Below are 223,912 nucleotides of genomic sequence, written 5' to 3'. Positions count from 1 at the left end.
GCCCTTACCTCACGGTAAGTATCTTGCGCTTCCTTAGCGGTTGGTCGATGTGTACCCCCACAGTGGACTTTCACCACCTAGATAGTTGCCATGCCTGGCACACTTATAAAAAGACCGCTTTTTTATAGCGGTCTAGGCATTAGAATATGGTTTAAGATTTTAATCATGATTTTCTTGATCAAATACTTTTATCGATACATCTCATTAAACGTTCTTCGATGTCTTTAGCAATTTGTTTCAGCGTTTCATTATTTAGAAGGTTTATGAGAGCAGTAGGTTTAGGCATCCCGATTTTCGTTTGCCCATTATCCTCATAAACAACTATTTTACATGGCAAAAAATATCCCGCCATTTCATTTTCACTTAATACTCTTTGTGCTTCATGAGGATTACACACTTCGAGAACTTTAAACTCTTTTTCAAATTCCAGACCTTTTTCCTGAAGCTTTTCCTTAATGTCAAACTTCCACAAAACACCGAATTTTTCTTCCTTTAAGCTTTCCTCTAGACTCTGAATTGCCTCTTCCATGTTTTTCTTCGTAAAAATCGTATAATCAATCATTTTTATCATCCTTTTGTGGTTATTGTTGCATATCAATATTCACCATTATTTTTTACCCATCATAAAATAAAAATAATCTATATCTATTGTAAATTAACAATAATACTGTATAATTCACAGTATAATTATAGGAATTAATGGGATAGGAGGCTGGATATGCGTTTATTTAAAAATCTTTTTAAGGAACATTGTCCAAAATGTAATAAAGTATTAGAAACAAAGAACTCCAATACGTTAAAATCGATTGTCATTAAATCATGTCCGGAACAGCATTATCAAAAAGAATTTCATCCAGCTTTTGAAACATATATAGAAAGTAATAAGGTTTCTTAATTCAGATATAATTACAAAAAAAGGTAGCTTGCATAGCTACCTTTTTGTAATAAGTTCAAAAACCTCCTTGCTTTTTGGAGTTTCCAACTCAGCAAGGAGGCTTATTATTTCTATATTATAAATTAATTCTGTAGCTTTTCAATTAATTATCATTTCCCGCTTTTTGGTATGGTTCAGGTTGATCTACAGGAGTAACAACCGCTTTTAATGCTTCATCTACTGAGGTTAAATATTTGTATTTCTCTTGTTCAGACCAATGAAACCGGTCAGCTAAATATGCGATTACTTGCTTCTTCCATTCTTTTACGGTTTGAATATCAAATAAAATCGCTCCCGTACGTCGGTTAAAGAAATCAATTGGTGTAGCAACCATTTCATATTCAATGGCATAAAGTAACTTTGCAAATAACACTTTAGGCAGTTGATATTTTTCAGCATCTGACATATGATGATTCAACAATTCAAATACTATATTACTATTTGATCCATATATTTTAACTAACGCCTCACCTTCATCTTTGGTAAGACCAATTTCCAAACCTTTATTCACTGTTTTAGTAATAAATGAAGGAAATTGTTTTGATCCTCCAACATCACCACCTGAAATTGGAAGATACTTTGTCTGACACGTTTTAAAACTTCTACCTGCTTCTGATTTAAATTTTTCAGCTAATAAATTAACCACTGTTTCAGCCATTTTTCTATAACCTGTTAATTTACCACCAGCTATGGTGATCAATCCTGAATTCGATTCCCAAATTTCATCTTTCCTAGAAATTTCTGAAGCATTCTTTCCTTCCTCGTAAATAAGCGGACGAACTCCTGCCCAACTTGACTCCACATCTTTTTCACTTATTTTCACTTCAGGGAACATATATTTAATGGCATTTAAAATATAACTGCGATCACTTTCTGTCATAGAAGGGTTTACTGCATCTTCATTATAGAAGGTATCTGTTGTTCCAACATAGGTCTTACCGTCACGTGGGATCGCAAATACCATACGTTTGTCTGGTGTATCAAAATAGATGGCTTGTTTTAATGGAAAGCGTGATTGGTCAATCACCAAGTGGACTCCTTTAGAAAGTTGTAAGACCTTGCCTTTTTTTGATTGATCCATTTCACGAATCTGGTCCACCCAAGGGCCCGCAGCATTGACAATCTTTTTGGCATGTATTTGGTACATTTCTCCTGTTAATTGATCTTGGATCAACGCTCCGATAACCTGACCATTTTCATAAAGAAGCTTTGATACCTTTGTATAGTTACAAGCAAGGACTCCTTTTTCAACTGCCGCCTTCATAACCTCAATTGTTAATCTCGCATCATCTGTACGGTATTCAACATAATAACCGCCACCCTTTAATCCTGCCTGTTTAATAAGAGGCTCTTTAGCTAATGTGGAATGTGATGATAGCATCTTTCGCCATTCTGATTTTTTAACACCTGCTAAGAAATCATACACACGAAGACCAATGGAAGTGCTAAACCTTCCAAATGTTCCACCTTTATGAATAGGTAATAACATCCATTCAGGCGTCGTTACATGTGGGCCATTTTCGTAAACAATCGCTCTTTCTTTTCCAACTTCTGCAACCATTTTGACTTCAAATTGCTTTAGGTATCTTAGGCCTCCATGAACTAATTTAGTGGACCTGCTTGAGGTTCCTGCTGCAAAGTCCTGCATTTCCACAAGAGCTGTTTTCATTCCTCTCGTTTGCGCATCCAGAGCAATCCCAGCTCCTGTTATTCCTCCACCAATGACTAAAACATCGAAAACTTCCGATTTAAATTTGTTAACAAACTCTTGTCGATTTAGGTTTGAAAATTGCATGATTTACTCCTCCTGATTGTATAGTATGATGGATTTTTTCAGAGGAAATAAAAAGAGACCACAAAAGACATTATCAAAATGATAATGTTTTTGTGGTCTCTCCGACTTCTCCTGCCAATTATTAACTTGTATTCAGTATAACACAAAATAAGTAATTAGAAAATTATTTTATTTAAAAGCCATGGTTGCATTCACTGCTTTTTTCCACCCGTTATATAATTGGGTACGATTGTCTTCATTCATCTGTGGTGAAAATTGGCGGTCAACAGCCCATTGCTTGGCAATTTCCTCTTGGCTTTCCCAGTAGCCGACAGCTAGTCCTGCCAGATAGGCTGCTCCTAATGCCGTTGTTTCATTTATAACCGGTCTTTCCACTGGAACATCCAAGATATCACTTTGGAATTCCATTAGGAAATTATTTTTAACAGCCCCACCATCAACACGAAGAGTTTTAAGTTCGATTCCAGAGTCTGCTTCCATCGCAGCCAATACATCTTTTGTTTGATAGGCAAGTGACTCTAACGTCGCGCGTACGAAATGTTCCTTTGTTGTTCCGCGTGTTAATCCAAACACAGCCCCTCGAACATCACTATCCCAATAAGGCGTACCTAAACCTACAAAAGCTGGGACAACATAAACTCCATCTGTAGAATTCACCTTAGTCGCATAGACTTCACTGTCCTTTGCATCTTTAAACATCCTTAACCCATCACGAAGCCACTGAATAGCAGAACCAGCGACAAAAATACTTCCTTCCAATGCATACTCTACTTTTCCATTTAATCCCCAGGCTAGGGTTGTTAATAATCCATGCTCAGAGCGAACCGCTTTCTCCCCGGTGTTCATTAACATAAAGCAGCCTGTACCGTAGGTATTCTTAGCCATTCCCTCTTCAAAGCATGCTTGCCCAAAAAGCGCTGCCTGTTGATCGCCGGCAACCCCCGCAATTGGTATTTGTTTACCAAAGAAATGAAAATCTACGGTCTGTGCATAAATTTCAGATGATGGTCTCACTTCAGGGAGCATGGATTTTGGTACACCTAATATGTCTAATAATTCATCATCCCACTTTAAATCGTAGATATTGAACATTAATGTCCTTGAAGCATTTGAATAATCAGTTACATGTGCTCGGCCTCCGGATAGCTTCCAAATTAACCAAGAATCGATTGTTCCAAATAACAATTTCCCTTGTTCCGCTTTTTCTCGTGCGCCATCAACATGATCAAGGATCCATTTTACCTTTGTTCCGGAAAAGTAAGCATCAATTAATAGTCCTGTCCTTTCCCGAAATAGGTCATTATAGCCTTTTCCTTTTAACTCTTCACAAATTTCACTGGTTTGTCGTGATTGCCAAACAATGGCATTATATACAGGCATACCTGTTTCTTTATCCCAAACTACCGCCGTTTCACGCTGATTTGTTATCCCAATCCCAGCAATTTGTTCAGGCTTAATGGCTGATTCTGATAGTACTTCTGCAATAACTGAAAGAATAGATCCCCAGATTTCATTTGCATTATGTTCCACCCATCCCGGATTTGGAAAGTATTGTGTAAATTCTTTTTGTGCTGAGTGAACAATTTCCCCATTTTTATTAAAAATTATTGCTCTTGAACTTGTTGTTCCTTGATCTAAAGATAAAATATATTTTTCCATTACTAATCTCCTCCCAGTAATATATTATGCTACTTGATTCGTTCTTCTTATATTGTTTGACTGATTTTTACTAGTATAAAGTGCAAGAAATAATATAACAACATTTATTGCTAAAACAATCCATAAAGCACTTGTAACCTCTCCTAAAAAGATAGCTTTATAAAATACGGCTCCAAGGCTTCCTCCCAAAATCGGACCAACAACTGGAATCCATGAATATCCCCAATTGGAGTTACCTTTTCCCGGTATTGGCAGTAGGAAGTGCGCAATTCGAGGTCCTAAATCCCTAGCAGGATTGATAGCATAACCTGTTGTTCCGCCTAAAGACATACCAATGACTACTATTAATAATCCTACAACAAGCGGGTTTAATCCTTGAGTGAATTTATTTGCACCGATAAATAATAGACCGAGAACAAGAACAAAAGTACCAATTATTTCACTTATAAGATTTGAAAATGTGTGTGGAATTGCCGGACTTGTCGCAAACACGCCAAGTTTGGTTGCCGGATCCTCTGTTTCTTTCCAATGAGGTAAATAGTGTAAAAAGATAATGATTGAACCTAAAATGGCTCCTATCATTTGAGCGGCAATGTAACCCGGTACTTCTGACCAAGGAAAACTGCCGTTTATCGCTAATGCAATGGTTACTGCAGGATTCAGATGGGCTCCGCTAATACTACCTACTGCTAAAACGGCCATTGTAACCGCTAGTCCCCAAGCTAGCGTGATTACAATCCATCCAGCATTATTAGAGTAGGACTTCTTTAAAGAAGAACCTGCTCCAATTCCTGCTCCAAATACGATTAGAATCATCGTTCCAATCACTTCTCCAACAAATGGTGTCATTTTTTCATTCCCCTTATGTTTTAAATATTTCTTCCAAGTCCATTTAGAAACGAAAAAAAAGAGATTCACGTCAGAAATAACCCTCATAAAGGGTTTCTGCGTGAATCTCCTTATCTCCGTCACATTTTGTTAACTTGTTAATTGAATTATATAATCGCATGAAAACGGTGTCAATAACTTTTTTAAGTTATTAATAGAGTAAATTTTACATTAAAAAGAGTCCCATAACTCTCGTTTGGAGGTAGTAATAGCGGCAGCTCCTGCTAACAGTGCTGCATTTACCTCTTCAGAAGTTCGAATTAATCCTCCAGCCAAGATGGGGATTTTTACTCTTTCTTTCACTTCTGCAATGATCTTAGGCATGGCACCAGGCAGAACTTCAATGTAATCAGGCTGGGTTTTTTCAATTAATTTATAGCTTTTTTCAAGTGCGTGACTATCGATTAGGAAAATTCTTTGTACAGCAATAACACCTTTTTGCTTTGCCTTCTGTATAACACTAGATTTGGTTGAAATCAAACCGTATGGCTTGAACTCTTGGCAAATGTATTCAGTAGCATATTCATCATTTTTTATGCCGTGGATTAAGTCAACATGGTAGATCATTTTTTTGCCTTTTTCCTTTGCCATCAAATTAATATGTTGTAACTGAGCGATATGCATATCTAAAAACACACCAATTTCGTAAGGACTTCGCAAAAAAGATTCGAATTCTTTCATAGTTGAGGAAGCAGGTAAGATTTTCTGTTTCATATTATTAATCCTTTCAGGGTTTTCTCATTTTTAAATTCATAATTCGATAATAATTAATAATAACATTATATAGACATCTGAAATCTGTTCAATAGATAGGATGAATATTTTTATTCGGCAGATTAATTAGTAATTAGAAACAGAAAAAACCTAGAGGTCAGCACCTCTAGGTTATTCTTATTTTTACACTCCAGTACAAGTTTAGAATTGTCTATAGTCTTTCCTTGCTATTGCTTTATAATCATGACTCCATACTCTTCTAATGAAATTTTACCGTTTAGTTTCTTACCTGTTAACAAGTCTGTTCCTTCACTTATCTCGAATTCGACTGTTGATGCATTGTGGTTCATGACAAAGAAATAAGAGTGGCCATGCTTTCTTCTCTCCGTCACTTCCACCCCTTTTGGAACCTGAAGTAATGGTTCTATCCCCTTTTCCTCACATACCGTTTTCACAAAATCAGTTAAAAACGCTTTGTCTGGGCATGTTCCTACATAGTACGCTTTTCCTTTTCCAAATGAGTTACTCGTAATCACCGGTGTACCAGCATAAAAATCAGAACCGTATTCTGCCAGTACTTCTGCACCCTCGGAATGGATAATATCAAACAACAAACTGCAATCATAGCTGCCAGTGAGGCTGCCTGCCTCTTTTTTCACGACAATTTGATTTTTCACTTCAGGCGGCAGGGCATCAATTTCCTCCACCCAAATCCCTAAAAGATCCCGCAATTCACCTGGATAACCGCCAAGCGTTACAATATCATTTTCATTCACGACTCCGCTAAAGAACGTTGTTATAAATGTACCACCATTTTGAACAAACTCTTTTATTTTATTCTCATAACCTGATTTCACCATATATAACACTGGTGCGAAGATGATTTCATACTTACTTAAATCTTCCTCCACACCAATCATATCGACTAAAATATTTTCCCCAAATAAAGCATCGTAATATTTATGAACTTCATTTACATAGTCCAATGCCTTTGATGGACCACTGGACAATTCCGTTGCCCATCGGTTTTCCCAGTCAAACACGATCGCAACTTTAGCTTGTACACGCGCATCGAGTAAGTTGTCAGAAAGATTCACCAGCTCCCTGCCAAGTGCTGATGTTTCACGGAATACTCTTGTGTTTTCATGGCCAACATGTTCGATAACCGCACCATGATATTTTTCACAAGCTCCAACTGATCTCCTTAATTGGAAAAACATGACGGTATCGGCACCACGGGCCACTGCCTGATAGCTCCATAAGCGCATCACACCCGGCCGTTTCAACGAATTATACGGCTGCCAATTTTGCTGGCTTGGCGTTTGCTCCATTAACATAAAAGGCTGACCGCTTTTCAAGCCTCTCATAAGATCGTGTCTCATTGCGGTGAAGCTCACAGGTGTGTTATAGGCAGGATAGTTATCCCAAGAAACAACATCCATTTCCTTTCCCCATTTAAAATAATCGAGCTCCTTATAGGTACCCATTAAATTTGTTGTTACAGGAATATTAGGATTATGCTTCTTTAAAACATCCCTCTCAAGTTTAAAACATTCTAGCAGACTATTAGACTGAAAAATTCGATAATCTAAGGATATCCCTTGAAAATTTGTTGAATTCCCGTCCCACTCTTCACTTAAGGCATTAGGAGGGACAATTTCATCCCAATCATAAAACGTATGGCCCCAAAATCGAGTATTCCACACTTTATTTAGAGTATCTAAGTTTCCGTATTTGTTCTGAAGCCATTCTCTAAAACTCTCAGCACAGTTCTCACAATAACAGTAGCCGCCATATTCATTGGACACATGCCAAATCAGTACCCCGGGATGATCTTTATATCTTTCTCCTAACCGGTCTGCTATCCGTTCTGCATACTTCCGATAGGTTGGGCTGTTCGGACAGGAATTGTGTCTGCCGCCAAACCTCCGCTTTCTTCCTTGGTAATCTACCCTCAATACGTCTGGATATTTTTTTGCCATCCAAGCGGGGTGTGCGGCTGTACTAGTTGCAAGACAGGTATAAATTCCATTTTGATATAAACGGTCAATTTGCTCATCCAGCCATGAGAAATTATAGGTCTCTTCATCAGGCTGGTTTAACGCCCAGGAAAATACATTTACTGTTGCCACATCAATTCCAGCAAGTTTAAACATACGGACATCTTCATCCCAGTCCTGTTTTTCCCACTGCTCTGGATTATAATCTCCCCCATACCAAATTTTAGGAAGCTTCTCATTAATCATCTAATCACCTTTCCCTTTGTATCATTATATTTCCATTGTAAACGATTACAAAACGGCATTAAATATAATATAATGGAAAGTGATATAAGAAAAAGGAACATGTTAGAGAACGGTTCCTGGAAAGGAGCGTAATGATGAAAAAACATTTCCTCATCCCTTTAAATGAGAGTAAACTGCCACTTTTTGCTGAAACGATTGGTTACAATCCTGCACAAGAAAATATCACACGTCCAAACGGTTATCCTTTTTACCACTGGATTCAAACCGTTAGTGGACAAGGAACTCTTGAGATACAAAATCAAGAACTAAATCTGCCGCCTAATAACGGCGTCCTCCTCTTGCCTCATATTGCCCATTCGTATAAAAATGAACAATCTAATTCGACTGCATGGAGAACACTCTACGTAACATTTGACGGAATTATGGTAAAAGAGATTTTGATTACTCTTGGACTCTATCAAACTGCTTTTTTTCATTGGGAACAAGAAGCACCGATTTCTACATTCATTGCGAATGTGTTAAAACAAAGTAACGAGACAACAGACAGCTTAAGCATAAGTGCCTCTTCCTATGTCTATGAGTTTTTACTGCTTTTAAAGAAGTACGGTAAGACCAATAAGAGTAATTGGAAAGAAACCAGTTACTTAATAACGTTATATTCACTAATAGATTGGATGAAATCCCAACTTGCCAATCCAGATATCGGCCTGGATGAAATGGCTCTCTTTATCAATATATCCAAACGCCATTTGAATTCACTGTTTCAAAAAAACTTTAACATTACACCTTATGCCTATTTTGTTAATTTGCGAATCCAGCAATCTAAGAAGCTCCTTTTAGAAAACAATAGAGTCACCATCGGGGAAATTGCCCTGCAAGTGGGGTTTCGTTCTACAAGTCACTTTGTGGCTACGTTCAAGAAGATGACCGGGATTCCACCTGAAAAATATCGCCACCTAAATTTGGGATAAATATAAAAGGAACCTGAGTCTTTGACTCAAGCTCCTTCTATTGTACTCGCTGCTCTTCTCGCTTTTAAAAATCGGACTAGGTTTAAGACAATAACTTTTGAAACAGCATAGGTCGGAACTGCCAAAACCATTCCTAATACGCCTGCTAGATTGCCTGCTGCTAATAAAATGATGATAATGGTGGCCGGGTGAGTATCCAATGTTTTACCTAAGATTAACGGTGACAGGAAGTTTCCTTCTATTTGCTGTGCAACCAGTATGACGACTATAACCAATAAAGCTTTGGTGGGTGAATCAAAGAAAGCGACCAGCACTGCTGGCGCACCGCCGATAATCGGACCAACATAAGGGATAATGTTGGTGAAAGCAATAATGAGTGCCATGATTAACGCATAAGGCATATCAATGATTAAAAATCCAATAAAGGCCAAGGTTCCCACCGCCAAAGCGACCATCACCTGCCCCTGGATGTAAGCGGAGAGTGTCTCCCCTGTTTCTTTCAAAATTTTTAGACCTTCATCTCTATAATCCTTCGGAATAAAATTGGAAACAGCTTTTGGAAATTTATGGCCATCTTTTAACATGTAAAATAATAAAAATGGCACAGTAACAAGAATAATCGCTATATTGGTGACCACACCAAAGAAACCTTTAATCCCGCTCGTCAGTGTGTTTGGCAATGTGTTGGCATATTCCATTAACCGCTTTTGAACTGAGTCAATAATTTCACTCTGCTGATCCATTAAATTTTTAAATTGTGAAGAGTGGATCACATTATTAAAGAAGTCAGTAGTCTTATGGGCAAAGACTGGCAAATTGTTAGCCAGATCGGTGGCCTGTTTTGACACAGTTGGAACCAAGCTCCCTATCACCAAAACTAAAAGACCTGCAAATCCCACATAAATGACAAGTATGGCCGCCATTCTAGGAAACTTTTTCCGTTCTAGAAAATTGACCAGAGGATTTAATAGGAAATAGAGGAATCCTGTGATCAGAATAGGAAAGAAAACTGTCGAGAAAAACACCCCTATAGGCTTAAACATAAACGAGATTTTTGTGGAAACGAAAATAATTGTTAAAATAAGCAAAATTTGAATGAGCCAGAATTGTATTTTTGATTTTGACACTACATGTACCTCTTCCCTCACAAATATGGTTAAAAGTATAACAAAATTTTGGGATTATATACAGTATTATCCTTTAAATACTACCGGGAATCTATATTCTTTGAAAAAGTTCTTCCCTCCTAATATCCTCCATTGGAAACCGAGCAAATAGAATCTATGTTAGAGAAGATTTTCAGTCAGTACCGGCGGAAGAATCCGAATAAAAAAATTAGCAATGCATGGTATTGCGAAAAGGCCATAAGGACATTACTAGAGACGGAGAAAAACGGTAAACTTTTCAAAAGGACAAAGAATGAAACCATTTCTAAACGAGTGGGACGAATGATTCATGAAGGTAAAATTGTGGTACAGGAGGAATGTCAATGACCAAAGAAGAGGTAATCAATCTATTAGTACTAATCGAATTAGTTTATTCCAACTTCCTAGTCAAGGACGAGACCGTTCTGCTATGGTTCCAATATTGTTCCGAAATGGACTATGAAAAGGTAATGACGAAGCTGAAAAATCACATTAGAAAAAGTCCTTTTCCTCCGGTAATTTCTGACATTGCGGTATTTCCTTTTGAAGAAAATGATTTTATCTCAACCTTACAGGAATGGAAGAAGATAGAACGTGAAAGAATTGACCGCGAAAGTAACCAGACAAAACGAATCCCAATACCTGACTGGCTTATCGAATATTCCAAAAGACAATCTGTTTGAAGATTACAGTATTGTTGCCAAAAAGATGTTTACGATTAGTCCTGTCCTAAAAGTATCAGATACGTTTGAAACGGCGGATTCAAGGCTTTTTGATACAGCTTTTGATTGGTACGAGTTCCGAAGTCGAACCACCTGTATTAGAATTTATTGAAACTACCTTTAAGCACTTCAAACCTTTAGCACTAGCGGTATATGTCATTGTAATAAAAAAGAATCCCATTATATTTAACTGGGATTCTTTTGATTTAATTTATATGCTGAATTTGACATAGAAAAGTAAATTTCAGGCGCTACCTCCTTGCCATCAACCTTTACTGTTATTGCTTACCTTCTCTCTGGATAAAGCCATTTGAAACTGTTCAATTAGAATAGGGACAATCTCAAAGGCATCGCCAACAATTCCAAAATGACATGCCTGAAAAATGGGGGCTTCTTTGTCCTTATTAATGGCAATTATTAATCCAGAATTTTTCATTCCCACTATATGTTGAATCGCACCAGAAATTCCAATCGCAAAATATATTTTTGGCGTAACTGTCACACCGGTTTGCCCTACTTGATGAGCGTGTTCAATCCAACCTGCTTCCACCACATCCCTGCTCGCACCAACCGCTCCTCCAAGAGTTTCCGCCAATTGGTGAATTAACTGAAATCCCTCGAAACTCCCTAATCCTTTCCCGCCTGCAACAATGATATCCGCCTCGTCGATTCTTACTTTCTTTACAGTTTCCTTTACGATCTCCAAGACTTTTGTCCGAATATCTTCTTCCTTAAGCGATATGGTTTCTTCAATAATCTTGCCTGTTCTCCCTGTTTGAGGGGTAAGCGCCTTCATAACTTTGGAGCGTACTGTCGCCATTTGAGGTCGGTATTTTTTACATAATATGGTTGCCATAATATTACCGCCAAATGCTGGCCTGCTCGCCAATAGTAACCCCGTTTCCTCTTCAACATCAAGCTCTGTAGTATCCGCCGTTAAACCTGTCGGCATATCGGTGGCAACCGCACTTGCAAGGTCTTTTCCAGTTGAGGTTGCCCCGAAGAGAATAATTTCTGGTTTATATTTTTCCGTACATTCCAGAAGCGCCTTCATGTAGGTCTCGGTCCGGTAATGTTTAAAGATGGGTTGATCATATACATACACTGTATCTGCTCCATATTCAAAAATGGTCTTCGTTAAATGTTTAACATTTTCCCCGATTAGAATACCTGCTAATTCCACTCCCCGTTTGTCTGCTAACTTTCTACCGGCACCCAATAGTTCAAGGGATACGGAAGCAACGACTTCATCCTTTTGTTCAATGAATACCCAAACACCTTTGTAATCTCGGAAATCCAATTAAATTTCCTCCTTTGTTTCAAACAGTTCTTTCTTTTCAAGCAGGACAGAGAGCAATTGTTCTACTTGTGCCATTGGGCTGCCTTCAAGGAACGTTCCCCCTGCCGGTTTTTGGGGAGCCCATACTTTAGAAACAATTGTTGGAGATCCCTTCAAACCGAGCTGTTTTACATCTACCTCTTCCAGATCATCAACTGACCAGATATGGGGCTTATATCTAGCAGCTTTTAGCATGTTGGGAAGCGGAGAATAAGGCACTTCATTGATTGTTTTTTCAACAGAGAACAAACACGGCAATGTGGACTTTACGACTTCATATCCATCTTCTAACTTTCGATGGACAATGGTATATCCTTCTTCTTGATTGATTTCCACTACTTTGTTCACAGAAGTCAGCGGTGGTATATCAAGTCTTCGAGCAATTCCAGGTCCGACTTGACCGGTATCTCCATCAATGGACATTTTTCCGCAAATGATCAAATCTATCGGCTCATGTTTAGCAATTTTTTCGATTGCCTTTGACACGGCATAGCTCGTTGCCAAAGTATCTGCACCTGCAAACCGACGGTCGGTGATTAAATAGCCCTCATCGGCGCCTATTTCAATACACTTTTTAATCGCGGAAACTGCTGGAGGCGGCCCCATTGTTACAACAGATACCATTCCCCCATATTTATTCTTTAGACGAACGGCCTCCTCAACAGCATGGGCATCATACGGGTTCAATATCGCAGGCGCCGTCCTGCGGTCCATCGTGTTTGTCTTTGGATTCATCTTGATAATTTTAGTATCAGGTACTTGCTTGATACAGGCTACAATATGCAGCATTTAACCCCTCCCCTTTAATGTTAAAAGACATGGTTCCTTTACTTACAGTAATATGAAACTTACCGGCCTATTTTCAGCTGAAGCCATTTTTCGCCGTTTACTTTTACTTTATTAAAAGAGATGTCCTTACATTCGAATTTCCTGACAAATATCCATGTATAGTTCCAAAGAAATTTCAAACAAAGAAAAAACCGCACGAATGAAACACATAAATGTACCCAATTATGTTTTAACTCAAACTATAAAATTATTATTCTATTTACTTTATAAGTAAAAATAACATTTCTGAATTAATCCCTAAAAAACAATCTAAAATTCATATTGGTTTAATCTAATTCTTAGATATATAATGAAGACAAGAAAAAGAAAACGTTTTCTAAATATAGCCAATGGGCTACTTCTCATATATAGGAGGAATTAAGATGAGCCAAATGGAAAGAAATTTCAAAGTAAAGCAACTATTAGAAAAACAAAAATTCAATGAGAAAGAAATTGCCGTTATGACAGATTCACAGATTGAATATTATCACTGGCTCTATTTTGAAGATTCTGTTTATGATTATATGTAAGTAGAAAAATAAAGCTCTCACCTGTTCGTAGTTAATCTAATAATTACATAATTAACCTCTGTCCTAGTAGTATCTATATCCTTTGACAGGGGTTTTTATTTTGTTTTCAATTTACCAAAAAGTCATTTACTGATTGTACTTTTACTTATCGAGAATCTTTCACCGTAAAAAAACTGCACCTCCAACCATTAGTACAATCTAACAATTGAGGTGCAGGTGAAAATTCTGTCCTGACGGTTTTAAATTATTTTATACATTTAAAAAGCTGTCCGTCCAGCATCAGCCTCTTCAACAAACCGATTTGTAAGTGTACCCAGCTTCTCAATTTCAACGGTGACAATGTCCCCAGGCTTCAAATAGATTTGATTTCCCTCAGGATATCCTAAAACGACTCCTTCAGGGGTACCTGTTAATATTAGATCTCCAGGTTCTAAGGTCATATGCTGAGAAATATAACTAACAATTTCGGCTACCGTAAAAATCATATCTGATGTATTTGAATTTTGCCTTAGCTCTCCATTAACAATTGTTTTTAATTGTAGATTTTGCGGGTCATCAATTTCATCAGCTGAAACGAGGTAAGGTCCTATTGGACTGAAGTCATCACATGTCTTTCCAAGCAGCCATTGAGGGGTACGAAGCTGCAAATCGCGGGCTGATAGATCATTAACTGTACAATAGCCGAAAACATAATCTAAGGCTGTTTCCTTTGTTATGTATTTGGCCTTTTGCCCAATGACAACACCTAATTCAACTTCGTAATCTAGTTTATCTGTGACTCTTGGCACGGCAATATCACATTGATGACCTGTTAATGTATTATTAAATTTGTTAAATAGAATCGGAACCTCCGGATAAGGAGCGTTTGTTTCATCCGCATGTTTTCGATAGTTGAGCCCAACACAAATAATCTTATTTGGCTCTGTCACGCAAGGTCCCCATAAAATCTCATTTTCATTTACAAGATAGGAAGACAGATCTTTCACTTCATCTATAAAATTCCGCAGATTCTCAATGGATTTAGTCCCACCCCGAATCACGTCCATGACAGAAGCAGGAACTTCCTTATCGAAGTTGGAAGCTAGGGCTGCTGCTTCAATATCGATAATTCCTTCAACTGTTTTCACACCCAACTTATACTCATTATCTTCTTTAAATGTAACAAGTTTCATAGATTTCCAACCTTTCATTAAATAAATATCTAGTGAAATGATTTTCAAGTTTTAGACATTATCCAAGTTTTCCATTAACGACTCCACCATCAATTATAAATGGAGTTCCCATCATAAACTTTGACTCATCTGAAGCCAGGTATAATGCAGCAAAGGCGACATCAATGGGTTTACCCAGATCTCCACCCAATTGCCTGCTCTTAATAGATTGAATGGCTGCTTCAGGGTTTGGATCTTTCGATAGATAATCCTCCACAAATGGTGTGAAGATGGTCCCAGGCATTAATGCGTTCACTCGAATATTATACTTTGCGTAATCTACTTGAATTGATTTCGTTAATGCTAATATCGCACCTTTTGTCGTCGCATAGGAAGCCCTGTTTGCCAGTCCGATTTCCGCAATGCACGAAGACATATTAATGATTGACCCTGAATGTTGTTTCATCATGTGTGGCACTACATATTTTGTAACTAAAAAAACACCGTTGATATTTACGCTCATCACTCTATTCCATGTTTCCAAATCGATATCATGCAGTTTCCCGACTCCACTGATTCCAGCATTATTAAACAATACATCAATACGGCCATAATCATCTATAATCTTATCGACCATTACTTGGATTTCATCCGGGTTGGTCACATCTGCTTGAATAAAAATTGCCTCTCCATTATTTTCTCTGATTTTTCTAACTGTTTCTTCCCCTGAATTTGCGTTAAAATCATTGACAACTACACTGGCTCCTTCTTTGGCAAAAAGCAGGGCAGTTTCTTTTCCTATACCTGAACCAGCTCCTGTAATTAAACAAACTTTATCTTTTAATCTCATGGGTACACCTCTTTTTTAAAGGAATAGATTAATGTTCCATATGGTCTTCTGGTTGTGCGGCTTTTACCGTTAGCCCACCATCTACCATTAATAAATGACCATTAATTTGAACGGCTTCTTTCGATGCTAAAAATACAACTGCATCTCCTATCTGCCGGGCGGTACCTAACCTTTTCATCGGATTGGCTTCGACTTCTTTTTCATAGATTGCAGGATCTGCCAAATATTCTGTGCACATATCCGTATCCACTGTACTTGGTCCAACTGAGTTCACATTGATGCTATATTTACCCAATTCAATGGCCAAGGCTTTGGTTAACTGGTGTGCAGCTGCCTTTGATGAAATATAATGCGGAATAACTGGACTTGTTACAACCAGACTAGCGGTTGAAGTGATATTGATAATTTTCCCATATCTTCTTTCAATCATTTTTGTGGCAACCTTCTGTGATGTGAGGAATATTGATTTTACGTTAGTATTATAGGTTCGATCCCAGGTTTCCTCTGTTAGCTTTAAAAATGGCTCAAATGGAGCAATTCCAGCGTTATTAACCAAAATATCAATCTCGCCTAATTCCTCTGTCACCGAATCGATCATTTCATCTACTTGTTTCTTTTGGCAAACATCCGCTTGGAAAATCATGGCCCGCCGGCCCATTTCCTCTACCTGTCTTTTCATTTCTAATGCTTTTTCTTTTGAGTTTGCAGATGCATAGTTAATTGCCACATCTGCTCCTTCTTCTGCAAGACGTGCTACAATCGCTGCACCAATCCCTCTGCTCCCACCTGTCACAAGAGCTACTTGACCATTTAAGCGTGCCATACCCTATCCCCCTTTATCTTAGAGACTGATACCAATTCGGTTAATACTAAATTCACGATGCCCTAATATTTCTGCTTTTGTTAATTTACCTGAGGCCACTTCAATGATTTCCGTAAATATTTCGTTTCCTGCCTCTTCCAATGATTTAGTGCCCTCGAGCACAGAACTTACATCAATATCGATATTATCGGCCATTCGCTTAGCCATAGTTTTATTTCCACAAATTTTAATGACTGGCACAATCGGATTTCCCGTTGGTGTTCCCCGGCCAGTGGTAAAACATACAAGCTGTACTCCTGATGCAGCCATACCGGAAACGAGCTCTATATCATTTCCAGGAGAATCCATAAAGAAAAAGCCATTTTTCCCAGGCAATTGCTCAGCATATTCGAAAACATCAAGTAATGGTGAGGTTCCAGCCTTGCTGATACAGCCCAATGATTTTTCCTCAATACTGGATAGTCCCCCGGCTATATTTCCTGGACTCGGATTTCCTCCCCGCATATCTTCTCCTATACGATTTATTTCTTTTTCAAACCGATCGATAATATAGTAGAGTTTTTCTTTTACTTCTACTGTTGCTGCTTTTTCTGCCAGGAGGTGCTCGGCCCCAATAATTTCAGTAGTCTCTCCCATCACGATGGTTCCACCATGTTGTATAATTTGATCTGCACTTTTACCTAGTGCTGGGTTACTGCAAAGACCTGATGTTGTATCCGATCCGCCGCATTTCACTCCTACAACAAGTTCAGATAACGGAACAGGCTCATCTTCCATTTTTTGAAGCAATGCCGCCAGTGAGCGTGCAATTTCAGTTCCCTTTTCAATGGCTTTAATTGACCCGCCTACATCTTGAATGTCTATCCACTCAACAGGTTTGCCTGTTTCTTCAATTTCCTTTTTTATGCGGACAGGGTCCATTACTTCACACCCCAAACTTACAATCAAAACTGCTCCAACATTTGGACTTTTGCCCATTCCCACTAATACTTTATGGGTTTGTTCTTTATCTTGTCCCACCTGACTGCATCCATGTTGGTGTGGTATGGCTACACTATCAGGGACTTGCTGCTCAATTCGGCTTACCACTTGACTTGCACAAATAACTGTAGGGATTAAAAGCAAATGATTTCTTATCCCTACTTTACCGTCAGGACGGCGATAACCCCTTATCATGACCATTTAACCTTCTCCTTTCCATTTTGTTGATCTCCCCTTCCTCGAATGCCCTCCATATTGTGGACGTGAACATGCTCACCAATCGAAATATGTTCAGTGGCCCTTCCAATAGACTCGCCATACTTGTAAACGATTTCACCAATTTGAATGGTTTTAAAAGCCATTTTATGACCAAAGGTTAAATCTTGTATACTCTTAATTTGGTATATTTCTGTCTGTACCATAAAGCAAATTTGTTCTCCCTTTTTTATATCTCTTAGGACGGTAACTACATTATCTTTAGGATGCATGACAATCCCTTCCAAATTTGAAACAAACGTTTTATCTGCCATAATTACCCCCTATATTAGCTGATAGTATGTTTTCTGATCCGTGCTTGTTGTAAAACGAAAATCCTCCAAAGTAACTTTATTCTTCCAGTAACTCTATTTCTATGACTGTGTCAATTTCATCAGGAAGCGGGAAGGAAAAATGTGCGGGCTCGGAAAAGTTGGTAAAGGCGTCATCCGGAAACTCTGAAACGTTCCATGGCCTAGTGATAGCAAGCTCTGAACCATCTAAAAGAAGGCTTGCTTTTTTCACTTTTCCAGCTAATCCTTTTAAATTGATAGGACCAACACTTTCTTCAAAAATATGTGCATAAAGTAGATTGCCATTTTGCGTATACCTACCCCATTCTGGTTTCGGATACAAAGACTTTCCGCATGCGTAGATGCTTTCACTGTTCTGTTTCATCCATTCCCCAACCTCAGAGAGAATCTCAAGAGACTCTTTTGGAATTTCACCTTTTGCATTGGGTCCCACGTTGAGAAGTAGATTCCCATTTTTGCTGACACACTCCACAAGCTTGCGAATAACCACCTTTGGCGATTTATACGTCTTATCTCTGGAGCAATAGCCCCAGTTATTATTTAAAGTAATACATGCTTCCCATGGAATTGGGTTACCTAAAGTATCGACAATTCCTTCAGGAGGAATGATTTGTTCAGGCGAAGCAAAATCTCCTGAATAGGGCTTCTGATGGCCCGACTTGATACTTCCGCCTTGCTCTCCGTTTGCGTCCAATCTGTTATCTATAATAATATGAGGCTGCAATGAGCGTACCATTTCTATTAATTGTGTCGCTTTCCATGTTTCACCGGACATATTACCGTAGGAAAAATCGAACCACAAAATATCAATTTTACCGTAATTGGTGAGCAGCTCTCTCACTTGGCCATGCATATACTCCAAGTAGTTATTAAAATGGTGGTATCTTCCTTTATACTTCTCATTATCTCTCATTGGGTGGTGGGCATCCCCATAGGCGGGGTAATCATCATGATACCAATCCAATAAAGAATAATATAATCCTACTTTTAGTCCTTCTGCCCGAAAGGCATCAAGAAATTCTCGAACCAAATCGCGGCCTGCTTTTGTTTGTGTAGATTTATAGTCAGTAAGTTGACTATCGAATAGACAGAATCCATCGTGATGCTTTGCAGTTAAGACAGCATATTTCATTCCAGCTTCTTTCGCTGCTTTTGCCCATTCACGTGGTTCATAGTGAACTGGATTAAATTCATCGAAAAACTTTTGATACTCATCCTTATGAATCCGTTCCACACTTCTTACCCATTCGCCGCGAGCTGGAATAGCATATAACCCCCAGTGGATAAACATTCCAAACCTGGCATCCATGAACCAGGATGTACGTTTTTCTTCTTTCGATTTCAATTGATTTGCCATTATTTAGGCAACCTCCTAATTAAACAGTTTCCTGAGTGCCCTAATTCTTTTATTCTAGTGAATTTTCTTTATAGAATAATTTTTACCGGCCTGTGTATCAAATAAAATTCTGTCATTAGTCGTTTTTTCAACAGCTATGATTTGTCCATCTACACTCACTTCAATGGAAGGCTCTATCATTAAATAACAGGGTCCACCAAAATGAGAGTAAATTTCGGCACAATCCAATCCATTATTTTCCCACTTAAGATTAATTTCAAATCCTCCGCGGGCGCGTAACCCCTTAACATATCCATTTGACCAGACAGAAGGAAGCGCAGGCAGTAGTTGGATGATATTGGTATGTGACTGAACCAGCATTTCGGCTAATCCGGCCGTAAATCCGAAATTCCCATCAATTTGAAATGGAGGATGCGCATCAAAAAGATTGGAATAAACGCCGCCCTTATGATAGTTGGTATCCTCCTCTTTCACGAGCTGAAGAAGATTAGAAATTAACTTATGAGCTCGATCACCATTTTTAAATCGTGCCCATAAACAAACTTTCCAGGCCAGACTCCATCCTGTACCATCATCTCCTCTTCTTTCAAGAGATCTTCGGGCAGCATTGAACAGTTCACTTCCATCCGAATCGGTAAGTTGTCGTCCAGGATAAATTCCAAAAAGCTGCGAAACATGCCGATGGTTCCTATCTTCATCTTCCCAATCATGTGCCCATTCTTGAAGCTGTCCATATCGGCCGATTTGCATTGGAAATAATTTTTCACGTGCCGCTGTTAATTGTTCGCGGAAATCTTCATCCATTTTTAAAACTTCAGACGCCTCAATACAATTGGTGAACAAATCCCAAATTAAAGACATGTCCATTGTGGTTGCCAAACTGACTGCGGCCAAGCACCCCTCTGGTGTCACGAATTTGTGTTCCGGCGAAGTGGAGGGCGCTGTTACCAAATTTCCATTCCCGTCATCTACCAGCCAATCCAGGCAGAAAAGAGCTGCTTCTTTCATAATTGGATAGGCTGTTTGCCTTAGATATGATTCATTTTTCCCGAAGGTAAAATGTTCCCATAGATGCTGTGATAACCAAACTCCTCCTAAGGGCCAAAAAGCCCAAACGGGATCGCCATATCCATAATCACCAACTGGAGCGGATTGACGCCATATATCTGCATTATGATGTGCTGTCCATCCTCGGCACCCATAATTCACTGAAGCCGTTTCCTTTCCGTTTTGAGCTAATTCCTGAATAAAGTCTAAAAGAGGCCCATGGCATTCGGAAAGATTACAGGTTTCAACAGGCCAATAATTCATTTGAGCATTTATATTTAATGTATAGTTGCTGCTCCAAGGCGGGCGAACCTCGCGATTCCAAATCCCTTGAAGATTAGCCGGCTGTGAACCTGGCCTTGAGCTGGCAATCATTAAATAACGTCCATAATGAAACAGTAATTCCACCAGCTTTGGATCATTAGCACCATATTGCGAAATCCATTGATCTGTTGGCAAGTTTTCCGGGGCAACGGCAGGTCCCAGGTCCAGTTCCACACGACCAAATAATGACTTATAGTCCTCTAAATGGGAGCGTTTTAGTTCTTCAAAAGATTTCGACATCGCTGTCTCTAGACATGCCTTTATAGCTAAAGAATGATTCTTCCCCTCATTCCCTGGGGATTTATCATAGCCGTTAAAACTGGTTGCTGCACTAAAATACAATGTTACTGTTGTCGCTGCAGTAACGTGAAGGCCATCATGATCTATATGAACAGATCCATCCTCTGCCTTTACGCCTACACGTCCCTCAAATTTCATGGCATCCGTCGTCTCCGGGTCCCCGTAGACGATAGGATTGTCCGTATGATAATAATTTGGATCGACTTGTTCCGGGCTGATGCCGCTAAGGACAAACTGATCTTGATCTGGAGCCGTCCTAAACTTTAAAGAACTTCCCAGATTTACTGAAAAATTTAAGAAGCCTTGTTTACTGGTGCTAAGCCGAATGGCGATCACTTGATCCGGAAAAGAGGCGAACATTTCCCGTGAATAGTGCACATCACCAATCTTATATTCCACATGGAAGGTGCCTGTTTTTAAATTTAGACTCCTCTCATATGAATGAACCGTTTCCCCATGATAAAATTGCAAGTACAAATCGCCAAGCGGCAGATAGGATTGCGTGTAAGGCCCCATCATTTCCCTGCATAATTGATCTGCTTCTAGATACTTCCCATCAAATATAAGTCTCCGGACCTCGGGAAGCTGTTCTTTTGCCTTAGGATTATTAAAATCTTTGGGAGAACCTGACCATAAGGTATCCTCATTTAATTGCAAATGCTCCTTCTCTATTCCGCCAAAAATCATGGCACCGAGACGTCCATTACCGATCGGAAGTGCTTCGTTCCACGAATTAGCTGGCCGGCTATATCGCAGCTTCATATTTGATTCTCTCCTATTGGTTTTTGATCAATGAAAAAGTATGTTTGAAGAAATAACTTTATAATTTGAATAAAGATGAACTTTTGACTAGTAAACTATAAAGTAACCCCTTTTTTTAAAATAATATTTGCATATTGGGCTTTTTCACTTGTGGCGACTACTGCAAATGACTTTTTTGTCCGTTCATAAAATGCAAAGCGATCCATAAATTCAAAAGGAATGGACTGTTCACATTGATCTTCAACGATCCCTTTGTATTCTTCCCAAATAGTTGGCTGAACCGGATCTCCAGGTACAACAGCCATTAACGCAATCGGATGATCCGTATAGGAATCTAAAGGTAAAAACTTTAGGATTGCATCTAATAGTTCTGGTATGCCATGGCCATCACAGCGAATAAGCTGACTGGCATGGCTGGCAGCAGGAAAATGGCCATCTGCCAAAACGATCTCGTCTCCATGGCCCATTTCCATTAATGCCTTCATTAAATCAGGAGAAATAATTGGCGGAATTCCTTTTAGCATCGTAATCACACTCGATTCTTTTTTCTATTAAAATGATGGTTATGGACTGTTTCACCATCCGTAAAAGGCTGAACTACTAATGTATATACTTCATTCTTTTCCGTATCAAAATGAATAATGTCATCATTCAAAGTTGTATATTGGATAAGGTCTTTAGATGAACATGTTAGTTTGATAGGGTGATCTAAGTGTAAATGACATGGCGTACCATTCAATGATTTAATTTTTGCTTTTACCAAACTATAATCCTTCCATTGAATATCTACCTCGAATCCACCTCTTGCCCTTAATCCGCAAACCTCCCCATCCTTCCATGCTTTAGGCAAAGCAGGAAGCAAATGAATGGCACCATCATGACTATGTAAAAGCATCTCTGCAATGGCTGCCGTACCTCCAAAATTACCATCGATTTGAAAAGGAGGGTGATCATCGAATAAATTGGGAAGGGTCGATTGCCGAAGTAAAGCTAAAAGATTTGAGTAGGCCTGTTCTCCATCTTCTAATCTAGCCCATAAATTGATTAACCAAGCACGGCTCCAACCTGTATGGCCTCCCCCGTGTTCTAAGCGTCTTTCGATGGTTCTTCTTGCCGCAGAAGCCAGTTCTGGCGTTTGATGAACGGTGATTTGATTTCCTGGATGTAAGGCGAAAAGATGAGATATATGCCGATGCCCAGGCTCCTTCTCCTCGTAGTCTTCTATCCACTCTTGTATTTGTCCATATTTTCCAATCTTTGGTTGAGGGAGGCGCTGTAAAACTTTCGATAATTGCATCCTAAATTCGTCGTCTATCGAAAGAATCTCGCCCGCTTGAATACAACAATTAAATAGTGCATAAAGAATCTGATTATCCATCGAAGGCCCCATGCATAACGTCCCTGATTCGCCATTTGGCAGAATGTAAGTATTTTCTGGAGAAGAAGATGGACAGGTAACAAGATATCCTTCTTTTGTTTCTATTAAAAAGTCCAGGAAAAATTGTACGGATTCTTTAATGGTTTCATAGCTTTTCTTCAGGAAATTTGCATCACCACTAAATTGATAGTGTTCCCATAAATGCAAGCAAAGCCAAGCCGCTCCCATCGGCCAATAAGAAGCTGGTGGATAAATATCCTGTGGAGCTGTATCTGCCCATATATCAGTGTTATGGTGTGCAACAAAACCACTGCAGCCGTACATCATTTTTGCTGTTCGGCGCCCTGGCTCTCTCATTCTTTCAATTAAATCGAATAATGGCTCGTGGCATTCAGACAAATTACAAGTTTCTGCCGGCCAATAATTCATCTCCGTATTTATATTAATTGTAAATTTGCTGTCCCAAGGCGGCCGCATACTATGATTCCATATACCTTGTAAATTGGCAGGTAATGATCCAGGTCGACTGCTTGAAATAAGCAAATACCTTCCAAACTGGAAATAAAGCGCGATAAGGCCATTATCCACGTTTCCTTCTTTGAGTCGTTTTAATCGTTGATCAGTTGGTAACAGTTCATATTGTTCGCTAGTTTGATCAAATAGTTTCAAGCTTACCCTGTTATAAAGTTCCGAATAGTCCCTAATATGAAGACTTTTTAATAGGTGATAATCCATATGTATTACATTTTCAATTGTACGAAAACAAGCAAGCTCCGGATCAGTGTGATGAAAACTCGTATTAGCAGCTAAAAATAATGTGACCTCGTCAGCATCATTGATAAGTAAATGTTCACCAATCGTTTTTACATTTCCACCCTTTGTGCTCGCAGATAGAACTACTCGAAAATCAGATCCATCTTTGCCGCCACAGTTGCCCCTCATTACAAGGCTATTGTGTTTTTTCGCTCGAACCTCTTCCATAAGCCGGCTTCCATCCCTCGTTAATCTGGCTGAAAAAGATATGGAGGCTGACTGACTTGCTGAAAGGCGAATGATCAGTAGGTTGGAAGGATAGCTTGAAAAGATTTCTCTCTGAAACATTATTCCTTGACAATTGTATCCAACCGAAACTATTCCTTTTTCTAAATCAAGTTCACGCCTGTAATCGCTTACTTCTTTGTGATCAAAATCTAAAAAAAGATCACCCAGTCCCATATAGTGCCTTTGCGTCTCGGGCATACCCGAAAGTGCCATACTGGCCAATTTTTCTGCTTCCGCTGGTCTTCCGTTTTGCAGCAATTCTCTTATCTTGGCCATATTTTCTAGTGCATCGGGATTGTTCCGGTCCCTAGGGCCGCCATACCAAACTGTTTCTTCGTTCAATTGGATTTGTTCAATAGCTGTTTTTCCATAAACCATTGCACCAAGACGACCGTTACCGATGGGTAAAGCCTCATTCCAATCTTTTGCCGCTTGATTAAACCATATTATTCTATCGGACACTATAATTCCTCCTTTGGTCATTTTCCATTTACTTTCTAGTAATAATAATCAGTTAATATATTTGTTATCGATAACATTAAGTTAACACCTAGGATAGTTACAGTCAATAAGATTTAAGACAAAAAATTTCAAATATAAAAAATTTTCCTGTTTCAATTACATTGGCAGGTCCTTTTAAGATAAAAAACTACTACAATAATGGTTGCCAGTGTAAAGGGTTAATTCGTCATTCCCATGACCATTAAATTTCTGCCTGCAATTTCATTGTTCTCTAAACTATTTCTTAATACTTTTTTACTTGATCTGTTGCTTTTTTATCCAACATGTTCATCGTCCTCCTTTTTCAATTAACAGATGGTAACTTCCTTCAAAACCATATTGTTATCGATAACACAAACTTCTTGATATATTTATTGTAATCAACTAAAATTAAGTTTAGAAAATTTTTTCAGAATAGGAGGTCAATATGGTTACCATTTATGATATTGCCAAGAAAGCCAATGTGTCAGCAATGACTGTCTCAAGGGTTATTAATAAATCAGAAAAGATTAGTGAAGAAACACGAAAAAAGGTAGAAGCAGTTATAAAAGAATTAAATTATATTCCCAATAATTCTGCTAGAAATTTAATAACCAAGAAAACAAAAATTTTATCCCTAATGATTACAGATATAGCCAACCCCTTTTTTACAAGCGTGGCTCGCGGTGCTGAAGATAAGGCCATGCAAATGGGTTATCAGCTTCTTCTATGTAATAGTGATGAGGATTTTGAAAAAGAATCCAAGTATATGGATATGCTTATTTCAACCGGTTCTGATGGTGTTTTAATTGCGCCAGCAAATGATCATTCTAAAAAAAATATGAAGAAACTAACCAAACATGGTATTCCTTTTGTATTAATAGATCGCAGCATTCCAAATTTAGAATGTGATCAAGTTCTTAGCGACAATGAAACAACCACTCGCAGGTTAATTGAGCATTTAATCAAACAAGGGCATCAAAAAATTGCGATTATAAATGGTCCTTTAGTTGTGTCGACTGCCCGAGAAAGACATCAAGCCTATCTTGACACATTAAAGATACATGGAATATCAGTTGAGGATCATTTAATGAAGGAAAGCCATTTCCGGGACAGTGATGTAACAAATTCAATTCAAGAGCTTCTAAATCTACCAGAGGATGAACGTCCAACAGCTATATTTGCAACAAATAATTTTATTGGAATGAATACGATGAAAACTCTTCACAAACATAATATAAAAGTCCCGGAAGAAATGGCCGTCGTGTCCTATGATGGAATACCGAATTATACAGAAGAGGAACCTGTATTAACCGTTGCCGAACAACCAGCTTACAATTTTGGGTATATCGGCATACAGTTATTGATTGAACGAATTGAAGGAACTGCGCCTGAAAAAGTAAGAAAAATTGTCCTTCCTGCTGAAATACATTTGCGAGCCTCTTCGCTTTATCAACCATAATTAAGTAGAAACTACCTCAATGAAGGTAGTTTTTTAATATTCCTTCCTCTATATTAAGGAAACAACGCCACCTTTCTACAAAAACACACAGAAAGATGGCGTAGATAATTTTCATAATTAAGCTTTCTTTCCCTACAGGTTAATCAACTAAAATTCTAAAAACAACCGGTTTTTCACTTTGTACATTATTTGTATTAATGATTAGGGCTTCCTCTGTTCGTTCCCAATCTACCTGTTCTTCAAAGCCTAATACAGAGACATCTTTAATGATTCCATGAAAATGAGGGAGCTTGGAAGCATTCTTTTCCGCAAGAGATTTAATTTCTATTCGTCCATTTTTCGGATAGCTTAAAACAGTGGCGTATATATATGAGCCATTAACGGTAAAGCGAATATCTTTGAAAGTAAATACTTTTGTTTTGCCATCAGTAAACTGACCTTCCTCAATCGTTGTTGGTCCTTCTCCTGCTATTCGCCAAACCTTACTATTATAAATAGCTTCTCCATTAACCTTTAACCATTCACCGATTTCCAATAGAATTTCCTTATCCTCTTTAGGAATCGTTCCATCAGACTTCGGTCCAACATTTAACAATAGATTACCATTTTTACTAACGATATCAACAAGGTCACAAATAATTTCCTTTGCGGTTTTATAATTGTTATTTTCTGTATAACACCAAGAATTTTTCGCAACAGCAGTATCTGTCTGCCAAAAGTATGGCTTTTGATCTGCAAACTGGCCCCGTTCGATATCAACCACGGCAGTACCAAACATAAACGCATCATGTTTATAGTTGATAGCTACGTCTATGCCCAATTCCTCTGCACGATTATAATAATATGCTGCAAACTTTTTCAAATAAGGTTTGACTGCACTATGATGAATCCACCAGTCAAAATAAACTACTTTCGGGCGGTAACGATCGACAATTTCACAAGTACGCAACAGCCAATCCTCTAAAAACTCCTGTGATGGATCCGGGCTAAATAAATCTTGATGATCTGGTTCGGCCATAGCTGGCCAGTAGAAATCTCCACAAACTAGCGGTTCTTTAATATCACTGTCAAATTCCTTCCCATGGCCCATAAAAAACCAATGTTCTACACGATGGGAAGACGCACAAAGTTCAAGCCCGCGTTTTTTAAAAGCATCTCCCAATTCACCTAAAACATCACGCTTTGGACCCATTTCATATGCATTGAATTTAGACAGCTGACTTCTATACATTTGAAAACCATCATGATGTTCCGCGACTGGCATTACATATTTTGCTCCTGCAGCCTCAAAGAGTTGAGCCCACTCATCCGCATTAAATTTCTCCGCCTTGAACATTGGAATAAAATCTTTATAACCAAATTCTTTATGATTTCCGTACGTTTGAATATGATATTTATATTCCTTTGATTCCTGTATGTACATATTTCTAGAATACCATTCACTTCCAAAAGCTGGAACTGAATATACTCCCCAATGAATAAAGATACCGAATTTTGCACTTCTGTACCAATCAGGTATCTTAAATTGTGAAAGTGAATCCCAGTCATCTTTGAATTTTCCTTCTTTTATTACTCTATCAATCTCTTCTAAATATTGTTTTTTATCCATGCTTATTTCCCCTCCAAGAAGTGTCTCATTTTTTTAACATCCATAACAAAAGGTTGAGGCAAAACTATTCCTCCTAAATTAGCCAGGAGTTTTTACCGGTGTATTTACATTGATATGTACATCAATTAAGGAAAAACGCCACCTTTCTTAATAAGCTTCGGAAAGATGGCGTTCATTATTCCCATTCATTCATCATGTTCTACTTTGCAGATTTATCATACGCTTGTTGCATAATTTTCAAATACCGCTTAAGGTTTAATTTATCAAACCCTTTAACATAGGAATCCCAATCTGTATCCAAGTTCATTTCCCCAGTTACAAACTTCAAAAGGCTCTGATTAACATAATTTTGAATATTTGTTTCTAACATGGCTACTTCATCTGCATCAGATGGATCCATCCAAACGGACCATGCTGGGTATACATCATCTGGCTGCGTACCCTCATACAAATGGGTTGCATCCTGAAGTCGGCGTTCATACCCTTCAGGTGTAAATACCTGAGTAGATTGGATTTGCCCATTTCTAAAAGAACTAGAAGAACCGAATTCTGCGATTGGACCCCATCCATTATTGTGAGTTTTTTCACCGTCTTTCAGAGGTATTGACGCGAAAAGCGGTTTAGCACTTTTTTCAATCGCAACATCACCATCTTGTGGCTTTCTCCAGTCCACACCCTCTTTACCAAATTGTCCCCTTATATTTCCATCCGCTGTAAACAAGTAGTCGATGATCTTAATGGCTGCGATCTGATCTTCCTTCGACGCTTTGTTAGTAAGGACAAAGTCAGCTCCAGGAGTAACAGGGTAATTATAAGTGGCATAAGCAGAATTTGGACCTTGCAGTGGTGCGAGTGCTACATAATTATCTGAATACAAACGTTTTTGATCAGAAACAAACTCACCCGGGTGTGTGGCTGTTCCAGCACCAAGAATTTCTGCTGAGGCATTATCCCCCAGTTTTTGGTATGCATCATTATTCTGGGTGAATGCACCTGGATCAAGTAATCCATCCTTGTATAAAGAACGAATGTATTCTAATCCCTGCTTCCATTCTTGCTTGTCAGCCGCAAAGTCAACCTTTCCATTATTTAATAGTAACCTTTTTTTACCATCATCATAAATAAAGCCGTTCATTAGAAATGGAATAACATTAGTATCAGCGATACCCACTGCCCCACTTAGCGGGACTTCATCTTTTTTACCGTTACCGTTCGGATCCTGGTTTTTAAAAGCTTCAAGTACATTTTTAAAATCTTCTGTTGTTTTTGGCATTGGCAAATTCAACTTTTTCAACCATTCATTATTTATCCACATTTTATATGGCCATGTACAATGGTAACACTCATTCAAGTGTGAAATACCATAGATATTTCCATCAGGTGAAACCGTCATTGCCCTAAATTGTTTATTGGTATCAAGCGTTTTTTGAATATTTGGAGCATATTTTTTAATCAAGTCATTTAGTGGGATAAGAACACCCTGTTTTCCATATTTCATCAAATCATTTGTAGAGAAATGATCTACCCAAGGAACCAACATATAAGCGTCTGGATAATCACCGCTGGCTAAGGAGATTTGGCGTTTTTGACTAGCTGATGTAGCATCATAGGTCGTTGTTTGCCAATCAATCTTAACATTGAATTTTTTTTCTACTTCCTTTGTGAAAAAATTTGTACTTAATTTAGTATTACCTACCCCTTGAGGAGCAAAAATAGACAATTCCGTTATACCATCTTTTGATTTACCTGACGATGTTGTTTCTGTTTTGTCAGTACATCCTGCTAAAAATGTTGCAAGTACTACAAATAGAAGCATTGCCAAAATACCTGCTTTTTTCATAACTACCTCTCCCCTTATGTTTAAAAATTTAGCCCTTTACTGAGCCAATTAAGACACCCTTCATAAAGTGACGCTGTACAAATGGATAAATAATAAGAACTGGAAGACTGGCTACAACAATTAATGAATATTTCATTAAATCAGCTAGTTGTTTCATATCCATCAATTTTTGTGCATCAATCGTTGCAGATGAAGTTGTATTTAAAATAAGGATATTACGTAAAACAACTTGAAGTGGGAATAAAGCTTCAGATTTCAAATAAAGCATGGCATCAAAATAAGAATTCCATTGAAAAATCGCATACATTAGAACTAACACGGCAATAATAGGCTTTGATAGAGGCAGAACAACGGACCATAAAAATCTTAGATCGCTGCAACCATCCATCTCGCTTGCTTCCACGATTTCTTCGGGAATACTTGTCCTAAAAAAAGTTACAGCAATAATGACCTGCCAAACAGCAATAGCCTTTGGAATGATTAAAGCCCATCGGGTATCCAACATATGTAGGTTTTTAACTACCAGATATTCGGGAATTAATCCACCTGAAAATAACATTGTAAATAAGATAAAAATCATCAAAACATTACGACCATAGAAAGATTTTCTAGAAAGCGGATAAGCAAATAACACTGTCAAAGTGACACTAACAATCGTGCCAAAAAAGGTATAGAATAGGGAATTAGCATAACCAACTAAAACCTGTGAATTGCTAAATATAGCTTTATAGCCTTCTAACGAAAAATCAACCGGCCATAGCCAAACCTTACCAGACGATACAGCTAGCGGACTACTCAGTGATGAACTAAGAATATATATCAATGGATACAGAACGATTACTACCACAAAAATTAAAAAAGTATAAATAATGGTAAGGAACACTTTGTCACCGAAAGACTCTTTTATTGAATTTGCTTTTGCCACTAAATACTCACCCTCCTATTCTTGCAAAATCATTACCATAGACTATTTCCTGAAATTCGTTTCGCAAATAAATTTGCCAATAAAAGAAGTATTAAGTTTACTACAGAGTTAAAAAGTCCAATCGCTCCTGCAAAACTGTAGTTTGCATTTAGAAGACCCATTTTGTATACGTAGGTTGAAAGCACCTCTGATGTATCTAAATTGAGCGGATTTTGCATTAAAAATATTTTTTCAAACCCAACTCCCATAACGTTTCCAACTGTTAAAATTAAAATAATCGTAATAGCCGGCATAATCCCTGGCAGATCAACATGGATAATTTTTTGCAGTCTTGATGCACCATCTATTTTTGCCGCTTCATATAGTGAAGTATCAATACCCGAAAGAGCGGCTAGATATATGACGGCTGAATAACCTGTCAATTGCCAAACATCCGACCAAACATATATGGAACGGAATAAACCAGGGTCACCCATAAAATTAATGGAATGAAGTCCGATTGCTTCTAAGATGTGATTAAAAATTCCAAGCCTTGGTGATGTCAACACAATAATCATGGAAACTAATACAACTGTAGAAATGAAATATGGAGCATAAGTAACAATCTGTACAAATTTTTTGAACCGGCCTTGACGTATTTCATTAAGGGCTATAGCCAAAATGATTGGCAATGGGAAGCACGCTGCAATATCATACAAACTTATAAACAATGTATTCTTAATAAGATCCCAAGCCGCCGGGTTATCAAAAAATAGTTTAAAGTACTTAAGCCCTACCCAAGGACTTCCCATGATTCCTTGAACCACATTGTAATCCTTAAACGCAATAATAGTTCCAAGCATGGGAATGTACTTAAAGATAATAAAATAGAGGACGGAAGGAATAATCAGTAAATAAAACTGCCAATGTTTTCGCAGGCTTTTCAATGCCTTGCTAGTACCAACTTTTCTTTTTTTAGATGCTGAAAGGGTTTGCTGATTTACTGTTACCGTTTTCATTTTAAATCCCTCCTTACCGTTATCCTTTTGAAATTTAAGCTTTTAAGATTAATTAGCCCCTAATTTGTATGTTTTTGATGTCAAAATAGCACGTTGGTTAAAACGCTTTCAGAATTGTAGATTCTATTAAAATATCACAGATCACATCCCTATTTTTTCTAATATGTTTTATTTATGTTATCGATAACAAATAATTATAAATAACATTGTGTTATCGATATCATTAATAAGTTTATAATATTCTATATATTCACTAAGTTCAAGCTAAAATAATAAATTATTATTTCAATTTTACGATTCTATAAATCTGACTCTAATTTATTATATTAATTTCACTGAAAATTCAGGGTTACCGCTAGGCCATGTTTTATTATGAATGGGTTCCAATATCTCAAGAATACTATTCAACAACTCCACATCTACCGGTTCATCTGTCCATTCAATATTTTTCTTAATGTTTTCGACACTTGCAGTACTCACCAAAGTTGTAGGAATTATTTCGTTTTGGACGGAAAATTGGATCGCCAATTTAGATAAGTCTGTTCCATTTTCCTTACAAAACTCGGCAGCCTGTTTGCAAATCATGCGAATTTCTTCACTGGCAGGATGCCAATCAGCAACAGGTCTCGAACTTAATAATCCCATCGACAAAGGGGAGGCATTGATCAATCCTGCCTTTTTCTCTTCAAGAAGAGGAATAAGTGATAATAGAGATGTATCATTCAATGAATAATGACAGTAAGATAAAATCACATCCAGTTCAGTCTGACTGAGAACGTGTTCAAAAATGGTCAGGGGCAGTCCTGAAACACCAAAGAACCTGATTTTCCCTTGCTTTTTTAATTGTTGTAAAGCAGGTATACCTTCTGCCATGATTTGATCCAATGACCCAAATTCAATATCATGTAGAAATAAGATGTCTACATAATCCGTTTTTAATCTTGATAAGCTCTCTTCAATACTTTCGATGATCCGCTTTTTAGAAAAATCGAAATGATTTTCCCCGTAGCGTCCCGCTTTTGTGGATAAAATATATTTTTCTCTTGGTATTTCACTTATAGCTTTACCGAGAACGGTTTCCGCCTTAGTTAGTCCATAATAAGGAGACACATCAATTAAGTTCATTCCATGATCAATTGCGGTATGAACCGTCTTTATTCCTTCGTTTTCATCAATATCTCTAAATACGGAGCCAAGTGAAGAAGCCCCGAAACTAAGAATCGGTACATCCAAACCTGTTTGTCCAAGCTTTCTGTATTTCATGTCTTTCCTCCATTACTTCCAATTTTTTTTGATTTCTATTTATCCAATTCTAATTTATAAAACTTTAATGCATTACCTCCAAAAATACTTTCTTCTTCAGCTTCAGTTAAATTTTGAGGAAGTGTTTGTTTTAAAAGGTTATAAACTTCATCATAGCTTGCAGCAAGCAAACAAACAGGCCAATCACTGCCAAACATAACCCGGTTAACTCCGAATTCCTTGACTATGTGTTGGACATATGGAATAAATTCTTCCACTTTCCAATTTTGATGATTCGCTTCAGTCACCATTCCAGATAACTTGCAATAAATATTGGGATAATTCGCGATCTCTTTGATTTGGCCTTTCCATGGCTCGATTGTCCCTGTTTTAATGTCTGGCTTAGCTATATGGTCAATGACTGCTCGTAAGGAAACCTGTTTTAATAATTCAAGTACTACGGAAAGCTGATCGGACTTGACTAGGAAATCCACAGGGATATCCATTTTCTCAAAATAAGAAAATGCCTCCATATAACGCGGAGTTAAAATTATTTTCTCATCCGGCATATCTTGTATCATAATTCGAATTCCAACAAATTTTGGATTTTTTCTAAACTGATGGAGTTGTTCTATATAAGAAGGGTTTTCTATATCAATCCATCCGACCACGCCAGCAATGGTTTCGGAATTTTCACTAAGTGATAGGATGAATTCTGTTTCTTCTATCGTTGGTGCAGCCTGAACCACAATAGTTTTATCGATTTTGTTTTTTTCTAGGATTGTCCTTAGGTCTGTTTCTAAAAAATCACGATATAGTACAGGTATTTCCGGAGTAATCCAGCCATAGTCATTACGGCTAATTTTCCAATAGTGCTGATGAGAATCAATTCGCATATTTTAGATTCCTTTCCTATTAAACTCTAAAAAATAAATAAATTATTAAATCCATTATAGAGCGGTAAAATTGATGTAAATTCCTATGTTACACATTAAGTGTTTCTCTTTTTTGTTATCGATAACACTAATTTAACACCTAGGGTCATCCTAGTCAATACGATTGTAAGGAAAAGATTTCAAAAAAAAGAACAGGGCTCATATGTACCATAACAAATCTGTATTAATCCCAAAAATTCAATCTTTTAGAATAAAATAAAATGACTGGAGGCTCTTTCATGAAAATGCCTCCAGTCATTTTTACTACGGAAAAATATTGCTTTTCCCATCATCATAGGACATGAAATTTTATAAGGTATATCCAAATCCTAAAATAGTAAATCGCTTATCTTCATTTTCGGAAGCCATCTTGATTTCTACCTGATGCTCCCTGCAGACATCCTCTTGATATAAGATTACAGCATTGCAATGGGTCCAGTTAATCTCATGAGGGTCTGCGGTTTTTATATGTTTCCCATCTACAAAAATATTCGCTGTTCCAAACTCACTGCCTCCCGAATCCTTAAAAACAAGGATGAGACTTCTTGAGTTTATCGTCATTTTGAAGCTTTCTTTTCCTGAATCAGCTGTATGCATCCAGTTATTTGGAAATTGCGGAGTCAGGAAAGAGTTAGTATCCATTTCTACCTTCTGCAAATCAACATCGGTTTCCCAAAAACCGCCCTTTTCAATCCTTGCCATAATCTGGTTATCAATCCTGTCAAGTAACTGAACATCCTTAAAATGATTGCCTATAACTGGTGTTTTATCTATCGTAATGTCAGTATTATCTCTAATGGATTTTTTCGTTTCAGAAAAAAGATAGGAAAGGCAATCTGCCATTATAGAATGACCGTCATTGGTTGGATGATAGATATCATAAAAAAATTGCCGCTTGGTGATGATGTTTCCTTCCTCCTTTGTAAGCTTAAACTGCTCTACAACTGCATCCTTTATACTTACCATCGGGAGATCATAATGCTCTCCCACGGGAGCAAGCCTGTCCTGTAAATTCCAGTCATTTACAAACACGCTAAACAACAAAATCACGGCAGGGTGGTTAGCCGAAGAAAGTATTTTTACGACTAAACTCTCATAACAAACTCCATTTGTTTCGTCCCCTGCATCATTTACCGCAAACTCAACAATAATAATATCCGGCTCCACTGTTCCATTTTTTAAAACATCCCGTTCATAGCGGATCATGCCGAGCTCAGATGGTGTTCCTCCCACACCGGCCTTTACAAAATGTACATTGTCCCCACCATCTTTCCCAAACATTTCTCTGAATTTCAAATAGGATTGATAGGCGTAACAATTCGTTTGAATTGGTTTTGCCCCTGCACCTTGGGTAATGGAGCCCCCTATATAAGCAATGGTAACATCCTCACCTCTTTCAGCTTTTTCAATTGCCGCTTTCAACCTTTGATTATTACCTTTACTTAAAAGAGATTTACTAATCATGGCTTGATACCCTTCCGAACCAAATGCAACCGGTGGGTCCTCTGATCTCTCAGGTACCTTATAGGCATCATGCAAAAAGAATCTGACACTCGCTGATGCTACTTCACCAGGACAGTCAAATTCGAAAGCTAATTTTCCAGGAACAACATCATCTTGGGGCCATTGATCATCCTCAAGTTTCAAAATCATCTCCGTTCCATCAGTAGTACATGGAACTCTCAGTAGTGTTCCAGTTTCATATTTTTTTCCTTTCCCATAATGAGATAACTCAAAATTTACGTTTCCAATCTGATCATTGCCTGATTTTATCACTATACCTATACTGTGAACCAATTCATGAACCCCCTTACAATTCTCAAGGAGATTCAATATTTTCTCATCTGTAACGCCACCTGCAAGTCGTGCTAAATTTTTTAATTGATCGCCTTCTAAATAGATTTCCTCTGAAGGCTTGCCCTCATTACGCGGAGTTGCCTCGATCACAGTCTCATACATAATGTAAAAACTACTTCGTCTTTCCACTGGATCTTTTGGTGCCTTAAGTTCTACATTTCTATTTTCATCTTGTATTAAACTACTTGTCTCTGTCATTATTACCAGCCTCCCCTTTTGATCACGAAAATTTTTATAACCCTATTTACTCAAACCAATTTAAAACAAGCTGTGTTATTCCTTCTTCATCATTTGAACTTGCATATAATCCTATTTCCGTGCAGCAAAACCTTCAGCAAATTTGGTTAATCTAACAACTTTTTCCTTTTCTTTTTTAGTATAAACAATGGAAGGGCTTTCGGACACCAAAAAAGACTTTTTTCACATATGGTCTCTATCATCAGTTCCTGCTGAGTTGTAATAATTTGAAAGTATTTTAGAGCCGCTCAAACCTTTTTCAAAACCCTCTATCTACAGCTTTCTCACAATATTAGCCGCAAGAAATTTAAAGCCTCTGTAATGAAGATCTAATTTTTAACAATAAGAATAATTCCTTTTTAAAAAAGTCTGAATAAAATAAGCAAAAAGCTAATTTAAACCATTTGGAGGAGAGTAATTTGCAGTCTGCAAATAGGATGGAGATTGGAGTTTATTCATTAGCCGATTTATACCCAAATCCACTTACTGGAAAAACCATCAGCGCAAAGCAGCGAATAGAAGAAATAATCAATGCGGCAAAAATGGCAGATGAAGCTGGGCTAGATGTATTTGGCGTGGGCGAACATCATCGTTTAGATTATGCCGTGTCCTCCCCCCCGGTTGTCTTATCAGCCATTTCACAAGTCACAAAGCGAATTAAACTGACAAGTGCTACCACAGTATTAAATACCGTGGATCCTGTTCGTTTATTCGAGGATTTTGCAACACTAGATCTTATATCAAATGGCCGAGCAGAAATAATTACAGGTCGGGGGGCTTTTTTAGACTCCTTCCCTCTTTTCGGATACGATATAAACACTTATGATGAACTGTTTCATGAACACATAGACCTTCTTCTAAAGCTAAATGAGAAGGAATTAGTTACATGGAATGGCCGCTATCGTCCATCATTAAACGCTGCTGAAATCGCACCGCGCCCTATTCAACAAAAGATTCCAATATGGGTAGGCGTTGGCGGGACACTCAAAAGTGCAGAACGAGCCGGTAGATTAGGTACTGGCTTGGCCCTAGCGATACTAGGCGGGGATCCAAGCTTGTATAAGCCGTTTATTGATCAATATCGGGAATCAGCTGCTGAATACGGTCATGTGCCAGAAAATTTGAAAGTTGCGGTTACTGGACACGCTTATATTTCAAAGACAAATGAGCAGGCAAAAGAGGAATTTTACCTATATCACTCAAATTATTGGCACCATCTTAACCTGCAGCAGGGGGTAAATAAAACTTTCTCAAGAGAAGAATTTGATCAGATTTCAGGAAAGGAATCAGCCCTTTTTGTCGGCAGTTCAGAGCAGATAATCGAAAAAATCATGCGCCAATACGAGCTGTTTGGTCACCAGCGGTTTATGGCACAAATGGATATTGGTGGTATGCCTTATAAAAAGGTTGTTGAAAACATCGAGCGATTGGCAATGGAAATAGCGCCCGTTATCAGAAAAGAAACTAGAAAATGATACCTGTACTGTCGATCGAATACTTATTATCATACAAATAAGTACTGTTCACAGCTGTTACTGAGGTTCTCGACTCACGAAACTGCTTTGAACGATTTCATATTACAATACGTTTCACTTTCCGCTAAAAAGGGTACCGAAGGAGTGGGTAATTCATTTACCTGCTCTTTCTTTTTTATGTGTATACATATTTCGTGAGGAGGATCACAATGGAAAATAAGAAGGCTGTTCAATTAAAAAAATTTTCTATTAATAATGAAGAAAAGGCTCCTTTGACTACAAACCAAGGGCTAAAAGTATCTGAAGACGAGTTCTCTTTAAAGGCAGGGTTAAGAGGACCGACATTGATGGAGGATTTTCATTTTCGAGAAAAGATGACCCATTTTGACCATGAACGCATTCCAGAACGGGTTGTTCATGCCCGTGGCGTAGGAGCCCATGGAATCTTTCAACTCTATGATTCTTTGGTGGAATATACGAAAGCTGACTTTCTCACTGATACCTCCAAAACGACACCGGTTTTTGTACGCTTCTCAACAGTACAGGGCTCTAAAGGGTCAAGTGATACGGTTCGCGACGTCCGAGGATTTGCGACCAAATTTTATACAGATGAAGGCAACTTTGATTTAGTTGGTAATAATATGCCTGTCTTCTTTATTCAGGATGCGATTAAGTTTCCTGACTTTGTACATGCTCTTAAACCTGAACCTCATACGGAAATTCCACAAGGGGCAAGCGCTCACGATACGTTTTGGGATTTCATTGGCCAAAATCACGAATCAGCCCATATGGTTATGTGGGCAATGAGTGACCGTGCCATCCCGCGCAGCTTACGGATGATGGAGGGATTTGGTGTGCACACGTTCCGATTGATCAATGCGGATGGGGATGCACATTTTGTAAAATTCCACTGGAAGCCTAAGCTTGGTGTTCATTCACTAGTCTGGGATGAAGCACAGAGGATAGCAGGTAAAAATCCTGACTTCCATCGCCAAGACTTGTATGAAGCGATTGAAAAAGGAGATTTTCCAGAATGGGAGCTAGGGTTACAGATCATTCCTGAAAAAGATGAATTCAACTTTGATTTTGACATTTTAGACCCAACTAAATTATGGCCAGAAGAAGAAGTACCTGTAAAGATCGTTGGTAAAATGACCTTAAACCGCAATGTTCAAAACTTTTTTGCAGAAACTGAACAAGTCGCTTTTCATCCCGGTCATGTAGTACCAGGCATTGATTTTTCAAACGACCCTCTTTTACAAGGACGTTTATTTTCCTATACAGATACACAGCTTTCCCGTCTGGGAGGTCCCAACTTCCATCAGATTCCGATTAATCAACCGGTCTGTCCATTCCATAACAATCAACGGGATGGGATGCACCAAATGACGATTCATCAAGGGCAAACAAGTTATCATCGAAACGGTTTAAATGCCAATCAGCCTGAACCAGCGCCGGTTGAACTTGGAGGCTATGAATCCTATCAAGAAAAAATCGACGGTCGTAAAATTAGAGGACGAAGTGAGAGTTTTCTAGATTTTTACTCTCAAGCGAAGTTATTCTACAACAGTTTAGCTCCATTTGAACAAAAGCACTTGAAAGATGCATTGAGCTTTGAGCTTGGGAAATGTAAATCGGGAATGGTTAAAAATAACGCAGTGGCGCTTTTAAATCATATCGACCGGCAAATAGCTGAAGAAGTCGCAGGCAATATTGGAGCAGAGCTTCCTGAAGAAAATCTTGAAGTAAAATCAGATAAAAAATCCCCTGCACTTAGTATGGCAAAAACAGTTAGCCAACCGGCTACTAAATGTGTAGCCATCTTATTAAACGGTGAAGCAGATGATGAAAAATTAACGGATTGGATAAGAACTCTGGCACAATTCAATATCAATTATAGTATTGTTGCAAAAAAAGTGTATACGATAAGTCCTGTCCTAAAAGTAACCGATACGTTTGATACGGCAGATTCAAGCCTTTTTGATGCAGCACTATTGATTAGTAAGAGTTCCCAAGTCGAGCCGCCTGTATTGGAATTTATAGAAACTACCTTTAAACACTTTAAACCTTTGGCAGTGGCCGTAAAAGATAAAAAGGTACTAGAAAGATGTCGAGTGCAGTTAGATGCACCTGGTGTTTATGATTTATCAAAAGCGGATATTCCTCTATTCATAGAGGGAATCGCTCAGGGACGATTCTGGGAACGTCCGTTATAATGCAATAAGCCCTAAACATTACTAATGTTTAGGGCTTTATTGCTTGTATTAACTTTTAAAAAATCTATCCATACAACTAATTACGCTCTGAGATGTTTATACAGAACAGCGAACCGTCCCCTATGATAACTGTTTGCGAACATTTGCTTCATTTTTTTCATATTTGGTGTAGTTCAGCATGATTATTGCTCCTACGATAAAGAAGATGGCCGGTAACCAAGTGAAGCAAAATTTAATCGCAGCTAATGATGTAGCAGATTGAGTGACGTTTGCTACGTATCCTGCTTTTTCCATAATAATAGAAGGAATAAAACTTCCTAATCCTGATCCTAATTTGATACAGAACGAGCTTCCGATCGCAGTTAAGAATCCGCTTGCACGGATACCTGTTTTCCATTCTCCATAATCCACTGTATCAGATAACATGGCAAATGGTAATGTAACAGCAATACCTGTCCCAATCGATGCAACAATCCATCCAAAGATAACCATCGAAGCACTGCTTCCAGCAAAGGCAATGATGATTTGACCAATTGCAGCAATCACAAATCCAATGATTTGGGTATGCGTTTTCAGAAATCTTTTAACAATAAATGGGAGAATTGTTATAGATACCATTTGAAAAACGACAAGCCCGTTTAAGATGGATGCTAAGTTTTTATTTCCTAGATTATATTCGGAATAATAAATTACTGTTGAAGTTCTAGCTGTATTCCCTAACCAATAGAAGATAAAGGCAAGAACAAGGGTAATCCAAGGCCAATTCCCCTTCACAGCTCCTAAGCTTTGCTTGATAGGGATCGATTTTATACTTTTTGTATTGATTTCTTTTGTTCCTGCGAAAGCAAAAAGCAGTAATGCAATCGCAATCACGGCATAGATTCCTACGGTAACTTGAAACCCTAATTTATCGTTTCCTTTACCAAAAAAAGAGACAAGAGGCAAAGTGAATGAAGCAGTAATTAAATAACCAATCATCCCACCATTACTTCTCCAAGAATTTAATCGAACACGTTCCGTAGAGTTATTTGTTAAATTTGGTAAAATCGCAGTGATAGGTGTTCCAATACCTGTATAGACTACTCCAGCAAGAATGTAAGTGATTAAAGCATAGGTAAACTTGGCACTAGCTGATAAATCTGGAGCTAAGAACGATAAAAATACCATTACTCCGAAAGGAACGGATAACCATAACCAATACGGCCGGTTTTTTCCCCATTTTGTTCGTGTGTGGTCAATGACTAATCCCCAAATAGGTGCATCCAAAGCGTCAAAAATACGCGCAATAAGCAGTATTAACCCTGCCGAAGCAATTGAAATTCCAAAAACATCCGTATAAAAATACATAATAAAACTAGTAAGTGTACAATATAGTAAATTACCAGCCGTATCCGTACTTGCATAAGCTAATACTCGTTTTAAAGGCATTTTGGAGTTGTTCTCTTCATTTCTAACCAGTTCCAGTTTTTTCGCTGTGTTTCCCTCCATCATTCATCTCACTCCCTAGTAAGTAATTCTTCTTTTTTTATTTTAAATTCCCCATCTACTAATAAAACTTGAGGTATAGTTTCTCCATATTCCGAAACAAAATGTAAGTTTCTGTCATAGAAATGATATTCAGTCGGATAAGGTGCATAACTTGTAATTATAAGTCCTTCTTCCGTCTCTTCAATTGAACCATTCACAACGGAAACGGTTCCATTTTCTTCGTATAGGAAAGTTTTCTTCCCAAACCCATCTAAATAGGCAACTAACTCTTCTCCCATATCCCAATCAGCCGTTTCTTCTTCTTTCGTAAATAAACGAGTAAAGATACCTCCGTCTCTATAGAAAGTCGACTGACCAAATCGGTTTCGGGATAAGTCAGGGCGATTGATATGAGGTCCAGCTATGCTATAGGTTGAAGCCGCTTCCCCATTTGATAGTTCCGTATCAGTGGCTTTGGCATTGGTATCATAACAATAAAGGATACCGATCGTCGCACGATAGGCCGCTTTTAGGTACCTGCTATCATGTAAATCTTCATAAGCTTTCAGACATGCTGCGGCTGTAATTCCTCCCCATAAGGAATGAATCATATAGGATAGTGCTTCCCACCAGCGGTCAGGGCTTTGGGCACGGAAATCGTTTGAAAAGCCAATATTCGCAAGAACTAATTCCCCATATTTTTTTGCTGCTTCGAAATGATGGGTGCTTGCTAAAGCGCCAGTTGCAGGGCCAAATCCAGCATTATCAAAGAAATGCTCGGTTACAGCCGCTTTATAGGTTTTACTATCATTCGATACCTTTTGCGCGATTTTGGACCATAAAGAACGGATTTCCTCATATTTTTCCGTTAAACCACGACTATTAAGCTCTTCCATTAATTCATCAATGTATAAGAAGAACACACCTAGCATTTCAGCTTCTTCTTTGCCTCGAAGGTTATCATGTAAATCAGGATTCACCCGTAAAGTGAACACGTCAGCCGCCCAGGATAAATAAGTATCCGGATGGTGTAATTGTAAAATATTCTCTTCAAACTGAGAAAGAAGATAAAATACATGACCGATATATTCGAAATCCATGCAACGGTAAAAATCACCATATAACTTGATTGGTTTTGTAAAATCACCGTTTTGGAACCACTTTTGACGAATATAGTAGACGCAGCTTGCTTCTACTTTTTGAACTTCTTTTACATTTGTCTGACCTAACAGATTATTTTTTAATACTAAACTTAATTTCCCTAAAGATTCACCCTGGTTGGAAATAGGAGAGTAACTATATGGGATTTCACTATCTTTCCCATTAAACAAAACACCACTAATAAAATGAGAACGATTTTCAATTATTTTTTTGATCGGTTCCATCACATTGAGGATAACGCTATCATTTTTTTCATTCTCTACTTCAATTGTAATTTTATGTTCCCCAGGTGTCGTGAAGATTAAGTTAGCATAATATTTATTCTTTTCATTCTTAATTTGTGAGAAGATACTTTCTCTTTTTCTTTCACCAGCTGTATCTAAATATTCGATATAGGCATCGGTTAAATCCTTATGTTTAGGCAATTCGAAAGCGAATTCATAATTTTGTTCAGCGATTGCCAGTGGTTCGAAATCAAAAATTGGATGGCCATAATTTTTTTGACCAATCAGATAAAAATCACTTTGATCTTTAAAAGGCTCTAACGAGTATTCCCATTCTTTTTCGCTTAGCCCCGGAAGAATAAACCCCTTTTTTTCATATAACCAATCGGCATTTTCAAACTTCTCTGGATATCCTCCTGCTAAAATTAATTGATGAAATAGAATCCCATCTAATGAAGGGGAAACGCTTTCGAAAAATAGATTTTTATAAGCACAATAAGTTCCTACTGATAACGTTTGTCCCTTCGTTTGATACATCCCCAAATGGGGTGCCTCGTTACTTCTGCGTACACAGGCTAACTTAGAATAGTTATTTGAGATTGATGGAAAGACTGCAGCAGAATGATTGGTTTGTAAGTTCAAATCATTGATACGGTACATCACATAAGAAAAAGAAGACCATAACGCAAAATCAGTAATATTCAATTCGTTTGCTGTACGATTTTTTAGTGTAATATTCCATACAAAACTATTCTTTGCTTGTGTTAAATCATACTTCATGATGAGTTCTATTTGTTCAAAAGCATAAGAGACTGTAGCTTTTGCCTCTTCATGTGATATGGTCGGGAACATATCTGCACTACTTACTAGTTTCCCATCTATTTTTAGAGAAAAATTTCCAAACAATTTATCTTTTTCATCATATCCACTATCGTCAAGATATGATGAATTCATCACCCAATTCATTTGATGAATATCTTCTTTTAATACAAGATTTGTTAAAATTCCACTCGGTGAAATTTCTAATCTGAATTGTTTATTTTCCAAAAAATTACCCCCTTTTCAAAAGTTTACTAAAAGAAAACGGTTAAATTACAGTGTAATTAATAAGTATCTAAAGGTATAATGAAGTGTAAGCGTTAACCGCTACTAAAATATATCAAACAATCAAAAGAATGAAAATAAAGTATTCTAATCAGTTTTTAAGATATTTCACACAGTTTTAATTTTTCTAAAAGAAGATGTTTAATTTTAAAGGAAACATTAAGAGTGAAAATTTGAGGAAGATAGATAGAGGTGATTTGGATGGAAATCATATCAATTGCTGTGCCTCCTTTCCCAATCTTTATTGAAGGGAATATCACAAAATATCAGAAAGGAACATCTCATCCGAATAGAAGTGATTTGGAGTATTTCGATATTATTTTTGTAAAAAAAGGAAAGCTTTACTTAACTGAAGGTGGAAAAGATTTTACTGTAAATAAAAATGAAATGTTAGTATTACTTCCTTTGAAACACCATTTTTCGACTCGCCCGACAGATGAAGAAACAGAATTTTATTGGCTGCATTTCTATACAAATAGTTACTATACAGAAGGAGATGAACCGAGGAAATTAAAATCAGACATTCCCATTCCATCTTTACACTTTCACAATCACAACTATACACTTCAGCTACAAAAAAAATGTAAATTAGTAGATTATGAGGAGATTTATCAAAAAATAGATCAGCTTTTATTAGCTACTACGAACGAAAATAAAGAATTAACATTTTGGGACATACAGATTAGTTTTTTTTCTCTCATCAATTTATTGGAATCTCAAGGTATGGCAAAGGATAGTGGTTACATTATTTCAGAAAAAGTGGCCCAATTTATAAGAGATAATTACCACAAACCAATTACAAACACGATGTTAGCAGAACAATTTAATATTCATGAAAATACAATCGCTAAGTATATGAAGAGATTCTATAAAGTAACTGCACTGGATTATTTAAATACTTACCGTCTAGAGCAAGCTCGAATTTTGCTGTTAAAAACAGATTATTCCATTCAATTAATCGCTGAACAGTGTGGTTTCAGTTTTGGACCCTATTTTTCAAGCGCTTTTAAAAAAACTTATGGCATTTCTCCACTTAACTATAGAAAAAAGCATATGAGGAACATTAAAGGAAAAGGTTGAATTTTTTGATTTAACTTTTCTGTTTTAAAGGCAAAAAAAAGGACTGACGGAACAGTCCTTTTTTTAAGTACTAGGATTAAACTTTATTCAAACATGATTTTTCTGATTTCTTCAAGGGGCATATCTTCACCAGTAAATAGTTTAAAGGCAAGGGCACCCTGCCATAACATCATACCTAGACCATTAATTACAGTTGATCCAGCTTCTTCTGCCAGCCGTAACAATTTCGTTTTTTGAGGATTATAAACAACATCTGTTACGACTAATCCCTTACGTAGTATTCCTAACGTATCATCCACGATACTTAAATGCTCTAAGGGTTTCATCCCCAAACTGGTACCATTCGCAAGTACTACACTTTCTGTTACTTCACGTTGGAAAGCCTCTTGATCTTCTAATGGAAAGATAGTAGCTTTTACTCCAAATTCTTTCATATCATGGTTAATTTTATCTACATTCTTTTCTGCTTGGTGGAAAAAGTGATCATTTCGTGCAAAAATACTAATTTCACTAATACCAGACTGGGCTAATTCAATTGAAATCGGTGTGGCCGCACCACCAGATCCAACCAGTGTGACTTTTTTTCCGTTCAAGTCCACCCCATGTACTTCAAGGTTTTTTACATACCCTTTTCCATCTGTGTTATATCCGATTAACTTGCCATCTTTATTCACCACAGTATTTACTGCACCTGTATATTTCGCACTATCATCTAATTCATCCAAATATTTAATAACTTCCATTTTATTTGGCATGGAGACGTTGAAACCAGCAACATGGAGAGCTCTCATTCCTTCTACCGCTTTTTCTAGCGTGCTATTCCCTACTTCAAAGGCAAGATACGAGTAGTTTAAACCTTTTAATGTATAACCTAAATTATGCATCCTTGGAGATAGACTGTGTCCAATCGGTGTAGCAAGTAACCCTACTAATTTTGTCCTGCCATCAATTTTTTCTAAGTTTTGTTCAATGTTTATCATAGATCAAATCACCTTGTATTTTTATTGAAAATGGTCCTTGTTTATTGTGAAATTACTCGTTTGTTCATTGTTTCGGAATCCGCACTTTCAATCGGTTCTAAGTCAGTAAGAAGGAACGCATAACTCAAGATTCCAACGATTAGAATAGCTGCTGCTAATAGAAACGCATACATAAAGGAACCTGTGGATTGAACAATAAATCCAGTGGTAATTGGCGCTACGATTGCCATCGCATTGTTTCCAAAGGTGAGTAATCCTGTCAAAGTGCCCACAGTTCCCTTCGGGGCAATAAAAGTTGGAATGGAATAGGCAACTGCGGATGTCACGACAAGACCTCCGAGTGCCATTGAAATCCAAAATACAGCAACATTAGCACTATGGGTAAATGCTGCACCAATGATCGATAAACCGAAAAGCAGACCTATCACTAAAAAAGTTTTGCTCACACGTGTCCGATTGTACCCTTTTTCAATAAGTCGATCTACAAGCCAGCCGCCGATGACAATTTCTGTAATTGTACCGACAATCCATGGAATCGCTGAGTACCAGCCAGATTTTAAAATGGACATATGCATCTCGGTGGCAAGGTAACCCGGCAGCCATGTTAGGAATAAAAACCATGAATATCCATATGCTGCAAATCCAATAAATACTGCCCACACTTTTCGTTTGGACAAAAGGTAACGTATATTTTGTATGGCACTGCCTGACGCTACTTCTGAACTTTGTGAACCGCCTTGAGTAATGTAATTATACTCTTCTTTCGTCAAACGCTTATCTTCATGGGGGTCACGGTACCAGACCCAATACATAATGGCATAGAGAAAGCTGAGAACGGCCGTTGCTATAAAACCACCGCGCCATCCCCATTCGGTCACGATCAAGGCTATAATAGGTGCACCTATTGCATTCGACAATTTAGACTGTGCATCATAGGTAGCGATGGCTTTTGAACGCTCATTTCTAGGGACCCATTGTCCAACCGCCTTGGCTGCTGATGGGAAATATGGTGCCTCCCCAACACCCAATAAGACCCTGGATAATATAATTAACCCCCATCCATTAGCGACAGCAGTTAAAAGGCAAGCTGCGGTCCATATCATTGTGGCCACACGTGTGACCCATTTGACCCCAATCTTGTCCAATAAAGGTCCAACGGGAAGTTGAAGAAGTGCGTATGACCATGCAAATGCTGATAAAAATATCCCCACCTGACCAGGCGTCAAATTAAATTCTTTTTGCATTAAAGGCATTGCGATTGACATATTGATTCGGTCAAAGTAATTTACTACCACACCAACAGCAATCAGAAACACGATTGACCAACGATGTTTTTTCATCCTTATCCCCCATTTGCAAGTTTTTTTATTATCCGGGAGTACACGCTTTCATTACCAAGAAAATCTATAACTTTATTTTTCTTCCGCCACTTAACTCTTATCAGGATAATATTTAACATTTTTCTTATCTTATATAAATATATAATTCAGATTAAGTCAAATATAAAGATAATTCCGAGTTAACAATTACCTTCGTAAATGCACGATCAACAATCTGGAGTCCAGCGGTCCACTTCGCTGTTTTCCGGGTAATCAATCCCACTGGAATACGAAATTAATTCGATTAAACTTCCCCATGGTGCTTGTCCATATACCCAATAGTTCTTTGCTCCACCTTCGATTTCCGATGGCAGCAGATGTGGTTCTGAACATAGAGTGCCGCCCGCTTCAACAAATTTCTTAGCGGTTAACTCAATATTATCCGTATAAAAGGCAAGATGTGTTAAGCCAAAATTAACAATGGTATCTATGACAAATTGGTTTTTTGATTTAATATGAAATAATTCAATACAAGGGGTATTTCCAATTCTAAGGAGTCTTATGTGATCAATGCTTTCGCCTTCTGGGAGATTAACGTTCCTTTTGGCAGATATTCCACATTGTGGAGGCATTTCTGGAGTATGAACATCATAACAAATTCTTGCGTTAAAAACCTTTTTAAAAAATTCCGTTGCTTCATCGATATTTGGTACGGTTAATCCAATATGATCAATTCCTCTAACTTCATGACTTTTCGTCTCTGTTTTTTTTTCCATTTCGGCTTCATCTAAGCTTTTCATTTATTTACCACCCTTTTCCGTTATTTTAAAACCTCTGCTGTTTTGCAAGCGCTTTAATGAGTTTATTATAGTAGCAATTTTCAGAAAAATAAATCTGATTAATTATATATTATTAATAGAAAAATTCTATTAATCCTCTTATAATTAAGTTGAATGTAAAATAATGGTCTTGAAGGAAGGGATATGTGAGAAATAATGAATTTAAAGCATCTTGAATATTTCCGTGTATTGGCAAAATTAGAGCATTATACATTGGCGGCTGAACAGCTGTCTATCGCCCAACCAAGCTTAACTTACGCCATTTCCGAATTAGAGAAGGAATTAGGGGTATATCTTTTTGAAAAGAGTGGGAGAAACATTCGATTAACGAAATATGGGTCGATATTTTTAGAATATGTAGATAAATCTCTAAAGTCGCTTGATGAGGGGCAGAGAAAAATTAATGATTTAGTAAGCCCGAATAAAGGTAAAATTGATTTATCCTTTATTTATACACTAGGCTCAAGATTTGTACCTACGATGGTCAATCATTTCCTCAGTATTGAAAAGCACAAAGATATTTCATTTTCTTTTAGTCAGGGAACTACGAAGCGTATCATCGAAGGTCTTAAAGCCGATAAATATGATCTAGCATTTTGTTCATTTAGTGAAGATGAACCTGATATTGATTTTTTACCATTAGTTAAACAGGATCTGGTCCTTGTCGTCCCTTCCGGCCACCCACTAGAAAGTTATACAAGCATTGATTTAAAGGATACAGAGCCATATCCATTTGTATATTTTAATAAAGGTAGTGGTCTTAGGCGATTGAGTGATCATCTATTTGAAGAGGTGCAAATTACTCCTAAGATTGCATTCGAAGTGGAGGAAGACAGTGCTGCCCTTGGCTTAGTTTCCATGAATTACGGAATTGCTTTGCTGCCGGATATTTGGATGCTTAAACATTTTAATGTGAAGGTATTACCTATAATCAATCCACCTGTTGTACGTTTTATCTATCTGGCATCCGTAAAAAACAAATATTTAAGCCCTGTCGTACATTTATTTAAAGAATTTGCAAAGCATTATAGCAAGATATATCCTGGACAAATAAAAATTTAGTCCAGCAAGTAATGCAATAAAGGAAGGGTTTTATCCCCTTCCTACGCCAACTTCTCGTTCCCTATTCTTATTTAGCTTTTAACATATGAAGATGATGTTTAAGAACTGTAATATGACTAGGTGTCTTTGTGTATACTTCTCCATCCATATCTGCATCCATGTCCTCTTTTGTATGAATGGTGATTGATTTACCAGCGTAATGCTCCATTTCCTGGCTTAACTCATTATTCTGAATGGTAATATCTGTAGTAAAAAGTTCTTTCAACAACGTCAAGTTTGTATGTTTAATGATAATTACATCTGCGAGTCCATCATGAAAACTGATTGCTTCAAATGGCATCCTATTTGCTCCTATGTAATTGCCATTGGCAGCAATAATTAATAGCGCCTCCCCCTCCATTCTCTGACCATCTATTTCTAGTACATAATGAAAGGGATCCATATTTTTCATTGTTCGAATGGCGCTAAGCAAATAACTAATCTTACCGAAATGGTCTTTTTCCGTTTGTTTAATATTATTGGAGGTTTCTGCAATTAAACCGGTGGCCCAAAAGTTTAAACAATATTGTTCATCCACTTTGAGAACATCCACTGGCATGCATTCACCGTTTATGATTTGATTCGCAGCTATACCAATATCCTGGTCAATCATTAAGGTCCTTGAAAAATCATTACAAGTACCAGCCGGCAGTATACCGATCATTGGGCGATGTTCTAGATTCGACAATCCATTGATACATTCATGGACCGTACCATCTCCACCAAGAATAATGACCAAATCAACAGCCGGTCCATAAAGCTCACAAAGCTCCTTTGCATGGTTGATTCTTTGCGTTTGTACAATCATTAAATTTGAAATACTGGATGACAGAATCGGGACAGAGACACCGAGAGCCTGTTTAATATCCTTTTGTCCGGCATTACCGTTATATATTAATAGTCCTCGCTTGTACTGCATAAAAATCACTTCCTAAATCGCATCTTATTACTTATATACCCCCTTATCCTCTATCCTTCACTTGTAAATTCTACTAATTAAGAATTCTTAGAAGATGAGAAAAAATAGTTTATTTAACCAGCATTAGGGTAAAAAAAGAGACAAAACAATGAGGAGTGATTCGGGTGGAAAATAAACAAAACCATACTAAATACAAAACCAATAAAATGGATCATCCTGAACAATATGAAACCACCAAGGAAAGCTTATTTGATCAATTCGAAAGTGAAAGAACAGTTGATCCCATTCCGATGGAAGATTTAAATGAAGAAAAACAAGAGGAAAAGCACAAGCGTGATTCTAAAAATACATCTTCTAGTGAAAAAAAATATGGTGGTGTGTAATGTAATCTAAAATGAAAATACTGCACTCCTTATTATTATTAGAGCATTCTAATAATAATAAGGAGTGTATTTTTTTTATGGTTTTTTTCCAATAAATGTGTCATAATATATTTCATTTCGGCCTAAAATTACAGTAAACACCCCATTCGAAAAGTGCATTCTTTTAAGATGGAATTGATACACACTCGTAATTTTTTAACCGCATTTCAATTATTTTAGTAAAAATGTGATAAGATGAAACCAAAAAAGCGAAAAGGAATGGGCTAAGAAAGATGCAGATTTTAATTGGCAGGCCTGACATTAATAAATATATGAACACATTAATTGACATAGTGGAAAGCATGGGAGGAAGTGTCCGCCTCTCCAACGAAAATCGGGTGAGCTTTAGGCCGGATTTGACGGTGACGGTTCCGCCGGTTGCGGACCAAGAGAACCTCTATGCCCTTGCACATGAGACAGGGCATCTAATGGATTACCTCGAGGGGAACCTCGATTACGACCAATGGATTTCGAATCGTCCCTATCGTATCAATGCCGAAATGAAGGCATGGGTCAACGCCTACAAGCTTCTGAAAGATATAGATGCACCCTTGGATGAGTGGGAGCAGCATGTTCAGAAGAAACTGTTTACGTATTTTGAATTTGAAGAGGTATCATAAGTAAAAAGAGACTAGTTCCCCTATCTCATTGAACTGACCTGCTTATCGTTTATTTGGAGTGTTGGTTAGGTTTCTAATTTCGTCAATCGGGTAAACGTAAAGTATAAGAAAAAATTATACTTGGAGGTAAGCCCATGACTAATAAAAGTGATAAACAAAATGATCGTGACCAATATTTTAAAGAGCGTGCCGGCACTGATGATGCAAGGTTCCATGTCGTACCACATGATGAGGACAACTGGGCTGTGAAAATTGAGGGAAAAGAGGAACCAGCCTACACAAGTGGTTCAAAAAGTGAAGCTGTAAAAGAAGCCAAGCAGATGGCAGAAGAAGCTAAGACCATGGTATACATTCATGGTGATGACGGTAAAATTGAACGACAGCATAATTACATGGAATCTTAAACATGTCCCGGGAAGTGAATCTTCCCGGGATTTTTAATGTAAGAACAAGAGAAGTTAAAAACGGCCTGTTTTAATGATGGAATAAATAATCCATAGAAACATTAAAAATGCAATAATAAATCCAACTTCGAGTGCGTGTATGCTGGTAAGAATGGTGTTGGTCCCGAAAGTGGCCCCAACGATTAAGCCCAACACCACGATACTAAAGGCAAGCAGTGTTACACTAAACGAAATTTTGTTGCTTAAGCGATCAATTTTTGCAAAAATATCTTCTAGCTCATGTACACTAATCTTCACCTTTAAGTCACCTTCAGAGGTCTTCTGAAGAACTTCCTCAATCTGTCCAGGAATTTTTGTTACGCTTTTAGTTAAGTCCTCTGCATCGTTCAAAAGCCTTTTTCCAAATTTGACAGGATTAAAGCGTTCCATCAATAATTGCTGACTGTAAGGCTTGGCCAGTTCAAGCAGGTTTAATGATGGGTCGATATCTCTAATAATTCCTTCTAACGTGATTAACGTTTTTCCCAGCATCATGAAGTCTGTTGGGATATAAATCTGGTGATTATGTGCAATCGAGAAAAGTTCGTTAATCGTCAAACCAAAATCCCATTCACCTAAAGTAGTATGGCTGAATTTGTTACTGACTCTGTCAATGTCATCGTAAAATCGTTTATCATCAACCGATGTTGGGACATAAGTAAGCCTGTACATGGCCTTCACGATTAAATCAGTATCTTCATTCATTAGACCAATCATTAATGTGGTCACATCATATCTTTTTCTTGAAGATAACCTGCCTATCTGTCCTAAATCAATAAATCCAATCTGCTTCGTTTCAGGAATGTAGAAAATGTTACCAGGATGCGGGTCCCCGTGGAAGAAACCCTCCCTTAAAATTTGGGTAACAAACGATTCTATCAACAAATCAGCAACATGTCTTTTTTCCTCCTGAGTTAGGTTTAGCTGCTGTACCTCAGTTATTTTTATTCCGTCTAATCTTTCCATAGTAAGTATTTCAGCTGTAGTGTAATCCCAATAAATTTCGGGGACTTTTATGCCGGTATGGTTTTGAAATTGAAACTGAATCGTTTCAGTATTCCTCCCTTCCTCCATGTAATCCAGTTCAGTTTTGATCGATTCTGCCAGCTCATTCATCAAATCGGTGATATGGTAATGTTCGGCCCAATCGTAGTGATTTTCCATCATCTTTGAAAGGTCCTTTAATATTTCAAGATCTGCATAAACCGTTTCTTTTATTTTCGGCCGCTGTACTTTTACCATTACCCTCGGGCCACTGGGCAATTTCGCTTCATGAACTTGGCCGATGGAAGCGGCCCCCGCCGGTGTTTCATGAAAGCAATCAAATACTTCCTCCACCGCCCGTCCGAGTTCGAGCTGAATTTTTCCCTTAATTTCATTTATGGGAACTTGATTCACGTCATCCTGTAGAAGTTCCAATTCACGAATGACTTCTACTGGTAACAGGTCACTTCTAATACTAAGGAGCTGGCCTAACTTAATAAAAGTCGGACCAAGCTCCTCTAATAAATGGCGTAAGCGGTATCCCATTTCCTGCGAATTTCCCTGTTTAAAATCGGCAATAAGCCGGTCTTTCATTGTAAGATTATCTGTTAAACCGACCTCTTGAACGATGTAACCAAAACCATGTTTAACCAACAGTGAAACAATTTCTCTATATCGATTCAAACGTCTAATTCCATTTGTCCCCATCCTATTAAGATACTCCTCCTCCAAACTCTGTTACTATTCCATACCCTTAAATTGTGGAGGATACACCAACAACCAAAGTTACTTTCTCAAAAAAAAAACAGCTGCCTATAAAGGCAACTGACTTCCTAATTGTCATTTTATTACTATTTCATTGCACTAGTTGAACTTAGAAATATGTATATTTTAACTAAGATAATTATTTAATGTTTGCTGTAAGGTTCCTTTTGTTTCTGTAAAACTAGCAAGATCAATTCCTAAATGTACCATTTTTCTAACAAGATCTGGGCGTAATCCAGTGATAACTGATTTAACCCCCATCAAGTTGATACCTATCAACACTTTCTGAAAATGAGCAATAGTTACTTCGTCCATATCCGAAATTCCTGATAAGTCAAAAATTATTGTAAGAATTCTTAACTTTGATATGTCAGTTAACACTTTTTCCTCAATAATATCCATTCGATAAGAATCAAATGTACCAATCAAAGGCAATACAGCTACTGTTTGGCTTACTGGTATGATAGGTACAGAAAGATGTTCGACTAATTTCCTTTGAGAAAGGATTAATTCATCTTTATACTGTGAATAGCTTATGAAAAATGAATTCAGAAATTCATCTATTCCATCATTCACTTTCTCTTCCCATTCGAAAAAATTTTCAGTAATATTACTTTCGTCATTTAATCCATCATAAAGTCTGATGAAATGCCATAACGAACGTCTTATGGCATGCACCCATTCTAATTTGAACGCAAGAGTTAATGAATATTTTGCCCAAGCAATTCCTTCTTCGTTAGCAAAAGCAATGAGCTCATCTTTTTTATTTTCCACAACATAAAGAACTAGCCTTTGAGCATTTTTCAATAAATCAATATTACCTTCTTTTAAAATCCCCTCAATATTAGAGGCAACATTGACAGCCTCCGATAACAGTTTCTGCTGAAATTCTTCCCTATTTTTATTTATATATTCCGAAATACCTTTGGTATTATATGAATTTTTCAATTTTATTCCTCCTTAAGTAAGTCATATCTACACTCACAAAGGTATCTGCATGTTAATACCCGCTTTGTTAAATAAATAAACATTTATTATTAAAAAAGTTGACCTACAATATAAGTCATGTCGTCTTTTCCTGTTTTTGCATGAATCTCTAAATAGTTAGAAATCTCTTCAATGGAGCTGGAGGAACTTACTAATGACTTAATACCAGGAATCGTAAGGCCGTCCGTATAAAGAATAAATTTAGCCCCTTTTTCATAAGAAAATGTTTCACATCGGTATTTTTGGGGCTTTCCAGATAAATATCCCAGCACAGGCAGCGGATAGATAAAACGACCAGAGGGACAAGAAAGAATAAATTGAATGTTTCCCACTGAGCTATAGGTGAATGTTTTTTGTAAAAAATGGACCTTTAAAATGGATAGAGTCGCCCCCCTTTTATCCTTCAGAGACTGATTGCAACGCTCGATTAATACCTCTACCTCTTGATCATGGTTTTTTTCCACCTCTTGACGTATCGCGTTTGACGAATGATAGGCATGCACCCCACTCCCTAAACCATCGGCCACCGCACAAATAAAGTAATCGTCCGTTATTTTCATGAAGAAACTATCCCCATTAAGGACATTACCTTCTTTTGGAATTTGATAGGCTATCGCCTGAATATGTTGGTTAAAGTCACGTTCAAGCATTTTTTTACCCTGCATCTTTCATAGATTTTTCGGTATTCTTTTAGTTATTTTTCTATGCTTACTACCCCATAAGTAAGTTTTAAACTCTTTTTATAATGATTAGCGTAAAATCATCTCTTATCTCAAAATTCTGTAACCTCTCGATTTGACGATAAATGTTTTCCACCATTTCTTGTGCGGATAAATGCATGGTGGATTGAATGATATCCGTAATGACCGAGCGCTCAATAAACCCATTTTCCGTCCTTGATTCAGTCACACCATCAGATAGTAAAACGATCATATCTCCGGGTTTCACCTTTTTTTCATATTGCTCATATGTAATATTCGGCTCTACACCTAACACCATACCTCTTGTTTCAAGGTCCTCAAAGGATTGAGAAGAAGCATGATAATAAAACCCTTGTTCATGGCCTGCAGCAGCATATGTAAATGAATGCTTATTAAAATCATAGATTCCGTAAAACATGGTGATAAACATACTTGAATCCAGATTACTTTCCACAACTCTATTTAAATTTGTTAACACATCATTTGGATTATTTCTGCACTTTGGTAAATTATCCATTGCATATTTAATCATAGACATACAAAGTGCTGCAGGTATACCTTTACCAATTACATCTGCAATGGCAATACTAATACTTTTTCCATCCTCCACAAAGCGATAAAAGTCTCCGTTTATTTTCTTCGCCGGTATACTAAGGGCACCAATATCTACTTCCTCAAGCTTCGGAATTGGCGTTTCTAATAAGTTTTCTTGAATGCTGGCGGCAATTTCAATTTCCGATTTAATTTCAAACTGTTTGTCACGCAAGCTTTGATGTTCTTGATAGGCTAAGCCATAGTTCATCATAAATTCAATAAGGAAATCAAATGAAGCTAAAATTTCCTCTCTAATGTCTGGATATAGGTCCTTTAAAACTTTACAATGGATACTAATAATTTCTTCAGGAGAAATTTGCTGTTTGATGGATTTCCTGCTAAACATTTGTCCTTGATACAGGGCTGCTTCGGAAGATTCCTCTATATATCTGCGAAGTATTTCCCGATAACTTGATTCTAAAATCTGTTTAAAATCCATCTTTTATCCAAACCTCCTATCTCGAAGCCATTTTACTACTTGAATGGTTGTTCCTTCCCCTAGTGATGTGATTAAATCGAATTCATCCATTAACCGTTTCACTCCTGGTAACCCTGCACCTAAACCCCCCGATGTTGAAAACCCATCCTCCATTGCTCTCCTAATATCCTGTATTCCCGGACCATGATCAACAGCTGTTACTTTTAACCCTCTTTTTTCGAATTCATTGACAGGCTCGAACTGAATTTCTCCTTGGCCGGCATATAAATAAATGTTACGAGCCAACTCAGAAATTGCTGTAGTGATTCTGGCCTGGTCAACTGTTCCAAATCCTAGCTCTTTTGCTATGTTTCTTCCTAGTTGCCTAGCTGCAACGATATCCCATTCTGATAGTATTTTTACAGAGGATTGGTTTTCCATACTTTAATCCCCCAACTCCCTTTGTAATGTTTCTAACCCCTTTTCTAGATCAATGGCTGTATGGACATCTTGGAGGTGAATCCCGAGTTCAACTAACGTAATTGCTACAGCTGGTTGAATGCCAGTTAAAACAACTTTTACCCCCATTAATTTGGACATACTAATTACATCACCTAAAACCTTCGCAATAAATGAATCGATCATATCGACAGATGTTAAATCAATAACCACACCGCTAGCACCGGTTTCATGTATTCTCTGTAGCAATGATTCTTGAAATTGTAAGGCTGTTTTATCATCAAGCTCCCACTGAATGGAAACAAACAAATAATCATATAATTTTAGAATTGGTATTCTTGTATTCATCCTATTCCTCCGTTGATACAATCTTTCGATTTGTCATTTCTAATGCAGCCATAATCCCCTTTTGTAAGTTGCTTTTTGTAATAACTTGATTTAGATTAATTCCTAGATTCACAATTGTTTGGGCTATCTCGGGCCTTATTCCCACAATTAAGCATTTTGCTCCAACTAATCTTACTGCTTCAACAGCTTGAATAATATAATGAGCCACCATTGTATCTACTACAGGGACCCCTGTTATATCAATCAATACAACTTCGGATCGATATTTCACTACCCCTTCAAGTAGATTTCCCATTATACTTTTTGCCCTCTCTGTATCAATGGTTCCAACGAGAGGCATGACAGAAATATTATCGAAAACTGGGATAAGTGGAGCAGATAATTCTTCAAGGGCAATTTTTTGTAAAGAGATCGTTTTTTGCCAAGAGGCTGCGTACTGACTGAATAATTTATTGTTAATTGGACTAATCCATTTATCATAATCCCAAACAAATTCCATTTGCTTCTTTTCTGAATCATCTTTTGTCATATGAAAGAAAACAATTTTACCAAATTCAGTGATACAATCCATAATAAAACTCAAGGTCCACCCTAGTTGAATTAATTTTTGCGTAAAACTGCTTATTCTGTTTTTTGCATTCTCCTCTTTATTATAGTCATAAATTAATAGATTTATATACTCATTACAAATATTAGCAAACCCTTGATCTGATATTATATTTGATATATTTTTCTCATTTAGATTATTTAGTTTATCGATCCATTCATTGACTAGATGCTCCCTGTTTTTTTGAATATATTGAATAATATAATTTGACTCTCCCATTTTAAATTCCTCCTTTACTTTGATAAATCCGCTTTATAGTATTATATCAATAACACAAATACTTAGAAAAGCGGTAGCTCAAGGTAAAAAAAAAGGACTATCAATAAGATAGTCATACTTCTTCATTAACAGGAATGCAGCCCATTATTTAAATTAAGTAAATCTTTAGATACGTCCCAAGGATTGCGGCTCAACTTTGGGCCGAACATTGTTTTTAATAACACCGGCCCAGGACCTCTTGCATACTCCATCAATGAAAAGGCACCGGCAGGGGTTTCTACTTGAACATCTACCTTTACCGGGCTTTTTTGTAACTCTTCCACCATCTCACTCGCTATATAAAACTCCAATGGTACTGGTGAACGAATTATCAAGTCTAGATCGCTTTTTGATGTCACTGTTTTCACACCACTAGCAAGCTCGAAACCGACACTTCCTCCAGGCCCCCATGAAAGCCTGTGAGTATTGAATATCTCTTTTGCGAACTCCATAGCCGCGAAAACCGGTGATTGCTTATCCTTCCACTGTTCTCTTGCGGTAAGGTCTTCAGGTTTTATTTGCTTTATAACACTCTGTACTTGTAAAAATGCCCCAAATCTCTGGTTCCTTTGCTTGCCCCTAATACCAATGGCTGCCTGACCTATTGGTGCATGGACCCTGCGGACCACAACAAATGGTGCTGTCTCCAAAGAATGTACGACCCACTCAGGGAGTATAGTGTGGCTGATGATATCCTTTGGATTAATCTTTAGTAAGTCATGTGGTTCTAGCGCCATTGTTCTGCAAGTTTTTCCCGAACGAGTATCGAAGCTGCCCTCCCACCTTCTCGGGCAAAAGAAGAAGTGAGTCTGCAGCTAAGATTCCTTGAACTGTTTTTGATATCTTCAATGGCTTCAGCCACTTTACTTAATACCGCTTCTCGGTCTGAAATCTCTGGGGTATCGGCATTTATTCCACTTATTAAGGCAAATAGGGCACCTAGTTTTTCAAAAGAACGAATATCATAGGCCATTGCAGGAACTTTTTTTGTTGCATCCTCCAATTCTTCAATCGTACGCTGTGTAATCCTTGCAGCTGATTGTTTGGACATTACGTGAACATTCACCCCTTCATCCTCTAAGGCTATTAGACGGCTGGCTTGCATTCCGTGGGAAAGAAAAGCCCCTGAAATAGCCTTTCCTGGTATGAAAGCAATGACTGGATGCCCTGCTAATCTAGCAGAAGCATATGCATCAACGGCTGCAGCACATGCCTGATGAATTCCAAGCAATTCTTCACGATAGCCATAAGCCTGGCTTGGTACATCAACAATCGCGATAATGGCCCGCTTCTCCTGATGCCGGTCTTCCTCAATCACATCACGAATATGTTTGGCAATCATCCATCCCTCTTCCAGGCCGAATTCACCTGAGCGTGCTCTTGGGAAGCGGCTATTTTTATCCGGCACAACCGCAAGGAAACGCGCCGGAATGTTCCCGATAAAGGAATCTGCGCAAAGAACAGAAGGGATATTACTGATAGTTGTGGTCTCATTTGTTAAGAGATTAAACCATTTATGTCCTCTGCTTACAATTTCATTTTCCTGTATGGTCCTCCCAAAGCTATAATCAACTAGTTTAGCATTCTCGAATTGCTTCCATAAATGACGTGCTTTAAACGGGTTAATTGGTTCCGAAGTATCGATCGTTTGTAAAAACGTTAGATACCTTTCAACCTGGGTGCTTCTTGGTGGATTTCCAGCAGCTTTTTTGACTGCAGAAAGAATGGCCTGCTGAAAAGCTTCAATATCATCTTCCACAACCAGATCGGCCAATTCTATAGCCTCTCTTTGATTTCCACCAATTGTATTCCAAATTAGCTGACGATCCATGGAATCGAATTCCTCAATCCCTGCTTCTTGTTCTATGACCTCAGGACCATTTAGTCCAAGTCTTCCTTCACGTGTCATGATTAAGAAGCTGCATAATCCAGCGGTAATGGACATCCCGCCAAATGCTCCAATCTTTCCAGGAATCATACCGATAACCGGTACATATTCCCGAAGCGCAACGATGGAAGCTCCGATTTCTGCAATGGACAATAGACCGTAGTTTGCTTCCTGCAGCCTCACGCCTCCTGTATCAAACACAATGACTGGGTACACTAATCCGCCTGCTTTATTTTCCTCCAAAGCAAGTTCGAGTGCACCTGCAATTTTAGCACCGGATACCTCCCCAATACCTCCTCCCTGGAAATTCCCTTCTATAGATATTACCAATAAAGGAAGTCCATGCAATTCTCCCCTTGCAATCACCACACCATCATCACTTTGTGGGACAATGCCCTGAGGTTCCAAATGTGGTGATTCTATACCTGAGAATGGATCCAGCAATTCCCGATAGCTCGATTCATCTAACAAGGCACGTGCCATTTCACGTCCGCTGCATTCAACAAAGCTATTTTTTAGCGTATCTAGCATCGTTAGCCACCTCCAATGCTTGTGATAAACGTAATGTTACAACTCCTGGAGTTGCACCAAAATCATTAATTTTTATTATAGCTGATACCTCGTGCTGTGAAAAAAATCTCTCTAAAACGGCTTTCCATGTTTCTTTGAAGCCGGTTGTACCAGTACGTATAAGTACTTCTGCATAGGCTCCTTCTGATGGTTCCATCAAAATTTCCAAATCTCCAGATCCAACTACACCCACATGTGCATTTGACTCGACTTTTTTTGTTCCCGGAAAACGAAACATTAATTTTTCCATTTTTGCACCCTCCTTATTTTCTAATGAGCGAGTACTTTTTGAACTCCCATAAATAGCTCTTGTTATTTTTATAGAGTTCATCAAGGAATAATGTAGCCGCCAACAAATCCGCACTCCCGCCTGGAGAAGCATGGCACTTAATTAAGAATTGGCTTAGCTCCTCTAAAATCTTCCATCCTGTCTTTGTCCCAACTCCGCCTAATAGCAGGATTTCCGAAGCAAGTTCCTTAGTAGTGGTCAAGCTTTGAGCCCCTCCCCGATGTAATATACATGTGTCATCAAGACTTGACATAAGTGCAATTAAGGTATTCAACCTGGATAGGTCCTCTTTGATGCCCCTGCTCCTCGAATTATTAAGAACAGGTAAGGCTATTTTTCTTATATGAGGGAACCCTTGCTGAGCTTCCCCCAGGGCTCCATTTACTCCGTATTTTTCTTTAACTCTTTTACCATTCGTTATTTGTTGTGTCAGGTTCCGATCCGGGAAACTGGCAAGCTTCCCCGCGGTTTTCGCAATATGGTCTAATGATGTCTCTCCAGGATTCATAGCGGCGCTTGAAACAAGCAGCCCTAACGCCCAGATAGCACCTTTGTGTGTATTCACTCCCCCGGTAGCTTGGAACATATCGATTTCCCCTTGGCGGCCGATAGCAGCAATCTCTTCCCTTAAATCCTGGGATGGAACCTTTCCATAGCTTACCTTGGCCATTTCTCTAAACGCTGGCTCTATTGATCTGGCTGATTGAATCATTAATTCAATCGACATATCCTGATGAGAACCTGTGCTTTCTTTATCAACAAGACCTGGCTTCGGCGTCAGTTCTGCCTCCTCAATCAGCGCCTGTACTGCTAAAATGGCGAGCTTCTCTGTGTAGGATAGTAATTTTTCCATTTGACTGCACCCTGTTACCAGCTTCGGAATTTAGCAGGTGGTTCATATAAACCATCTGACCATTCCACCAGCTCTTCTACATTTTTAGCAGCAAGCAGGGAACGCTTTGCATCCGTTCTTCTAATACCAAGATCCTCAGGGAGGGCAATCAATCCTTCTCTCCTCAATTTATCCGTCTTTCTGACGTCATGTTCAAGCCCAATCGGACTAACGCCTGCGATTGCTGCAATTGCCTGCCTGCGTTCTTCCATGCTGTTTGCCTTATATAAATAAGCAATCCCTTCTTCAGTAACAATATGTGTGACGTCTTCACCATAAATCATGACTGGTGCCGTTGCGAGATTGGCATCATTTTTCACATCCAGTGCATCTAATGATTCAACAAACACCGGTTTATTTCCGTTTTGGAAGGTTTCAACAACCTGGACTACCAGCTTTTTCCCACGTGCAAGCGGATCATTGTTTGTCTTCATGTCCAGCCAAGCCTCGGATGAATGTCTCCTTCCACCTGGGTCATGCCCCATATTTGGTGCGCCGCCGAACCCTGCTAGCCTCCCACGGGTAACAGTCGAAGAATTTCCGTAAGCGTCAATTTGCAGACTTGAACCTACAAACAAATCGACAGCATATTGCCCTGCCAGCTGGCATAATGTCCGGTTCGAGCGCAAACTTCCGTCACGGCCGGTAAAAAAAACATCTCGCCTTGAGGCCACATATTTTTCCATTCCAACTTCTCCGCCAAAGCAGTGGACACTCTCTACCCAGCCGCTTTCGATTGCAGGAATCAGTGTAGGATGCGGATTTAACGCCCAGTGTTTGCAAATCTTTCCTTTAAGGCCAAGCTGTTCTCCATATGTCGGAAGTAACAATTCAATGGCAGCTGTATTATAGCCAATTCCATGATTCAATGACTTTACTTGGTGCTTTTCATATATACCACGGATGATCATCATGGCCTGCAGCACCTGGATATCTGTAATATGGCGAGGATCACGAGTAAAAAGAGGCTCTAGTTGATAGGGCTTGTCAGCAACAACGACATAGTCAATCCAGGAACCTGGAATATCAACACGCGGAAGTTCGTCGGCTAATTCATTTACCTGCGCAATGACTATGCCATCACGAAATGCTGCTGCTTCAACCAATGTTGGTGTTTCTTCCGTGTTCGGCCCCGTGTATAAATTACCGGCAGCATCAGCTTTGTCAGCAGCTACTAGCGCAACGGATGGAATTAAGTCAATGAACAATCTTCCATATAGTTCCACATAGGTATGGATTTCACCCATGGTTAGTTTCCCGTCTTCCAGCATTTGTGCAATACGGAGGCTTTGTGGCCCTGCGTAGGAAAAATCTACTTTTCTAGCGATTCCATATTCAAACAGATCTAAATGCTCAGGCCGGGAGATGCTCGACATAATCATATGTAAATCATATAATTTTTCCGGGTCTGCCTTGGCAAGAGCAGCCGATAGGAAGGATGCCTGCTTCTGATTGTTTCCCTCCAAAACGACGCGATCTCCAGGCTGAATTAAGGTTTCAAGCGCCTGAACAATTTTGTTTGTAGGGATAATTCGGCTGCTCGTTATGTCTTTCAATTTCTCTATTCTCTTTTCTTTTGCCTCTAATCGTTTTTTCCAAGAGTGTTTTTTTATTGCCTGCATTTCCTGCTATCCCCTTTCCCCTATTAAACTTTTATATTTAAGAATGTTCAGAACAAAAACGCCTTGCCATAACTAAACAATTTCGAAACCCATTTTCATCTACAGAAAAAGAACGGGCACCAGGCCGTGCTTTTTTGGATAAACTGGTAAGAACATTTCCTGGAGGCATCTCAATAAAAAGCCTTGTGCCGTGCTCACAAAGGATGGAAGAAATATCATGCCACATAACTGGATGAGAAACGTTAAAGGAAAGATCCTCTCTAACTTGTTCTGGCGATCTTAAAAGCCTTGCTGTCCGGTTACAAGCGTATGGAATGACTGGCTGTCTAAATTTAATTTTTAAAAATTCCTCATGTAATGACTTAGAAACTGAGTTTAGCAAGGAACAATGGGAGGGTATGTTCACATTTAGAAGTTCCGCGGTTCTAGCTCCTTTATTTCTGGCACGATGAATCACCTGATTTAGTGCAGCAATAGAACCAGAGATTGTAATTTGATCCGGAGCATTGACATTTGCCGTGAATACAGGTTCTGTCTCTGTAAAACAAGAATTTGCTAGTTCTTTTACTGTCTGTTCATCCATTCCAGTAATGACACCCATTCCGTAGCCTCTTGGAAAGGCCTGTTCCATTAGCTGCCCTCTTAGCTTTATCATTCTTAAAGCATCTGCAAACTCAATAGCCTTACATGCAACCGCTGCACTGAAAGCACCTGCAGAATGGCCTGCCACAAAATCTGGATATACCCCTTCAACTTCAAAAACTCTTAAAATAGCAACCGAGGAAACAAGCAGGCAGATTTGAACTGAGACAGTCGATATCAAGGCTTCCTTGGAATCAACATTGTAAACGTTTTCTCCAAGTACCTCCATCGCTTCTTGCAGAACTGCCTCAACCGCAGGATGTTTAGGCAGTTCATGGAGCATATTCGGCTTCTGGGAACCTTGGCCAGGAAATAAAAATGCGTGTTTCACCAACTTTCACCACCTTGTTTGAAAACTCAACTACTCTGTTAATCTTGCAAAAACTTATTTATTCTTTGAACCTAGCTTTTTCTTCATACTTGAAATGACATCTTCGTTATGATGTTTTAAAAGATTCGCTGCTTCCTGGATGTTTTCTTCCCTCAAAAATCCGATTAACATTTGATGCTCTCTTACGGACTTTTCAATATTTCCATCATTCGCAAATGATAGACTTTGGATTCTTAGCAGAGGCCATCCAAGCCTTGAATACATCGTTTTAATCGTCTCACTTTTACTCATTTCTACAAGTGTCATATGGAAAGAGTGATTTAGTTGGGTATATTGATGTACCTTCGTCTCATCCTTCATTTTTTCTAAAATAGTTGCCATATTTTGCAGACAATCTTGGTCTACTCCGTTTCGAGCAATACGTTCGATGGCCATTGTTTCAAGCATATTACGTATTTCGAGCAGATCATATATCTCATTCTCCGTATATTCTTTTACCACGGCCCCTTTTCTTGGAATTCTTTCCACAAGGCCTTCAATGGAAAGCAGATAAATAGCTTCCCTTACAGGAGCACGGCTAGTTCCGTACTCTTCTGCATAAATATGTTCGATTAGTTTATCCCCGGGGATTAGCTCCCCCTTAATAATTTGCTCAGTAATATGTTCAGCGATATGATTTGATAATGCATTTTGAGTAAATTTATCAGTTTTCATGACCAAAGTCTCCTCCAATAAGTAAAAATAGTCGACTGTCGATTTCTATTATAGCGCCTGTATAAGTAGATTTCAATAAATTTAGAAAATTAAAAAAATAGTTGACATTTTATTTTCTCACGATTTATTATGAGTTTTAGGAATACAGTCGACTGTTGATTCTTATTTTGCAAGCGCTTTCCTTAGTTTCAATTTTCTTCTCAGTGCAGACATACGTTTGATAGTTCTGTTCGCATTAGTTTTAAGGTAATTGTTAAAAAGAAAAAATTGAAAAGGAGAAATTGCATGGTTATTTTTGGGGTCGCAATATTATCTATTTGCTTTTTATCCGGGATGTTTTTTGGAGATCTACTAGGAGACATACTGGGAATTGACGCAAATGTCGGCGGTGTTGGCTTTGCTATGCTAATGCTGATTCTACTTGTGGAATATTTGAAAAAGAAAGATAAATTAAACAAACAGACGCAAGAAGGACTAGCTTTTTGGAGTGGAATGTATATTCCAATTGTTATTGCCATGTCAGCACAGCAAAATGTGGTTGCCGCCCTCCATGGAGGAATCTTGGCTATTATTGCAGGTGTGGTCGTTGTCGTAGTTAGCTGGGCAGTTGTTCCTCTTTTAAGTCGAGGGGGCAATATAGATGCGATCCTAGAAATTGATGTGAATGGAGGCGAGCAGAGTGTTAGAAATACTAGGTAATGTTTTGAAGAATAACGGTTTAATTGTTGCTTTTGCTATTGTCGGCTTAACTATGTATCTTTCTTATTTTATGTCTAACAAATTTACGAAGGGCCGCATTCATGGTTCTGCCATTGCCATTGCTCTCGGACTTGTACTCGCATACATCGGCGGAGTGGTTACAGGAGGAGAAAAAGGGTTATCAGACATTACCCTTTTTTCTGGCATTGGTCTTATGGGCGGCGGAATGCTAAGGGACTTTGCTATAGTTGCTACGGCCTTTGGGGCAAACTTTAGCGAAATAAAGAAAGCTGGAGTAAACGGGGTTTTATCCTTGTTTGTAGGCGTTATCCTCTCTTTTATCGTCGGTGTCATTATTGCACTTGCCTTTGGATATAGAGATGCTATTAGCTTAACGACCATTGGTGCCGGGACAGCTACATACATTGTAGGACCAGTAACAGGATCTGCTATTGGAGCAAGTTCGGAAGTTATAACTCTTAGCATCGCAGCAGGACTAGTAAAGTCCATCTTAACAATGATCGGCACACCTTTTATCGCAAAATATATTGGATTAAATAACCCTCGTACAGCCATGGTATACGGCGGAATCATGGGTACAACGAGTGGAGTAGCAGGAGGTTTAGCCGCAACAGATCCAAAACTTGTTCCTTATGGAGCAGTTACCGCCACTTTTTATACTGGTCTAGGCTGCTTACTTGCCCCATCTGTTCTATTTTTACTGACAAAGGCCATTTTTGCATAATCGTAGAACATTTATCCTTCATAAAACTATGTACTTTAAGAGCAGTCTTTTAAGAACGTTTTATTTCAAAGCAATCTTGGTATCTCTGTACTTAACAGGACTAAGATTGCTTTTTTTTGGGATTCCCCCTTTCAAAGAAAGATATCTACTTTTAGTAGAAAAAACAAGTTCCGTTATCACTTTATTACTACAATTAGAAACGGCAAAATAATAAATGAGACTAGTGTAGTCCAGAGTATACACTTAGATACAATATTGGGTGAGGCATTAAATTTTTCCGCGAGAATGCCAGCATTCACGGCTACTGGCATACAAGCTAAAACAAAAAGAACCGATTGCAATATGCCTTTTATTTGCAAGATTGATAAACACACCAAAGCAACCGCTGGAGAAACCAACAAACGAATGGCCATCCCTGTCCAAAAGGCTTTTTGAGATTTCCATTCAAACTTTGCGGTTTTTACACTTACAATTTGAGCTCCTAATATAGCCATAACAACTGGGGAATATGCATCTGCAATCATGGAAACGCCTTTCGCCACTCCGATGGGTAAGGAAAGATGTAAGATGCGAAGGACAAGTGCCAGTATCGCAGCATATATAGCTGGAAGGGTAAATACCGATCGCACCGCGTTTTTTATTGAAAATTGCGAGCGTGCCGCAAAATAAACTCCGATTGTATTGACGATCAACATTTGAATGACAACATAAATAGATGCCTTTTCGAACCCTAATTTCCCGAACGCAAGTAAAACAAGAGGAAGTCCGTAGTTGACACTGTTTGTAAAAGAAGACACTAATACTAGGGCAGCCTTTTCATTTGCAGGAAAATGAAGAGGCTTACTTAAACTATTGGCAATAGCCCAAAGCAGAACAAGATTAAGCAAGGAAAACGCAAGGGTATGAAAAATATCACTATGAGAAACACGGGCAGTCATTAATGTATCTAATATCATAGCTGGGCTTAAATAATATAATGTAAGGGTTAATAATGGCTTGGTGTCTAGCCGTGCCCATCGGCCAAGGATGGCCCCAGCACTAACCGGTATCGAAAGAGGGATCATCACTTGAAAAAGGGTCGCAATCACAGTTTTAATCAAAAAAAACATCCTCTCTACTCATTTAAGACATTCTCATGCTACCATTTTGTGAAAGGGGATGTCCATCCTATATTCCGCTCAGTTATTCTCAAATAATATTTAATAGGAAGAAAACAGTTTAATAGATAAGAAATACCTAAATTATTGGTTTGTTACCGCATTGTCACGAAAATAGTAAACTACTGAAACAGAATTGTAATACTAGGCTGATATACTCTTACTATCAGAGAACAAAGGAGTTTTAATAGTGAAAAAATCCCTGATAACGATTTCAACATCTATTATGTTATTACTAGGAATTAGCACCGGAGCATCAGCTGCATCCAATACATATACCGTAAAAAAAGGCGATTCTCTTTCAAAAATTGCAAAAACCAATCATATTACCGTCAGTCAATTAAAGCAATGGAATCATCTTTCATCCGATCTCATTAAAATAAATCAAGTTTTGAAAATAGTAAATCCAGGTAAAACTGTAACTACTAGTAATCCTGCGAAGAAACCTGTAACTACTAGCAAGCCTGGGAAGGTACTAAAAGAGATTACAGTGAATGCCTCGGCCTACACGTTAAACTTTGCTCGTTGCACTGGCATAACAGCTACTGGTATAAATTTGAAGAAAAACCCCAATCAAAAAGTGATTTCTGTTGATCCGAAAGTAATTAAGCTAGGTTCAAAGGTTTATGTTCCAGGTTACGGTTATGCGATTGCAGGAGATACGGGCGGCGCGATAAAAGGTAATAAAATTGATGTGTTTATACCTTCTCAAAAAGCGGCCTTGCAATGGGGCAGAAAAACGTTAAAAATTCAAATTTTAAAATAATTAACTTGATAGAGTACATGAAAAAAGGGACTCTTTTAACTAATGTGTTCCTTATCCTATTCCAAAATTTTTAACAATTGCATCGCATTTGCGGTGCTTTTTTGTTTATGTGTAAAAAGGCAGCTTAGCTATTAAATGAAATGTTGAACTAATTTAAATACTTATTGACGACCGTAAACCAAAAAAATCTATTAGCACGGTAGCTAATAGACCTCCTTGTCGACTGCGAACACAAATAAGAGTTCTGTTCGGTAGCCTATAGGCCTTATTGACGACTGCGAACCACAAATATAGCTTTGCTCGGTAGTCTATAGGCCTTATTGACGACTGAGGACCACAAAAACAGCTTTGCTCGGTAGCCTATAGGCCTTATTGACGACTGCGAACCACAAATATAGCTTTGCTCGGCTGGGAGTCTTACTGGAGAGAAAAGTTTTAAAAAGTTCGATACCCTATCAGAAATATATAGTTTTCAGAATATTTTGTTGACTATTATAAAATAACCACACTATAATTTAATTGTGATGATTTTATCACTATTACTCTACCTAGAATACACTTCATTTCAGAAAGCGATTACAAAAGGAGTGTTAAAATGAAAGAACGTGTAAATCCAGAGTTATTACCTGGTTTAGAAATGTTTCAAGACCTCGATTTACGTCCAGAGTATTTACCAGCAATCAGAGAAGGCGCAGCTCAAATGAGACCACCTGCCCTTGTTGATGATTCCCTTTCATTAACTGATGAAATCATCGCTGGACCTGATGCAAATCCCTTACCTATTAGAATTTATCGTCCAAAATTAATGAATGAATCCTTACCTGCCCTGTTATGGATACATGGCGGCGGTTATATTTTAGGTTCTATCGATGATAATGATGATCTTTGTATGAGGTTTGTTAAAGAAGCCAACTGTGTGGTCGTTTCGGTAGACTACCGTTTAGCTCCTGAGCATCCTTATCCAGCACCCATTGAGGATTGTTATGCCGCATTAAAATGGATTGCTGATCATGCAGAGGCATTAAACATTGATTCGAATCGTATTGGTGCGGCTGGAGCGAGTGCTGACGGTGGACTAACAGCAGCATTAACGTTATTAGCCCGCGATCGTCAGTACCCCTCCCTTTGTTTCCAAATGCCGCTTTATCCAATGATTGATGACCAAAATAATACACCTTCAACGAATGAAATTAAAGAAGGTTTTGTTTGGAATCAAAAGACAAATGAAGCTGGCTGGAAAATGTATTTAGGAGATTTATATGGAACGGATCAAATTCCTGCCTATGCTGCCCCTGCCCGAGCAGAGGATTTTAGTAATTTGCCATATACCTACACATGTGTCGGTCAATTAGATCCATTCCGCGATGAAACATTAACCTATGTAACTAAGCTTGCGCAAGCCGGTGTGGATGTTGAGTTTCATTTATTTCCTGGGGCCTATCATGGGTTCGAATCAATCAATCCAAATGCCGACATATCTGTTCGAGCTATGACGGAATATATACAAGCCGTTAAGAATGGGGTCGAAAGAGTCGCAAAGGTAAAGGCGTAAACTTTTTCTCTTTCAAAGCCCTTATCTATCTGTCTATCATTTTCGATAAAAATAGGAACATATGAAAAGAAGACCTTCAACTATTAACGGATTCCATTTCTTATCGCAATACGTTAATTTGCATTAGAAATAGCAAGGGTTGATACCCTTGCTATTTTTGCTTTTCATTGATTATTCTTCGGATTGCGAATGACGAAGTTTGCACACCATTTCCGCCTTCTCCGTATTGATTTCGTGTAGGTAGGAGAATTCATTGGCGGAGAATTTCCTGCTAATGTATATTGGGGAGGCTTAAGAAGCGGATATTAGCGGAGATATTCCGATTAACTGTTCTAAATAAGACAAAATTCAAAGATTTGGATCATGTAAACGGAAAAACTCCCCTTATTTTCAAGGAAATATGGGTATTTCCCAATATAGCCGGAATTTTACCGTTTATTTTTTATACACAGTGAACTCAACATTCAGTTATAACAGTGCCTAACCTTAAATATTAAAAACAATATTATCAATTTGCAAGTAAAAATGTTGTGTATTTTTCTGCGGTACACTGTCTATTGTATCCTCACATTTTAATTTACAAATTGCACTACAAATTCTCCCAAAATAATGATCGAAAACCCTATATATCAACAAAAACAGCCCCCAAATCACCATACAATTTGAAGGTCATTTGCCTTACATTTTTAGTGTTTGCGATAGTTAACGGAACCCGTTATTCAACTATGAGGTCTTCTTTTTCTATTAATCAAAAAAAAAGGACTATCAATAAGATAGTCAAAGTTAGCAGCAAATTAAGAATATGGGGGAAAGTAGCAGCTAATTATTACATACCCGTATTTTATAAGGTTAAACCTATTTTAACTTAACAATATAAGTCTTAATTTTCATATGGTTTAATATCAAACGTAAAGGCCGCATTTTCCCTTGCTTCGGAAATACTTCTTTCCATTAAGTCGCATTCCTGCCAGGATTGAATTTGGAAATCACTTGCTACCTCAACTGTTCCTCTTGCACCTGCAAATTCATGCAAGCGGATAATCAGATGATCATCATTTTCTCCTTTTTTAACTGCATCCACCATAACATTTTGTGCCGCAATATCAAACAGTGAAACACTTTCTGTCTGGCCTTCAGCATAGGTCAAAGGATTATTAAGCTCCCAAGGACATGAACATATAGCATTTGTTTCACCACCAGAAGAGTATACTTCCTCTATTGAAGAAAGAATTCAAGGGTTTAAAACGGCTTATTTGGAAAAAGGAATTGCTGTTAATACAAGTCATATCCTAACAGATATGTTCAGCACATTGCTGACATTCAATAGACCAGATGAGTTTTTCGAGGATCAGATAAAGCTGCGGAACTTCATTGAGGAAAATACTCATGTAACTGCCTTTATTGCTTGTGAGTATGACATTGCCTGTGTTCTAGCACAAGTACTGAAATCACTGGGGAAATCAATTCCAGATGATTACGCTATTGCTTGTTTCGACCATCCTGGATGGTTATATAATGATATGATTTTCACACATATCAAACAAGATGAAGAAGGAATTGGATTAAAAGCAGTAGAATTACTTCTTCAACAAATTCACGGAGGAACCGTTCCTATACAAAATATGGTAGACCACCAGTTGATCAAAGGTAATACCTTATAAAATGTACCCCTGCTCAATTAAAAATAATTTTTATCATAGAGTATGCCTTTTTGTGATTGGTTGAGTTTAAACAATACCAAAGAAAAGCATACTTTTTTTAGTTTTTTAGTATCATCTTCCACCTAATCAGGTAACCCAGCCCTCATTTGGTACTAATAAAACAGTACTATTCATATTCTTATAAAAACAATGAGAAGGAGTGTCAAGCTGGGTGAAAAAAGTTAAGGTTCGTTTACAGCCTATTGTTAGTAAGATAAATTTACCCACTGTTTTGAAAACAACTATCCTTCCGGGTGACTCGATGGAAAGATTATTTATTGCAACCCAGGCAGGAGAGATCTTTTACATAGGAAACGGTGGGATCAGGACTTTTTTAGATATTCGCTCACGAATCTTAAAACTAGGTGGTTCAAGTGGTGGGTATGATGAACGGGGATTGCTGGGACTAGCGTTTCATCCCGAATTTTATTATAACGGGTTGTTTTATCTTCATTATTCAGCAGCTGGAACACAAGGTCCAGGGGCTCTTTCTGACCATTTTAGTCCTAATCCATGTGATCCCAAAACCTTAAACCAAAAGTGGATCAATAGAGAAAATCAATATGATCATATTGATACAGTGGAAGAATGGATTTTACAATCGAATGACCACCCTCAAAAACGGCGGACATTACTTAACCTAAGAAGACCATTTTTAAATCATAATGGTGTCAATAGTTTAAACTTTTCACCTGAAACGAGAAAACTTGTTTTAACAACAGGCGATGGCGGTTCAGGTTATGATCCGTTTAATTTAAGCCAGGATATTATGGAAATAGCCGGAAAAATCATTGAAATTGACGTAGCTAAGAATACTTTTATCAATAATCCACCTGTAGTCACACGTTTTAATGAACTTCCCGCATCTATTCAGGAAACGCTAACGGTAATGGCCAAAGGGGTTCGTAATATACCTGGCATTTCCTATCAACGTTTTTATAATCAGTATATCAAGTATGTGGGAAATGTAGGACAGGATCTGGCAGAGTCGATCTTTTCCTTCGTTCAATATAAACCCCTACCGGTTACTCAGCTTGTTCAAGCATTTTTAATGAATTCCGAACCTGACCAAGAAGACTTTATTAATTTTGGCTGGCGAGGGTGGGAAGGTGCTTTTCCTACATCGATTATTCGGAGCTGCACTGGAAATCCTTCTTTGGATGAAAAAACAATTGTTTATTACAATGAAGCAGTAAACACTTCAGTGAGGCTTCAACCACTAACTAGTTATTATCATAAAGATCCCCGGCCTGATAAGTTTGGAGGAACTGCTCTTACGGGAGTGCAAGCCTTTATGGGCAATGGAATCCCTGATTTAACGGGAAGCATTTTGTTTACCGATCTTGCCCGTCATGAAAAATCTCAATCTCCAGTTAGAGGGTTTTTGGCTTATACGAGGGTAAGAACAGATGGGAAACTAAATGATTTTAGTGTCATAGAAACCGACTATAATTTTGGGAATCAATCAGCATATTATGTTAGTTTGGGGACGAATGTGGATCAAACCAGACTATATTTAGGGGTATATGGCTCGATGAAAGTGACTGATTTTAACCAAGGTACTGTTTTTGAAATTGTTCCATAATAATTTATAAATTCGATTTTATTTAAGAGGCTCCCCAAATTGGAAAGCCTCCATTTATTTGTCTTTTACTCGTAGAAGTCGTAACCCATTCAGTGTAACAATCAATGTTGCACCCATATCGGCGAAGATCGCTATCCATAGGGTTAACCAACCTGGAATGACTAATAACAATGCCAGTAGTTTAATTCCAAGCGAGAAGGTAATGTTTTGCTTTATAATAAATAAGGCTTTTCTACTTAGCTTTACTGCAAATGGTAATTTTCCTAAGTCATCCGCCATTAAAGCAATATCAGCTGTCTCAAGAGCTGTATCTGTGCCTGCCCCTCCCATGGCGATTCCAACATTTGATGCAGCTAAGGCTGGTGCATCATTTACACCGTCTCCAACCATTGCCACACGATCATATTTGTTTTTTAATTCTTTAATAAGGACTAGTTTATTATGAGGTAAAAGATCTGCTTGAATATCAGATACTCCCACCTGCTGACCTATAGCATTGGCAGTTCCTTTATTATCGCCCGTTAACATAATTGTTTTTTCGATACCCAATGAGTGGAGTTTTTGTATAACGTATTTGCTGTTTCCTCTTACTTCGTCTGCTACTGCGAGAAGGGCTAATATTTCATTTTCTGTTCCTGCAACCATAACGGTTTTCCCTTTATTTTGCAGTTCAGAAATAGCAGCCCTTAAGTCTGCAGGAATTCCATTCGATAAAATATCATCAAATAAACTAGGACTGCCCACATAATACATTTTATCCTTGTATTTACCTTTAATCCCTTTACCAGTAATTGAGGAAAAATCTTCTATCGTAAAATACTGATAAGGCGATTCTACCTCTTCCGCTTTTTTCATGATGGCTGAAGCTAAAGGATGTTGTGAGCCATTTTCCAATGCAGCAATAATGGTTAGTAATTCATTAGGTTTCATATTAGGCTGTGGGAGATAATCTGTTACTACTGGAATACCTTGTGTTAAGGTCCCTGTTTTATCAAAGGCAATTGCCTTTATAGCTCCCATTTCTTCTAAATGAATTCCACCCTTGATTAAAACTCCATGTCTTGCAGCATTTCCAATTGCTGTAACAATTGAAACAGGAGTAGAAATGACTAAGGCACAAGGACAGCCGACAACCAGAACAGCTAAACCTTGGTAAATCCACTTCCCCCAGTCAGCATCAAAAAGGAAGGGCGGCAAAATGGCTACTATAAGAGAAATGAAAATAACAATAGGAGTGTAATACTTCGCAAACCGATCAACAAATGCTTGGGAAGGTGCCCTTTCTGCTTGTGCTTCCTCTACAAGATGAATGATTTTCGAAATGGTCGTATCATCCACATGTTTGGTCACTTTGACTTCGAGAAGTCCTTCTTCATTCAGTGTACCTGCGAAAACTTCGTCATCCATCGTTTTGGAAACTGGAACAGATTCCCCTGTTATCGCAGCTTGGTTAACCGTTGAGAGCCCTTTAACTACAACACCGTCCATGGCTATTTTTTGACCTGGTTTGACAATTAATATATCGTCAATACGAATATCCTCTACTTCTACAGTAAGCTCTTGATTGCCCCTTCTTATTAAGGCTTCTTTAGGAGCAATATCCATTAGAGAACGAATCGATTGTCTTGCTTTATCCATCGAGTAAGACTCAAGAATCTCACTTATGGCAAACAATATAACAACAGTTGCTCCTTCTCCCCACTCACCAATAATGGATGCTCCAATTACAGCTATGGTCATCAACGTTCTCATATCAAATTCTAAACGGAATAAATTTTTGAAACCTGTGATAAAAAGACGATAACCGCCCACTAAAATTGAAACAGCATAAGCTAATATGGATAAGATACTGTCTTCGCCATTCATTTGTACAGAAATCCACCCGAAAATTAAGAATATCAATGAGGCAATTACAAATGAATGTTTTTGCAAAAATGGCTCTTTTTTCTCCTCGAAACGTTGCTTTTCAGGGAAAATTTTTAGGTTTTCAAATGCACCTGCTTTTTCTATCTCTTTAATGGTTGTTTCGCCATAAACCGTAAGTTTTGAAGCACCAAAATTCACACTCGCATTAACAACACCATCCAGGTGCTGTACGTTCTTTTCGAACTTATTGGCACAGCCTGCTCAGGAAAAGCCCTGCACTCGATAAACAGTTTTCTCATTTGATTTTTCTAAACTATTAGTCAAGTTTCTTTACCTCCTTTTGATGTTCAAAGGCGATCTGTATTAATTGTTTAACATGGTCATCATCCAAGGAATAGAAGACCAATTTACCTTCCTTACGATATTTCGCCAATCCTAAATTACGAAGAAGCCGTAAATGGTGAGATGCAGTGGCAGTCGTACTCCCAACAATGTTGGCAACATCACAGACACATAGCTCTTCTTCTGTACTTAAGGCGTAGGCAATTTTAATTCTAGTTTCATCGGACAAGGCTTTAAATATTTGTGAAACGGCCATAGTATTTTGATTGGAAACCGATTCCTTCACTCGTTTTACTTTTTCATTATCCACACAGGTTACTTCGCATACATCATCGTGTTTCATTTTTTTACCACCTCATTCAAACCTCCATTTGATTATTAGTATATGAAAGTTTTAAAAAATGGTCAAACAATCATTTGAATGTTTTTTGATTCTTTTAAAAAAACCTCCAAATTTATAATTTGAAGGTTCGGGAATGACAAGTTATATTTGTTTAACAGTGTTTCCTTTTTTCAATTGCTTTCTCATCGCTTTAATTAGATAACCGCCTTTAAATTTACGCGGTTCATAAGAGATAATGAATGCTTTTGGCTCGTATTCTTCGATTAAATCCATGACTTCATTTTCGCGGTTTCGCTTTGTGAGAATTTCTAGTTGAAATCTTTTACTATCACGTCCCATCCCTTCAAAGACCGTAACCCCGAATCCTTTATTTCTTAATAAAGCAATAAGTTCTTCATTCATTTCCATTAGATTGACAACTAAACAAGTGTAACCAATGGCTAGCTTATTTTCTATGCGTGTACCAATATATAAACCTACTCCAAACCCTAGAGCATATACGACCATTTCAGCAATGCTTTGGTGACCCGAAAAAACTAAGGATAGTCCGAATACATAAATGAGGGCTTCCAAGATTCCAAATGATGAAGCCGCAACACTCATATTCTTCACTAAAAAAATGGTCCGAAGTGTCAAGATTGGGACATACAGTAATTGAAGAGCAAAAATTAAAATAATATTTATTAGCATAAGTAACTCCCTCTCAGTTGATTTTCTTTTATGTAATCATGTTTCATAATCAGTCCATTCATTTTATCATGCAAGGAGGGAAGAGGCATTATCTTTTAAAAAATTCCAACTTTTTACCTCCACAGACCTGTGTAGCAGAACCTGGTTCTTCATATAATTTGATCATTCAAACAAAGTTCTCTCTCCGACGGTTTATATCTACTCTAGGTGAAAAACCGAACATACGTGAATATTCACGACTGAATTGCGATTGACTTTCATAGCCCACCCTGAATGCGACGTCAGCTACATCTGTTGACTCACCTAATAACAAACGCCTAGCTTCCTGTAATCTTAATTGTTTTTGAAACTGAATTGGACTCATGGAAGTTACCTCTTTAAAATGCCGATGAAGCGAAGCAACACTCATATTCGCAATTTCTGCCAAATCCTCAATTCGAAAAGAATTTTTATAATTATAGAGGATATGTTCAATAACGGTTCTAATTCGTATGGCATTACCTTCTAAAGCCATTTGTTCCAAAGCTTCCCCATGTGGCCCCTGTAGAATCCAATAAAGAATCTCTTTCTTATATAATGGAGCAAGGATTGGTATATGCTTCGGATCGTCTAGTAAACATGATAACCTGATTACTGCATCCAATAAAGATGGCTCTACTTCGCTAATAAACATAGCTCGTTTCGGATTTTTACTCCTTCTCAATCGAATATCTGCAACATCTAAAACCTCTAAGATTTGGCTAGATGTAAACTCAAGTTTGAGAGCTAAATAAGGAGAGTTAGTTGAGGCTTTAATAACTTGACCTGTTACTGGCAAGTCAACGGATGCCACAATGTAATGGCCAGGACCATACCGAAAATGTTCTTCTCCCAGCCACACCTCCTTTTCTCCTTGGACAATAATGCAAAAGGATGGCTCGTTAACTCTAGAGATGGGCTCGGTAATAATGGATTCACGAATGAGAGATAAAGATGGAATCGAAGAAGAATGAACACCATCCCGACCTGTATATTTTGCGATAATTTTTGCGAGAACACTCTGCTGATTGTAGATTTTCTCTGTCATATCTTCTTCTCCTTTTCCTTTATCTTCGACTTTTCCATTCTACTAGACATTTGTTTAGATAGATAGAGCTTTGATAGGATTAGGCAAAAACTTGATACTAATGGGTTAAGGGATACTAGAATATTTGTGGCATACTTATAAGTGTAATAAACAACCAACCTGAAATTGAATGGTTCATTAAAAGAAAGCGAGGATTCATCAAATGGAATATGTGAAACTAGGAAACACAGGATTGGATGTATCTAGATTTTGTCTTGGCTGCATGAGTTTTGGAGAAGCGGAGAAATGGATTCATCAATGGGTACTTAATGAACAGCAAAGTCGTTCTATTATAAAAAAAGCCCTTGATCTTGGGATTAACTTCTTTGATACGGCAAATGTATATTCTATGGGAACCAGCGAGGAATTTCTTGGTCGAGCTTTAAAGGATTTTGCCAATCGTGATGAAGTTGTAATTGCTACAAAGCTACATGGACGAATGCATGAAGGTCCTAATGGTGCAGGATTATCCCGTAAGGCCATCATGAGTGAAATTGATAAAAGCCTAAAGAGACTGGAAACGGATTATGTGGACCTTTATATCATCCACCGCTGGGATTACAATACCCCGATTGAAGAAACAATGGAAGCACTGCATGAAGTTGTAAAAGCTGGAAAGGCAAGATACATCGGTGCTTCTGCCATGTACGCATGGCAGTTCCAAAAGGCCTTACATGTAGCAGAGAAATATAGATGGACCAGGTTTGTCTCAATGCAGAATCATTTAAACCTCATATACCGGGAAGAAGAGAGGGAAATGTTACCACTTTGTAAAGAAGAAAAAATCGGGGTGACTCCATACTCTCCGCTTGCATCTGGTAGATTGACACGTGATTGGTCTGAAACCACTCATCGTTCCGAAACCGACCAAATTCAAAAATCCAAATATGACGCGACTGCTGATGCTGATCGATTGGTTGTGGAGCGGGTAGCATCGATTGCAGAAAAACATGGAGTTCCCCGTATTCATATTGCACTTGCTTGGCTATTGCAGAAAGAACCAGTTACTGCTCCTATTATCGGTGCTACGAAAATCTCACACCTCGAAGATGCCGTAGGTTCTCTATCGATTAATCTAACACCTGAAGAAATTGCGTTTTTAGAAGAGCCCTACGTACCACATCCAATAATCGGTCATAATTAAATTTAGCCTTTACCTATTACTATCGTGATAAGAAGTAGAGGGTGCAGCATGAACTGCCTCCCCTCCTTTTTTATCTCTCTTTTTCTATAACTGGATCTTTACTGTCTTTGAATTTCAAATGATTTCGTAATACCCGCAAACAACTTGGCCGACTGCTTTTGCCGCCACTAAAAGGGCATCTTCATCAATATCGAATTTTGGATGATGATTAAAGTATGGTTTTTCTACACCTTTTGGTGTACAGCAAATATAGAAGAAGCACGCAGGAAATTTTTTTGCATAGTGTGCAAAATCTTCTGATGGAGACATTTTTGGGAATTCTTTTACTTCTGTAATGTCTTTATCATACGCATTTTGTAAAAATCCAGCCACCCTCTCTGTCACTTCTGGGTCATTATATAAAGGTGGATAATCAGGTGTATAAGTAAGATCACAGGTTACATTAAATTCTTGTTCAATGCCCTTAACGATGCGGCGAATTTCTTGTTCAATCAATTCGCGTGTTTCATCTGTCATTGCACGAACATCACCTTCGAGTACGACGCTATCTTTAATAACATTGAATGTACCTTTTCCGTCAAACGAACCTATTGTTATAACGCCCATATCAAATGGGTTTAAGCGGCGGCTGACGACCGTTTGAATGGCTGTTACAAAATGCGATCCTGCTACTATGGCATCATTTGCTAAGTGCGGAGAAGAACCATGACCCCCTGTCCCTTGAACTTTTAATTTAAAGTAGGCACGTCCTGGAAATACGTAGCCGCTGTTATAGCCTACCACGCCTGCTGGTCCAAGCGGCAGTAGATGAATCCCAAAAATATGATCTAAATCATCCAGTAACCCCGATTTAATCATCCCGATAGCCCCACCAGGTGGAACCTCTTCAGCAGGCTGATGAATGATTTTAATCGTACCAGGAATCTCATCTTTTAGTTGAATTAAGCAGTCTGCAAGAACCATTAGGTATGCGGTATGTCCATCATGTGCACAGGCATGCATAACACCTGGATTTTTTGATTTAAACGGCACATCCGTTTCCTCAAAAATAGGCAGCGCATCAAAATCAGCGCGAAGGCCGATTGTATTTCCAGGTTTTCCACCTAATATGGTCACGATAATCCCATGTCCGCCGCCAACATTTGTTTGCATTCCAACATCTTTACCTTTATAAAACTCTTCAATATATTTACTTGTGTTTTCTTCTTCAAATGATAGTTCAGGGTTTTCATGAAGATATCGACGAATTTGTATCATTTCTTCTTTACGTTCTTCTAGCATTTTCATTAATTGATCTTTCATATCGATTTACCTCCATTACTTATAACATTTTGTTTAGTGAGACTAATGTAAAGATTAACTAACCTTTTTGTTCAGTACATCTTGATGCTCTTTTCCTGCATTTTTTGGAACCATGAAAACGATTGAAACGAGTGCCAGTACACCAAATATGACATTCACAATAATACCGGATGTTGCTGCTATTTCTTTACTAGCAAAAACAGTGATTGCACCATAAACTGCGGCGGAAATAGCAACACCAAATGCTCCACCGAGTGAGCTTGCCATTTTGTAAACCCCAGCAGCGGCCCCAACTTTATCAGAAGGAGCATTGGATACAGAAGTATCTGTAGATGGAGTGGCGTAGATGCCAAGCCCTAATCCAAATAACGCAAAACCGATAAACACTGTGACTGTATAGGCCACGCCTGGTAAGAACGTTAAACCCATAAGGGCTACGCCAATCGTTGTAATGACGGTTCCCCAAATCATCGGAGATTTTGCACCTGCTTTTTGAAGAAGTTTCTCACCAACACGAATCATCGCCAAAACTGCAATTAAATAACCAAGTGACAGCATACCTGATTGGAAAGCAGTAAATCCCCGGCCAACTTGTACATACGTATTGGCCACAACTAACGTACCTGCTACTGCATTTAATAAAAAGTTAGAATAAGTTGCCCCTGCATATGGCTTGTTTTTGAATAAAGAGAAATCAATTAAAGCAAGGGCATTGTTTTTTTCAACTTTGACAAATACAATAATCCCAATAATGGCTACAGCTAAACAAATCAAAGTAAGAGCGCTTGTCCATCCCCAATCAGCTCCACGAGTTATGAAAAGATTCAAACCAAGCATGGTGATAATTAAAATAATTAAACCTGCAACGTCAAATTTAAACACACCTTTTGATTCTGCTTTACTTTCTGGAGTATCTTTCATTAGCCACATACCAAGAAGCGCAAAAATGATTGAAAAGATGAAAATCCATCTCCAGCCCATGTAGGTTGCAATCGCACCGCCAGCAAATGAACAAACACCTGAACCGCCCCAAGAACCAATTGACCAGAAGCTTAGCGCGCGTTGACGGTCGGCACCCTCGTAATACTCTTTCACTAACGCAATGGTTGCCGGCATAATGCATGCTGCTGAAAGACCTTGAATAATCCGGCCAATAATAAGTAACGCCGCCCCCTGTGCTAATACAAGGAGCAAGGAACCAATAATACTAAATATTAATCCAATATACGTAATTTTTTTTCTTCCAACCTTATCCGCTAAACCACCGGCACCTACAATAAACATACCTGAGAATAATGAAGTTAAACTAATCGCTATATTTATTGTTCCGAGCGAAATACCTAAGTCTGATTGAACAGCTGGAACTACGTTCACCATGGCTTGAGCGAACAACCAAAAAGTAATAACACCGAACACAATCCCGGTAAGCAATTTATTTGTACCTTTATAAGTTTCCATACATGTACCTCCTGGAATGCAAAATTTAAAGTATCTGGTACTTAATTTTTCTCTAACAACACCGGCGTTATGTCTATATTATAAAAAATGACCCCTTTAAAAAGGAGTCATTTTTTATCCATATTAGGTCACCTAATACATGCATTTATCAAGGTGGAAAATGTTGAAATAATATTTAACGGTCTTTTTTTACCTTTCCTGTATAAAAGACTTGTTTAGGCAAAACAAAAAATGTTTCAGGTAAAAACAGTTTAAAGAATCAATCGCACTTAAATAAATACTTTTCTTAATTCAAAAAAATGAATCGCATTAATGGTTAAGTAGGAATAAAAAGACCATTCCTCGTTAATCATTTCATCGAATACTTCTAAGGATGGTTGACTTGAATGGGTAATATAGTCAATAATTTCTTCATCCATTCCAAATTTACTGTTATTTTCCCACCAATTCTTATATAAAGCCCCATGGTCCTGATCAAAGACAAATTTTCGTATTTGATATTCTCCTTTGGGTATTCCTCTTATTGTTACTCGCACTTCTTTGATTAATTTTTGTAAAAAACTTTCCTCGATAGAAAAATAGGGGTTAACAATATGGTTGTTCATTAATACAATCTGATAACCCCTTTCATTTTCCATCATCAAATAGTAATCACCTCTGGCGATTACTTTTCCTTGCAGTCTGTTGAAAAATGAAATCGCGTAATAGGCTGGACGTTTTCCTGTAAAATAATGAAATAGCTCCATTCCTTCTAGCGGAATATTCTTTGCTCCAACATCCCTTTCATGTATTTCAGTATTAATCCAAAAACCTAGTGATTTCACATCTTCGGCGACTGTAATTGCATCATTCAATATTAACGAACCTCTAAAAAATGTTCCATTAGTATATCGAGTATTTCCTGAAAAGGAACTCCAAGTAAGCAAATGCAATGGTTTCTCTATCGAATGACTTTTTAAATAGTGTTTTAATTGATCCGTTTTTTTTCTAATATAATCTTTTGCTAATAAATAGTTATTATCAATAATCTCTTTAAAATTTACGATTTCAGTAGGACTTGCCTTAAAAGCAATAAAATCAATTTGTTCCTCTTTGTAAAGTACCCATCTATGATTGTCATCAGTTGATCCTGTGTGAATTGAAAAAGGCAATAATACGCCAACTTGAATAGAAGGAATCATTGTTTTCAATAATTTGTGTAAGGATAAATAGAAACGTTCTAAGCTTTTACTATCTAAAGATACATCATTGGTTAAGTACACAAAATACCAAGAGCTTACATACTTTTCACCGAATACTTGCAAGCAATGTCTTAAAAAATGTTCCAGCTTTTGAAGGTATGCATCTTCATTTGAGGAGATTCCTTTATAATTTACTTGTATAAATAATGATAAATCGTTAGTTTTTACAAATTGAATGACTTCATCTGAATTATAGTAAGGCGATGTCGTCGGTATTAATTCATCAGTTTCTACCGCAGGAGATATGGTCCCTCCACTTAATAACTTATTTATGCCAATATACTTAATATTCAACCCTTTTTTAGCTAATATCACTTGCGTTCGAACGTTTTCTTTTTGTAGTTCTCTCAATTCACCAATCGATAAAATATTGTTCGGATGAATCAATAGTTTACTGTTAGCAGCAGATAAGTCAATTTTTAATTCTTCAAAGTAAGTTTCTGAATTCCCAAAGGATGTTTTACTATCCCCCTCAGATAGTAAAACACCTAATTTCATTATAACTTCAGGGGAATTAAGAAATGTCTCTGTATCTTGTAACTGATAATCCTTAACTAAATTCACCTGATCTTTTCTGTTCTTTTCACGAAAAGAATGTGGTGTCTCACCATACACCTCTTTAAATAAACTTGTAAAAGATTTTGTATTAGGGAAGCCATTTTTAATGGAAATATAGGTAATGGAATCTTGGGTATACAGTAAGTCTTTTAAGCTGTGATTTAATCTAATATTCATTAAGAAACGGCTAAATCCTATACCCAAATGCTGTTTTAAATACCGTGAAAAATAACTGGGAGACAGATAAAAATGTTTTGCTACATCATCTAATGTAATGGGTTCGTCATAATGTTGCTTTAGATAGGATATAATTTCTGCTAATCGTTGATCATTATCATTTATTTCTTCAAAATTTTTTCTTACTCCCCTAAATCGAAGAATTAAAGTAAGCAAAATTTTACAAATTAAAATATGAGCTTCGAGCTTACAGCCCTCTTCTTGTCTGAAATAGGTAATCAGTAATTCAGAAAGAGATTTACGCATTTGTACAATAATATTTTCTTTTCCTCGATCAATTTGTTGCGAAAACAAATGAAAATGATAATGACGATATTCTTCATAATATTTGGTGATAAATGTATCTGGAATACTTAATGTTAATACAGCGTTATTCTTTACAGCTCGCACTTGATATAATTGATTTCGGTTTATTACAAGCAAATCTTTTTCTTTCAAATGAAAAAATCCGCCTTCCATCTCCACTACGATTTCACCATCAAGTACAAGAAGAATTTCAATTCCTTCATAGACTCTTGATGATAAAAACTCTATGTTTTGTAAGCGCAATTGAAAGAAGTCAATTTTATCCATTCCTTCCCCTCACCTTGAATGTTTTATTTTATCTTGTTCAAATTATCGCGAATTAATAATAATATTAAAGTCCAATATATAAAGTTTGATTAACAAGTGATAGATAATCTAAATTTCAATAAAAGACTCCTCTATAATTTGAATAATAATAGTTCAAATAATAGAGGAGTCTTTTATTGTACTATGATTTTTATATTGATCAAAAGGAAAAAGGAGGGCAAGTTTTGACCATGCCCTCCTTCTTCCATAATACTATTTTTAATGCCCCTGCCAAGGAGTTTCATCTTAACACATTTCTTACTAACTTGCCATGTCTAGACTCTTATCGTATTCTTCCCCAGAATCAATTCCCTCATTGCCCTTTATCTCTATATCTATTAATATAATTCAGCAGCAGAAAACACATTATTGGCAATATATCGATCCTCAAGAAGCACGGATAGACTTCTTTTTTTAATGGAACCATGCTATCGTTAGCTTTAATAGGAAAGGAAAGTTTTTCTCCTTATCCGCATTCTTTTGGTATAGTGTAAAAAGTGGGAGGAGATAGGATGTTTTTCTTGGGACTATTCCAGCAGTTTCCCGTAAAAATATTAACGGTGGCACTGCTGATTATATTCACGGTTTATTTGGTTCGCAAATCCATCAAACTTTTCTTTGACAAAACAAGCTTCCTGGATGTTAAGCGGGAAGAGACATTGATGCATTTCGCCAACCAGGTGACAAAGGTATTGGGACTATTGTTCTTCTTTATTTATGTACTTAGCCATTTCTTCGACCTTGCAAAGCTTGTCACTGGTTCGGTCGTGGTGGCAGGTGCCTTGGCATTGATCCTCCAGCATATTATCCGCGATTACATTATGGGGCTGACCTACTTATTTGAGCGCCAGATCCATCACGGGGATTATGTCATCATCAATGGAAACCGTCAGGGGAAGATCGAGGAAATCAGCATGCGCCACCTGAAGATCCGCCAGTATGACGGATACCTCTATACGGTTTCCTATAGCAGCATCACGGAACTTCAGAACGGGAACCGGGGAAGGCGCCGGGTGAACGAAAGCCTTGTTCTCAACTATAAGCAAAATCCGGACGATGCTTTCAAGGTGATGGAGGAAGTGGCCCAAACATGCAACGAGAAATACGGTGAATACCTGTTGAAGGATGAGAACGGTGTTCCCCTTGAGAATTTCAAATTCAACCAAATCACTGAACTGAACGTGGATTTCAGAGGTCACCGTTATTCATTATCAGGTCTTGTGCAGGAAGCTGATTTCGTGGAAGCGAGCAAAAAGGTGAGGTATGAATTGGCGTTGGCTGCCTACAAAAACGACTTGATGATGGCAGAGAGTCTCAACACAAGCCATTAAGAATCCTAAAAAGCAAGAGAGGCAAGCTTATGCTTTCAATTTCCCGCGTCAAAATTAGGCTTCTAATCCGAAAAAGCCCTTGACTTACAAGGACTTTTCCAATTGGCAAACTGGTTTTAAAAACTAATACATTAACCTGCTCTTATTTTGTTTAAACCCGTTCCCATAAAGACCGGGCGATCTTTGCAAACAGGAGTGCTTGTGTCCATCGGTCGCTCACCTCACACTGCACGCCGTTCGGCCCACGGACCGTGATTGCATAAGGTGGCGGTCCCAGCTCGCAGACAAACGGCAGCACCTCGTCTTCCTGTGCCGATTGACGCCAGCTGCGCATTCCTTCGAGCCACCAACGTTGAAAATGCATCAACATCGGGTGCTCGAACGCACGATGGACGGCATCCTCCTCATCTACACTTCCAAACATAGGTATATCTATCTGAACCTGCTCTCCGTTCGATATGCGAGCGTGTATGCTCTTCGTCCGAGGGAGCAGCGTCTGGAGCAGTTCTTCTGCCTCGTCCGACACCGTATGCATTTCCCCTGCAACGACATAATGTGAGAAGTCGATTGTCAGCTCAAGTTCCGGCAAGGCTTGAGCATACTCTACCGTACGCAGCAGATCCTGCGTGATCGTGCCGCGATGCGTTTCGATATACGCCGGGATGCCTGCAGACCTCGACAGCTCCGCCATGTCCGCAAGCAGTTGCACCGCTTGCTCACCGACCAGAAACGGCCTTATCACCTGTACATTAACGAAATCGACCCTTCCGAACGATTTTGCCTTGCAAAGAAAAACATCCAGTTCTTCAGCAGTTTTCGGATACGCGTTTACGCTGAATGAAAGGTTGTATTGATCCAGCAACCGAGACAGGCGTTCGGCCTCCTTACCCTCCGGCAGGAAGCCGTTAATGCCGTCGTAGCCCGCTTCCGCGATGCACCGTACCTTCTCATCTATGCTCCATTCGTTACCAGCGCCGTTTTGAACTCTAAGTCCGTTCATCCCCCACCAGGACATTAGCACCTCGAGCCGTGGCTCACGTTTAGTGGATATACGGTGTGTCGTATTCAACGCCGCACGGACCTCCATTCGGATTGGTCTCCAGTTCCACAGGCGTCCCGTCTGCACGGAACAGTGGACGATAATACGTGGCAATGCGTGTAGCCGAGCTGTTGGCGTAGTGGCAAATGAACGAGCGGCGGAAACGATCTTTCGTCTTATTACGGTACGAGCCGTGAATCAGATTCCCATTGAAAAAGAGCACATCGCCCCTCTCCATCACTGCTGGAATTGCCTTCTGATCCTTCGGCGGCTTCACATAGTGAGTAGTGAACGATTCCTTAGAATCGGACGAATCAGGACATACGATATCATACTCACTCGTCTTTGGCACAACTAACAGCCCGCCGTTCTCCTCATCCGCCGGATCGATCGCCGTCCAAGCGGCGATGCAGTTGCCCGGCTCGACCTTTAAATAAAAATTATCCTGATGAAGTGCCTGTCCCCGTGCGCCCGGAGGCTTGTAATAGAACATGCTTTGGGCTGCCAATGGTTCTTCCTCATACAAATCAGCTAGAACATCCATTACCGGTTGATGCAGCATATACCGTTTGGCTGTTTCATTAAACTGGTGCGGATGCATGACCCTCGGATAACGCTTTAGCGGATCAGTCGTTTCCTCCCGCAAATCCGGCTCAAAATGCCCCGGGATCACCTGATAGCTGATGTCCTCAAAGGTTCTTTCGACCTCTGTCAGTTGCTCTTCCGTAAACAATCCTTTGACGATTAAATATCCCTCCGTTTCAAACTGTCTCTTTTGCTCTCCTGTTAACACTCGATACTTATATACCATATTTTTCCCTCCCCTATTTCTCCTATAGGTGATATTTATCACATCTTCATTATACTTTTGGAATAACGATTAGAAGAAGGAAGGATCTTGCTAACAATGCATACTATTCTGCTATTTCTTCACCAGCACACTTGTGTGCCGCCGTAAGTTAAGCTAAACTATCTGTAATTAATTACTTTTTAGAAAAGGATGAGTACCATGGAGCTGGACCACCCCTCCAACTATGACGGATTGGCATACGGCATGGTGATCGCAGGACATTTTCATGAACGGGATACCTATTCTACCGTACGTCCGGACGGCATGAGTGACTGGCTTATTACGTACACGCTAGGCGGTGAAGGGTACTTCGAGGCAGAAGGCTGCGAGCTGCGAGTAAGAGCAGGTGACGTAACACTGTTGAAGCCGGGAACACCCCATCGTTACGGTACGCCTCAAGGAAAAAGCTGGCATTTTGTTTGGGCGCATTTTACTGGCGGATTCATGGACGCGAATCTACTGCCACTCGATGCGCTGACCATCCGGCAGATTGAGCAGCAAGCGGTTCGGGAGCGTATCTACCACGCTTTTCTCCGTATTCTGTCTGATTCCCGGGAACGAGGCCCTTATTGGCACGAGCTGTGCTTGGGCGCTCTGCGGGAGGTCCTGATGCTGCTCGCAAAGCAGCAAACCAGCGGGTTCGATCCGCGGATAGAAGAAACACTGTATTTGCTCGCCCAGCGAATGCAGGAGACGGTTCGAGTCGAGGAACTGGCCCACAGTGTTGGGCTCTCTGCATCGAGACTGTCGCATCTATTTAAAGAAAATACCGGTGAATCGATTGTGGAGGCACTTAACCGAATGCGAATCAAGCAGGCTGCCTTGCTTCTGGCCCATACGAATCGGAATGCCACGGAAGCTGCCCATGACGTAGGCTTTCAAAATTACAACCACTTTACCCGGCAGTTTCGCAAATATATTGGTGTGACACCAAGCGAATACAGCCAAAGCCTCCGGTCCAAAGAGCAGCGCCCTAATTAGTTAATTTTACAGGGAACATAAGTGTTGCTTTCATGAATTTCCAGTATTTTTATCTTTTCCATTCGTTGTACCCCAATGGCTTGTTAATTGATCAAGTTTTCCCATACAAACTTTGATTCTATTAACCTCAGTTTGGATTAAAGAAATATGGTGGAGTAGACTAGCTTCTCTTTCTACAATCGCCCGTTTCATTTCCTCTGGTGCTGGTCCGCCAGGAAGCGACCGAATCTTAACAAAGTGTTCTGGGTCCATTGCTGTGCGAATGATCTCCTCCGGTAAATTCAACGGATATCCGACTACTACTTTTGCCGCTTCATCTACGAGTACAGATGTGACATGAGTAGCATTCAGTCCTCTTGCCAAGGCAATTTTCACCACCTGGCTGGCTATGGAATGAGAGGTTCGGAACGGGATGTTTGCTTCCCTAAACAGGGTGTCGGCTAATTCCGTTATCGTCGCAAAGCTTTCTTGAGCCCTTCTTTTTAACAGTGCTTCATTTACTTCAAGTGTTCCAACCACCACTTTTGTTAACCGAAAAACTTGATTAATAAGGTGCAGTCCCTTCCATAAATACGGCTGAAGATCATCCTCCGTATCGTTTATATCACCGTATGGTGTGTTATGTAACATTTGAAGTACGGTTTGGGCATTTCCAATTCCACTGGAGCTTAAGGCACGAATATGCTCTAACGAAACAGGATTTCTTTTTTGCGGCATAATGGAACTCGTCTGAACATAAGGGTCTGCTACACGAATCGCTGAAAATTCCTGGCTGGACCATAAGAGAAGGTCTTGTGAAAAACGGCCGAGATTAATAAAGGTTAATTGAATTGCTGTGGCAATTTCCCCTAAATAATCGGCACCGCCAATCGAATCATAGGCACTCTTGATGATTATGGGGAATCCTAATAACTCAGCGACTTTGTTTCGGTCAATACGAAATCCGGTCGTAGTGAGGGCAGCCGCGCCGAGAGGACTGGCATTGCATGTATCATAGGCTGCCTTCAATCTTTTTAAGTCACGATCCACGACATCGTACATTCCTAGTAGATAGTGGGAGAACGTCATCGGCTGGGCCTGCTGCGTATGAGTATACCCAAGGAAAATAGTTTCCTTATAGGTGTCAATCACGCTCAAAAGTGTTTCTTGAAAGGAAAGCAGCGCTTCGATGGCTAGGAGAATCTTATCCCTAAGAACCATCCTGTACATGGCAACCCCCATATCGTTCCTGCTTCTGGCAAGGTGCAAACTTCCACCCATTTCTCCGGCAACATTCATTATTTGACTTTCTACAAGGAAAAAGAGATCCTCATACTGTCCATCATAGGTGGATTGAAGAATGGCTTCCTTATCAATAGCGCAAATACCCGCTAGGATTTGGGAAGCCGTACTCTCCTGCAGCAACCCTTGTTCCACCAGCATGATAAGGTGGGCTTTATGGACTGCCAGCATGGGCTCTAGTAAGGATTGCTTTGCGTGCTCATAAGCAGGTGCCAATACTACCTCTGAATAGGTCGCCCCTGGAAACTTCCGCCCTTCCTTATTTAGAATGCTATCCTTAATATTCATCATAATCCCCCCAATATATCCCCTATCAAGGTTAATTCGGTAAAAAAGTTCGTAATCTTTTGTTTATTTTATGTCTCAAGCCTTTTTATGTTAATAAAAAAGCATGAACAATGTATGTTCATGCCAGCGGTACAGTCAAATGTAACGAAACCATATTTATTTTATACCCACTGTATAGACCCAAACTCACCATGTGGATGATTTTGTAATTTAAATCTTCTATACTCATTTTCTAATTTTGATAATGGCAGCTCATAAAGCTTTTGATCTTCTTTGTTATATACGTTTAAAAAAATTAATTTATTGATAAGTTTTTGTCGCTTTTTTTCATCATTATTTCTCATCAGAAACACTCCTTTGTTTTACAAAAACTTTTCCTTGGATACAACAACTTTTATATTCGTTTATTAGATTAATTTAATTATAACCCTATAATTCCTATCTGTAAAGTATGAATTAAAAAAATAAACTTTTTAAGAAAATAACATATGAGCAGAAAAAATAACTGTGGTTACTGTCATCATGCTAAATACTGTTGAAAATAAAACTGCTTGTGCAGCATATTCAGGATGATTTCCATATTCCAGTGCAAACAGCGAACTATTTCTTGAAGTTGGAAAAGAACTCGCAATGAGCAATGACTGAGCAGTAGTACCGTCCAGCTTTAATGTTAAAATAATGATGAATGCAATACATGGTGAAAGAATTAACCGGCCTATCAGGCTTAGAACCAATGGCAGCGAAAAACTGCTTATTTTTAGGAAAGCACTTTGTGCACCAAGTGTAATAAGTGCGATCGCTATAAATGCGTTTGAAGTATTTTTAATAGGGGTCCAAATGTATTCTGGAATTCTTATTGAAACGGCATGGAGAAAGACTCCAAATAAAAAAGCGTAAATAACTGGATTTTTCAAAAATGCTTTGATCGATTGGATTGATGCCTTATCAACAGAAACAGAATTAAATAGTCCATATGTATAGGTGAGGAGATTTTGAAAAACCATGACCACAACTTGTATGGAAAGACCAAGAGGATTATTTTGAAAAACCACCTGGCTGACAGGTAATCCAAAGTTCCCCGAATTACTTAGTACAACACTGTTTTTAAAGGTAGATGAAAGACTGTTCTCAAATTTCGCCATTTTTGATATCCCAGCACTGACTAACATTAAACAAAGATTTTGTATGACAAGAAAACTAAGAATCTGCAGGAGCGTATCTCCTCTTATTTTACTCTGATATACATTGGTAAAACTCACAGCAGGCATTAACAAATAGGAGGTTAATTTAGATAAGGTATTCATGTCTAATTTAAACTTTCGATGAAGAAATGCACCAGCTCCAATAAGAGCAAAAATGGGTAAAATAACATTCAAAGTAATATGAAATAAAACGTCCATAAAATAGTCCTCTCCATTTTGGAAAAATTATTGTTATGTATACTTTAAATTTATATATTAGTAGTTTCTATATTATCTCTATTTGGTTCAAATATTTGGATGAAGATGCAATAGCCATTGTGATATTTTATGGTTATTGCTATATCATACTGTCCACAGCTTTCGTCGTAGATCTGTTTAATGCCGCTAATCGGTAAGCAAAAATATTTACCCGTTTTAGATTCGATAATGGTAATTCTCCTGGCTCGAATATGAATTTTTGCCCTCTTAATGTAGCTCATAAAACTAAAATCCCACGGCTCCTTCTATCTCATCCTTTAATATTGCATCGAAATCTTTCCCTTCGTGCTCCATTAAAAATGTAATTAGACTCATTGATTGGTCCTCCAATTACTCTCCCTCCTCATAAATTCATTTTATAAACAAATTCCAAATAGTTGAAATACAATTAAACTATCGACCATCATTCAAAAAAGGAATGACAACATTTCCTGATGGAAACATGTAAAAAAAGCCTGAGCAGCTGCCCACGCTTTCCTAAATAGTAGATTGAAAATCCAATTTTTTCACAAATTCAATAAATTCTTTAACTGCTTTGATCTCAAGAGATTTTTCATGATACAACATCCAAGTTCTTCTTATAATGGGATTCCCTTTTCTATCTTTTAGAATGATCCGATTAAGGCTTTGATGTTCCTGAACAAGAACACTTGGAAGTATTCCGTATCCCAAACCGTTCAATACCATTTCTTTGCAAGTATCGGCTTTATCCACTTCCATGCCGATAAAAGGCGGCTTTGAAAATTCTCCACTCCACCAATTATCAATCATGGTCTTTAGTAAAGCATCTGTTTCATATTCGATTCTCGGTAGTGATGGCAGGTCACAAAGTTCAATTTTCTCTAATGAGGTTACACAGAGATTTTCTTCAAAGAGTAGTATTTTTGAATCTGACCACTGATAGTCTCCTCGGACCATACTAATATGAACATCCCCATTATAGACCAGATTAAATACATCCCTGCTCCATCCCGTTGTAACTTTGTAATTTACTTTTGGGAACTGTTCACGAAAAAGCTTTAAAAGATGTGGCAGCTTATGCCTTGTTATGTAATTAGAAACTCCTAATCGTAAGGTTCCGCTAACCTCGTCATCCATATTAGATACTGTATCTTTAATCTGTTGGAGACGATACAGCATTTCATCCGCACATTGAACTAAATATTCTCCTTGGGGCGTAAAGTGAACACCTTTTGTTCCTCTTTTGACTATTACTACTTGATATTCCTTCTCTATTTGTTGAATTTTTTTCGTTAATGATGGTTGGGATAGATATAAGCTCTCAGCCGTTTTTGTAATATTCTTTTTTTCGTAAAGCACCTTTAAGATTGTCCAGTCCTGCTCATCCATTTTCTTACCCACCTTATTTACTTTTGATCTTACAAAAATATGATAAATTCAATATTTAGATTACCATATAAATATATAGTTAGACCGTTCCTAATTTTTATGGAGGTTTTAAAATTGAATGGAATATAATATTGTTTTGGAACAAAGTTTATATATATACTGTTTCTGATAGAAACAAGAAATATGATTTAGTTGACCTTAATGTAATTTCGTGTTAATTTGTATATGCAAATGAATAAAAGGATTTGATTAAAAATGAACGAAGAAGAACAGGTATTAATTCATTGTCTCTACTTTACAGCCAGCCGGTTTGCTCGTAACATTACAAAATTAGCCGAAAAAACATTTGATTTTAGTGACCTTGCTCCCTCCTACCTTTACATGATTATGATTGTGAAGTTCCATCCGGAAATCACACAGAAGGAACTATGCCACAAGTTATCTATTGCTCCTTCCACCAGTACAAGGTTTATTGATAAACTTGAAAAATTAAAACTGGTAATCAGAAAAATGGATGGAAAACAAACCCTTATTTCTTTAACTGAAGAAGGAGAAAAAGTGTACCATCAGTTTCGGCTTTCTTTAAAAGAATTGTTTACCAGCTATTCGGAAGTCTTAGGACGCGAGTTCAGTAAAGATTTAAGTAAAATGCTTCACGAAGCAAGCAATAAGCTAGAAAGAGAGCTATAATTTTTTTACCCTTTCATTTGCATATACAAATAAGACAGGAGGTTTTTGTTATGTCAGAAAAGATATTGCTAATTGTCGGTGCAGGACCAGGGATTAGCTTATATACAGCAAGGAAATTCGGAAAAGAGGGCTTTAAAGTTGCCCTAATTTCACGCAGCATGGAGTCATTACAGAAATATGAAAATGAACTTAAAGAAGATGGGATTGCAGCAAAAGGATTTCCTGGGGATGTCTCTTCAGTAGAATCTTTAAAAACAGCCATTGATGCGGTAATAAAAACGTATGGAAAAATTGATGTACTCTTATACAATGCTGCTGCAGGAAGACCAGGCAAACCAACAACATTAAGCGTGGATCATCTAGTGGAAGATTTTAAAACCAGTGTAGCTGGAGCTCTTATCAGTGTGAAAGAAGTGATTCCCCATATGGAAAAGGGAACCATTTTATTAACGGGCGGAGGATTAGCTCTTCACCCCTACGCTGACTATGCTTCATTAGCTATTGGAAAAGCAGGTATTCGCAATTTAGCATACAGCTTGCACCAAGAACTGAGTCCTAAAGGAATTTATGTTGGAACATTAACGATTAAAGGGTTTGTACAAGAAGGAACCTATTTCTCACCTAAAAATATTGCGAATACATTTTATAGAATGTACGAAAATCAAACTGAAACAGAAATTATGTATGAAGAAATGTAAAATTTTTTTTGCAACTTAATTTGTATGTACAAATGTAAAAATTCTTTACTGTACACAATATGTGTAATCAAAACTAGAAAAGAGAAAAAAAAACAAAGGAGACTTACTAATGAAAACTCTTGTAATTATTACGCACCCTAATTTGGAGCAATCTCGAATTAACCGCACTTGGATGCAGGAATTGAAAAAACACGAAGAAATTACGATTCATACTCTTTATCAAGCGTATTCAGACGGAAAAATAAATGTAGCACATGAACAAAGCCTATTAGAATCACATGACCGTATTATTCTTCAATTTCCATTCTACTGGTACAGCACGCCTTCTTTGTTAAAACAATGGCAGGATGAAGTGCTCTCCTACGGCTGGGCATATGGCGAAGGCGGTGACAAGCTTCACGGTAAAGAACTAGGTCTTGCGATTTCAACCTTTGGACCAGAAGATTCCTATCAGCCTACTGGCTATAATCATTTTACCATGGAGACTTTAACCACTCCTTTACAACAAACAAGCAACCTCATAGGTACCCGTTTTATGCCGTTATTTGTACTGAATGGTGTGATGCATGTCACAGATGAACAACTTGAAGAAAATGCAAAAGCCTATGTAAATCACGTTCTTCAGCCATCCATATAGAGGCTTAATTAAACTATTTAAATAAAGGTATTTCTTCTACTGAAATACCTTTTAATGATTTTTTTACGTATACAACCAATTGAAAGGTGATCAAAATGAAAACATTAGTTATAGTAGCCCATCCAAACTTGGAACAATCGAAGGTAAATAGAACGTGGATGAACCGTCTTCAACAAGAGGAAAATGTTACGGTCCATAATCTATATGCACATTACCCTACATTTGAGATTGATGTGGAAAAAGAACAGGAGCTTCTATTGGAGCATGATCGAATCGTTTTGCAATTCCCATTCTACTGGTACAGTTCACCCGCTTTATTAAAACAATGGCAGGATTTGGTTCTTACTTACGGCTGGGCTTATGGGTCAGAAGGAACAAAATTGCGTGGCAAAGAGTTTGTGTTAGCCATTTCAACAGGCGGACCTGAAGCAGCCTATCAAGCTGGCGGATACAATCATTTTAGCATAAGCGAACTAACCAAACCCTTCCAGGCAACAGCGAACTTGACCGGCATGCGGTTCTTGCCCACTTTTACGGTGCAGGGAGTACGCTTTTTAACTGACGAACAAGTCCGAGAAAGTGCTGAAGAGCTGGTACGTCATCTAAAAAATAACTATTAGAAAAGAGGTCTTGTAATGAACTATAAATTGTTAGGTAGAAGCGGCTTACGAGTATCTGAATTAGCTTTAGGTACAATGACGTTTGGGGAAGACTGGGGATTTGGTGCTTCTAAGGAAGATAGTCAAAAAATCTTCAATGCTTTTGTTGAAGCTGGCGGGAATTTTATTGATACGGCTGTTAATTATACGAATGGAACAAGTGAAAAATATGTTGGGGAATTTATTCGTGAAAAGCGTGAACAGTTTGTCGTTGCGACTAAATATACACTGAACACTCGTCCCCATGATCCAAACGCCGGCGGCAACCATCGAAAAAATCTCGTTCAATCCGTTGAAAAGAGCCTAAAACAGCTTAAGACTGATTATATTGATTTACTTTGGCTTCATGCTTGGGATTTCATGACACCAGTCGAAGAAGTGATGCGTGCACTTGACGATTTAGTTCGTTCCGGAAAAGTCCTTTATGTTGGAATATCGGATACTCCTGCATGGATTGTTTCACAATCCAATATGCTGGCCACACTCCGTGGTTGGACTCCGTTTATCGGCTTGCAAGTGGAGTACAATTTGTTGCAGCGGACTCCAGAAAGAGATTTATTACCAATGGCACGCACTTTAGATATTGGGGTTACTGCATGGGCACCAATGGCTGGGGGTGCACTAACGGGAAAATACAGTAATCCTTCAGCTGAAAAAGGGAGATTATCTCCTCAAAGTGCACGTTTAAATGAACGCAACCGGGCTATTGCTGCAGTTGTGGAAGAAATCGCAAAAGAACTAGCAGTTTCCCCTGCCCAAGTTGCAATAAACTGGGTCCGTCAACAAGCTGGGACCGTCATTCCGCTAATTGGTGCCAAACGAGAAGAACAAATAAAAGACAATCTTGGAAGTTTGGCTTTCCGACTTTCAGAAACACATCTTACCCAATTAAATGAAGCTAGCAAAATTGACCTGGGATTCCCACATGATTTTCTTACATCTGAATCTGTTTTAAATGCCATCCATGGAAATACGTTTGGAAAGATTGAAAAAAAATAATATTGAATTGCTTGGTGAAGGGGAGAAATCGATGAAGGGGAAAATTTGTTTAATTACTGGAGGCAACTCAGGGATTGGTAAAGCAACAGCCATAGAATTAGCTAAAAAAGGAGCAACAATTGTTCTATTATGCAGAAATGAAGAACGAGGCAAAAAAGCAATTTCTGATATTATTGAAGAAACAGGTAATACCCAAGTAGATCTCCTTCTTGCTGATTTATCATCTCAGCGTTCAGTCAAAAAAGCAGCGGATCTTTTTAAGAAAAAGTATAACAAGTTAGATGTTCTAATCAATAATGCAGCAGTTTTTTTAGCAAAACGTTCTGAAACTGAAGATGGAATTGAAACCACGTTTGCCACAAACTATTTATCTCATTTTATCCTTTCCCACCTCCTACTTGAGTCACTTGAAGCAAGTGGTGAAGGAAGAATTATTAATGTAGCTTCCAAGCACAACGGAATTAATATGAACTTTGATGACCTTATGACCAAACAAAATTATGCTTTTTTCAGAGCAGTAGGTCCTACTAAATTAGGTTTAATTTTATTTACTAAGGAATTTTCAAAGAGGCTTGATGGAAGGTGTGTTACCGTTAACAGCCTGCATCCAGGAATTATCCGCTCTAATCTTATGCATGACATGCCCTGGATCCTACGGACGATATTCAAAACGTTCTCAGCTAATCCCAAAAAAGGTGCACTCACACCAGTCTATCTTGCTTCCTCCCCTGATGTTCTAGGCGTTAGCGGTAAATTCTTTGTTAACTGCAAAGAAACAGAAACTACTGAAACTGCAAATGACCAGGATTCTGCCCGGAAATTATGGGATATTAGTATGAGCTTAATCAAGCCTGGAATCCTCTTTTAGGGGGGACCAATTTTTTAGATATCGTATAACAGGAAATTTGACTTGTTTAAATATGAATATTTCACGGTAAAAAGAATTTTATCGTTTACCTAAAAAAATACCTTGACCTCAACTTAGGTTCAGGTTGTATCTTTTTGTATGTATCTCATTTAAATAAATTTTGGAGGAATAAAGTATGACAAAATACGCTTTAGTAACAGGTGCTAATAAAGGTATTGGGTATGAAATTGTCCGTCAACTGGCAGAAAAAAATTATCACGTATTTTTAGGAGCCCGCAATGAAGAACTCGGACAAAAAGCTGTACAATCTTTAGGCTTTTCGAATGTTTCATTTGTTCAAGTTGACATTTCAGATACACACTCAATTCAAAATTCAAAAAATAAAATCCTTGAAGTTACGCATCACTTAGATTTGTTAATAAATAACGCCGGAATTGCACTCGATTTCGGTATTCTGCCTAGTGAATTAAATATAGAAACGCTTCGTAAAGAATTTGATGTTAACTTCTTTGGAACATTTCAGATGATCCAAACATTTTTACCACTAGTAAAAAACTCTCAGGGTGGAAAAATTGTAAACGTCACTACCGATATGGCTTCACAAACAATGTTTGACAATGGTGAAGCTGGACCCCTTAATATACTAGGCTATAATTCATCAAAAACCGCTGTAAATTCTTTAACATTAGCCTTTGGTAAAGAATTTAATACGAACGGTCCTGAAATATTAGGTGTGACACCTGGTTTTACTACTACCGACCTTAATGGCAATGCACCAGGCGGGAAAACAACTGCGGAAGGTGCACAAATCATTGTTAAATACGCCTTAAGCGAAACAAATTATAATGGTAAAATTCTGAACAAAAATGGGATAATTCCTTGGTAAAGGAAATCCTATGATTTATTCGATTGGAAACAAAATTCGTGATACCGAAGAAAATTTAATAAAAATTCAGCAAAAAATTACAAGGCTTAAACGTGAGATGAAAAAATGATAATAAAAAGACCAACGTACTCATGTTTGGTCTTGATTTTCCTGTCATTCGCATTAGGGGCCTGTTCCATCCACTTTTTGTGTGAGTCTTTGGGATAAATTACTTGGAAGAACTATTTATCCCAAAGATTATGTGGGTACTATCTTTCTAGATTTTTTTTCATTAGATCAGCAACCTGTAAATTATCTTGGTGGGAAGTGTTTTCTAGTTGCTTAATAATTAACTCTTGTCGTTCCACAGGATGATTTTGACTTAATTTAGCTTTTGCTTCCATTTTGGTGATGATTATTCTGAATGCTACAATTCCTTTACTCATGCCTTCAATAAAACTCGGGTCTACATCAATTAAATTGTATGGACTGGCCGGACTTTCATATTTTTTTATCATGTCATTTAAAGAATCAAATATTACTTTTTGATTTTCGATTATCTCGAGCTTTCCATATACATGGATAGACACATAATTCCAGGTAGGCACAGCCTTCATTGTTTCGTACCAAGAAGGAGAAATATAACAATGTGGACCTTGAAAAATCACAAGAACTTGTTGGTTTTCAGCATCCTTCCATTGTTCGTTTGGACGGGCAAAATGACCATATAAAGCATTATCAGATTTATTTAAAATCAGTGGAAGATGAGTAGCGCAGGGTTCTCCCTTATGCTGTGAAAATAAAGTTGCAAAGCTATACTTTTCCATAAAATCATAAATCATGCCTTCATCATTGATTTTAAAATGCTTAGGAATATACATAATGATTCCACCTTTCAAAAAAAGTTATATGAATGTTTTAGTCATTATAAAGTCCGTTTGTTCTTCATCTCCCATATAAAAAGAGTGGGCTCCAGTTTGAACAAATCCCATTTTCTTATAAAAAGCAATTGCATTTTCATTTTTTTCCCATACGCCTAGCCAGATTTTCTTTTTATTACGTTCCATCGCAATTTCCATAGCTTTATTAAACAGATATTTACCAAGCCCATGTTTTTGAAATTGGTTCTTTATATAAATCCTCTCAATCTCAAGTGACTCATTACCCATTTCTTCAGACTGAGCATCATTGGTATTGACTTTTAAATATCCAGCGACTTCATTATGAAAATAAACAAAAAAGAATTGTGTAGAAATATTGGATAATTCTTTTTCTAATTGTTTTAAGTTAAATGCCCTTTCCAAATAGGCATTCATATTTTCGGGTGAATTCTGATCTTTAAATGTCTCTTTAAATGTTTCATAACTAATTTCTTGAAGTTTACTTAAATCCCCAAGGTTACACTGTTTTATATTTATAGTCATTTAAATATGTCGCTCCTTTATATAATCAATAATTTCTCTTGTTTCCCTTTTTTACAAATTCCCAATCTTTTTCAATATTTTTTCTTACTCTTTGAAGAAGATTGAAAATGGTTTCTACTTCTCTTTCGGAAAATCCGTCTAATGCTACAATATTGGAATAATCATTTTCTCTTTTAATAAAAGGATAAACATTTTTCCCTTTCTCAGTTGGAAAGAGCTTCTTTATTTTTTTGTTCTGTTGATCGTCTTTCTTTTCAATAAAACCATTCAATTCAAGCTTTTTAATCGCACGCGAGGCTGTTGTTCGATCTACTTTTATCAGCTCAGCTATCTTTTCTTGAATGATCCCTGGGTTTTCACATATTCGCACCAGGTACAAATACTGCCCTTTTGTAAGGTCATATTCTTTAAATTCTATATTACTTATAGAATCTAAAGCCCTTGATATCATTCCAATTTCACGAAGAATTTCCTTCATCATTAACTCCTTAGAATGTATTTTTGTTGCAAATGCAATAAAAATGATATAGATTAAATTTAAACTAACTTTGTTGCATTTGCAACAAAAAAAGATGATAGACAATTATATTAAAAGGACTGATAAAAATGATTGCAAAAAGAGCAACGATCGATGAAGATTTAAGGATCCTCGAACCTTACCGTAAATTTGGTCTTGGAAGAATCATTATAAAAGCGTTAGAAGAAATCGCGGAAGAACTGGGAGCCTCACAAGTTAAATTACATGGGCAAACACAGGCAGAAGGTTTTTATAAAAAACTTGGTTATCGTACTTCATCTACTATCTTTATGGAAGATGGGATCCCACATATTCTACTGCTCAAAGAATTGGCTAGTAAATAATGATAAAAATAAAAACCATTCAATGGTTCCATAAGTAAATAAAAAATAGGACCAACATCTATGTTGGTCTCGATCATCTTTAACGAATGTCCCATTAGTCAAAGAAAGTGCAAAGAATTTAAAGTATTACACCTGAAAAGTCCCCTTTTAATACTTCTTTTTCATTCTGATTTTTACATAAAAAGGAGGCTATAATAGCTGTTCTATTATTTTCTTCCTTTTCGTGTTTTTTAATTTAAACTTCACAAATATGACGATATTAATAGGTCCTGGTGTAAAGGTAACAATAATACAGTAAAGTAAAAAAAATGTAATATTCATGAGGAAAACTCCTTTCAAGGTAATCTCATAGAATTATACATCTCTAAATTAAATGGCTTATAGTATATTATTGCAGGATTATGAATGCTTCTGTAAAGTTAACTCTACCCAATTAGCTTTACATTCTTAATGAACAAACTTGGTTGTTAGCGATTTAAAAACAGCCGCCAAAATGATAGCAGTTACAAGACATTATTATGAGAGCATTGAAGAAAAACCTCCATTTCTAGAGGTTTCTCATTCATTAAATATTATAAATAAAATCCTCAGGTATAACCCGCCTTAAGAAATGCTGCGTTCTTTCTTCTTTTGGTCTTGAGAAAATTTCCTTTGGGGAATTCTCTTCTACGATCACACCACCATCCATAAAAATGACTCGGTTGGCTACATCCTTTGCAAAAGACATTTCATGCGTCACCACTAACATGGTTGTTCCTTCTTTTGCAATATTTTTCATGACGGTTAAGACTTCACCGACTAATTCTGGATCCAGTGCAGATGTTGGTTCATCAAATAAAATAATATCTGGATTTAACGCAATCGCTCTTGCAATACCAACCCGCTGCTGCTGCCCTCCAGACAATTCACTAGGGTAGGAATTCAATTTATCTGCCAATCCGACCTTCGCCAAGGACTGTCGACCCAGTTCATTGGCTTCTGCTTTCGGAACCTTTCTTCCAATGATAAGACCTTCTGTCACATTCTCTAATACTGTTTTATTCGTAAACAGATTATAATTCTGAAACACAAAAGCAATTTTTTGCCTGATTTGATGTATTTGTTTTTTTGTTGCTGATTTAAGGTTTACATGAATATCACCAAAAATGGCTTTCCCCTGATCGGCTCGTTCAAGAAAGTTAATGCACCGAAGCAATGTGGTCTTACCAGAGCCACTCGGGCCAAGAATGACAACCACATCCCCCCTATCAATCTGTAAATCTACTCCTTTTAAAATTTCGTTCTTACCAAAGGACTTGTGGATATTTTTAATCTCTAACATGACTTTGCCTCCAATCATGATCTTAGGCAGCGGCTGTTTTATACTTCCTTAACCGTTTTTCATACAGCTTAAATAAGGTTTCCACCAAGCTGCATAAAAGGAGATAGACAAGAAAGATATCGATATATGCTTCAATAAAATTGTAGCCAACATTCGCTGCCACTTGCGCTTTTAACGTAATCTCTCTCAATGACAAAGCATAACCCAAAGAGGTAGCTTTAATGAGATTGACCGTTGCTGTACAAATATTGGGCAATGCCACCACTAATATTTGTGGAATGAGTATTCTTCTAAAGGCTTGCACATTGTTCAACCCAACGGAATAAGCTGCTTCCAGCTGCCCCTTACTGACCGTGCTAATAGCAGAACGAAATACTTCTATTAAAATAGCCGTTGTATTCAAAGAGAAAACAATAAATGCATACCAAATCGGATTGATATCGTAGATACTCGTTTTAACATGATACTTCTCAAATATGGGAGCCAAAAGTAAAGGAACACTTGTAAATATAATAAAAATTTGAACAATGATAGGAGTCCCTCTCACAAACGAAACATAGACTCGTGCCAACTGGCTTATCACTGGAATTCGATTAATCCTCGATAAGGCGAGCAAAAATCCTGAAGGCAGAGCAATGAGTAAGGAGACAATCGTAATGAGTAAGGCTATAGGCACTCCAGATAAGGCAACAAAAAAGGTTTTTACTAAAAATGTAACATCCATTCCGACCGACATGCTGTCACCCCCTATGTCGTTTTTATAACCAGTTTACCTTTACTAAAAATCTTTTCTACCTTTGAAAAGATCTGTTCAATCAAAATGGATAAAATCCAGTATATAAGAGATAAGGCAAGATAAATTTCTAACGAATGAGAATTATAGTTATTTGAAATAATAAGGCTTGCTTTCCCCATAATATCAACCAACCCAATAGTATAGGCTAATGATCCTTCTTTCATTAATTCAAGGAGGCTGTTGCCGAAATTTGGCAATGCGACAACAAATGCTTGCGGCAACACAATTCTCCGAAATGCCTGGACAGGACTAAGCCCGACACTAACCGCTGCCTCATATTGTCCCCTGTCAACTGCTTCATAGGCCGTCCTCATCACCTCAGACATGATGGCTCCAAATTGCAGCGAAAAGGTAATTACAACATAAATCGAAGTGGAAAGATGATTCAGCTCTGCACCAAAGTTATTGGCTATTGCCGGAAGCCCATAATAAACTAGAAATAAAAGAACAATAGAGGGGGTACACCTTAAAATGGTGGTATACCCATTGGCGATTTTTCTGGCAGCCGTACTCGTTCCGAGTTTCAATACGGCTAAGATAAATCCTAGAATCGTACCGAACAAAACCGATTGACCTACAACCATAAAGGTTACGTGTAAAAACGAAAGAAGTTGTGGCAATGCTCCCCAAATGTAGGTACTATCAAAATACGTTTGCATATTCCACCTCTTTTTTGATGGTTACCTTTTTACAGTATCCAATAATTTAAATAAATCAGTATTATAGAACTTAACCATCAGTTTGTTTGTCTTCTTTTCCTCTTTTATTTTCTTGATGGCTTGATCATAGGCATCTGCAAATTCTTGTTCTTTTTTATTGAATAATGGCCACGTTTTGACAACCGCAAACTCATTATAAACAAGGTCATTTGCTAAATTATGATAAGGACCATCCTTTGCAAGAACTTGCTTTTCATACGTTGCTCCCAAATAAATGCCTCCATCTACACGTCCTTCATTTACCCATTGAACGACATCCACTGAGAATGCATCTCCGGCTTTCAGTTTAACTTTATTATCTGGATTGGCTTGGTTATATTCATCCACAATGGTATATTGAGCATTACTTGCCGCAATAGGTGCTAACGAAAGCTTTGCTTTAGCAAAGTCTGATAAGTCTTTTATATTTTCGTTTTTCTTTTTTAACAAAATGCCAACACCGCTGAGTCCGAGGAATTCTTTCGGAAAGATATAACTCTTCGTTCTTTCCTCTGTGAACCAGGCATTTTTTACCCCTACTTGATATTTGCCTTGCTGCACACCTACCAATAAGTCTTCACTGGATGTTGGCACATATTCGAATTCATATTCTGGCAATGCCTTATCCACTAATTTCATGACTTCAATTTCATATCCGGTTGGATTACCCTTTTCATCTAGGTATCCGATTGGTTTACCGCCTTGATCAAACGCTACTTTTACCTTTCTGACTTCTTTCTTAGCAGCTCCCGCTTCCGATTTTGCCCCAGTTGTGGCCGTTGAGCCGCAACCTGCGATGAAGGTTGCTAAAGCGATTCCTGTAACGGCGATTTTAAAAAACTTATTCATTTTCATTGTCTTTTCCTCCCTTAGATTCATATTGTTGAATAGCTGTTAGAGCTAATTTTAAAATGGTTAGATCATCCATTGGCGGATTATGCAGGCCCGCTCGGACATCTCGGTAATAACGCTGCAGTGGATTGGTCAGCTGTAAGCTTTTTGCCCCGACTAATCGCATCGCTTTATCTACCACTGTAATCGCAGAGTTGGTCACAATATGTTTGGCTACAAATGCTTCATTTGTGATCTCCCGTTGACGATACACATCAATGTAAGCCTCTGCCGTACTATATAGGGCAAATCTTGCTTTGTATAATTCCAAGTCCATTTCGCCTAATAACGCTTGCACGTTCGGCAGCTGAGCGATTGGGCCATTAATACTATTGGGCGAATGGGTATTGGCAAATTCGAGCGCATTGTCCCTGGCCGCCTGGGCGATCCCTAAATAGGTCGCAGGAATCAGCAGTCCCCAGCCATTCAGTTTAAACCCTGTATGATTACTGGGAATTTCGACTAAGTCTGACTCATCCACTACCACGTTTTCTAATATTAAATCATGGCTGCCGGTACCACGCATCGCGATTACATTCCAATTTTCCTCGATGGTTAGTCCTTCCGCTTCTTTTGGAATTAGGAAAAAGCCTACCGTTTCTTTTTCTTCGACCCAAGCAGAAGTTAAAAAATAATCCAGTTCCGGTGAGCAGGTTGTATAGCTCTTCCGCCCATTGATCACCCATTTGCCAGCTACCCACTTAGCACTTGTTTCGGGCCGGCCCCCGCGAATGGGACTGCCTGTAGCCATTTCGCTTACTGCTCGGTTAATGATGGCCCCATTGTTCACTTCTTCAGCAAAATAGGCTAACTTTTCTGGATCCCAATACCGATTTTCAAATAATTCTCCAACTGTCATTAATGTCCATCCAATCGATAGCGCGGTGCTGCCATCATAGCTTCCCAGTTTTTCTTGTAAGAGAATGGTATCATATAGAGAAAATCCTTCCCCGCCAAATTCCTCTGGTAAGGTCAATTTGGTATAGCCGATTTTTCTTAACGCCTGGATATTCTCTCTAGGGAAGCTGCCCTCCTTGTCAATTTGCGAGGCTGTTGCTTTAAAATCCGCTTCTATTGGGTACAGCCGTTCAAGCCACTTACGTTGCTTGCTATTTTTTACAAATAAGTCCTGCATGCTTTTTGCCCCCTCTTAACACTTAATAAAAAAGACTGCTCCCATTTAGAATGGAAGCAGCCTTCAGTTGACTGATAAGCTAAGCTCATTAGTTTAAATTACTTTTTGGAATATTATGTATCTATTACCTTATAATAATCACATTAATCCAATGTGTCAACTAGGATTATTTTCTTTTATACTCCTTACAAAAGTGATGCTCCCTTAATCTAAATATTTCAAATATTGCGCCAACAAGACTTCCCTAAAAATGGATTGGATTTCTGCTATTTCTACGGTATTTATAGATTAGTGGAGTTTTGTTATAAAATACATACTGATAAGGTAATGTATCAAGTGTCTAATGGATTCAGAAAAAGTCCTTATAAACAAGGAGTAGGTGTGATAAATTTTTGTATCAGTCATAAAAACAATTGTATCGTGAATAGAGAGGAAATTTTCCACCACTAAAAAAGACTGCAGGTGTAGAAACACCATACAGTCTAATGTAACGTAACCATTTTTATTCTAAACCCACTAAATTGGCCCAAACTCACCATGCGGATGGCAGCGTGCCAGTAAGGTATAGCTGCTTTTTTTTGTACGATATAGAATATTTCTTAATTAAAAGTGATCTTGTACTTTAGAATGTGTTTTTCTTTAAATTTGTACATTATTTATTTTGAGCAACAAGTATACGCATGCTATCTTCTAATCGATGAGCAAAATTTTGATGAATTTTTCTAGTTTGTTTTAAATAGTTGTCTGTGATAGCTTCCCAAGCGTTCCATGCTTCATTTGTAGACTCAATGAATGACTCTCTATTTTGTTCAACAAGTTTCTCTGATCTTTCCATTAAGTCAAAGGCAGTGTTAATTGGAGTTGAATAAAGCTCCTCTAATTTAGTAGCTACCTCGGTTACCTGACCTATTAAAGATTCAGTTAATTCTTGAGTAGAGTCATTTATTTTAAAAATAGAGTTTTGGATTAAGCCATTCTGCAAATCGATATTAAATTTTGTCGCTTGCTCAAAAAGACCCTTAACAGTTTCGCGGTATACTCCATTGAACTTTGTTGTTTCATTTATAGCTTTTAAGAAAAGTTCTTGGCCTTGTGCTCTATATTCTCTATTACGAGATATTGCACCTTCCAATTGATCCCAAAATGTTTCAATAAATGAGTCTGAAACATAGCTTGCTGCTTGTTGCTGCTCTACTTCTTGAAACTCAACTTTTGGCCCCTCTACTATTGTAACTTCCACTTTCTTATCTTCCTTTTTTTGAACTTCTTCTTTTGGTTCCATTACCTTTTGTGCCATCTTCATTCCTCCTCATGTCCTTTGTTAAATTCTCTATTTTTTCCTCCTATGAAACGGAGGTATGTAGAGTTCAATAATCTTGGTTCTGAATATATTTCACGAAATTACTATATATGTATTTTACATATATGAGCTAGGATTCGTCAATTAGACATACACAATAAAGTGAGTAAATTTTAATAATTTTAATAATTTTAATAATTTTATAAAAAATGGTGGCTTTGAACGATTTCCAAAAACCACCATGCTTTTATTGCGTTATTGCCATATTATAAGGACAAGTCATCCACATTATTCTGTTCATTTCTATTAAACTATAAAGATCTTTTAAATAATTCATTCGAAGATTCAGGAATTGGAAACAGTTCTGATAACCTTATTATTTTTCCATCGACATCTTTAAATACAATGTGAACACGAGTGAATTTACGGGGGCTATCAATGCCACAAGCCGCAGCTAAGGCAAACAAACCTTGACGTACATTAATGATATAGTTCATGACTCGCCATTTCTTTTCCTCTGGCACAAGTGCTTCTTGATATTTGGGATTAGTGGTCGTTACCCCGGTAGGGCATTTATCAGTATGGCATTGAAGAGCCATATGTTTTCCACCTGCATCTTGCAGCATTTTGATAAACTGTCACGTTTCGAGCGCATTATGCAAAAAGGGAAAGCGATTTGGTGAATTAATGGTCTTCCCGACCAGTACCTTACGAATGTTTGCTACTTTCGTTGTTACCTTCGAACCCTCCAGATGTCCTCCACGGATTTTTGCTCCTTGGCCGAATTTAAGCTCAAATGCTTTTATATTCAGTTCCTGGGCTTTAGACTTAAATTCATCAATAGTAAAATTCCCCTCATCATCGCGAAAACCAAATAAACCAGGGCCAATTTGAGCGACTACATCTACACCACTTTCTAAATGCTCTGGTGCAACTCCGCCCTCCCCCGTATTAATCCATGAACCCCCTGCCATTTGGCTGCCATGACCTGTTGAAAGAATATAGTTTTCGCCGACTGCTCCGTAAGATGTAGCATAGGCACCAAACGGACCGCGAAGTCTCCATGGAAATTTCCGGGTCCCCCCAACGACTATGGTCTCTTCCTCATGATAAAGCCAACGTGTTGTTTGGTCCTTTTCCAGCTGTTCGTAACGAGTAAATAATCCTTCATGATCAATTTTATATTTCATTGAGTGGACTTTTTCTTGATTATCAACTCTTAATTCTTCTTTAATAAGGGAAACATACCATTTGCAATATAATACCCAGACCTTTCAAAGTCACGTTTGGAACCAAAGCTTAAAAGATCACTTCGATATTTGGCAGAAAAAACAATCCCTAAAAAATCGGTTCGTGAAAATGGTTTGCCACCATTGTCATCATCAAACCAATATTGCCTAAATTCCGGGCCAATCTTTTCTAATAAGTAGCGCATCCATCCCAAATAAGGGTGTGCTCTGATAATCGAATTCTGTGGTTTCTTTGCTAAAATATTTAACCACAAAAGTAAAGCAACCGGTCCTACAATAAACACAATCAATAGAAAGATAAAAATAGTCCCTACCATCGAACAATCTGTGTGCTATTTTTAAACTAATTCATTTAATTCTTAATTAAGAGATTGGACAATGTCAAACTTACATTCCAAACTTTTGGAGCCTTTTATAAAAAGTACTCCTTGGGATTTCCAGTAATTTTGCGGCAGCAGTTACATTTCCTTTTGTCTTTTTTAATGCATCCAGCATTAAGTCCTTTTGTATTTTTTCTCGGGCATTTAACGTTTTTTCAGCCTTTTCCTTATTTTCCTGCCCATTTGATGAAGTACTGGATGGATGTCTAATTATTAAAGATTCAAAGCTATTAAAAAATATATGCTGACTTGACTGTTCATCAAGAGACATAATGTACAGCCGCTCTAAGACGTTTATTAATTCTCTTATGTTTCCTGGCCATTCATAATCTTTCAATCTTGAAGATAGATCATCCATATTCGGGAGGTTCCATCCATTTCTTTTACAGAAATACCTGACGAGGTACGGGATATCTTCTTTTCTTTTTCTAAGTGGAGGAACGTCAATTGGATAAACGTTCAAGCGATAATAGAGGTCTTCCCGAAAAATCCCATCTTCTACAAGATTCGTAATATCACGGTGGGTTGCTGTAATAATACGGACATTCAATGGGATTTCCTTCGTACTCCCAATCGGAGATACTTTCTTTTCCTGAAGCACACGCAATAAGGCCACCTGCATAGAATGCGGGATTTCACCTATCTCATCAAGAAAGATCGTCCCCTTTTGAGCCTGTTCAAATTTTCCTTTATAGCCTTGCCGTCTTGCCCCGGTAAAAGCCCCCTCGACATAGCCAAAAAGCTCACTTTCCATAAGTTCTTTCGGAATCGCTCCGCAATTTAACGAAATAAATGGACCATCCTTTCGGGGGCTGTTGTCATGAATGGCTCGAGCAATTAGCTCTTTTCCTGAACCGGTTTCACCTGAAATAAACACGGTGGTATCTGTTGGAGCTACAAGCTTAACTTTGGCTAACGTATTTTGAAAAACCTCACTCGTTCCACACTCTCCTTTAAAGATAAAGGGTTTTGCATGACTTTGTGCTTGAAAAGATACATTTTTACGATGAGTAAGCACTTTTGAAAGGAAAAAGCAGCTTCCGATGATCCTGTTGTTTTCCTTCGAATGAAAAGGCATTTCAGCATCAATTTTGTATCCGTTATGTAATAGTTCGTACAGGTTCATTCCGATCGATTGAGGGAACCCTTCACGAAGCGGTTTACTAGCGGATATGATCATTTGTTTTTGATTACATACCAGGAAGAGCTGGTTTTGATAGGTCTCTGCCAGGGGGCCTGCTTGCTGGAAAAGTGTCATTTCTTCCAAATAGGCCTGCTTGCTGATATCTTTTTCAATTGCATAAGAAATCGATGTGACCATTCCAAGCATAAAGGGGTGAGAATAGTTAACTGGGCATGAAACATCAATTACACCCATTAGGTTTCCATTTTCATGAAAAATAGGTGTGGCGGAACAGCTCCATTGATGGGAAGCGACGGAGTAATGTTCAGCCCCATTAATAGTAACCGCTTCTTTTGTTTGTAACGCTGTCCCAATTGCATTTGTACCGACCTCAGCCTCAGTCCAGCGCACCCCTTCAACAAAATTAATTTTTCTAGCATCGGATAAGGTTTGTTTGTTTCCTGTTAATGATAGAACATATCCATCCGGATCGACCAAAAGTGCCATCATTCCAGAATCTTTTATTGCCTGATCCATCTTTTTTATATAAGGGGAGGCTATTTCGATCAGCAGAGAATTCTTTTCTTTTTTGGCATCTAGTTCTTCTTTTGATAATAAATCCAGGCCTTTATTTAAATAAGGGTTTACCATTTCTTTTTTACAGCGGTGCCAGGATTCCGAAATTCGTTTGTTCAAACGTGCTGAATCAAGAATTCCTTCTTTAACAAATCGTTTCCAAGCATCAAAATAAAAAGTAGTATTCATACAACCTCCCCTAATCATAAGAAATATTTTCTACATTGATTTGAGATAGATTACTTGTTGTAAATTTTACGAAGAAAAAAAGGAGTATTAGAAGAAATCCGTCAAAACGTGGTGGATAAACGTACAATTCTAATTATACAAAACTAGGAATGCGCTTTCAATCAAACGATTGTCATTATATAGAAAATTCAAAAAAGCTACGCGTATTAGACGCGTAGCCTGATAATTTAATAGAATAATTATAATGAAGGATTTACTAGTATCTTAATTTGGTTCTTGTTCCTTTTCTTAAACATGAACAGCATGTCCAACGGCACTAAATAAGGCTTCTTGGATTGCCTCAGAAAGACTAGGGTGGGCGGCAATAAATTGTTCCATACTGTCCGTTGTCAACTCCGCATGGAGCATGACGGTACCTTGTCCAATCAGTTCGGTGGCATGTGGCCCAACAATCGAAACCCCAACGATTTCCCCATACTCTGGTTCAACAAACACCTTTACCTTTCCAACTCGTTCATTGGAAATTAACGCCTTCCCGTTTGCGGAGAACGGAAACTCCCCAACTCGTATGTCACCATATTGGTCGATGGCCTCCTTTTCCGTTAAACCTACGCTGGCAATCTCAGGTGAGGTATAAATACAGCGGGGCACAGCACGATAATTTACCTGTGTATCTACCCCGCAAGCGTTTAAGGCGGCAACTGTTCCCTCATGGAAAGCCACATGGGCCAATTGAATCCCGCCGATGACGTCTCCACAGGCATAGATATTCGGGATGTTTGTTTGCATTTGCTCATTTACTAGAATTCCTTGTCTTGAAAAATCAATGCCGATGTTCTCAAGACCCAAGCTATTCACCCTTGGCTTACGGCCAATCGAAACGAGGACCAAATCTGACTCAAGCTCATGGAGACCTTTGTCGTTTTCAAATAACGCCTTCTTCTGATCCTTATTCAAATCTTTTAGTCTGGTAGAAGGATAGATCGTTACACCGTCGTTTTCAAGCTCCTTATGTAAGATCGCAGCTACAGCCTTATCTTCTCCCGGCAACAGCTGATCCGCCATTTCAACAATGGTGACTTTTGTTCCCAATCTGCTAAAAATACTAGCAAACTCGCAGCCGATTACACCTCCGCCGATAATAAGTAATGAGGAAGGAATGGACTGAAGCGACATCGCCTGACCACTATGGATGATCCAATCGCCGTCAAATGATGCAAATGGCAGTTGAATTGGTTCAGAGCCTGCAGCGATAATCACTTTGTCTGCCGTTATCTCTTCTTGTTTCCCATTATGTTCAATCTGTAAAACCCGGCTCGTTTGGAAAGATGCCGATCCCTTTACTACCTTCACTTTATTTTTCCTCATTAAAAATTGGATTCCTTGTACCAGCGTCGAAACAATTTTGTTTTTACGACCCTGGACGGCATTCCAATCAATCTCAATGCTGCCGGAGGGCAGACGAATCCCAAACTCACTCGCATGTTGAAATTTATTGTACACTCCAGCACTTTCTAAGAGGGCTTTAGTAGGCATGCACCCCTCATTTAAACATGTGCCTCCAAGCGGTCCCTGGTCTATTATTGTCACTTCATGCCCCTGCTGGGCTGCAGTAATTGCAGCCACATATCCAGCAGGACCACCCCCTATAATTGCGATCAGAGTCATAAGAGTTCCCTTCTTTCTATAAAAGCATGGTTATCGGCTCTTCTAAATACTGCTTGACCGTTTGTAAAAATGCTGCAGCTGGGGCGCCATCAAGTACACGGTGGTCAAATGTCAGACTGAGCGGAAGAATGCTTCTTCTTTCTAAATTTTCACCAATATAGGTTGGGGTATCATAAACAGCGCCGACACCAAGAATCCCTGTTTCAGGTGGATTTAAGACTGGTGTGAAATGCTCAACACCGTAGGACCCGAGATTACTAATCGTAAACGTGGAACCTTGCATTTCCTCGAGATTAAGCTGAGCTTGTCTTGCTTTTTGTGCTATGGTTTTAATGTTTCGAGACAAATCAATAAGAGAACATTTATCAGCATCACGGATGACTGGAACCACTAACCCTTTTTCAAGCGCAACAGCCATGCCAAGATGAACACTCTTGAACAAATGAATTTTATCGTCCAAATACGCACTATTCATTTCCCCGTGCTTCTGTAGTGAGAGCACAACGGCACGAGCAATAAAGTCGGTCACCGTTAATTTTTGATCATAATGATTTTGTACGGTTTGGGCTATTTGCTTTTGTAAAGCCATTAAATCCGTTACATCGGCCTTCATGTTAATCGTTAGCTGTGCTGTTTTTTGCAGGCTGTCGTACATGCGTCGAGCAATCACTTTTCGGATTCCGCTGACCGGGATTTGCTGAGTCTCCTCTAATGGCTTCACATGAGTTTCGAATGTTTCTTTTTTCTCCTCAGCCTGTGGCGAAGCTGAATTCTTTATGGCTGCCTCTACATCTTCCTTTGTTATTCTTCCTCCAGGACCCGTTCCTTTGATATTTTCAATAGTAAGATTGGCTGCTTCCGCGATTTTCCTTGCGACTGGGGAAATTTTCACGCGATTCCGAGCCGTCCTTACTGAAGTGATAGGCTCCGTCTGTTCATTTACAGATGTGGCATTTTCCACTTCAGGTTTTTGGTCTTCTTCGACTGCCAACGCAGCAGCTACTTCTTCACCCGGGAGTCCGATATAACAAATCACAGTCCCAGGCGGAACCCCTTCTCCTTCGGGAACAGCAATTTTCAATACTGTTCCCTCCGCAGGAGATTCCACATCAATTTCAATTTTTTCTGAACTGACGCTTGCAATCGGCTCACCCTTTTCGACAGGGTCTCCGACTCCTTTATTCCATATCGATACAGTGCCTTCTTTCATGGCCATTCCCAATTTCGGCATCACCACTTCTACCGCCATGTCTATCTCTCCTTCCCGCTCTCTGATTTATACTTCCAGGGGTGCACCTACTAGTTCTGCTGCCACTTTGACCACTGTTTCTACCTTAGGCAGATAAATATCCTCAAGCACAGGTGAGAAAGGTACAGGAGTGTGCGGTGCCGTAATTCGTTTAATTGGGGCATCAAGTGTGTCGAATCCTTTATCGGCAACAAGTGCTGCGATATCTGTAGCAATACTGCATCTCGGATTTGCTTCATCGATAACGATTAAACGGTTGGTTTTTGCTACGGAGGAAAGAATCGTTTCTTCATCCATAGGTGACAAGCTGCGCGGATCAACGACTTCCACTTCAATTCCTTTTACTGAAAGTTGCTCGGCAGCTTCCAATGCGGTATGTACCATCTTGCCAACCGCTACAATGGTTACATCTGACCCATTCCGTTTAATATCTGCTTTTCCAATTGGAATCGTATAATAGCCTTCTGGAACATCGCCTGTCATATTATAGAGTGTTTTATCCTCAAAAAAGATGACAGGATCATTATCTTCGATCGCAGCGAGTAATAGTCCTTTTGCTTCATAAGGTGTGGATGGGACAACCACTTTCACACCTGGAATCGCAGTAAACAGTGCATATAAACTTTGAGAGTGCTGGGCCGCTGCTCTAAATCCGGCACCATGCATGGTTCGGATTGTAACTGGAACCTGTGCCTTGCCCCCGAACATATAGCGGAACTTTGCCCCTTGATTTAATACTTCATCTAAACAGCTACCAATAAAGTCGTTAAACATTAATTCAGCAATTGGCCTTAGACCGGTTGATGCCGCCGCCATCGCTGCGCCCATATAACCGGCTTCTGTAATAGGGGTATCCAAAATTCTTTCCCGTCCAAACTCCTGAACAAGCCCTTTCGTGACCCCGAGAACTCCGCCCCATGCATCTTCATCCTGTAAGTGATCCACTTCAGCCCCGCCGGCCACGTCCTCACCTAATAAAATGACATTTTCGTCCTTACGCATGGCAAATTTCATTGCCTCATTAATCGCCGCTGACATACTTAATTTCCTTGTCATAATCGAATTCCTCCCTTTAATTAGTCAATCCGAATAATATTACTGATTTCTAAACTTACAAATTCGGGCTGCTCCTATAGGCCGTCCTTTTTGATCCACCTTTTGCAGGGTCCTCAATTTTAATAAGACACGTATACATCAGTTAACAATTCTGAAGGACTTGGGTACGCACTTTCTTCACTGAATTTCACAGCTTGATTAACCGCTTCTTCAACTGAATTTTCTAAATTGGTTATTTCGTTTTCAGGTAATAGCCCCTGGTTTAACAAGTGATTTCTATACAGTAGAATCGCATCTTTATCCGTTTTATGTTCGACCTTGTCTTGCTCTGTTTTGTATTTTTGGGCATCTCCTTCGAAATGGCCATAATTTCGATACGTTACACATTCAATTAGTGTTGGACCTTCCCCGCGGCGTGCCCTCGCGATAGCTTCTTCTGCAGCTTGGTAGACTGCGAGTACATCTTTTCCATCCACTTTAATACCAGGGATATTATAGCCAATCGCCCGATCGACAATGGATTTACAGCTGGACGCGTAGGTAAATGGAGTGGCTTCTGCATAGCCGTTATTTTCGGCAACAAAAACGACTGGAAGATTCCAAATGGCTGCAAGATTAATTCCCTCATGGAAAGTCCCATGGTTTTGGGCGCCATCCCCAAAGAAGCAAACGCTAACATCTCCAGTTTTTTTATACTTCGCTGTTAAGGCAGAACCGCATGCGAGGGGGAAGCCGCCTCCGACAATTCCATTGGCACCCAGCATCCCTTTATCAAGATCGGCGATATGCATGGATCCTCCCTTTCCTTTGCATAATCCAGTTACTTTCCCGTAGATTTCCGCCATCATTCCATTTAAATCACAGCCTTTGGCAATACAATGACCGTGGCCGCGATGGGTGCTTGTTATACTATCTTTATCGGTTAAATGGGCACAAACGCCCACAGCAATGGCTTCTTCCCCAGCGTATAAATGAACAAATCCTGGCAGGATTCCCTGTGCAAATAACTCATGCACTCTGTCCTCAAAATAACGGATTTCTAGCATTTTTTGATACATCCATTGTGCTTTTTCCTTTGTTAACGCTACATCTTTACTATCCATTGTTCTCATTTTTTCAGCCTCCCTGGAAAAATTCATTACAACTTTATTAATGCAAGAACCGTGCCAAGAAACGGAAGCAACATTCCCGAGGCTTTAACGACATTACGGTACAAAAAAAGAGACAAAACGATACAACTGTCTCGTTTTGTCTCTTTTTGATTACTTTTTTGGTGAATGAACCGCGGCTGAAAAAATCATTTGATAATGAATTCTGCATTATTTCCCTTTTTATCGATAGCTTTAAGACGGGTATTGATTTCATCCGTAACCCCTTTTGTCGTGTACTTCCCACCAATGTCCGGTGTTAAAATTCCATCTCTTGTTACGCTTTCGATAACATTCAATAATATGCCGCCAAGTTCTTCTTCACCGTAGTGATCTAACATCATTTTTGCAGTCCAAATCTGTCCAATCGGGTTTGCAATACCTTTACCAACAATGTCTGGAGCTGAGCCATGAACAGGTTCAAACATGGAAGGAAATTTTCCATTTACATTGATGTTCGCCGCTGGAGCAATTCCGACGCTACCCATGATAGCAGCACCTAAATCTGTCAAAATATCTCCAAACAAATTACTTGCAACAATTACATCAAATCTTTCCGGACGGGTAACGAAAAATGCAGATAAAGCATCGATATGTTGTGAGTCTGTATTTATTTCTGGATAATCCTTTGATACTTCTTCAAACACATGATCCCAAAAAGGCATAGAATGAAAGATTCCGTTTGATTTTGTTGCGCTAGTTACATGTTTTCTACGCTTTTTTGCTAATTCAAAAGCATAACGCATGGCCCTTTCTGTCCCTTTTCTTGAAAAAATTGCATTCTGAATGGCTATTTCATCTTCACCTTGAAATATCTTTCCTCCAACCGAGCTATATTCACCTTCACTATTCTCTCGAACTACAATTAAGTCAAAGTCTTTTGGATTTAATAGAGGAGACCTAACACCATCAATTACTTTTGCTGGACGAATATTAATTACTTGCTCAAATTCACGACGGATTTTAATTAGAAGGCCCCATAATGAAACATGATCAGGAACAAGCTTTAAGTTACCTACTGCTCCTAAAAAAATACTATCAAAATCTTTTAATCTCTCAAGGCCATCTTCCGGCATCATTTTACCATGTTCGAGATAGTACTCACAGCTCCAAGGAAAGCTAGTAAACTCAAACCTTAATCCTCCATGAATGTCCGATAACGTTTTCAAAATTTCTGTTGCTGCTGGAACTACCTCTTTACCAATTCCGTCTCCAGGGATGTTAGCAATCTTTAATGTTTTCATCGTCAATCTCCTCACTGTTCTATATTGTAATTCGAGAAATCAATCGTCGGTATTCAGTCGACTGTATCTATATTTTGATTCTATAAAAACGATCATATCATTCACTTTACTTTTATTAAGTTTGGCGGTACTTCTCCCTGGAGTCCAGCTACTAAGTTAACAGCTGCCATCATGTCCATTTTAAACCGAGTTTCATAGGTGGCAGAGCCGATATGGGGCAGTGTCACCACATTATCCATAGCGAGGAAAGGATGATCCTTTTCAATCGGTTCTTGAACAAAAACATCTAGCCCTGCTCCAAGAATTCCCCTTGTTTTTAGTGCATGGATTAAGGCTTGTTCGTCAACTGTTTTTCCTCTTGACCCATTAATAAAAATGGCGGTCTCTTTCATCAACTCGAATTCCCTTTTCCCGATTAACTTTTCAGTCTCGGGAGTTAAAGGCGTCATCAAACAAACAAAATCAGACTGTTTTAAGAGATCATCCAATGAACAATAGGTTGCATTGTATTTCTGTTCCGCTTCCTCATTCCGCGAACGGTTGTGATATAAAATTTCCATATCAAACCCACAGTAAGCTCTTTTGGCTATCGCTGTCCCTACTCTTCCCATACCAATAATCCCTAATACTTTATGGTGCACATCGACTCCAAACCATTTTTCTTCGAGGTCAGATTTCCATTGTCCTGTTTTTACCCATTGATCTAACTCAGGAACCCTTCTTGCTGAAGATAGAATTAACCCAAAAATAGTATCTGCCACTGTATCATTCAAAATATCCGGAGTATTTGTAGCCATTACTCCATGTTCTGCCAATGCAGATAAATCAAGATTGTCATAACCAACAGATGTATTACACACAATTTTTAAATTAGGTGCTTGTCCTAACAGTTCTTGATCGACTTTAAGCTTGGATCCCAATATGCCTTGTGCCTCTTTCAGTTCTTCAAGAAATACAGGATACGTTTGTGAATCTAATTTCTCAAAATAGGTTACATCCAATGTGTCTTGAATAAAATCCAATACTTTTTTATCGACTTTTTTATAAACAATTACTTTTGGTTTCATTGAAGATTCCCCATTTCTTTAACATGTTATAACCAAGAATCATTTGATTAAGTGTTTTTTTATCCCGTTTATTGAGTGTTGTTTAAACTTAGAAAAAATCAAACAAGTTTCAAAACAGCGTTTTTCATGAAGGTCATAAGAAAAGCTTTAACACATTTTAATGCTAACGCTACGCTAATCTTAATGCAACACTGTAAAGTTGTTATATTATCGTTCTATTATTCTATACTTAGCAATCTCCCGTTCGTAAAGGTCCTCCCCATGTGTATCATAGACAACCATAACTGGGAAATCCTTAACAATAAGTTGACGGACAGCCTCTGGGCCCAGATCTTCATATGCTACAACTTCTGCGGATTGGATTTTATCGCTTAAAAGCGCAGATAGACCGCCAACGGCAGAAAAACAAATGGCTTGATGATCTTTGCATGCGTCTTTCACTGATTGACCCCGCGGTCCTTTTCCAATAACCCCCTTAACCCCGTATTCAAACATGGCCGGTGCATAGGGGTCCATGCGGGAGGCTGTTGTAGGAGCGATGGATCCAATCACTTGACCAGGTTTAGGAGGTGTAGGTCCAGCGTAAAAGATGATATGGTTTTTCAGATCAACAGGAAGTGGTTGATTTTTGCCCAACAGTTCGAGAAACCGCTTATGGGCAGCGTCTCTGGCTACATAAATAATTCCATTTAGAAAGATTTCATCCCCTGCGTGTAGATTTAAAACATCCTCAATAGTAAGAGGTGTTTGTAAGTAGACTTTAGCCATTAATTAGCACCTTCCTATTGCAAATTTAGAGTACATAAGATTTTTTACGTGCAGCATGGCACTGGATATTCACAGCTACTGGAAGAGCCGTAATATGGCATCCATAGGTCTCAGCAGCTACCCATAATGCCGTATTCGTACCACCCAATCCCTGTGGACCAATTCCCAGCTTGTTAATCTCTTCGAGTAATTCTTTTTCTAGCTGGGCAATATGCGGTTCGTGATGATGCACGCCAATTTCACGAAGTACGGCCTCCTTAGCAATCTCCGTTACCTTATCAAAGGTTCCACCAACGCCTACCCCCACTACGATAGGAGGACATGCTCTTCCTCCAGCCGCTTCGATCGTATCCAATACAAATTTTTTCACCCCTGCCACTCCTTCTCCAGGGAGCAAGAATTTCATCGCACTCATATTTTCACTTCCGCCACCCTTAGGCAGAACCGTTAATTTAATCTTGTTACCTGGAACGATTCTGGTGTGGATCACACCCGGGGTATTATCGTTTGTATTTATTCGAAGCAATGGATCCCCTACGACTGAATTACGAAGGTATCCCTCTTTATAGCCTTTTCGAATGCCATCATGAATCGCAGCTTCAAAGTCTCCTCCCTCAAAGTGCACTTCCTGGCCTACTTCCGCATAAACAACGGTAAGCCCTGTATCATGGCAGTAAGGTCTGTCTTCTTTGGCAGCCAAGTTAGCGTTTTCAATTAACTGCTCAAGAATCGACTTTCCCAACGGAGACTGTTCTGTTTCCAAAGCCTTATGGAATCCATTCACAATGTCTTCCGGCAAGTAATAGCAAGCCTCCCAGCAAAGTACAGAGACGGCATCGCGAATCTGTTCTACAGAAATCTTTCTCATTCATCATCCATCCTTTTAACTTTTTTGTTTACGTACAAACTATATAGCAGGAAAAGGTCGATCGGCGCCCCTCACTGTTTGTGCCTTGAATCAAGTATAGAATAAAAAAACATTCATGCATAATGAAGATTTATGAATGTTTTAATCGACATATCCAATCAAAACTGATAATATCGTAGTCGAAAGGAGGAGAGGTACTTTGGAACTTAGCTGGCTAAATACATTTATAACAGCTGCAGAAGAGGGAAATTTCAGGAGAACTGCGGACAGACTCCATGTTGCCCAGTCAACGGTCACACTTCATATTCAAAATATTGAAGAAGAGCTCGAAACTCAGCTGTTCGACCGCGTCGGTAGATCAGTTCGGTTAAATCCAACAGGAAGCGGATTCTTACAGTACGCCAAAACCATTTTGGAGAATTACAACGAGAGCATAGAATATGTCGCAAGGCGTCTTCAGGGTTACCAGGAAACCATCAAAATCTCTGTATCTACGGTAGTTGCAACAACCTATCTTCCAAATTGGATTAGAGAGTTTCGCAATGTGAGTCCAGAAACAGAGTTCTCAATTGAAGTGACGGATTCGAGATCAGTAGTAGCGAGCGTGATCAATCAGGAGTGTGACATCGGCATTGGCCGAATTCCCGGCATACAGGAACAATTGGAAAGCATTGAACTATATAACGACCCAATTGTTTTGGTTGGTCCAAAAGGCGTTGGTGTACAAAATGAAAGAGAGGTAAGTACGAACGAGATCTTTCATGAAAATTTACTATTCACCTATAACCATCCGCTATACTGGGATGATCTGTTATTTCAACTTCGACAACACGTATCTAATGTTAGAACCATGAAGGTAAGCAAGGTACACGTTTCCGTTGAATGGATTAAGGAGGGGATGGGCATATCCTTTCTTCCGCTCTCAACAGTGAAAGACCAGGTCGAGAAGGGAAATATCGATAGGATTCCTTTTCCATACTTCTCTCTCCCGTCTGCACACACCTATTTACTGACACGTAAGAACCAAAACCAGACAATCAATAGCTTTATCGAGCTAATTTCAAGAAGAGAATTTACTTTTAAGGGAGATCAACAATAAGCCAGGAGTTTAACGAGCGTTGTTGCAATGGGGCGTTCCTTTTATATATTCCTGATAATGTATATACATAGTTGATGCATTTCGTTGGTTTTTATCCGTTTATCATGCCACTTATCCTGTACACAAAAAAAGATGATGATCGCTTTAGTTCTAAAACGATTATCATCTTTGGTTAACAATATCCAAGCAATTCTCTTTATAAGAGCAACTAAAAGTACACAGTGATGCTTTAGAACTCTCTAAGTAACTCGAATTCTACCAACTCTTCTATTTCGATTTTGATCTTTAATATTCAGTGATCTTTGGGATTTGGTGATATCCGGAAAAGTTATGAGACCAGCCTTAAAAAGGGCATATCCAATAAAGGTAGCAAAGACCGTACTTCCGACCAGAAACCAGATGAATCTTCTGCCAACAATTCGAAACATATTTTCACCTCTTTAACCTCTCATTGATGATAAATATGATGAAATCATCTTTTTTATGTCGTCTATTGAACTCTGCCATCCTTCCTGCCCGAGAATTCTAAAGAGTTTTGCTGTAAACATTACAAACAGTGTCATCTTTTGTTCAGTTTGTTTAGAGCGTTCAATGTAAGTAATTGAGGAGGTTTATACATACCTCCTCTTCTTCCATTTGTCATCCAAAGGGACAATGAGCTTATTGATCCAAGTGACCACAACCCTCTCAAGGTCGTCAGGTGAATTCGATTATAACAGTTTTAATTTGAAGTTGTTGATTATTTTCCGTCTGGTCATTCGTTTCGATGTAGCGATTTGCTTAGTACACAAAAAGGCTTCGCTATTAATTACACGAAACCTCTCATTTTTATATTTTAAAAATAACTTGTTTATTTTTTAAAGCCTATTTGTGGTATGTCTTGCGTTGAAAGATATAACCTTTAATTAATGCTTACTCATAACTGTTGCACCAGGCTTAATAGGTTGTTTTTGTGTTTTTACTTCTTGTGCTGCACCCGCTGCTATTCTTTCTTCTTGTGCATAACGAATTAGTGCCAAATAACGATAAACGAAATGAGCAAATTTAGTATATGGAGCTGTAAAGAATAGAGCTGCAACACTGCCTAAATGGATTGCCAATAAAATCCCCATTGCAGCAGTATCACGAGCCAGTAACAAGATCATCCCAGTTACCGCAACAGTCAATAATACAACTGCAAAAGAAGTTCCTGATTGTTGAGCACCTTTATCATGGACTTCAGAGTCACTTTTGGCTTTAAGAGCCAATAGTCCAACAACCCCAATAATGATTCCTAGTCCACCCAGGATCCCTAGAATTACTACTGGATGGTACAGAGGATAAGGAGCCGGAATGTGTAAAACGTGTGCATAAAATGCGCCTAATGCTGTTGAAGCTAAATCTAGCATAAATCCATAAGATACAAAATGGTGAAGCTTACGGCGAGTAGTCGAAGGTTCGTCAGTTGGATACGTACAGCCTGATCCTTCTCCACCAAGATAGCGAAGGCTTAACGCATATTTTGTACCAGTAACAAAATCTTTTCCAATAACTTTCTCTGATTTTGTTGACTTAATATCTTGCCAGTATCTGCTCATTCCTAAAATCCAGCCACCAACCATCCACATTCCTAATACCAAGAAAACAACAATCATTACAACTTCAGAAAGAGACTCATAGAATGCACCTGTTCCTAGATGCGTCTTCAAAAGTCCTGAAGTTCCGTTGGTTCCTATAATTAATGCGACCATTAAAATGATCGCAAAGAAAAATGTGATCCAAAAGCCGCTGCGCTTTTCTCCGAGTCCTTTGGCAAATACTCTTGGGCTTGCATATTTTCGGTATGTTTCTTCGCGCAATTGAGCAAACAACTTTGGCGGATTAATGCCAAACTCGTGCGGTGTCGTAAATGGACAGGCATAATAGCAGTCCCGGCAATCATGGCACAAATTAGCCAAATAAGTCATGTCATTATCAGTAAAATCCCGGCGCAACTCTATCGATTGCCATACAGCACAGTATCCTTCGCAATAACGGCAGGCATTACATAATTTCATTTGACGTTTTCCATCATCTAGTAGCTCTTTTGACTGCATTTGCTGCTTCCTCCCCTGCAATTCTCCCTAAAACAGCGCCCATCGTGAGTCCAAAACCAGCCAGATACCCACGGCGCAGTACATTACCTGCTGCCATTTCTCCTGCTGCAAACATATTGTTACAGAGGCGTCTATCCTTCCACTTGATCCTTGCCTGTTCGTTTACTTCTACCGCAAGGTAGGTAAATGTAATCCCAGTCTTCAGTGGATAGGCATAAAATGGAGGCTTATCAATCCGTACCGCCCAATGGCTTTTTAACGGTGTTAATCCTTCTGTTTTACAGTTGTCTAGCTCAGCTGGATTAAATGTTCCTGGGCGAACGGCCTTGTTAAAGTCATGAACGGTCTTAGCCACTACTTTAGGATTAAGACCAAGTTTTTCAGCCAATTCCTCGATTGATCCGGCAGAAATTGGTTCGAATACCGAAGGCATGAATTTTCCAAGTGCCTTACTGTCAATAATCGAGTATGCAACTTGATTGGGCTGCCGGGCAATGAGTCCACCCCAAATAGCATATCGTTTTGGCCAAAAATCTTCTCCCTCGTCGTAGAACCTCTGACCATTCTTATTTACCACAATCCCAAATGGTACACTGTCAAGACGGGTAACAATTCCTCCGTCAAACTTTGGTGCCCTGCCATCAACCGCAACGGCGTGAAACGCGTCTGGTTCTCCTACCTGTGCTGCACCTTTATTAAGAAGCATTTCAAGAACATTACCTTGATTATATGGGGTACCACGAATGATAAAATTCTCAGCAGCCTCTCCCCAGTAACGTTTGTGCCATTCTATATTTGCTTCAAAACCGCCCGAAGCAAATATAATAGCTTTCGCTTTGATCGTCTCGATCCCGTTATTCCTGCGAACTTTAGCAGCCTTGAACTCAGTGCCATTCATTTCTATATCTTCAAGCATTGAATCGTACCAGACTTCTACCCCTTTTACCTTAGCGGTTTGATAGTATGAATTTATCACAGCCTTGCCGCCGCCAAGTTGAAAAATATTCGTTCTTCCTAAATGAAGGGTTCCGGAAAGTGCCGGCTGCCATTGAATCCCCTGCTTGTTAAGCCAGTCCGGGAGTTCTTCGGATTTACGCACAACTAATCTTGCAATTGATTCATTTATTTCCCCTCCTGCAACACGCCTTAAATCCTCCATAAATTCTTCCTCAGGATAAGTGCCTGTCATATACTTGTTCTCACGTGTATTCATCACCCTATAATCCCGGGTGAGTCGGCTATTTCCGCCCCGATAAAATTTAGGAGCCCGTTCAATGACCAGCACCTTTACCCCTCGATCACGAGCTGACAGTGCAGCACTTAGGGCAGCGTTCCCGCCGCCGACTACTAAAACATCAGTCTCCATATTTTAAAACTCCTTTCAAATTAACCTTTTAGCTAACTAATTGGTTAAGCGTTTACAAAAGAAAAAGAGATTTCTAATTTACTGGTCAAAAAAGAAAAGAAGGGATACTCCTTTTCTTAATATGAAAACTGATCAAGCCATCATGGCATCCTTCTTACCAACAAAAATGGAGGTAGGTACATAGGCGTAGCCTTCCATTAGCCTTCTTGCAGTCCGGCCATTGCCAGCCTGTGCCACTAACCATTCTTCTCCTATTTTATCTACGGATGCATCGGCATATAAAGTTCCTGAAGGATGCCCTACACTAATGCCAGTATGTGTATTTAGAACAATTTGATTAGGGATCGTTCCATTAATTTTTGCAGCTGCTGCAAGAGCCATCGCCCCACTCACTGCATGTGCGCTATGAAGAGATCCCATCGTAATATAGCGTGAAAGAACATCAACATCTTCTTGTTTAACAAGCTGTTGATTGACTGTTTTATATTCTTTTGGCTTCGAAATCATCGCAATTTTCGGCAATGCATGGGTTGAAGGAGAGACATGTTCGCCTTCTTTAATCAGGCCGATCTTAATCCCGGCTTTAACACGAATTTTCTCTAAGGTATTAAGCAATACAGTATTCCCGTTAACTTCATTGGGAAGCTCTGTTCCTGTTTGCCCGACATCTTCTGCCCGAACAAACACCAGCGTATTAACACAATCAACAATACTTACCTCATACTCCTGGCCATTCTCCAACTTGATGAAATCTGTTGGGCTATTGGTAGGAAGTGTTTTTCCTGTAAAGGTTCCGCCCGCATCTAAAAAGTTAAGCATGATTCTGGACGATGAACCAGGAACACCGGCAATTGAAAATCCCCCCTCATATTGAATTTGCCCATTTTTTACAGGTATTTCTGCAACAATAATTTTTTTTGTATTTGTGTTGTATATTTTTACGGAAGTAATGGGTTCAGTTAATGGAACATATCCTTCTTCGACGGCATACAGACCTACTGCAGTGACAAAATTTCCGCAGGTTACATTATAGTCAACCACTTGGCGATCTAGGCTCACCTGGCCAAAAGTATAATCAATATGCGCATCAGGAAGAGAGGATGGACCGACAATTGCTAATTTACTAGTTGTTGAGGTTCCTCCTCCCAAACCATCAATTTGGCTGTTGTCAGGACTGCCATAAATCCTTAAGATGACCCCATCCCTTAATGTTTCATCTGCAGGGAGGTCTGATCTTCTTAGTATGAGCCCCTTACTTGTCCCGCCTCTCATAATAACAGTTGGTATCTTGTGTAATTGACCATAATCAAACATACTTTAACCTCCATTGAATTTTTTTTATAACTAAAATATAGAAAAATATTATGTTTAAGTTTTGACTAATTCATCTCAAACGACTTAAAGATGAAATGATTCTGGCAACCTAATATTGTTTTTTAAGTATTAGAGATTTGTGCTGCTGAATAAGGAATATCTGACTTGGTTCAATTGATATTTAAAAGTTATCATACTATAAAGAATAAAAAAAATATTGATTGTTTATTACCTATCATAAAAACCTTTTATGATAGAGAGAAAAAGTTTATATTTGTTTCAAATAAAAGGATTCTTGAATTTTACATAAATTAAGTGTAAATCAAATTTGGAAGACTGAAGAATTTACAAGGATATGTACATGTTTTTCGGGGGCAGTTATATAGTACTTTTTTATTTATACCACACAATTTCACTGGATACTTGAACGAGAAAAAGGTAATCCCTCTAACAGAAGGTCCAACATAACGGTTACTGCCAGAAGGTCTGCTGACCCTCCCGGACTGATGTTTCTTCCAATGAATTCCTTGTCCATTTCAAACACCATCTCCATACCTTGAGGTGTTAACGTCCCCCCTAAATCAAGTACCTGTTGGGCATAACGTTGAACATATTCCAGAGTTTTTAAATCATGTCTTGCAACGATATTGGTATCCTCGTTTACCGCCATTAAATGAAGGAGTACCTGCACTAGAATATCGTTGATATGAAAGGATTTTAAAGATTTTAATTTCCTTATTACAGGAAGAGAGTAATTCCGCACGGTAGCAAAGCCGCTTTCTACTTCTCCACGTATACCCCTCAGACCATATTTCAGAAAAAGTTTTTCCCCGTAAGTAAGACCTTTGGACTTGTTCAAGAAAGTTAGTTCCCTTAAACATAAACCCTTAGTCATTAGAGAAACCTTCTCACAGATTATCTCGATATCCATGTTTTTGGATTCATTTTCCATCATACTGCAAGAAGCTGCCGCACAAATGACACCTAAGGAAAAAATTAGACCTTTATGAGTATTTACACCGTCCGTTGCCTCAAACATCACTTTTTCAGCATTAATCCCAAGGCCTCTTAAGGCTTGAAACAGTTCTTCAGGATTTTTCCCTGAGTACTTTACGCCTTCAACAACACAGTAAGAGAAATAGTTACTCAGTGCAGAGCTGCTGTCTATAAACGTAAAGAAATCCATATCGGTATGTGCCCCTTTGTTGAATCTGTCAACAAGCCCAGGTTTGGGGCTAGCGGAAACCTCATAAAGTAAAGCACGCAGCGCTTTTTGCGAAATGGTTTGCATCCAGGATTCCTCCATGTTTGATCTTTTTCTCCTTTCAAGCTTGCTAACATATTAAAAATATGACCAAACCCCATAATCTCCCTGGGGGCTTATCGGAGTTTGGCCTTCATAGCTAACTTAAGATATAATTTTTATATAAGAATCAACCATACTATGGATCTTCTCAATGAGAGTTTCTACTGTATGTCCCCTGTTCCGAGCGCAAATATGGGCAGCCTGTTCACAGAGCAGGCATTTACGTTTTGAATTACCTAAGGTTTCTCTCGAAATAGGCCTTCCATCAACCCCTATGACATCTAAATCAAACAGCCGGCCAAGTGGATGCTCATTCTCAATCTTAAGCATAAGTGCTTTTAAAGAGCGTTCATCTGTTTTCACCACAAAGAACGCCTCAAATCCAGTATCTGGATTTTTGGAATCATAATACTCCAATCCACAATCGGTCTCCTTGAGTTTTTTAACCAGTGCATTGCAGCCCTCACGGAAAATAATAGAACTGTCTGGCGTTTTCTTACTCTCACCTGGCATATTCACTGTGAATGATACCAATGGCAATCTGTATTTCTCGATTAATTCCTTCTGATGTGATGCCCTAAACTCACGAGCCTCTAATAATTGCTCAAGAGTTATTAGTTGGGTTGCAGTCATCTTTAAGAATCCTTCTTTACCTGGTGAATCACATCAATCACTGATCCATCCCGATACTTAACCACACCGACAATCTTATCTTCTACCTTGATTGGTTCCGGAATTCCGACTATTTGGCTAGCTTTTGCCATAAGTGCTTCAATGGACATAACCGGCAGATTTGCTTTTTTTAGGCTATGATACAAATCCTGCCTACGAGGATTCACAGCAATCCCTTGGTCTGTAACCAATACATCAATTGAGCAGCCCGGGGTGACTACCGTATGCACCCTGTCGAGAATAGTTGGCATCCTGCCCCTTATGAGTGGAGCGACAATAATTGCGCAGGCTGCACCCGCAGCTGAATCACAGTGTCCGCCTGAGGCGCCGCGAATGACTCCGTCAGACCCGGTAATGACGTTCACATTAAAATCAAGATCGATTTCTAATGCGCTTAATACTGTTACATCTAATTGATTTACTGCACTTCCAGGATTATCCGGACTTGCATAATACTCAGCATCAATCTGTTGGTGAAACCGATTATTTTTTAGTGATTCATCTGCTTTAAGATCAAAGCCTTGTACATCTAGCAATCTTTTAATAAGGCCTTCCTCATGGAGAGCAACCATCTGACCTGTAATCCCGCCCAACGCGAAGCTCGCCTTGATATTTCTCGCAATCATCTTTTCTCTTAAAAACCTTGTTGCCGCCAGGGAAGCTCCTCCTGACCCTGTTTGCAGCGAAAACCCGTCTATGAAATAGCCTGAAGCCGCAATAACTTCGGCTACATTCTGAGCGATTAGCAAATCTTTCGGATTCTTGGTAAACCGGGTTGCTCCTGACATAATTCCTTTTGGATCACCGATTGCATCCACAACCACGATATAATCTACCTGAGACTCAGGAATAGCGAAAGGTGTATTAGGATAATCCACCAAATGATCCGTGATTAAAACTACTCTTTTGGCATGTTGGGCATCAACCTTGGCATATCCCAATGAACCGCATTCTGACGCCGCTGAATGATCCCTGGCATATCCATTGGCATTGCCGGCAGGGTCACAGGATGGCACACCTAAAAAGGCAACATCAATTGGCAGTTCTCCTGAGGCAATCGCCCTGGCCCTGCCGCCATGAGAATTGATCACAATTGGTATGTCCATCAAGCCGTTCGAAATAGCATCAGCTAATTCACCTCGCAGTCCGCTTGTCTCAATCCTCCGAATTACTCCGCTTTTGATATGATTAATCAATGGTGCATGGATGCCGGAAAGAGAGCTTGGTGCTAAAACAAGGTCCTTAATTCCCATACGTGAAATGGCATTGAGAACCATATTAATGATATAATCACCATTTCGGAAATGATGATGGAAGGAAATCGTCATTCCATCTTTTAGGCCTGTTTCACGAATCGCTGTTTCAATAGAATCAAGGATTTTATTTCGTTCAGAATTCTTAAGGCGGTCTTTAGAACGCTGTGTATTTTTCACCAATTCATTTGAATCAAACAGTGGTAATGCTCCGAGTCCAAAAATCTCTTCCGGTATTTTTCTTCCAACTCTATTAAACATTATTGCCACACCTCCTCAACACTTTCTGTATATACAGCATCAGCCAGTTTAAGGAGACGGTATGCTCTTTCGATGATCGGCTTGTCAACCATTTTACCGTCCATGCTTATAACACCCGACCCTCTTTTCTCCGCTTCTTTCGCTGCTTCGATAACCCGAATGGATTTCTGAATTTCATCTTCCGTTGGCGTAAAGATATGATGCAAAATATTAATTTGGCATGGATTAATAAGGGATTTTCCATCAAACCCTAGTTGTTTGATAAGTTTAGCTTCGCGGATAAATCCTTCTTCATCATTCACATCAGAAAAAACAGTATCCAAAGCATCAATCCCGGCTGCCCGTGCCGCAAAGAGGATTTGGCTCCTTGCAGCGAGTAATTCAATCCCATCTGGGGACCTTGTGGTTTTTAGGTCAGTTACAAAATCCTCAGCTCCAAGCGCAATACCAATTAGCCGCGAACTCGCCATTGCAATTTTATAAGCATTAATGACCCCCAAAGCGCTTTCAACAGCCGCAATGAGTTTGATAGTTCCCAGTTCGATACCATTTTCCTTTTCAATCTGTGTTATTAATTGATCAGCTTCCACTACATCTTCTGGTGTCTCGGTTTTGGGCAACCGGATTGTATCTGGCTTTGCTCTGACCATAGCTTCAAAATCACCTCTGCCATAAGGTGTATTTAAACCATTTACACGGACAACAACTTCCGTTCGTCCATAATCATAAGTTCTTAGCGCTTCATAGACTAAAAGTCTCGCCGCGTCTTTTTCATAAAGGCAAACTGAATCTTCCAAGTCAAACATGATGGCGTCCGATCCATAGATATGAGCGTCCCTAATCATGCCTGGATTGTTTCCTGGTACATACAACATACTCCTTCTCAGACGCCCCACTTATTTCACCCCCCAGGGAAAACAATTATGATGGGCAGCCCTGCTTACTGCCGTCCTTACTCTAGCCCGGATGGTGCAATCTAAAGCCCCTTTATCATTCGCCATAACTAATGCATTCTCTACCCCTAACTCTAATAATGTCTCTAAAATCACCTTTTTGATTTGTTTGCCAAACTGATTTGCGACAGTACTTTTGAGTTCAAGTTCAATCCCTTTACCTTCATTCTTTTCAATTTGAATGGTGATATCGCTTGACTCAAGCGTCCCTGCAATTCCTACATCCAAAATTTCTATTCTTTCTGGCAACATCAACATTTTTCATCACCCTCTCAATAATGTCTTTGTATGCTTTGCCTGAATACGCTGGATAATTCTCCTAGCCTCAGATGAGAGGAGAAATTGATAGGTTGTTTCAGGAACCAGCTTCATCACTTCGTGTAGCTTACCTGCATGAATTAGATCCCTTACTCTGGAAGCACTAATCGGTTGCGTTTCAGACAACACCCTTGGAATTACCTGTACCTCTATTTCACGGGCAGAGAGAATTTCCTGCATGACCGAGTTATACGTTGATGTAACCTTGCAGCAGGGTTCCTCACCAACAAATCTTTTTTTTATTCCAAGTGCCGGTGCAATATAGTTCGCAAATATGTCTATGTCCAGCCTCGCATGGGTTTCGACCACATCGTGGAACTCTTTGATAAAGTACGATGGGAAAGTTGCATCCGATATGATATAATCCTTTCCAGAATGAACAACAACATTATCCAAGTGTTTAACTCCTTCTTTTACAAGCCTGTATCTGACTGCAGAAGGAAAACTAGACTTGTCCTCCTGGAGAACAAAAATATGGAGCGTTTCGCATTTCGACGCTGCATACTCGATTAGGTACTGATGCCCTAAAGTAAACGGATTGCAATTTACTATGACAGCCCCTGCACGATTCTTGCCCCCTTTATCAGGGATAACTTGTTCTTTCTCTTGGATGATTTGTTTCAGATAGTTTTTAATCCCTGCCGAGCGGTTTTCCATTAGAACGACCTTTGAAGGAACTTCGGAGACTGGAAAAAACCCCAAGTCAGAAAATATGCTCCTGTTTTTCGGCTTTGTGTAGATAAAAAGATGCGTGTTTCCTCTTGAATAGGCCTCATGGACAAGATGGGTGACAAGTTGTGCTGACAGCCCCATGTTCTGATATTCCTCATCCACAGCAATGCATTTTAGAATTCTACCGCCAAGTGAACCTGTCGCCACCATTTTTTGACCATCAAATATAGCAATTGTATATTCAACATCTGCATCCAGAGATAAATTCTGCTTTTTGAGAAATTCCTTCAGCTGACCCATTTCTGCGTTTGATTTAAGGGTTAGAATCTTTTCAGTCAATTTCACATAACACATTGCATATTCACCTTTTTTGTTAGATTGCAACTAACTTCGCAATTCCAGTCGACTCGGCTACCATTTTCACAGCATTAGCGACAACCTGACTCACTCTCTTATCAAAAGCATCCGGTATAATATAGTTTTCGTTAAGTTCTTTATCGGTAACAAGATCAGCAATTGCTCTTGCCGCTGCTAACTTCATTTCATCCGTAATATCTTGAGCTCTCACTTCCAAAGCACCTTTAAAAATTCCCGGAAAAACCAACAAATTATTGATTTGATTTTGGAAATCCGAACGACCGGTTGCAATGATTCTTGCGCCGCCAGCTTTCGCATCATCCGGCATTATCTCTGGAGTTGGGTTTGCCAGCGCAAAAATAATATTATTTTGATTCATGGTTTGTACCATTTCTTTAGTTAAAACATTTTCTACCGAGACACCGATAAACACATCTTTATTTTGGATGATGTCTTGAAGGTTGCCTGTTTCAAATTCCTGATTAGTCAATTTAGCAATTTCCTTTTGGGCATCATTAATCGTTGGATCTCCTGCAACAATAGCTCCGTTGATATCACATAATACGATATGCTCTGCCCCTGCAGCCAAAAGGATTCTAGCAATGGCAATGCCTGAGGCGCCTGCGCCGTTTATCACAATCTTAAGTTCTTTTAAGGTCTTATTAAGAAATTTAACGGCATTATATAATCCTGCTAACACAGCAACTGCTGTTCCATGCTGGTCATCATGGTAAACGGGGATATCCAATGTTTCTTTTAATTGTTTTTCAATATAAAAACATTCCGGTGCTTTAATATCCTCAAGATGGATTCCGCCGAACCCCGAAGCAATCATTTGGATGGTTTTAACAATTTCATCAGGATCATTACTGTCTAAACAGATTGGAAAGGCATTCACATTACCAAATTCCTTGAGGAGCAATGCTTTCCCTTCCAGTACGGGTAATCCTGCAAGCGGACTGATACTTCCCAGACCTAAAACAGCCGTACCATTGGTAATCATAGCAATGGTTGTTCCTTTGATGGTATAATCATAAGCATTATTCTTATCTTTATTAATCTCTTTGCACGCTTCGGCTACTCCTGGAGTATAAATGAGAGATAAGTCTTCCTTACTTTTTAACTCTATTTTTGCGTTAATCTCTAATTTTCCGTTATATTCCCTATGCAATTGCAAGGACTTTTCTTTAAGATTCAATATACTTACCTCCATCTAAAATTTTGTAGATTAATTTTGAGTTAATTTTTTGACATATCGGTATTCAGAACTGCCTTTCCGCTGCCGCCTACAAAATGATCATATTATAATTTTTGCAATAAAAAAAATATTAGAAATTTATATAAGTTCATTAAAAAAATTTATGGTAAATACCTTTTTTAATCTTTATAAAAGACAAAAAAGCTTTAGGGATTCCCCCTAAAGCTTCCTAGGCAACTATAGTTTGAATATATTTTTCATAAATATTAAACTGCTACTAAAGCAGGAGATAGTTCATTTAAATAAATAATCTCTGAAAGAATTTTAAAACCCTTAACATCCTGTAATGCTTCTCTTGCTTCCTTTTCGCTATCAAACTCATACATTGTAATGCCTTTTTCGTTTGAATAAACAGTTATAATCCACATTGAAATCCCCTCCATGAAATCGGTCCTTTTATGATGAAAATCTTTAATATAAGCATATTATAATTTTTGTAATAAAAAAAATATCAATAATTTATAAAAGTCCATTGAAAATTTTTATGATAATAAGGAATCTATCAAATTCGGACGGCTAGTAAAAAAAAGAGAAAAGAAGCTAAAACTAATTAGCTCCTTTTCTTGGAATTGTGATATTAGTAAAATATTAATATTAGAGATTGGAAGATGCTGAGTAGGTATTTAACGACTGGGTTCCATTGATTTCTTCCAGACTTCGCTTAGATGTACGTGGCCCAAAGAATATTGCTACTGCTGTGGCAGCCCACACAATTGAAATCAGAAGAAATACATTTAAATATCCGTACCCAGTGTAAATAAAACTAATAATGAATGGTCCGATTATATTAGATGCTCTTCCGATGCCGTAAGTTAAACCTTGTCCGAAGGAACGTACCTCGGTTCCATAAAGTTCTGATGTATACGTATAAAGATTCGATGAGAAGGTTCTTTCGATATAGTTAATAAGGAAGCCAAATACAACAATCATTACAGGATTTAGTGTGGCTCCGAATAAAAATACTGCAATTGCAATGAAGAAACAAGAGACAATAATATTTGTTTTTCTCTCAAAGCGGTCTGAGATCATTGCACCAGTTAATGATCCTAATGGAGCACCTAAAGTAATTAAAGTACTGTAAAGTAAAGAGTGGGAAATTCCAATCCCTTGTTTTACTAATAATGTTGGAACCCAGGACCCAAAGCCATAAAAGGCTATAGTTTGAAGGATCCAAACGCAAATAAGTATAATCGTACGTTTAAGGTAAATCCCTTTGAAAATATCTGACATTCTCCCTGTAGTAACTGGAGCAATCATTACTTCAGGCTCCGGTTTAGCAAGGGGCCCTTTTTCACCTGCCACGATTTTTTCTATTTGTTCCAAGGTTTCTTTTGCTTTGCTTACTTGTCCTTTCATTTCATACCAACGGGGTAATTCAAACAATTTAACTATTCCGAATAACGCAAAGATCCCCAGTGCCCCCCATACAAACACGAGCCGCCATCCATAATCCGCCATAGGTATTAACCAAGTGGAAATATAACCAGTAATCGGAATACCCGTGATTCCAATCGCAACAGCCAAGCCTTGATATTTACCGCGAACAGCTTTTGGAAAGAATTCGATAATATACGTATTGGCATTAACTAATAAAGACGAAGATGCCATCCCTGTTACAAATCGGAAGATTGCAAGCGACCAAATATCCCACGAAAGCGCATTCAAAGCAGAGAATAAAGATAACAGTACAAGCGAAATAATGAGCGATTTCTTTCTTCCCGCCTTATCTCCAAGCCATCCCCCTGCAGTAGCTCCTATAAACATTCCGAAAAAAGCACTGGAGTTAATAATTGCGATAGTATTTAAAGGTAAATGCCATTGTTTTACTAATGCAGGTGCAGCGTATGAAAACGTATTCAAGTCTGCGAATTCAAAAAAGTAGGCAACAGCTAAAGCAATAATTATTTTCTTGTGAACAGACGAAATAGGTAACCTATCCATTCGATTTGCTATGTTAAGTCCCGGTTTATACATGACAATTCCTCCCCTTTTGTTTCATGTTTTTTTCATTCCTCCCCTTTCTGTCTTTGTCATTGACTTGTCTATCAAAGTTGTTAAATAAAAATTATCATAATTCAAAAAATAAAAAAAATATCGATTATTTATTAACATCCATAAAATCTCTTTATGATAAAGATATTGGAGAAATTTAAAAATTATTTTATCGCTTTTTATTTATTTTAGAGGAATAAACAGTAAACTACTAATTGTTTATGTATAAAAAAAGTAAAATGTAATTTTATATTTTCATATTTATATTTTTAGTATAGTATTAATTATTGAAATAATTTGTATATTTACAAAAAAATTATAAATATAATTTATGGTTAAGGAGGTAAGTGCTGTAATGGATGAAAAAGATTGGGTTATTCTCCAAACCATCTTTCAGGAGAGAAATATTTCTAAAGCCGCAGAAAAACTGTATATTTCTCAACCGGCATTAACCTATCGCTTACAGCAATTAGAAAGAGAATTTGGTACAATGATTGTTGCGAGAGGAAAAAGAGGTGTAGAATTCACGGCGCAAGGTGAATATATAGCCCAATATGCAAGAAATATGATCTTGCAGCTTCGAAACACGAAAGAATTTGTACAGAACATGGATAAGGAAATCAGAGGGGTATTAAGAATTGGAGTTTCCGGTATCTTTGCAAGATACGAACTTCCAGCCATCCTAAAAGAATTCATTAATCATTATCCAAATGTTGAAGTTAACGTTAAAACTGGTTGGAGTGCTGAAATAAACCATCTGCTTCATAAAGAAGAGGTTCATGTTGGTATTGTCCGCGGAAATTATATCTGGCAGGAAGAAAAATATTTATTCCGTGAAGAACCTATGTTAATAGTATCGCAAAAACAAATAAAAAATATAAAGGAATTACCTAACCTGCCCAGAGTTAATTATGAAACGGACCAAACCCAAAAAACATTAATTGATAATTGGTGGCAGGAGACCTTTGACCAGCCTCCTACCGTCACAATGGAGGTAGACCGCATCGATACTTGTAAAGAAATGGTCCTTATGGGTTTAGGCTATGCCATTCTTCCATCAATTTGCTTAAAAAAAGAAGACGATGTTCACAAAATAATATTAACCAAGAAGAATAGAGAGCCTTTAAAAAGAAATACATGGCTGCTGTACCGGGAAAGGTCACTTTCACTGTCGGCTGTTCAAGCATTTGTCGACTTTTTAAAAGAGTACGATAATATTAAAATAGATGATAAAGATCTTATACCGCAAAAATTTGAATAACCTTTTAGAAGGATTATGTAAGAGAGTTGAGGTGGGATTGTACGACTATAAGTAGGTTCCACCCTAATCTTCAATTGAATTCGCTAAACAAACAGACTGAAGAAACTAATATTTATTTTTTATTAAAAACAGCTACGAACACAGTACTGCGTTTATATTTTTTATTCTTATTCAAAATACCCTTTTAATAAATAAAAAGGAAAAATCTCTCACTAAGCTTCCATATTAATTTCATTTTCCATTTGTTCTTGCCTCCGTTTTGTTATGGAAGAAATACTATAAACCGCAAGAGCACACCATATAAAGACAAAGGCGATAAAATGTGCTTTTGTCAGAACTTCGTGATAAAGAAACACTCCCACTATTAGAGATATAGTCGACGATATATACTGAAGAATACCAAGCATAGTTAATGAAACTTTTTTGGCACTCTTTGTAAATAATAAAAGTGGTAAAGCTGTTACGATGCCACTGCCTATTATTAGTAAACTTGTTGAAATCGAATCTTCTCGTTGCTAAAACTCTTCCATGTTTTTAACAACTTTACGCATTCAAAAAACCTCCAATTATAAAATTTGAAGGCTCTGAACACACACAGTATAGTTGGTTTGCAATTTCAGACACACAAAATTTTACCAAGGTTATTGCATAATCCTAACGAAAGGGCAGGAAAACTTAACCCAGATTTATAGAAACACTGATATTGCAAGTCTTGATAAAGGTACACTAAACATTAGTTTAATCCATAGCCTTCGTTCAGCTATGGCAGTTTTTTGTTGGGTGTGCTATATGCGTTTTAGTCCATGATCAGTATAAAAAAAATGGGATACCCTACCGGTGCCCCATTTATCACTTTTTTACTTTTTTACTATTTTACATAATTACTTAGCTTACCTATATTTTCTACTTCCACAGATACGACGTCTCCTGATTTCATTGGACAACTGCCAGAAGGGGAACCAGTAGCCAAAACATCACCTGGTTCAAGTGTCATAACTTTTGAAATCCAACTAATCAGAAAAGGTAAGGAAAGTGACATCTGATTGGTATTACCCTCTTGAACGACTTTGCCGTTTAACTTGGTAACAATGCGTAAATTGGTTGGATCTATACCTGTCACAATCCACGGACCCATTGGGCCAAAAGTGTCAAAACCTTTTCCGCGTGTGAACTGGGGATCCGTTTTTGTAAGATCTCTTGCAGTTACGTCATTAAATATGGTACAGCCAAAAACATAATCCAATGCATCTTCTTCTTTTATATTTTTGCCTCGCTTGCCGATAATGAGTGCTACTTCCCCTTCCATCTCCACCTGATTTGTTAAATCACTTGATGGAAGAATAATATCCCCACCATTTGGAATCAATGAAGTTGTCGGCTTTAAAAACAAAAATGGCTCTTTCAGATTTGCCTTTCCCCCAGTCTCCTTCGCGTGTTCCGCATATGTCCAGCCGAAATTAATCACTTTTGAGGGTGCTACAGGCTCCAAAATTTTCACATCACTAAATTTAACTTTTATTCCATCATAATTTAATTCATTGTTTACAATTTCAGTAAAATTACTGGACAATTGTAAAATTTCATCATCCTCAACAATTCCATAATATATTTTACCGCTATGATTCTGATAACGAACTAGTGTCTGTGTTTTTTGTAATAACTGCATTACCAAACCAACCAACTCCATCAACAAATTTAACTGTCATTTACCCTGTACTATGGGGAATTCAATTAGCTACTAAATCGAAACATGGATCATTAAAGTAAACAATCTGTGTAAGAATTTTATATCCTTGAATACTTTCGAAAAAATTTTTTGCTTCTTTTTCGGTGTTAAACTCATACATTCTTAAACTTTTTCCATTTTTAAATACAGTAATATTCCACATACAAAAAACCCCTCACTTTTTCACCATTTATATGTTTGTAAGTATTATTTCTGTTGACGATTGAACATAGGATGTCTTTCTCTTCAACATGGTTAACATCAAATCTTAATTATATCTCCTGTGAAAACTAACTCCCCTCACATGCCAGGGTTGAATAAATGAAAATTCCCAAGGATTTTCTTTATTCTATTCCCGATAACTCCATGCTTGGGGGTATTCCTTTGTTTTGTCACTTTCATTTATAGAATTATAGATTGCCTACGAATAAGGATAATGCAATAATAGAAATAAATAAAATACCAAAAAATTATATTTACCTATAACAAATTTTTATATCGAATAAACAGGGTGTGAATAATGGAATACCGTGATTGGGAAATACTGAAAGTTCTTCATAGAGAAAAAAATTTAACAAAAGCAGCTAAGCTTTTGTTTATAACTCAACCTGCATTAACCAATCGTTTAAAGCATATGCAAGAGGAATTAGGGACGACAATCGTAACTCGTGAAAGTCGGGGGATTCATTTTACCCCGCAAGGAGAGTACCTTGCCCAGTGTGCGGAGGAGGCCCTTGCCCATTATCAAAAAATAAAAGAGAATCTGCTCAATATGGGCAGTACAAAAGATAATGAGGTGGCAGGTATACTTAAATTGGGAGTATCCAATTTTTTCGCGAATTATAAACTTGCTCATATTTTGAAATTATTCAAACAACAGTATCCTCATGTGGAATTCAAAGTGATCACAGGGTGGAGCAAAGATGTTTCTCAGCTTGTGCATAACAGTGATGTTCATATTGGCTTTGTTCGGGGAGATTACAGTTGTCGGGGATTATTGAAACATCAATTATTTGAAGAAACAATATGCGTCACCTCCAAAGAAGAAATTGTCATTGCTGATCTTCCTCATCTTCCTAGAATCGATTACAGAGGGGACTACTTATTAAAATCAGTCATTGATAATTGGTGGGCCGAAAACTTCACACAATCGGCTTTTGTCAGTATAGAAGTTGACCAGGTGGATACTTGCAAGGAAATGGTTAAAAATGGATTAGGCTATGGTATTCTCTCAAGCAGGACACTTAACGGGATAGAGGATTTAAATAAAATTGATTTAATTGATAATAAAGGGAATCCCATATTGCGACGAACATGGATTTACTATCATGAGAGATTTCTGGAATTGAATGTGGTAAGAGCATTCGTACAATTTATAAAATATTTGGATTGGAAAGACATATAAAATACTAGAATAAGTTTTTTGGCTGAACTGCCTAAAAATCGAACCTAGCAGAAATGACACGCGCCTCTCAAGCAGTTTCGAAGACTCCACTCCCTATAATTGGAACTTCATTACTGTTTGTTAAATTAGAAGAATTCCCACAAATCTTCATTAAATGAATTTTCATTAAAGAGTTCACAGGTATTTAGTGTAGCAGCATTTAAGAGACGACTAAAGGAATATAGAGAACAAAATAAAGCTGAGATAAACTAACTAATAAGTGGGCCCATTGGTCCGCTTTTTTTATTTTTATCGCATATGTGAAAACAGTAAAGAAAAGTATTTTTGCCCAATTTATCACACCAAACATTTGTTTGATTATTTATCATTACTGCATTTATGTTAGTGTACCTTTTATGAAGTTATTTTTAAAATTTGGAAGCACTTTAATATTTTTTAAGTATCTTTTAACAAAGTTTTCATATCATTTTACTCGGAATTGTTGTAAGATATTTAAGTTAATGATAAATCAAAAGGGGTAAGAGTAACCTTGAAATCAGAACAAGTTCTATATAAAGAGAAAATTTACCTTGTTATTCATAGATATGATTCTGGGTACTTGGAAATTAAGGAATCGAGTAGTTATAATGTGATTTTAGTCCATGAATCGGAAGTGAAAAATGTCTCAGTAAGACCGTTACCTAAACTAGGGTAATGGTTTTGTTGATAACACAGAAAATAGTTGGCGGGACTGCGTGGGAATCGAACCCACCAGACCTGGCCCGCAGGTCTCAAGTCGTTTTGAAGTTAGAGGGAAGGTATCATTTTTGATTACATTTAGTTTTATATAATGCCGTAAAGTCTTGATTTAATGCACTTTTTATTAATTCATATATCATTTAATTTTATTTAATTAAATATAAAAACATCTAATCTGTGACCACGGTGTGACCAAAAGTGTGATCAGTTTTCTTAATTTTTAATGGGATTAAATAGGTTGAGGAGGTTTTAACAAACCTCCTCTTCTTCCATTTGTCACCCAAAGAGAGATTGAGTTTATTGGAACCAAGTGACCCCAACCCTGTCAATGATGGATATACTTTATGATTATAACAGTTTAATTAAGAAGGTATTGTTATAACAATACTTTCAATTAGTCTTAATAATGATTGGATTTTTGTTATTGGATACAGTTAGCTCAAATTTGTCCCCAAAGTGTTCCCCCGACTAGCAATAAAAAAAATATTAAAACCTTCTAAGACGGTACAAGTAACTGCGGTTTATACAAACCTCATCCTCTTCTTTCATTTTTAACAAAGAGAAAGGGACCTATTTGGGACAAGGAATTATTACATCATGCCGCCCATTCATTTTCATATATAATGGAAAAAAATAGAGTATTAAAAAAGGCTTTAAATCAACATTTTTAAAAAGTTCAACTTAAATACTTTAAATATGATATAAAATATCGGAGGACAAATGGGAGGACACCAGAGGACAAATTTAGATGTAATAATGTATAAAGCCCTTCTCGACTGAGTGGGGCTTTTTCCTCTTTAGCAGACAATCATCCTTTAACTAAAGCTACCCGTTAGCCATCCATGCTACAGTGTGGCACCACAGAGGATGGACGATCTACCGTTCTCCCATTATTGTGCACCAAATCATTGACAATCTAAGGAAGGTTTAAATGGCTTGGTGGAAATGGGTTGATAAGTACGACTTAAGCAGTTTTACAATGTGGAAATAGATGATTAAAGAAAATGAGAGGCAAAAAAGAGACTTAATAATCAACTTAACTTACATAGTTTCATAACAGGGGTTAAAAAACAGTTGTACTACTTTAATTACTCGCCTGCTTTTCTTTGGCTAGAATAATGGATATTCAAAGAATAACAACAATAATTGAAAGGTATAAGTTACTAAAAAATCCACTCTAATTCCTTCAAATTCATATCCTTTTTTAAATAGATCAATTATCTCCATTACATTCCTTTCTCCCTCTTTTTGATCATATACTTATGTAAGTAGGGTGTAATGAAGCTGTTAAAAAAATTTCTTCCCCACTCATTTTAACTGTTTCAGGGTCATAGAATTCCAAGTGAACTCCAGCAGTAAAATCACCACTATTAAAGAGAGCTACATCCCAACCAAAGTAATAGAAGTAAGCTAATCACACCATTCCGCTACTTAGTGAAGGGAGGGCTCATAGTTAAAAAGCAATTGGCTCCATGTGCTCGCTTTCCGCGGGCGTGCCGGGAGCCTCCTCGGCGCTGCATCTGGAGTAAATCTTCCCAATACCTCTGTTGACATACACATTCAATCCCTTCTCTCTTGTCTATCCTCAAAATTTCTATAAAATGTCCAAAGGCATTTTTCTAGTCGGTTGCGGAAATACTTCATCAAGTCTATTTAAATCCTCTTTTGTTAATTCAATAATAGCAGCTTCCGCATTTGCTAGTACATGTTCTTCTTGAACAGCTTTTGGAATAGCTAGACAATTGTTAGAACGGATTGTCCAAGCGAGAGCGATTTGTAAGGGTTGTACAGCGTATTTTTCTGCAATCTCTAAAATGGTTGGATCCGTTAACAGTTGTCTTCTTAAAGAACCTCCTTGAGCTAGCGGGCTATATGCCATAATAGGCATGTGATGTTCTCGCTGCCATGGTAAGAGATCATACTCTATACCCCTTGAACCAAGATGATATAATACTTGATTAATCATACAATTTTTTCCGTTAGTGGTGTTCCATAACTCTTTCATATCATCGGAATCAAAATTGGAGACTCCCCACCTTACTATTTTTCCTTCCTTGCGTAGCTTTTCCATTCCTTCAATGGTTTCTGCTAATGACACACGTCCTCGCCAGTGTAAAAGGTACAAATCAAGAAGATCGGTTCCCAGCCTTTTTAGACTGTTTTCACACGCTTTGGCAATCATATCTAATCCTGCATGATGAGGATACACCTTTGATACTAAAAAGACGTCATCTCTTCGTCCTTTAATTGCTTCACCTACTAAACGTTCAGAATCGCCATCACCATACATTTCCGCCGTATCTATTAGTTTCATGCCTAATTCTATTCCGAGTTGTAAAGCTTTGATTTCCCTTTCTCTCATTTGAGGATTTTCTCCCATGTACCAAGTTCCTTGTCCTATTCTTGGCATAGAAGTTCCATCAGGCAATGTAACTACACGACTTTCAAGGGAATTTTTTATTTTTGTTAATTTATTTTCGTCCTGTACACTCATTAAAAATCAACACTTCCTTTTGTATCTTTTTATGTACCTAATAACAAAAAAGGCGGCAATACTCTTTTGCAGTATTGCCACCAGTAAATTACTTAATTCTTAACTTATTTCTATTTTAGTTAGAACCGCTGCTTGGCAGGGTGATAAGCTTCCGTTCAACATCCATTTAGGCCATTATACTAAGTGGGCTCCACCATCAATAAGAACAGCCGTACCAGTAGTAAAACCATTTTTAGCAAGGTATACATAGGTTTCAGCTATGTCTTCCGGCTTTGCAATCCGTCCAACAGGGAGCTGTTGTGCAATGCCGTTGAACAGTGCTTGCCTCTGATCATCTGGCATTCCAGCATAGATTGGAGTGTCTACAATTCCAGGTGAAACCACGTTTACCCTAATAGGGGCTAGGTCTACGGAAAGTCCTCGAACCAATCCTTCAATGGCTGAATTGATTGCCGCTAACGTAGTAGCGCCTTGAGGAGGACGAACGCCATATACACCAGAGGTTAAGGTGATTGAGCTCTCATTATTTAAATATGGAAGTGCTGAACGGACGGTAATATATTGCCCCCAGAACTTACTATCAAACGCCTCTTTAGCACTTGCCACAGGCAATTCGCTAAAGTGCCCCATTGCGCCTTCTCCTGCTGTTACCACAAGGTGGTCAAATTTTCCAACCTTGTTGAAAAATTCTGCTACTTTTTCTTCGCTTCGAAAATCGATTTGATTTCCTTCTACATTGCCACCAAGAACTTGTTTTGCTTCATTTAATTTGGAAACAGAACGGCTGGCAATGATCACTTGAGCTGATTGATCGAGAAACGCTTTGGCAGTTGCTAAACCAATACCAGAAGTACCCCCTAAAACAACTACTCGTTTACCATTTAATGACATAGTAAAACCCCTTTCTTATTAAAACCTTTTTTGTATTGAAATTCATTGTGAAATATTAATTTCTAAAACGATACTATTGAGTACTTACGCTATTATTCAGCTAATAATTTTAAGGATTCACGATTAAAGGCAGGAATGTCATCCGGAAACGGCTTGTTACAATATTATTGCTTACCACAACTTCTTCATCTTTGTAGTTAGCACCTGCATTTTTGAGATCATTCCTTATTGATTTAAACAACCTCATAACCTGATTTCACGGTTTCATCCATATTCAATTCCCTAGAAAAATCAAAAAGGTTTCCTTGCTGATGTCCTCCTTTTTACCTTTCGCTTTTTGTAATTTCTGCCAAAAGCTCGTATGAATGCAGGCGAGCTTTGTGGTCGTAAACTTGGGCAATGGCCATGATTTCATCTGCCTGGCTCTCCTCCAAAAATGTATGCAGCTTGTCCTTTACCGTCTGCTGGCTGCCAACAATCGATGAGCCTAATTGCTGTTCGAGAGCCTTTAATTGGTAGCTGCTGGCCACTTCGGATATGTCATCTACCGGTGGTTGAAGCGGTGTAAGGTTGCCACTCATCAGATTCAAAAATTGCTGCTGTATTGTTGTAAAAAGGCGCTTTGCCTCTTTATCCGTTTCTGCTGTAATGATATTCAATGCCACCATCGCATACGGCTTATCGAGAACATTCGAAGGCTTAAACGCCTTGCGATAGATCTGTAGAGCACCCAGAGTGTTAAGTGGCGAGAAATGGGAGGCAAACGCGAATGGCAAACCCAGTTCTCCGGCCAGCTGCGCACTGAAGCCGCTTGAACCCAGCAGCCAGACTGGAATATTCAAACCTTCACCTGGAATCGCTTTTATAGGGTTCCCTTGTGCCAGGGATGGATCAAAGTAACCGCGGAGTTCCGCTAATTGCTCAGGAAAGTCATCTCCGGTACTTCCCAAGTCGCGTCTCAATGCACGAGCGGTCCCCTGATCTGTACCGGGTGCCCGCCCCAGACCAAGGTCAATTCGCCCAGGATATAATGATTCAAGAGTGCCAAACTGCTCAGCGATGACGAGCGGTGCGTGATTCGGCAGCATGATTCCTCCTGAACCAATCCTGATTTTTGATGTACCGGCTGCCACATGGGACATCACCACAGAAGTGGCGGAACTGGCGATAAACGGCATATTATGATGTTCTGCGAGCCAAAAACGGTTGTAACCAAGTTTTTCAGCAAGCTGTGTGAGTTCCAATGTATGGCGGAAAGAGTCAGCAGGAGTACTTCCGGCTGTTATCGGTGAAAGATCAAGCACCGAGAATGGAATTTCGTTTAGTTTATTTGCATGTTTAGACATAAGTTCATCTTCTTCCCTTATCTAATTTTTTTAAAAACTAATCTAATACTGGAATTTCATGAGTCGGAAAGTAAGGCAACACAAACTCTCCAAGCTCCTGGATGACTTCCTCGGGAGGGCGCTTTGAAAAATACAATACAAATGCCAGGTGATTGACACCAATGGATTGAAATTGATATAGAATATCTAATAACTGTTTGCGCCCTACACGAAATCCTAACGGAATCGGAACAGGAAACGAATCGGGATTTTCCGATAAATCGATAAATAAAGTCTGAGTGAAAGGTTTAAACACTCCTGGGGCGTGAATTTCCGACAACTCGCGATACTCGTTAATCAATTGAGTTTGTTGTGGGATAATCCTCGGGTACTGGATCCAGCCGTCCCCATTCTGGGCGATCCATTCAATCGATTGATTGCTGAATCCTGTCACCATGGTCGGAATCGAAGAAAAAGGTTTGGGGATCATTCTCATATCCGTTCCATCGATGATGCCTAAATCGCTGTTGATTGTCGGATTGTCCTCTTTTAACAGCCGTTCAAGGAATGCATAATTCTTTTTAAACAGCCCTCCACTTTCGAGCTTGGATATTCCCAAAGCTGTGAAATCTTTATCCCGGTCTCCTGAAGCCACTCCCATGATCAGGCGTTCGGGAAACAACCGGTCAATAGATGATGCTTCCTTTGCCACTCGGACAGGATGGCGCAGCGGGAGGACCACACTCGCCGTCCCAAGTGCAATATCCTTGGTATGGGCCGCAAGATAGGTCAAATAAATCCATACATCATACATTTGACCATTATCATCAATATTCAAATTCTGAATCGTAACGTCCCGAAGCCACAATGCCGCGAAACCATGGTCTTCAATTTTGCGGGCAAGCGACAGCTGATTTTCCATAATCGGATATTTGGACATCCTTGCCGTCGGAATCGCGAAACCAAGCGTCATTTTATCCTGTTGGTACAACCTGTTAAATGCTCGATGCTGTAATAAATTCACTTCAATTCTCCTTAAATTTTTGTACCAATGTATTTTTCGAACTTTTTAATCGTCTCCTCATTACGGCGATAATACGTCCATTGTCCGATTCGCTTCATTTCAACCAGTCCGCTTTGCAGCAGAATCGATAAATACTGTGAAGTAGTGGATTGCGAAATCCCGGCCTTGCTTCGGATATCCCCTACGCAAACCCCGCCTTCAAATCCTTCATCAGCAATAATATGGGCTTGCGGTGAAAAATGACTGTCGGGATCTTTTAACATTTGAAGAATGCTCACCCTCGTCTGGTTCGACAATGCCTTAAAAATTTCAACGGCTTGTTCATCATTTAAGCGTTCCAATTCCTGCTTCAATGTCATTTGCCTCTTTCTATATCGATTATCACTATCCCAATGGAAGCTGGATAGATGATCTGAAAGCATCACGCCAAATCGGTAATTCGCGATATTAATATATTAGCCATCTGGTCTGTCCAAATCAAAAGATTTGTTTCGAAGGAGATACGGCGAAAAGCTCCCATCTTAAAAAAGACCACTAAAAAACCTGCAAATAACAGGTTTTTTCGACGGTTCCGCCACTCCATCTTTGAACTTATTCCATTATTTTTAGCTTATACACTTCTCTATTTGATACAAGGTCTGCAATATTGTTCCTTGTGATGCTTTGCATGTAACCCGAACATACTATTCACCCTTTCAATGTAGTAAACTGAATGCGTAAGATCAGATGACTAATCAATAACCACAGTATTTCGTGAATCCAATGTTGCAACAAGATGTAAGTATAATACCTACATTTTTAAATGGAAGTACGCACTTTTTATTTAAATAGTTATAAAAAAATAACATAATAACAAAATGTATACTAAAGGAAATAAACTCATCTATTTTTGTGTAAAATAAATTAAAAAGCCAGGGTGAGCATTCCTCTCCCTGGCCACAAAAATATATGTGATATAAATTTGTTGAGAACAGTATTTCTTATGTGTTGAAGCTTTTGGCGTAAGCCCCACATGGCATTTGCCATAATTGAAAAGGCAGTTACCCCATCATCTACCAGCCCAATTGGCGCTAATATCATTTCTAATCCCATAGCTACAATAGCCGCTCCTACTGTTAAAAGAATATAATCAAAAAATTTATTCATTCAATCCCCCAACTAGAAATGTCTTTATTAATAAGATATTTTTATAACCAACATCAACAATGACAATTTGGGCAATTATCAAGCAACTTATACAGAAAATAGGCCATGCGGAATGGTGCATTGTTTCTTTTAAAGTTAATAGTAAGACTATATAAGCGGTTTGTCTTATAGTATACTTTTAAACACTATGTAAAATAAAAGTGCGTACTTTTATTGTTGTTATATACGTTGTATACTTGCAATTGTTCAGCGAGAGAACATGATATCCCTTATTGCTGGCAGGTACAGATAATGCAATATAAGGATAATATTATTGTAAAAGTATTATTACCCTTGGGAGTTATTATCACTATACAACAATAAAAAAATTATAGGAGTGAATATAGATGGAATTACAATTAGCATTAGATTTAGTAAATATCCCAGAAGCAATTGAGCTGGTAAAAGAAGTAGAGGAACATATTGATATCGTTGAAATCGGTACACCGGTTGTAATTAACGAAGGTCTTCATGCTGTAAAAGCAGTTAAAAAAGCATTCCCTAACTTAAAGGTATTAGCAGACCTAAAAATCATGGATGCAGCTGGTTATGAAGTAATGAAAGCTTCTGAAGCAGGTGCAGATATCGTCACAATTCTTGGTACTTCGGAAGATATGTCTATTAAAGGTGCTGTTGAAGAAGCGAAAAAACAAGGTAAAAAAATCCTTGTTGATATGATTGCTGTAAAAGATCTTGCTGGACGTGCAAAAGAAGTGGACGCTATGGGTGTTGATTATATTTGTGTGCACACTGGCTACGATCTACAAGCTGTTGGAAAGAACTCATTTGAAGATTTACAAACTATTAAAAGTGTTGTAAAAAATGCTAAAACGGCAATCGCAGGTGGTATTAAATTAGACACACTTCCAGAAGTCATCAAAGTACAACCAGACCTTGTCATTGTAGGTGGCGGGATAACTGGACAAGCTGATAAAAAAGCTGCTGCTGCCAAAATGCAACAAATGATTAATCAAGGGTAATTCAGATCATGAATACAACTCAATACCTAGCTGAAATCATAAAAGAGTTAAATCGCTCCGTAGATTTAATTTCGAATGATGAAGCTGAAAAATTAGTTAATGGAATACTTGAATCAAAAAAAGTCTTTGTTGCAGGCGCAGGTAGATCTGGATTTATGGCTAAATCATTTGCTATGCGAATGATGCACATGGGGATTGATGCCTTTGTGATTGGCGAAACAGTAACCCCTAACTTTGAAAAAGATGACATCTTAATCATTGGATCAGGTTCAGGAGAAACGAAAGGTTTAGTTTCCATGGCTGAGAAAGCAAAAAGCATCGGTGGGACGATTGCAGCTGTAACCATTTTCCCTGAGTCCACTATTGGACAATTAGCGGATATCACTATTAAGTTGCCTGGCTCACCTAAAGATCAGTCGGAGAGTGATTTTAAGACGATTCAACCAATGGGCTCATTATTTGAGCAAGCACTTTTACTATTTTACGACGCCGTGATTCTTCGGTTCATGGAGAAAAAAGGTTTGGATACCAATAAGATGTACGGTAGACACGCTAACTTAGAATAAATATATTATTCCTCGAGTTCTAAATAGGAAAGACCGCAAGCTATTTCCATGCAAGATTGCGGTCTTTCTGATAGAATGAACTACTTCAATTTGTAATAATTTTAGGAGTGATAAAATGATTTCTTTAAATGGTAAAACTGCAATAGTTACTGGCGCAGGAAGAGGCATTGGACGTGCTACTACTATCGCCTTAGCAAAAGAAGGCGTTAATTTAGGCCTAATCGGCTTAAATATGTCTAATCTAGAAAAGGTAGCTGCTGAACTAGCACAATTTGATGTAAAGGTTTCTGCAGCAACAGCAGATGTGACCGATCTTGAATCCGTTACCCATGCTGTTGAACATATCAAATCAGACTTAGGCCCATTTGATATCCTAATCAACAATGCTGGTATTGCTAAATTTGGTGGGTTCCTTGATCTAACACCAGAAGAATGGGAAAAAATCATCCAAGTCAATTTAATGGGTGTGTATAATGTAACAAGAGCAGTATTACCAGGAATGATCGAAAGAAAATCAGGAGATATCATCAATATCTCTTCATCTGCTGGCCAAAAAGGTGCCCCTGTTACAAGTGCTTACAGTGCTTCTAAATTCGCTGTTTTAGGGCTAACAGAATCACTTATGCTAGAAGTAAGAAAACATAATGTCCGTGTTACTGCTTTAACACCAAGTACGGTCGTTACAGATTTAGCCATTGATACAGATCTTGTTAAAGGCAATGAAGAAAACGTTATGCACCCAGAAGACCTTGCAGAATTAGTCGTGGCTAGTTTAAAATTTAATCCAAGAGTATTCGTTAAAACAGCTGGATTATGGTCAACAAATCCATCATAAAACGAAGCAGATCCAGTGGGGTCTGCTTCTTTAGTTCGTACAAAATACTCTTATATGTATCAGTGATACAAGGACATTACTTTCTCTAAATCAACAATTAACTGATTAACTTCATTCTTTGCTAAGCATACAAGCATTTGTCCGTATAAAGTAATAATTTGTCCATCCTCTTCATGCTGATGTTTTTTTAAATAATGATAAATATTATTTAACTGGTCTTCATTAAGGACCGACTCTGTTTCGAAATTCTTAACTTTCTGTAAGGAAAATTCATTGATAGATTTAACATATTATGTGGGAAAACTATCCTATACTGACTTTGAGGAGTGAGAGGATGTTCGTGAAAGGGAACATTATTGATACCGGGTGTAATAATTGGATTGAAAAAAATAATTAATCAATCCTACTAAAGAAAATACATTTTCTCATTCAGGAAAAATGGTATTTTTATGTTAACGAAATTTATGTAACCGTTCTATACGTGTTGTGGTGAAAAAAGGTCTAAAAACTGAATGGCACCCAAATAATTAAGTCGGTGTCATTTATTCTGCGGATAAGTTTTATCTAAAAATTGTTATAAATTATATTCCCATAGTCCTAGTTTTCCTTTCGCTGGAATAAACTCATCCAGTATCTGCATGTCCTGAACTTCCCAAGCAAAACCTCCCACTTGAAAGTCACCTAAAAAATAGTCATTACCTGATACAATTCTTCCATCCTCCAGGATTGTACTCGTCTGGTTGTTTTCAGTCACCATCAAACAATTTTCCAGCCTGCATACCGCAATGATCATGCCAGTTGGAAGGTTCTCTTTTGTGTACCCATGCTTTCCAAGCAACGCCTGGATTGCTACATGGTTGCAGACAGCCTTATCTATTTTTTTACTTGTGTGAATCGCCAATGGCCCTCGATAATTCGTTCTCCATGTCCTTGTTTCATATTTGGCCTCACGAAGGACAAAAAGACTTGCCCAAGGCTGAATCATTGATAAAACCTTCATTCTAACGGCCTCCAACCGATAAAAGTTTACTTTGTTTATAGAGTTTCCCTGCAGAAAAATTTTATCAGCATAGACATTGAAGAAACATCCATTTCTAATTATGGGAAACCACATTGTTTTGCTGTTTCATTATCTTTTGCTTCATATAAATAAACACAAACAAAAACGGAATATAACAATAAAGAAAATAGAATGCAATTTTTGAATAGATGTCATCTTTTTCGTTAGATAAATTAATTAATGCAACCTTATAATCATTTTCCTTAATTTGCAGAATCGCATACCCATTAAGTAATTTTGTTTGGATTGCTTCAATGTTGTCTGTAATAACAATATCCTCAATTGGGATAGTCTGCTTAATATCATCAATTTTCTTTATATAAGAAAAATCAAAAGATGGCTCCTGGAATATATGTAATACTCTACGCTGAAGTTGTATCCGATCGATAGGGGTGTTGTAGTAAGAAAGAATGAAGTGTCCTTTATTATTTGTAAGTGAAAATTGTCCAAAAATCATGAGATTTTTGAACTTTTGTAAATAATTCGTTAATACTCTCGAAACTACTTGCTTTTTTCTCATCTTTATTCTTTATAAACATTTGTTTGAAGATCACCCAAACCACCTCACACTCACAAAAATCTACAACTATTTAAATGTAATTTTTTGTAGAAGAACTTACTATTCAAGCGATATTTCTTACCCCTCTTATTCTTTCCATCCTTGTAATTTATATCCAACATTAGGCCTTCATTTAAATCATTTATCATCATTAGCGTGCAAAAAGAAATCGAGTAGAGGGAAAATAAAGTAACTTATTTTCGCCCCTCTCACAACACCGTTCATTTGAATGTATTTCCGAACCATGTTCATCGTCGAATGATCCAATATACGCTGCAAGGTAAAGGCGTCACCGCCGTTTAAAATATAATATTTTGAAAACGTGTGCCTGAACGTGTGTGGTGAAACACGTATATTCGTAATGTTTGCTTTTTTTCCATAATCTTTAATTCTGGCTCTTACCCAGCTGGGATCGATCCTGCCGACATAATTCGAAAGAAAAATGTAATCGGTATCTTCAAATATACTGTTTTCTTTTATTAACGTATTTAGCGATTTGGCTGTCTTCTTCGATAATGGAAGAATTCGTGCATGTGTATTTTTTGCAAGAAAGCCTTTTTTCTTTACTCATATAATAGAAATAAATCTCTTATTATTTCAGTTGTAATTTCATCCGCACATTCGATGCTCGGATTTTTTTGATTCAAAAAAGATAAAAAATATTTAAAGGTTGTCCGGTGTTCTTTTAATGTCCGAGGTCTCAGACCCTCCAACTCTTTTGCCCGCATAAATGTTTCAAACAGGTCTATTAACGACTTACCTGTTTTTGGCGACTTCACCTCTTCCTCGAAAAGCAACTGGATACCGTCTTTCTTCCATTTCTTTTGCTTTGTTCTGCCATAAAAAAGCCTCCTTCGCTTCATTGGGGATTCCCAACATAGCAAAAGAGGCTCCACAGTCTGTTTGATAGTACCCTACACAGTCTATCAGTAAAAAACTTCTTCCAACCAAATTATTCCAAAGGCTCAAAAGCCTTGTCATTTCAATACTTTTGGCGGGACTGCCTAGGAATCGAACCTAGCAGAGACGACACGCGCCTCTCAAGCAGTTTTGAAGACCCCTTTTATGGTATTGATATGCCGACAAAAGAGGAGTTATTTGCTAACAGACATGAACATGAACGAGCAATTGGAGAAGTAATTGGCGCGGATTCATTAGCGTTTTTAAGCACTGAAGGTTTATTGGAGGCGGTTGATGTAAATCTTGCAGAAACCAGCAGCCGTTGTGTTTCCTGTTTTAGCGGAGCTTATCCAACTAAATTATATTTGAAATGAATAGTATCACACACCTTATATGAAACAAACTGCCCCCCAATTGTTAGACAACCTAACAATTGGAGGAGCAGTTTTTCTATGGGCGGAAATAAGCAATTTCGAAGAACTGCTTATCTTGATTTTTTCTATTCAAGAAATAATTTCTTTGACCAGCAGATTTATTCGATCGTTTTCAGCCTATTCCTTGATTACTTTTTATTTGCGCGTAAACTTTTTGGTATGTAGCTGCTTCTTTTACCATTCCTTTATGATGATACATACGACTTATTTTCTGTACAGGAATAGGGTCCTGTGGTTGAAGTTCCATTTCCCAGAAAAAGCAATCAATAGCTTTATCAAATTGTTTAAACTCTGCATAATAATCCCCCAATTCCATCATCTGATCAGGGTCCTCTAATAATGCTAACATATTATTCATTTTTCGAATCACCGCTGAATAGGGGTGTATTTTTTGAATAGGTAAAAGTTTTTCGTGAACCTCTTTGAGATCATGCTCTTCAAGCAGGATAACAGCGAGTTGAAAGATTTTTTGTTCCAATAGTTTAGAGTGATCTTCGGGGACTAGCTGTTGAAACATAAAGATGAAATCGTCTAGGTGAGATCCTACAAATCCAGCATTCAAATTCCCCCATAATGAATTCAGGATAGCATCATAGGAAGTTGGCAGATCATGGATGAAATTTAATAAAAATAAGGCCGCTGTCTCGTAATTATCTTCTTGAATCATTTTTTCAATAATGGACTTTGCCTCAGGTAAAACTCGATATGGATTGATATTTACCTCTCCTAGTATGAATATCCATTCTTTCATCGTAACAAGTTGTAGAGCAAAATCTGTGTACTTTTTAATCGATTCAGCCTTTGGAGATTCAATCCAGAGCACTAACAACTCCAGTAAACAATCCTGTTTTGTAAATATATCTTCTAAAAAAACACGCATTTCTGGATTTGATCTATTTTGGAAGCAAAGTAGTTCAACAAATAGTGGATCCTTTTTTAGGATGGAAGGTAAACTCGAGGATTTGTAAAAATTATGATATGAATTGAATTCTTGTGAATTTAGACGTTCATTTGCTGATTTTAATGAAGGTACAAAATCATGTAAAATTTGAATAATCTGAAATGACTTCATAAATTTTCCGCTTCTTCTATAGTGAAAAAAGACCTTGTCAATAATTTTTACAAGCTCATCCTTATCAAAAAATGAGTCAAGTGTTGTCGCAATATAGGCTATTTCCTTTAAAGAATAATGAATTTGGAGTTGAGTGAAGAGTTTATTTTTATTTTGAATAGAAACGGATTGATTGGGGATTAATGCATTTAATATTGGATGAGGAGATTCAATCACAATACCTTCATGAAATGCTTTATTGATAAATGATCCTTCTTCCACCTTATCTAGTTTATCACCATATATTAATGAATTTTTAAAGTATATAAAATAAAATCTTTCGTTATCTGCTGTTAAAACTTCGATTACATTGGTTCTTGCAAACACCGCAGCCCGGATAACATTACCTTTTACTTTATACTTTTTATCTTTTATGGATATTTCAGTTGGTCTTATAAGCTCTTTATACATTCAACTTAGCCTCCTTGCATAATGTATACACTGATTTTCTAGCTTTCGTGGTTAATTATAACATACTTCCCAAAAAAGCTACTGTTCACAGTGATCCCAAAGTTTTCCCCCCGGAAGTAAAACAAATAAAGGTTGCCAATCACCAAATCTAAGTCTGGTGCTTGACACCCTATGTTATAAACAACTTAATCCTGCTTTATGCTAATCCATTCAATTCAATTCGATACAAATCATGTCGTCGATCGCGTAATTGGCGCAGCGAACCAGAATTCCGAGAACGTCTCAGCTTCTCAAGGTCTACGTCACCAACAACTACGGTGTCAATGTTAGCATCACATTCCCCTACAATCCCATCCCTTGCAAACTCAAAATCGGAAGGCGAGAAAATTCCAGATTGTGCGTACTGAATATCCATATTCTCAACATGCGTTAAGTTGCCCACGGTTCCAGCAATACAGGTATATACTTGGTTCTCAATCGCACGTGCCTGGGCACAGTAGCGAACACGGAGGTACCCCTGACGATCCTCCGTACAAAAAGGTACAAATATAATGTTTGCACCCTTATCAACAGCAATCCTTGCGAGTTCCGGAAACTCGATGTCGTAAGAAATGTGGATAGCAATCTTTCCGCAATCCGTGTCAAACACATGAATATCGTTTCCTTCTGAAATGCCCCACCACTTTTTCTCGTTTGGTGTGGCGTGAATTTTGGACTGTTTTTCTATCGTGCCGTCGCGACGGAATAGAAAACCAACATTGTAGACATCCCCATTTTCTTCAACAAAATGTGATCCACCAACAATGTTGATGTTATATCGTACTGCGAGTTGCGTAAATAGTTCAATATATTGATCTGTATAGGTTGCCAGTCGTCGAACTGCCTGATCCGGCCGTTTTTCTTCCAGAAATGACATCAATTGGGTTGTAAATATCTCCGGAAATACAACAAAATCAGATCCGAAATCAGCCGCGACGTCGACATAGTACTCAATTTGACGATTAAAATCCTGAAACGAGTCAATTTTTTTCATCATGTACTGAACCGCACAGATTCTAACCGGGAACGATGTGCGATAAATTCGCTTATTCTTTGGACGATAATCGATGTTGTTCCATTCCATCAAGGTAGCCATAGAATCAGATGCTTTGTCATCTGGCAGGTAGCTTGTGTTGATACGTTTAATAGTAAACCCCTGCAGGAGCTGAAAGGACAAAACTGGGTCATAAATACTGTGCTTCTCAACTGCAGCAACATACTCACGAGCCGTCATTTCATTCTTGTATTTGTGGTAATTTGGGATTCGTCCGCCGATAATGATGCTTTGAAGATTTAATCGAACAGCGAGTTCCTTGCGCGCCTCGTAAAGACGGGCACCTAGTTTCATGCGCCGGTATCCTGGATCGACCATCACTTCAATCCCGTACAAATTTTTCCCATTGTGGTCGTGATTCGTGATATACCCGTTGTCCGTAATAACGTCCCATGTGTGCTGGTCGTCATATTCTTCAAAATTGACGATTAAACTTGAACAGGAACCTACAATCTTGTCCTCATATTCCACGCAAAATTGACCCTCTGGGAAAATTCTAATGTGACTAACCAATTGCTCCCGCTTCCATGGGTCCATGTTAGGGAAGCAAACTTTCCCTAACTCTATAATTTCATCAATGTCTTCGATTTGTATGTTGCGAATGATTATTTTCTTCTCGTATTTCGACATATCTGTCTCTGACACGTTCTCACACCCTCGTTCTGGTTGTAAAGCTATGTAGTTTCCTTGAAAATATCCTAGCTTCTATTAAAATGCCATTATTCATTTATGATTCCTTTTAATTACATAATTAATGATGCATATAAAAAGTTATTCTGAGTCAAAATTTCCATTTTCCCCTTAACTTTGCGAATGATTGATCTTTATAATAACTCCGTCTACTAATACCTCACACTTGGTGACATCATCTCCTTAGCAAAAGCAGTAGGATGGTGCTTATTCCACCGCTTATGTCATTCCAATTGTAATGAATAGATACGTTATTAAGAGTAATCCTGTTTTAATTCTTTGTCACGTTAAACGAAAGACTGTAAGTTAAGCCATTCCACAGCATGGTTGAATTTCAAGATTTAATGAACGCAATTGAACCGATACGGATTGCTTGCTCAAGCAGTCTCCAGATCCGCTCTAGTACGCTCTGAGATTATGTTACGTTTCATCTCAGCTAGGACAAATAATTAAAAAAAACGACAAAAAAAGAAAAAAATGGATTAATTTTTCTTTTATATTTTCATAATTAGAAGTATAATAATTTTCCTCATCAAGTGATCCATGACTAAAAACTCTCATAAGATTCATTTTATATAGCAGTGAGGGGAGGAGAACCCTTAAATAATCGATTATTCGTTTTACGCAATTATGAAACAATCGTAAGTTAGTTTGTTTGTTGTATCTGCTTACCTTGTGTTTTATTTAAATATGAATGAGTGTATTTCATGATTTTCAACCAACAGGATTTCAATGTAAAAAAATTAAACTACTCGATTTGATCTGCTATTAAAAGAGACGCAAAATATTTGTCTAAATTAATATTACAGATTAATGGAGAAACCAAAAATATGGACCTTGAACAGGGAGAGGCGTTCATAGACCATAACTTTTTCTCGGAACAACGAAGGTCGACTCGTCAAATTCGTTGAACGGAGTTTTAATTTCAGTAACAGTTTAAGATTCAATAGTGTCTTCTTCTGTCTTCATTGGCTTAAACTTATCATGAATTGAAATATGAAAAAGGTTTTCAAGATAACACCAACGCAGAATACTCTCATTGTTCTTACACCAATATTGACTGTTATAGGTTGAGGACCTTTATCGTTGAGCATAAAGTCAACTCACTCAAGGAACACTTCAAGAGTCATTTCCTCTCTTCATAAGTCTTCACCAAGATAATCTAGTAACCATTGAAAGTGAATCTGAAAATCTTCAATAGTACGAGGAGCTAAACCCTCCGTCTGTTTGAACCGCATGAATCGCTCAAACATTCAGTCATAGTCAAGATCTCAGTAACCTTTCTTATACCTGTGACTCTTCCTTGTTTTCTCAATCCTTACGCATACTAAAAACCTCCAAATAATATATCTGAAGGCTCTGAACACAAATGGTTTTGGCTTCTCGGTTTCACACAGTGTCGTATAAACTTAACAAAAGACTGTAGTGGTAAGATGTTTTGTAATGGATTGAAAAGTCATTATTGGCGGGACTGCGTGGGAATCGAACCCACCAGACCTGGCACGCAGGTCTCAGGCAGTTTTGAAGTTTGCTAGCATCTGTTTTTCTAGTACCTTGTTGTAGCTTAAAGTACTGATAAATCAAGGTTTCTTGCTTTTTGATGTTTCCTTGTGATTTCTAATTTTAAAAATTTGGGCACCAAGCATGGCACCAAAAGCTCTTTGAAGTGTTAAGAAGGATATCTCACCACTACATGTAACACTGCCTCTTCATCACCGATATTCTTATAAAGATGTTTGCTCGCAGCTTCAAACTTAATGGAATCAAACTGTTTGAGTTGGTATACCCTCTCCTCTACTTTAAAGCTGATATTTCCCTTCATTACCGTCACAAATTCCATTGCTCCTTTATGATGCGGCTCCGGCGAGTACATGGCTTGCAGTCCAAGAAATGCTCGATATATTTCCATTGTTGGTCCATCTGTATTCCGAAAAACTGTCTCTACTCTCCATGTTTGGTCTGGCCCATAAATCATAAAGCCCTCTCCACATCTCGAAAGATCGACATGATCGTCCATTACTAAAATTCTTGTTAAAGGGATCGATAACCCTTCTGTAATTTTCCATACAACTCCTAATGTAGGATTCGTTTCTCCCCTTTCAATCTTTCCTAACGTGAGCTTGCTAACACCTGTTTTTTCGGCAAGCTCCTCGAGGCTCAATTTTTGTTCGCTTCTAATTTTCCGAAGCAGCCCGCCCATTTGTTGAATTAATTTTCTTGTTTGTTCATCTTCTAATCCCATCAATCAGCCCTCCATATTTTCGTATATTTTTATATACATTTTATCAGTTTTAATATATTATACTATACTGTAACTTATTTTAGGAGTGAGTACTTTGTGGAAGAAGAATATTGTTGAATTTCCCCGATTATTATCGATTGGAAATATTTCAAATGGTTTTGTGGCCTGGCTATTCGGCGCAACTGGACCATTACTGATTGTTTTACAAGCTGCTTCGAAAGGCCACCTATCTGATTCAGCGATTACATCCTGGATCTTTGCTATTTATGGAATTGGGGGATTGCTATCGATTGGTCTCTCCTTTTATTACCGCCAGCCGATTGGATATGCTTTTTCAATTCCTGGTGCAATTCTTGTCGGAGCATCCTTATCTCATTACACATTTAGCCAGGTAGTTGGTGCCTATCTCGTGACAGGCATCGTCATTTTTCTTTTAGGAATATCTGGAATGATCGATAAATTAATGAAGGTCCTTCCTATGCCAGTCATGATGGGAATGGTTTCCGGCGTCCTTCTTCCTTTTGGTACAGATATGTTTCGTTCTGTTCTCGACAATCCTTTGTTAAATGGAATTCCTTTTCTAGTATTTCTTGTTCTTTCTTTTTTCGGAAAGCTGTCAAAAAAATTCCCTCCCATTGTTGGGGCTATTCTCACATCTATTGTTTTATTAAAAGTATTACCAGGAATTCAAGTTCATGGTGTATCATTTTCTTTGGCGGTACCGCACGTGGTCTTTCCTTCCTTTAATCTATCTGTGATGGGAGAACTGGTTATTCCGTTAGTGCTTACGGTCATCGCAATACAAAATGCTCAAGGAATTGCTGTTCTGGAGAGTGCGAATTATCTCCCGCCCATTAATTCTATGACGAGTTGGAGCGGGATTGGATCGATTCTCAATGGATTTATGGGCGGCCATTCTGCTTGTATTGCCGGTCCAATGACTGCCTTATTAGCAAGTAAAGAATCTGGATTGAAAGAAAATCGTTATGCCGCTGCAATCGTATTAGGAATTTTGTCATGTTTATTAGCTGTTTTTGCACCAGTGGCGGCAGCCGTTCCCCATTTGATTCCCTCCTCATTAATTAAAATGCTGGGCGGGCTGGCCATGATTAATGTCCTGATTGACTCTTTGAAGACGAGCTTTTCAGGGCGTTTTAAAACAGGAGCTTTATTTTCATTTTTGATTACGATTTCTGGAATTTCTCTCTTTCATATCGGGGCACCTTTTTGGGGATTGGTTGGAGGAACCTTAGCTTCCTTCTTCTTAGATCGAACAGATTTAAAACCTTCTGCTTCACAGGATCAAACAACTCAATCGGTTTAATAGTCACAAAAAATGGCTTGGAGTTTCCTCCAAGCCATTTACCATTATTCCCCTTTTGTGATATCTGCCAAAATTTCATGAGAACGAAGGCGGGCTTGGTGATCATACACCTGGGCAATCGCCATAATTTCATCAGCCCCGCTTTCCTCTAGCCCTTGCTGCCGGACCAAGTCGAAGTACGCAGAACCATGACCTTCTATATATTTAACTTTAGCTACCAAACTAGTATCCTGAGTAATAATTTCATTCAGTAGCTGCTTCCTATCCATTAATGGCAACATGGTAACAGACTTCCCCATATATTTGATTACGTCAAATACGACGTAACTTAAAGTGTCATATTCTATATTGTTACTCTTTGATTGGAACCGGCTCATCATACCTTCAAAGTCCGGTTTTCCGGCTGGATCAGTTACAATAATCTCCCCATCCAATACACGGTTCCATCTGGAATATCTATAGTTAAAATTCTGGGAACTTAGCCGTAACCTCATTGTTATGGCGAGAATATAGGCGTACCTTATTATCAATCTTTGAAAGTATCAACCTTATGCCATCCAATTTTAGTTCAGTGATGTATTGTTCCGAGTTAAATGGCCTTAGCTGTTTTATGCAATAGCATTAGAGAAATAAACATATAAACACCTCAATATTATTCTAACAGATATTAAATGTAGAATTAATGGAAACAGCGGGATAGTTAGTGCTATTACATAAGAACTGATTCATTACTGAATTCGATCACTAATGTAATTACCAGGCGGAAACTTACGTTAATTTGTTGTTTTAATGCAAAGCGCAGCCAATCAGGTTGCGTTTTTTTTATTTTTTTTTCAAAAAAACGTAACGGGTACTACGTAATCATTACCGAACTCTTCAGTTTCACGCAAGTATTCGCTTAATAATTTTGCAGTTCTTGAAGAAATTGGAACAATACGACCAACACGTGTCTTCGTATCTGCAGCCTCCAAACGAATGGTCATCGTTTTAAAATCGATATTTTGACGCTTGATATCAACAAGTTCGCAAACACGTACCATTGTATCGAGCAACACAAATGTTATTACCTTTGTTCGGAAACCAACGTAATTCTCGTCATCAATAGCAGAAATTAATCGGCGATACTCTTCAACAGTAAAAGCCTCAACAACGTCAATTGGTGCCTTTATCGACTTAAAGCGCTTATGAATCGGCTCCTTAATCCACATTTTATCTTCGAAAGCATATCGCAAAAACGACCTAATAGTCCTAACTCGGATATTTACGGTATATGGTGAATAATCCATTTCCTCTAGCATAAACGTAATCCAACCCATGAAAATTTCAGTCATCATTTCATCTGCTGATAACTCTTGGTTGATATAATCCTTAAAGTATCCGAAGTTGTTATAGTGTTCAGCAATGGTACGTTTTGCTAAACCTTCTCCCTTTTTAACGAGCATATACTCCTCGAACATTTGGGTGATAGTGAGCGAAACAACCTCGTTTCCATCCATTCGCTTCCGTCTAGATAAATTTTTGCGCATAATAAAAAATCCCCTTTCGACAGTTTAAAATCTGCGTAAGAGGACGAACGGATAACTTTCACAGTTTCGAGCAACGTTCCAAACAGTCTAAAGCGACAGTCCTTCACAGTCTTTCGTGAAACTGGGCGAAAACTGTGTAATTGAACGGTGTCAATCAACGTCTACATCACGGTATCAATCACCGTAGAAATAGCGCCATTATTGATTTTTTGGCGGGACTGCGTGGGAATCGAACCCACCAGACCTGGCACGCAGGTCTCAAGCAGTTTTGAAGACTGTGGAGGACACCAGTACCCCATTCAGCCCCATTTGAATATAAATATGAACTATTACTATCTTGATATCATATTACAATGGAATATAGTATTAATCAATAAATTCGCCTAATTTGTCATTTTTCCGACAAGGATTTCCTTTAGCAATCTATGCTTAAAATTCAGTAAATAAGTGATTAAAGTTCAAAAATTGCGGCCAATTCTTGTCATCAGCCCAAGAAACAGACTATAATAGAAGGTAACATTTCGTTTTTTGTAGGTGAATAGCATGCTTCAAGGTTGGTTTCTATGGTTTATCCTATTTTGGGTAGTCTTTTTAATTGGTTCTTTTTCGATTGGCGGCTTTTTTATGTTCCGAAAGTTCCTAAAAAAGATGCCAAAAGAAGATGGCAAATCCACAATGGATTGGGAAGAGCACTATGTAAATGAATCCCTGCACCTCTGGGGGCCTGAAGAAAAAGCCCTATTAGAAGATCTTGTCAGTCCGGTTCCTGAACTGTTCCGTGATGTCGCACGCCATAAAATTGCCGGAAAAATCGGTGAACTGGCTATAAAAGAAAATGCACCAAAAATATCTGAAGAACTCGTGATCCGTGGCTATATCCAAGCCACTCCAAAACGGGATCATAAATTTTTACGAAAAAAACTCTTTCAAAATCAAATCGATGTTGCACCCTATGAACATTTATTCTAAACCGCCTATAAAGGCGGTTTTTTTGTGATTGACATATAAAAACACTGACCTCAGCGAAGTCAGTGCTTATCATTAATTTTTAGGATGAAGCTGTCTATAAAGCTTCATATAAGACCGATACATCGCCACACGCCAAGGTACAATCATGCTGAATGCCAGTAAGAAGAACATACCGCTTAGCTGTCCGATATCAATGGTACTGCTCAGAATCGCTTTTAAAATAAGACGAAGGATCAACAAACCGACAAGGATGTAAATAAAGGCCTTGGATCGTTTTAAATAAATATCATTATCACGAATTTCAAAATTGGATGTTTTGATCAATAGAATAGAGAAAAGCATACCAACAATGACCGCCTCTCCAATTTCCATTGGTGTTAATCGAAACTCCGGTACCACGTACATCAATGCCCCGGAGGACATAAAAAAAGGCGGCAGGATAATTTTTTTTGCATTAGTCGGTTTCTTAGCGGCTTTCATGCGGACAAACAAAACAAAAAAGCCCATAAACACAGCTCCGATGGAAGAAACAACAACGTAGTTCATTGGGTTCTCATCCCTTATCATATTATTTACTCAACCATTATATATCAAATGATTGATTTTGAAAAAAAATAATCACTGTTTTTACCTTTAAAATATGAAATATTAACGGCAATCTATACACTACATGGAAAGTTTGCCTTCACTTTCAAACTACGAAGTTCTTAAAATCCAGTAAAGCCGCCAAACATTCCTTGGAATACGATGATGATTTTTGTCATCCAGTCAAAGAAAAGCATAATCCCCATGACAATCATGATATAACCGCCAATTTTCATAATCTTACCGCTGTGCCTTTTAATCCACTTCAATCGGCCCACAAAGAACGATAGGATTAAAAATGGAATAGCAAAACCGAGGGAATAGGCAAGCATATACATCACGCCTGAGCCTGGATTGGATGCAGCAAGGAGAATAACCGATGAAAGTATTGGTCCCGTACAAGGTGTCCAACCGGCAGCAAAGGCCATACCGATTAAAACCGACCCAATATAACCAGAAGGACGGTTTTTGAATTCAATCCGTCGGTCTCTCATCATAACTTCCGGTTTAAACACTCCAACAATCATTAATCCAAATAAAACAATAAAGATTCCGCCTAACTGACGAATCAGGTCCTTATATGATAAAAAGAAGCTTCCAATCAACGATGTTCCAAAGCCGATCGCGATAAAAATAATCGAAAAACCGATTAGGAAGAAAATGGTATGCAGTAAACTTCTCTTTTGCAGCATGGCATTTTCATCTCGCAGTTCTCCAACAGACATTCCAGTTATGTATGAAAGAAAGGCCGGATAAAGTGGCAAACAACATGGAGATATAAAGCTTAAAAAGCCTGCCCCTAATGCTAAAAATATATTTACATCAGACATATTAACACTCCCACTATAGTCGATACCTCTTCATTCTAACAAAAATGTCCTCCAAAAGATAATGGTTCACGTGAATATTTTGTGTCTCGATGTGATGACGTCAAAATTTAGTAACACTTACATAGTGATTGTATGAATTGGATTTTTTCTTACAAATTCCTTTGAAGTAATTTACAATATAGGTTATACTAGTAAAACAATGTCATTTTTAATAGTTATTAATCTTCTATTTTACTAAAAAATTTTAGGAGATCCTCCGGAAAGGACCTCGGCCGTGCTTAAACAAGATCTAATTAACATGATAGAAACAAAGCGAGCTGAATTAATTCAAGTCGCCACCACAAACGGCTTGACTTCCTCCGTTGCCATTCGCTACAGTCAGGAACTTGATAAATTATTAAACGAATATAACAAAATATATATAAAGAAAGTTCCAACCACAGCAATATAAAGATAAGCCTGGCAAGATGCCAGGCTTATTTCTATTAATTTACTGCATCCTCTAAGTGCTCGGCCGCTCCGTTTTGCAGTAAGAACATTTTATGATACAGTCCTCCAAGGGAAAGCAGTTCTTGATGAGTCCCTTGCTCAACAATCTCTCCTTGGTGCAAGACAAGGATTAAATCAGCATCCTGGATCGTAGACAACCGGTGCGCAATGGCAATCGTTGTCCGACCTTTCCGCATCTTGGCTAAAGCCATTTGAATCATTTCTTCCGTTTCCGTATCAATATTGGCCGTTGCTTCATCAAGCACTAGTATTTTAGGATTCGCCGCAATCGTCCTTGCAAATGCAATCAATTGCCGCTGTCCGCTTGAAAAGGCAGCCCCTCTCTCGACCACCTTGTGCTCATAGCCATCCTCTAGTTTTGCAATAAACGAATGGGCTTGAACAAACTTCGCAGCGTCCCTAATTTGTTCATCCGATAGATCTTCCTTATGAAGACGGATATTATCCTTCACCGTCCCGAAGAATAGAAACGGATCCTGCAGCACAAGGCCCATTTTCTCTTTCAATTCTGACTTGGTGTAATTTCGAATCGATTGCCCATCGATAAAAATCTCTCCACGTTCATATTCATAGAAGCGCATCATTAGATTGATAATCGAACTCTTTCCACTACCGGTATGTCCGACGAGTGCAACAGTTTCTCCTGGATTGGCTGTAAAGGAAATATTTTTTAATATATCCCTTTCACCATCATAAGAAAAGCTGACATCCCTAAACTCAATCTTACCCTTTTCTATTGTGATGCTCTTATCCTGGTACTGGGCTGGAGCCAACTCTTCTTCATCTAATAATTTAAAGACCCTGGAACCGGCAACGATTGCTTGCTGGTATAGGGAAAGTCTCATCATCATTTGATTCACTGGTTCAAAGAAACGGTCCAAATAATTGATAAACGCGTAGATGACCCCGATTTCGACACTATGTGAGAAGGAAGTGATTCCAAAGTAACTTAGGACCAGAATCAACGCAAAGATATAAATAAGGTCAATCGCTGGTCTTAACAGTAAGCCGTCGATTTTTATATTTTTCATACCGGCATGATAGTGATGCTCGTTGATGATACCAAATTCTTTACGCAGGCGTTTTTCTTGACGGAAGACTTGAATGATAGACATACCGGAAAGAGATTCAGCCAGCTTGGCATTTAGTTGGCTCAATCTTTCGCGCATATCGAGGTAAAAACGAGAGCTCAATTTTCTGTATAGATTCATTACAAACAACAAGATCGGCAGAATAAATATACATAACAGCGCTAGCTTTACATTTAAGATAAACATCGCAATATAAATCCCTGTCAGCAGAAAGCCACTTTGAATAAAGGTGGCAAGGACAGTTACAAACATATCCTTAATTGCTTCGGTATCGTTTGTGACCCTAGAGACAATGCTGCCTGCCGGCGTTTTATCAAAATACTTTAACCCAAGTGCCTGCACCTTGGAAAAAACATCGATCCGAAGCTGTTGGATAATATATAGAGCAATTTCCTGGAATTTAACTAATTGGAAGAACATAAGAACCGATTTAATGACTTGAATCCCCATGTAGACAGATCCCAGTATCAATAATGGCCTAAAGCTAAGTTTACCGGGAGTTAAATAATCGTCAATAAAGACTTTTACTAGTAACGGAAGCACGAAGCACAATATCGCCAATGGTTGTAAAAATAAGCAGGACAAACGCCGCAGTGATGATTTTTTTATATGGCTTTGTATAGGAAAGGAGACGGAATAGGACCTTTCTTTGTTCTCGTTCTGTCAGTTGTGTTTTCTCATCCATATGAATGTCCCCCATGCTCCACCAGTTCTTCAAGCTGCTGGTGTAAATACATTTCTTTATACCATCCATCCTTCTCCATTAACTCTTCGTGGTTTCCTCGCTCCACGATTTTTCCATCATTAAGGACAAGGATAAGATTCGCATGTTGAATGGCACTTAACCGATGGGAAGTGATAATCGTAGTTTTCCCTTCTCGATTTTGTCTCAATGAGGAAAGAATGGCTTCCTCCGTTTTGGCATCGACGGCAGATAAGGAATCGTCTAATACGAGTACCTCAGGATTCATCAACAGTGCCCTGGCAATGGATATGCGCTGCTTTTGCCCGCCTGATAAAGAAACACCCCGTTCTCCCACCACCGTTTGATAACCATCGGTAAATTGGAGAATATCCTCATGTATGTTCGCTAATTTTGCGGCCATTTCAATCTCATCATTTGAGACCTCTGGATCCGTAAAAGCGATATTCTCGGCAACCGTTGCTGAAAAAAGAAAATGGTCCTGTGGAACGTAGCCAATCGCTTCTCGAAGTTTTTCGAGTTTATAGGCTTGAAGCGCTTTCTCTCCAAAAAGAATTTCTCCTTCATATCCTTCGAACTCACGGATAAGCAATTTTAGAAGCGTCGTTTTCCCTGAACCAGTTTTGCCGACAATGCCGAGTGTCTCCCCTTTTTTAAGTGAAAAGAAGATCTCTTTTAATATAGGTCTTGTTTCTCCTGGATAAGTGAATTTTTTTATCTTATACTCAAGGTCACCCATTGGCATGATGTCTAGTGCATCCTGAAGGTCGATGATTTCTACCTTTTCTTTTAAAAGAGTGGCTACACGGTCATAAGAAGCACGCCCCCGTTCCACAATATTAAACAGCCAGCCAAAAGCCAGCATTGGCCAGATTAATAGACCTAAATAGGTAGTAAACGAGATTAATTCACCAATGGTCAATTCGCCATTAAGGACGTATTTTGCGCCAAATGTAATTGATAAAAAGAAGGAAATTCCAACAATAATAGAGATGGTAGGATCATAGAGGGAGTCGATTTTTGCCACTGTGATATTTTTTTGGACTACATCCTCCGACTGTTTACGGAAATCTTCGATGTCTTCTTGTTCCTGGCCAAACGTTTTAATGACTTTTATCCCAGTAATACTCTCCTGTGTTTTATCATTAAGAGAGGAAAAGGCCTCTTGTGCCTTATGAAAACTTTTATGCAGCATAGTGCCAAACCAACTGGTCAGCATCGCCATAAAAGGCATGGGAATCAAACAAATTAGTGTAAGCTTCCAGCTGATCGTAAAGGCCATCGCAAGGATTACAAACCCGCCGGTAGAAAGGGAGTCTACCAGTGTAAGCACACCTGCCCCCGCGGTTTGCTGAATGGCTGATAGGTCATTGGTTGCATGAGCCATTAAATCCCCTATTCGGCTTCTTTGGTAAAATGATGGTGACATCATCGTAAAATGACGATATAAGCGGTCACGGAGGATTCGGCTTAACTTTACTGAAGAACCAAAAATCATTATTCGCCAGTAATATCGAAGGACATACATCGTTAGACCTACTACTACAAGAACGACAATCCATGTCATCAGGATACCCGTTGTCATCGTTCGATCATGGATATCGTCCGCAATGATTCCGATGATTTTTGGTGGAATCAACTGAAGTGCAGCTACGAATAATAGAATAAGTATTCCTGATATGTACGCTTTTTTCTCTTGTTTAAAGAACCATCCTAATTGTAAAAATATTTTCAAAATAAACACCCCCTAAATATAAGAAATTACCTAATCCTTCGAATACCGAGGTAATCATTTTATCAAATTTTTACAAAATAATAAATACTTAGAAATTAACTGCAATGACAAAAAAAGCACCCATTCATTATGAGTGCTTGTCCGTTTTATTTAGATTGCTGCTTGTTCATCGCTGACATCATTTGGTTGATTTTCTTTTGAGAAGGCTTCATACCCATTTGCATCATCATCATTTTTAACATTTGTTCATTGATTGGCGGATTTTTCTTCAGGTAGGTCATCATATATCTACGTGCAATGAAAAATCCTAGTGCTACACCAGCTGCTAATGCTAGTATACCAACTAGTACATATAACATTAAACTTCCTCCTTCATGTTGTCTACCATACAGTGTACTAAATAAAACGGAATAAAACAATATCTCATTTCAATTAGACAAATTTTCTTTCTTTTATTGGCTTTAACCATCCATATCGCTCATGTTCAAGATCAATCGCTATAAAGGAGGATTCGCATTTTCGGAGCACTTCGAAAAAAGCGGTTTCTGCTTCATAGCTGCCTTCTGCTTCGACGGTAATTAATTCTTGAAAAACTTCTAATCTTGCCATGCTTAGTTTTCCACTTAATGAAATGGTGTATGCACCATGATCTGCTTTAAATCCCTTCATTTTCCCCAACTGTTTTTGAAGCAGACTATGGATTTTTAAGACCTCTACTCTTTTGGTTATATAGGCAATTTGTTTTTGTGTTATAAATTTAAGCTCGCCGTCAGCAGTATCATGTTCATGAAAAAGCTGATAAAATATACGCTCTCTTCCGAAGTAATGGGCGGCAAATTCATCTTCTATTAAATATAGCTGATATTTTCTCACCACTGTTCTCCCCTTCGTTGAACCACTTTTTACTATTATAAAAAAGCAACAACAAAACGTTTGTCTTACGGCGCCAAAAACTTTCACTACTTTTGTCGATAATAAGGTTACTGAGTTATTTACTATTGAATTTCGGTAGAATTGATGAACTTTCCTTTAAAAGTGGCATTTGTTCATAATATTGTAATCATTTTTTGAGGGCTACTAAGGGAGATTGGCTACTTTTCCATTTTTTATAAATATACAAAAAAAAGAGAACGGAAACTCCGTTCTCCTCATCATCCTATTTTTGTAGAAGAGCCTTCACACGTGCAACTACGTTATTCACGCTGAAGCCGTATTCTTCCATAATTTTTTCACCTGGTGCTGATGCTCCGAATTGGTCGATGGCCAATACATCGCCTTCGTCACCAGTATATTTGTGCCAGCCTAAGGAAGCTCCCATTTCAATTCCAAGACGTTTTTTCACGTCTTTTGGTAAAACAGAATCTTTATATTCTTGAGATTGTTGTTCAAAACGATCCCATGATGGCATGCTGATAACAGAAACTTGTACGCCTTCACCAGCAAGGACTTTCTGAGCTTCGACCGCAAGACTTACTTCTGAACCAGACGCAAGAATTAATGCATCCGCTGTTTCTTTTTCAGCAGGAGCCACTACATACGCACCTTTTGAAACTCCCTCATATGCATTTACATCTGTACCTTTTAATGTAGGTAAATCTTGACGAGTCAAGACAAGGACAGTTGGCTTGTTAGTTGATTCAACCGCAAGCTTCCAAGCTGCCGCCGTTTCATTACCGTCTGCTGGGCGAATGATCGATAGACCAGGCATTGCACGTAATGCTGCAAGCTGCTCGATTGGTTCGTGTGTTGGGCCGTCTTCACCAACAGCGATACTATCATGTGTAAATACATAGGTAACTGGTAATCCCATGATTGCCGCCAAACGGATAGCTGGACGAAGATAATCAGAGAATACGAAGAATGTTCCGCCAAATACTTTTACACCGCCGTGAAGAGCAATACCGTTCATTGCTGCACCCATTGCAAATTCACGAACACCGAACCAGAAATTGCGGCCTTCATAGGCACCTGGCATGTAGTCTGCTGAACCTTTGATCATTGTTTTATTAGATCCTGCAAGGTCTGCTGAACCGCCGATAAAGATTGGAAGGTTTTTCGCAATGCCATTTAGAACTTCTCCAGAAGATGCACGGCTTGCAAGACTCTTTCCTTCTTGGTAAACAGGAACGTCCTTGTCCCAGCCTTCAGGAAGTTCATTATTTAATGCTTGTTCAAGCTGAACAGCTAATTCAGGATACTCATTTTTATATTGAGCGAACATTTCGTTCCATTCTTTTTCCTTCTTTTCACCATTTTCAACGATGAGTTTCTGGAAGTTTTCGTACACTTCTTGTGGAACGTGGAAATCTTCTTCAAACGTCCATTTATAAGCTTCTTTTGTAAGCTTTAATTCGTTAGCCCCCAGTGGAGAACCGTGGACACCAGATGTACCAGCGCGGTTTGGTGAACCATATCCAATAACTGTTCTTACTTCAATCATGGTTGGGCGGTCAAGGTCATTTCTTGCTTCTTCTAGTGCTTTAGCGATTTCGTCAAGGTTATTACCGTCTTCTACACGAAGATATTGCCAGCCATAAGCTTCGAAACGTCCTTTTACACTTTCAGAGAATGATTTATCTAAGTCGCCATCAAGAGAGATATCATTGGAATCATAAAGAACGACTAAACGTCCTAATTTTAAGTGTCCTGCAAGTGAAGCCGCTTCTGCAGAAACACCTTCCATAAGGTCACCATCGCCACAAACACTGTATGTAAAATGGTTCACAATTTCATAGCTGTCTTTATTATAAACACTAGCCACATGGCGTTCTGCCATTGCCATACCCACAGCCATTGCAATACCTTGTCCAAGTGGACCCGTTGTTGCTTCTACGCCTTCTGTGTGGCGATACTCAGGGTGTCCAGGAGTCTTACTTCCCCATTGACGGAATTGTTTAATGTCTTCCATGCTTAGGTTATAACCGGATAAGTGAAGCATGCTGTATAACAATGCAGAACCATGGCCTGCAGATAAAACGAAACGATCGCGGTTGAACCAAAGAGGATTTCTTGGATTATGGTTCATGAATCTTGTCCATAATGTATAAGTCATTGGTGCAGCGCCCATTGGCATACCTGGGTGCCCAGAGTTCGCTTTCTCAATTGCATCAATAGAAAGCGTACGAATAGATGTTACGGATAAATCATCAATAGTACTAAACATGAATTACATCCTTTCTTGTTCACGAATACTAAATACTATTTAATAATATCTGGGTCTGTCTATTAATACAACTAATAAACAAAAATTAGACAGAAAATTGTCCTATTATTTGTTATTTTGACTAAGACAAAATGAATCTATGTAGTAGAAAATAAGAAAACCTCGCTTAAATGTAAGCGAGGTTCATTGAATTGATCCTTAATGAAGGGGACGATTCTTTCTAGCTTTTAGTTTTTCAGGTGTAACATCATTTCCTTCGGGATCAATAAACTTTGTATTAGTTAATGTATCGAGCATATTTGCCCGGAAAGTAGCCAAGTATTCACTTCTAAGTTTGGATTGCTCTTTTGCTTCTAACTCTGTTAATCCTGACGATTTTGCTTTTCTAGCCAGTTCATTAATACGAGCCATTTTTTCTTTTGAAAGCATACAGGTACCATCCTTTCTGTCAAACTCACTTAAGACACTTGATTTTACTAAAAAAATCACGTTCTGACAAGGCAGAAGGTTTAGACGTTCTCGAAAACCTTTATGAAATATATCTTAACAGACAAAAAATATACAAGATGCAAGGTGACTTTTAAATAGTAGAGATATTGATAAGTTTTAATATATTACTATAATTGACTCTGACACTTTCGCATATGATCATTTTTTCCATATGTTAAAAATAAAAAAACAACGAGATCTGGTTCGTTGTTTAGAATTGATTATAAAGTTGTAATTTAATCACTTTGTTCCTCTATTTCATCGATGTATTCCTTATATCTCCTGTGCACCGTTGCTTTACTAACATCATATCCAAATCCTCTTAATGTTGCAGCAATCTCATGGAAAGTGAGTTTTTTTTGCCGAAGATTTATGATCTCCTCGATAGGTAATTCTTTCTTTTCCCTTCCGCCTTGATTAATATTAGATAAATTCTTTTGTGGCTCGTACCCCTCGTTGATCGCTCTTACCATGCCTCTTCTAATTTTATATCTTGCAATCCTACGTTGAAATTCTTCAACAACACTTAATATTTCTAGTACCATTAAATCAGCATCTGACAGTGAGATTTCTCCGTGATCCTGTATGGTCATAACTTTTATACCCATTTTTTGGAGTTCGTGTACAAGTGCAATTTTGGAATGCCCTCGTCCTAGACGAGTATCGTCTTGAATAAGCAAAACCTCAGCCTGTTTATCTTTAAATAGTGCTAATGTCTCAATAATCCCGTCTCTTTCTACATCAAATCCACTATGTCTTTCCTCGATTATTTTTATCACATCAAGATTATTTTCATGGGCAAGGTTAATAAGCTCCTCCTTTTGTCTTTTTAATGACGTATCCTGTGTTACTTTTTCTGTACTCACTCTACAATAAATAATAGCTTTCATTGTATTTCTCCTATATAAATACCAGCCCCGCCTATTCTTCTTCAGGAGCACTTGCTAGTATGGTTGTTGTTTGTGTTGCTTTTTTACTAACTGGAATGACGATTTCTTCCCCCGGAAAAATTTGATCACTTGCGTTTTCATTATGTTTTTTTACCCAGCTTACGAACTCCTTATTTGTTAAAGAATGCTGGTCTTTAAATTGGTTAGAGATTTTCCAAAGTGTATCTCCTTGTTCTATCGTAACTTTAACATATCGATCATCTGAATGATGTTTAAATGATAATACAATTGCCAATGTGAAGCTTAAAATAATAAGAGTAATAGCATATGAGTATTGATTCCATAACTTTTTCATTTTCCGCACCTCTTATAAGAATATATGTTCTCTTTTGATTTGTTTTTATTATAAAACGAACATTTGTTTGATGTCAACCATTTTCTCGAACTTATGTTTGTATATGATGGTAGAACATGCTATAATAAAGACAACATTAACCAGGCGAGGTGCATTTTATCATGGTAAAGATATCAAAGCGGCAGCAGGATATCCTGGAGTTTATTAAGGGAGAGGTTAGGAGTAAGGGATATCCTCCTTCGGTTAGGGAAATTGGTGAAGCGGTTGGACTTGCATCCAGTTCTACTGTTCACGGTCACTTAGCACGCTTGGAAAGCAAAGGTCTCATTAGAAGAGACCCTACCAAACCGAGAGCAATTGAAATACTAGATGCAGATGAAGCTGCACAGATTCCTAGAAATAAAGTTGTCAATGTTCCAGTGGTTGGTAAGGTAACGGCCGGTTTACCGATCACGGCAATTGAGAATGTAGAAGAATACTTCCCGCTACCTGAAAGTTTAGCTCCTTCAGATGAACAAGTGTTTATGCTAGAAATCATGGGTGAAAGTATGATAGAAGCAGGCATACTGGATGGAGACTACGTAATTGTAAAGCAGCAGCAAACTGCCAATAATGGGGATATTGTTGTCGCGATGACTGAAGATGACGAGGCAACATGTAAGAGGTTCTTTAAGGAGAAAGATTACATTCGCCTGCAGCCAGAAAATTCTGCTATGGATCCTATTATTTTACGAAATGTATCGATACTTGGGAAAGTTATTGGGGTTTATCGTCATATTCATTAATATTGTGAGAGCTGAGACAGCTCTCTTTTATTTTTTTAATATTTGGCTCTGTTGTAACTGAATGTTGATTTCATTGTGTTTGAAAAATAAACTGTAAAATTCCGTTTTAGTTGGGAAATACCCATATTTCCTTAAAAATAAAGGAAGTTTTTCCGTTTATATTATCCAAATCTTTGGATTTTGTTTTATTTAGAGCAGTTAATCGGAATATCTTCGCTTATATCTGCTTCTTAAGCTTCCTCTATAACATTAGCCGGAAATTCTCCGCCCATGAATTCTCATACCTACAAGAAAATCAACAATGAATAATAACAGGGCCTAACATTTAATACCAAAAGCGCTGAATCATATGAATTCAGCGCTTTTGGTATAGTATGTACTCTCTGTTTATAGGAAGATGCCCCTTTACTTACTTTTTATCTTTCACAGGCAATGAGGTCTTTATCTCTGTCGCTCTTTTTATTTGCGTCATATAGAGCTTGGGAGACAAAAGGTTTATAATATGTCTTTCCACCCTTATTTTTTACTGAAGCAGAACGGGCAACGCCACCCTTATAAACCTTATTCAGTTCTGTACAATTTTTGAAAGTTATAATTTTTGTTGCTGCTTCTGTCTCTCCTGCAGATCCAAGAGTAAATCCTACTAAAAGCGCAAATGGAATTCCAACTGACAAATACTTTTTCAAGCTAAATCCTCCTTAAACTACATTATATAGTTCTTAAGTTTTACACCTTTTTTACTATTACAATTTTAATAACTATGATTGTAAAAATAAATAAGTATTTTTCGACAGTTTTCTACTTTGATATACCTTCCTTATTGGAGGTCATTTCCCACCTCACTTAACCGCTCTTGACTTTCAGTTCGCTGATGAAAGACACTTCCCTTTCTTTCCGCCTGCATTTTATCTTTCATAACCTTGTTGAAGGATACTTTCCTCTTGATTCAATCGCATGTTGTCCTTCATAACCGCTATGAAGGACAAATTCCTTTTCACTCAACCACATTTTGTTCTTCAGGACCACAATGAAAGACAAATTTCCCTTTACTCAACCACATTTTGTTCTTCATAACCACGAGGAAGGAAACTTATCCCCCGTACAAAGATGCAATCCATCGCTACAGCAGATAAGAACACCTCTTATCCCCCAAACAAGCAAACTATCCTTTGCTCCAGCAGATAAGAACACCTCTTATCCCCTAAACAAGCAAGCTAACCTTTGCTTCAGCAGATAAGACACCTTCTGGACGCAAAGGCTCACATAACAAAAAAGCCCTGACGCATAGTGCGCCAAGGCTTCTTTCATTTATTCTCTTAGTACATGCTCATGTACTGATCGCGTTCCCATTGGTGAACAACAGTACGGAACATATCCCACTCGATCTCTTTTGCTTCAACAAAGTGTTCGAAGATGTGCTCTCCTAAACCAGAAACAATCACTTCATCTGACTTTAATTCATCTAATGCAGCTGCAAGTGTTGCTGGAAGATCGATGATACCTTCTTCCATTCTTTCATCCTTGTTCATTACATAGATGTTGCGATCTACTGGAGCTGGAGGAGTTAATTTATTTTTAATTCCGTCTAAACCAGCTTTTAATAGAACGGCCATTGCTAGGTATGGATTTGCTGCAGGGTCAACGCTACGTACTTCTACACGTGTGCTTAGGCCGCGAGATGCAGGAATACGAATTAGTGGTGAACGGTTTCTAGCAGACCATGCTACATAACAAGGTGCTTCATAGCCAGGAACTAGACGCTTATAAGAGTTTACAGTTGGGTTCGTTACAGCTGTAAACGCTGGAGCATGCTTAAGGATACCAGCGATAAATTGACGAGCAGTATCGCTTAATTCAAGATTTCCAGTTGGCTCATAGAATGCGTTTTGGCCATCTTTGAATAAAGAAAGGTTACAGTGCATACCAGATCCGTTTACACCAAACAATGGTTTTGGCATGAATGTTGCGTGTAAGCCATGCTTACGAGCAATTGTTTTTACAACAAGTTTGAATGTTTGGATTTGGTCACATGCAGTTAAAGCATCGGCGTATTTAAAGTCGATTTCGTGTTGTCCTGGAGCTACTTCATGGTGTGATGCTTCGATTTCAAAGCCCATTTCTTCTAGCTCAAGAACGATATCACGACGGCAGTTTTCACCTAGGTCTGTTGGAGCTAAGTCAAAGTATCCGCCTTGGTCGTTAAGTTCTAAAGTTGGTTCACCTTTTTGGTCTAATTTAAATAAGAAAAATTCTGGCTCAGGTCCAAGGTTGAAGTTAGTGAAACCAAGGTCTTCCATTTCTTTTAATACTCTTCTTAAGTTGTTACGAGGGTCACCTTCAAAAGGCTTTCCTTCTGGAGTATAGATGTCACAGATTAAACGAGCCACTTTTCCTTTTTCAGCTGTCCAAGGGAAAATTACCCATGTGCTTAGGTCTGGATATAGAAGCATATCGGACTCTTCGATACGTACAAATCCTTCGATAGAAGAACCGTCAAACATCATTTTGTTATCAAGTGCCTTTTCAAGCTGGCTGATAGGAATCTCAACATTTTTAATTGTTCCAAGAATGTCGGTGAATTGAAGACGAATAAATTTTACGTTTTCCTCTTTCGCCATCCGTTGGATGTCTTCTCTTGAATACTTTGCCATTTTAATTCCCCCTATTTTAGAAAAGAATGATTAACCTTAATGGAAAAATCGAGACATATCGCCTTGGCGTAATGTAAATCGATTGTTTCTGCCAGAGTGCATTAATTCATTGCGAAGAAGCTTTCTAAGTTGTTCATCAGTTAATTCTTGTTTGGCTTTTTCTGCTTGTTTTTCAATGACATTAGATTCTTGTTGCTCTTTGACCGTAAACAGCTGTCTAATTCCAGCCATATTTACACCTTGGTCAATTAAGTCTTTAATTTCTAATAGTCTATCAATATCGTTTAGACTGAATAGACGTCTGTTTCCCTCGGTTCTTGCTGGAGAAATCAATTGGTGTTCTTCATAGTAGCGGATTTGTCTTGCAGTTAACTCAGTTAGCTGCATGACCGTTCCGATAGGAAACAATGGCATGGAACGACGAATTTCTTTTCCACTCACCAAATTTCTCCTCCCTTATAGTCAATCATAATGCTATTATATTTCTTGTTAGAAAAGATGTCAACGTTATGTAAGATTTTCTTACATGATTTTTAGAAAATATTGGGCAACAAATGTTGCTGCACCTATATTTTCTCCTACTTTAGTTGAATTAATCCCTTTTCTATTAAATGGTCAACGGCTAAACATATGGCCATTTTTACATGGGAGTAGGTTAGTCCCCCTTGAACATATGCCACATACGGAGGTCTTAACGGACCATCGGCTGTTAGCTCAATACTAGCCCCTTGAATAAACGTACCAGCTGCCATGATCACATCATCTTCATATCCAGGCATATAACTTGGATGCGGAGTGACATATGAATTAATAGGCGACGCAAATTGGATGGCCTGACAAAAAGAAACCATTTTATCACGATCATCAAATTGAACGGACTGAATTAAATCTGTTCTTTCGGCATTCCATTTTGGAGTGGAATTCATCCCTAATTGTTCCAGCATGGCTGAAGTAAACACGGCTCCTTTTAATGCCTGCCCTACAACATGCGGTGCAAGAAAGAAGCCCTGATACATTTCTTGTAGACTATAAAGGGACGCGCCAGCCTCCGCACCGATTCCCGGAGAGGTCATTCGGTAAGAACAGGCCTCCACCCATTGTTTTTTTCCAACAAGGTATCCACCCGTTTTGGCAAGTCCTCCGCCTGGATTTTTAATTAAGGAGCCTGCCATTAAATCCGCTCCCACATGACACGGCTCCTGTTCCTCTACAAACTCCCCATAGCAATTATCAACGAAGACAACTAAATCAGGCTTGATTTCTTTCACAAAAGAAATCATTTGGCCGATTTCTGCTACGGTGAAAGATGGTCGTGTGGCATACCCTTTAGAGCGCTGGATTCCGATCATTTTTGTATTTGGTTTTATTTTTGCAGCCACCTCGTCCCAATTGATGGCCCCTTCATTGGTTAAGGCGACGCTATCGTAAGAAATACCAAACTCCTTTAACGAGCCAACCCCATTCCCGCGAATCCCGACGATTTCTTCAAGGGTATCATAAGGTTTCCCTGTCATATAAAGCAGTTCGTCTCCAGGTCTTAAAACTCCGAATAAGGCAATCGAGATCGCATGTGTACCGGAAATAATCTGCGGGCGGACAAGCCCTGCTTCTCCGCCAAAGACATCTGCATATACTAATTCCAACGTATCACGGCCGATATCATCATAACCGTAGCCAGTTGAAGGAATAAAGTGCGAGTCGCTTACGCGGTGTTTTTGAAAACTTTTTAATACTCGAAATTGGTTACTTTCTATTTTTTCGTCTATTTGTTTATGTACTTCAGCGATTTGCTGTTCTACTTTTCGTACGAGCGGCTCGAGGCTTTCCCCATTTTTCAGTTGTTGAAACATGTTGTTACTCCTAACTATATCGTGAATTTCTGTAATTGTCCTGTGATTTGATGATCCGGGAGCGTATAACCTTTACAGCGGTAAAATTCACTTTCCTCATCAAAAACAAGCTGTCTTAAGATTGTGTCATTTTTCAGTTGCGAAAGCAGCTTACCCTCAGTAGAAGGAATCTGGACTTCATAAGGCTCCATTATACCCATCACCACTTTTTCCATCTGTTCCTTCAAGGCATGACGATCCGATGCATCAAAGGCGCTAATGAAGACGGTGGTCGTATCCGCTGTTGGAACAAAATCCGGATGTTGAATATCTCTTTTATTATACACGGTTATTTGCGGGATATCTTTCACTTCTAAGTCATCCAGCAACTTTTTTACTGTTTTTTCATGCTGGTAATAATCTGGATTTGACATATCCACCACATGCAGAAGCAAGTCCGCTTCCTTCACTTCCTCAAGCGTGGAACGGAAGGCCGCAATCAGGGTTGTTGGCAAATCTTGAATAAATCCAACAGTATCAGTAATCAAGGCTAAAAATCCACTTGGTAAAATCAATTTACGCGTCATGGGATCAAGTGTAGCAAACAATTGATTTTCCTCGTAGGACTCTGCTTCGGATAAACGATTAAAAAGTGTTGATTTTCCGGCATTGGTATAACCGACAATCGCCACTTGAAAGGTCTTATTTTTCTTTCTGCGCTCGCGATACCTGTCACGATGCTGCACAATAACAGAAAGTTGACTTTTAATATCGTCAATTCTTCTGCGAATATGTCTTCGATCTGATTCTAGTTTGGTTTCCCCTGGTCCTCTTGTTCCAATTCCGGCACCGAGTCTTGATAACGCTGTACCTTGTCCGGCCAAGCGGGGAAGTATGTATTGAAGCTGTGCTAGTTCAACCTGCAGCTTTCCTTCTTTAGAACGCGCTCTTTGCGCGAATATATCTAATATGAGTTGGGTCCGATCGATGATTCTGGCTTCAATTTCTGAGCCTAGATTTCTTTTTTGACTTGGAGAAAGTTCATCATTAAAAATCACGATGTCTGCTTCAAGCTCCTCAACGAGTGCTTTCAGTTCTTCCACTTTCCCTTTCCCAATATAGGTAGCAGGGTGGACACGGTCTCGCTTTTGGATCACCGATGCAATGACCTCCCCTTGTGCGGTTTCGGTTAATGCGCCTAACTCTTCCATCGAATAGTCAAAACGTAGATCCTCATCCCCGTTTGTTTGACAGCCGACGAGAATTACTTTTTCCTTTGTTTCCTTTTGTTCCACAGGCACCCTTCCTTCCTTAACTGTGCTTAACACCCATCATATCAAAAAATCTTTGTAATCACTAATTTTCCCCATCCTTTTGTTTATTAAGGCTCTTTTCGTAAACTTTGATGCTTTTGGACCTAGTTAAGGGCCATGTACTATGTTTCAAGGCAATTTTCGCAAATGTTCTTACGAAAAGATGCCACGATGCATATAATTATACGGGTCGATAAATTTTTACGAAAAACAACAATTTATGCGAAAGCAGCCTTTATTAAAATAATTGTTGAAATTTTCATACAGAATGATAAAATTTTATTGTTTAAGTAGAACGTTTTTACTATTATCATAGTGTTTTTATATAACGACTAAGAGGAGAAATCAACATGACCTGGGAAGTTTTGAGTATGATTGGCACCATTGCCTTTGCCATCAGTGGTGCGATTGTAGCAATGGAAGAGGAATATGATATTTTCGGGGTTTATATTTTAGGAATTGTGACTGCATTTGGCGGGGGAGCGATTCGAAACCTGTTGATTGGCGTACCTGTCTCCGCTTTATGGGAACAGGGATTATTTTTTCAAATTGCTTTGTTGTCGATTACAGCGGTATTTTTATTCCCTAATAATCTTTTACGGCACTGGCAGAAATGGGGAAACCTTTTTGATGCCATCGGCCTATCCGCTTTTGCGATTCAGGGTGCCATGTATGCGGAGAAAATGCATCATCCCCTAAGCGCAGTGATTGTAGCTGCTGTACTAACTGGTATCGGCGGAGGGATTATCCGGGACCTACTGGCCAAAAGAAAACCGATTGTTCTTAGAGCAGAAATTTATGCGGTCTGGGCTATACTGGCTGGTTTTATGATCGGTCTTGAGATCGCCACTGAATCATGGCAATTATATACACTATTTGTTGTAGTGACTGTTTTACGTGTACTATCTTATACATTTGATTGGAAGCTTCCTTCCCGAAGTCTTGAAGTCTCCCAAACGATCCATAATCAAAAACAAATCGGCGGATGAATTCCCGCCGATTTTTTTATTTCCAGCCTCAGCACCTTGAATTTAATCTTCCTCGAATACCAAATCATTGCTTCTAAGTGTCATTAATTCATGTTTGTCGTAGCTGTTTAACATTAACAATCGCATCGCCTGTGCCCGAACGGATTTTTCGATGACATTCCGGACATATCTGCCGTTTGAAAAACTATTAGGATTTAAAACTGCCTTTACCCAAATCAAATGATCTCGTAATTTTTTTTCGGCCTCATGGCTTAATGTATACTCTCTTTCCTTTAACATCCTTGCCGCAATCTCCATCAGCTGTTCGATATTATAATCCGGAAAATCAATCACTAATGGAAAACGGCTATGCAGGCCAGGATTTAAAGTGAGAAAATGATCCATTTCTCGCGAGTAACCTGCAAGAATTAAAATAAACTCGTGCTGCTTATCCTCCATATGTTTAACAAGGGTATCAATGGCTTCTTTTCCAAAGTCCTTCTCACCGCCGCGCCCTAAGGAATAGGCCTCATCAATAAATAGAATTCCTCCTTGGGCTTTTTTCACCAAATCCCTTGTTTTTTGGGCAGTGTGACCAATATACTCACCAACGAGGTCTGCCCTCTCGGCTTCAATTAAATGACCTTTTGAAAGTACGCTCATCTTTTGAAACAGTTTGCCAATTAACCTAGCAACCGTGGTCTTTCCTGTTCCTGGGTTCCCTTTAAACATCATATGGAGGGCTTGTTTTTTCGCCTTCAGCCCCATTTCTTCACGCTTTTTGTTCACATAAATCCATGCGTAAATTTCTTTTATCATTCGTTTCATTTCTTCCATGCCAACCAATGCCCCGAGCTCTTCTTCAATTTCTTTTAGTGCCGTATGCTCTGGGGGAATGACCTTTGGAACAACTTGAAAATCAGGTACTTCTTTTCTTACGGTTGTTCTTTCCTGTGAGTTGAGTACCACCCTTATTTGGCCGTTACTTTTCGTACGAATTGGTTGATCCAAAGCTATCACCTCTCATTCTGCGGACCGTATACGTAAGGTAGCAAGATTTAAGCTACTCAGAAGTGTCTTAGGTTAGGCATAATCCTTCTCTTAATGTCTATTCACGATCCCTTAAATTCATTAAAGAAGATTTCTTTTATTTTCTAAAAATAAAAAAAGAGCCCTCGTTAATCGGGCTCCGTTTTCGGTAACTTTTATTGGTTATCCAACTCAAGCTGGACGTTTCTTTGCGGCGCAAATGTGGAAATAGCGTGCTTAAATACTAATTGCTGTTTCCCCTCTGATTCGAATAAAACGGTAAAATTATCAAAGCCCTTAATGCAGCCTCTTAATTGAAAACCATTTAAAAGGAACACCGTTACGTGGGTGTTGTCTTTGCGGCACTGGTTCAGAAATTGGTCTTGAATATTGATTGTTGTTTTCATTTGTATATCCTCCTCTTTTATCTCTACTAATATGTATTCGATTTTACTTGAAGCTTTCCTTCAACATAATGTGAAATTTCCGCTAATTTTTTTGCGACATTGTTCACATTTGTCATTTCAAACCATTGTACATCCATTTTGTTCCGAAACCAAGTTAATTGTCTTTTTGCATATCTTCTAGAGTTTTGTTTTAATTGTTCAACTGCCTCTTCCCATGTCACCTTGCCATCTAAATAGTCATAAATCTCTTTATATCCGATGGCTTGGATGGATTGACAATCACGAAGCCCTTGATTATACAAGGACTTCACCTCAGCTAGCAGTCCTTGCTCCACCATGATATCTACTCTTAAGTTGATACGCTCATAAAGCTTTTCACGATCCATTGTTAAACCGATCAGCGCTGTATCGTACATCAGATCCGGCTGCTGTTTACTCTGGTACTCACGCATGGTTTTACCTGTCAAATGGAAGATTTCAAGAGCTCGGATGACTCTTCTCACATTATTCGGATGAATCTGAGCAGCACTTTCTGGGTCAACCTCTTGTAACTCTTTGTACAATGCTTCATTCCCAATTTCTTTTACTCTTTCCTCTAGTTCCAGACGAAAAGCCTCGTCACCGGAAACATCCGAAAATTGATAGTCATAAATGACAGACTGGATGTACAACCCTGTCCCGCCAACAATGATGGGAAGCTTCCCCCTTTTGGCAATCTCATTTATTTTTGCACGAACCAAGAGTTGAAATTCTGCAACTGAAAAATTCTCCTCTGGTTCCTTGATATCAATCAAATGATGTGGGATACCCTGCATTTCTTCTTTCGTTATTTTTGCTGTCCCAATATCCATGCCACGATAGATCTGCATGGAATCCCCGCTGATAATTTCACCATTAAAGAGTTTAGCCATTTCGATGCTAAGATTGGTTTTTCCCACAGCGGTAGGGCCAATGATAACTAATAATTTTTGTTTGGAATCCACGATTTTCTCACTGCCTTATGCTTTTTTTCAGTGATGGAGGGTATTTTTTAACCGCGTCCACCCCTACATGGTAACACAATTTTAAAAAGCAGTAGAACATCAAACAATTATATACAAAAATTTTCTTTTCTATGCGTTTTTGTTAGATGAAATTTTTATAACACATTTCTTCAAAATATGACAAAAAAATTTATAAGTTTACAAATCGATAACGGTTCTTTTACAAAATGCTTTTTACCCCCAAATTCATGTTAGTCTTAATCGTAGCTTTTTATGAAATTATTAATTCTTAGAGACTGGGTGAATATAAATGCTTTCTAATTTTGATATTGGAATTGATTTAGGTACAGCTAATATATTGGTTTATAGTAAAAGTAAAGGAATCGTGCTTAACGAGCCATCGGTAGTGGTAATAGATACAGAAACAAAGAATGTCGTTGCAGTGGGGCACGAGGCAAAAGAGATGATCGGTAAGACACCGGAAAAGATTATGGCCATCCGTCCGTTAAAAGATGGGGTTATTGCGGATTTTGACATAACAACCGAAATGCTAAAACATATGATGCGTAAGGCATCTAAAAAATTAGGTTTCGCCCTCCGCAAACCGAATGTGGTAGTTTGTATTCCTTCTGGCTCGACTAGCGTAGAACGTCGAGCGATTCAGGATGCCGTTCGTAATGCCGGCGCGAAGAAAATATCCTTGATTGAGGAACCTGTAGCTGCTGCGATCGGGGCTGGGCTGCCAGTAGACGAGCCAGTTGCTAACGTAGTTGTTGATATTGGCGGGGGGAATACAGAGGTTGCGATTATCTCCTTCGGCGGTGTAGTGGCCTGCCACTCGATTAAAATTGGCGGCGACCGTTTGGATGAAGATATTATTCAACATGTACGAAAAGAGTACAATGTCTTAATTGGTGAGAGAACGGCTGAAAATATTAAAATGGAAATTGGTTACGGGCTGACTGACCATGAGGAAAAATTTATGGACGTGCGCGGCCGGGATTTGGTGACAGGGCTACCGAAAACTATTACTCTATCATCTTATGAGATTCGAAATGCGATTAGAGAATCCCTGCTGCATATTTTAGAGGCGATTCGTGCTACGCTTGAGGATTGCCCAGCCGAATTGAGTGGTGATATCGTTGACCGCGGTGTCATCTTAACTGGCGGAGGTTCGTTGTTGAACGGAATGGAAGCCTGGCTGAGTGAGGAGATTTTTGTTCCAGTACAGCTGGCGACTGATCCATTGGAGTCTGTGGCTGTCGGAACTGGACAGGCACTTCAATATATTAATAAGATTCAGGCTGGTGTGAAGTAGGGTAATAGAAAAGGCTGCAGGGTGATTCCTGCAGCCTTTTGTTTTGATATTTTTATTGAAGACGATTTGGGTGTTACTATAATTTGATAGGTCCTCAATGAGCCTAATTGTCGACCTTCTGCTTCTTTCTATTGTTTGTTTTGTCCTCAAGAACCCTTATTGACGACCGTTTGCTTTTTTCTAATGCTTGTTTTGTCCTCAAGAACCCTATTGACGACCGTTTCCTTTTTTCTAATGCTTGTTTTGTCCTCAAGAACCCTTATTGACGACCGTTTCCTTTTTTCTAATGCTTGTTTTGTCCTCAAGAACCCCTATTGACGACCGTTTACTTTTTTCTAATGCTTGTTTTGTCCTCTAGAACCCCTATTGACGACCGTTTACTTTTTTCTAATGCTTGTTTTGTCCTCTAGAACCCCTATTGACGACCGTTTGTTTTTTTCTAATGCTTGTTTTGTCCTCAAGAACCCCTATTGACGACCGTTTGCTTTTTTCTAATGCTTGTTTTGTCCTCAAGAACCCCTATTGACGACCGTTTACTTTTTTCTAATGCTTGTTTTGTCCTCAAGAACCCTTATTGACGACCGTTTACTTGATACTATTTATTGGTTTGTCCTCAACAATCTAACTATCTCTCTTCTTACATTACCCGCTTAAACATCTTCTCCATCTCATAGACAGAGTAATGGACAATAATCGGTCTTCCATGCGGACAAGTGAACGGGTCTGATGCTTTTCGCAGATCATCAAGAAGTGCCTGGATTTCATCATTGCGCAGATGGCGATTAGCTTTGATAGAAGCTTTACAACTCATCATAATCGCGGCCTCTTCACGTAGCTTTTTAATATCCACCTTTTTCATCAATAAAACCTGTTCAATCATTTCTTCAATTATTAGCTTCTCTTCCCCTTTTGGAAACCATTGCGGATGAGAACGGACAATGAAACTATTTAAACCGAATTCTTCTAGAAACACGCCCACCTTTTCTAGCTCATTATGATTCTCCGTTATTTTCACATATTCGTCCGTTGAATACTCTAACGTAATCGGCACGAGTAGTTCTTGCAGCTCGGACTGAACCTGTCCGACTTTTTCCCTGAAATATTCATATTTCAACCGTTCCTGTGCGGCATGCTGGTCGATAATATATAAACCATTTTCATTTTGTGCAAAAATATACGTGCCATGCATTTGTCCAATTGGGTAAAGACGCGGAATCCTGCTTTTGACTTCATCACTGTCAACAGCTTGTTGTGGCGGAACACTTGGTTTTTGTTCAATGAATGGATCCGTGTCATCGATATACTCTTCCTCAAACGTTTCCTCTTCCGATTCATAAGTCGATTCGATAGAAGTTACCTCCTGCTTAACAGGAATGTTATCAAAACGAGGAACCGGAATGGAAGGAGTTTCATGAATCGTTTGTGTAAAAGCAGGCCGCTCCCATGGTGTTTCTATCGGTTTACTAGCGGCCGGTGTCCCCTCATCAAGAGCTAACGCTGTTTGCTCTGATTTCACTTCTTCTTTTTTCACAGGTGTATACGCTGACGGGATTAAGATCTTTGATTTAAATGTATCTTTGATCATCGTAGTTACCAGTTCATACAGTTCGGCTTCCTTACTAATACGAACCTCCATTTTCGATGGATGCACATTCACATCCACAAGCAATGGATCCATTTCAATATTAAGATAAACAATCGGATAACGTCCGATTGGAAGCAGTGTATGGTAGCCCTCTTGAATGGCCTTTGCCAGCGCGTAGTTTTTAATAAAACGTCCGTTGATCATCGTCGAAATATAGTTTCTTGAAGCCCTTGTTACTTCCGGCATGGAAGCAAAACCACTAATCGTATAATCTAGCGATTTACCAGATATCGGAACAAGCTGTTTGGCAATCGCCATCCCATAAATCGACGCTAATACCTGGCGGACATCGCCGTTTCCGTTTGTCTGCAACAGTTTCCGCTCATTATGGATTAACCGAAAGGCAACCTCAGGATGGGAGAGCGCGAGCCGGTTTACTACATCGGTAATGTTTCCAAGTTCCGTATGAATGGTTTTCATATACTTCAAACGGGCAGGCGTATTGAAAAATAAATCTGTAATCGTGATATCTGTGCCGCGTCTTGCAGATGCTTTTTCAAACACTTCGACCTTTCCGCCTTCAATCACAACCCGATTTCCTGCACCCTCACCGGTAGAAGTCTTCATCTCGAGTCTTGAAACGGAGGCGATACTTGGCAGGGCCTCGCCACGGAATCCGAGCGTTCGAATACGGAATAAGTCATTTTCATTTTTGATTTTACTAGTGGCATGGCGTTGGAAGGCGATCAATACATCGTCTTCCTCAATTCCATTGCCATTGTCGGTAATACGGATTTTTGCGAGCCCGGCTTCTTCGATTTCAATTTCAATCACGGTACTGCCAGCATCAATCGCATTTTCCACTAGTTCTTTTACAACAGAGGCAGGGCGTTCGACTACCTCACCGGCTGCTATTTTATTTGATAAAATTTCATCTAATTGGATAATCTTGCCCATCAATAAAGCCTCCTTACTTTAGCTTTTTTTGGAGCTCATATAGCAGGTTAATCGCTTGAAGAGGTGTAACATCTAATAAATCTAACTCTTTTATTTTGTCTATGACGCGCTTTTCTTTTGAAGTCGGCTCCACTTTTTTCGGTGCCGCAGGCTCATCAAAGAACGATAACTGTGCTGGCTGTTCAGCTGGTGTTTCAATCTTATTCTCAGGAACCTGTTGCTCGTCTACTTTTTTTACTGGAGCCATTTGAGCATCCGTCTGCTCTAGCTCAGCTAAAATCTCACTCGCCCGTCTGATTAATTCTGCCGGAAGTTCGGCAAGTTGTGCCACATGAATTCCGTAACTTTTATCGGCCGGACCTTCTTTAATTTTATGAAGAAAGACTACCTTGCCGTTATGTTCAATTGCACTCACGTGGATATTTTTCAACTTCGTAAGTTCTTCTTCTAAAACGGTCAATTCATGGTAATGGGTAGAGAATAAAGTTTTCGCCCCAATTCGCTCATGGATGTACTCAATAATAGCCTGCGCAAGCGCCATACCATCATAAGTTGAAGTTCCACGCCCAATTTCATCGAATAAAATTAAACTATTTTGAGTGGCGTTCGCAATCGCATTTTTCGCCTCAAGCATTTCGACCATAAAGGTACTCTGACCGGAAATCAAATCATCCGCGGCTCCGATTCTAGTAAATACCTGATCAAAAATCGGTAAAACCGCTTCTGTTGCCGGAACATAGCATCCGATTTGCGCTAGAATGGAAATCAAGGCGATTTGACGCATGTACGTACTTTTACCAGACATGTTAGGACCGGTGATTAACAGCACTTCACGGTCGCTGTCCATCCAGCAGTCGTTTGGTACATATTCCTGTGTGTTTAATACTTTTTCTACAACTGGATGACGTCCATCCTTTACCACTACTCGGCGCTCGTTAGAAAATTGCGGTTTTACATAGCGGCGTTCTTCACTGACTTGAGCAAAACATTGTAAAACGTCTAACTCACTGACTGCTTTAGCCAGAGCTTGAAGGCGTGGAATTTGTTCCTTCACCATTTCCCGAATTTCGGTGAATAAGTTATACTCCAGTTCACCGCATTTTTCTTCTGCCTGTAAAATCAGGGCCTCTTTTTCTTTTAATTCCGGCGTGATAAAGCGTTCGGCATTGGTTAAGGTCTGCTTTCGCTCATATTGCCCTTCAGTTAAAAGATGAAGGTTGGCCCGTGTGACTTCGATATAGTACCCAAAAACACGATTATAACCGACCTTTAAGGACTTAATCCCTGTTTTTTCCCGTTCTTCCCGCTCTAATTGAGCAATCCAGCTTTTCCCATTCCGGCTTGCATCACGGTACTGATCCAGCTGGTCATGATATCCGTCTCGAATGATATTCCCTTCTTTTAAGGAAAGCGGAGGATTATCTACAATCGCCTGTTCAAGAAGGTCCGTGACCTCTTCACAGGGATCGAGCTTATCAGCAATTTCATTCATTTGCTCATTTTGCATTCCATGAAGGATCTTTTTTAAAAATGGCACTTGCATTAACGAGCGCTTTAACTGGACTAGATCGCGTGCATTGACATTACCAAAGGCTACACGTCCTGCTAATCTTTCTAAATCGTACACTTCTTTTAAATTTTCACGAAGCTCTTGGCGCTCAAAATAATGCTGAATTAACACATCTACTTGATTATGACGTTCTTCAATTTCTTTTTGCTGAATTAACGGTCTGTCAATCCAGTGCTTTAGCATCCGCCCGCCCATGGCTGTTTTGGTTTCATCCAGCAGCCATAGTAAAGAGCCTCTTTTTCCTTTTGAACGAATCGTCTCAGTAAGTTCCAGATTTCGTTTGGAATAGTAATCAATTTTCATATATTGCTGAATTTGATAAGTGGTTACTGGCTGAAGATGGTCTAAACTTCTTTTCTGTGAACGGAATAAATAATGAAACAGCCTTGCTGCCGTTTGCTTTAATTTCTCTTGGTTAAGTCCTTCGAGCAGATGGGCAAAGTTCAATTCTATTGAACTATTTTCCTCAAAAGAGATGGCCAGCACATCACGTTCTCGCATCTTCTTTTGCAGATCCCCGTCGAAATTACTAGGAACGACCACTTCTTTGGCACTTAAGACTGCCAATTCGTTCAGCACTTCATCAAATTTGGTGAGCAATGTGACTCGGCTTTCCCCTGTTGAAATATCATTATAGGCAAATCCAAAGGTTTGGTCATCAAAATTGGTGATGGATGCAAGATAGTTGTTTTCTTTATCGGTTAACCCTTTTCCATCCATGACGGTCCCAGGCGTAATAAGTTGGACGACCTCCCGCTTTACCATGCCTTTTGTTTGTCTTGGGTCTTCCATTTGTTCACAAATGGCTACTTTATAGCCTTTGGAAATTAGTTGTTCAATATAGTTGGGGGCGGAATGGTAAGGTACTCCGCACATCGGGATTCGGTCTTCGGACCCGCCCTCTCGGCTTGTCAGGGTGATTTCTAGTTCTTGTGATGCTTTGATGGCATCATCAAAAAACATTTCATAAAAGTCGCCTAAGCGAAAAAATAAAAAGGCATCTTGATAATCTGCCTTAATGGTTAAATATTGTTGTATCATCGGCGTATAACCAGCCATAATGACCTCCAGGGTATTAATCAATTTTTATTGTAAGGAATTTTCATCCCATACATTTCGATTTTCTTCGACAAACTATTATATCATATCCCACCGAGGCCGGCACCCGTTGAATATTTGCCAAATTAATAGGTAAATTTATTTTCCAGACTTCTACCTTTCGACTTTTTCTGAATTAAAATCATGGTAATGTTCAAAATGGGGGTGTTGATTTGGAATGGTTTGGACGAAGCAGCAAAAATTATGATTTTGAAATGTTTTCAATTAGTCACTTTTTCATTATTGCGCTTTTATTGATAGTGGCCACATGCATTTATCTATTTAAAGAACACTTAAAATCCCCTAAAGCAAGAGCCTGGGAGATTGGCGCAGCCATTTCATTAATATTAATAGAAGCAGCCTATCATTACTGGATGTTCATAAATGGCAGTTGGGATATCAGTCATGCGATTCCGCTTGAACTGTGCAGTATTAGTCTTATTTTAAATATCATCTTATTACTGACTCGAAAAAAGATCATTTACGAGATTCTGTTATTTACCGCCCTATTAGGAGCGTCACAGGCTGTCTTTACGCCATTATTAAATTATGATTTTCCGCATTTCCGCTTTTTCCACTTCTTTTATACGCACTTAATGACCATTTGGGTGCCGCTCTATTTTACATGGGTGAAGGGCTACCGTCCTACCCTATGGTCAGTCTTGAAGTTATTTATCTTTTTAAATGTAATGTTGCCGTTCATTATGCTCATTAATAACCTTGTAGGCGGGAATTATATGTTCTTGAGCCATAAACCAAACAGTGCCAGCCTTTTAGATGTTCTAGGCCCCTATCCTTGGTATATATTATCATTGGAAGGATTATTGATATTATTAAGCCTGATTGTCTGGACATTATTTGGGGAAAAGACTGCTAGAAAAACCGAGGTGGAGAGAAACTTACCTATGTCATAACATCAAGTTTTTATTGACCTTTTACAATTAACTCATTATAATTAATATCGTTCCTTATTTTTTGTCTCAATAGCTCAGCACGTTCGAATCCTCTTCAGTGATTCTGCTACAGCGTACTGATTGAGCTGCTTCTTGAATAATCTTTCTGAGATCAGGACGGGATATATTAAATATGTGTTGGAATAAAGTTATTTAGTTTTATTTGTCCCAATAGCTCAGCAGGATAGAGCAACAGTTTCCTAAACTGTAGGTCGGAGGTTCGAATCCTCTTTGGGACGTACTAAAAACCCTTGCCACTGCAAGGGTTTTTCTGTTTTATATGCTTACTCACACTTATACCATGGGATTTCATTCCATCAAGTACTTTCGCATTAAAATCCTCTAAATAATTTCTTATAAAATGTCCATCCATCCTTTAAAAGCTGTAGCTTTCAAATCATGCTAGATTATCTGCTTTTCACAAGCAAATTAACAGCTTCTTTTACCATTTCTTCCATGCTTCTTTCCCCTTGGTCATTTGCTTTTTGCACACATTCCACTAAATTAGAACTTACAATAACACCAATTGTTCGATCAATTGCAGTTCTTGATGCAGACAACTGAGTAATTACCTCTTTGCAATCCTTGTTTTCTTCCATCATTCTTAAAATACCTCTTAACTGTCCTTCAATACGTTTTACTCTATTTTTAATTTGATCATTGTAATCCATGTTTTTATCTCCTTTAACAACAATTATTTTTTATTTTTAAAGAATTTTCCTTTAAGGAAATTTTGCTATTGTCGGAAATGAAATATCCGACGACCCGAAAACCCTTTTGTCTAAAAAAACGAATTCCTACATTTTTTTCAAGTGAACTAGATGCGACTATATATAAATCACCATCAGGAATTTCTTTTATATTTCTGTTTAAATAGGAAATTGGAATATTAATTGAACCTTTGATTGGATCCTTGTAAGATTCATTATAGTCTCTAATATCTATTATTATTATTTTATCTACTTCAAGATCCTTCAACTTGATAAAATGAACACCAAGAACCGGAAAATATCTTTTATATAATATAATTGATACAATTATTGTTATCAAGATTAGAAATTTCATTTAATACTCCTTCAATGGAACAAATTTCATTGATAAGTTTTATGTTATACCCCTAAGGGTATATTGTCAATAGATTTTTTTAAAATTTTTCAGTCTGCAAAAATAGACCGCAATGAACATGGCGGTCAAAGAATTTAAAAGCAATAGTTTTATTTTAAGAAACCTTACTTTCAACATATGTTTCAAATGCTTCTCTTTAATTCTTTTCTATCCAGAATTTAATCATACTTTTTTCTATTTCCGTTTTTAGGATGGTATGATCAGCATTTCTTGACCATGCCGGCAGATCGTTTAAGGCGCCCTTATCTGTTACATGCAGCTCTAATACTTGTCCGCTTTCCAAGGAATCAAGACCTTTTTTTAATCTGATAATTGGCAGTGGACAGGTCAATCCACTTACATCTACAACCGAATCAACTTTTACTTCATTTGTATTGTTTACAACTGTCTCTCCAAGGTCGTTTGTAGAAGTTTCAACCTTTTTGTTTATGTTGCTTCCAAATACAGAGGAATACGTTTTCCAACCACCATCGACATTTTTTACACGATAGCCGTTATTTTTTAGAATCCTGCTTGCTACATATCCTCTTAATCCCACCTGGCAGCTGATATAAATGGTCTGATCCTTTGGAAGCTCTTCTACTCTGTTTCTTAAGTCATTTAAAGGAATATTGATGGACCCTTCGACAAATCCAAATTCACGCTCCATTGGCTCACGAACGTCAATTAAAAGTCCTCCATCTGCAACGATTTTGTCAATTTCATACCACTGTACCATTTCCAATTCGCCTTCGATGATATTAGAAGCCACATAACCAGCCATATTTACGGGATCTTTTGCTGATGAATACGGTGGTGCATATGACAATTCCAGGTTGGTCAAATCTTCTACCGTCAATCCACCTTTAATGGCAGTTGCTATCACGTCGATTCGTTTATCCACTCCATCTGCCCCAACTGCTTGGGCACCGAGGATTTTTCCTGTTTCTTTATCAAAAATTAATTTTAAGGCTATCGGAGCTCCTCCTGGATAGTATCCCGCGTGTGAACTTGGGTGAATATGAACAACTTCATATGATACTCCTAAACGCTTTAGTGTTTTCTCATTATTTCCTGTAGCTGCAACAGTCAAATCAAACACCTTGGCAATGGAAGTGCCCAATGTCCCTTGATATTTCTCCCTTTTGCCCATGATATTGTTTGCCGCAATCCGACCTTGGCGGTTTGCCGGACCAGCAAGGGGAATCATGACCTTTGTCTCGTTAATATAATCTACAACTTCTACAGCATCGCCAACAGCATAAATATTCTCATTAGAAGTTTGAAGGTATTCGTTGACCATGATTCCGCCCCGTTCACCTAATTCTAGTCCAGCAGTTTCGGCCAATTCATTTTCAGGTCTGACTCCGATTGAAAGTATCGTCATATCTGTTTGAATTTCTGTACCATCAGAAAGGATAATCTTCTTTCCTTGGTCATCAAATGATTGTACCCCATTTTCCAAGATTAACTTTACTCCTTTGTCTTTTAAATGAGAGTGTAAAATACTCGCCATTTCAAAATCGATTGGCGCCATAATTTGATTGGCCATTTCAATAAGGGTCACTTCAACCCCTCTTTCTACCAAGTTTTCAGCCATTTCAATCCCTATAAAGCCTCCGCCAATAACAACGGCTTTTTTTGGATATTGGGAATCAACATAATTTTTGATTTTATCTGTATCCGGTATATTTCTTAAAGTAAATAATGTCTGATTTTCATTTAATCCCGTAATAGGTGGAACAATTGGCCTTGCCCCAGGTGATAATACTAACTTGTCATATGATTCAACGTACACTTCCCCAGTTTGCAAATTCTTGATGGTCACTTTATTGTTTTCAGGATCAATGTTCAATACTTCACTTCTATTACGAATATCAAGATTAAAACGTTCTGACATTCCTTTTACGGTTTGTACTAATAATTTGCTTCTATCTTTAATCGTTTCACCTATATAGTAAGGCAGTCCGCAATTGGCAAATGAAATATGTTCCCCTCGTTCTACAAGAATTATTTCTACTTCTTCACTTAATCTTCTTAATCTGGCAGCTGCAGTAGCTCCGCCAGCCACTCCGCCTACGATGATTACTTTCTGTGTCATGTTTTTTCCCTCCAAGTAATTTTTATAAATCTTATCAATTATGAAAAAAAATTAATGATTATCAGATATACCCTAATGGGTTTAATACCTATATGGGTATTATAGAACGTAATAAAAAAATGTGAAGTTTCTACATGTCATTTTCACATTTTCTCCACATTTAATTTTCACTGATTATTCACATTTAAATTTCCAGATCAACTAGTCCTCTATTGTTTTTATATATTATAATCAAGGCTAATAATTATCAGCTGCACTCATTTAGTTCACTAAATATTAGGTTTTTATAAAAATGTATGCTACAATGGGTCTACCATTTGAATTACTGTTTCATGTGCCCTACTTATTCGTGAGTAGGGTTTTTTGTTTTATTCAAAATAAAAAACAGACTCTAATGGAGAGTCTGTTTGGCTTTATCTAATTATTAAGCTTTGCGAACGTTTGCTGCTTGAGCTCCACGTTGACCTTGCTCAACATCGAAAGTCACTGCTTGACCTTCTTCTAAAGTTTTGAAACCTTCACCTTGGATAGCTGAGAAATGAACGAATACGTCTTCTCCACCTTCACGCTCGATGAATCCGAAACCTTTTTCTGAGTTAAACCATTTTACTTTACCGTTTTCCATTTATATTGCCTCCTGTTGTGTGCTCTGCACACATTATGTTACTATCCTTGCACTCAGTGATCATCAAGACGAAAAGTTAATCTTATACTATCCTTTACACCGAACAAAAATAATTCTAGTATAGAATAACATTTTTCAAAAATATTTGCAAGGTTTCCAAATTGTGTATCAAAATATATTTTTATATCCCATTCAAAAATGATTGAATAAATGGTATAGCAGCACCTATAGGTACCCCATTTGCTGGTGAACGGCTTATATGAATAAAGGATTCATTACTTGGAAATGCAGATTTATCATTAATTTTATCATGAAGAAATTCAATATCCTCATCCATTAAGTAGGGAGATATATGTCCGCCTAGAATAAATTCTCTGTTAAGGACAAGATGGATATTGTTGATTGAAAATGCTAATTGATCTAAAAAGCAATTCCACCTTTCAACATAAGCAGGGTTTTTAGAACGTACCATTTGGAAGAAAACATCTAATGCTTCACCTTCTTCTAGCAGCGCATTAACAGAGCTGTACGTTTCCATGCATCCTCTCTTTCCGCAGTAACAAGAAGGACCATCAGGATTAATCGTCATATGTTCTACCGTTCCACTATGTCCTTCTTTTCCCATATAAATTTGGTCATTTATGATAATTGCTCCTCCAAGGTGAGGACCTATCGATAGATAGACAGCATCTCCAATATCATTTCTTACCCACAGTTCTGTTGTTGCCGCACACTTGGCATCATGTAAAAACACGCAGGGATAAGGAAGATACTGTGAAAAAACCTCAATATCTAATCCTGTCGAGATTAATATTTTTCCGTAAGTAATCTTCTTTCCATCATTAGACGTTAATCCTTGAACAGCAAAACCAATCCCAAGGACCTGCTCCTCTGTCACATCGAGAGAGGAGATAAAAGACTTTACAGCTTGACTCAACTCTTTGTAGTAGCGATCTTCATTGAAATAATCCATCGTTAGTCTCTCTTGCTGAAAAGCATGACCACGCAAATCAAGAGCCAATATCTGTACGGTCCTCTTCTGAATCTCTACCCCTATGCTAATCCTAGCCTGGGGGCAAATGGCATATGCAGCTGCACGCCTTCCAACAGAGGATTCAAACTGCCCGCTCTTTTCAATCAATTTTTCTTTTTCCAAGCGAACGAGATTCTGGGTAACTGTCGGTAAACTCAAATGAAGTTGATTGGCAATTTCTTGTTTCGAAAGCTTTTCATTTTGATAAATGAGACGGTAGATCGAGGAGTAATTGCCTTTTTTTATATCTTTAAAAGTGATGCTATTGTCCATGGAAAAAATACCCCATTTTATAAACTAATTTTATAAAAATATTTACTTTAACTTTTTAAATATATCACAAGAGCGGATACAATCCCAGCTTTGGCAAAAAGTATCTGCCAATTTTAAATTTTATACATATTGACTCTCATGGAAAAAAGCTTTATTATGTAAATGTATTTTATAAAACTATTTTACAAAATAAATTAACGAAAAGGGATGGGTAAATATGGGGATTATTGAAAAAATGAGACTGGACGGAAAGAAAATTTTTGTAACCGGCGGTGCAAGGGGTATTGGTAAAAGTGTTGCAACCGCTTTTGCTGAAGCAGGAGCAGATATAGCTATCGTCGACTTAGACATCGAGGAAGCCACAAAGACAGCTAAGGAACTTGAAGAAAATAATGGGATCAAGTCAATTGCCATTAAAGCAGATGTCACCAACCCAGCAGACGTAGATGCCATGATCGAAACAATATTAGAAGCATTTGGCCGTTTAGATGTAGCCTTTTGTAATGCAGGAATCTGCATGAACGTACCAGCAGAGGAAATGACCTTTGAACAGTGGAAAAAAGTCATTGATATTAATCTTACGGGTGTTTTCTTAACGGCCCAAGCAGCTGGAAAAGTCATGTTAAAACAAGGCGGCGGTTCCATTATTAATACCGCATCGATGTCTGGACATATTGTTAATTTGCCACAGCCACAGTGTTCTTACAACGCCTCTAAAGCAGGAGTCATCCAGTTGACCAAATCGCTTGCAGTGGAGTGGGCAACAAGAAATGTGCGCGTAAATTGTATTAGTCCAGGATATATTGGAACAGAACTTACTTTAAATTCTCCAAGCTTGCAGCCATTGATCGAACAATGGAATGAAATGGCACCGCTTCACCGAATGGGAAGACCAGAAGAACTTCAGTCCATTTGTGTTTATCTTGCAGGAGACACAAGCAGCTTTACTACAGGATCTGACTTTGTCATTGATGGAGCTTTCACTTGCATTTAATAGACTAATAGATTCTTTAGGAGGACTATCCATGAATTACTTACTCGGTACAGATATCGGAACATCCGGTACGAAAACCATCCTAATGGATACAGAAGGCAATCTGATTGCTCAAGATTTACAGGAATACGATGTATTAACCCCAAAGCCTCTATGGGCAGAACAATGGCCAGATGTTTGGCTTGAGGCAACCAAAACATCGATAAAAAACACCGTACATAAGTCTGGAATAGCTGCGGAGAACATACGTGGTATCGCCATTAGCGGACTTTATGGTGGTTCTGGAATTCCATTGGACGAAAAAATGGAACCTGTCAGGCCGTGTATGATTTGGATGGACCGCAGAGCAGAAGCGGAAACAAAGTGGGTCTTAGAGCATATTGGAGAAGAAAAACTTCTCGAAATTACCCATAATGGCGCTGACCCCTATTACGGTTATACAAAAATGTTATGGATGAAAAATCATGAACCGGATAACTGGAAGAAAACCAAGCTCTTCCTCCCGCCAAACGATTATGTCATTTATAGACTGACCGGAGAAATTGCGATTGATTATTCCTCTGCAGGAAACATCGGCGGAATTTTTGATATGAATAACCGGACCTGGTCAAAAGAAATGATGGATGAGATGGGAATTCCTCTTTCGATGATGCCAGAAAAAATCGTGGAATCAACCGATATTGTCGGTGGATTGACAAAAGAAGCAGCAGCTGAGTTAGGACTTTCTGAAGGAATGCCAGTGATCGCCAGTGGGATTGACTGCGGTGCAGCTAATATCGGTCTCGGTGTATTTGAATCGGGGATTTACGCAGCGGCCATTGGTACTTCGATGTGTGCAGCCTTAATTTCCGATCAACCAGTGAAAGGAAAGGATCTGATTGTTTGGCCGTATTTATATGATGCGAAAAGACTTTCCTATTATTTTGCTGGCGGGGCCACAGCTGGAGCGATTGTGAAATGGTTCCGTCAAACGATGTGTCAATATGAATTGGAAGTAGAAAAGGCTGGCGGAAAAAATGCCTATAATGTGTTAAATGAACAGGCTGCGAACATTCCAGTTGGAAGCGAAGGCTTGATTGTCCTTCCTTACTTTATGGGAGAAAGAAGCCCTATCTGGGATTCTGATGCCAAAGGAACCATCGTTGGACTTTCATTAGCCCATACAAAAGCGCATATTTATCGTGCCTTTCTAGAAGCGGTCTCCTTTAGCTTACGAGATGCAATGGAAGCGACCGGGGAAAATCTCGGTGAATATATCTTGCTGGCCGGCGGGGTCACTAAATCAACATTATGGAGACAAATCTTTGCCGATGTGACAGGCTATCCAGTAGTTTGTCCCCTTCATGATGTAGAAGCGAATATGGGAGACGTCATGCTGGCTGGAATTGGTACAGGTCTTCTCTCCTATGAAGAGGTGAAGAAATGGCAGGTTCTCGATCAGAAGTTGATGCCAAATCAAGAGAATCATAGTAAATATAATGACTATTATCAAGTTTATAAGTCTATTTATAAAAATTTAAAGTCTGATATGAAAACGTTGACAAGACTTTCTACAACATGAGTTGAGCATGTGCTTTACCAATTTTAAAAAAAGGATATGTGATAGAAATGAATAAATGGAAAAAACGAATTGGATACGGGGCGGGCGACTTCGCCTGCAACCTCGTATTTAGTACAATGGCGTCTTACCTGTTGTTTTTTTATACGGATGTTTTTGGAATAACCGCAACCGTTGCTGGGACTTTAATGCTAGTAACAAAAATCATTGATGCATTTGCCGATACCGGAATGGGATTATTAGTTGACCGGACTCGTACGAGATGGGGACAAGGAAGACCCTACTTCATAATCGGAGCGATTCCGTTTGCTGTTTTTACCATCATGACCTTCATTGTTCCTGACTTCAGTCTATCAGGAAAAATTCTCTGGGCGTATATCACTTATTGCTTGTTAAACATTGCTTATACGGTGGTTAATATCCCATTAAATACGATTGTACCGAGGTTAACTTCCGATAACCACGAGCGAAACTGGTTAGTGTCGACTAGGATGATTTGCGCGTTAATTGGAACCGCTTTAGTTATGTCGATTACGACACCGATGGTTAATTTCTTCGGCCAAGGTGATAACCAAAAAGGTTATTTCATTACGATGACCGTTTATGGTATCGCCGCGGTGTTCGTATTTGTGTTTACCTTTATGAATACAAAAGAGGTGGTTCCGCCAACCGTTCAACCTGGGAAATCCTCTTTTAAACAGGATTTTAAAGGATTGACTGGCCCTGCTGTTATTTTCTTTATCTTGAACTTTCTCTATTTTGGTCTTTTTGTCATTAGAAATACAACTGTGATCTACTATTTTACGTATAATCTAGGCCGTACGGATTGGCTTACGTTCGTAGGACTATTCGGTATTCTCTCTGGTCTGCCAATGCTGCTGCTTTTACCTTGGCTTCAAAAGAAAATGCCAAAGAAAAACGTATTACTGTTAAGTACGGTCATTTATATTCTTGGAGATTTAGTGATTTATTTCGGAAAGTCCTCCCCTGTCTTACTGATTGCCGGTTTGGCGATTACCGGGCTTGGGATTTATGGCATTTTCGGGACCACCTTTGCCATTCAGCCAGATGTTATTGATTATTCAGAGTACAAAAACCATCGAAGTATTGCGGGGATGATAGCTGCTTTCCAAGGATTTTTTGTAAAAGTCAGCTTGGGACTTGGAAGTGCTCTTGTAGGACTTATCCTGAAAATGGGCGGTTATGTTCCAAATGCCAAACAATCTGCAACCGCTTTAAACTATATTGAAGTAAGCTTTATCTGGGTGCCAATGGCCATTTGTGTACTGATTGGAATCACGATGATCTTCTATAAACTCGATGATAAACGGGCGGCGATGGATGTAGAACTCGAGCGACGACGTTCATTGGTAAATAATAATGGTATTAACCAAAATGTTGTCAATCTTTAATAAAGCGTATTTGATTAATATTCAAGAGAAATAAAAACCAGTCAAAGCTGGTTTTTATTTTTTTGTGTATTTATTTGAATTAAGTATACAATCTTCAATTTATCAACCAATTCAAAAAATTTATAAGATAGAATGCAGTTTACTATATTTTTTTTAATAAAACAGCAGTATGATAATATAGTAATATTTTACTAGAAAGGATGGAAAAAGAATTTGTTCAAAAAAGTAGCAGTGCTGGCTTTATCAGGGATATTATTGCTGTCATACGGAAAAACAGCTATACACGCATCTGCCGACACCATTTTGGGTCCTGAGGTAACCAAATATATATCTTCTAGAGGTAACACGGTTTCCGTTGGTGTTTACGATGGGAATACAGGTAAAACCTATACATACAATCCTTCTAAAACCTACTATACTCAAAGTGTTGTTAAAATGTCGATGTTAGCAGATGTCCTCTATCAAAAGATACCAATAACTTCGTATGAAAATACATTGCTAACAAGAATGATTGAAAACAGCAATAATAGTGCCGCCAGTACGATTTGGCGGCAGCTGGGAAGTGATAAAAAAGTACAAACGTTTTTTCAAAAAGTGGGTATGAATCATACGATTGCTGGTACAGGAGGCTGGTGGGGGCATACCACAACAACGGTTGGGGATCAACTGACCTTGGCGAAGTATTTTGCCTACCAAAATACATTATTAACGAATGGACAGAGAGCGTATGGTCTAAATCTAATGCGACACGTAGAGACGGATCAACGCTGGGGTACAGGTTACGGAATTCCCTCAGGAGTTAGCGTTGCCTTAAAAAATGGCTGGGTTACATCTAACCCTCCTAGTAAACTATTTGTCAATAGTGTTGGTTACATCTCTGGACAAGGAAAAAGTTATGTTATCGCTGTGTTAACAACAAATAATAAATCTCTAGCCTACGGTATTGACACGATCAATAAAATATCAAGCTTAGTTTGGAAGGAAGTCCCAAGTACATTTCCGACGATTGGGTATGTAGATGCACCTGGGAATTCCGCTACTATTCAGGGACAAAGTGTTGTTAAAGGCTGGTTCTTAGATAAAAGTGGAGTTGCGAAAATCGATGTTTTGGTAGATGGCACAGTGGCTGGTCAAGCCGTCCTTGGAGATGCGAGAGCAGATGTTCAAAAAGCTTATCCTCAGTACAACAATGGAAAAGCTGGCTTTCATTTCCCACTTAATACAACCAAATATAGTGAGGGAAAACATACGATCACGATTCGAGAAACTGGAAAGAATGGACATGTCACTACCCTGTCTGGAAAAAACATAACCATCGACAATGTCAAGGGGTATGTGGATAATCCGAAATCAGGTACCACCCTTATGGGTACTAAAAATGTGTCGGGATGGTGTTTGGATGTGAACGGTGTATCCAAAATTGATGTATTGATTGATGGCGCAGTGTCTGGTCAGGCGGTCTATGGGGATGCGAGAGCGGATGTCTTAAAAGCATTTCCTCAGTACAACAATGGGAAAGCGGGGTTTCATTTTCCCCTCGACACCACTAACTATAGTAATGGAAAACATACGATTACCATTAGAGAAACAGGTAAAAACGGTCATGTCAACACCTTGTCTAGCATTACGGTAACGTTTAAACACTAGTGCTGGAAATAATTCACAAAAGGAACCTCAAACCATTTTTGATTTGAGGTCCTTTTTCTATATCCTATGATCGCTCACATGCCCAATTATCTCTATCGCGGTCATGTCTTGATTCATAGGCAGGATGGGTGGATGGCACCCCATTTGGATAGACTTTACGCATCTCTGTGCAATTTTTGAAGGACTCAGTTTCAGAATTGGTTGTTGTGCCACTTCCAGATGTTGAGCCACTTCCAGATGTTGAGCCACTTCCAGATGTTGAGCCACTGCCCGATGCTGTGCCACTAGACGTGTTACCGCCTGAAGAAGTACCTGCAGCCTTACTGCTTGAGCTTGAGTCTAGATCCCCCTTTGTTGTCCCTTGGTTTCCGAATGCCCAAAGACCTTTATTTGCCTCCCTAGCCTCTCTGGCAAACTTGACAAAATAATCGCTGTATTTGACATCCGGTGGATAGGTTGACGGCTCCGCGTACCCGCTTAATACTAAATCTGCATTAAACATTTTTGTACGAATATCCTTTTCATCCATATCATCTTTTGGCACACTAAGCCACACGATTCTTAGCAGGCGACCATATCGATCCGTTTCAGATACATCCTTCTGAAGCCATACTTGTTTACCATTCAACTTTGAATTTGTGTAGTTACTTGCTTCTTTACCATATTGCTCATGTCTTGTCGTTGATTCAGGTGTATTGACACCAACTAAACGGACCTTTCTGCCATCTGAGGTCACAAAGGTATCTCCATCCACCACTCTGCCAACAGTAATCAATTCTAAGCCGAGTTTATTAGCTAATTCTTCTTGTGATTGTTTGGCAGCTTGTTGTTTTTCTTGTTCCTCTTTCTCCTTTTCTGCTGCTTGTTTAGCGTTCTCTGCCGTGGCTTCCTCTTCCGCATCGGCTTTTTCACTTGCTTTATTAACTTGTTCCTCTTGCTTTTGCTTATTAATTTCCTCTGTTTTTGGGTTAGGCGTTGCACTTGTGCAGCTGGCCAATACAAATAAGATGGTGACTACAATAAGAATAACTCTAATATTTTTCACGATTTTAACTCTCTCTCCTTTTTCAATCATCCATCTTAATTATACCTATTAAAATATTTAATTTGTTAATAACTATTTTTTCCATCCTATTATTTTAAATTTCATGTTAAAACTTTTGATAAGAAAAATAGGCACATGACATTCATGTGCCTTAGTTACTTTATTAAGTTAGGAATTGACTGTATCCTTTACAGACAGTTTGGATAACAGCGGGCGTTCATTTTCCCATTGTACCTTAACTGGAACATTAAAGTATTGAGTCAGCTTCTCGCTGTCAATCATAGATTTGGTCTCTCCTGCTGCAAAAACTTGTCCTTTTTTCAAAAGCAAGGTTTTACTAAATACAGGAAGAATTTCTTCCACATGGTGGGTCACATAAATAATCGTCGGTGCCTTAAGATTTTGGGTTATTCTCTCTACAGATTCTAACAATTGTTCACGGGCGATGAAATCTAACCCATTCGTCGGTTCATCAAGAATCAGTAAGGACGGATTGGCCATCAGTGCTCTAGCAATTAGGACACGTTGTTTTTCTCCCTGTGATAGGGTGTTATAGTTGCGATTGGCATAATCGATACAGCCTAACTCTTCAAGGAGCCGGATTGCCTTTTTTCTAACTTCATCAGTCGGTGTTTCATAAAGGCCAATAGAAGCATATTCACCGCTTAAGACCACTTCAAATGCATTATCGTCCGGATGAAATTTTTCTTGAAGTGACGATGACACAAATCCAATCTGCTTCCGGAGTTTTTCTGCCAGATACGTTTTCCCAAACTCTAATTCTAATACGGTAATTTTACCTTTTGTAGGAAAGTAATAAGCATTAAGCAAATTTAAGATGGCCGTTTTTCCTGAACCATTTAATCCAAATAACACCCAGTGTTCTCCTTTTTCAATCTGCCAATTAATATCTTGTAAAATCCATTTCCCGTCACGAATTAATGAGACATTTTCTAGTTGAACAACCAATTCCATCACACCTTTCATGATTATATACTATCAAAATTTTCAGAATCATACACAAATATTGTTTTAAATAAAAACGGAACCCAACTGATAAAGGGGCTCCGTTTACAGGCTAAGGTTTACCTATTCTTGTGCCAACGATCGGTATTTTCCACTAAAATAAATAAGCGGCTCAAAATCTTCGGTATGGATGTTTGTTACTTTACCGATAAACAAGGTGTGATCTCCCTCGATATGTGCAGCAGAAACTTCACAAGCAATTTGTGCGACTGCACCGGCTAATACGGGAACCTCTCCTAGCCGTTCAAACTTTACCTCTTGATGATTTTTCTGCTGTCCTGCAAAAATCATCGATAGATCCTGCTGAGAACTGCTTAGGATATTAACTGAAAATTTCCCACTCTGGTTTAATTTTTCAAGCATCTGAGCTCTTTCGGAAATCGATACTACGACTAGCTTTGGGCTGAGTGATACTGACATAAAGGCATTAGCCGTCATGCCATGTACGTTTCCCTCCACTTCTGTGGCTACAACAGTTACCCCTGTAGCGAATTTCCCCATCGCATTGCGAAATTGACGATCATCCATCCTACTTTTCCCCCTCATCCACCTAGATTACTAATCATGACTCCAAAGCAGGCTGAAAATAACAATATATTTAATGCTAAGCCAATTAATGCCCCTTGCCCCATACGAGTCTTGCCCTTTGTGAAACAGACGATTGGTATGAAAATCAAAGCGATTACCGCCAGTATGACATAAGGAAAAAATAAACCGGAGAATACCAATAAAATCAATAGTCCAAGCAAATAAATTCCAACGGTAATCCCAATACCTACCCATAGTTCCTTTAAGCTGCCTTTTGGTTTATCTCCTTGATTTGAATTCAACTAGAGTACCTCCTCTCATTCTGTTCCAACGAAGGTTTTTCCTTCTAGTTCCGCTTGAATTTTCTTTAATTCTTCCTCTTTATCATCTCGATAAAATAAATTATAGGTATCAAAAGGAATAATTCTCCCATCTGGGTGTGCGATATGAACACAGGATTTCTTGACGGAACGGACATCAAAGTTGTAAGCATCTAAAAATTGCATAATAATAACCCGAAAAACATTATCATAGCCAATTTGCCCTGGCATTGACACCTTTGGGAGGCAGCATAAAAGATCCTGCAATGATAATGCTGAAGAATCCGGTGAATGGTTAAGAGAAAACAATTTAAAAATCATATCTTTAATATGATCGTCCTGTTCAAATACAATCGTATTTCGTTCGCCCTCTAGCAGGATGTTCGGGTCAATTAAGCCGGTTAAAGGAGTAACTGTATTGTTTTGTTTTAATGCGTAGCCCATCGCCAAGCAATCAGGATGACAAGGGACAGGAATGATATCTTTTGAGCCGAATACATTTGATTGGTCGATAATCATTTGCCGCACTTCACTTAAGGTGAGACGGTTCGTCGATGGGTCGTATTCGTCCAATCTGCCAGCCGCCTGGATTGGCTGGAAAGTCACCCCTCTTACACATTTCTGTTTCAAACCATATTGAATGATTTTTCCAACCTCGTGATCGTTCAATCCCTTCTTAAGGGTGGCAACCAACGTAGTCGAAATGTTATATTCATTTAGGTTTTCAATAGCCTGTTTTCTTATGTCTCTGAGGTCGACGCCTCTTAATTCTTCTAGTGCTTCTTTTTCGAAACTATCAAATTGAAGATAGATTTCAAATCCTGGGGAATAGTTTGTAAGACGTTTCACAAACTCCTTATCTGTCGCAATTCGAAGACCATTGGTATTGACCATTATATGCCGGATAGGCCTTGATTTTGCCAGGTCAAGAATATCAAAAAACTGAGGATGAATGGTGGGCTCCCCGCCGCTGATTTGAACAATATCCGCGTGCCGTTCATTTTTAATAATATTATCCAGCATAAATTCAATTTGTTCTAAACTTCGGAAAGTCCCCTTTTGAGGTGAGGATTCTGCATAACAGATTGGACATTTCAAATTACAACGTTCCGTTACTTCTAATAATGTTAAACAGCTATGTTGTTCATGGTCTGGACACAGTCCGCAATCGTAGGGGCATCCATATTTTATCGGGGTATTCCATCGATAAGGCATTTCAGATGGCTTAATAAATTCGCGGCACCATTTATAATAAGCAACATCCGTAGAAATCAATACCTTCTCCCTTCCATGATGCATACAATGTTTCACTAAATAAACTTTTTCATTTTCAATGATGACTTTGGCTTCTACTTTTCTTAAACAGGTAGAACAAATGCTGTTCGTTAGTTCATAAAAAAGATATGGACGGTTAGGCATGGATTTCTCTCCTTTTTTCCGATTGTTTTTTTGAGACAAGCCATATGTAATAGAGGATCCCTAGTAAACTGGCAAGTTGGATATTATTAAGGATCCAATACGGATGCGGGGTTGGTTTAATAAAATCAATGAAAAAACGGAAAATCAAATAACCGAGCATAAATAATTGAAACAATAATCCTTCCCATCCCAGCTGCTTTCTTTTTAAAAAAAATAGAATGAATACAAGTAATAATAAGAAGCAGATTTCGTAAACTTGAGTTGGATGCCGCTTCACGCCATCTCCAAAATCGATTCCTGTTATCCAGGTGGTGGGGATGCCATATGTATGATCATCTAAACCTGTTAAAAAGCAGCCAATTCTCCCAATCATCATCCCCATTGCTAAGGGCAGGACAAAGTCATCACCAGTTGAACGTGTCCAGCCGATTATCTTCTTGGCCATTTCAACGCCGATCAACCCACCTAATAATCCACCCACAATGGTCTTTCCTTCCGCAAGGTAAATTAGATTTTTCCAATTTTCAACTGTTTTCACGGGATCTTCAAACCAATAAAGAACCTTCGAACCTATGGCAGCCCCTAATGAGGCCCCCACAACCACCCATATGGCTTTCTCTAAAGGAATTCTTTCTTTACTCCTTGTATAAAGGTACACTCTGAACCCAATAAAGTAGGCTAACGATTCAAATAGCAGATGCGGGTGGATGCCAAAAATATAGAAAGGGTAATGCACCAATAGCCCTCCTTCCGATAAATGTAGGTTCCATTCTATATTATCAGAAAATTCAACTCATAAGTTTTATTTTTCCAATATTCTTTTCACTCTCCGGTAAGTACGATAACCTTTTCGAATGCTATCCACAACTGTAAAAGGAATCGGGGGATGATATTTATAGAGGAATGGACGATAAATTTTGTGATACGCTTTTTTCAAATCATCCCACTTCCGGCAATAACCTTGTTTATAAAAATCGGATATATCCACGATATACCCTCTTCCTTCATACATGACAACGTTCTTCCCGTGGACATCAAAGGGATTTAAACCAACGGAACGAGCATATTCCAGGCCCCTATCGATATCCTCAATGACAAGCTTAGGAATCTGAACACCTTTTATCACTGCGTTAAATAACGTAATGCCTTCCAGCTTTTTTAAGATCAAATAATTTTCTCCATAACCATAAAGCCTTGAAAAGGATTCATGGACCCCAAGTTTTTTATAAACTTCTATTTCCTTTATAAGCTCCTCATGATTACGTCCATATACTTTTACAACCACTTCCGGGAAAGACTCATGTAAGAAAACCCCTGCATAATTACCACATCCAATCGTTTTCCATAAATGGGAGCGATTCTCTACTACAATTGGATCAAATGGACTTATAACAGATAAATTAATATTCGAGAGTAATTCGGTTTCAATTAAATTTACATACTTATTTATATTCATTTGCACACCTTCTAATAAGTTTGGACTCTATTATTTTCATAACAATAAAAAGACTCTTAGTCCGAATTTTACCAAAAATATTCCTTAATTCTAGATATTTCTTTTCGAGCAATATACAATAAAAGAAATATGCTCTGTATGCCATTATAAATTTTAATGGTGAAAAAAGAGAGGTGTGCCGATGACTTTTCCGATATTAGAAACCAAGCGCTTAAAACTAATTGAACTGAAACATCATCATATGAAGGCAGTGTATGAAATACTATCCTTAGAAGAAGTGACCCGTTTTTATGGAACTAGTCCCTTTACCTTACCAGCAGAAGCAACACGCCTAATAGATATATATCATAAGAATTATTTAGATAAGCGGGGGATTCGCTGGGGAATCAAATTAAAGGAAAATCAAAGAATTATTGGTACTTTGGGTCTGAACGTGCTGCACCTTAAAAATAAACGGGCTGAAATTGGCTATGAACTTCACCCATTATACTGGAGAAAAGGTTTTGCTGAAGAGGCTGTTAGTGAAGTGATTAAGTTTAGTTTTAAACAGCTGAATTTACATCGAATTGGTGCGGTGGTTTATCCCGAAAATGAAGCTTCCCTAGCACTACTTGAAAAACTCGGGTTTACAAACGAAGGATTACTGCGTGGCTATATGTTTCAAGATGAATATTTCCATGATACGTTTGTACTGTCATTATTGAAACCAGAATGGGAAAAAAGCCAGGAATGAACCTGGCTTTTATTCTTCAAAGTAATTCTTAACCGCTTTCGGATCCTTTACTTCTCCCTCTTGATAATATGGGTTATTTTCAGTCGCATTTTTGGGGTCAAGATTGGTTTTAATCACGATCGTTGGTGTTGCTGCACTTTCAAGAATAATTCGATCATTTAACTGATCAAAATTAGGCATTTTTTTATTTCCGGGCTGTCTAGGTTCCATATGAAGCACCTCCTAAAACTAGGATGCTAAATTTTTTAATAATCATTCATAAAACTCGGGATACCTGCTGTAATATGTATCAGTCCTTTTTTTACTCAAATATTTTATAAAAAGAAAAAAACTAGGAAGTATTACCTTCCTAGTATCTTTATTCTTCTTCCCCACCGACTAAGAAATCTGGGTTTAGTTCCTCAAATTCTTCGTCGTCCACATCTAATCCCCAATCTTCGTCATGGTCTTTGCAAGCTTCGTGGCTAACTTTGACACAAATCTTTGTTTCACCAATGACTTCGACAAGGAATTCCCTTTCCACATGGACGATAATTCTATTGCCATTTGGGGAAATCACTGCTTCGACACAATTAGGCTGTTGCAGCACTCGTGCACAAATCTCATTGTCGTCAAGGCAGTCATGGTCACGATACTTTAGCTTAATGACATCTGTGTACTGAACTCTTTCAGTTACCACCTCTGTTTTGGTATTATCGTTAAATGAATACCAAACATTCACATCATACGAGCCGTGTATCTCTACAGTTTTGCCAACTTTTTTCGCATTGTATTTATGGTTGATGATCCAACAGCCAAGAATACTTGTTGGATTATGCGCCGGGCTAATCGTATGATTGGACTGGGTGAATTTACGTCCTTTCGCTACTACGGCCTTCGTAATTATCTCTCTGTATTCTCCCATTTCGCGCGAACCCTCCTCATTCATTTTCAATTCATCGTATGCGTGAGATTAGACTAGTGTGAAATATATTTTTGCGAATACTGGTTAAAAGTTTAGTCATGCTTCATTTTATGCGGGATTTATGGGTGTGTGCCTTTTATTGCCTGTACTTTCAGAGGAAGGTTATATGGGAATTTTAAGTAAAATGAGGACAAAAGAAAACCAGACTTCAAATATGAAGCCTGGTTGCTTTTTAATGCTCGTGATCGCAGTCGCCGTGGTTGTCGCAGGCACCGCCGCCATTTTTCAAGCTGGCGCCCGTTTCGCCCATTAATACGTCCCCGCCTGTTGAAATAATGATTTCATCTGTAACGGTATTCGAAATAGTCGAAGCAATTAACTGAAGCAGTTCATTTACCTCTACTTGAGATTGTTTAAAGTCCTGAACAACAGGTATTTCATCCAATTCTTTTTCAATGGATGCAATCTTGTTTTCGACCTTCTTTAATGCCTCTGACTTGCCATAATGCTGCAAGTTCACAGCCTGCTTTTGTAATCCTTTAATATCAGAAATTAACGTTTTAATCTTTTGATTCTCATGGATATGAGCTTCTGCCCGTTTAAAAAAATCAACTTCTTCTGTTTCTGCAATCATTCGAGCTAGTTCTGCTGCACGAGCGACGATATCGTCTTTTGTATACTTCGCCACTTTATTTCACCTCAACTGGTTCTAATTCTTCCACCATTTCTCCATTTAATGACCATGTTTTTGCTTCTGTAATCTTCACTTTAATAATCTTTCCGATTGTTGATTTAGGAGCAACCACGTTAACAAGCTTGTTTCTAGAAGTGTAGCCTGCAAGAACCTCTGGATTGTTCTTACTTTCCCCTTCGATTAGAACATCAACAATTTGACCTTCATGTTTTTTCATCGCTTCTAACGAAAGCTCATTCACCAAATTGTTTAGACGTTGAAGACGTTCTTTCTTCACTTCCAACGGAACGTTATCTTCCATTTTCGCAGCAGGTGTACCTTCACGTGGAGAATAAATAAAGGTATAAGCTAATTCATAACCTACTTCACGGTAAAGTGACATTGTTTCTTCAAACTGCTCATCGGTCTCATTAGGATAGCCGACAATAATATCCGTTGTTAAAGCTACATTTGGGATAGCCGCCTTAATTTTTCTAACTAGCTCTAAATATTGTTCTCTTGTATATTTACGAGCCATAATTTTCAGGACGTCTGTAGAACCTGACTGAACGGGTAAATGGATATGATCCATCAGATTTCCGCCCTTGGCAAGGACTTCGATTAAACGGTCATCAAAGTCACGTGGATGGCTAGTTGTAAAACGAATTCTTGGAATGTCGATTTTACGTAGTTCATCCATTAGATCCCCAAGCCCATAGTTCATCCCCTCTAAGTCTTTACCATACGCATTCACGTTTTGACCCAATAAGGTAACCTCTTGATAGCCTTGTGCTGCTAAATGGCGGACTTCCTGGATAATTTCCTCCGGTAGGCGGCTGCGTTCTTTACCTCGTGTGTAAGGAACGATACAGTAAGTACAGAATTTGTCACAACCGTACATAATGTTAACCCATGCTTTAATTTTCCCACGACGTACCTTCGGAAGATTTTCGATAACGTCGCCTTCTTTTGACCATACTTCGACAACCATTTCCTTTGACATGTAGGCTTCATTCAAGATGTTTGGAAGGCGGTGGATATTATGTGTACCAAAAATCATGTCTACATGGTGATAGGTTTTTAAAATTTTATTAACAACTGATTCTTCCTGAGACATACATCCACATACACCTAGAAGAAGATCCGGCTTTTCCATTTTAAGAGCCTTTAAATGTCCAAGTTCACCAAAAACCTTGTTTTCCGCATTTTCACGGATGGCACAAGTATTTAGAAGAATGACATTCGCATCCTCCGTGTTGTCGGTTGGTTCATAGCCTAATGCAAGGAAGATCCCTGCCATAACCTCTGTATCATGCTCATTCATTTGACAGCCATACGTACGGATGTAGAACTTACGGCCTTCACCCATTCCTCTAAATTCTTCAGGAATAGCAAAGTCAGTATGATACTTTACTTCTTCTTTACCACGTTTTTTTGCATCTTTTAAAGAAGGTGCCGTAATGACTTTCTCGAAGTATTTGCTGTAATCCTTGGCGGATTTTTTGTCCGAAGAATTAGCACTATCTACTTGCTGGCCTTCTAATCTTTGTTTTTCATTCATTTGTTTGTAAACCCCTTTCTTTAAAAATAACCTCGAAATGTCTATTAAATTTTCAATTGTTATTTATTACCTGTGCTCATTAGAAAAGTCCGCACATTATTATAGTATAAAGGTTTACATGAATGAAAACAATAGAAATCCCTGTCAACAAGTGTGTTTAGCGTAAGAGCATTCAAATAAATAGTATTGAATCAAAAAGTTTCCTGACTCAAGTTGAAACCGTAAAAAAACCCGTGGAATAGACTCCCACGGGGTAGGTTGATTACATAAATTCGGCAACTAGTTTATCAAAGTGTGCCTGATCAAGAGTTAATTCAGCCTTGGTTAATGGTTCTTCCGCATAACCAGGAATTAATTCTTGGTATGAAGGACGCTCCGTGTTTTGATAAATTAGACCAGTAACTAAGCCGTTATGCTTCATTAATGTCTGCATAGCCAATTCACGGTTGGATGGGTCATATCCTTCAATCGTACTTAGTTTTGTCAGATTTTCCTTAAACCAGTCATATGTGTTGACTTTATTGTAAGTTACACATGGGCTGAATACGTTAATTAAGGAGAAACCTTTATGTTTAATTCCAGCCTCAATTAGGGCTGTAAGATCTTTTAAGTCTGTAGAGAAGCTTTGTGCGACGAATGTAGCACCTACAGTTAAGGCCATTTCCATTGGCGAAATCGCTTGTTCAATGGAACCCATTGGTGTAGATTTTGTTTTAAAACCTACGGCCGAACGTGGGGAAGTCTGCCCCTTTGTTAAACCATAAATTTGGTTATCCATAACGATGTAAGTAATATCTACGTTTCGACGAATAGCATGAACCGTATGTCCCATTCCGATCGCATAACCGTCACCGTCACCGCCGGAAGCAATTACAGTTAAATCACGGTTAGCCATTTTAACACCTTGGGCAATTGGAAGTGAACGGCCATGAATTCCATGGAAACCGTATGAATTAATATAACCAGAGATACGTCCGGAACAGCCGATCCCTGAAATTACGGCTAAATTTTCTGGTTCTAAACCACAATTTGCTGCTGCACGCTGCATTGCTGCTTGTACGGAGAAGTCGCCACATCCAGGGCACCAGTTCGGTTTAACATCATTTCTAAAGTCTTTAAAAGTGGCCACTTAGAACAACTCCTTACATTTTGAATGAACTTCGTGAGGTAGGAATGGATTTCCATCATATTTAACATATTTTGTGATCTTTTCAGCATGACCAACATTCATTTTCATAATGTTTGCTAACTGTCCAGTCGCATTGTTTTCAACCACGATTACCTTCTTCGCAGCTTGAACTAATGGAAGGACTTCCTCAGTTGGGAATGGATGAATTAGACGAATTTGGGCATGATTTACTTTCAAACCGTCTTTCTCCAAACGAACCATTGCTTCTTCAATGGCACCGCGAGTAGAGTTAAATCCTACAATTAATAAATCTGGATTTTCGTGTGGTGCATTCTTATAAACCGGTGTATTAAAACGAATTTTTTCAACTTTACGCATACGTTTATCCATTTGAGCAATCCGGTTTGCAGCGGATTCTGAAGGTTTACCAGTCTCAGCATGCTCTACACCAGTAACGTGATGGATTCCGTTTTTCATCCCAGGGATGGTACGAGGTGAAACGCCATCTTCCGTTACTTCATAACGCTTGAAATAACCTTTATTTTCAATCTCTGGAAGCTCTTCTGTTACTAGCTTTCCTCGTCTAATTTCTACTTTAGAAGCGTCTAAAGGTTCCACCGTTTGTTTTCCTAGTGATAATTGAAGGTCTGATAATACGATAACCGGACATTGGTACTCTTCCGCAAGGTTAAAAGCTTCTGCTGTATCATAGAAAGCTTCTTGAACTGTACTTGGCGCTAAAACGATTTTTGGAATTTCACCATGTGTCCCGTAAATCATCGCCATTAAGTCAGATTGCTCTTGCTTTGTCGGTAATCCTGTTGAAGGACCCCCACGCTGTGTATCAACGATAACAAGCGGAGTTTCTGTAATACCAGCTAGTCCGATTGCTTCCATCTTCAATGATAATCCAGGGCCTGATGAAGCTGTTAGTGCACGGATACCACCGTAGCTCGCACCAATCGTCATCGTACATGCTGCGATTTCATCTTCCGTTTGGATAACTGTTCCGCCTACTGCTGGCAGTTTTTTAATTAAATATTCCATGATATCAGAAGCAGGTGTAATAGGATAAGCAGCCATGAATCGACATCCGCCAGCCATAGCACCTAATGCGATAGCGTCATTACCAATCATATACATACGGTGTTTGCCGTCTGCTTTTTCAAGTACCATTGTCGGTACAGATGCATCCATTTTTTCTTTCATATAGTCGTAGCCTGCTTTTATAGCATCCATATTCTTAGCTACAACCTTATCACCTTTTTTACCGAAAATCTCTCGAACTACTTCTTCAAAAACTTGAATATCCAAATCTAGAACAGCAGAGGTAGCCCCAATGGCAACCATGTTCTTCATTAAGGAAGTCCCAAGTTCTGTTGCAATTTCAGTGAATGGAACCGCATACAAGGAGGCTTCAGTGTCTTCTGGTTTCTTTGGATCAAATTTTGCATCAGCGAGGATTACACCATTACTGTGCAGTTCTTGGTAGTTAACATCAATAGTTTCTTGGTCGAACGCTACAAGGATATCAAGGTCATCAGAAATAGAGCGAACCTCAGTAGTGCTAACTCTGATTTTATTATTTGTATGACCGCCTTTAATACGAGATGAAAAGTGACGATAACCATACAAGTAATATCCTAGGCGATTCAGTGCGATTGCAAAGATTTCCCCAGTACTTTCAATACCTTCCCCTTGTTGTCCGCCAACTTTCCACGAAAGTTGATTGATCATTCCCTTACACCCCTTTGGATATGTAAAAATAAGTAGTCTAAATCATTTAGATTATAGCACAATTCCAAGTAATCCACTAGAGATTAGCCTATGAAAACGCAATAAAGACTAAATAGTCAGAATTAAGAATATGTACTAAACGCTTACAATTCTAGACCTATGAACTCAAAATTGCAACCCTTTGGCTCGAAATATTGTCTAAAATATGAATATTTTTTTATTATTAAAAAATTGCTAGGAAAATTTCGTTAATTTATAGATTAAATAGGCAATTTTACTTGCTTTTCTTCATTTTTTTATTATTCTGTCCTATTTTTTTGTTATATAGCAGAATAATAATATAACAGTTTTTTATAGTACATTTATGTAATTTTTATATCCTTCGTCATACAAAAAACCTGCTCAGGAATTCTCCCTGAGCAGGTTGGTGTGTAATCTTCTTTGTTGTTTACATAGGACTAATTTTACCTTGGCTCAACAATGAGTTTAATAGCAGTGCGTTCTTCCCCGTCAATTAAAATGTCGGTAAACGCAGGGATACAGATTAAATCAACTCCGCTAGGTGCTACAAATCCTCTTGCAATCGCTACTGCCTTAACGGCTTGATTCAATGCACCCGCACCAATTGCCTGAATTTCTGCAGCACCTCTTTCACGCAGAACTCCGGCAAGTGCACCAGCTACAGAATTAGGATTAGATTTTGCTGAAACTTTTAATATTTCCATTCCTAGCTCCCCCTTAGAAAAATCCCGATCCCGCATGAGTATTTCATGAACCAATCAGGTTATAACATTCCACTGCTACTATATTCATCTGTGAAAAGACATATTCCGGCTTGGACGAAAAAAGGCAAGCAATTTGCATAAAAACTTATTCAGAAGGGGGAGTTTATTTGCTTTTAGATAAAAAACTCCTCTATGGGAGTTTTCTTAACTATAATATGGATGATCGTCATTAATTTGGATTGGGACGATTTTCTTTGTAAATCCTGTTTTTCGGTCTAACTCTATGTAAACCGCACTGAGCTGATTTCTCCCCGATGTCGGTACCTCAAACCTTACCGGCAGGCTAGTTAGAAATCTTTTTAGAACAGCCTCTTTATCTACTCCAAGAATCCCGTCGTAAGGGCCTGTCATGCCCACATCTGATAAGTAACCAGTACCGCCAGGTAAAACTCTGTTGTCGGCCGTTTGAACATGTGTATGGGTACCTATAACGGCTGAGACTCTTCCATCCAAATACCAGCCCATTGCCTGCTTTTCACTGGTCACTTCAGCATGAAAGTCAACAAAGATAAATGGTGTCCTTTCTCTGGCAATTTGAACTAATTCATCCGCTTTTTTAAATGGACAATCCAATGGAGCCATAAACGTTCGGCCTTGGAGATTTATAACCGCGATTTCAAATTCATTCACTTTATAAAATGCAAGCCCTTTGCCAGGAGTACCTTCAGGAAAATTCGCAGGTCTAACCATGTTTTTCGCTGAATCGATAAACTCAAATATCTCTCTGTTGTCCCACGCATGATTGCCAAGAGTGATCGCCTGAGCCCCCTGGCTTAAAAACTCACGATAAATTTTTTCGGTAATCCCCTTGCCCCCTGCAGCATTTTCACCATTTATGATTGTAAAATGTGGCCGATATTTTTCCTTTAATTTTGGCAGATATTCTTTCACCATATCTCTGCCTGGTGAGCCAACGACATCACCTATAAAAAGTAGATTCATTTTATTCCCTTTCGTCAAAAAAAATTAGTATTGTTTAAATTGTATCACAAGTAGTTCTTCTTTAATCACAATAGGCAGTCAGGCAAAAAAATAAAGCAGTGCATGTGCACCGCTTTATTTTGCATATTCAACAGCCCGTGTTTCACGGATAACTGTCACTTTAATATGTCCAGGATAATCAAGTTCCTCTTCGATTCGTTTACGAATATCACGTGCTAGTCGATGGGCAGCAAGATCATCTATTGCATCTGGTCTTACAATGATACGTACTTCTCTACCAGCTTGAATCGCAAATGATTTTTCAACGCCTTCATAAGACTCTGATATCTCTTCCAGCTTTTCAAGACGTCGGATATAGTTTTCGAGAGTTTCACTACGTGCTCCAGGTCTGGCTGCGGACAGTGCATCTGCTGCAGCAACAAGAACGGCAATGATAGATGTAGGCTCTGTATCACCATGGTGGGACGCAATACTATTTATTACTACGGGGTGTTCCTTGTATTTCGTTGCAAGTTCTACACCGATTTCCACATGGCTTCCTTCTACCTCATGGTCAATTGCTTTACCGATGTCATGAAGCAATCCGGCACGACGGGCAAGTGTTTCATCCTGACCAAGCTCGGCAGCTAATAAACCTGAAAGCTGGGCCACTTCCATAGAATGCTTAAGGACGTTCTGCCCATAGCTGGTACGGAATTTTAAGCGGCCAAGGATTTTAATAAGATCGGGATGTAGTCCATGAACTCCCACTTCAAAGGTTGTTTGCTCCCCAACTTCACGAATATACTCATCCACTTCTCGACGGGATTTTTCAACCATTTCCTCGATTCGTGCTGGATGGATTCGTCCGTCTTGGACTAATTTCTCTAAAGCTAGGCGAGCTGTTTCTCTTCGAATTGGATCAAAACCTGATAAAATGACAGCTTCAGGAGTATCATCAATAATCAAATCAATTCCTGTTAATGTTTCAAGTGTACGAATGTTTCGTCCTTCACGGCCAATAATTCGGCCTTTCATTTCGTCATTAGGAAGGTTGACGACAGAGACAGTCGTTTCCGCAACATGGTCAGCAGCGCAACGCTGGATGGCTAAGGAAAGAATTTCCTTCGCTTTCTTGTCGGCTTCCTCTTTCGCTCGGTTTTCACTCTCTTTAATCATTATGGCAGTGTCATGGGTAAGTTCTTGCTCCATTCTGTCGATAATGATTGATTTTGCTTCCTCGCGTGTTAAGCTCGAAATTCGTTCGAGTTCAGTTTGTTGTTTTCGTACCAACTCGTCCACTTTGCTTTCCATCTCTTCAATATGCTGTTGTCTTTGGTTTAGAGAATCATCCTTCTTTTCTAAAAGATTTTCACGCTTATTTAACGTTTCCTCTTTTCGATCTAAATTCTCTTCTCTTTGCAGTAAACGGTTTTCTTGTTTTTGCATTTCATTTCTTCGTTCACGAACCTCACGTTCAGCTTCTGTGCGAAGCTTGTGAATTTCATCCTTTGCTTCAAGCAAAGCTTCTTTTTTCAATGAATCCGCATCACGTTTAGCATCTTCAAGAATCTGCTCTGCAGCATTCTTTGCGCCTGCTACTTTTGCATCAGCAATGGATTTATGAACAAAATAGCCAACAACGGCACCGACGATAAGGCCAAGCAAAATGGAGATGATAGTAATTAGATCCAATCGTTACACCTCCTCTTGCTATGAACTTTTGTTCTTTTTTTTAAGTGTCGGCAAGTACATTGTTTAGACTCAACATACACCAAGCACCAAGGCTTTTCGCAATGTAATATTTCCAAAAATGTAAAATATACATGTTAATTGTAAAGCTGTGAATATTTATTGTCAAGGCTTAGTCCAATTAGCTTTTTGAAATATTTAGAATTTCTCATAAAATTCTTGGTAGTTTTGTAAAGTACAATATGAATAATTATAAAATATAATGCATTAATATTCATTTTATAAAAAAAGCAAAACCTTTATTGGTTTTGCTTTTTAAAAACTAGTCTAGTAAATCAAACTGCTCATTGTCCTCTGTTTCCGTTACAACTTTATCTCCATCTAGACCGTAGTGTTCTCGGATTTTTTGATGGATATCTTGACGGATATCTGGGTTTTCTTTTAAGAATAATTTCGCATTTTCACGGCCTTGGCCAAGTCTTTCATCGTTATAAGAATACCAGGATCCGCTTTTTTGAACGATATCCAGTTCAGATCCTAAATCGATGATTTCACCCTCTTTAGAGATCCCTTCTCCATACATGATATCGACTTCAGCTGTACGGAATGGTGGTGCCACTTTATTCTTTACGACTTTAATTTTTGTCTTGTTACCAACCATGTCATTACCTTGTTTTAAAGTTTCTGCACGGCGTACTTCAAGACGGATGGTGGAGTAGAACTTTAATGCACGTCCACCTGGAGTTGTCTCGGGGTTCCCAAACATGACTCCTACCTTTTCACGAATCTGGTTAATGAAGACTGCGATTGTTTTTGATTTATTGATAGCACCTGATAGTTTACGAAGAGCTTGTGACATTAAGCGGGCTTGTAAACCTACGTGTGCGTCACCCATTTCGCCTTCAATCTCTGCTTTAGGAACTAGAGCTGCAACGGAGTCAATAACGATAATATCGACCGCACCGCTTCGTACTAATGCTTCAGCGATTTCAAGTGCCTGTTCACCAGTATCAGGCTGTGATAATAGTAATTCATCAATGTTAACACCTAATTTTTGAGCATAGGTTGGGTCAAGAGCGTGTTCAGCATCGATAAACGCTGCTTGTCCGCCTTTTGCCTGTACTTCTGCAATTGCATGAAGAGCAACGGTTGTTTTACCTGAACTTTCTGGACCGTAAATTTCAATAATACGTCCTCTAGGGTATCCGCCCACTCCAAGTGCCGCATCAAGTGCTAAGGAGCCGCTTGGTACTGTTGATATTCTTGTCTCGGTTTGTTCTCCCATTTTCATAATGGAGCCTTTACCAAATTGTTTTTCTATTTGCTTTAACGCCATTTCTAAGGCGGCTTTACGGTCACTCACAAATAGTTCCTCCTTTTTTATATAAAGAAAATTAATTATCATTAAGAGTCTATCAAAATAAATCCTATAAATACTATACCTTCTTTTAGTCTATTTGTCGAGTAAAAAAGCGAACATTTATTCGACCGTTTTATAAACAATTTATACTAGGAAACAAACCATATTACCCCTATTTTTGTCTTTCTATTCAAGAAAACTTACTGATAAAGATATTTCCCTCTCTTATCTGAAAAATCAAACTTCTACTCATTCGCTCAAAACAAAAAATCACAGAACACTATTAAGCATTCTGTGATTCTTTTAAATTGCGCAAAGCATAATAACATCCATATTTCACCGCACGATTGCGGATTGCTTCTCTTGTTCCGCCGAGAGTAAGCTTTTCAACTACCGTCGGCCTTCCCTTCAAAGCTACCCCAATATAAACCGTCCCAACCGGCTTTCCTTCTAGTTCATTCGGTCCTGCTACACCTGTGAAACTAACGCCAATATCAGCACCTAACAACGCAGCAGCATTTTCCGCGAGTTCTAAGGCACATTGTTCACTCACGGCCCCATCCTTTTCAAGTGTTTCTTGTTTCACTTGAAGAACGTTGTGCTTCACTTCATTTGAATAGCAAACGATTCCGCCTTTAAACACAGAACTAGCGCCGCCAATCGAGGTCATCTCCTTCTGGAACAAGCCCCCCGTTAAACTCTCAGCCGCTGTAATGGTTAGTTTTCTTTCTTTCAGAACCTTTGTCAGCTCTGATAACAATGAGGTGTTATCATATCCATAAATAAACTGACCTACACGCTGACTAATGGCTTTCTCTACTTCATCCAACATAGATTGAGCTATTCCCTCATCTACGTGTTTCGCTGTCAGCCTCAGCGTTACCTCTCCATCTCCTGCAAGAGGGGCAATCGTTGGATTACTTTGTGCATCAATAAGGTCGATAATTTCTGTTTCCAATGCCGCTTCCCCAATTCCAAAGAAACGAAGAACCCTAGAAACAATTTTTTCTTGAAATGCATCTTTAGATGCCAATGCCGGGTATCCATATTGGCGAAACATAGGTTCCATTTCCTTTGGAGGACCTGGTAAAAGCATATAGGTATTACCGTTTGATTCAAGGACCATCCCAGGAGCCATCCCGTGGTCATTTGGAAGGATTTGAGAGCCTTCTAACACCCATGCCTGCTTTCGATTATTCTCTGTCATCACACGATTGGTTCGTGCAAAATATTGCTCGATTGACTCAAGGGCCTTTTGATCCGTCACAAGATTTTTTCCCAAGTGACGGGCAATCGTTTCCTTGGTTAAATCATCTTTGGTTGGTCCCAAACCACCGGTGAAAATAATGACATTGGCGCGCGTTTCAGCTGTTTTAATCGCTGACAACAGCCTGTCAGGATTGTCCCCAACTACCGTATGAAAATATACGTTAATACCTAACTCAGCTAATTGCTGTGAAATAAAACGTGCGTTGGTATTCACAATTTGCCCAAGTAATAACTCGGAACCAACCGCAATAATCTCAGCATTCTTCAACCCAGTCACCCCTTAGTAAAACCGTATTATTTTGAATTCTTTAACACATGGCTGTTTTTAGCGAAATAATCCCAGCCGGACCAAATGGTAAAAATCATCGCAACCCATAATGCTAAAATATCAAATCGAAACGAAATCATTTCAAAAATAATATTATGTAGTAATAGCGAAGAAATGGCGATAATTTGTGTCCATGTCTTAATTTTACCAAGCATATTTGCTGCAACTACCTCTCCTTCACCCGCTAATAATAAGCGAAGCCCGGTTACAGCAAATTCCCTGCTGATAATAATGATGACAATCCATGAAGGAGCATATACATCGTTAAGTTCAACCAGAACGATTAATGCAGCTGATACTAATAATTTATCAGCCAGCGGATCAAGGAATTTCCCCATATTTGTTACCAGGTTATACTTACGAGCATAATGCCCATCCACCCAGTCTGTACATGATGCAATTATAAAAATAAGAGCGCCCACAAAATGGGTAACAGGCATATCTGCTCCAAGAAGGTGCATGTCGCCCCAATCAAAGGGTACGAGCATAATAATTAAGAATAAAGGGATTAATAGGATCCTTGATACCGTTATTCTATTAGGGATATTCATAATTTCTTCTCCTTATCATTGAAAAAAGTGAAAAATAGCCATCAGCAGATGACTATTCATTCTTCAGAACATGTTGAATCTTGATGTTCTGAACATTGGCTGTTGCCGGGATGGCATACTCAAGCTTTTGGTCATTAACATAAATATCTGTATCTGCGGCGTTTCCGACCCTAATGACAGCCATATTTTCTGCGGATAAATCTTGCTTTTGACTCTCAGTTTGCCCTTTTCTAAGAGTTCCTTGGAAAAAGGTTTTTTGTTTTCCATTTTTAATGCTTACCCAAGTGTTGCCTTTTGAAACTAACTTGATTACAAATTTATCAGCATTTTTCAAATCATAGGTTGTCGTATTCCCTTGGGTTTGAACAGCCTTCAATTCCTGCTTTGGAGTATCAGCAATCGGAGTCGTTTCCTCTTCCGTTTTGGCTGTATCTTTATCTGTTTTAGTAGCAGTGCTTTCTTGTTTTTTCGTCTGATCAGCCTTTACCTTTTCAAGCTGATCCGATTTTTCAATTTTAACCTGCTCCCTGTCATTGCTAACCGATTCATTGGCATTATCGCCAGCATGATTGGAAATAAAGTAATATAAGACACTAGCAACCCCAATGACAAAAACACCGATTATAACTTTTGGGAGTATATCAAATATTTTAGAATTTCCTTCTGAAATAGCTTTGTGTGTCTGCACCCGTGATAAATGATGCATCTCATCATTATGAGAGGCTGGAATCTCGTTTTTATAGGTTTCAAAGATTTCATCAGGATTTAGGTTTAACGCTTCTGCATATTGTTTAATAAAGGCCCTTACATAAAAATTTCCGGGCATACTCGCGTAATTACCTTCTTCAATTCCAACTAAATAGCGTTTTTGGATTTTGGTTATGGCCTGAAGATCGTCTAAGCTTAAGTTTTTAGCTAATCGGGCTTCCTTTAATCGATTCCCTAGTTCCGTCACCTGTAACACCTTCCAATTTATTAAAAATCAAAATCTCCAAAATCAGATCCGGAGAACATATTATGTTGATCCACGACATCATAGGTTATTTCTTCATCAGCGTGGTTACGAAGTTCAATAATATAATCGAAATCGTCAAGCGTGTACTCTGAATTTTGTACAAAGATATCAGGATGTTCAATCACTTTAACTGAAGGCATGCGCATTATTTCACGAACAAGCTGCCAGTGACGCTCATTTGCACGTCTAGTCGATACAATTCCATCAAGGATAAACAAGTTGTTTGCATTGTACTCATCCTCGATCAGTTGATTGCGGATGGTTTGTTTTAATAAAGTAGAAGAAACAAACAACCAGCGCTTATTTGCACAAACACTTGCCGCAACGAGTGATTCCGTTTTACCAACGCGAGGCATACCGCGAATACCGATGAGTTTATGCCCCTCCTGCTTAAATAATTCTGCCATAAAATCAACTAATAATCCAAGCTCATCCCTTACAAAACGGAAAGTTTTTTTATCATCAGCGTCCCTTTGAATATAGCGGCCATGTCTGACTGCTAATCTGTCACGCAGTTTCGGCTCTCTTAGTTTTATTAGTTTTATTGTGTCCATTGTATTTAAAATTGACTCAAGCCGTTTTATTTGATCATCATCTTTCGCTAAAATTAATAATCCGCGCCTGCCTTCATCTACACCATTAATAGTGACAATATTAATTGCAAGCATACCTAATAAAGAAGAAATGTCACCCAAAAGACCAGGGCGGTTTTTTTGAATCTCATATTCTAAGTACCATTCTTTTTTCATAAATAAAAAACCCCCAAAAAGAAGTTTCGACATTTTTTTTATACTTCCACGACGTCTAAACTTTATAATAAATGATTTTGATAGAAGATGAAAGAAAAAACACAGAATATGAGCTATTTATTAAAAAAAGAATACATTCGTTATTAAATGTGAAAAGAGAGGAGACCCTGAGGTCCCTCTCTCTTAGCGTGAGCCGTTATTTGAAATGAGTTTAACCATCATATTGGCAATGGCCTGCTGTTCTTGTTTGTCAGCCACGGACCAAAGATCTGCAAGAATTCTTTCTTGTTCATTTTTCGGTTCAACCTGGTTTGCTAAGTAATCACCGATTTGAAAAGCAAGGTTACTAACAGCGCCCTCACTCATACCTTCATTTTGTGCATGATGAAGACGATCGGCTAAGAAGTCTTCCCATTGTTTCCAGTTTTCTAAAACAGACATTGTATTCCCTCCTTTAGAATGGTACAAGGATATTTTGCGAAGAAGCATCAAGAACTATTCATCGATAATTGTAAAATTATGTGTACCATCCACCGTTAACAGACAACACTTGTCCCGTCATATAGGAAGACTCTTCTGAGAGTAAGAATGCTGCACTTGAAGCAATTTCTTCTGGCTTGGCTATTCTCCCCATTGGGATGTCAAAGGAGATTTGTTCTATTTCTTCCTGTGTGAAACCTTCCATCATTGGGGTATCCACAGCACCTGGGGCAATGGCATTGACACGAATTCCATTTAAAGCCACTTCTTTACTAAGCGCTTTAACAAAAGCAATTTGCGCCCCCTTAGCGGCGGAGTAGGCCACTTCACATGCAGCACCCGTCTGTCCCCATATAGAGGTAATCACAATGATATTACCTGAGCGTTTAGTTAAAAATTTAGGTAATAATTCTTTTGTTAACATCAATGGATTTAAGACATGAATATTAAATAATTCCTGTGCTTCGTCTTGCTTTAAATCCACCAGCAGCCCATAATGACTTTTTCCTCCGCAATGAATCAACGCATCTAAGGAAAAAATATGCGGTAAAATCGATTTGTATCCAATTGGCGAAGTAAAGTCGGCCTGAACGGGTATGTATTCTCCGCCGAAGGGTTCGAGTTTATTTCTTAGTTCTCGGATGGTTTGTTCGTTTTTATTGTAATGCAGATATAAATGATATCCTTTCGCAGCTAAATGTAAAGCTAACGCTTGTCCGATTCCTCCGCTTGCTCCCGTTAATAATACATATTTTCTCAATTACATCACTCTTTCATCAAATAAGGACATGCAAAGAAGCGCCGTGGCACGACGCTTCTTTCGCCTACTTTTGTTTTGGTACAACCTGGCATACAGAGAACCGTTCCTCTGAAATAACTTCAGAAGCCAGCTTTTGAACATCCTGTAAGGTAATCTTTTCGAGTGTTGGTACCACATCGAATAAATTCATATCGTTAAAGGCGTATCGAGTAAATTGATTCGCAATATATTCTGGTGAGTTAACAGCTCGTAAAAAGGCGCCAATTTTCTTCTTTTTTGCTCTTTCTAATTGTTCTTCGTTAAACATACTGCCCTGTTTTGCAGCAAGAAGCATTTCTTGCAGTCGATCTGCAAGTTGATCCGGTTCACTTGTGTCTCCTCCTACCATAGCAAACCCAAAGCCTTGTTCTTGTGTATAGTCATAGGAGAAGGTTTCATCGACAAGTGCTTCATCATAGAGTTTATTATAGTTTTCAGAACTTTTTCCAAACAATAAATCGAGCAGCACATTCATGGTAAGCTCGTTTTTAAGCAGCTCCTCACCTGATTGGTCCACATGAAGCGCTTTGATTCCAATGAGTGTTTTAGAAGTCTGGACATTCATTTGTAGGACCTGTTTCTTTTCAGCCGCTTGCGGCGGCTCTTCCTCAAACTTACGTTTGATTTCAGGCATATCTTTATAATCTTTTTTTGCTTGGTTGTCTCGTACCTGAGTCATTATTTTTTCAGGGTCAACTGGACCCACGATAAATAACAGCATGTTGCTTGGATGGTAGAAGGTATTGTAACACTCATATAGCCAATCTTTATCAATTTCCGCAATGGATTCAATGGTCCCTGCAATATCAATCTTAACAGGATGATTTTGATACAAGTTTTGAATTAAGCCAAAGTATAGCCGCCAGTCTGGATTATCATCATACATGGTGATTTCCTGACCAATAATCCCCTTTTCTTTTTCAACCGATTTTTCGGAAAAATAAGGGCTTTGGACAAAATCAATCAATGTTTCTAAATTCTTTTCCACATCAGAGGTACTTGAAAATAAATAGGCCGTACGCGTAAACGATGTAAAGGCGTTAGCTGATGCTCCTTGACGGCTGAACTGCTGAAACACATCTCCATCCTCTTTTTCAAACAGCTTATGCTCTAAGAAGTGTGCAATTCCATCTGGCACCTTTACAAATTCTTCTTTACCGAGTGGAACAAAGGTATTATCTACCGAACCATATTTCGTAGTAAAGGTCGCATATGTTTTATTAAAGCCTTTCTTTGGCAGAATATAAACATTTAGCCCATTCGACATTTTTTCATGAAAAAGTTCTTCCTGAAGCTGGTCAAAAGTAATTTTTTCCATTATTTGCCCGCCTCCGTTCCAGTTAAGAAATAGATGGTATCAAGCTGAATCTTATTTGCTGCATCTATGATTTCTTCTTTTGTCACCTTATTCATTTCACTCATCCAGGTATCAAGCGAAATGTTCGTAGCTGCTACCACATTATGATAAAGGATTTCGGTTAAACCTCTGGCTGTATCCACAGTCTCCATAATTTGATTTTGAATAACCGCTTTCGTTTGGACTAATTCTTGGTCAGTGAAGTCCCCTTTTTTCATGGCATCCATTTGTTCATGAATAATTCCAACAGCCTGATCATAATTTTTCAAATCAATCCCTGACATCACCATCATAAGGCCTTTATGGCTTTCAAGACGGCTGGCTGCGTAATAGGCAAGGCTGGCTTTTTCGCGAACATTAATAAATAATTTAGAATGAGAAAAGCCGCCAAAGATGCCGTTGAAAACTTGAAGTGCAAAATACTCAGGATCCCCATAAACGATATTTGTCCGGTACCCGATATTTAATTTTCCTTGTTTGACATCCTGTGCTTCTTTTACCTCATTGACTTCCGTTCGATTTGTTGTATTTTCCGTTTGAAGTTTTTTCGGTGTCCGATTTTCAAAGTGAAGTAATTGGTTGGCAAATTGTTTTACTTCCTCTTCTTTTACATCCCCGATGACATAAAGATCCATTTCATCTTCTAAAAAAGCTTTTTGATAGTATTCGTATAAATTTTCAGGTGTAATTGAATCTACCGCGTCTGCTTCACCATTAACCTGCAATGCATAAGGCTCACCCTTACACATTTCCTCTAGTAAGCGGACATTAGAATAGCGCATTTTATCATCGAAAACAGATTGGATCCTGGATTTGAGCACACGCTTTTCTTTTTCGACAGTATCCTTATCGAAAGCATTTCCAGATGCATTTGGATTGGTCAGTATCTCTGTCAGCAGTTCAAACCCTTTTTTCAAAAGAGGGGTTGGGTCGCTTAAAAATTTCTCGTTGGCAATTTCTATTGTTACGCTCATGACATGGTATTCACCTTTTTTGGCTAAATCAACAAAAAGGGTCGCACCATATAATTCATCTAAATAAGATCGTAATGCGGTTGTGGAAGAATATTTGGCTGAGCTGCTTTGTAATACATGAGGGAGCAGTGCCCGTTTTGTTACATCCTCTTTTTTTAAAGGAGCTTTCATTCTCCAAACAAATGTATTCGTCTTATACTTTTCTGTTTCAATAACATGGAGTTTATAACCCTGCAATTCTGAAATTTTTTCTGCAGTTGAGTCCATTTGTACTCCTCCTTTTTGGTAAAGGGCTTACTTTTAGAATATGTAAACATTTTTCTTTATATCTTTTCCTTTTGTAAAAATACCTATACTTCTTACTATAATTTGCCAGGCCTGTTCAAGACAAGAAAATAAACTCAATTAATCGAGTAGAGGGAAA

The 223,912-nt window shown here is 38.5% G+C and carries 207 protein-coding genes, 2 tRNA genes and 7 pseudogenes; 50 read left to right on the top strand and 166 right to left on the bottom strand.

Translation table 11 applies throughout. The annotated features are described in order from the left end of the window. Positions 1-178: 178 nt before the first annotated feature. On the bottom strand, positions 179-562 hold the full coding sequence (locus CVD27_RS11710; protein ID WP_101648082.1) for a DUF302 domain-containing protein: 384 nt from the start codon (positions 560-562) through the stop codon (positions 179-181). A gap of 156 nt (positions 563-718) precedes the next feature. On the opposite strand from CVD27_RS11710, the gene CVD27_RS28045 reads away from it, so the two are divergent. Continuing rightward, positions 719-895 carry a hypothetical protein gene (locus CVD27_RS28045; protein ID WP_180960239.1) on the top strand — a complete coding sequence of 59 codons (177 nt, stop codon included), beginning with the start codon at positions 719-721 and terminating at the stop codon, positions 893-895. Between the two features lie 142 nt (positions 896-1,037). On the opposite strand, the gene CVD27_RS11705 is transcribed toward CVD27_RS28045, so the two are convergent. From CVD27_RS11705 to CVD27_RS11685, 5 genes are all read right to left on the bottom strand, one after another. Next, positions 1,038-2,729 carry a glycerol-3-phosphate dehydrogenase/oxidase gene (locus CVD27_RS11705; RefSeq protein WP_101648081.1) on the bottom strand — a complete coding sequence of 564 codons (1,692 nt, stop codon included), beginning with the start codon at positions 2,727-2,729 and terminating at the stop codon, positions 1,038-1,040. Positions 2,730-2,897: 168 nt separating this feature from the next. After that, positions 2,898-4,388, bottom strand: a complete 1,491-nt coding sequence (glpK, locus tag CVD27_RS11700; RefSeq protein WP_101648080.1) for a glycerol kinase GlpK — start codon at positions 4,386-4,388, stop codon at positions 2,898-2,900. A gap of 24 nt (positions 4,389-4,412) precedes the next feature. Beyond that, positions 4,413-5,237, bottom strand: a complete 825-nt coding sequence (locus CVD27_RS11695) for an MIP/aquaporin family protein (RefSeq protein WP_101648079.1) — start codon at positions 5,235-5,237, stop codon at positions 4,413-4,415. Positions 5,238-5,447: 210 nt separating this feature from the next. Further along, positions 5,448-5,990 carry a glycerol-3-phosphate responsive antiterminator gene (locus tag CVD27_RS11690; protein ID WP_101648078.1) on the bottom strand — a complete coding sequence of 181 codons (543 nt, stop codon included), beginning with the start codon at positions 5,988-5,990 and terminating at the stop codon, positions 5,448-5,450. A gap of 227 nt (positions 5,991-6,217) precedes the next feature. After that, positions 6,218-8,236: a beta-galactosidase gene (locus CVD27_RS11685; RefSeq protein WP_101648077.1), complete on the bottom strand. Its 2,019-nt coding sequence runs from the start codon at positions 8,234-8,236 to the stop codon at positions 6,218-6,220. A 134-nt stretch (positions 8,237-8,370) separates the two neighbouring features. Here CVD27_RS11685 and CVD27_RS11680 point away from each other — a divergent pair, with 134 nt between their 5' ends. After that, a complete protein-coding gene (locus CVD27_RS11680; RefSeq protein WP_180960238.1) occupies positions 8,371-9,207 on the top strand; it encodes an AraC family transcriptional regulator in 837 nt (278 codons plus the stop codon). A 26-nt stretch (positions 9,208-9,233) separates the two neighbouring features. Here CVD27_RS11680 and CVD27_RS11675 read toward each other — a convergent pair whose 3' ends face one another. Next, positions 9,234-10,334 carry an AI-2E family transporter gene (locus tag CVD27_RS11675; RefSeq protein WP_101648075.1) on the bottom strand — a complete coding sequence of 367 codons (1,101 nt, stop codon included), beginning with the start codon at positions 10,332-10,334 and terminating at the stop codon, positions 9,234-9,236. 132 nt (positions 10,335-10,466) lie between these two features. Between CVD27_RS11675 and CVD27_RS28040 the strand changes: the two genes are divergently transcribed. Further along, on the top strand, positions 10,467-10,700 hold the full coding sequence (locus tag CVD27_RS28040; RefSeq protein ID WP_180960237.1) for a hypothetical protein: 234 nt from the start codon (positions 10,467-10,469) through the stop codon (positions 10,698-10,700). Next, positions 10,697-11,035: a replicative helicase loader/inhibitor gene (locus CVD27_RS11665; protein WP_180960236.1), complete on the top strand. Its 339-nt coding sequence runs from the start codon at positions 10,697-10,699 to the stop codon at positions 11,033-11,035. Before CVD27_RS28040 ends, CVD27_RS11665 begins: the two co-directional genes overlap by 4 nt. A gap of 304 nt (positions 11,036-11,339) precedes the next feature. Here CVD27_RS11665 and CVD27_RS11660 read toward each other — a convergent pair whose 3' ends face one another. Both CVD27_RS11660 and CVD27_RS11655 read right to left on the bottom strand, forming a co-directional pair. Continuing rightward, entirely contained in the window at positions 11,340-12,374 is a 1,035-nt protein-coding gene (locus CVD27_RS11660; RefSeq protein WP_101648072.1) for an electron transfer flavoprotein subunit alpha/FixB family protein, read from the bottom strand. After that, positions 12,375-13,202, bottom strand: coding sequence for an electron transfer flavoprotein subunit beta/FixA family protein (locus CVD27_RS11655; RefSeq protein ID WP_101648071.1), 828 nt, complete (start codon positions 13,200-13,202; stop codon positions 12,375-12,377). A 422-nt stretch (positions 13,203-13,624) separates the two neighbouring features. Here CVD27_RS11655 and CVD27_RS27760 point away from each other — a divergent pair, with 422 nt between their 5' ends. Then, positions 13,625-13,771 carry a BH0509 family protein gene (locus CVD27_RS27760; protein ID WP_142384089.1) on the top strand — a complete coding sequence of 49 codons (147 nt, stop codon included), beginning with the start codon at positions 13,625-13,627 and terminating at the stop codon, positions 13,769-13,771. 257 nt (positions 13,772-14,028) lie between these two features. On the opposite strand, the gene CVD27_RS11650 is transcribed toward CVD27_RS27760, so the two are convergent. The 9 genes from CVD27_RS11650 to CVD27_RS11610 all read right to left on the bottom strand — a co-directional run bounded on the left by CVD27_RS11650 (position 14,029) and on the right by CVD27_RS11610 (position 24,837). Continuing rightward, positions 14,029-14,943, bottom strand: coding sequence for a fumarylacetoacetate hydrolase family protein (locus CVD27_RS11650; protein ID WP_101648093.1), 915 nt, complete (start codon positions 14,941-14,943; stop codon positions 14,029-14,031). A gap of 58 nt (positions 14,944-15,001) precedes the next feature. After that, complete coding sequence (locus CVD27_RS11645; RefSeq protein ID WP_101648070.1) at positions 15,002-15,772, bottom strand: SDR family NAD(P)-dependent oxidoreductase; 771 nt, start codon at positions 15,770-15,772, stop codon at positions 15,002-15,004. Between the two features lie 28 nt (positions 15,773-15,800). Continuing rightward, entirely contained in the window at positions 15,801-16,595 is a 795-nt protein-coding gene (locus tag CVD27_RS11640; RefSeq protein ID WP_101648069.1) for an SDR family NAD(P)-dependent oxidoreductase, read from the bottom strand. An 18-nt stretch (positions 16,596-16,613) separates the two neighbouring features. Further along, positions 16,614-17,777, bottom strand: coding sequence for a UxaA family hydrolase (locus CVD27_RS11635; protein WP_101648068.1), 1,164 nt, complete (start codon positions 17,775-17,777; stop codon positions 16,614-16,616). After that, complete coding sequence (locus tag CVD27_RS11630; protein WP_101648067.1) at positions 17,768-18,106, bottom strand: UxaA family hydrolase; 339 nt, start codon at positions 18,104-18,106, stop codon at positions 17,768-17,770. Before CVD27_RS11630 ends, CVD27_RS11635 begins: the two co-directional genes overlap by 10 nt. Before the next feature lie 76 nt (positions 18,107-18,182). Next, positions 18,183-19,502: an alpha-L-fucosidase gene (locus tag CVD27_RS11625; protein ID WP_101648066.1), complete on the bottom strand. Its 1,320-nt coding sequence runs from the start codon at positions 19,500-19,502 to the stop codon at positions 18,183-18,185. 54 nt (positions 19,503-19,556) lie between these two features. Continuing rightward, positions 19,557-21,935, bottom strand: a complete 2,379-nt coding sequence (locus tag CVD27_RS11620; protein ID WP_101648065.1) for a glycoside hydrolase family 95 protein — start codon at positions 21,933-21,935, stop codon at positions 19,557-19,559. A gap of 95 nt (positions 21,936-22,030) precedes the next feature. Then, a complete protein-coding gene (fucU, locus tag CVD27_RS11615) occupies positions 22,031-22,459 on the bottom strand; it encodes an L-fucose mutarotase (RefSeq protein ID WP_101648064.1) in 429 nt (142 codons plus the stop codon). 5 nt (positions 22,460-22,464) lie between these two features. Continuing rightward, entirely contained in the window at positions 22,465-24,837 is a 2,373-nt protein-coding gene (locus CVD27_RS11610; RefSeq protein ID WP_101648063.1) for a glycoside hydrolase family 95 protein, read from the bottom strand. A gap of 445 nt (positions 24,838-25,282) precedes the next feature. Between CVD27_RS11610 and CVD27_RS11605 the strand changes: the two genes are divergently transcribed. Further along, the gene (locus CVD27_RS11605) at positions 25,283-26,296 is read left to right on the top strand and encodes a LacI family DNA-binding transcriptional regulator (RefSeq protein ID WP_101648062.1); all 1,014 of its coding nucleotides are present in this window, start codon (positions 25,283-25,285) and stop codon (positions 26,294-26,296) included. Between the two features lie 139 nt (positions 26,297-26,435). Here CVD27_RS11605 and CVD27_RS11600 read toward each other — a convergent pair whose 3' ends face one another. The 7 genes from CVD27_RS11600 to CVD27_RS11570 form a co-directional block, all read right to left on the bottom strand. After that, positions 26,436-27,905, bottom strand: coding sequence for an alpha-L-fucosidase (locus CVD27_RS11600; protein WP_101648061.1), 1,470 nt, complete (start codon positions 27,903-27,905; stop codon positions 26,436-26,438). A 199-nt stretch (positions 27,906-28,104) separates the two neighbouring features. Continuing rightward, complete coding sequence (locus CVD27_RS11595) at positions 28,105-29,745, bottom strand: extracellular solute-binding protein (RefSeq protein ID WP_101648060.1); 1,641 nt, start codon at positions 29,743-29,745, stop codon at positions 28,105-28,107. Positions 29,746-29,773: 28 nt separating this feature from the next. Beyond that, complete coding sequence (locus tag CVD27_RS11590) at positions 29,774-30,670, bottom strand: carbohydrate ABC transporter permease (protein WP_101648059.1); 897 nt, start codon at positions 30,668-30,670, stop codon at positions 29,774-29,776. A 32-nt stretch (positions 30,671-30,702) separates the two neighbouring features. Then, positions 30,703-31,668: an ABC transporter permease gene (locus CVD27_RS11585; RefSeq protein ID WP_101648058.1), complete on the bottom strand. Its 966-nt coding sequence runs from the start codon at positions 31,666-31,668 to the stop codon at positions 30,703-30,705. A gap of 321 nt (positions 31,669-31,989) precedes the next feature. Next, positions 31,990-32,931 (bottom strand): aldo/keto reductase, encoded by a 942-nt coding sequence (locus tag CVD27_RS11580; RefSeq protein ID WP_101648057.1) that lies wholly within the window; start codon positions 32,929-32,931, stop codon positions 31,990-31,992. Between the two features lie 35 nt (positions 32,932-32,966). Then, complete coding sequence (locus tag CVD27_RS11575; protein WP_101648056.1) at positions 32,967-33,806, bottom strand: amidohydrolase family protein; 840 nt, start codon at positions 33,804-33,806, stop codon at positions 32,967-32,969. A gap of 348 nt (positions 33,807-34,154) precedes the next feature. After that, positions 34,155-35,900 carry an SGNH/GDSL hydrolase family protein gene (locus CVD27_RS11570; protein ID WP_101648055.1) on the bottom strand — a complete coding sequence of 582 codons (1,746 nt, stop codon included), beginning with the start codon at positions 35,898-35,900 and terminating at the stop codon, positions 34,155-34,157. Positions 35,901-36,376: 476 nt separating this feature from the next. Between CVD27_RS11570 and CVD27_RS11565 the strand changes: the two genes are divergently transcribed. Continuing rightward, entirely contained in the window at positions 36,377-37,414 is a 1,038-nt protein-coding gene (locus CVD27_RS11565) for an LLM class flavin-dependent oxidoreductase (protein ID WP_374703070.1), read from the top strand. A gap of 209 nt (positions 37,415-37,623) precedes the next feature. Continuing rightward, a complete protein-coding gene (locus CVD27_RS11560) occupies positions 37,624-39,630 on the top strand; it encodes a catalase (protein ID WP_101648053.1) in 2,007 nt (668 codons plus the stop codon). Between the two features lie 120 nt (positions 39,631-39,750). Here CVD27_RS11560 and CVD27_RS11555 read toward each other — a convergent pair whose 3' ends face one another. Then, positions 39,751-41,121: an MFS transporter gene (locus tag CVD27_RS11555; protein ID WP_257984338.1), complete on the bottom strand. Its 1,371-nt coding sequence runs from the start codon at positions 41,119-41,121 to the stop codon at positions 39,751-39,753. Positions 41,122-41,126: 5 nt separating this feature from the next. Next, positions 41,127-43,529 carry a hypothetical protein gene (locus CVD27_RS11550; protein ID WP_101648052.1) on the bottom strand — a complete coding sequence of 801 codons (2,403 nt, stop codon included), beginning with the start codon at positions 43,527-43,529 and terminating at the stop codon, positions 41,127-41,129. A gap of 258 nt (positions 43,530-43,787) precedes the next feature. On the opposite strand from CVD27_RS11550, the gene CVD27_RS11545 reads away from it, so the two are divergent. Beyond that, positions 43,788-44,666 (top strand): AraC family transcriptional regulator, encoded by an 879-nt coding sequence (locus CVD27_RS11545; protein ID WP_101648051.1) that lies wholly within the window; start codon positions 43,788-43,790, stop codon positions 44,664-44,666. 83 nt (positions 44,667-44,749) lie between these two features. Here CVD27_RS11545 and aroE read toward each other — a convergent pair whose 3' ends face one another. The 3 genes from aroE to CVD27_RS11530 form a co-directional block, all read right to left on the bottom strand. Continuing rightward, entirely contained in the window at positions 44,750-45,646 is an 897-nt protein-coding gene (gene aroE / locus CVD27_RS11540; RefSeq protein ID WP_101648050.1) for a shikimate dehydrogenase, read from the bottom strand. 41 nt (positions 45,647-45,687) lie between these two features. Continuing rightward, positions 45,688-46,986: an MFS transporter gene (locus CVD27_RS11535; RefSeq protein ID WP_101648049.1), complete on the bottom strand. Its 1,299-nt coding sequence runs from the start codon at positions 46,984-46,986 to the stop codon at positions 45,688-45,690. Between the two features lie 206 nt (positions 46,987-47,192). Then, the gene (locus CVD27_RS11530) at positions 47,193-47,765 is read right to left on the bottom strand and encodes a VOC family protein (RefSeq protein ID WP_257984337.1); all 573 of its coding nucleotides are present in this window, start codon (positions 47,763-47,765) and stop codon (positions 47,193-47,195) included. 195 nt (positions 47,766-47,960) lie between these two features. Here CVD27_RS11530 and CVD27_RS11525 point away from each other — a divergent pair, with 195 nt between their 5' ends. Then, positions 47,961-48,866 carry a LysR family transcriptional regulator gene (locus CVD27_RS11525; RefSeq protein WP_101648048.1) on the top strand — a complete coding sequence of 302 codons (906 nt, stop codon included), beginning with the start codon at positions 47,961-47,963 and terminating at the stop codon, positions 48,864-48,866. 67 nt (positions 48,867-48,933) lie between these two features. Here CVD27_RS11525 and CVD27_RS11520 read toward each other — a convergent pair whose 3' ends face one another. Further along, a complete protein-coding gene (locus CVD27_RS11520) occupies positions 48,934-49,824 on the bottom strand; it encodes a diacylglycerol/lipid kinase family protein (protein WP_101648047.1) in 891 nt (296 codons plus the stop codon). A 164-nt stretch (positions 49,825-49,988) separates the two neighbouring features. Between CVD27_RS11520 and CVD27_RS11515 the strand changes: the two genes are divergently transcribed. The 3 genes from CVD27_RS11515 (at position 49,989) to CVD27_RS11505 (ending at position 51,270) form a co-directional block, all read left to right on the top strand. Beyond that, positions 49,989-50,207 carry a hypothetical protein gene (locus tag CVD27_RS11515; protein ID WP_101648046.1) on the top strand — a complete coding sequence of 73 codons (219 nt, stop codon included), beginning with the start codon at positions 49,989-49,991 and terminating at the stop codon, positions 50,205-50,207. A 377-nt stretch (positions 50,208-50,584) separates the two neighbouring features. Continuing rightward, positions 50,585-50,866, top strand: coding sequence for a hypothetical protein (locus tag CVD27_RS11510; protein ID WP_180960235.1), 282 nt, complete (start codon positions 50,585-50,587; stop codon positions 50,864-50,866). Positions 50,867-51,000: 134 nt separating this feature from the next. Continuing rightward, complete coding sequence (locus CVD27_RS11505; RefSeq protein WP_101648044.1) at positions 51,001-51,270, top strand: DUF2188 domain-containing protein; 270 nt, start codon at positions 51,001-51,003, stop codon at positions 51,268-51,270. 54 nt (positions 51,271-51,324) lie between these two features. On the opposite strand, the gene CVD27_RS11500 is transcribed toward CVD27_RS11505, so the two are convergent. The 14 genes from CVD27_RS11500 to CVD27_RS11435 form a co-directional block, all read right to left on the bottom strand. Continuing rightward, positions 51,325-53,001, bottom strand: a complete 1,677-nt coding sequence (locus CVD27_RS11500; protein ID WP_101648043.1) for an ABC1 kinase family protein — start codon at positions 52,999-53,001, stop codon at positions 51,325-51,327. Between the two features lie 183 nt (positions 53,002-53,184). Beyond that, complete coding sequence (locus tag CVD27_RS11495) at positions 53,185-54,006, bottom strand: STAS domain-containing protein (protein WP_101648042.1); 822 nt, start codon at positions 54,004-54,006, stop codon at positions 53,185-53,187. An 89-nt stretch (positions 54,007-54,095) separates the two neighbouring features. Beyond that, on the bottom strand, positions 54,096-54,695 hold the full coding sequence (locus CVD27_RS11490; protein WP_101648041.1) for a PP2C family serine/threonine-protein phosphatase: 600 nt from the start codon (positions 54,693-54,695) through the stop codon (positions 54,096-54,098). Positions 54,696-54,774: 79 nt separating this feature from the next. Beyond that, positions 54,775-55,779 carry a PP2C family protein-serine/threonine phosphatase gene (locus CVD27_RS11485; RefSeq protein WP_101648040.1) on the bottom strand — a complete coding sequence of 335 codons (1,005 nt, stop codon included), beginning with the start codon at positions 55,777-55,779 and terminating at the stop codon, positions 54,775-54,777. Between the two features lie 3 nt (positions 55,780-55,782). Next, entirely contained in the window at positions 55,783-56,199 is a 417-nt protein-coding gene (locus CVD27_RS11480) for an anti-sigma regulatory factor (protein ID WP_101648039.1), read from the bottom strand. 3 nt (positions 56,200-56,202) lie between these two features. Continuing rightward, the gene (locus CVD27_RS11475) at positions 56,203-56,565 is read right to left on the bottom strand and encodes an STAS domain-containing protein (RefSeq protein WP_101648038.1); all 363 of its coding nucleotides are present in this window, start codon (positions 56,563-56,565) and stop codon (positions 56,203-56,205) included. 1 nt (position 56,566) lies between these two features. Then, the gene (locus CVD27_RS11470; RefSeq protein WP_101648037.1) at positions 56,567-57,391 is read right to left on the bottom strand and encodes an STAS domain-containing protein; all 825 of its coding nucleotides are present in this window, start codon (positions 57,389-57,391) and stop codon (positions 56,567-56,569) included. Between the two features lie 125 nt (positions 57,392-57,516). Further along, positions 57,517-58,167 carry a malonate decarboxylase holo-ACP synthase gene (locus tag CVD27_RS11465; RefSeq protein WP_101648036.1) on the bottom strand — a complete coding sequence of 217 codons (651 nt, stop codon included), beginning with the start codon at positions 58,165-58,167 and terminating at the stop codon, positions 57,517-57,519. Continuing rightward, a complete protein-coding gene (gene mdcD, locus CVD27_RS11460) occupies positions 58,158-59,849 on the bottom strand; it encodes a biotin-independent malonate decarboxylase subunit beta (RefSeq protein WP_101648035.1) in 1,692 nt (563 codons plus the stop codon). Before mdcD ends, CVD27_RS11465 begins: the two co-directional genes overlap by 10 nt. Beyond that, positions 59,827-60,138 carry a malonate decarboxylase subunit delta gene (locus CVD27_RS11455; RefSeq protein WP_101648034.1) on the bottom strand — a complete coding sequence of 104 codons (312 nt, stop codon included), beginning with the start codon at positions 60,136-60,138 and terminating at the stop codon, positions 59,827-59,829. The genes mdcD and CVD27_RS11455 overlap by 23 nt, the downstream gene beginning before the upstream one ends. A gap of 13 nt (positions 60,139-60,151) precedes the next feature. Beyond that, complete coding sequence (locus CVD27_RS11450; protein ID WP_101648033.1) at positions 60,152-61,030, bottom strand: triphosphoribosyl-dephospho-CoA synthase; 879 nt, start codon at positions 61,028-61,030, stop codon at positions 60,152-60,154. A 14-nt stretch (positions 61,031-61,044) separates the two neighbouring features. Continuing rightward, the gene (gene mdcA, locus CVD27_RS11445; protein WP_101648032.1) at positions 61,045-62,691 is read right to left on the bottom strand and encodes a malonate decarboxylase subunit alpha; all 1,647 of its coding nucleotides are present in this window, start codon (positions 62,689-62,691) and stop codon (positions 61,045-61,047) included. Between the two features lie 37 nt (positions 62,692-62,728). Then, complete coding sequence (gene mdcH / locus CVD27_RS11440; protein WP_101648090.1) at positions 62,729-63,664, bottom strand: malonate decarboxylase subunit epsilon; 936 nt, start codon at positions 63,662-63,664, stop codon at positions 62,729-62,731. Between the two features lie 54 nt (positions 63,665-63,718). Further along, a complete protein-coding gene (locus tag CVD27_RS11435) occupies positions 63,719-64,378 on the bottom strand; it encodes a GntR family transcriptional regulator (RefSeq protein WP_101648031.1) in 660 nt (219 codons plus the stop codon). 285 nt (positions 64,379-64,663) lie between these two features. Between CVD27_RS11435 and madL the strand changes: the two genes are divergently transcribed. After that, a complete protein-coding gene (madL, locus tag CVD27_RS11430) occupies positions 64,664-65,077 on the top strand; it encodes a malonate transporter subunit MadL (RefSeq protein WP_101648030.1) in 414 nt (137 codons plus the stop codon). Then, a complete protein-coding gene (gene madM, locus CVD27_RS11425; protein ID WP_180960234.1) occupies positions 65,058-65,822 on the top strand; it encodes a malonate transporter subunit MadM in 765 nt (254 codons plus the stop codon). The genes madL and madM overlap by 20 nt, the downstream gene beginning before the upstream one ends. Positions 65,823-65,998: 176 nt before the next feature. Here the strand turns inward: madM and CVD27_RS11420 are convergent, their stop codons facing one another. Continuing rightward, entirely contained in the window at positions 65,999-66,922 is a 924-nt protein-coding gene (locus tag CVD27_RS11420) for an AEC family transporter (RefSeq protein WP_101648089.1), read from the bottom strand. 247 nt (positions 66,923-67,169) lie between these two features. Between CVD27_RS11420 and CVD27_RS11415 the strand changes: the two genes are divergently transcribed. Beyond that, complete coding sequence (locus tag CVD27_RS11415) at positions 67,170-67,745, top strand: 3D domain-containing protein (RefSeq protein ID WP_101648028.1); 576 nt, start codon at positions 67,170-67,172, stop codon at positions 67,743-67,745. A gap of 595 nt (positions 67,746-68,340) precedes the next feature. Continuing rightward, on the top strand, positions 68,341-69,297 hold the full coding sequence (locus CVD27_RS11410; RefSeq protein WP_101648027.1) for an alpha/beta hydrolase: 957 nt from the start codon (positions 68,341-68,343) through the stop codon (positions 69,295-69,297). Positions 69,298-70,177: 880 nt separating this feature from the next. Here CVD27_RS11410 and CVD27_RS11405 read toward each other — a convergent pair. Next, a complete protein-coding gene (locus CVD27_RS11405; protein ID WP_180960233.1) occupies positions 70,178-70,444 on the bottom strand; it encodes a glycosyl hydrolase-related protein in 267 nt (88 codons plus the stop codon). 19 nt (positions 70,445-70,463) lie between these two features. Between CVD27_RS11405 and CVD27_RS11400 the strand changes: the two are divergent. Together CVD27_RS11400 and CVD27_RS11395 are read left to right on the top strand one after the other, a co-directional pair. Continuing rightward, positions 70,464-70,958, top strand: a pseudogene (locus CVD27_RS11400) (substrate-binding domain-containing protein); the annotation flags it as partial. Positions 70,959-71,169: 211 nt separating this feature from the next. Next, positions 71,170-72,582: a PQQ-dependent sugar dehydrogenase gene (locus tag CVD27_RS11395; RefSeq protein WP_101648024.1), complete on the top strand. Its 1,413-nt coding sequence runs from the start codon at positions 71,170-71,172 to the stop codon at positions 72,580-72,582. A 54-nt stretch (positions 72,583-72,636) separates the two neighbouring features. On the opposite strand, the gene CVD27_RS11390 is transcribed toward CVD27_RS11395, so the two are convergent. The 4 genes from CVD27_RS11390 to CVD27_RS11375 all read right to left on the bottom strand — a co-directional run bounded on the left by CVD27_RS11390 (position 72,637) and on the right by CVD27_RS11375 (position 76,889). Continuing rightward, a complete protein-coding gene (locus tag CVD27_RS11390; RefSeq protein WP_101648023.1) occupies positions 72,637-74,772 on the bottom strand; it encodes a heavy metal translocating P-type ATPase in 2,136 nt (711 codons plus the stop codon). Further along, positions 74,765-75,133, bottom strand: a complete 369-nt coding sequence (locus CVD27_RS11385; protein WP_101648022.1) for an ArsR/SmtB family transcription factor — start codon at positions 75,131-75,133, stop codon at positions 74,765-74,767. Before CVD27_RS11385 ends, CVD27_RS11390 begins: the two co-directional genes overlap by 8 nt. Positions 75,134-75,274: 141 nt before the next feature. Next, positions 75,275-75,823: a DUF2179 domain-containing protein gene (locus CVD27_RS11380; RefSeq protein ID WP_101648021.1), complete on the bottom strand. Its 549-nt coding sequence runs from the start codon at positions 75,821-75,823 to the stop codon at positions 75,275-75,277. 166 nt (positions 75,824-75,989) lie between these two features. Continuing rightward, positions 75,990-76,889 (bottom strand): AraC family transcriptional regulator, encoded by a 900-nt coding sequence (locus tag CVD27_RS11375; RefSeq protein WP_101648020.1) that lies wholly within the window; start codon positions 76,887-76,889, stop codon positions 75,990-75,992. A gap of 202 nt (positions 76,890-77,091) precedes the next feature. Here CVD27_RS11375 and CVD27_RS11370 point away from each other — a divergent pair, with 202 nt between their 5' ends. Next, entirely contained in the window at positions 77,092-78,072 is a 981-nt protein-coding gene (locus tag CVD27_RS11370; RefSeq protein ID WP_101648019.1) for an aldo/keto reductase, read from the top strand. Positions 78,073-78,186: 114 nt separating this feature from the next. Here the strand turns inward: CVD27_RS11370 and CVD27_RS11365 are convergent, their stop codons facing one another. The 3 genes from CVD27_RS11365 to CVD27_RS11355 all read right to left on the bottom strand — a co-directional run bounded on the left by CVD27_RS11365 (position 78,187) and on the right by CVD27_RS11355 (position 83,441). Further along, positions 78,187-79,374, bottom strand: a complete 1,188-nt coding sequence (locus tag CVD27_RS11365; RefSeq protein WP_101648018.1) for an amidohydrolase — start codon at positions 79,372-79,374, stop codon at positions 78,187-78,189. A gap of 54 nt (positions 79,375-79,428) precedes the next feature. Further along, the gene (locus tag CVD27_RS11360; protein WP_101648017.1) at positions 79,429-80,832 is read right to left on the bottom strand and encodes an MFS transporter; all 1,404 of its coding nucleotides are present in this window, start codon (positions 80,830-80,832) and stop codon (positions 79,429-79,431) included. Between the two features lie 269 nt (positions 80,833-81,101). Next, the gene (locus CVD27_RS11355) at positions 81,102-83,441 is read right to left on the bottom strand and encodes a helix-turn-helix domain-containing protein (protein WP_101648016.1); all 2,340 of its coding nucleotides are present in this window, start codon (positions 83,439-83,441) and stop codon (positions 81,102-81,104) included. Positions 83,442-83,992: 551 nt separating this feature from the next. On the opposite strand from CVD27_RS11355, the gene CVD27_RS11350 reads away from it, so the two are divergent. Beyond that, a complete protein-coding gene (locus CVD27_RS11350) occupies positions 83,993-84,811 on the top strand; it encodes a mechanosensitive ion channel family protein (RefSeq protein ID WP_101648015.1) in 819 nt (272 codons plus the stop codon). Positions 84,812-84,962: 151 nt separating this feature from the next. Here CVD27_RS11350 and CVD27_RS11345 read toward each other — a convergent pair whose 3' ends face one another. Beyond that, positions 84,963-85,811, bottom strand: a complete 849-nt coding sequence (locus CVD27_RS11345) for a sugar phosphate isomerase/epimerase family protein (RefSeq protein ID WP_257984335.1) — start codon at positions 85,809-85,811, stop codon at positions 84,963-84,965. Between the two features lie 40 nt (positions 85,812-85,851). Next, on the bottom strand, positions 85,852-86,661 hold the full coding sequence (locus CVD27_RS11340) for a phytanoyl-CoA dioxygenase family protein (RefSeq protein WP_101648014.1): 810 nt from the start codon (positions 86,659-86,661) through the stop codon (positions 85,852-85,854). Between the two features lie 198 nt (positions 86,662-86,859). Between CVD27_RS11340 and CVD27_RS11335 the strand changes: the two genes are divergently transcribed. After that, a complete protein-coding gene (locus CVD27_RS11335) occupies positions 86,860-87,681 on the top strand; it encodes a helix-turn-helix domain-containing protein (protein WP_101648013.1) in 822 nt (273 codons plus the stop codon). Positions 87,682-87,711: 30 nt separating this feature from the next. Here the strand turns inward: CVD27_RS11335 and argH are convergent, their stop codons facing one another. The 5 genes from argH to CVD27_RS11315 all read right to left on the bottom strand — a co-directional run bounded on the left by argH (position 87,712) and on the right by CVD27_RS11315 (position 92,060). Then, on the bottom strand, positions 87,712-89,250 hold the full coding sequence (gene argH / locus CVD27_RS11330) for an argininosuccinate lyase (protein WP_257984334.1): 1,539 nt from the start codon (positions 89,248-89,250) through the stop codon (positions 87,712-87,714). Positions 89,251-89,411: 161 nt separating this feature from the next. Beyond that, a complete protein-coding gene (locus CVD27_RS11325; RefSeq protein ID WP_101648011.1) occupies positions 89,412-89,594 on the bottom strand; it encodes a Fur-regulated basic protein FbpA in 183 nt (60 codons plus the stop codon). 129 nt (positions 89,595-89,723) lie between these two features. Further along, on the bottom strand, positions 89,724-90,650 hold the full coding sequence (locus CVD27_RS11320) for an AEC family transporter (RefSeq protein WP_101648010.1): 927 nt from the start codon (positions 90,648-90,650) through the stop codon (positions 89,724-89,726). Between the two features lie 50 nt (positions 90,651-90,700). Then, positions 90,701-90,931: a hypothetical protein gene (locus tag CVD27_RS28035; protein ID WP_180960232.1), complete on the bottom strand. Its 231-nt coding sequence runs from the start codon at positions 90,929-90,931 to the stop codon at positions 90,701-90,703. Between the two features lie 256 nt (positions 90,932-91,187). Beyond that, positions 91,188-92,060 (bottom strand): LysR family transcriptional regulator, encoded by an 873-nt coding sequence (locus CVD27_RS11315; RefSeq protein ID WP_101648009.1) that lies wholly within the window; start codon positions 92,058-92,060, stop codon positions 91,188-91,190. A 255-nt stretch (positions 92,061-92,315) separates the two neighbouring features. Between CVD27_RS11315 and CVD27_RS11310 the strand changes: the two genes are divergently transcribed. The 7 genes from CVD27_RS11310 to CVD27_RS11280 all read left to right on the top strand — a co-directional run bounded on the left by CVD27_RS11310 (position 92,316) and on the right by CVD27_RS11280 (position 97,497). After that, complete coding sequence (locus tag CVD27_RS11310; RefSeq protein ID WP_101648008.1) at positions 92,316-92,750, top strand: MarR family winged helix-turn-helix transcriptional regulator; 435 nt, start codon at positions 92,316-92,318, stop codon at positions 92,748-92,750. Between the two features lie 50 nt (positions 92,751-92,800). Next, positions 92,801-93,448 carry an SDR family oxidoreductase gene (locus tag CVD27_RS11305; RefSeq protein ID WP_101648007.1) on the top strand — a complete coding sequence of 216 codons (648 nt, stop codon included), beginning with the start codon at positions 92,801-92,803 and terminating at the stop codon, positions 93,446-93,448. 109 nt (positions 93,449-93,557) lie between these two features. Next, complete coding sequence (locus CVD27_RS11300) at positions 93,558-94,085, top strand: NAD(P)H-dependent oxidoreductase (RefSeq protein ID WP_101648006.1); 528 nt, start codon at positions 93,558-93,560, stop codon at positions 94,083-94,085. Positions 94,086-94,180: 95 nt separating this feature from the next. Next, positions 94,181-94,705 (top strand): NAD(P)H-dependent oxidoreductase, encoded by a 525-nt coding sequence (locus tag CVD27_RS11295; protein ID WP_101648005.1) that lies wholly within the window; start codon positions 94,181-94,183, stop codon positions 94,703-94,705. Between the two features lie 15 nt (positions 94,706-94,720). Then, on the top strand, positions 94,721-95,743 hold the full coding sequence (locus tag CVD27_RS11290) for an aldo/keto reductase (RefSeq protein WP_101648004.1): 1,023 nt from the start codon (positions 94,721-94,723) through the stop codon (positions 95,741-95,743). Next, positions 95,730-96,611 (top strand): SDR family oxidoreductase, encoded by an 882-nt coding sequence (locus CVD27_RS11285; RefSeq protein ID WP_180960231.1) that lies wholly within the window; start codon positions 95,730-95,732, stop codon positions 96,609-96,611. Before CVD27_RS11290 ends, CVD27_RS11285 begins: the two co-directional genes overlap by 14 nt. Positions 96,612-96,786: 175 nt before the next feature. Next, the gene (locus CVD27_RS11280) at positions 96,787-97,497 is read left to right on the top strand and encodes an SDR family NAD(P)-dependent oxidoreductase (protein WP_101648002.1); all 711 of its coding nucleotides are present in this window, start codon (positions 96,787-96,789) and stop codon (positions 97,495-97,497) included. Positions 97,498-97,745: 248 nt separating this feature from the next. On the opposite strand, the gene CVD27_RS11275 is transcribed toward CVD27_RS11280, so the two are convergent. From CVD27_RS11275 to CVD27_RS11265, 3 genes are read right to left on the bottom strand one after another with little or no spacing between them, the layout of a single operon-like run. Further along, entirely contained in the window at positions 97,746-98,357 is a 612-nt protein-coding gene (locus CVD27_RS11275) for an FMN-binding negative transcriptional regulator (protein WP_101648001.1), read from the bottom strand. Between the two features lie 24 nt (positions 98,358-98,381). Further along, a complete protein-coding gene (locus tag CVD27_RS11270) occupies positions 98,382-98,900 on the bottom strand; it encodes a GNAT family N-acetyltransferase (RefSeq protein WP_101648000.1) in 519 nt (172 codons plus the stop codon). A gap of 25 nt (positions 98,901-98,925) precedes the next feature. Next, positions 98,926-99,378 carry a MarR family winged helix-turn-helix transcriptional regulator gene (locus CVD27_RS11265; protein WP_101647999.1) on the bottom strand — a complete coding sequence of 151 codons (453 nt, stop codon included), beginning with the start codon at positions 99,376-99,378 and terminating at the stop codon, positions 98,926-98,928. 128 nt (positions 99,379-99,506) lie between these two features. Here CVD27_RS11265 and CVD27_RS11260 point away from each other — a divergent pair, with 128 nt between their 5' ends. Next, positions 99,507-99,761 carry a GNAT family N-acetyltransferase gene (locus tag CVD27_RS11260; protein WP_257984333.1) on the top strand — a complete coding sequence of 85 codons (255 nt, stop codon included), beginning with the start codon at positions 99,507-99,509 and terminating at the stop codon, positions 99,759-99,761. A gap of 118 nt (positions 99,762-99,879) precedes the next feature. Here CVD27_RS11260 and CVD27_RS28720 read toward each other — a convergent pair. From CVD27_RS28720 to CVD27_RS11170, 18 genes and pseudogenes are all read right to left on the bottom strand, one after another. After that, positions 99,880-99,978, bottom strand: a pseudogene (locus CVD27_RS28720) (enoyl-CoA hydratase); the annotation flags it as partial. Next, on the bottom strand, positions 99,951-100,082 hold the full coding sequence (locus CVD27_RS28715) for a hypothetical protein (RefSeq protein ID WP_257984339.1): 132 nt from the start codon (positions 100,080-100,082) through the stop codon (positions 99,951-99,953). The pseudogene CVD27_RS28720 and the gene CVD27_RS28715, both read right to left, overlap by 28 nt. A gap of 244 nt (positions 100,083-100,326) precedes the next feature. Next, positions 100,327-101,082 carry an amino acid ABC transporter ATP-binding protein gene (locus CVD27_RS11245; RefSeq protein WP_101647998.1) on the bottom strand — a complete coding sequence of 252 codons (756 nt, stop codon included), beginning with the start codon at positions 101,080-101,082 and terminating at the stop codon, positions 100,327-100,329. Between the two features lie 22 nt (positions 101,083-101,104). Further along, positions 101,105-101,818, bottom strand: coding sequence for an amino acid ABC transporter permease (locus tag CVD27_RS11240; protein ID WP_257984332.1), 714 nt, complete (start codon positions 101,816-101,818; stop codon positions 101,105-101,107). Positions 101,819-101,829: 11 nt separating this feature from the next. Then, on the bottom strand, positions 101,830-102,537 hold the full coding sequence (locus tag CVD27_RS11235; protein ID WP_101647997.1) for an amino acid ABC transporter permease: 708 nt from the start codon (positions 102,535-102,537) through the stop codon (positions 101,830-101,832). A gap of 21 nt (positions 102,538-102,558) precedes the next feature. Then, complete coding sequence (locus CVD27_RS11230; RefSeq protein ID WP_101647996.1) at positions 102,559-103,431, bottom strand: transporter substrate-binding domain-containing protein; 873 nt, start codon at positions 103,429-103,431, stop codon at positions 102,559-102,561. After that, positions 103,418-104,602: an acyl-CoA dehydrogenase family protein gene (locus CVD27_RS11225; protein WP_101647995.1), complete on the bottom strand. Its 1,185-nt coding sequence runs from the start codon at positions 104,600-104,602 to the stop codon at positions 103,418-103,420. Before CVD27_RS11225 ends, CVD27_RS11230 begins: the two co-directional genes overlap by 14 nt. Before the next feature lie 652 nt (positions 104,603-105,254). Further along, positions 105,255-105,899, bottom strand: coding sequence for a hypothetical protein (locus CVD27_RS11220; RefSeq protein WP_180960230.1), 645 nt, complete (start codon positions 105,897-105,899; stop codon positions 105,255-105,257). A gap of 314 nt (positions 105,900-106,213) precedes the next feature. Further along, a pseudogene (locus tag CVD27_RS11215) lies at positions 106,214-107,469 on the bottom strand (glutamate synthase-related protein). Between the two features lie 70 nt (positions 107,470-107,539). Continuing rightward, positions 107,540-109,420: a sigma-54-dependent Fis family transcriptional regulator gene (locus CVD27_RS11210; RefSeq protein WP_101647993.1), complete on the bottom strand. Its 1,881-nt coding sequence runs from the start codon at positions 109,418-109,420 to the stop codon at positions 107,540-107,542. 288 nt (positions 109,421-109,708) lie between these two features. Beyond that, complete coding sequence (lpdA, locus tag CVD27_RS11205; protein ID WP_101647992.1) at positions 109,709-111,088, bottom strand: dihydrolipoyl dehydrogenase; 1,380 nt, start codon at positions 111,086-111,088, stop codon at positions 109,709-109,711. Between the two features lie 16 nt (positions 111,089-111,104). Continuing rightward, positions 111,105-112,337 carry a dihydrolipoamide acetyltransferase family protein gene (locus CVD27_RS11200; protein WP_101647991.1) on the bottom strand — a complete coding sequence of 411 codons (1,233 nt, stop codon included), beginning with the start codon at positions 112,335-112,337 and terminating at the stop codon, positions 111,105-111,107. A 27-nt stretch (positions 112,338-112,364) separates the two neighbouring features. Continuing rightward, a complete protein-coding gene (locus CVD27_RS11195) occupies positions 112,365-113,393 on the bottom strand; it encodes an alpha-ketoacid dehydrogenase subunit beta (protein ID WP_101647990.1) in 1,029 nt (342 codons plus the stop codon). Positions 113,394-113,512: 119 nt separating this feature from the next. Continuing rightward, positions 113,513-114,505, bottom strand: a complete 993-nt coding sequence (locus CVD27_RS11190) for a thiamine pyrophosphate-dependent dehydrogenase E1 component subunit alpha (RefSeq protein ID WP_101647989.1) — start codon at positions 114,503-114,505, stop codon at positions 113,513-113,515. Between the two features lie 185 nt (positions 114,506-114,690). Next, a complete protein-coding gene (locus tag CVD27_RS11185; protein ID WP_101647988.1) occupies positions 114,691-115,785 on the bottom strand; it encodes a tartrate dehydrogenase in 1,095 nt (364 codons plus the stop codon). Positions 115,786-115,886: 101 nt separating this feature from the next. Beyond that, on the bottom strand, positions 115,887-116,852 hold the full coding sequence (locus CVD27_RS11180; protein ID WP_101647987.1) for a 2-hydroxyacid dehydrogenase: 966 nt from the start codon (positions 116,850-116,852) through the stop codon (positions 115,887-115,889). Positions 116,853-117,059: 207 nt separating this feature from the next. Continuing rightward, complete coding sequence (locus CVD27_RS11175) at positions 117,060-117,620, bottom strand: FumA C-terminus/TtdB family hydratase beta subunit (protein ID WP_101647986.1); 561 nt, start codon at positions 117,618-117,620, stop codon at positions 117,060-117,062. 25 nt (positions 117,621-117,645) lie between these two features. After that, on the bottom strand, positions 117,646-118,488 hold the full coding sequence (locus CVD27_RS11170) for a fumarate hydratase (protein ID WP_101647985.1): 843 nt from the start codon (positions 118,486-118,488) through the stop codon (positions 117,646-117,648). A gap of 199 nt (positions 118,489-118,687) precedes the next feature. On the opposite strand from CVD27_RS11170, the gene CVD27_RS11165 reads away from it, so the two are divergent. Then, positions 118,688-119,587 carry a LysR family transcriptional regulator gene (locus tag CVD27_RS11165; protein ID WP_101647984.1) on the top strand — a complete coding sequence of 300 codons (900 nt, stop codon included), beginning with the start codon at positions 118,688-118,690 and terminating at the stop codon, positions 119,585-119,587. A 239-nt stretch (positions 119,588-119,826) separates the two neighbouring features. Here CVD27_RS11165 and CVD27_RS11160 read toward each other — a convergent pair whose 3' ends face one another. From CVD27_RS11160 to CVD27_RS11105, 13 genes are all read right to left on the bottom strand, one after another. Beyond that, entirely contained in the window at positions 119,827-120,015 is a 189-nt protein-coding gene (locus tag CVD27_RS11160) for a hypothetical protein (RefSeq protein WP_101647983.1), read from the bottom strand. A gap of 477 nt (positions 120,016-120,492) precedes the next feature. Beyond that, positions 120,493-121,662, bottom strand: a complete 1,170-nt coding sequence (tcuB, locus tag CVD27_RS11155; RefSeq protein ID WP_101647982.1) for a tricarballylate utilization 4Fe-4S protein TcuB — start codon at positions 121,660-121,662, stop codon at positions 120,493-120,495. Then, a complete protein-coding gene (tcuA, locus tag CVD27_RS11150; protein ID WP_101647981.1) occupies positions 121,637-123,028 on the bottom strand; it encodes an FAD-dependent tricarballylate dehydrogenase TcuA in 1,392 nt (463 codons plus the stop codon). Before tcuA ends, tcuB begins: the two co-directional genes overlap by 26 nt. 132 nt (positions 123,029-123,160) lie before the next feature. Then, positions 123,161-124,342 (bottom strand): 2-methylaconitate cis-trans isomerase PrpF family protein, encoded by a 1,182-nt coding sequence (locus CVD27_RS11145; RefSeq protein WP_101647980.1) that lies wholly within the window; start codon positions 124,340-124,342, stop codon positions 123,161-123,163. A 412-nt stretch (positions 124,343-124,754) separates the two neighbouring features. Then, a complete protein-coding gene (gene citG, locus CVD27_RS11140) occupies positions 124,755-125,633 on the bottom strand; it encodes a triphosphoribosyl-dephospho-CoA synthase CitG (RefSeq protein WP_257984331.1) in 879 nt (292 codons plus the stop codon). A gap of 117 nt (positions 125,634-125,750) precedes the next feature. Next, positions 125,751-126,281, bottom strand: a complete 531-nt coding sequence (gene citX, locus CVD27_RS11135; RefSeq protein WP_101647978.1) for a citrate lyase holo-[acyl-carrier protein] synthase — start codon at positions 126,279-126,281, stop codon at positions 125,751-125,753. 2 nt (positions 126,282-126,283) lie between these two features. Further along, entirely contained in the window at positions 126,284-127,834 is a 1,551-nt protein-coding gene (citF, locus tag CVD27_RS11130; protein ID WP_101647977.1) for a citrate lyase subunit alpha, read from the bottom strand. Then, on the bottom strand, positions 127,834-128,730 hold the full coding sequence (citE, locus tag CVD27_RS11125; RefSeq protein WP_101647976.1) for a citrate (pro-3S)-lyase subunit beta: 897 nt from the start codon (positions 128,728-128,730) through the stop codon (positions 127,834-127,836). The genes citF and citE overlap by 1 nt, the downstream gene beginning before the upstream one ends. Then, positions 128,731-129,045, bottom strand: a complete 315-nt coding sequence (gene citD / locus CVD27_RS11120; RefSeq protein WP_257984330.1) for a citrate lyase acyl carrier protein — start codon at positions 129,043-129,045, stop codon at positions 128,731-128,733. A 6-nt stretch (positions 129,046-129,051) separates the two neighbouring features. Beyond that, a complete protein-coding gene (gene citC, locus CVD27_RS11115; RefSeq protein ID WP_374703069.1) occupies positions 129,052-130,122 on the bottom strand; it encodes a [citrate (pro-3S)-lyase] ligase in 1,071 nt (356 codons plus the stop codon). Between the two features lie 28 nt (positions 130,123-130,150). Continuing rightward, positions 130,151-131,347, bottom strand: coding sequence for an NAD(P)-dependent malic enzyme (locus CVD27_RS11110; protein ID WP_374703068.1), 1,197 nt, complete (start codon positions 131,345-131,347; stop codon positions 130,151-130,153). Positions 131,348-131,598: 251 nt separating this feature from the next. Next, complete coding sequence (locus CVD27_RS28030; protein ID WP_180960229.1) at positions 131,599-131,760, bottom strand: hypothetical protein; 162 nt, start codon at positions 131,758-131,760, stop codon at positions 131,599-131,601. A 226-nt stretch (positions 131,761-131,986) separates the two neighbouring features. Next, entirely contained in the window at positions 131,987-133,366 is a 1,380-nt protein-coding gene (locus CVD27_RS11105; protein WP_101647973.1) for an MFS transporter, read from the bottom strand. Between the two features lie 373 nt (positions 133,367-133,739). On the opposite strand from CVD27_RS11105, the gene CVD27_RS11100 reads away from it, so the two are divergent. Then, positions 133,740-134,645: a LysR family transcriptional regulator gene (locus CVD27_RS11100; RefSeq protein WP_101647972.1), complete on the top strand. Its 906-nt coding sequence runs from the start codon at positions 133,740-133,742 to the stop codon at positions 134,643-134,645. Between the two features lie 212 nt (positions 134,646-134,857). On the opposite strand, the gene CVD27_RS28995 is transcribed toward CVD27_RS11100, so the two are convergent. The 3 genes from CVD27_RS28995 to CVD27_RS28025 all read right to left on the bottom strand — a co-directional run bounded on the left by CVD27_RS28995 (position 134,858) and on the right by CVD27_RS28025 (position 136,534). Further along, positions 134,858-135,124 (bottom strand): EamA family transporter, encoded by a 267-nt coding sequence (locus CVD27_RS28995; protein ID WP_308301795.1) that lies wholly within the window; start codon positions 135,122-135,124, stop codon positions 134,858-134,860. Between the two features lie 389 nt (positions 135,125-135,513). Then, positions 135,514-136,311 carry a fumarylacetoacetate hydrolase family protein gene (locus CVD27_RS11090; RefSeq protein ID WP_101648085.1) on the bottom strand — a complete coding sequence of 266 codons (798 nt, stop codon included), beginning with the start codon at positions 136,309-136,311 and terminating at the stop codon, positions 135,514-135,516. A gap of 61 nt (positions 136,312-136,372) precedes the next feature. Beyond that, positions 136,373-136,534 (bottom strand): hypothetical protein, encoded by a 162-nt coding sequence (locus tag CVD27_RS28025; RefSeq protein WP_180960228.1) that lies wholly within the window; start codon positions 136,532-136,534, stop codon positions 136,373-136,375. A gap of 357 nt (positions 136,535-136,891) precedes the next feature. Between CVD27_RS28025 and CVD27_RS11085 the strand changes: the two genes are divergently transcribed. After that, positions 136,892-137,776, top strand: a complete 885-nt coding sequence (locus CVD27_RS11085) for a LysR family transcriptional regulator (protein WP_101647971.1) — start codon at positions 136,892-136,894, stop codon at positions 137,774-137,776. 2,332 nt (positions 137,777-140,108) lie between these two features. On the opposite strand, the gene CVD27_RS11080 is transcribed toward CVD27_RS11085, so the two are convergent. The 7 genes and pseudogenes from CVD27_RS11080 to CVD27_RS28710 all read right to left on the bottom strand — a co-directional run. Then, positions 140,109-141,008, bottom strand: a complete 900-nt coding sequence (locus CVD27_RS11080) for an aldo/keto reductase (protein ID WP_101647970.1) — start codon at positions 141,006-141,008, stop codon at positions 140,109-140,111. Between the two features lie 174 nt (positions 141,009-141,182). Next, positions 141,183-141,899, bottom strand: a complete 717-nt coding sequence (locus CVD27_RS11075) for an SDR family oxidoreductase (RefSeq protein ID WP_101647969.1) — start codon at positions 141,897-141,899, stop codon at positions 141,183-141,185. 92 nt (positions 141,900-141,991) lie between these two features. Next, positions 141,992-142,137 (bottom strand): annotated as a pseudogene (locus CVD27_RS11070) (DJ-1/PfpI family protein); the annotation flags it as partial. Between the two features lie 85 nt (positions 142,138-142,222). Then, a complete protein-coding gene (locus CVD27_RS11065; RefSeq protein WP_101647968.1) occupies positions 142,223-143,245 on the bottom strand; it encodes an LLM class flavin-dependent oxidoreductase in 1,023 nt (340 codons plus the stop codon). A gap of 37 nt (positions 143,246-143,282) precedes the next feature. Next, positions 143,283-144,248 (bottom strand): TIGR03571 family LLM class oxidoreductase, encoded by a 966-nt coding sequence (locus CVD27_RS11060; RefSeq protein WP_101647967.1) that lies wholly within the window; start codon positions 144,246-144,248, stop codon positions 143,283-143,285. An 11-nt stretch (positions 144,249-144,259) separates the two neighbouring features. Next, the gene (locus CVD27_RS11055) at positions 144,260-144,607 is read right to left on the bottom strand and encodes an ArsR/SmtB family transcription factor (RefSeq protein ID WP_101647966.1); all 348 of its coding nucleotides are present in this window, start codon (positions 144,605-144,607) and stop codon (positions 144,260-144,262) included. Positions 144,608-145,250: 643 nt separating this feature from the next. Continuing rightward, positions 145,251-145,394: pseudogene (locus CVD27_RS28710) on the bottom strand (YitT family protein); the annotation flags it as partial. A gap of 386 nt (positions 145,395-145,780) precedes the next feature. On the opposite strand from CVD27_RS28710, the gene hxlA reads away from it, so the two are divergent. The 3 genes from hxlA (at position 145,781) to CVD27_RS11035 (ending at position 147,814) form a co-directional block, all read left to right on the top strand. Continuing rightward, the gene (gene hxlA, locus CVD27_RS11045) at positions 145,781-146,413 is read left to right on the top strand and encodes a 3-hexulose-6-phosphate synthase (protein ID WP_101647964.1); all 633 of its coding nucleotides are present in this window, start codon (positions 145,781-145,783) and stop codon (positions 146,411-146,413) included. Between the two features lie 8 nt (positions 146,414-146,421). Next, positions 146,422-146,979: a 6-phospho-3-hexuloisomerase gene (gene hxlB / locus CVD27_RS11040; protein ID WP_101647963.1), complete on the top strand. Its 558-nt coding sequence runs from the start codon at positions 146,422-146,424 to the stop codon at positions 146,977-146,979. A 115-nt stretch (positions 146,980-147,094) separates the two neighbouring features. Beyond that, on the top strand, positions 147,095-147,814 hold the full coding sequence (locus CVD27_RS11035) for a 3-ketoacyl-ACP reductase (RefSeq protein WP_101647962.1): 720 nt from the start codon (positions 147,095-147,097) through the stop codon (positions 147,812-147,814). A 574-nt stretch (positions 147,815-148,388) separates the two neighbouring features. On the opposite strand, the gene CVD27_RS11025 is transcribed toward CVD27_RS11035, so the two are convergent. From CVD27_RS11025 to CVD27_RS11010, 4 genes and pseudogenes are all read right to left on the bottom strand, one after another. After that, positions 148,389-148,814 (bottom strand): ASCH domain-containing protein, encoded by a 426-nt coding sequence (locus tag CVD27_RS11025; RefSeq protein WP_026566623.1) that lies wholly within the window; start codon positions 148,812-148,814, stop codon positions 148,389-148,391. A 94-nt stretch (positions 148,815-148,908) separates the two neighbouring features. Then, positions 148,909-149,394, bottom strand: a complete 486-nt coding sequence (locus tag CVD27_RS11020; protein WP_101647961.1) for a spore germination protein — start codon at positions 149,392-149,394, stop codon at positions 148,909-148,911. 177 nt (positions 149,395-149,571) lie between these two features. Then, positions 149,572-149,964: pseudogene (locus CVD27_RS11015) on the bottom strand (tyrosine-type recombinase/integrase); the annotation flags it as partial. Positions 149,965-149,996: 32 nt separating this feature from the next. After that, the gene (locus CVD27_RS11010) at positions 149,997-150,296 is read right to left on the bottom strand and encodes a hypothetical protein (RefSeq protein WP_101647959.1); all 300 of its coding nucleotides are present in this window, start codon (positions 150,294-150,296) and stop codon (positions 149,997-149,999) included. Between the two features lie 213 nt (positions 150,297-150,509). Between CVD27_RS11010 and CVD27_RS11005 the strand changes: the two genes are divergently transcribed. Further along, positions 150,510-150,707 (top strand): hypothetical protein, encoded by a 198-nt coding sequence (locus CVD27_RS11005; protein WP_101647958.1) that lies wholly within the window; start codon positions 150,510-150,512, stop codon positions 150,705-150,707. A gap of 172 nt (positions 150,708-150,879) precedes the next feature. Here the strand turns inward: CVD27_RS11005 and CVD27_RS11000 are convergent, their stop codons facing one another. The 3 genes from CVD27_RS11000 to CVD27_RS10990 all read right to left on the bottom strand — a co-directional run bounded on the left by CVD27_RS11000 (position 150,880) and on the right by CVD27_RS10990 (position 156,314). Beyond that, entirely contained in the window at positions 150,880-152,289 is a 1,410-nt protein-coding gene (locus tag CVD27_RS11000; protein ID WP_101647957.1) for a tetratricopeptide repeat protein, read from the bottom strand. 196 nt (positions 152,290-152,485) lie between these two features. Beyond that, positions 152,486-154,027 (bottom strand): bifunctional GNAT family N-acetyltransferase/carbon-nitrogen hydrolase family protein, encoded by a 1,542-nt coding sequence (locus tag CVD27_RS10995; protein WP_101647956.1) that lies wholly within the window; start codon positions 154,025-154,027, stop codon positions 152,486-152,488. A 1,714-nt stretch (positions 154,028-155,741) separates the two neighbouring features. Then, positions 155,742-156,314, bottom strand: a complete 573-nt coding sequence (locus CVD27_RS10990) for a helix-turn-helix domain-containing protein (protein ID WP_374703067.1) — start codon at positions 156,312-156,314, stop codon at positions 155,742-155,744. A 94-nt stretch (positions 156,315-156,408) separates the two neighbouring features. On the opposite strand from CVD27_RS10990, the gene CVD27_RS10985 reads away from it, so the two are divergent. After that, positions 156,409-157,638 carry a benzoate/H(+) symporter BenE family transporter gene (locus tag CVD27_RS10985; protein WP_180960227.1) on the top strand — a complete coding sequence of 410 codons (1,230 nt, stop codon included), beginning with the start codon at positions 156,409-156,411 and terminating at the stop codon, positions 157,636-157,638. Between the two features lie 44 nt (positions 157,639-157,682). Here the strand turns inward: CVD27_RS10985 and CVD27_RS10980 are convergent, their stop codons facing one another. The 4 genes from CVD27_RS10980 to CVD27_RS28020 form a co-directional block, all read right to left on the bottom strand. Next, positions 157,683-158,072, bottom strand: coding sequence for an ATP-dependent DNA ligase (locus CVD27_RS10980; protein ID WP_180960226.1), 390 nt, complete (start codon positions 158,070-158,072; stop codon positions 157,683-157,685). A 28-nt stretch (positions 158,073-158,100) separates the two neighbouring features. Continuing rightward, positions 158,101-158,199: a hypothetical protein gene (locus CVD27_RS29070; RefSeq protein ID WP_374703066.1), complete on the bottom strand. Its 99-nt coding sequence runs from the start codon at positions 158,197-158,199 to the stop codon at positions 158,101-158,103. Positions 158,200-158,471: 272 nt separating this feature from the next. Beyond that, positions 158,472-159,164, bottom strand: coding sequence for a tyrosine-type recombinase/integrase (locus CVD27_RS10970; protein WP_101647951.1), 693 nt, complete (start codon positions 159,162-159,164; stop codon positions 158,472-158,474). 210 nt (positions 159,165-159,374) lie between these two features. Then, positions 159,375-159,471, bottom strand: a tRNA-Sec gene (locus CVD27_RS28020). A 236-nt stretch (positions 159,472-159,707) separates the two neighbouring features. Here CVD27_RS28020 and CVD27_RS10965 point away from each other — a divergent pair. Further along, complete coding sequence (locus CVD27_RS10965; protein WP_101647950.1) at positions 159,708-160,133, top strand: DUF2621 domain-containing protein; 426 nt, start codon at positions 159,708-159,710, stop codon at positions 160,131-160,133. A 72-nt stretch (positions 160,134-160,205) separates the two neighbouring features. Here the strand turns inward: CVD27_RS10965 and CVD27_RS10960 are convergent, their stop codons facing one another. Next, positions 160,206-160,679 (bottom strand): CcdC family protein, encoded by a 474-nt coding sequence (locus CVD27_RS10960; protein ID WP_101647949.1) that lies wholly within the window; start codon positions 160,677-160,679, stop codon positions 160,206-160,208. Positions 160,680-160,840: 161 nt separating this feature from the next. Next, positions 160,841-161,548, bottom strand: a complete 708-nt coding sequence (locus CVD27_RS10955; RefSeq protein WP_101647948.1) for a cytochrome c biogenesis CcdA family protein — start codon at positions 161,546-161,548, stop codon at positions 160,841-160,843. Positions 161,549-161,846: 298 nt separating this feature from the next. Here CVD27_RS10955 and CVD27_RS10950 point away from each other — a divergent pair, with 298 nt between their 5' ends. Further along, entirely contained in the window at positions 161,847-161,999 is a 153-nt protein-coding gene (locus CVD27_RS10950) for an aspartyl-phosphate phosphatase Spo0E family protein (protein WP_335500119.1), read from the top strand. A gap of 34 nt (positions 162,000-162,033) precedes the next feature. Here the strand turns inward: CVD27_RS10950 and CVD27_RS10945 are convergent. The 8 genes and pseudogenes from CVD27_RS10945 to yneA all read right to left on the bottom strand — a co-directional run bounded on the left by CVD27_RS10945 (position 162,034) and on the right by yneA (position 170,484). Further along, positions 162,034-163,834 (bottom strand): annotated as a pseudogene (locus CVD27_RS10945) (ABC transporter ATP-binding protein). Next, positions 163,827-165,587 carry an ABC transporter transmembrane domain-containing protein gene (locus tag CVD27_RS10940; RefSeq protein WP_101647946.1) on the bottom strand — a complete coding sequence of 587 codons (1,761 nt, stop codon included), beginning with the start codon at positions 165,585-165,587 and terminating at the stop codon, positions 163,827-163,829. Before CVD27_RS10940 ends, CVD27_RS10945 begins: the two are co-directional and overlap by 8 nt. A 146-nt stretch (positions 165,588-165,733) precedes the next feature. After that, positions 165,734-165,946 carry a YneF family protein gene (locus CVD27_RS10935; protein WP_101647945.1) on the bottom strand — a complete coding sequence of 71 codons (213 nt, stop codon included), beginning with the start codon at positions 165,944-165,946 and terminating at the stop codon, positions 165,734-165,736. A gap of 73 nt (positions 165,947-166,019) precedes the next feature. After that, positions 166,020-166,460, bottom strand: a complete 441-nt coding sequence (gene sirA, locus CVD27_RS10930) for a sporulation inhibitor of replication protein SirA (protein ID WP_101647944.1) — start codon at positions 166,458-166,460, stop codon at positions 166,020-166,022. Between the two features lie 283 nt (positions 166,461-166,743). Continuing rightward, the gene (gene tkt, locus CVD27_RS10925) at positions 166,744-168,750 is read right to left on the bottom strand and encodes a transketolase (RefSeq protein WP_101647943.1); all 2,007 of its coding nucleotides are present in this window, start codon (positions 168,748-168,750) and stop codon (positions 166,744-166,746) included. A gap of 198 nt (positions 168,751-168,948) precedes the next feature. Then, entirely contained in the window at positions 168,949-169,179 is a 231-nt protein-coding gene (locus tag CVD27_RS10920; RefSeq protein ID WP_098528585.1) for a DUF896 domain-containing protein, read from the bottom strand. A gap of 296 nt (positions 169,180-169,475) precedes the next feature. Continuing rightward, positions 169,476-170,129 (bottom strand): YneB family resolvase-like protein, encoded by a 654-nt coding sequence (locus CVD27_RS10915; RefSeq protein WP_101647942.1) that lies wholly within the window; start codon positions 170,127-170,129, stop codon positions 169,476-169,478. Between the two features lie 31 nt (positions 170,130-170,160). Then, positions 170,161-170,484, bottom strand: a complete 324-nt coding sequence (gene yneA, locus CVD27_RS10910) for a cell division suppressor protein YneA (protein WP_101647941.1) — start codon at positions 170,482-170,484, stop codon at positions 170,161-170,163. A gap of 161 nt (positions 170,485-170,645) precedes the next feature. Between yneA and lexA the strand changes: the two genes are divergently transcribed. Continuing rightward, on the top strand, positions 170,646-171,269 hold the full coding sequence (lexA, locus tag CVD27_RS10905) for a transcriptional repressor LexA (protein WP_101647940.1): 624 nt from the start codon (positions 170,646-170,648) through the stop codon (positions 171,267-171,269). Between the two features lie 416 nt (positions 171,270-171,685). On the opposite strand, the gene CVD27_RS10900 is transcribed toward lexA, so the two are convergent. The 5 genes from CVD27_RS10900 to hflX all read right to left on the bottom strand — a co-directional run bounded on the left by CVD27_RS10900 (position 171,686) and on the right by hflX (position 177,044). Beyond that, positions 171,686-171,955, bottom strand: coding sequence for an excalibur calcium-binding domain-containing protein (locus CVD27_RS10900; protein ID WP_101647939.1), 270 nt, complete (start codon positions 171,953-171,955; stop codon positions 171,686-171,688). A gap of 630 nt (positions 171,956-172,585) precedes the next feature. After that, positions 172,586-173,920, bottom strand: coding sequence for a type I glutamate--ammonia ligase (glnA, locus tag CVD27_RS10895; protein ID WP_101647938.1), 1,335 nt, complete (start codon positions 173,918-173,920; stop codon positions 172,586-172,588). A 36-nt stretch (positions 173,921-173,956) separates the two neighbouring features. Beyond that, a complete protein-coding gene (locus CVD27_RS10890; RefSeq protein WP_101647937.1) occupies positions 173,957-174,361 on the bottom strand; it encodes a MerR family transcriptional regulator in 405 nt (134 codons plus the stop codon). A 137-nt stretch (positions 174,362-174,498) separates the two neighbouring features. Continuing rightward, a complete protein-coding gene (locus CVD27_RS10885) occupies positions 174,499-175,770 on the bottom strand; it encodes a methionine gamma-lyase family protein (RefSeq protein ID WP_101647936.1) in 1,272 nt (423 codons plus the stop codon). 14 nt (positions 175,771-175,784) lie between these two features. Next, positions 175,785-177,044: a GTPase HflX gene (hflX, locus tag CVD27_RS10880; protein WP_101647935.1), complete on the bottom strand. Its 1,260-nt coding sequence runs from the start codon at positions 177,042-177,044 to the stop codon at positions 175,785-175,787. A gap of 368 nt (positions 177,045-177,412) precedes the next feature. Here hflX and CVD27_RS10875 point away from each other — a divergent pair, with 368 nt between their 5' ends. Then, positions 177,413-178,051, top strand: a complete 639-nt coding sequence (locus CVD27_RS10875) for a trimeric intracellular cation channel family protein (RefSeq protein WP_101647934.1) — start codon at positions 177,413-177,415, stop codon at positions 178,049-178,051. A gap of 42 nt (positions 178,052-178,093) precedes the next feature. On the opposite strand, the gene spoVK is transcribed toward CVD27_RS10875, so the two are convergent. The 3 genes from spoVK to miaA form a co-directional block, all read right to left on the bottom strand. After that, the gene (gene spoVK / locus CVD27_RS10870; RefSeq protein WP_101647933.1) at positions 178,094-179,041 is read right to left on the bottom strand and encodes a stage V sporulation protein K; all 948 of its coding nucleotides are present in this window, start codon (positions 179,039-179,041) and stop codon (positions 178,094-178,096) included. A 194-nt stretch (positions 179,042-179,235) separates the two neighbouring features. Continuing rightward, positions 179,236-179,466 carry an RNA chaperone Hfq gene (hfq, locus tag CVD27_RS10865; RefSeq protein ID WP_101647932.1) on the bottom strand — a complete coding sequence of 77 codons (231 nt, stop codon included), beginning with the start codon at positions 179,464-179,466 and terminating at the stop codon, positions 179,236-179,238. A gap of 26 nt (positions 179,467-179,492) precedes the next feature. Continuing rightward, entirely contained in the window at positions 179,493-180,449 is a 957-nt protein-coding gene (gene miaA, locus CVD27_RS10860) for a tRNA (adenosine(37)-N6)-dimethylallyltransferase MiaA (RefSeq protein WP_101647931.1), read from the bottom strand. Positions 180,450-180,759: 310 nt separating this feature from the next. On the opposite strand from miaA, the gene mreBH reads away from it, so the two are divergent. After that, positions 180,760-181,767 carry a rod-share determining protein MreBH gene (mreBH, locus tag CVD27_RS10855; protein ID WP_101647930.1) on the top strand — a complete coding sequence of 336 codons (1,008 nt, stop codon included), beginning with the start codon at positions 180,760-180,762 and terminating at the stop codon, positions 181,765-181,767. A 637-nt stretch (positions 181,768-182,404) separates the two neighbouring features. On the opposite strand, the gene mutL is transcribed toward mreBH, so the two are convergent. Both mutL and mutS read right to left on the bottom strand, forming a co-directional pair. Beyond that, positions 182,405-184,309 carry a DNA mismatch repair endonuclease MutL gene (gene mutL, locus CVD27_RS10850; RefSeq protein WP_101647929.1) on the bottom strand — a complete coding sequence of 635 codons (1,905 nt, stop codon included), beginning with the start codon at positions 184,307-184,309 and terminating at the stop codon, positions 182,405-182,407. A gap of 13 nt (positions 184,310-184,322) precedes the next feature. After that, entirely contained in the window at positions 184,323-186,938 is a 2,616-nt protein-coding gene (mutS, locus tag CVD27_RS10845; RefSeq protein WP_180960225.1) for a DNA mismatch repair protein MutS, read from the bottom strand. Positions 186,939-187,150: 212 nt separating this feature from the next. Here mutS and CVD27_RS10840 point away from each other — a divergent pair, with 212 nt between their 5' ends. Then, positions 187,151-187,891, top strand: a complete 741-nt coding sequence (locus tag CVD27_RS10840; protein WP_101647928.1) for a YwaF family protein — start codon at positions 187,151-187,153, stop codon at positions 187,889-187,891. 204 nt (positions 187,892-188,095) lie between these two features. Further along, a tRNA-Arg gene (locus CVD27_RS10835) sits at positions 188,096-188,169 on the top strand. 168 nt (positions 188,170-188,337) lie between these two features. Here the strand turns inward: CVD27_RS10835 and CVD27_RS10830 are convergent. The 5 genes from CVD27_RS10830 to CVD27_RS10810 form a co-directional block, all read right to left on the bottom strand. Next, positions 188,338-188,601: a metal-sensitive transcriptional regulator gene (locus tag CVD27_RS10830; RefSeq protein ID WP_101647927.1), complete on the bottom strand. Its 264-nt coding sequence runs from the start codon at positions 188,599-188,601 to the stop codon at positions 188,338-188,340. Positions 188,602-188,614: 13 nt separating this feature from the next. After that, positions 188,615-188,995, bottom strand: a complete 381-nt coding sequence (locus CVD27_RS10825) for a hypothetical protein (protein WP_101647926.1) — start codon at positions 188,993-188,995, stop codon at positions 188,615-188,617. A 196-nt stretch (positions 188,996-189,191) separates the two neighbouring features. Next, positions 189,192-191,135, bottom strand: coding sequence for a CoA-disulfide reductase (locus CVD27_RS10820; RefSeq protein WP_101647925.1), 1,944 nt, complete (start codon positions 191,133-191,135; stop codon positions 189,192-189,194). Positions 191,136-191,559: 424 nt separating this feature from the next. Next, entirely contained in the window at positions 191,560-191,760 is a 201-nt protein-coding gene (locus CVD27_RS10815) for a cold-shock protein (protein ID WP_026574136.1), read from the bottom strand. Between the two features lie 181 nt (positions 191,761-191,941). Then, a complete protein-coding gene (locus CVD27_RS10810) occupies positions 191,942-193,066 on the bottom strand; it encodes an ROK family transcriptional regulator (protein ID WP_101647924.1) in 1,125 nt (374 codons plus the stop codon). A 217-nt stretch (positions 193,067-193,283) separates the two neighbouring features. Between CVD27_RS10810 and CVD27_RS10805 the strand changes: the two genes are divergently transcribed. From CVD27_RS10805 to CVD27_RS10790, 4 genes are all read left to right on the top strand, one after another. Further along, complete coding sequence (locus tag CVD27_RS10805; protein WP_101647923.1) at positions 193,284-194,060, top strand: SDR family oxidoreductase; 777 nt, start codon at positions 193,284-193,286, stop codon at positions 194,058-194,060. Between the two features lie 31 nt (positions 194,061-194,091). Beyond that, the gene (locus tag CVD27_RS10800; RefSeq protein WP_101647922.1) at positions 194,092-195,621 is read left to right on the top strand and encodes an FGGY-family carbohydrate kinase; all 1,530 of its coding nucleotides are present in this window, start codon (positions 194,092-194,094) and stop codon (positions 195,619-195,621) included. Between the two features lie 47 nt (positions 195,622-195,668). Next, positions 195,669-197,030, top strand: coding sequence for an MFS transporter (locus CVD27_RS10795; protein ID WP_101647921.1), 1,362 nt, complete (start codon positions 195,669-195,671; stop codon positions 197,028-197,030). Positions 197,031-197,243: 213 nt separating this feature from the next. After that, on the top strand, positions 197,244-198,677 hold the full coding sequence (locus tag CVD27_RS10790) for a serine hydrolase (RefSeq protein WP_101647920.1): 1,434 nt from the start codon (positions 197,244-197,246) through the stop codon (positions 198,675-198,677). Between the two features lie 64 nt (positions 198,678-198,741). On the opposite strand, the gene CVD27_RS10785 is transcribed toward CVD27_RS10790, so the two are convergent. From CVD27_RS10785 to CVD27_RS10755, 7 genes are all read right to left on the bottom strand, one after another. After that, positions 198,742-199,722, bottom strand: coding sequence for a thermonuclease family protein (locus CVD27_RS10785; RefSeq protein WP_257984328.1), 981 nt, complete (start codon positions 199,720-199,722; stop codon positions 198,742-198,744). A gap of 168 nt (positions 199,723-199,890) precedes the next feature. Beyond that, on the bottom strand, positions 199,891-200,691 hold the full coding sequence (locus CVD27_RS10780) for an ABC transporter ATP-binding protein (RefSeq protein WP_101647918.1): 801 nt from the start codon (positions 200,689-200,691) through the stop codon (positions 199,891-199,893). Between the two features lie 120 nt (positions 200,692-200,811). Further along, positions 200,812-201,276, bottom strand: coding sequence for a flavin reductase family protein (locus CVD27_RS10775; RefSeq protein WP_101647917.1), 465 nt, complete (start codon positions 201,274-201,276; stop codon positions 200,812-200,814). A gap of 14 nt (positions 201,277-201,290) precedes the next feature. After that, positions 201,291-201,578, bottom strand: coding sequence for a hypothetical protein (locus tag CVD27_RS10770; RefSeq protein WP_101647916.1), 288 nt, complete (start codon positions 201,576-201,578; stop codon positions 201,291-201,293). A gap of 15 nt (positions 201,579-201,593) precedes the next feature. After that, positions 201,594-203,015 carry a radical SAM protein gene (locus tag CVD27_RS10765; RefSeq protein WP_101647915.1) on the bottom strand — a complete coding sequence of 474 codons (1,422 nt, stop codon included), beginning with the start codon at positions 203,013-203,015 and terminating at the stop codon, positions 201,594-201,596. Next, positions 203,008-203,751, bottom strand: coding sequence for a prolipoprotein diacylglyceryl transferase (locus tag CVD27_RS10760; RefSeq protein WP_101647914.1), 744 nt, complete (start codon positions 203,749-203,751; stop codon positions 203,008-203,010). The genes CVD27_RS10765 and CVD27_RS10760 overlap by 8 nt, the downstream gene beginning before the upstream one ends. Before the next feature lie 66 nt (positions 203,752-203,817). Further along, the gene (locus CVD27_RS10755) at positions 203,818-204,471 is read right to left on the bottom strand and encodes a serine/threonine protein kinase (RefSeq protein ID WP_180960224.1); all 654 of its coding nucleotides are present in this window, start codon (positions 204,469-204,471) and stop codon (positions 203,818-203,820) included. A gap of 181 nt (positions 204,472-204,652) precedes the next feature. On the opposite strand from CVD27_RS10755, the gene CVD27_RS10750 reads away from it, so the two are divergent. After that, positions 204,653-205,204 (top strand): GNAT family N-acetyltransferase, encoded by a 552-nt coding sequence (locus CVD27_RS10750; RefSeq protein ID WP_101647912.1) that lies wholly within the window; start codon positions 204,653-204,655, stop codon positions 205,202-205,204. A 9-nt stretch (positions 205,205-205,213) separates the two neighbouring features. On the opposite strand, the gene CVD27_RS10745 is transcribed toward CVD27_RS10750, so the two are convergent. From CVD27_RS10745 to yfmF, 18 genes are all read right to left on the bottom strand, one after another. Further along, positions 205,214-205,414 (bottom strand): hypothetical protein, encoded by a 201-nt coding sequence (locus CVD27_RS10745; protein ID WP_101647911.1) that lies wholly within the window; start codon positions 205,412-205,414, stop codon positions 205,214-205,216. 148 nt (positions 205,415-205,562) lie between these two features. Beyond that, on the bottom strand, positions 205,563-206,108 hold the full coding sequence (locus tag CVD27_RS10740; protein WP_101647910.1) for an outer spore coat protein CotE: 546 nt from the start codon (positions 206,106-206,108) through the stop codon (positions 205,563-205,565). 232 nt (positions 206,109-206,340) lie between these two features. Next, entirely contained in the window at positions 206,341-206,796 is a 456-nt protein-coding gene (locus CVD27_RS10735) for a RicAFT regulatory complex protein RicA family protein (RefSeq protein ID WP_101647909.1), read from the bottom strand. Between the two features lies 1 nt (position 206,797). Further along, entirely contained in the window at positions 206,798-208,342 is a 1,545-nt protein-coding gene (gene miaB, locus CVD27_RS10730) for a tRNA (N6-isopentenyl adenosine(37)-C2)-methylthiotransferase MiaB (protein ID WP_101647908.1), read from the bottom strand. A 262-nt stretch (positions 208,343-208,604) separates the two neighbouring features. Further along, entirely contained in the window at positions 208,605-209,471 is an 867-nt protein-coding gene (locus tag CVD27_RS10725) for a 2-oxoacid:ferredoxin oxidoreductase subunit beta (protein ID WP_101647907.1), read from the bottom strand. Continuing rightward, positions 209,472-211,208: a 2-oxoacid:acceptor oxidoreductase subunit alpha gene (locus tag CVD27_RS10720; RefSeq protein WP_101647906.1), complete on the bottom strand. Its 1,737-nt coding sequence runs from the start codon at positions 211,206-211,208 to the stop codon at positions 209,472-209,474. A gap of 464 nt (positions 211,209-211,672) precedes the next feature. After that, positions 211,673-211,933, bottom strand: coding sequence for a stage V sporulation protein SpoVS (gene spoVS, locus CVD27_RS10715; RefSeq protein ID WP_003211281.1), 261 nt, complete (start codon positions 211,931-211,933; stop codon positions 211,673-211,675). 204 nt (positions 211,934-212,137) lie between these two features. After that, positions 212,138-212,935: a TIGR00282 family metallophosphoesterase gene (locus CVD27_RS10710; protein ID WP_101647905.1), complete on the bottom strand. Its 798-nt coding sequence runs from the start codon at positions 212,933-212,935 to the stop codon at positions 212,138-212,140. A 114-nt stretch (positions 212,936-213,049) separates the two neighbouring features. Beyond that, complete coding sequence (rny, locus tag CVD27_RS10705) at positions 213,050-214,609, bottom strand: ribonuclease Y (RefSeq protein WP_101647904.1); 1,560 nt, start codon at positions 214,607-214,609, stop codon at positions 213,050-213,052. Between the two features lie 319 nt (positions 214,610-214,928). Further along, complete coding sequence (recA, locus tag CVD27_RS10700) at positions 214,929-215,969, bottom strand: recombinase RecA (protein ID WP_101647903.1); 1,041 nt, start codon at positions 215,967-215,969, stop codon at positions 214,929-214,931. 280 nt (positions 215,970-216,249) lie between these two features. Next, positions 216,250-217,503: a competence/damage-inducible protein A gene (locus CVD27_RS10695; RefSeq protein ID WP_101647902.1), complete on the bottom strand. Its 1,254-nt coding sequence runs from the start codon at positions 217,501-217,503 to the stop codon at positions 216,250-216,252. Between the two features lie 26 nt (positions 217,504-217,529). Beyond that, complete coding sequence (gene pgsA / locus CVD27_RS10690) at positions 217,530-218,114, bottom strand: CDP-diacylglycerol--glycerol-3-phosphate 3-phosphatidyltransferase (protein ID WP_101647901.1); 585 nt, start codon at positions 218,112-218,114, stop codon at positions 217,530-217,532. A gap of 52 nt (positions 218,115-218,166) precedes the next feature. Then, positions 218,167-219,078, bottom strand: coding sequence for a helix-turn-helix domain-containing protein (locus CVD27_RS10685; RefSeq protein ID WP_257984326.1), 912 nt, complete (start codon positions 219,076-219,078; stop codon positions 218,167-218,169). Between the two features lie 11 nt (positions 219,079-219,089). Then, on the bottom strand, positions 219,090-219,878 hold the full coding sequence (locus tag CVD27_RS10680; RefSeq protein ID WP_101647899.1) for a DUF3388 domain-containing protein: 789 nt from the start codon (positions 219,876-219,878) through the stop codon (positions 219,090-219,092). A gap of 183 nt (positions 219,879-220,061) precedes the next feature. Beyond that, positions 220,062-220,319 (bottom strand): DUF3243 domain-containing protein, encoded by a 258-nt coding sequence (locus tag CVD27_RS10675; protein ID WP_101647898.1) that lies wholly within the window; start codon positions 220,317-220,319, stop codon positions 220,062-220,064. Between the two features lie 76 nt (positions 220,320-220,395). Next, a complete protein-coding gene (ymfI, locus tag CVD27_RS10670) occupies positions 220,396-221,118 on the bottom strand; it encodes an elongation factor P 5-aminopentanone reductase (protein WP_101647897.1) in 723 nt (240 codons plus the stop codon). Between the two features lie 64 nt (positions 221,119-221,182). Next, positions 221,183-222,475, bottom strand: coding sequence for an EF-P 5-aminopentanol modification-associated protein YfmH (yfmH, locus tag CVD27_RS10665; protein WP_101647896.1), 1,293 nt, complete (start codon positions 222,473-222,475; stop codon positions 221,183-221,185). Continuing rightward, positions 222,475-223,755 carry an EF-P 5-aminopentanol modification-associated protein YfmF gene (gene yfmF, locus CVD27_RS10660; RefSeq protein ID WP_101647895.1) on the bottom strand — a complete coding sequence of 427 codons (1,281 nt, stop codon included), beginning with the start codon at positions 223,753-223,755 and terminating at the stop codon, positions 222,475-222,477. The genes yfmH and yfmF overlap by 1 nt, the downstream gene beginning before the upstream one ends. Between the last annotated feature and the right edge of the window lie 157 nt (positions 223,756-223,912).

It is taken from the genome of Neobacillus cucumis (assembly GCF_002860255.1).
Classification (GTDB): domain Bacteria; phylum Bacillota; class Bacilli; order Bacillales; family Cytobacillaceae; genus Neobacillus; species Neobacillus cucumis_A.
The sequence above is the reverse complement of the archived record's forward strand: the minus strand, read 5'-3'. Positions and strand labels throughout refer to the sequence as shown.

Excerpts from the sequence above, each read along its gene's own strand:
- CVD27_RS11710 (WP_101648082.1), bottom strand. The coding sequence starts at position 562 with ATGATTGATTATACGATTTTTACGAAGAAAAACATGGAAGAGGCAATT.
- CVD27_RS28045 (WP_180960239.1), top strand. The coding sequence starts at position 719 with ATGCGTTTATTTAAAAATCTTTTTAAGGAACATTGTCCAAAATGTAAT.
- CVD27_RS11705 (WP_101648081.1), bottom strand. The coding sequence starts at position 2,729 with ATGCAATTTTCAAACCTAAATCGACAAGAGTTTGTTAACAAATTTAAA.
- glpK (WP_101648080.1), bottom strand. The coding sequence starts at position 4,388 with ATGGAAAAATATATTTTATCTTTAGATCAAGGAACAACAAGTTCAAGA.
- CVD27_RS11695 (WP_101648079.1), bottom strand. The coding sequence starts at position 5,237 with ATGACACCATTTGTTGGAGAAGTGATTGGAACGATGATTCTAATCGTA.
- CVD27_RS11690 (WP_101648078.1), bottom strand. The coding sequence starts at position 5,990 with ATGAAACAGAAAATCTTACCTGCTTCCTCAACTATGAAAGAATTCGAA.
- CVD27_RS11685 (WP_101648077.1), bottom strand. The coding sequence starts at position 8,236 with ATGATTAATGAGAAGCTTCCTAAAATTTGGTATGGGGGAGATTATAAT.
- CVD27_RS11680 (WP_180960238.1), top strand. The coding sequence starts at position 8,371 with ATGAAAAAACATTTCCTCATCCCTTTAAATGAGAGTAAACTGCCACTT.
- CVD27_RS11665 (WP_180960236.1), top strand. The coding sequence starts at position 10,697 with ATGACCAAAGAAGAGGTAATCAATCTATTAGTACTAATCGAATTAGTT.
- CVD27_RS11655 (WP_101648071.1), bottom strand. The coding sequence starts at position 13,202 with ATGCTGCATATTGTAGCCTGTATCAAGCAAGTACCTGATACTAAAATT.
- CVD27_RS27760 (WP_142384089.1), top strand. The coding sequence starts at position 13,625 with ATGAGCCAAATGGAAAGAAATTTCAAAGTAAAGCAACTATTAGAAAAA.
- CVD27_RS11650 (WP_101648093.1), bottom strand. The coding sequence starts at position 14,943 with ATGAAACTTGTTACATTTAAAGAAGATAATGAGTATAAGTTGGGTGTG.
- CVD27_RS11645 (WP_101648070.1), bottom strand. The coding sequence starts at position 15,772 with ATGAGATTAAAAGATAAAGTTTGTTTAATTACAGGAGCTGGTTCAGGT.
- CVD27_RS11640 (WP_101648069.1), bottom strand. The coding sequence starts at position 16,595 with ATGGCACGCTTAAATGGTCAAGTAGCTCTTGTGACAGGTGGGAGCAGA.
- CVD27_RS11635 (WP_101648068.1), bottom strand. The coding sequence starts at position 17,777 with ATGGTCATGATAAGGGGTTATCGCCGTCCTGACGGTAAAGTAGGGATA.
- CVD27_RS11630 (WP_101648067.1), bottom strand. The coding sequence starts at position 18,106 with ATGGCAGATAAAACGTTTGTTTCAAATTTGGAAGGGATTGTCATGCAT.
- CVD27_RS11625 (WP_101648066.1), bottom strand. The coding sequence starts at position 19,502 with ATGGCAAATCAATTGAAATCGAAAGAAGAAAAACGTACATCCTGGTTC.
- CVD27_RS11620 (WP_101648065.1), bottom strand. The coding sequence starts at position 21,935 with ATGAAGCTGCGATATAGCCGGCCAGCTAATTCGTGGAACGAAGCACTT.
- fucU (WP_101648064.1), bottom strand. The coding sequence starts at position 22,459 with ATGCTAAAAGGAATTCCGCCAATTATTTCTCCTGATTTAATGAAGGCA.
- CVD27_RS11610 (WP_101648063.1), bottom strand. The coding sequence starts at position 24,837 with ATGACCAAAGGAGGAATTATAGTGTCCGATAGAATAATATGGTTTAAT.
- CVD27_RS11605 (WP_101648062.1), top strand. The coding sequence starts at position 25,283 with ATGGTTACCATTTATGATATTGCCAAGAAAGCCAATGTGTCAGCAATG.
- CVD27_RS11600 (WP_101648061.1), bottom strand. The coding sequence starts at position 27,905 with ATGGATAAAAAACAATATTTAGAAGAGATTGATAGAGTAATAAAAGAA.
- CVD27_RS11595 (WP_101648060.1), bottom strand. The coding sequence starts at position 29,745 with ATGAAAAAAGCAGGTATTTTGGCAATGCTTCTATTTGTAGTACTTGCA.
- CVD27_RS11585 (WP_101648058.1), bottom strand. The coding sequence starts at position 31,668 with ATGAAAACGGTAACAGTAAATCAGCAAACCCTTTCAGCATCTAAAAAA.
- CVD27_RS11580 (WP_101648057.1), bottom strand. The coding sequence starts at position 32,931 with ATGAAATACAGAAAGCTTGGACAAACAGGTTTGGATGTACCGATTCTT.
- CVD27_RS11575 (WP_101648056.1), bottom strand. The coding sequence starts at position 33,806 with ATGCGAATTGATTCTCATCAGCACTATTGGAAAATTAGCCGTAATGAC.
- CVD27_RS11570 (WP_101648055.1), bottom strand. The coding sequence starts at position 35,900 with ATGACAGAGACAAGTAGTTTAATACAAGATGAAAATAGAAATGTAGAA.
- CVD27_RS11565 (WP_374703070.1), top strand. The coding sequence starts at position 36,377 with ATGGAGATTGGAGTTTATTCATTAGCCGATTTATACCCAAATCCACTT.
- CVD27_RS11560 (WP_101648053.1), top strand. The coding sequence starts at position 37,624 with ATGGAAAATAAGAAGGCTGTTCAATTAAAAAAATTTTCTATTAATAAT.
- CVD27_RS11555 (WP_257984338.1), bottom strand. The coding sequence starts at position 41,121 with ATGATGGAGGGAAACACAGCGAAAAAACTGGAACTGGTTAGAAATGAA.
- CVD27_RS11545 (WP_101648051.1), top strand. The coding sequence starts at position 43,788 with ATGGAAATCATATCAATTGCTGTGCCTCCTTTCCCAATCTTTATTGAA.
- aroE (WP_101648050.1), bottom strand. The coding sequence starts at position 45,646 with ATGATAAACATTGAACAAAACTTAGAAAAAATTGATGGCAGGACAAAA.
- CVD27_RS11535 (WP_101648049.1), bottom strand. The coding sequence starts at position 46,986 with ATGAAAAAACATCGTTGGTCAATCGTGTTTCTGATTGCTGTTGGTGTG.
- CVD27_RS11530 (WP_257984337.1), bottom strand. The coding sequence starts at position 47,765 with ATGAAAAGCTTAGATGAAGCCGAAATGGAAAAAAAAACAGAGACGAAA.
- CVD27_RS11525 (WP_101648048.1), top strand. The coding sequence starts at position 47,961 with ATGAATTTAAAGCATCTTGAATATTTCCGTGTATTGGCAAAATTAGAG.
- CVD27_RS11520 (WP_101648047.1), bottom strand. The coding sequence starts at position 49,824 with ATGCAGTACAAGCGAGGACTATTAATATATAACGGTAATGCCGGACAA.
- CVD27_RS11505 (WP_101648044.1), top strand. The coding sequence starts at position 51,001 with ATGACTAATAAAAGTGATAAACAAAATGATCGTGACCAATATTTTAAA.
- CVD27_RS11500 (WP_101648043.1), bottom strand. The coding sequence starts at position 53,001 with ATGGGGACAAATGGAATTAGACGTTTGAATCGATATAGAGAAATTGTT.
- CVD27_RS11490 (WP_101648041.1), bottom strand. The coding sequence starts at position 54,695 with ATGCTTGAACGTGACTTTAACCAACATATTCAGGCGATAGCCTATCAA.
- CVD27_RS11485 (WP_101648040.1), bottom strand. The coding sequence starts at position 55,779 with ATGGATTTTAAACAGATTTTAGAATCAAGTTATCGGGAAATACTTCGC.
- CVD27_RS11480 (WP_101648039.1), bottom strand. The coding sequence starts at position 56,199 with ATGGAAAACCAATCCTCTGTAAAAATACTATCAGAATGGGATATCGTT.
- CVD27_RS11475 (WP_101648038.1), bottom strand. The coding sequence starts at position 56,565 with ATGAATACAAGAATACCAATTCTAAAATTATATGATTATTTGTTTGTT.
- CVD27_RS11470 (WP_101648037.1), bottom strand. The coding sequence starts at position 57,391 with ATGGGAGAGTCAAATTATATTATTCAATATATTCAAAAAAACAGGGAG.
- CVD27_RS11465 (WP_101648036.1), bottom strand. The coding sequence starts at position 58,167 with ATGGCGCTAGAACCACATGACTTACTAAAGATTAATCCAAAGGATATC.
- mdcD (WP_101648035.1), bottom strand. The coding sequence starts at position 59,849 with ATGCTAGATACGCTAAAAAATAGCTTTGTTGAATGCAGCGGACGTGAA.
- CVD27_RS11455 (WP_101648034.1), bottom strand. The coding sequence starts at position 60,138 with ATGGAAAAATTAATGTTTCGTTTTCCGGGAACAAAAAAAGTCGAGTCA.
- CVD27_RS11450 (WP_101648033.1), bottom strand. The coding sequence starts at position 61,030 with ATGGAAAAATTACTATCCTACACAGAGAAGCTCGCCATTTTAGCAGTA.
- mdcA (WP_101648032.1), bottom strand. The coding sequence starts at position 62,691 with ATGCAGGCAATAAAAAAACACTCTTGGAAAAAACGATTAGAGGCAAAA.
- CVD27_RS11435 (WP_101648031.1), bottom strand. The coding sequence starts at position 64,378 with ATGAAAACTGATAAATTTACTCAAAATGCATTATCAAATCATATCGCT.
- madL (WP_101648030.1), top strand. The coding sequence starts at position 64,664 with ATGGTTATTTTTGGGGTCGCAATATTATCTATTTGCTTTTTATCCGGG.
- CVD27_RS11410 (WP_101648027.1), top strand. The coding sequence starts at position 68,341 with ATGAAAGAACGTGTAAATCCAGAGTTATTACCTGGTTTAGAAATGTTT.
- CVD27_RS11385 (WP_101648022.1), bottom strand. The coding sequence starts at position 75,133 with ATGAAACACGATGATGTATGCGAAGTAACCTGTGTGGATAATGAAAAA.
- CVD27_RS11380 (WP_101648021.1), bottom strand. The coding sequence starts at position 75,823 with ATGCTAATAAATATTATTTTAATTTTTGCTCTTCAATTACTGTATGTC.
- CVD27_RS11375 (WP_101648020.1), bottom strand. The coding sequence starts at position 76,889 with ATGACAGAGAAAATCTACAATCAGCAGAGTGTTCTCGCAAAAATTATC.
- CVD27_RS11370 (WP_101648019.1), top strand. The coding sequence starts at position 77,092 with ATGGAATATGTGAAACTAGGAAACACAGGATTGGATGTATCTAGATTT.
- CVD27_RS11365 (WP_101648018.1), bottom strand. The coding sequence starts at position 79,374 with ATGAAAGATCAATTAATGAAAATGCTAGAAGAACGTAAAGAAGAAATG.
- CVD27_RS11360 (WP_101648017.1), bottom strand. The coding sequence starts at position 80,832 with ATGGAAACTTATAAAGGTACAAATAAATTGCTTACCGGGATTGTGTTC.
- CVD27_RS11355 (WP_101648016.1), bottom strand. The coding sequence starts at position 83,441 with ATGGATAAAATTGACTTCTTTCAATTGCGCTTACAAAACATAGAGTTT.
- CVD27_RS11350 (WP_101648015.1), top strand. The coding sequence starts at position 83,993 with ATGTTTTTCTTGGGACTATTCCAGCAGTTTCCCGTAAAAATATTAACG.
- CVD27_RS11345 (WP_257984335.1), bottom strand. The coding sequence starts at position 85,811 with ATGAACGGACTTAGAGTTCAAAACGGCGCTGGTAACGAATGGAGCATA.
- CVD27_RS11340 (WP_101648014.1), bottom strand. The coding sequence starts at position 86,661 with ATGGTATATAAGTATCGAGTGTTAACAGGAGAGCAAAAGAGACAGTTT.
- CVD27_RS11335 (WP_101648013.1), top strand. The coding sequence starts at position 86,860 with ATGGAGCTGGACCACCCCTCCAACTATGACGGATTGGCATACGGCATG.
- argH (WP_257984334.1), bottom strand. The coding sequence starts at position 89,250 with ATGAATATTAAGGATAGCATTCTAAATAAGGAAGGGCGGAAGTTTCCA.
- CVD27_RS11325 (WP_101648011.1), bottom strand. The coding sequence starts at position 89,594 with ATGAGAAATAATGATGAAAAAAAGCGACAAAAACTTATCAATAAATTA.
- CVD27_RS11320 (WP_101648010.1), bottom strand. The coding sequence starts at position 90,650 with ATGGACGTTTTATTTCATATTACTTTGAATGTTATTTTACCCATTTTT.
- CVD27_RS28035 (WP_180960232.1), bottom strand. The coding sequence starts at position 90,931 with ATGAGCTACATTAAGAGGGCAAAAATTCATATTCGAGCCAGGAGAATT.
- CVD27_RS11315 (WP_101648009.1), bottom strand. The coding sequence starts at position 92,060 with ATGGATGAGCAGGACTGGACAATCTTAAAGGTGCTTTACGAAAAAAAG.
- CVD27_RS11310 (WP_101648008.1), top strand. The coding sequence starts at position 92,316 with ATGAACGAAGAAGAACAGGTATTAATTCATTGTCTCTACTTTACAGCC.
- CVD27_RS11305 (WP_101648007.1), top strand. The coding sequence starts at position 92,801 with ATGTCAGAAAAGATATTGCTAATTGTCGGTGCAGGACCAGGGATTAGC.
- CVD27_RS11300 (WP_101648006.1), top strand. The coding sequence starts at position 93,558 with ATGAAAACTCTTGTAATTATTACGCACCCTAATTTGGAGCAATCTCGA.
- CVD27_RS11295 (WP_101648005.1), top strand. The coding sequence starts at position 94,181 with ATGAAAACATTAGTTATAGTAGCCCATCCAAACTTGGAACAATCGAAG.
- CVD27_RS11290 (WP_101648004.1), top strand. The coding sequence starts at position 94,721 with ATGAACTATAAATTGTTAGGTAGAAGCGGCTTACGAGTATCTGAATTA.
- CVD27_RS11280 (WP_101648002.1), top strand. The coding sequence starts at position 96,787 with ATGACAAAATACGCTTTAGTAACAGGTGCTAATAAAGGTATTGGGTAT.
- CVD27_RS11275 (WP_101648001.1), bottom strand. The coding sequence starts at position 98,357 with ATGTATATTCCTAAGCATTTTAAAATCAATGATGAAGGCATGATTTAT.
- CVD27_RS11270 (WP_101648000.1), bottom strand. The coding sequence starts at position 98,900 with ATGACTATAAATATAAAACAGTGTAACCTTGGGGATTTAAGTAAACTT.
- CVD27_RS11265 (WP_101647999.1), bottom strand. The coding sequence starts at position 99,378 with ATGAAGGAAATTCTTCGTGAAATTGGAATGATATCAAGGGCTTTAGAT.
- CVD27_RS11260 (WP_257984333.1), top strand. The coding sequence starts at position 99,507 with ATGATTGCAAAAAGAGCAACGATCGATGAAGATTTAAGGATCCTCGAA.
- CVD27_RS28715 (WP_257984339.1), bottom strand. The coding sequence starts at position 100,082 with ATGAATATTACATTTTTTTTACTTTACTGTATTATTGTTACCTTTACA.
- CVD27_RS11245 (WP_101647998.1), bottom strand. The coding sequence starts at position 101,082 with ATGTTAGAGATTAAAAATATCCACAAGTCCTTTGGTAAGAACGAAATT.
- CVD27_RS11240 (WP_257984332.1), bottom strand. The coding sequence starts at position 101,818 with ATGTCGGTCGGAATGGATGTTACATTTTTAGTAAAAACCTTTTTTGTT.
- CVD27_RS11235 (WP_101647997.1), bottom strand. The coding sequence starts at position 102,537 with ATGCAAACGTATTTTGATAGTACCTACATTTGGGGAGCATTGCCACAA.
- CVD27_RS11230 (WP_101647996.1), bottom strand. The coding sequence starts at position 103,431 with ATGAAAATGAATAAGTTTTTTAAAATCGCCGTTACAGGAATCGCTTTA.
- CVD27_RS11225 (WP_101647995.1), bottom strand. The coding sequence starts at position 104,602 with ATGCAGGACTTATTTGTAAAAAATAGCAAGCAACGTAAGTGGCTTGAA.
- CVD27_RS11220 (WP_180960230.1), bottom strand. The coding sequence starts at position 105,899 with ATGGCACAAAAGGTAATGGAACCAAAAGAAGAAGTTCAAAAAAAGGAA.
- CVD27_RS11210 (WP_101647993.1), bottom strand. The coding sequence starts at position 109,420 with ATGAATACTACTTTTTATTTTGATGCTTGGAAACGATTTGTTAAAGAA.
- lpdA (WP_101647992.1), bottom strand. The coding sequence starts at position 111,088 with ATGACTCTGATCGCAATTATAGGGGGTGGTCCTGCTGGATATGTGGCT.
- CVD27_RS11200 (WP_101647991.1), bottom strand. The coding sequence starts at position 112,337 with ATGGCGGTAGAAGTGGTGATGCCGAAATTGGGAATGGCCATGAAAGAA.
- CVD27_RS11195 (WP_101647990.1), bottom strand. The coding sequence starts at position 113,393 with ATGACAAGGAAATTAAGTATGTCAGCGGCGATTAATGAGGCAATGAAA.
- CVD27_RS11190 (WP_101647989.1), bottom strand. The coding sequence starts at position 114,505 with ATGAGAACAATGGATAGTAAAGATGTAGCGTTAACAAAGGAAAAAGCA.
- CVD27_RS11185 (WP_101647988.1), bottom strand. The coding sequence starts at position 115,785 with ATGAAAACATTAAAGATTGCTAACATCCCTGGAGACGGAATTGGTAAA.
- CVD27_RS11180 (WP_101647987.1), bottom strand. The coding sequence starts at position 116,852 with ATGAAACCAAAAGTAATTGTTTATAAAAAAGTCGATAAAAAAGTATTG.
- CVD27_RS11175 (WP_101647986.1), bottom strand. The coding sequence starts at position 117,620 with ATGGCTAAAGTCTACTTACAAACACCTCTTACTATTGAGGATGTTTTA.
- CVD27_RS11170 (WP_101647985.1), bottom strand. The coding sequence starts at position 118,488 with ATGAGAAAGATTTCTGTAGAACAGATTCGCGATGCCGTCTCTGTACTT.
- CVD27_RS11160 (WP_101647983.1), bottom strand. The coding sequence starts at position 120,015 with ATGTTTCGAATTGTTGGCAGAAGATTCATCTGGTTTCTGGTCGGAAGT.
- tcuB (WP_101647982.1), bottom strand. The coding sequence starts at position 121,662 with ATGCAGTCAAAAGAGCTACTAGATGATGGAAAACGTCAAATGAAATTA.
- tcuA (WP_101647981.1), bottom strand. The coding sequence starts at position 123,028 with ATGGAGACTGATGTTTTAGTAGTCGGCGGCGGGAACGCTGCCCTAAGT.
- CVD27_RS11145 (WP_101647980.1), bottom strand. The coding sequence starts at position 124,342 with ATGTTTGATTATGGTCAATTACACAAGATACCAACTGTTATTATGAGA.
- citG (WP_257984331.1), bottom strand. The coding sequence starts at position 125,633 with ATGCAAACCATTTCGCAAAAAGCGCTGCGTGCTTTACTTTATGAGGTT.
- citX (WP_101647978.1), bottom strand. The coding sequence starts at position 126,281 with ATGACTGCAACCCAACTAATAACTCTTGAGCAATTATTAGAGGCTCGT.
- citF (WP_101647977.1), bottom strand. The coding sequence starts at position 127,834 with ATGTTTAATAGAGTTGGAAGAAAAATACCGGAAGAGATTTTTGGACTC.
- citD (WP_257984330.1), bottom strand. The coding sequence starts at position 129,045 with ATGTTGATGTTGCCAGAAAGAATAGAAATTTTGGATGTAGGAATTGCA.
- CVD27_RS11110 (WP_374703068.1), bottom strand. The coding sequence starts at position 131,347 with ATGGAGGTAAGTATATTGAATCTTAAAGAAAAGTCCTTGCAATTGCAT.
- CVD27_RS28030 (WP_180960229.1), bottom strand. The coding sequence starts at position 131,760 with ATGTGGATTATAACTGTTTATTCAAACGAAAAAGGCATTACAATGTAT.
- CVD27_RS11105 (WP_101647973.1), bottom strand. The coding sequence starts at position 133,366 with ATGTATAAACCGGGACTTAACATAGCAAATCGAATGGATAGGTTACCT.
- CVD27_RS11100 (WP_101647972.1), top strand. The coding sequence starts at position 133,740 with ATGGATGAAAAAGATTGGGTTATTCTCCAAACCATCTTTCAGGAGAGA.
- CVD27_RS11090 (WP_101648085.1), bottom strand. The coding sequence starts at position 136,311 with ATGCAGTTATTACAAAAAACACAGACACTAGTTCGTTATCAGAATCAT.
- CVD27_RS28025 (WP_180960228.1), bottom strand. The coding sequence starts at position 136,534 with ATGTGGAATATTACTGTATTTAAAAATGGAAAAAGTTTAAGAATGTAT.
- CVD27_RS11085 (WP_101647971.1), top strand. The coding sequence starts at position 136,892 with ATGGAATACCGTGATTGGGAAATACTGAAAGTTCTTCATAGAGAAAAA.
- CVD27_RS11080 (WP_101647970.1), bottom strand. The coding sequence starts at position 141,008 with ATGAGTGTACAGGACGAAAATAAATTAACAAAAATAAAAAATTCCCTT.
- CVD27_RS11075 (WP_101647969.1), bottom strand. The coding sequence starts at position 141,899 with ATGTCATTAAATGGTAAACGAGTAGTTGTTTTAGGGGGTACTTCTGGT.
- CVD27_RS11065 (WP_101647968.1), bottom strand. The coding sequence starts at position 143,245 with ATGTCTAAACATGCAAATAAACTAAACGAAATTCCATTCTCGGTGCTT.
- CVD27_RS11055 (WP_101647966.1), bottom strand. The coding sequence starts at position 144,607 with ATGACATTGAAGCAGGAATTGGAACGCTTAAATGATGAACAAGCCGTT.
- hxlA (WP_101647964.1), top strand. The coding sequence starts at position 145,781 with ATGGAATTACAATTAGCATTAGATTTAGTAAATATCCCAGAAGCAATT.
- hxlB (WP_101647963.1), top strand. The coding sequence starts at position 146,422 with ATGAATACAACTCAATACCTAGCTGAAATCATAAAAGAGTTAAATCGC.
- CVD27_RS11035 (WP_101647962.1), top strand. The coding sequence starts at position 147,095 with ATGATTTCTTTAAATGGTAAAACTGCAATAGTTACTGGCGCAGGAAGA.
- CVD27_RS11025 (WP_026566623.1), bottom strand. The coding sequence starts at position 148,814 with ATGAAGGTTTTATCAATGATTCAGCCTTGGGCAAGTCTTTTTGTCCTT.
- CVD27_RS11020 (WP_101647961.1), bottom strand. The coding sequence starts at position 149,394 with ATGAGAAAAAAGCAAGTAGTTTCGAGAGTATTAACGAATTATTTACAA.
- CVD27_RS11010 (WP_101647959.1), bottom strand. The coding sequence starts at position 150,296 with ATGAAGCGAAGGAGGCTTTTTTATGGCAGAACAAAGCAAAAGAAATGG.
- CVD27_RS11005 (WP_101647958.1), top strand. The coding sequence starts at position 150,510 with ATGCCGACAAAAGAGGAGTTATTTGCTAACAGACATGAACATGAACGA.
- CVD27_RS11000 (WP_101647957.1), bottom strand. The coding sequence starts at position 152,289 with ATGTATAAAGAGCTTATAAGACCAACTGAAATATCCATAAAAGATAAA.
- CVD27_RS10990 (WP_374703067.1), bottom strand. The coding sequence starts at position 156,314 with ATGGGATTAGAAGATGAACAAACAAGAAAATTAATTCAACAAATGGGC.
- CVD27_RS10970 (WP_101647951.1), bottom strand. The coding sequence starts at position 159,164 with ATGCGCAAAAATTTATCTAGACGGAAGCGAATGGATGGAAACGAGGTT.
- CVD27_RS10965 (WP_101647950.1), top strand. The coding sequence starts at position 159,708 with ATGCTTCAAGGTTGGTTTCTATGGTTTATCCTATTTTGGGTAGTCTTT.
- CVD27_RS10960 (WP_101647949.1), bottom strand. The coding sequence starts at position 160,679 with ATGAACTACGTTGTTGTTTCTTCCATCGGAGCTGTGTTTATGGGCTTT.
- CVD27_RS10955 (WP_101647948.1), bottom strand. The coding sequence starts at position 161,548 with ATGTCTGATGTAAATATATTTTTAGCATTAGGGGCAGGCTTTTTAAGC.
- CVD27_RS10950 (WP_335500119.1), top strand. The coding sequence starts at position 161,847 with ATGATAGAAACAAAGCGAGCTGAATTAATTCAAGTCGCCACCACAAAC.
- CVD27_RS10935 (WP_101647945.1), bottom strand. The coding sequence starts at position 165,946 with ATGTTATATGTACTAGTTGGTATACTAGCATTAGCAGCTGGTGTAGCA.
- tkt (WP_101647943.1), bottom strand. The coding sequence starts at position 168,750 with ATGTTTAGTACTATTGATGATTTATCCGTAACATCTATTCGTACGCTT.
- CVD27_RS10920 (WP_098528585.1), bottom strand. The coding sequence starts at position 169,179 with ATGCTTTCAAAAGAAAAAATGGCTCGTATTAATGAACTGGCTAGAAAA.
- CVD27_RS10915 (WP_101647942.1), bottom strand. The coding sequence starts at position 170,129 with ATGAAAGCTATTATTTATTGTAGAGTGAGTACAGAAAAAGTAACACAG.
- yneA (WP_101647941.1), bottom strand. The coding sequence starts at position 170,484 with ATGAAAAAGTTATGGAATCAATACTCATATGCTATTACTCTTATTATT.
- lexA (WP_101647940.1), top strand. The coding sequence starts at position 170,646 with ATGGTAAAGATATCAAAGCGGCAGCAGGATATCCTGGAGTTTATTAAG.
- glnA (WP_101647938.1), bottom strand. The coding sequence starts at position 173,920 with ATGGCAAAGTATTCAAGAGAAGACATCCAACGGATGGCGAAAGAGGAA.
- CVD27_RS10885 (WP_101647936.1), bottom strand. The coding sequence starts at position 175,770 with ATGTTTCAACAACTGAAAAATGGGGAAAGCCTCGAGCCGCTCGTACGA.
- CVD27_RS10875 (WP_101647934.1), top strand. The coding sequence starts at position 177,413 with ATGACCTGGGAAGTTTTGAGTATGATTGGCACCATTGCCTTTGCCATC.
- hfq (WP_101647932.1), bottom strand. The coding sequence starts at position 179,466 with ATGAAAACAACAATCAATATTCAAGACCAATTTCTGAACCAGTGCCGC.
- mreBH (WP_101647930.1), top strand. The coding sequence starts at position 180,760 with ATGCTTTCTAATTTTGATATTGGAATTGATTTAGGTACAGCTAATATA.
- mutL (WP_101647929.1), bottom strand. The coding sequence starts at position 184,309 with ATGGGCAAGATTATCCAATTAGATGAAATTTTATCAAATAAAATAGCA.
- mutS (WP_180960225.1), bottom strand. The coding sequence starts at position 186,938 with ATGGCTGGTTATACGCCGATGATACAACAATATTTAACCATTAAGGCA.
- CVD27_RS10830 (WP_101647927.1), bottom strand. The coding sequence starts at position 188,601 with ATGGATTACAATGATCAAATTAAAAATAGAGTAAAACGTATTGAAGGA.
- CVD27_RS10825 (WP_101647926.1), bottom strand. The coding sequence starts at position 188,995 with ATGAAATTTCTAATCTTGATAACAATAATTGTATCAATTATATTATAT.
- CVD27_RS10820 (WP_101647925.1), bottom strand. The coding sequence starts at position 191,135 with ATGACACAGAAAGTAATCATCGTAGGCGGAGTGGCTGGCGGAGCTACT.
- CVD27_RS10815 (WP_026574136.1), bottom strand. The coding sequence starts at position 191,760 with ATGGAAAACGGTAAAGTAAAATGGTTTAACTCAGAAAAAGGTTTCGGA.
- CVD27_RS10810 (WP_101647924.1), bottom strand. The coding sequence starts at position 193,066 with ATGGACAATAGCATCACTTTTAAAGATATAAAAAAAGGCAATTACTCC.
- CVD27_RS10805 (WP_101647923.1), top strand. The coding sequence starts at position 193,284 with ATGGGGATTATTGAAAAAATGAGACTGGACGGAAAGAAAATTTTTGTA.
- CVD27_RS10800 (WP_101647922.1), top strand. The coding sequence starts at position 194,092 with ATGAATTACTTACTCGGTACAGATATCGGAACATCCGGTACGAAAACC.
- CVD27_RS10795 (WP_101647921.1), top strand. The coding sequence starts at position 195,669 with ATGAATAAATGGAAAAAACGAATTGGATACGGGGCGGGCGACTTCGCC.
- CVD27_RS10775 (WP_101647917.1), bottom strand. The coding sequence starts at position 201,276 with ATGGATGATCGTCAATTTCGCAATGCGATGGGGAAATTCGCTACAGGG.
- CVD27_RS10765 (WP_101647915.1), bottom strand. The coding sequence starts at position 203,015 with ATGCCTAACCGTCCATATCTTTTTTATGAACTAACGAACAGCATTTGT.
- CVD27_RS10755 (WP_180960224.1), bottom strand. The coding sequence starts at position 204,471 with ATGAATATAAATAAGTATGTAAATTTAATTGAAACCGAATTACTCTCG.
- CVD27_RS10750 (WP_101647912.1), top strand. The coding sequence starts at position 204,653 with ATGACTTTTCCGATATTAGAAACCAAGCGCTTAAAACTAATTGAACTG.
- CVD27_RS10745 (WP_101647911.1), bottom strand. The coding sequence starts at position 205,414 with ATGGAACCTAGACAGCCCGGAAATAAAAAAATGCCTAATTTTGATCAG.
- CVD27_RS10740 (WP_101647910.1), bottom strand. The coding sequence starts at position 206,108 with ATGGGAGAATACAGAGAGATAATTACGAAGGCCGTAGTAGCGAAAGGA.
- miaB (WP_101647908.1), bottom strand. The coding sequence starts at position 208,342 with ATGAATGAAAAACAAAGATTAGAAGGCCAGCAAGTAGATAGTGCTAAT.
- CVD27_RS10720 (WP_101647906.1), bottom strand. The coding sequence starts at position 211,208 with ATGATCAATCAACTTTCGTGGAAAGTTGGCGGACAACAAGGGGAAGGT.
- spoVS (WP_003211281.1), bottom strand. The coding sequence starts at position 211,933 with ATGGAAATATTAAAAGTTTCAGCAAAATCTAATCCTAATTCTGTAGCT.
- CVD27_RS10710 (WP_101647905.1), bottom strand. The coding sequence starts at position 212,935 with ATGAATCTACTTTTTATAGGTGATGTCGTTGGCTCACCAGGCAGAGAT.
- pgsA (WP_101647901.1), bottom strand. The coding sequence starts at position 218,114 with ATGAATATCCCTAATAGAATAACGGTATCAAGGATCCTATTAATCCCT.
- CVD27_RS10680 (WP_101647899.1), bottom strand. The coding sequence starts at position 219,878 with ATGAAAAAAGAATGGTACTTAGAATATGAGATTCAAAAAAACCGCCCT.
- CVD27_RS10675 (WP_101647898.1), bottom strand. The coding sequence starts at position 220,319 with ATGTCTGTTTTAGAAAACTGGAAACAATGGGAAGACTTCTTAGCCGAT.
- yfmH (WP_101647896.1), bottom strand. The coding sequence starts at position 222,475 with ATGGAAAAAATTACTTTTGACCAGCTTCAGGAAGAACTTTTTCATGAA.
- yfmF (WP_101647895.1), bottom strand. The coding sequence starts at position 223,755 with ATGGACTCAACTGCAGAAAAAATTTCAGAATTGCAGGGTTATAAACTC.